Below are 172,404 nucleotides of genomic sequence, written 5' to 3'. Positions count from 1 at the left end.
TTTAAGACGTTCTTCTTCTTTTAACCTTTTTCCCATGCCGAATCATCTCCCTTATCCCTATTTTAATAAAATGGGTAGGAAGACTCCAGTTTAGTTAGGGGGCCTAGGAGATTTTGGCTCATTATGGTCCGAAAGGCTGCATTTTTGCACTAATTTTCCATATTCCAGCTTATTTCGCTTAAAATAAGTGTATTTTTGCATCTTTAACCATGGATTTCAGTGTGAGAGGCGCTGATGTGGGGGGATGATGTTGGTGGGAATGATGTTGGTGGCGGTGATGTTGGTGGCGGTGATGTTGGTGGGTGATACTGGTGGCGGTGATGTTGGTGGCGGTGATGCTGGTGGCGGTAATATTGGTGGCGGTGATGTTGGTGGCGGTGATGCTGGTGGCGGTAATATTGGTGGCGGTAATGCTGGTGGCGGTGATGTTGGTGGCGGTAATGCTGGTGGCGGTGATATTGGTGGTGGTGATGTTGGTGGGTGATACTGGTGGTGGTGATGTTCGTGGGAATGATGTTGGTGGATGATGCTGGTGGCGATGATGCTGGTGGCGGTGATGTTGGTGACAGTGATGCTGGTGGCGGTAATATTGGTGGCGGTAATGTTGGTGGCGGTGATGTTGGTGGGAATGATGCTGGTGGCGGTGATGTTGGTGATGGTGATGTTGGTGGCGGTGATGTTGGTGGCGGTGATGTTGGTGCGGGTGATGTTGGTAGGGGTGATGTTGGTAGGGGTGATGTTGGTGGCGGTGATGGCGGCGTTTCGGGCACTGCACGGCTGCAGCCACTACCAAAATAAGGAGCCAAGCGCATACGCGCTTAGCTCCTTTTCCGCCTTACCCCTCTGGCTCAGCTCCATCACTCGGCCTCAACGCAAATACAAGCTTAGCGGCTGCAGCTTCAAGTCCTTCAAGCCAGCGTGAACTAGCTTCGCAACTTCAATCCCGCCTAACTGCTGAAAATGCGTGTTGTCTTCCACGCCATCCGGGAAATTCATGAACTCACCTGGCGCAAGCCACATGAATAGCCGTTTCGTCCCCTCGGGTCCTAGCGCTTCAAACAAAGCCTTGCTGCTTGCAGCCAGATCTATCAAAGGCACTTCTTCCGCCGCAGCCAACTCACGCATCGCAATCAGATAGTCACCGTGCGTATCACGCAATGTGCCATCTTCTTCGAAGAACCGTCGCTGCACGGATGTGACCAGAATCGGGTATGCGCCACGCTCCCGGGCACCGTCGATGTAGATTTTCAGTGTTTCCTTGTAAGAGGAAAATGGCTCCGTAAATCGTGCTTCGTCCGGCTTCTGGTCATTATGACCGAATTGGATGAGCAGGTAATCATGGGGCTTGATTTTGCTCCAAATCGTATCCAATACACCTTCACCGATAAAACTCAATGAGCTTCGACCCGACAAAGCATAATTAGCTACCGCTGCATCGGCTTTGACGAAAAGAGGCAGCATTTGTCCCCAGCCAGCGTACGGATAGCCGTCTGTCGGTTGATCGGTCACGGTTGAATCCCCTGCTAGAAACAGTGTGCAAGCTGTAGGCATAGGCTCGATTTCCAACGCATTGATGCGCGGTGCTCTACCCGTAAACGTGAGCTTCAGTTGCGAATCTGTGACCCAAATCGAGAAGCTCGCACGTGCAAAATGTCCCGCAGACGTACGCTGCTTATGAAGCAACATCCTTCCTTCGCCCGTGGTGACCGTCGTTTCTGTTTCAGCGATTTCATCGCCTAACAGGATGGAAACGCGATACGTCCCGTTCGGAACATCAACTAGAAACGATGTGTCCAGCGGTATGCAGAAATCTCTACGCAATGCACTGGGCTCGTCTCGATCTTTGGCATGGACATTCTTCACATTGCTAAATCCATAGCCAGCTGTTATCTCATACGCGCTTTGCGCCGTAATCTTGGTGTAGCCTGACTCCGGGTTCCCAACCCCGAAATCGAACTTAAATGCGTGTGTCATCGTAGATTCCCTTCCTCTTTCTAGCGTTACAGCGGTATTTCACCGCCTGGATATAAGGTAGAGCTGGACAAGCGTTTGGGCTGCGGCAGTTGTATGCCAGATAATCCTTCAACCAACGCAAGCGGTCCACTAGCATAAATAGCTGCCGTGTCATCATTATAGATAATGACTTGCTCCGTCCCGCTACCACATACATCGGCATGTACCGCATATCCATTTAGCGGAAATTCAACAACAACGTTCATCTCACCATCATACAAAGATGGCCAAACCCCGCCGCCTCTCCGGTAGGCAAGTATCAGATCGGCAGAACCCGCTTCCCATCCGCGGAGTGGCTCGATGATGGTTAACCAACCGTCCGTTTGACGGTCTTCCTTCCATATCTCAACACCTTCGCTGTCGAGAAGAAACAGCGCATCTTTCCCTTTCAAACCTTTCCCATCATCCTCACGAACGAGACGATCCAGTCCAGCAATCTGCAACCCAGGTTTATCGCTGCGGAATCTTCCCAAAGCGATATGTTGCGATTCAATGGAACCTTCGTAGCGCCAGAGTTCTTTGCCGAAACGGTCATACATTACCGTAACACTTCCACCGATCACAAGCTCCGGTTGTCCATCCCCATTCACATCACCAACCCATATACAGTCGGCATGATCGTCAAGATCTCGACAGCTCCACAGCTTCTGACCGTCATGGTCCAGCAAATCATAACCAGCCATGACCTCGTCTTTGCCATCGCCATCCAAGTCATACACCCATGGGAAATGCCCTGGATTACCTTCATGCGTCCATAATAAATTAAAATGACGATCGAACGCCCATATCGTGTGATAACGATCCTTCAAGATAATGTCACTGGCATACGCTCCACCCGTCAAATTCGCCACGATGATGCAATCATGGGCATGCTCATGCGGCAGCTCGTACGAAGCTTTCACCTCACCAGTCCCCCCGTTCAGGATGAGAAAACGACCATCCATTACGCAGAGTACTTCTAACTGACCATCGCCATCGATATCAGCAATCTGTGCAGGATAGTCTGATCCTGCACTTCCTGCATCTATATCTGGCTTGCCTGTTTGCCACAGCACATTGCCTTCCAGATCCATTGCCGTCAGGCATTGCACCTGATGGGGAATATATCGAACATCCTGCCGATTGTCGGGATGCACGAGGAGCATCTCCATGCGACCGTCACCGTTCAGGTCGCCTAGGAGCATTTTGCAGCGCGGACCAGCGGCACGAATATCTATTTTGCCAACCAAATAAGCTTCTTTCGTTCTAACTTCCACAGCACATCTCTCCTCACATTAAACTATTTGGGCAGCCATTCTGAAATAAGCTCAAGCGCGATAATCGTGTTCAATGACCATTGAGCAGCCTCATTCGTGTTCATCCAATCGATCTCTTGCAACGTATCCACGTGCGTAACGATGGCGGCCTCCTGCTGCAGATCTACTTTAGCAAACTCACTTCCTAGTAAAATGGACCAACACTTCTCCGCTGTCTCATCGTCGCGTTTATAGAATGCGCCATACGCAGTGATCGCTGCACTGAGCACAGGATGCTCAAAATGTTTCGTCGAGATCTGACCATGGGTCAGCTTATCCTTCTGCTCCTGGGTTTGGTTATAATACACACCGAGCTCTGCCATCATGTTTTCCCACTCGGGGTCCTTTAACATACCAGCAAGTTCGAACCACACCTGCGGTCCTCCCATACAAATAGCCAAGTGCCTGCCCCAATTATCATCACCAAGAGGCGAGAGCACGCCAGTCTTTGGATCATACCCATAAGTAGGTCCCGAAATGAGCCCATAATTGGCATCTTTAATACAATTGATGCCTACTAAGATTTTGTCCCGATAGGAACTATCCTCATAGCGCTCCCAACGCGTCATCCAGTTCGAGCTGAAAGCCGCCCAATCCGGACCTACACGGATATGAGTTGGATGTTCATCCTTCGGAAAATAAGCTCGCATCGGATCCAAATTCACTGTCGTGAAATCCGAATCACGTACTTCATCCATGATATCCCCGATTCGCTCATCTGCGGTCAAATAATAGAAATACCGATGTAAGCCTGCCATCCCAATGCGAGCTTCCTTGCAGCCACAGCCCCAATGGACCACATTGTGCCTGGAACCGAGTCCCGCATATTCACCGAAGTGGTACAAATCCACTTCACTTGTATGACGAGTCATAGCTTCTGCCATTCGGAAGATATCCACTCGACCTGTACGAAGGAACATCACCCATAACCACATGTTAGGCGCAAGCTCAGTATTTTGCCATGCACAGCCACCTAAATCATAATTCCAAACATGCCTTACAGGATCATAACTATGCATGTAATCGCCATAATCCCAGAAACCGTACCACTTACGCTGCTCAACTTCATCTTGATAAAAGGAAATAATGCCATCTAGCCGATTCTCCAACTGCGCTTTCACTGGATGACTGTGGTCTGGTAAACTCCAAAAGCCAAACGCACCTGATGCGTGATAGTACGCTGGTTCACACACAAGAAGCGAAGGATTTTGTGTCTCCGCCTGCATGTGATGGAGAAGCTCCATATCCGGTGTCTCTTTTGTACACCACAGCATCAACTCGCTTGTATTCGCAATGCCGTATGGCGTAGCACGCAGCTCTTCCGCTCCTTCATACGAAGATTCTACGTGTGTTTCTGTATCATAATGGCGAAGGTCTATGGATGTCCCATCTGGTGACCACAACCAGATCGTAAACGCAGCCTCCGCCCCCGCTGTACCATGTATCTCCAAGCTCGATGGATGCTTCTCCCAAAAGTGACGCAGCCCGACCGCTAAGCCACCGCCTTCACCGCCTACATAGCCTAGACCGCCAGCGCGCGCACCGTCTGTTACCTTGACCCAACTGCAGCCTGCTTTCGTCCGCTTCCAAATGCGATAATGCTCTGATGAGTCTTGTACGAGCTTAAAACTGTCCCAAGTCGCTGAATCATCCAGCAGTCCAAGAAAATAAGCATCCTCTGCAGGGTCAAAAGTGGTCAGCTCACCAGCCGTTTGACGCTCAAATAACGCTCTATACTTTCCTTTTGTGCGGCGGGTATGTAAGGTTTTGGGCGATTCGCTAAAATACCCACGATCTCCCGCCAAACGGATATGCCGATTGTATTGGGCACCTCTCATCGGCACCGCGAAACGAATGCCTAAGCCTTGGATGAAATCCTCGTGCGGATTCCCGTCATATTGAAACGTATGCACGAGTTTAATCGTTTCCTGCCCCGCATACACATACATGCGCAGTGTAAAAGGCAGCCACTCTCTGGTTCCTGTCGTCGAGCGGAGTCTGCCATCTAATTTAACGACAGCCCGAATAGGTCCGTCTTGTTCAACAACCGTGCGAACGACTCGGCTTTCAAACGTCTCCTCACGACGAATTCGAACACCGGATGATTCGCTCACACTTTCAATCAAACCAATGAGCTCGCCACCGCTGCAAATCACGTTGCCCTCACGAACAATACGGCGAAGCCACTGTTTTCCCAGCTTACCTATCGTAACTTGCATAACGCCTGTATCCAACGTAATGGTCTCATCCGTTTCCGTTACGAGAATGCGATGATCGGAATCAGGACCTTTTCCTTTTCGAATTGTTAAGCCATCTGTTGATCCAGGGAGGACGTTTGCCGAATGAGCGGACCATTTCACACTGCCATCCGGCCAATAAGCCGTCGGCCAGCTTTGCACCGGTACAGCTCCTTGACCGTTGACGGTTTCCAACCGCAATGACTCCTCACGCCCCAACTCACCTTCGCGCCAAGGAATTCCCCATGTTATCCCTACAGGGTTAGATGCTTCTTTGTTTAACCAACGCAGCTTAATTGCTAGATCCGAAGCCAAGCGATCATCTCCTTTTCACATGTAGCCCTATTGTAAAAAGAGGAGATCTTGCTAACAAGCGGACATTATTGCTAAGAGGTGATGAGAGTGTTTGCACTTTTTTACTGAACTAATACATTGTTGCTTAGGAAGTTCGACTGAGCTCGCGATAGCGTGTTGGCGTCATACCTTCCAGCTTTTTGAAAATCCGATTGAAATACGTATGCTGATATCCCACTTGATCGGCAACATCGTTAATCCGCATTTCCGATTCCCGCAGCAGCTCTTTGGCTTTGTCCATGCGCAGCTCTGTCAAGTAATCAATAAAGTTTTTGCCAGTCACTTGCTTAAACGATCTGCTAAGGAAAAAAGGATTTGTCCCCGTATGCTCCGCACAATTATCCAGCGAAATATCCTGTCTATAATTATTTTGCAAATAAATCATCGCCTGTTCAATAATCCGTTTCACTTGCGCGTCTGAACGACCTGACATCTCCTTCATGAAAGGCTTGAGCACCTTTTCCTGAAACCAAGCAAGAATACGTGTGGACTCCCGAATCTGTGAAAGCTGTTCATACAAGTTTGCGCCCTTGAAGAGGCGGTTCGGATTAATCCCAGAGACCATAATGGCATGTTGAACATTCCCCAGCAGATGCAGCATTCCTTGCTGTACCTCAATCTCTTTGGCTCCTTTGCAGGTCAACACGTCCAGGAAAGACACCAGCAATTCGCTCGCTTCCCCTTCTTTTCCTGTTCGTAACGCTTGTATGAGCTCCCGCTCTTGTGTAAATGGATATTGCAATTCCATGTCTTCATCTCCTGCATCATTGTCTTGCTCCATATCGATAATCTGGTTCACATTCTCAAAGTATCGATAGCTCACCGCTTGTTTGGCTCGTTCAAATGCGATAGGCACATCCGAAATCAACGAGACAGGACGACTAATGGCCAGTGTCATGCGCATTTTCAAAATACGATTAATCGACTGCTTCAATTCATCACTAAAGGCTTGGCAAGCTTCTGTATAGGATAGATCTTCTGGCAAAATGAGTAGAATACCCGCTGTTAGATCATGAAAATTAAGTGTATGACTTTGATCAAAATAAGGAGCCGCCAGCTCTTCGATCATATTCACAGCCGCGAAGGTCACCAGCCCCTCTTCCCCTAACCGGAAATTCCCTTCCACGCTGCTCATCCCAATTAACTGGACATAGAGAACTACGAATTGCTTATTCTTCACTTCCCACTTAAAGCGTTCCATCCTGTGACGCAGATCATCCTCTGAATACGCATTCAAATAACCTTGCAGCAGTTGGTGCATAAAGCTGTCCTTCAGATGGGGAAGCTGTTCTGTCAACTTCGTATTCAGTGCCAAACTCTCATTATGTAGTTGCATCCATTGGGATTCGAGCAAGGTGAACTCGCACTGCGGTGGGTTCGATGAGCTTCCGCCCAGCATCGCAACAAGCCTTTTGACAGGCACGTAAATGCGACGTGAAGCCAGCCAAGCAAGCAAAGCCGCAAGCAGCAATACCGCGAGACTTACGGTAATAATTAACTTGGAAATAAAGACGACCGGTGAGGTAATACTCGAAATCGGTGATGCAGATACATAGGTCCAATCCTCTGCAATTCTGGCTAAGCTACCGTATGAAACGGTGTACGTAGAGCCTTTCCAATCCATAAAGAAGGAACCCTTTTTGCCTGCCAGTGCGCCAACTTTCTCACGAAGAGCGCTTACAAATGGTGATGTGGACGTGTTTCCATTAGCTGAAACGAACAACTCTCCTGCATTTTGAATCAGAAACGTCTCACCGCCATCATAAGGCGTCAACGTATTGAGCATATTGGCCATCTTCTGGCTGTCAAAACGGAAAACCAAGACCCCGAACGGATTCAGACTGCCACCGGGAATTTGATGAACGAGCGTTAAATCCTTGTTATCGGGACGATTCGCATCAAACGACCATTGCGTCCAGTAGGTTGTATTTTGACCATGGATGAGCGGTTCATATCTAGTGGCGGTGGCTGCTGAACGATCATCGATCTTCATGTACTCAGGATTAAACAGCACCGAGCTTGTTCCACCAACGTAAAGTTCGGCATGCTTCACCATGGCGTTCGAGCCTTGCATCGCGACTAGCGTTCTAGTGATATCCTGTGTCCTTTCAAAATTCCGCACAAAATCATATCCATTTAAGCTATAGTCAAATTTATTATCGAATGCCCAATGGGATAGCAGCAGCTCTAGATTGGCTAATTGGTCATCGATATTTTGCGAACGTTGTTCAATTTGTCTGTAATGCAGTTGCAGCAACTCGCTTTCCACGCGACCGCCTGCCATCCAATACACGAGCACGCCCATTAATAGCCCTGGTATGCCGGAGACAATGAATATCGTGATCAGGCTCTTTTTGTAAAAGCGTCCTTGACCGCCGATCACCTTATTTAAATTTTTTGCTAGTCCTTCTTTAATGGCTCGTAACATGCCCTCACCAACCGTTCGAAAGTTTTGTTTGGAGCGAAGACTTCAACTTAGAGCGTATACCGATTGGCGTTAAGATGGAAGTTAATTTCCAGAGGAAATACATGACTTTTCCGACTTTTTGTGTTTAAAATGCAGTGGTGAGGAGGAAAAGGTGCCTCCACTCCAACTCTACGTCCCTCAGCGGGAGACACGCCATAAAAAAAGCAGTTCCCCAAAAATCAGAGAGCTGCTTACATCACTTATATCGAGAAGTTTTTCATCAGTGGCATAATGAAGGAAATAACACCCATGCCCAGCTTCATAAAACTGCCGATGTTACCAAAGAGGCCGCCGGCACCTCCACCTGCGCCTGCTGCTTTGCCAGCTGCACCTTGACCGAGTCCACCTAACAATCCTCCGCCTGAACCACCTCCAAGCAAACCACCTAAGCCGCCGGCAGAACCTCCGCCGCCAAGTAGCCCGCCAAGACCTCCTCCTGATCCTCCACCACCAAGCATTCCTCCAAGTCCACCGCCGCCAAACATCCCCAGCATGCTACTCAAAGCACCTAAACTACCTAAACTAGAAATTTGAGCTTTCGAATTCCCTTTTTTGCGAGGGAGTTTCTGCTTTCCTTTAAAACCTTGGAGTATAACTTGATTGGCTTGAATGTCTTTCAACACGCCATAGTAATAGGATCCATCTTTAAGCACTACACAGACAGGAGTTCCTAAATTAGCTTTGGCTTGTGCAGCAATTTTGACTGTCGCGCCATGTGCTGATTTTTGCCCTCGATAACCGCGTCTTTTTTGATTTTTGCTCTGATGTTGGCTCTTCATGCTGCTCACGCATCCTTTAGTAGACATACTTTGTCTTGCTATCTTATGTTGAGCAGACAAGATTGGACTGCGCTTTCAGAACAATATTATTCGTCTCTCAAGCTTTATTGCCTTCAGCGTATTCTTAAACACAGCGAGGAACTTGCGATTGCAACGCCGAATAAGACAAGTAAGTTAAATACGTGTCTTCACGGGAGGCTATAATGTGAAACCAAGAATTACGGTCTTAACATTAGGTGTAGATGATCTAGAAAAATCATTACATTTCTATCGAGATGGATTAGGTTGGTCCACAGATGGCATTATTGGAAAAGAATTTGAACATGGTGCCGTTGCTTTCTTCGACTTACAAGCTGGTTTGAAACTCGCAATATGGCATCGTACCAGTATCGCTTATGATACGAAGTTAAAACAGACAAAACCTAGTGCAACTGAATTTACACTTGGACACAATGTCACTAGCAAAGAAGAAGTAGATCAGGTCATGGAACAGGCGAGAATAGCTGGCGCAACCATAACCGTCTCCGCTCATGACACTTTTTGGGGAGGTTATTCAGGATATTTCCAAGACCCGGATGGTCATGTTTGGGAAGTTGTCTGGAATCCACAGTGGGATAGCGCAGAATAATGTCAGTTGGATATAGGGAAGTATCCGCATCATGATACCATATCTCAAGTGTCATGAGAGGATCAGTAAGCTCGGACATACCCACACTAATTGTATCCGTAAACACACTCTCTAGACCTGTCGATTCCGGCCGAGGCTGTTCTTGCTGCAACCGGAGGGGGATGCTCAGCATGAGTAGTGTGCCCGTACGCTTATATCGAATTTGAATCGGAATTAAGCGGACAGCCAAATGTTTGCCGCTGCTTTCCACTTCAATCTCATCACGTAAAAAAGATGCGAATATGCATCTTTTTCTACCGGAGAAGTCACGGTCTATTAAGAAAGATGCGAATATACATCTTTTTCCACTATATTTCTCCTTTTTATCGAATATCGGTAAAAAGGATGTATTTTCGCAGTAATTCATCGATAATGGGTCTATTCTCCTTGAAAGTGATGTGTTTTTGCAGTTCTCTGCTCATATCGAGATGCTTTCTACGTTGAAAAAGCACCCTTTCGGGTGCTCCTCTACTTTATTTCTTTGCAGCTGTATAAAGATCGTTCATTTCCTTCACCAAGTCATCTCCGCCTGATTTCTTCCAAGTTTCGAACGCTGTTTTCAACGCTGCTTCGTCACTTTGACCGACGATGAATTTAATACGTGCATCATTGATAATGTTATCCAATTGTTGACCTTTTTGTGAGTAAACCGTTGAGATAAACGGCTCTGCAGGATTGGCAACAATGTTTGCTTCTGCCTCTTTTTGAATCTTAGCCGTTTGTAGACGAAGCGGTGTTTGCTTCACTTTCAAACCGCGATCTTCCGGAATAAACGGCAGCATTTGGTTCAAGCCTTCTACTTCGGATTCCAACAGCGCTGTTTCCTTGCTTGGCACTAGTGCATCGCCGTCTTTCGTGTAATGCTTCCCTTCAATTCCAAAGCCAGCTAGGGTTTGAAGATCAGGTTCGTTCATTTGATCCAAGAATTTCAGAACGCGTTTCAGTTCCTCTTCGGTCTTCACACCCGATTTGGAAACCGCCAAGATCCCTGCAAATCCAGAAGTAGGCAGTGCTTTTAAGCCATTTTTACCTGTGACTCCAATCATATTATCCACATAGTGAATGTTTGGATTATCTTTACCATCCTTCGCTAGTGCGGCATGAATACGATCATCGATACGTGCAGCTGTATCCGTCACGTCAACAATAACACCTGCTTGATTGTTAACAACCGGATCGTTCCACTTCGCTGAATCAAAGACAGCAAAGTCTTGGTTAATCAGCTTCTCATCATATAGTTTCTTCATGAATTTAAGCGCTTCCATATACTCCGCTGTTTGATGCTCAGGCACGAGCTTCCCATCAACAACGCCCCATTTGTTCGGCGCACCGAACCAAAGCTTCATCGTATCAAATCCGCTTGCCCATTGTCCTGTCCATTTGACCAAAACCATGCCATACGTGTCGTCTTTACCGTTCTTATCTGGATCTTTCTCTTTGAAAGCTTTCAGCATCGCGTAGAAATCATCAATCGTTTTGGGCTGCTGCAAACCGACAGCTTCCAGCCAATCTTTACGGTAGTTGATCCCATTACGGCCTAAAGCACGGCCACGATAAATACCATAGTTTTTCCCCTCGATGGACGAGTTGTTCATAATGACTTGGTTTGATTTACTCAGGTTCGGGTAATCCTTCAGATATTTCCCAATTTCCCAGAATGCGCCCGATTTCGCCGCGTTAACGAAGCTTGGGTTCTTCACATCACCTACATAGATAATCTGAGGCAGCTTGCCTGAGGCCAGTGTGATATTAAATTTATCTGTGTAGGATGCGTTCGGTACCCACTCCAGATGAATATTCGTATTTGTTTTCTTCTCAATTTCTGTTGTAACCGGCCCATCGTCCTTCGGAAAATTCGTTTTGAAAATCGGAAGCATGATGCTTAGTTCAAGTGGTGCCAGATTCTCTGGTGCTTTGGTCTGTGTAGCTGCTTGTGTGGCGGAAGCGGATGCTGCTGGTGTTGCCGTACCCTCTTTGTCACTACTGCAACCAACGACTGTTGTCATGACGGCTGTGCCTACGGTTGCTACGGTAACCCATTTTTTCGCATTTTTCTTCATCTAAACATGCCTCCTCTAGGTTATGGACTTGCCTCTATCGTATTCCGTTACCCCTTGACCGAGCCGATCAAGACCCCTTTGGCAAAATGTTTTTGCAGGAACGGATAGACAAGCAAAATCGGTATGGTGCCCACGACGATCACGGCCATTTTAATGGACTGCTCGGGTGGTTTGACGAAATTAGGATCCATGGAGTTGATATCCCCCGCAGCAGCTTGGGACAATAAAACAATCTGTCTCAGCATGACTTGCAGCGGCCATTTGGCAGGATCGTTGATATATAGCAAAGCTGAGAAAAAGTTGTTCCAATGACCGACGGCATAAAAGAGTGTAAACGTAGCCAAGACCGGCATGGATAACGGGAGTACGATTCGCCAGAGAAGACCGATCTCTGTACAACCGTCGATTTTCGCAGCTTCCTCTAACTCTGGAGGAATCTCTTGGAAGAAATTTTTGACAATAATCAAGTTAAAAGCGCTAATCGCACCTGGAATCATTAATGCCCAGTAGGTGTCCAACATGTGTAGTTCACGTACAACTAGAAAGGTCGGAATTAAACCGCCGCCAAACAACATGGAGAAAATAATGAGATTCAGAACGGTGTTTCGTCCCATAAGCCCTCGCTTCGACAAGGCATAGGCCATCGTAACGGTGAAGAACAAGTTCACGAAGGTCCCAACAACCATGACATAGAGCGATACCCCAATACTTTTGATAATCGTGCTTGTTGAGAAAATAAAGCGGTAAGCCGCTAAAGTAAACGTCTCCGGAATAAGGAACACGGCACGTTGTGTCAGTTCAGCATCAGAAGCGAACGACCCTGCTATGACATATAGAAATGGCAGTATAGAAACGATACCAATAATACCTAGTACAAGATAATTACTTATATCGAAGATGGTTCCGGGAACGCTCTTATATTGCTTTGCCAAAACCCCTCTCCTCCTTTACCTATAAGTTTCGTATTAATAAATACCAGATTGTCCAAATCTCTTCGCTGTCCAGTTCGAACCAAGTACTAAAATGACGCCGATAACAGCTTTAAATAAACCAACTGCTGTACTGTAACTAAATGCCCCCTGCGTAATCCCCATCATATAGACATAGGTATCAAATACTTCGGCTACTTCCCTGTTCAGTGGATTCAGCATGAGGAAAATTTGCTCAAAACCGTTATCTAGCACGTCACCCATCCTTAAGATGAGTAGAATAACGATCGTACTGCGTATTGACGGCAGTGTAATGTGCCACAACTGTCTCCAGCGATTGGCTCCATCCACAATGGATGCTTCGTATTGTTCCACATCGACCCCAGCAAGCGCTGCAAGGAAGATGATCGTGCCAAATCCGCATTCCTTCCACACCGTTTGCATAATAATCATCGGTCGGAACCATTCCGGACTAGCCAGGAAGTCAATTTTATATCCTAGGTATTTCTCCATAAGCTCATTAACAAGCCCGCCTTGCGTCGTAAGAAAAACATAAGTTAAGCTGGCCACGATTACCAAAGAGATGAAATGCGGCACATAAATTAATGTCTGAATGGTTCGTTTATACATACTGACCTTGATCTCATTCAATAAGAGTGCAAGTATAATCGGTGCCGGGAAATAAAACACCAAGTTATATAAGGAAAGCAACAGTGTATTGCGGAGGAGCATGAAGAACTCTGGGTTTTGAAAAAAGACGCGAAAATGTTCCAAGCCCACCCATTCACTCTTCCAAAAGCCAAGAAAAGGCTGATAATTCTTAAAGGCAAGCAGTACACCCCACATGGGCACATATTTAAAAATAATGAAATATAACAATCCCGGTGCTAGCAATGCGTAGATCCATTTATCCTTGCGCAACCTTGCCCACACCTGCGATCTGCGAAGCCCTTTCGCCTCGCTCACCTGTACCAGCTCTCTGTTATTAGGAGCAGTTGCCTGCTTCATCCTTTTCACCTCCATGTCATGATCGCCTTGTGAGCGTTTGTAGCCCTATTATGCAACACGTGGCATTTACCGCCTATCAGACATTTTTGTAAGCCCTTCCACACACTTTTTTTCAACCTCTATCAAGAAAGTGCAAACCGCTCAAAACAGTTGAAACACCCTAATATTTCCAGCAAGAATGTGTTATTGCCCCTGGGGCATGGTAGCATTTATAGTAGAAACTAACTTTTAGAAGTAGAGGATGGTTGATGGACATGGGAAACAAACTATATCACGGTGCCGCCTGGTATCCAGAGCTTTGGAATGAAACAGTCATTGCACAAGATATTGAACTTATGAAGCAAGCAGGCATGAATGTCGTAAGAATTGGCGAGTTCGCCTGGTCCAATATGGAACCAACAGAAGGAAATATTGATCTTACTTTTTTTGTGCGCATGGTCAAACTCTTGCATGAAAATGGCATTGATACCGTGATGTGCACACCGACTCCTACACCGCCAATTTGGTTCACGCACGGACATCCTGAGCGGATGTATGTCAATGAACAGCTGCAAGTCATGGGCCATGGCTCTCGTCAGCATGCCTGTACGAATCATCCTTATTTCCGGGAAAAGGCCGCCACCATCACCAAGCACATTGCTCAGGCCATTGGCCGCTTGTCAGGTCTGATTGGCTGGCAGATCGACAACGAATTTAAAGCGCATGTCTCCGAATGCTTATGCGGAACGTGCCTTACGCAATGGCATGACTGGCTGGAGGAACGTTATGGAACTGTTGAGAAGCTGAATGAAGCTTGGGGCACGCAAATTTGGAGTGAATACTATCACAGCTTTGAGCAAGTGCCGCAGCCTGGTCCTGTACCGTTCTTGCACAACTCCTCCCTGAGTACGATGTATCAACAATTCTCAATGGAAAAAATAGCGCAGTTCTCCGATGAACAAGCGACTATCATCCGCCAATTCTCGGACGCACCCATTACACATAACAGCAGCGTTGCTTTCAGTGTGGATAATGAACGTTTATTCCGCGAGCTGGATTTCGCATCCTTCGATACGTACGCAACTTATGATCATCCTGCCAACTATTTATTAAATAATGATTTGTGGCGGAACTTTAAGCGCGGTCGGGATTACTGGATCATGGAGACAAGCCCCTCCCATGCTGCCTCATTGGCGAGTTATGCGAAGCCGCATCCGAATGGGTATCTCAAAGTCGAAGCGGTCGCTGCTTATGCGTTAGGGGCAGAAGCCTTCTGTTATTGGCTGTGGAGACAACAGCGTGCAGGCTGTGAGCAGCCTCATGGTTCTGTAATCAGTACATGGGGTAAACCTACGGTTGGATTCCCGAATGTGTTAGAAGTTGAGCAAGCTAGAAAAGAGATCGAAGCTACAATCTTAGCTACTCGACCTACACAAGCAGAGGTTGCCATGACTTATTCAGATCGCTCCAAAGCGTTCTTGAAAACCGAACCGCATCAGAAGCTGAATCATCGCGGGCTTGTAACCTCCTTCTATGAGCGGATACTAGACCTAGGGCTTCACCGAGATCTCGTGCCGGAAGGTTCGGAACTAGCGGGTTACAAACTGCTATTTACCCCCTTCCTCCCTTATATCTCATCCGATTTGATGAAGCGTGCTACAGCATTCGTTGCAGAAGGCGGAATATGGGTTGTTGGACCACTCTCTGGTGGACGAACGGAGGAACACACCCTGCATACGCATGCTGCCTTGGGAGATTTGGAGCAGCTCGCTGGCGTGGAGACGATCTACACGTTCCCTATGGACGGCAGTGGATCGATCGGCAGTGCCTTTGACATCGCGGCTCCATTATCGCTGTGGAGTGCAGTCTTCGAACCGAAGGAAGCCGTTGCTATCGGAACCGTGGAAGCAGGATTAACACCAGGATTAGCTTTCCTTACCGAGCGGACCTATGGCCAAGGTAAAATCGTCATGCTGGGCTCCATGCCAACTGGCGAGGAAGGCGAGAGACTATTGAACAAACTCATTACGCAATATGCGGATGATGCTGGCGTTACCCTCCGCACCGATGTGACCGCAGGTACAATTGTCGCTCCAAGACGAGGCGATGGGTATGACGTGTGGGTAGTCGTTAACATGGACGGTAATGGCGGCAGCGTGACACTCCCACAGGGTGGTATTGACCCTGTCACAGGCATGAAATACCGTGAGGGGAAACTAACGTTAGAACGTTACGAGCATAAAGTCATTCAATTTGCCGGCCTCTTATAGAAACCGATCCATTTCATAAACGATTGTACCTTTTTGAAGCTATCAACTGGGTAAACGCACTGACAAGCAGCATTCGCCTCACATACGCTGTCTAAAAAGAGGTGCACACCTTATGGCAGATTATAAAAGCAGTTCAATAAAGAGCAAGTGGGTTAAAACGAAATGGCTGCTTCAACATCATGAATTACGCCAATATGTCCCTCGGACCTTGCTTTTTACGAAGACGAATTTGGATACTATGATTGATTCGTATAAAACTGTCTTCTTTAAGCCTACAGGCGGCTCAGGCGGTTCAAATATTATCCGTATCAAGCGGAAAACGAAAGGCTTCCAGACCCAATTGAATCGCAAGAAAAATTTCTGTTCAACGCAGAAGAAACTGCATATCAGACTGTCCAATCACGCTGGTAAGCGGTCCTATTTACTGCAGAAAGGGATTTCACTTGCAAAAACAAAAGGAAGACCTTTCGACATTCGTGTTATGGTACAAAAAACGAATCAAGGAAATTGGATCACCACGGGACTATTCACCAAAATTGGAAGACCAGGCAAAGTAGCCACCAATTATAATCAAGGCGGAACGATTGGGTATTTCAAACCGACGATGCAGGGTGCAGGGTATTCGAAAGCTGATATCCAAGAGCGGGAAGCGCATTTGAAACAGATGGGTGTAACGGTCGGCAATACCTTTGATTATCACAAGCGAGGTTTCCGTGAACTAGGTCTTGATGTCGCACTCGATTCAAAAGGGAATCCATGGATTTTGGAAGTTAATACACGTCCACAGTTTTATCCGCTGAAGAACATGTCTAATCGCAAGTTATATCAGCGAATGGTGAACACAGGCAAGCAGTATGGGCGGAAGAAGTAAATAGCTAGATTCATGACTCCAACTAGGTGAAATACGGGAAATAGATGGAAATCTTCCATCTATTTCTTCGTCATTTTGCCGTTTCATAGGAATAACAGGAAAACCTCCAGTTAAGTTTGGCGTTTCTGTGCGTTTCGCAGAGAATGACCATTTTTAACTGGAGGTTTTCCATTTCAAACAAATTTTCACCGGATACCGGTAATAATAGCTGTATATTTTCCATCTAGCCGCAGCATGAGGCAGTTAGAGTTGCACCTAGGCCGGGCCGCTTTGCCGTGGGCTTGCTACTACCACTAACATCCGTTCCCAAAACTGTTTTTCTTGGAATTCAACACCTCAGCTAGGAAAGTCAACGTTAATCCTTGTCCCCAGCCTTGGATACGCTTGTCAGGCACGCCTTTGTAGCCTTCTGCGTTTTTCATGACAGCAGTTCCAGCCGATACGCCTGTTACTGTGCCATCCTCGGTAATTCGCGCTAAGATACCATCGATCGACTTCTGTGAATATTTATTGTACAGTCTTCCTCGCGTGAGTAAAGCAGTCGCAATACCTGATGATCCAGACGTTTCCAGCGGAGCTGTTGCATCATCCAGAATGGTATGCCACAAGCCTGACTCATCCTGCAGTCGGACAAGTGCGCTTAGCTGATCTCGCAAGGAGCCATCAATAATCATGAACGAAGGATGAGTCACTTCTACTAGATGGAGTGCGCGTGCCATTGTGAGTGCTGCCCATGAGTTTCCGCGTGCCCAGAACATGGCGGACATATTATTTTGAGCAATATTGTCCCATCCATGATAGTACAGGTTCGTTTTCGCATCCTGCAGGACATTTTCATGTCCATGATACTGCTTCAACCCTAACTCGAAATAATCGTCGTTATTCAGCAATTTCCCCACACGCAGCAGGAAGTAACCAGCCATAAACATGGTATCTACCCAGGCTTGTTCTGGGAAATTGTACGTTTCGGAATTAACGGTGTGCTGGAGGATATCATCCCCAAAGCGCTCCGCTTCTGTGGTTAGGAAATTCGCCATTTCCTTCACCGTGTCCAGATATTTCTCTTCTTTCGTCACATCATATAAGGTAAGTAGGGAATGTCCGATGGACACCGCATTAACCGAAAGCTTCGGCAAGCCATCTTCCATATTTTCATCCACCCAAGCCTTCAAACGGGTGAGATAGCTTTCATTCCCTGTGGCTGCATAAGCTTCGCTTACGCCATAAAACGCGACACCACCAGGCCAATCCCAGCCGAAATCCATCCGGAAAGTACGATCTACTACTCGGTCAATTGCTGATCTGATTTCATTTTCGTCAAATACTAATTTAGGCATATCTTCAAGTTCTCCTCTCATCCTCTATCCTTTCAAACCACTCGTACTAATCCCTTCAACAATGTACCGTTGGAAAATGAAGAATACAACAACAATCGGTACAAGTGACGCGGATGCCATGGCGAACATGCCTCCCCAGTTATTCACGGATTCTCCGTCCAAGAAAAGCTTCAAGGCTAGAGACACGGGGTACATACTCGGTTTGTTCAAGTAAAGCAGCGGGTTAATAAAATCTTCCCAGCGCCAGTAAAAGGAGAAGATCGTTGATGTAATGAGCGCTGGAACGATAAGTGGCACCAAAATCCGGAAAAAGATGCTGTATTTACTGCAGCCATCCATCTTAGCAGCTTCATCGAGCTCGATCGGAATCGTCCGAATGAACTGCATAATCAAGAAGATAAAGAATGGAATCGCAAAGAATTGCGGCACGATAATCGGTTTAAAGGAACCAATCCACGCTAACTTCGCAAAAAGAACATATTGTGGAATGATTGTAACGTCATGCGGAAGCATCATCGTTAGCATCATACAGCCGAACCAGAAGTTTCTCCCGAAAAATGGGATGCGGCCAAAAGCATACGCAACGAGGGCTGAGCTGACTACCGCGCCGATCGTCGACAGGATTACGATATAGAATGAATTCATGAAAAAGCGACCGAATGAATTACCTGCGAAGCCTCTCCAGCCTGTTTGAAAATTCTCCCAAGCAATCTTACTCGGAATTAAGCTATACGCGGTTGAAAATATTTCACTATTGGGCTTCAACGAGCTTGCAAGCAACCAAATGATAGGATACATCATCATGAGCGACAATAGCACTAGAAGGAGATGATAGCCAAAGCGTTTGTAGTTGTTGGAGTATGCCATGTTATTTCTCTCCTTTGTTTTCGTAGTAAACCCAGTATTTCGAAGTTTGGAAAATAACGAGTGCAATGATACCGACAAGAATGAGCATCACCCACGCCATTGCGGAAGCATAACCCATTTCGTAGAATTGGAACGCTCGGCGGTATAAGTACAAAGAGTAAAGCAATGTATTGTCTAGCGGTCCGCCTTCGCCGCGGGAAATAATGTAGGCTGGCGTAAAGGTCATAAACGCTGAGATAGTTTGCATAATTAGGTTGAACAAGATAATTGGGCTAAGCAACGGAAGCGTGATTTTGAAAAACTGGCGTACTTTATTCGCGCCGTCGACGCTAGCCGCTTCATAATAAGAGGCTGGAATGTTTTTGAGACCTGCCAAGAAGATGAGCATGGAAGACCCGAACTGCCAAACGGACAACGCAATCAGTGTCCATAATGCCGTCGACGGATTTCCGATCCAGGACGTATCTGTGTGAATTCCGATAACGCCTAAAGCGGAGTTCACCAAGCCTTTATCCCCGAACACTTGCGTCCACATGATGGAAACCGCCACGCTTCCGCCGATCAACGAAGGCAAGTAAAACGAGGAGCGATAAATGCCGATACCTGAGACTGCTTTATTCAGTATCACCGCCACCATTAAGGCGAAGGCAAGACGCAATGGCACGCTAGCGAATACATACGTAAAGGTTACACTGACTGATTTCCAATACTTGTCGTCCGCTGTAAACATTTTTTCATAGTTGTCAAAGCCGATAAAATTCGGTGCATCAAACAAATTGTAATCCGTAAATGAATAGAAGAGTGAAGAAATAATCGGATACAGCGTGAAAATGAGAAACCCCAGAATGAAAGGGGAAGCAAATATGTACCCCACCAGGTTATCGTTATAACGCAGCTTGTTCATTGGTGATCAACCCCTAACTTGATTTATGAAGTGGAAGCCTCGCTTCCTCTCTTCTCTACCTTTATTATAAAAGAGTTGATTCACTGCCAGAAGGCAAAAAACCGTTCTGTTTGTATAAATAACAGAGTGATAATAGCGTTTACACTGTTCTAACAACACGCTTTTCGAACACGAAGAAAGCCTCCGCATAAGGAACATGCGGAGGCTTTCGTGCCGAGCTTATTTTTTGTTTTTAGCCAAGATTGCTGTCGCATCCTTACGGAATTTCGCTGCGCCCTCTTCAACTGTCAACTTTTTGTACATGATTTGTTCAGCTGTATCTTTCAGCAGTTTCTCTACTTCAACGGAGCCAATCGGACTTGGCGGATCCATCGGGGAAGCATTTTTCTCTGCCCAAGCTACGTACTCAAATACTTTCTTTTGTTCAGGCGTCAAGAGCGGCATCAAAGCTTCTTTCACCTTGGACGAAACTGGTACACCGCGCTCACCCATGATGATTTTGTTCGCGTCGATATCATTGATTAAGAAGTTAACGAATTTAGCTGCTTCTTCTTTGTTTTTGGAGCTTTTTGCAACAGACCAGAACATACTTGGTTTCAAGAACAATGCTTTGTTTTGACCCCAGCTTGGTGTTTTGATAACATCCAGCGTACGTTTCGCAGCTGTATTGAATCCGATGAACTGGTTGGACCAACCGAATGTGGCAACTGCATTGCCTAGAACCATTTCGTCGTCTTCCGCAGTTCCTTTTTTCTGTGCTAGCTTATCTAGCGGCAGCAGGTAACCGGAATCATACCATTTTTTGTACATCGTGTAGTAGTCAACAAACGCTTTATCATCCGCATAGCCAAGTCCAGCGCCATCAGCCGCGTATAGCTTTTGACCAACGCTTCTCAGATAGAACGGGAAGTACACGTCATGACGAAGATCGCCGGCAAGCAATTTGCCTTTGGCTTTCAGCGTAGCGCCAATTGCGTCCAAATCACCAAATGTCCAATCTTCCTTCGGTGTAATGCCATTGTCTTTTAGCATTTGCGTGTCCACCGTAGCACCTAAGGCATTGGAGCCTGCGTTTAGTGCAACTAGTTTACCATCCACTTTACCGCCGGAAAGATTGTTTTCAGCAATGTTTTTCACGTCGAGCACGCCGCTTGTTGTAAATGGTGTTAAGTCTTCTAATTGCCCTCTGCCGCCATATTGTGTCAGGTAAGAGATGTCCATTTGAAATACGTCAGGCAAGCCATTCGCTGCTGCTTGTGGAGCAAGTTTCTTCCAGTAGTCGTCGAATGCTGCATACTCCGACTCAATTTTCACATTCGGGTATTTTTGTTGGTACAACTCAATGACTTTCAGCGTATAGTCATGACGAGCTTGACCGCCCCACCAAGAAACGCGCAATGTAACTGGATCTGCTTTGGCACTTGTCGTTGGAGCTGAACTCGTTGCTGGGCTAGAACCTGTGCTTGGTGAGCTAGTTGAACCGCTAGAACCGCTTGTACCACAACCTGCAAGTAGTACTGCAGCCGAGATAATCGTAAACATCACTTTTTTCATCTGTATTTCCTCCCCAAAGTTGTAATCGGTTTCTTTCTATTCGTATTATCGCGCTGGAAGGAGGAAAGGTTAATCCAAAATACAGTCCTATTTGTTTAAAATGCAGAGGTGTCTGTCGATTTCATATACTCAGAAGGTGTCGAACCCCGGTATTTTTTGAAAACTTGACTAAAATATTGGGGATTGTCTCCAAACCCAAGTCGCTCCGCAAGTTCAAAAATTTTGATATCTGTATCTTCCGCAATCATTTCCGTGGCACGATTAATTCTTGCTTTCATGACATAATTGGAAAACTTCTCTCCCGTTTCCTTCTTGAATAATTTCCCGAGATAGTCCGCATTCATATACAACATATCATGAGCTACCCAATTCAAGCTGAGCTCCGTATTCCCAAGCTGGGAGTTAATCACATCCATTACCTTCTGAACAATCGCGCTATGCTTCACTTTGTTAAGTCCATAGAAACGTTCCGTCATGGTAAGGACTACATTTTCCATGAAAGTCTGAATATTCTGAAGCGTATGCATGTCCACAATCAAGGGGATTTGCGTAAAATAATGATTCATTTCTTCAGGTGCACATTGCCGAACTAAGGAAACAAATTGCTGAATCACATAGGACTTCGTTACATCAATGTCCAGCTGTGCTTCCTTTAATCCCGCAATAAAAGCATGCAAAGCAGCCTCCGCTTCCTCACGATGACCGGATCTCACAGACATATTGAGACGCTCCTCGTCCCAACCCAGCTCTCTCGGCGATGCTTCTTGCGAGACTTCGGTATCTTTGCGGGTAATTAAGCTGCCTTCTCCCAAATAAAACCGATAATTCAACAGATGCAAGCATTGCTTATACAGATGTCTGGCTTTCGTAATATGGCTGGGTTCACTAAGGGCAATTGTTGTGTCCATTTTGTAATACGTCTGAAACGTGTCTCGGATATGATAAATCCGCTCATGGAGCTGATCGATGTGGTCGGATTCTTCCAGGAGAATTAAGACATGATTGCCGATTGTCGTACTGAGCAATGGGCTCTCTAGAATTTCCTGGGCAATATTCTTGATCGCAAACAGATGCTCGAACTCAAAGCTGCCTTCCAACTGAAACAAAAGAAGACGGATTTGATAGTCAAAATCCAGCTTAAATAAGCTGCGGAAATAGTCCCAATCCCAATGGCCATATGTTTTATTCGTCACGAATTCCTTTAAGAATTGTTCCTTCACATGCGGCATCACTTTCTCAAGTTCCGCTTTCATGTTCCGTACGAACGACTCTTTATTCGTCTCTTGTTCAAGCTCAGCCACAATTTCCTGCAGCGCTTCGCCAATTTTGCCTTCGTTCGTTGGTTTTAGCAAATAATGCTTAACCCCGTACTGCATGGCTCTACTCGCGTAATCAAACTCACCGAAGCCTGACAACAGCACAAAGCGAATCTGAGGATAAGCCTCATGTACCCGAGCCACAAGCTCGAGTCCGTCCATGCCAGGCATGCGAATATCACTGATGATAATATCGGGCATCTGCACCTGGATGAAATCGAAGGCTTCCACCCCGTTCCGCGCAGTCCCGATTAGTTCTGTTTGTAGGGAGGACCAATCCACCATACGTGAAATGCCATCTAGAATGATTCTCTCATCGTCAACTAATAATACTTTGTGCATTTCTTATTCCTCCTGACCATTTGGTAAACTAAGAATGATCGAAGCCCCATGCTTCACTGCCTCATCTACACGAATCCCGTAATCTTCCCCGAAGGCAAGCTTAATCCGATCATCAATATTCAAAAGTCCAATTCCCTTGCCTTTCGTCGTCACTTCACCACTGCGCAATCTGTCAATCATCCCTTTCGGGATGCCTGGTCCTGTATCCTCAACAGCAAGGAAGATCCCCTCTTCGGTGCTCCAGCCTCGAATCGAGATTTCACAAGGCTCAATCGTTGACTCCAGCGCATAATGAATCGCGTTCTCCATCAATGGTTGGAGTGTCAGCTTGGGAATGGGGCGATTCATTAAGTGTTCAGGTACGTCCAGCTTGAACACCAGTCGCTCCTCGAACCGAATTTTCTGAATGGTCACATAACTTCGGACAATATCGATTTCTTCACCGAGTGTAATAATCGGTTCCTTCAGATCAACGGAGTGCCTCAGCAAATACGCTAGCGCTTCCACCATCTCCGAGATTTTCGCTTGCCGATTCACCTTCGCCATCCAGTTGATCGACTCCAGCGTGTTGTAGAGAAAATGAGGATTGATTTGAGACTGTAACGCTTTAAATTCCGTTTCTTTAATCAATAGACGATTGGCATAATTTTCTTGAATTAAGGTGTTAATACGCTCGATCATGAATCGGAAGCTTCGCTGCAAAAGACCAATTTCATTCATGGCCACTTGTCCGCCAGGGGGAAATAAATTCGCTTCTTCGAAATTTCCTTTCTCTGCAAGCTTCATGCGTACCATCAATTCGTCGATCGGCCGCGTTAAGCTGTACGAGAATCGTATGCCTATAAGAATGACAACGACAAAGATGGCAATAAAGACGAAAACGACCATTTCTTTAATAAAAATAATCCGATCAAAAATCTGATTAAACGACGTAATATTCAAATACGTCCACCCCGTATTCAATGACTGTATTTGGGCAATGAAATACTCTTCGCCGTCAATTTTCTGGATTTCATAGCCCTTCCCATTGTTCATCGGTGCGGCGATCCGCGTCCAATCAAAAGAGGGATTACTTGGGAAGATAACGTTTCCATTAGAAACGATCATCACGTCCCCCTCTTCGGGTGCAATATCACGGACAATCTTATCAATATTAATCCGAATGACAAGCGTACCTAAATAGTCCAAATCAAAGTTTGTTTTGTGAAACGAGCGAATTTCCCGCGTCGCGATCAACGCCGAATCTTTGCTGTCGGGGTACAACCAACGGTTTTCTCCCATGCCCTCAGCGGCGACATCCAAAATATGCTTTTTCCGCTCCGCATCCATTCGCATGATATTACCGCCTTCATGCTCATTTCCTTTGGCATCCATAATTTGAATCGAATACAGATAGGGCTCTTCCCCCGAATAACTGATCAGCCGATCAACCAAGTATTGACTAATGATCAGACGGTCATAATCCGAAGGATTTCTTTTGAGTGACGTCAACCATTCCTGCACTTGCTCCTCTGCCAAAATCCGATAAGAAAGCTGCTGCAATCGCTTGAGCTCAGTTTCAATGGCAGTCGACGATAAATTAAGCACGCGAGAGGACTTCTCATAGATTTGCCCATCGTAGATCGAGAAGACATATTGCTGTATCAAAATGGTGAATGTCAACGAAACCGCGATAATCATCGTTATCAAAATGGATAATTTGTTCTTGATCTTCATGTGCCGATAAGTATCTAGGACGGAACGTAAACCCATGGCTGGCCGACTCCCTATTTCGTTTTGTTATCGATTATGGCATCCAGAAGACCAATGGTCAACGGTCTGTTACTGGCAAGCCCTCTGTTTCATGGTCAGATTACCCCCGATAGGCCCGTGGCGAGACCCCCATATAAGACGTGAAAGCACGTGTGAATGCGTACAGCTCGGAATAGCCTAATGAATAGGCGATTTCTGTCACAGACAGTGTCGTTGTCTTGAGGAGCTCGGCCCCCTTTTCTAACCGTTTTCGGGCTAAATAACGCTGTGGAGAAATGCCATATTTATTCAGAAATGCGGTATATAAATGGGATCTATGATAGCCAAAATGTTGGGCTGCATCCTCAACGCGAATATGCTCGGTATAGTGAAGATCGAAGAAATCCTTGACTTGAGCCAGCCAATTTTCTTTCTCTTTCGAAGAAGAACGGTTAATTTGTAGATTCATTTTATAAAATAAGTCACTGAGTGCTCGCTGTTCGAGAAACATATTTTTCTTTGGCCCTGCAATAGCCCCTATCACACTACGTAATGATTCTCCAACCTCGTTACTTACAATATCATGTAACCAATATTTAGTAGGCGTAAGTCCGAATTCCGCTCTTACTAGTGGCAATTGATCCCCTTCCATCGCGAGCCAAATCATTTTCAGTGGCGGTATGCCATCATCCGATTGCATCGTTTCATACACATAGGGACGTCCGGGAAATAAGCAAAATAAATCTCCCTCACTTAATTCAACAGTAACATCAAGCGAAGTCACTCTCACTTTGCCTTGAATGATCCAATGAAAACTTGTTTGTTCAATCACTCTGGGACCAATGTGGTAGCTTGGCTTAGCGAGATTCTGACCCGCACGTACAACCCAACATCCGCTTGCACTTTGAAAAGGGTGGGGAATGGCCAGCCAGATATCGGCAAATTCCATCTCTAACTCTTGCATGGAGATACAGCTCCTCTTATATGCCTGATCTATCTAGCATAATTAAAAGCCAACATAATGACAACTTCTAACATTCAATCATGTTGGTATGCTCCTCCTATTTTTATACTAAACATAGAAAATACCATGCAGATGAAAGGTGGCAGCAGCCTTATGAAGAAACCTAATATTCTACTCATCACAAGTGATCAACAGCATTGGAATACGATTGGGGCTTTTAACCCTGAACTATCCACGCCTAACTTAGATCGGCTTGTCAACGAAGGTACGACCTTTACCAGAGCCTATTGCCCAAACCCTACCTGTACCCCAACTAGATCTTCCATCATTACGGGACAATATCCGAGTCAGCACGGCGCATGGACACTTGGCACAAAGCTGCTGGAAGATCGACATACGGTTGGTGAAGATTTCAAAAAAGCGGATTATCGAACTGCCTTAGTCGGGAAAGCTCATTTTCAACCGCTCAAAGGCACAGAAGAATACCCTTCGTTAGAATCTTATCCCATTCTTCAGGACCTCGATTTCTGGAGAACCTTTGATCAGCCATTCTATGGCTTTGACCATGTTGAATTAGCCCGCAATCATACGAATGAAGCACACGTAGGACAACATTATGCCCTATGGATGGAAGAGAAAGGACTCACCAACTGGCGCGATTATTTCTTAGCTCCAACAGGAACGATGGATCCTAATCAGTTGCATCATTGGGCCATTCCCGAGGAGTTTCACTACAATACCTGGATAGCTGAAAGAACGAATGCCCTTCTGGAACAATACCAACAATCCGATGAAGGCTTCTTCCTTTGGTCGAGCTTCTTTGATCCGCATCCTGACTATTTAGTCCCTTCGCCTTGGGATACCATGTATGATCCGGACAAGCTAACGATTCCAGCGATCACACCTGGCGAGCATGACAAGAACCCACCGCATTTCCGTTTAACACAAGAAGAGAATCCCGACTTTTCCCATCTAAAAGAAAGCGGCTTTGGCATCCATGGTTATCAATCGCATTCTCGTCTACCAGAAAGCGAGCGCAAACAGCTCGTTGCCACCTATTATGGGATGATCAGCTGTATGGACGCACACATCGGCCGTATTCTAGACCGATTAGAAGAGCTTGGACTTGCTGAGAATACCATTGTCGTTTTTACAACTGATCATGGTCACTTCTTTGGGCAGCATGGTCTGCAATATAAAGGCGGCTTCCACTACGAGGATCTGATTAAGCTCCCCTTTATTGTCCGATATCCGGGCCATGTGCCTGCCGGCACAACTTCGAATGCCATTCAGTCCCTCGTCGACTTGGCTCCTACCTTTCTATCCATGGCGGGGCTGCCAATTCCATGCTTCATGACGGGCATAGATCAAAGCAGCGTATGGACAGGTCAGGCAGAGCGTGTACGTGACCATGCCATCTGTGAATTCCGCCACGAGAAGACAACCATTCATCAGAAGACATATGTAAATGATCGCTATAAACTAACCGTCTACTATAATCAAACGTATGGTGAGCTTTTTGATCTCCAAGAGGATCCAGGTGAGATCAGAAATTTATGGGATGAGCCTGCGTTTAAAGAATTGAAAGCCGATCTGTTGTTGGCTTATATTTGGGCGGAGTTGGGGAAAGAGCCGGTGGCGATGCCGCGAATTTGGGGCGCCTAGCCCTCTCTAAACCCTCTTGAGCCGCTTTATACGGTATAGAAAAGGCTATATACGTTAAGAAACACGGCTGCCTCCGTCCTCGGAAAGTCAGAATCTAAAAAGATGCGAATATGCATCTTTTTCCACCAAATTTATCCTATTTATGGAGTATTAGTGAAAAAGGATGTATTTTCGCAGCAATTCCTCGATAAACGGGCTATTCTCCTTAAAAAAGATGTATTTTTGCAGTTCTCTGCTCATTGCGAGATGCTGAATAGGAATCAAAAAGGAGTAAGCTTCGCTTACTCCAAAAACTCCAAAACGTCAAAAAAGCTCCCTTCTCAGGGAGCTTCTCTCTTTTTATAGAACCGTTTGAAAGCCTGTCTTATCGGCATGTTTATATTTAATACCTGAACCACGTGTTGAGATGACCATCATATCTCGCCAAATCAGCAAATCCGTCACCTCGGCTTGCGCATTCAACGCATGAAGCATGATGTTGCCTCTGAACTCGATCAGTTTATACAGCCCCGTATTGGCACATACATAGACGTCACCGCGATGCGCGACCAATCGGTTCAAGAACATGCCCTCAAACCGGTGCTGATTTAAACCGCCTTGCTTATTGCCTACGACTAAGCCTCCACGCTCCGTTGTTCCTACGAGCAAAGTGTTGAACACCGCTAAGCTGGTCACCGCTTGGGTGAGCGGCATGCTGCACCAATCCCCCGTAAATAAATCGTAATAGGAGATGCCATCTTCATACCCTAAGAATATGAAATGAGGAGTCACCATCAAATCGTAGGTTTTCTTCCCGCGATATGCAAGTGGCAGCCATTCCTCCTGATTCCCGCAGAGCAGACCATTTTCCGTGAGCACGAATCGATCGCCCCAGCCAACTGCCCGATAACAGGGATCCGTAACGGTTGTTTGCTGCCATACATCTTCCTCAAGATGATATAATCCGTGGCTTGTGGAAGCGAATAACTGCGTATCCACCCAATCTAAGCGATATACATGAACCTGCGCCGGCAAGCCTTCTGAGGCGCTTTCCCATGATCGTAACGGCGAGAACTGAACCACACCGTGCCCTTCAGTCCCCGCATATAAGACCCCATCTGGAGAGGCAGTCAATGTGGTAAATCGTAAGGATAGCAAATCATTGGTGGATTGCCATGTCGAATTTGTTTCCATGAAGTTCATCCTCTCTGCAGCACGTACATCTGCGACTTTCCAAATACACATCTTTCACAAGTCTGAGATAATCCAACGATTGCTCCATAGTGAAATGGTTCGTCTCAATACGATGCTGCTTGCCGCTCATCAAATTGACAAGTTGCAGCTGCACAGGAATCCCTCCGAATGCTTTATTGCAAAAAACAACCGACATATGTGTAAACAGGGCAAGCGATGCCGCGCTGTCTTCCACGACAAATTTATGTATCACAATGGATTGCTGCGACGAGTCCATCGCTTGCACGATCATCGATAAACCCATATCAAGCTCATCAACCCACACATCCATGCTTTCAAATAAAAGGATCGGCCATTCCATCCGGCTTTCACCTGTCAGAATGCCATACAACTGCTCAATGACATTATGCTTAACATTGCTATAAAAGGTATCTGAGCCGAATTTTTGGACTTTATTCGTCCATTTCTTTTCGAAATCGTGCGTTAACGCACGATGCGTTCGAGCTGCTACGGGCATGGTGTACCATGCGTTAATGGCATGATAAGCCGCGTATTGCGTTAGCTGCTGCCAATTTAGATCTTCGGAATCCGTTCCACGATCTTCATGAGTGAGGGTATGCATCCACCGCTCTAATTGATAATCTGCAATGACTTGCAAGGTCCCGACGCCAATACCGTTCTCGCTATGATTCATATCGACTAGCCCCCTCATGATGTCGTTCATTCTCGTCAGCGATTGATAATCATTTTCATTTACTCACTACATCGAATGATAATGGTTCTCACTTATATTGTCAAGAAAAACGAACACATTTAGAAGCTAATTGACAAAATGTCAGAAAACGACAACGATTTTCGAGCGACATTGCAATCAAATTACGTTAATCTATGAAAAATGATTCATAGGAGGCGTACTAGGATGCAAAACTTACAAATCTGCGGATTGGGTTTTATCGTGCTATGTATTATGTATTATCTCGTCATCGATGTTTTCGAGAAGAGTAAACGCCTCAGACAGACTGCTGTAAGCTTACAAGAACCCCTGACCGAAACGGTTCCAAAAGTGATCACCAAGGTAGCCCTTCCCACTCAGGAAACTGTGTATCCTATGTATATTGACTGTAGTCGCAACGAACAATTTATCCCGCAACACTCGAATAACGCTTTAACCCCTGTGACCATATAAAATAGGCAATCATCACGATTACCATAGCAGCGGCTGGAACACCCCAAACGGCCCAGCCGTATTGCTCTGGTCGTAATAAGTACGCAGCTGGATAAAAGCTGGCCAATGAATACGGAATGATGTAAGTTAACAGTCCACGAAGCAGCGGATGAAAAATTTGTAAAGGATATCTTGTGAAATCATATAGCCATGTTATCGGATAAATCAGTGAGCGTACCTCTTGAATCCAGAATGTAAGTACACTGATGGTGAGCAAGATCGAGAATTGTATGAACGCGCTACATAACAATGCGATGCCGACATAAAGAACGCTTAAGAATGTCCACGTCATCTCCAAGTGTGAAGCCGCATATCCCATAATCGCAAACCCTGTGATCAGTTGACCGACGCCATTCAACTCTTGCGAATATCCTATCGCTTGAAAAAGCACACCAACTGGCCTCACCATCATCATATCCATACGTCCGTTCCGAATGTACCCTGTTAACAGGAATGGCGCGTTGAAGAAGGTCTGATTTAGCGCTCGCCCCGTTGCGGCAAGTCCGAACATAAAGACCAATTCATGGAAGTCCCAGCCTGCTAGCATCGGAATTCGATTGAATATCACCGTCAAAAAAATCAATGTGCTCCCCTGTGCAACAATCCCCGCAATGACCGCGATGAGTGTATCCGCCCGATATTCAACTAACGTTTTAACATACACTTTTAAAAATTGACCATACATCCCTATGAGATACACAACTTGCTGTATCCAGCTTCTCTTCGGTGCAAGCATCCTTTCACCCCCCGTTTATCGCGAGTCGTTTCGCCGCTTTCATCCACAATAATCGACTAATCACAATCATCACTAGTGCCCAGGCAAGCTGCTCCAACAGTGCATAGCCAATATGTATTCCCGTCAATCTGCCTGTATAAATCGAAAGTGGAATATAAGCCATAGCTTGAAAAGGTAAATAATTAAGGACCGTCTGTAGACTACTTGGAAAGAAATCGAATGGGATCAACGTACCTGCGAAAATATCCATAATGGCCCGCTTCGCCAGCTGTACGCCGAACGTATTCGTGGTCATAAACGAAATCATCATAATAATGGAATTAATACTAAATGCCACTAAGAAGCCTATGAAAAGACTTAGCACAAAGCCAACCCCTGCCCCCAAGCTCGGTGGTGATAATATCCCAAGACCGAAGATTAATAAGAGTAAAGCAGGAATATTAACCCACACCATTTCCACGACAAAAAAGCCCGCTGCTTCTACAAATCGCTGAACCTGAAAGTCCACCGGTCGAATCAGATCAAGTGCGATGTCCCCCGAACGAACACGTAACGCCATCGCATACGTAGGAGCTCGCTCCGCAGGTGACCACCGTGCGAAGTTAATCGTCTGCCCAACCATAATATAAGTAATCAATTGCTCCCAAGGTAACACTTGCCCTGTACCGTAGGTATAAATCGCTTTCCAGAGCATGTAATAAAGGACACAGAACATCAGCGTTGACACCAGTGTCATGATAAAATCAAATCGAAACTGCATCCGTTGTCGAACCGCAATACGGGACATGCCACCAAGCCGTCTCAAGGTATCCATTAGCGAATGACCACACCTTCCAACTTAGGATGAGACCCAAGTGATGGACCGGAAATTCCCTCGCGATAAATCCGAGATATTAAGGCGTCGATGTTCTCATCTTGCATGGTAAGGTCCCGCGGTTGTGTCTTCTCTAATAAATGTTTAAGCAATGTTGACGTATCGATTTGATGCTGATCATACGAGATTTTGAGCATCCGTTCTTCTACTTGCGTGATGACCTCATAGCCCTTAAACAACGAGGCTGCCGCTTCAGCGAGCCATGTCTCTTCGAACGTTGCTTTGATTTGCCGCTCCGTCGCAAAATGATCGCGAATATGTTGCAAGGTGCCGTCATAGATTAATCGGCCCTTATCGATAATCATCGTCCGATGACATAACCGCTCAATATCATGCATGTCATGTGTCGTGAGTAGCAGCGTGACACCTTTTTCTTGATTAATCTTCTGAATAAAAGCACGAATGCGCTCCTTCGCGACAACATCAAGCCCGATCGTTGGCTCATCCAAGAAGAGAATATCTGGCTCGTGCAATAAAGAAGCGAGGATTTCACATCGCATCCGCTGCCCAAGTGAAAGCGTTCTCACTGGACGGTTTAATAAATGCTCCACTTCCAAAACCTCGGCAAACTCACGTAAATTTCTGTGATAATTGTCCCAGGAGATGCTGTACATATACCGTAGCAGATCGAAGGAATCCTTCACAGGAAGATCGAATAGCAGCTGACTCCGTTGTCCGAATACGACACCGATCTGATAGGAGCTTTGCTTGCGACTTTTGTGCGGGACCAACCCCGCTACTTCAATGGTGCCTCCACTTGGCTCGAGGATGCCCGTCAGCATTTTGATCGTGGTCGATTTACCCGCGCCGTTCGGCCCTAAGTAGGCAACACTTTCCCCTTTTTCAATAGAAAAAGAAATATCCTCCACCGCGACCATCTCGCGCTTCTCGGGCTTTATTAAGCTCCTTAACGTTGCAAATCGCCCCGTACGTCTCACATCGGTTTCAAACGTTTTTCGTAAATGCTTAACCTCAATTAACGACAAAGCACTCTCTCCTTCTGGTTTGCGATAGTCTGAAATGATCCTATCCATTATACCAAGGTTTTCCAACGGGGGGATACTCCAATAATTTGCGAATAGGGAACCCAATTGCCTTATTGGGCTGAAATTAGCTGAAATCGAAGCTGAAGGGAACGTAGATGCGCTGTTTGGCCGATTTTCGTTATTTTTCGCGTTATTAGGCACATTAGGACATGTCGTTCCCCGCAATGACGTTTTCTCTTATGTCTCGTATAACACGCGTCCTGTCAATGATAGGTCATAGCCGCGGATAGGACGTAATTCATTCTGAAAAGCTTCCGATTGTAAAATGCGTAGAACCCGATCGATCCAAGCGAGGTTTTCTGGCTTTTTTAACATCACAAGATCATAACGTTCCTGAATAAGCGGGATGAAATCAACGCCGCCAACCATCGATGCAGCTTTTTCGATACCAATACCGAAGTCCACCTCGCCGATAGCAACCTTACCTGCAACACCCATATGATTCGATTCTTCGTGATCATAACCGCGAAGCAACTGCGGTGAGATACCATGAAGTCGGAGCTGCTCATCTAGAAGCACACGTGCGCCAGAACCTTTCTCACGATTCACCATGCGAAGATCGCTTCTTTTAAGATCTGCCCAACCATGGAGTTGCTTCGGATTGCCTTCTTGAACGAATAACCCCGCCGAACGCGAGACCAGATTCACAACCACATAGGAAGAACCAATCAGCAATTTCCGTATATAGGGCAGATTATATTCTCCTGTATCCCCATCGAGCAGATGCGTACTCACAATATCCGATTCACCCTTGTACATGGCGATCAGGCTATCCAGACTTCCGACATAGGCGCGAAGCGGTCTGTAGGGTGCGATTTGTCTTTCGATATGTTTGGCTAAGATGTCCAAGCTTACATCTTGTCCGGTAATGACAATGGACTGTTTGGGCGACTGCCCGGCATACACCGCTTGCTGAGCATTAGACTCAGATGCTTCGTGGTAAACAACGGGAGCCTTGCCACCTTTGGCACGCGTTTTATAGGCTTCAAGATCCGCTGCATCTACACGCATTTGCTTACCGACACGGTAGGCGGCTAGATCCCCTTTTTTGATCAGATCATAGACGGTTAATTTGGAGATTTTCAAAAGTTTAGCTATTTCTTCCGTTGTATAGGAAACATCTGTTGTCATAGGAACCTCCATTAGGTATCTTTCGAAACCATTCTTTCCTATCATAAGCGGATATAAGGTGCATTTCAATCCTGATATAGACGTATTAAATATGGTTATATATAATTAAACATAATTAGATATCATCATTTATATCTAAATAGATAGATTAATCATTATCGGAGGGTGAACTATGTTAATTTCAAAGAAGTTTAGTGTGGTTTTATCATGTTTCGCAATTGCAACGATGATCATCACGGGATGCTCCAGTGAAAAAGCTCAACCAGCAGTGAGCACAGCACCAACGCAAGCCACACAAGCAACGGCAGCACCAACTGCAACACCAGTACCTACGGAAAAAGTTGAATTAACGATTTCCGCTGCAGCCAGCTTAACCGATGCATTGAAAGAAATTCAAACGAACTACGAAACCAAAAACAAACAAATCAAACTTAACTTCAACTTCGGTGCTTCTGGTGCCTTGCAACAGCAAATCGAACAAGGTGCTCCTGCGGATCTATTCTTCTCGGCAGCAACCAAAAATATGAAAGCTCTAGTAGACAAACAACTGATTGAAACGGCGCAGCAAAAAAACTTGCTGATCAATGAATTAGTTGCCGTCGTCCCTACGGATGGCAAGGTCGCCGTAACGAAAGCTGAAGATCTCTCCAGCGATAGCATCAAACACTTAGCCGTTGGCGAGCCTGCAACCGTCCCAGCTGGCAGCTATGCCAAAGAAGCATTAACGAATGTGAAGCTTTGGGACTCCCTGCAAGCAAAAATCGTGCAAGGCAAAGATGTACGCCAAGTCCTTACCTATGTAGAATCAGGCAATGCGGAAGCTGGTTTCGTATATAAAACGGATGCACTCACTTCCAAAAGTGTGAAAGTTGCTTTCAGCGTAGATCCAAAAACATACACACCGATTGAATACCCTGCCGGCATCGTAAAAGCAACCAAACATAGCAAAGAAACGTCCGACTTTTTCACCTATCTGCAAAGTAAAGAAGCCCAAGATGTATTCGTTAAATTCGGTTTCTCGATCCCTAAATAAGCATGGAACAGATCAACTGGACTGAATTTCTTGATCCGATCCTTTTATCATTAAAAGTTGCCATTGTATCCAGTGTGTTCGTTCTTATCTTCGGTGGTTTAGCTGCTTGGAAAATGACACGTCGGAACTTCCCCGGGAAAATCGTCGTCGAGACTACTTTTCTCTTGCCTTTGGTGCTGCCTCCGACCGTCGTCGGCTTCATTTTGCTCATACTGTTAGGCAAAAGGAGCTGGATTGGACACCTTATGGATTATGTGTTCCATCAATCAATCATTTTCACATGGGGCGCTGCTGTGATTGCTTCGATCGTGGTAGCTTTCCCACTCGTGTACCAAACGATGAAAACCGGCTTCTCCATGGTCAGCAAAGACCTAGAGGACGCAGCAAGATCCATCGGAGCTAGCGAGTGGCAGGTACTTTGGTATATTACGCTACCTTTGGCATGGCGCTCTATCATTGCCGCGTACATCCTTGGCTTTGCCAGAGGGCTTGGCGAGTTCGGAGCGACGCTCATGATCGCGGGCAACATCCCGCATAAGACCCAAACCTTGCCAACTGCTATTTACATCGCTGTGGAATCTGGAAATCAAACACTTGCCTGGTACTGGGCAGCAGCCATTATTCTGATTTCCTTCGGGTTACTGTTCATCGCGAATCACAGAACGAAGAGCTGAAAAAAAAGCAGCATCTCCATGAGGGCTAACCTCTTGAAGATGCTGCTTTTTTCCTTTAGTACAGGGGATATTTGACCCGTAGGTCTTCCCGGAACAGAACAACGGAATCATTGCGAATATAATGACACACATACGAGCGGCGCCAACGGTCTTTGCTGCGATTTTTGTAGGACGAGTGAATGAGCAGCTCATGGAAAAATAAAATGTCCCCTTTTTCCATCACAACTGGAATCTCTTGTTTCAAATCAACACCTTCAGTTTCATCTGTCCAGCTCTCATGCTCCTCAAGATTCGTTACCTTTCCATGTGGCAGTAAACCCAGCTTATGCGTGCCTGGAATGACCCATAAACAGCCGTTTTCTTCATCCACAAGATCCTCCAAAGCGATCCAAGCAGCAATCATCGACTTTGGATCATCCTTGATATAGTAGTAATCCTGATGAGGAGCTTGACCTGGTGAACCTGGTTCCTTATAGAAGTACATACTTTGCACACATACAGCCTCCTCCCCCATCATTTGAGCGAGAGCGCCACGTATAACAGGGAGCTTCATGACTTGTTGTGAGAAACCATCTTGTTTATGCGGATTAAATAATCGCACAGAGAAGCGGTCCTTTTGAGAGATTTCTTGACCACCTTTTCTGGGGAGCGCCCATTCGGCAATCTCATCTGCTGATCGTATCGAGTGAATATGTCCATTAAAGGCATCAACTAGATCTTCACTGCAACCTTTTTTCAACAAATAATACCCATGCTCATGGAAAAATGCTAATTCCTTTTCACCGATAGGTGTCAATCGTTCCTTAACCTGACTTTGCACATCCATTTCCCCTTTCAAATTGTAAGCTCCAGCTATATACTTAGCATACAGACGAACTCGCATTTCGAACATGGCTGTGATTGATTGAAATATATCTGTAATTGATATGGACGTTACAACTAACTCCTTGAAAAGGATCACGATTATGAGTACAGAACCCATTATTCGAATACCTAAAGTCAAGTCTACTTTTGGCGGAACTGTCGTGTATCCGCCCGGGAGTCGCTTTGGCCCCCGTATACAAACGGATCTTCAGCTCGTCTTGCTGCATACTGGCTCGATGACGGTATATATTGATGAGGTTCCTCATGTTGTCCAGCCGGGTCAAGTCATCCTTCTAACGCCGGGCCACAATGAACAGTTCACATTCGCAAAAGAACATGAAACCTGGCATCGCTGGATTGCCGTCCATGTGGATGAGCTCTCCGTACATCAGCGTCAGCAGTTGGAGGAATTACCAGCTACTCAATCCATTAGTGAAGAAATGAATCGTTTAACTGATATTCTGATATCCTTACGATTACGCTATGACGCAGGCTCAGAAACACTTTGCACCCTTGGATTAGCAGCCCTTCAGTTATTTATTGCTGAAACAACTAGCAACCACATGCAGCTTACACATCCTTCTGTTCTACACGCGAAGAAATATATCGAACAGCATTTCCATGACCATCTGTCGCTGGAAGGCATTGCCAATGCAGTCGGCCTTTCTCCTGAACATCTCGTTCGCTTATTCCGTAAGCACGAAGGGATCACTCCGATCAAATTCGTATGGAACTATCGCATTCTGCGGGCCAACGAATTATTGACACAAACAGGCTTAGCCATTGGCGAAATCGCTATGCGCTGCGGCTTCAAAAACTCGTTTCACTTTGCTCGCTTGTTCAAAACTTCAACCGGCACCACACCATCCGACTATCGGCATGGCAACTGGCGAGGAGAATAACAAAGAAGCTGTTCTCCGCGTAGCTAACTCCTACGCGCGAACAGCTTCTTGTCTAGCTTTAACCTGCCTAATGATTGATTACCTTAATAAACTATTTTATGGCAGATTCAAAGTTGGTGTATTATCGAAGAAGTTCCACGGTTTCAACATCGCGTGTACCCACTCCGTTGGCATAATTGGCCACTCTTCCGCACGAGCCACGTGTGTAGCACCTGTCGTGATCCACACCACGTCATCCGTATTTTCAATCGAGGCATTGTCAGCTGTAAATTGTCCTAAACCTGTATCCTTCGCAGTGCGATTTGGATATTTGCCTTCAGGATAACGTTCATCCGGATGGTAAGTCGTTACCCAAATTTGCTTATCCATAAAGCCTGCACGTTTGAATAGCCAATCATCAGCACTGAATAGCGCTCCCTTGGCAATCGGATGCGTACCACCAGCAAAAGGAATGATTTGATAAGAGACCGGATTACCTACTTTGTTTTCTTTATTCGGGTTACTTAGAATTCGGATTGTAGATGGATCGAATTTCTGGGTAGCTTCTTGTTCCGTTTTTATGGATTTTTGCTCTGTAATCATTACACTTTTACGCGGCCCGCCATCCATGTTCTCAGCGACTTTCGGATCAATCTCAGTAAAAGAATTGCCCTCTCCATCCACATCCATATCAAGTCTAAAATTATAAATATGCTGATGTGTAGTGCCAACAATATTTTTATCAATCAATGTGCCATATTTCGTATCCTCTACCGCCGTTGCATCGTGCATATTACTAGTTACGACACCTTTTACCGCTTCAATCCCAGAGGCCCCGACATCGATTTTAATCGTACCATTTGGTTGCAGCACCCAGTCAAAAATATAATCATAATTACCCACCGTAGAGATCCAGCGCACAACTAATTCTCTACGTTCTTTACTATCAGTACCTTGCGCCGACATCGTATCATGCCGGTATTCAGGACCTGCATATTGTTCGAAAACAGCCATCGCATTCGGTATCGTACGAGGATTTCCTTGTGTATCGGCCGTAACAGCATCTAGCAACACCGCGTTTTCCGGAACATCTTTCCCTTTGACCAGTGAGGAAGTTAGTGTCCCCATACCATACTCTCCAGAATCAAAATACGTTTTAAAGTACCAACCAATATCCGGATCCCCATATGGTACGACCATGCCGCCTAGCGAGCCTTCGTACATAATCTTACGCTTCTCTCCCTGATCGTTATACGTCATTGTTGAAAGAATAGGTCCCACACGACTATCCAATCGCAAATGGAAATCCCAGTTCCCCCAAGAAATCATATTACCTGTTAAATTGTAATTTTTACCTGCTGTTTCTTCAATTGAAAGAGGCTTCTGTGCTAGTTTATCCGCAAAGTTACGACCATCATATGGATTTGCTTGCATCGGAACTGGGATAACCCCGTTATCCTCGATTTTAGTAATTTGTTTCTTTTCCAAATCGACAACGGCAACAAGATTTTCAATAGGGTGTGCCCAGAAGTTCCCATCCCCTGTATCCAGATAGGACACAACTTTCAATAGACGGGCATCTTCAATCAGATCATCCTCGCCCCCAAAATAACCAACCGTCAAAGGTGTCGTTACAACTTTCTTAATATCCGAAATACCACGCTTCGCAATAGCCTTGGCATACGCAACATCCCCTTCAATCACACTTTGAACTGTTATCATATCGTCCAGTGTAACCATGCCATGAGCGCCTTCCTTTGTTTCCCATTTGGTCAGCTTGCCATCGGCGAGATTTACTTCACCTTCAATAACATGTTTACCTTCCAATGCTACGAATTCAGCCACTCTAGGAAGAACTTTACTCCTTTCTCCAGTTAGGACATAATTCCACACATCGCTTTTCGCGGGGGGTTTCAGAGAGATTTCTGTAAAAAGAATCGTCTCTTTATAGTTTTCAGATTCTTTGACAATGCTGACCGCCTTCTCTATCTCTCCAGCGCTTAACGGATTAAGTGGGTTCGTATCTTTTGAAATTTGGACACTTGAGACTGCATCAGATTGGAAGATCTCATTGATAAAATCATGATATACATACGTGATACCATTCCTCATCACAACAGGCACTGCAAGTGTTCGAAGCGTACCATTCACGTTGACATTGGCACTATCTAAATGAAGTTGAGCGACTTTACCATCCTTCACAACTTGAATCGTCTTTGATGTTTCATCCCAGTACACTGCAGCTCCAAATTCCTCAAGTGTTGGTCGTAATGCCATGTATTCATCTTCAAAGCTGCCGCCATGTGCATAAGCTTGAAGCGAACCAAATGGCGCCAATGGCGTGATTGCCATTGTTAACATCGTGCCCAGAATTACCGTCTTTTTCATTGAATTCATCATTTTCATCCGTGTAGTCCCCTTCTGTTCTAGTGTTTAGTTCATCTCGATGAACTTAGTATACTAGAAGGGATTGTGGAAATATTGGAAAAAACGGTCCTCATGTTAGTTTATGTAACATCAAAACTGATAAAGTTGTTAAGATGAGAGGAGTGAAGCTTCATCCATGCATGTGGCGTTTCTTGATAAAACTTCTTGAACTCATTAATAAAATGAGCTTGATCATAATAATCAGCATGTTCCGAAATGGTTTCCCAAATCGCAGAGGCTTGTTGTATAGTCATTAACCCATTCAATGCGTGCTGGAATCGTGTAATTTGGCCAAACACTTTGGGGGATAAGCCGACAAAATGCTCAAATTGCTTACGAAGATAACGCTCCGAATAAGAAGTTTCGCTCGCCAGATCCTTTACACTCATATTCCCTTTGGATATGATCATTTGATTTAAAGCAAAACGTATGAGTCGTGAATCCTGCTGAATAGTTAGCACTTCACCGAGTATTTCCTGAAAGAAGCGTATCTTTTCAGTGAACGTTGCCGCTGTATAAATAGGTTCGATGCTTCTTGGACTTATTTTGATAAAGTCTAATAAGCTACAAGAGTGACTTATCAAGTCTTTCATCTCAATGTTTGATTTACCAGTCATATGAAGAGAAAGGAACCGAACACCAAAGTAGTCGGTATTTCTTTTCAGTAAAATCGTGTGTCTGGAGAGCACAGAGCCATATACTTGGATGTCAGGCTGACTAGCGTCACAGCAAAATAACATGTCCACATGACCGTCTGGAATGGCTACAAACTCTGGCGATTCGACAGCTTTGGAGCGAAATTGATAAAAAAGTGCAGGGGTATGATGAGCGTCTCCAGGTGCTTTATATTCTTGATAACCTGCGTTACACCACGCCATTTCAGGCTGTAAAGGGATATAACCTTGGGTCGATTCCTTCTCGAAAGCATTCATCATCAGCTCACCTCTCCCTATTCCGAACTTATTTAAGTCCTTATATTAAGCACCACTACAGTTAATGTCAAGATATATAACATGAACTATTATTTTAACTGACAGAACCTACCCTCTGTATCGCTTTCAGAACAACAAAAAGCCTCGCTTCACCAGCGAGACTCTTTCCTGCCATACCATCCATCATTCCCACAACTGCAACGCAGCCCCGATCATACCGCTCGAATTGCCTTGATAGGCTGGCACAATCCGAACACCTTCCCACATCGCAGGCATTACTCTACGCGATACCTCCTGCCTTAGTTCCACAAACAATCGCTCTCCCGCTTCCGAAACACCGCCGCCAATAACGATCAACGAAGGATTACACATATGAATCAAAGAAGCAATAGCTGCGCTAAGCGCCGCCAAGGTTTCATTCATCAGCTCTGTCGCCACAGGATCACCGAGCTGCCAGCGGGCAAATACTTCACGGGAGTCTACCATTTCCTCCCCTAAGCCAAGAGTGGCAAGCTTGTTGCGCATTCGCTTCGCAATGGAAGTTCCTGACGCGTACTGCTCCAAGCAGCCGATTCCGCCGCACACGCAGGGAATACCGCCAAAATCAACGGACATGTGGCCGAGCTCACCGCCTCCGCCCCATGCACCGTGAACAAGTCGCCCCTCCACAACGAGGGCGCCACCAACGCCAGTGCCAAGTGCAAGGCAAAGAAAATGTTCTACACCTTGCCCAGCTCCCACATATTTCTCCGTTAGGGCTAGCACATTCACATCGTTATCGACGATAACAGGCAGCCCATAATGAGCTTGCAGGATACTTTTGAGCGGCGTACCTGCATAGCCAGGAATCAGCTCGGATGCAGAACGAACCGTGCCCGTTTCCCATTCGATTTGGCCTGCACTCCCCACGCCAATCCCCCTCAAGCTTAGCTCAGGCTGAGCGGACGGTATTCCTTCCATTATTTTTCCAATTGCCAGCAAAATACGATCTACCGTATCCGCTTCCCCAGCCAATGTCGTTACGCTGACGGAATGGATCACTTCACCTTGCGCACTCACGAGGCCAGCATTGATTTTGGTGCCGCCAATATCAACGCCGATGGCGTAAGACGCAGAGGGATTTCCTACATACGTTTTCATAACAATCCCCCTAGACACGCTGACGCAACGCTTTGACATACCGCTCCGTAATCAACTGCGGTCGTGTGATCGCGCTCCCTACCACCACATGCGACACTCCGCATGCCATGGCTTTCACAGCTTCCTCTGGTGTCCAGATCCGGCCTTCCGCAATGACGGGTACCTTAACGCTATCACTCAGCGCACGCAGTAACGCGAAGTCAGGCCCTTCCTGCTGTGTGCTGTAAGACGTATACCCCGAAAGTGTCGTCCCAATGAAATCAACGCCGAGCGCTTCAGCTGCCAGACCTTCTTCGAAGGTAGAAATATCCGCCATAACCGCAGTGCCCATCGCCTGCGCCCAAGCAATAAGCGGCTTCACGGCTTCCAATCGCCCCTCCCGGTCCGTGACATCCAACGCCACGACGTCAGCCCCCGCCATCACAATCGCTTTTACTTCCTCCAAAGTCGGTGTAATAAACACCTCAGAGCCTGGAATCACTCTTTTTATTAGACCAATCACAGGGACATTCACTTCATTTTTTATCATCAAAATATCCGAAATCCCATTCGTCCGAATGCCAATAGCCCCGGATTGAACAGCGGCTCTCGCCATCTTCGCCATCGTGTCTCCGCCATACAGAGGTTCATCTTCCAGCGCCTGACAGGAAACGATCAGACCACTCACAGGAAAAATATCACTGCGCTTCATCCGAATCCCCCCTCTCTTTAGGCGTTCGCCTGCTCGATATAAGACAGTATTCTCGCATTCAATTGCTCAATTCGCGCATGATCTGCCTCCGTCACCACTGGCAATAACGGCATTCTCGGCTCGCCCAAATCGAAGCCACGCAATCTAAGAATCGCTTTGCATGCTCCGTACAGGGATGGGAACGATAGCAATTCAACAATCAGTTCATTGACGATGAACTGCCAACGCTGTGCTTCAGCCAAATCCCCTTGCACATAGCATCGCTCTATTTTCAGAAAAAGCTCCGGCATCACGCCATACGTCCCCCCAATTCCACCATCTGCGCCAATGCTTCTCCCTGCCAAATACTGCTCATCAGGACCATTGAGAACAAGAAAATCACGGCCTCCAGCTGCTTTAAATTGCTGCAGTTCAAACGTGCTTTCTGCGGATATTTTCACGCCGATGACTTTGTCTTGTGCCGCCATTTTAGTTAACAGCTGCTTAGATAAGTGAAAGCCGGTCGTTTGCGGAATATGATAAATAATAAAAGGCAATGACGTGCTATCGATAATCGCTTGCCAATGACTTTCCACACTTTGCGGGGATAAGCGATAATAAATGGCTGGCACCGCCGAAACGGCGTGTGCGCCAACTTCCGCAGCATGCTTTGCAAGCTCAACACTATCTCGTGTAGCTGGCGCTCCGACATGAGCAATAATCGTCAACTCATCGCCGACTTCTGCCATAACTGCAGCAAGAACAAGCTTACGTTCTTCCACAGACTGCAGCATCCCTTCGCCTGAACTGCCGCCAACATATAACCCTTTTACACCAACGCTTGCGTAGTGACGGGCGACTTCGCGCACCGCTTTCGTGTTGATTTCGCCGTGTTCATCATAGCTGGAATAGAGGGCAATGATGATGCCCCGAAATGCGTCTAAGTCATAAGTTTTCATAAGTAGATAGCCTCCGAGTGATTAATTTCATGTTGATCAAACTTGTTATCCCTTTACAGCACCCATCGTAATGCCCTGTGTAAAGGCTTTTTGGAACACGAGAAAGATCGCAATCATGGGAACAGACGCGAGTGCCGCTCCTGCCATCATAATTCCGTAATTGGTTGTAAATTCGCCCTGCATCGTCGCCACACCGAGTGGCAAGGTCATCATTGACGTGGATCTCGTCATAATTAGCTGACTGAAGTAGTCGTTCCAGGATGCAATAAAAGTAAAGATAGCTAACGCGCCTAATGCGGGTTTTAAAAGAGGTAAGATGATCGTTCCAAAGAGGCGGAATTCCGAGCAACCGTCGATCTTAGCGGCTTCAATTAATTCACCGGGGATCGTCTGTGAAAATTGTTTCATCAGGAAAACGCCGAATGGCCAACCGATTGCCGGTAGAATGAGACCATGATACGTATTGACCCATCCAAAGTCAGCTAACATCGTGAACAGCGGGACTAGAATCACTTGTTTAGGCAACGCCATGGCAGCGATGAACATCGTAAAGATGAATACACGGCCAGGGAATACCTTTTTCGCCAACACATAACCTGCAGAAGCAGAGACGAGACATATCGCGAACATTTCGAGCAAAGCGATGACAAAGCTGTTAAATGTCCAGCGCCACACGGGATTTTTGAACAAATCCGTCCAGTTCTGCAAGGTTGGCTTTAGTGGAAACCATTCAGGCGGAATCTGTGTGGCAACGGTTTGTATTTTAAAAGCACCGGTCACAATCCAGTAAAATGGAAAAATAAAAAACAACGTAGAAAGGATCAACAATAAGGTGGAAAAGCCTTTAAATGCCCTTTGACTAGCGTATGAACTCATGATGTCCCCTCCTAGTACTCAACATCGCTGCCAAAAAATTTGAATTGAATGAGTGAAATAATGCCGATTATGATGGCCAAAAAGACACCCATAGCTGATGCGCTGCCGAAATGACCAAGTACGAAAGCTTGCTCGTACACACCGTACATCACCGTTGACGTACTATAAACAGGTCCACCCGATGTAAGTAACTGGATTAAGGCAAAACACTGGAACGTATTAATCGTGGTGATCACGATGATATAAAGATTCGTCGGCATGAGCATGGGCCAAATGATTTTGATAAAAATTTGCCAAGGCGTAGCTCGGTCAATCTCTGCTGCTTCAATATATGAAGTTGGGATGTTTCCTAGGGATGCTACATACAAGATGATCGGCTGGCCGACAGAAGTTGTGATAAGCACGGCGATAATCGCTAGTAACGCTGTTCGCTGGTCACCCAGCCAAGAAACTGGATCAAGACCGATTAAACTGCCCAAATAATTGAGAATCCCGTAATTCGGATGGTAAATCCAGCCCCAAACAACCGTGATACTTACAACGGAAGAAACAGCTGGTAAATAGAAGACGCCTCGGAAGAAAGAGCGTGCAAATTCCTTTTTCTTATAGATCGATACGGCTACGAATAGTGAGAAAATGATAACGATAGGAACCGTAATGACAACAAGCAGCAAGGTGTTTCGCATCGATTTCAGAAAAGTTTCATTATGAATGAGAGACACATAATTATCGAATCCAATAAAGGAAAATGTACGCAAGGAGTAATCAAAAAAGCTAATATAAATCCCTTTTAACATCGGGTATGCAACAAATAGTAGAAAGAATCCTAGAGCAGGCAGTAAGAATAGATAGCTCATAAGCCAGTCTCGACGTATGTATCCCTTCGGTTTACGAACCGTTACCTCCATTATGCTTCCCTCCCCTTCTCATGTGAGTTTAAAAAGAGTAGAGCACTCACGCACTCTACTCCCAGAGGACGTACCTCTCGTTTATTTGGTAGCTGCTTGATCTTTTTTGGCCTTGGTGATGGCTTCGTTCGCTTTGGCAGCAAATGCGTCGAGCGCTTCTTTCCCTGTTGCTCCGCCAGTTAGTGCACGTTGCAGCTCTGGGAACCAGAAAGTACGAATTTCTGCATAACCATCAGCGATTGTTGGAGCATCGGTAATGAATTCACGCGCGATTTCTGCGTATTTGTATTCGGGATCGTTATAGAGACCAGTAACGGACGTACGAACAGAGAGTCCACCTGTTTGAATCAAGTTCTTCTTGGCGTATTCAGGATCGTTTGCAATGAAGTCGATAAGTTTTTTGGAAGCTGTAATCTTGTCGGCATTCCCATTATTGAACACCGCCATACCACCCAAATACGGCTCAAGCTTTGGCTTGGATCCGTCCATCGTAGGGAACGGCAGGAGAATATCTTCGAATTGCACCTTTTTGTTCGGTACGTTTTGCGCTTTCAGCACAGCGGAGTAGTTGAGTGTAAAGGCTAATTTCCCCTGTAGAAATAAATCGTTTACATCTGCAGCTGCAAGCGAAGCTGAGCCAGCGACACTGAGCTTATCCTTCGTCGCTTTAACTACCCAATCCAGCGCCTTAGCAGCATTGTCGGTGTTGATGGCTACTTTGGAATTATCCTCGCTTAGAAATCTTGAAACACCTAAGTTGGCAATGTATGCGCGTGTTCCTTGGTCACCTGCGGTGCTTTTGGCGAAGAAGCCAGTTGGAATAATTTCTGGCGCTTTATCCTTCACGGCTTGCAGCGCTTTCTCATATTCAGCCACTGTCCAAGTGCGATCAGGACGGCTTAGCGGAAGCAAATCAAGGGCACCGATTTTCTCGAAAACGCTCTTATTTACAGCCATCATGAACGGCGCTGTGTTGATCGGATACATGTAAATCTGATCACCAACCATGGATTGCTTCCATAGTGCTGGCGTAATATCTTTCTTCACATCTTCTGTCACGATGTCATTCAGCGGAGCGAGAAGCTTCTTCTTCCCCCAGTCAATGATACGTCCCGGAGCATCGTAGATCACATCTGGCGCCGAGTTCGAAGCGATGGCAACGTTCAGCTTTTGCGGACCACCTTCAAAGGTAATCATCTCTAGGTTAACTTTAATCTCTGGGTGTTTCTTGTTAAAAGCAGCAATGATCCCCTTCTCGTATTTCCCAACTTCCCCATCAAGCGGTTGAAAGTTCGGGAAATTCCACCACGTAATCTCGACTGGCTTCGCAGCCACTGGACTTGGTGAAGTCGTCTTACCGACCTCCGTACTCGTGGCTGTGTTCGCTGGTGTATTCGTTGATGTGTTCGTACATGCAACTAACTGTGACCCGACAAGAGCAACGCCGATCAGTGTCATAAGCCCTTTTTTCATAGCCCTCATTTGAGCACCCCCGTTATCATTTGTGGAATAAAATCGCTTTCGTTTCATTCCTTGCGCTAAGCATAAATCATATTGAAAACAAGAAGAATCCCTGTATCTTTACATTCATGGTCGTATTCTGACTTGTTCGGTTTCTAGCAAAGGACAGCCTCTTTTTCAATAATTTTAATGGTATACTTTAATAATAGAACGGTTTCAAGTCCTAACAATCTGGGGGAACTTCATGTATAAACTGCTAATTGTCGAGGATGAACCTCTGATCCGAGCTGGTTTACAGCACTATTTTGATTGGTCAGAGCTTGGTGTAACTACGATTGTTGAAGCTGATAATGGCAGGGAGGGCATGCTTACTGCGCTACGCGAGGAACCCGACCTGATCATTACCGATATTCGTATGCCAGAGATGGACGGACTTCAGATGATTGAACACATTCGAGCGGCACTCCCGGATACCCTCTTTATCATATTGACTGGATTCAATGACTTTGAATATGCTCAAAAAGCAATTCGTCTTGGCGGCGTGCATGCCTTCCTACTTAAGCCTATGGAATACGAGGAAAGCTTGTCAACCATTCAAAGCTGTATGGCAACACTTAAACAAAGACGTAACGACAAGATTCTGCGTACAGAGTTGGAACAACAGGCCAGAGAAACCAATAGCTTTAAGAACAATCAACTGGTTAAATTCCTTTTGGAAGATGAGCATGCCGCTTGGGAGGAAGGTATTTCTCTTCAGCTGCGTGACTTTGGAAGCATGGCGTTTACTTATCAACCCTTTGTCGTAACTTGGCTACCTATGGCTACCACTCCAACTTATGAAAGAAAAGCGTTTCGCCAAAAAGCCGAGCTTAACATTCAGACAGCTCTAGAAACCATGTATGGCTCAAGTATTCCCATGCACCTATTCGTATATATAGATCGAGCAAAATGCTATGCAATCGCCGTCATGGAAGATCAAAAGAACATACAGGAGATTCATAATCACTCTCTTTCAACCACCGACTCCAGCTTATTTATGGCCATTGGCAGATCAACAACGGACAGTTCCCAATTAACGCAACGGCTCCGACTAACGGATCAAGCACTGTACCAACGCTATTTTCAAACGAATCGACAGGTCCTCTTTCCGATGGAAGTAAGTGAAGTACCTGCGCGTGCCAAAGATGTACGATTGCTTCTGGATGAAGGGGATAAGAACCGTGTGATCTCTAGTCTTGAAGCTGGAAATAAAACTGATATTGAGCAGCTCATGCACCGATTTGCCCAAGATTTAATCACTCATTTGCCCCACACGTCGCTGGAACGCGGATTCGTCTTTATCCAAGAAATTATCGCTATCACCCTTCGATTCGCTCATCGAAACGGAATTCCTGTGGAAGGCGTTTACAGCGAGAAACTGCTTAAACTGACGTGTGTAGATGATTTCCGAACGCTTGAGGCGCTCTTCAGCTGGCTTGCTGCATGGATGGTGCAGGTCAGCGAAGTATATCGGAATGAGTCCACGCTATCTAATCACCCGGATGGGCTTATTTTTGAACATATTGAAGCTTATATTAAAGAGCATATTGACCAAGATATTACGTTGCAAATGGTTGCCGATCGTTTCTTCTATAACCCATCGTATTTAAGTCGTATTTTTAAAAGAAAGCTAGATAAGAATTACATGCGGTTTGTGACCGAAATTCGCATCCATTATGCACAAGAATGCTTGAAGAAGCCCGAATACTTGGTTACAGATGTATGCACGATGTGCGGGTATAAAAGCTACAAACATTTCGTCAAAACCTTCCGCAGTATCACGCATATGACCCCTACCGACTATCGAAAAAAGTGGGGGTGGTAACCTTTGAACGCATGGCGGCGGCTCTCGCAAACCTATCGGATGAAGCATGTGAATCATCAGATTTTCGTACTCATGATTGGGATTATCACGGTCCCCCTATTGATCATCTCGGTCATTATCTATTTCTTTTCGATTCAAGCTGTCAAAAATGAGTACCAAAGCTCCTCAAACCTGATTCTCACCAATCTGTCCTTCAATATTGACCAATATTTGCAAAGTATTGAAAAAGGCACGCTCAACGCGCAAATGGATGGACAGCTGCAGAACGCGTTAGCGCATTGGATCGCGGACGAGGATGAGAACAACAATGATCAATTTATTCAATACGGCAACACGATTGAGAACTTTGTCAGTTCTATTGAAATGACGATTAAAAACGTGGATAGCGTGCAAATTTATGCAGGTTCTCGTGTCTTCTACTCGGCCAACTTCAATCGTTCGGATTATGATGTGAAGGACTTCACGAAGGAGGCCTGGTACTTACAAACACAGCAAAGTAAAGGCGGTATCGTACTGTTCGGGACCCACCTTCCCTTTCATCGTGTCAATGCCAAAGATCCTGTTATTTCCATTGCGAGGGTCATTAATAAGGTCGGAAGTAAGCAGCCGCTAGGGGTTATGCTCATTGATATTCGCTTGGATTCGTTACGTGAAATTTTGACACTGTCGGAGACCAGTAAACGTAACTTCTCAATTATCGATAGCCAAGGAGCCAGCATTTACAACTCCGAAAGTACGCCGGCGACTGCAAATGTACCCACTACGTTAGATCCTCAGAAGCTTCAAACGGTTCTTCATGATGAAAATGGCAGTTTTTACGCTTATTTCGCCGGAGCCAATTCGTTCATAAACTTCGTGACCTCGCCCTATTCGGGGTGGAAGGTCATTCAATCCATCGATGAGAAAGAGATGACGAAGCAAGCGACGGTTTTGATCAAAATTATTTTGGCGTTAGCCTTCTTATCCCTAGGAACTGCCGTGCTCTTCATGTTCATTCTATCCGCGCGCGTGACAAAACCGATCATTCTTCTAAGCCGCAAGGTAAAAATGGTGGGCTTAGGTAATTTCGATGTCGATATTCGCTCAGATCGGCAAGACGAGTTCGGCGTGCTGTACCAAGGGATTCGCAAGATGTTAGAAGATCTGCAAAACTATATTGAATTTTCCTCCATGGCCAAAGCCCAACAAAAAGTCGCGCAATATGGCGCTTTGAAAAGCCAAATTAACCCGCATTTTCTTGCCAATGTCTTAGAAACGATTCAAATGAAGGCCATTATGAGCGGACAGCGCGATGTCGGTGAAATGGTTGGCATTCTTGGCCGCCTGTTCCGCATCCATATTCAAACTGGCAAGGAAACGGTTACCCTGCAAGAGGAATTGATTCACATTCGACTGTATGTGAAAATCCAACAGCTGCGTTTCGGGGAAAAAATTCAGTATCGTGAACAACTGATGGCGAATAGTGAGACGTTGCAAGTGCTGCACTTTTCCTTACAACCGCTGATCGAAAATGCCTTCGTACATGGACTGGAACGGAGTAGTCAAGCAGGACTGCTTGAGGTATCTTCCCACATTTCGGGGGATGACTTACTCATTCAGGTGAAGGATAATGGAGTTGGCATGGATGAATTGAAACTGCAACAGCTAAGAAATCGACTAGCACAACCATCAGACACACTCGATGAAACACATATTGGGATCAAAAATGTGCATGATCGCATCGTTTTCTACTTCGGTGATTCATACGGAATTGAGTTGGAAAGTCGGCCAGGCGAAGGTACAATGGTAAGCATACGAATTCCTGCACGGTAGGGGGATGGTTCATTATCAACAACTTGCGACTAACAGACAGGGGGACCTTATGCGAGGACTCGCGATATTACTTGCTTTTAACATGATAGGTATTTGGCTTCAAACCAGCTTTCACGTCCCGCTTCCAGGGAATGTTATTGGACTTATTCTCTTTACAATCGCACTCTTCACGAAGCTCATTAAACTGGAGTGGGTGGAAACGACGGCAAATTGGCTAACTGGACATATGATGCTGTTTTTTCTGCCTTTTGTTGTGGGGACAATGGCGTTCTTCCCTCTGATCGGCCAAAATTGGCTATCCATCGGGGTTGGCGTAATAGGGAGTTCAATAGCTGTCCTACTTGTTACTGGATTTATTACTTCTAAATTGCAACGGCGTGAAGATCAAGGTCAACGCATGCCAATCGGTTCCAGTGGGCAAAAGACCATCGAAGGCGGGATGAAATGACAACTTCCGCTTGGCTCATGAACCCGATCTTCGGCATTGCACTCAGTATCGCAGCCTACACGGCTGCTCAGCACATTCATCAGCGGTGGCGTTGGCTGCATCCGCTTTTTGTATGTTCTGGCTTTATCATCTGCATCCTGCTTAGCTTCCATATCCCCTATGCTGCCTACAAGGTCGGCGCCGACATGATTACCGTGCTGCTTGGCCCAGCAACTGTTGCGCTAGGTGTACCGCTGTATAAGCATGCGGGATTGATCAAAAAGCATATCACCAGCATCATGCTCGCGGTGACGATTGGTTCGCTAACCGGCATCCTTGGTGCCGCTACGCTGGTAGGTCTGCTCGGCGGAAGCCGCGAAATTCTCCTCAGCATGCTGCCGAAGTCGGTGAGCTCGCCGATCGCCTTGGAAATATCGCGCCATCTCGGCGGCTTGCCGGAGTTAACAGCAGTGCTCACCGTGCTCACCGGATTGTTCGGGAGCATGATTGGCCGCAAGCTGCTGTCATGGCTCGGTATCCGAGACGCGCTATCGATCGGCATCGCCGTCGGAACTGCGGCACACGGCATTGGTACCGCACGGCTCCTCAAGGATTCCGAGGAGGAAGGCAGTATGAGCGGCTTCGCTATGGGGGCCGCTGGGATCATGACGTCGATTTTGTTTATTCCGGTGTATTGGTGGTTTAGTTAGTCTAGCATAAAGCCCCCAGCATGAAGCGTTTGCTTCAGGTTGAGGGCTTTTTTGATTTCTGTTTGGGGCAGGCAGAGGTGCAGCTTCTTACCTGTAAAACGTACATCTATTTTCTACGATTACACCTTAAAACTCGTTTTAACTGGAGAAAATCCATCTATTTATCAACCGCTCCCGCAACCACGCAAGCTCCGGACTCGCCACTTCTTCACAATGACCAATAATGGCGGCTGTCAACTCCTCCACCTGCTCACGATACGCCTCATGACCGAATACATTGTTCTTCTGCAGCGGATCATTCACACGATCGAACAAAATATGATCGCCTTCTTTAACATAAACAAGCTCATATCGTTTCGTAAAAATACCGATTTTCTCTTGCGTATTATGATAAATGAACACTTCATCCTTCCATGCTGGATCCTCTCCACGCAAGAACGGTGACGCATCTCTTCCTTGCTCTTGACCGCTCGCTGCCACGCCCATTAATCCAGCCATCGTTTGCTGGAAATCGACGACACTTACCAACTTATCCACATGCACCCCTTGTGGAATACTTGCAGGCCAACGCATCAGCATAGGTACACGATAAGCGGTCTCGTACAGGTTATTTTTATGGACAAGTCCATGCTCCCCCATGTATTCACCATGGTCCGACGTAAACACCACAATCGTGTTCTCGGTTAGCCCGCGTTCTTCCAATGTCTGCAGCAGCTTCCCCACATTGTCGTCGATACACTTCACTTCACCGCAATATTGCACTTTCGCCGCTCTTAGCATGCCCTCGTTCCAATTGCCTCTCACATCCACCTTGCCGCCGCCAATGCCAGCAGGGCGAACACTGTTGTGGAACGTCTCCGGCACTTCCATTGCATTCAAATCATACATCGTGTCATACGGGGCTCTCACCGAATATGGGGTATGCGGATCTGGTATGCTGAGCATGAGATAGAAAGGACGCTCTCTCTCCTCTTCAATAAAAGCAATCGCTTTATCCGTCAGCCAATCCGTCGTATACGTCTTCGCATCGCCAATATCAATACTATGAAGCGGCTGTCCCCCAGGAACATCAATCAGACTCTTCCAATGCCCTCGATTAAACATATAACGAGTATCTGCAAAACCCATCGCATCCTCCGGCTCCATCCAACCAGGACGAGGCGTACCGTCCAAATGCCATTTCCCAACATAGCCTGTGTCATACCCTTCCTCTGTCAAAAGCTGCGCTAACGTGATTTCGTCCCGGCCGAGACGCAAATCATTCGCATATGCACCATTCGCATGTGGATATCGACCCGTTACAAAACAGCCCCGCGAAGGTGTACATAACGCAGAATTAGTGAAAAATTGGTGAAACACGGCCCCATCCTTTCCAATGGAATCCGTATAAGGCGTCTCAATTTCACGCCCGCCATAGATGCCTAACGTCCAACAGCTTTGCTGATCGGTTTGAATCACGAGCAAATTCGGCTTCGTCATCGCCAGACCTCCTATATATCCTCTTCATTTGGTAAGCCAAGTCGTTCGAATTGCTCCTCTGGCGCTTGTATTTCCTTCATGGCCTTCACCATCAAGTGCATCATCTTCTCTTCGAGCTCGGGATCACGAATGGGATTCTGCTGAAGATAATCGTGCTCAATATCAAAGAGAAGGGTTTCCCGTGTAAGCGGAGCATGACCTAACTCCGGCCCGCTGCCCTTCACCCTGAACTTGAACACAGGATAGTTCGTGTGAGCGAGAAACCTGCCCACTTCGACCTCACTCATGTCCGTTCGCCTGACAAAACTGCGGAATGCCGTGGGCATCGCTGTATACAGATTGCAAGGTTGATTCTCCTTACTCGCTGCAGTCCGCATATACGTGTAGGTGCCGTCCGTCACATTGACGTCCATTCCAAAATAGCCGTACAAGGCAGCTTCCCGAATCTGTTCTGTTCGATGATCTAACAACGTCAACAGGGATTGACCGCGAACCTCGGGAGGAATCGCTATGTCGAAATGCTCTAGCAGCGTAGGCATCATATCGATATTTTGCGTTAGCGCATCGATTCGCTCTCCAGCCCTCGCACCGCCAGGCAGATGGATCATCAATGGCAAATGAGCCAATTCGTTATAGACACTCATGACATTTTTGCCTAGATGATTGTGCTCTCCTAGCAGAAAACCATGATCCGTCGTCAAGATGATCAAGGTGTCTTCCCACATCCCATAGGCATCTATTTTATCCAGTAACTTGCCGAACCAATGATCCACCATCGTTAAGGAAGCCGCATACCGCTTTCGCAGGTGCTCACTAGCTTCAGGAGACTCCGGATTCATGCCATAATATGGCCAATTATATCGGGGACCCTCATACGTATCGTCGTAAAGCGCGAGATATTCATCAGGACAATCAAAGGGCTCATGTGGATCAAACGGTTCTACCATGAGAAAAAAGTCATCCCCCGCATGGTTATGATCCAACCACTCACAAGCTGCTTGCATGGTTCTCGGCGTTGAATACGCCTCTTCACTAGTTAGCTTCTCACGATTGCGCTCGAATTGTGGATGAACACGTCCGAGATACGACTCTGGATATTCAGGTGGTTCTACTCGCGAGACCCACGGATCGAACTCCTGTCCCCGATGGAAGTCCCAAGTCGTAAACTTTTGACAGTAGTTCTCACCCCCGGTCGCGAAATAATGATAATGATCTGTCACCATATGGGAAAAGATCCCATGCTGAGCGAATTGCTCCTGTAACGTCACATCGAATGGCTCTAGACCTCCCCATCCTCGTTCCAGAAAACTCAATCTGCCCGTAAACAAATCGCGTCTTGCTGGCATACAAGGAAGTGATCCCGACCAATGATTGGTAAATACAGCACTTTTCTCGGCAAAACGTTCAATATTCGGCGTCTTCACCCACGTCTCTGGATTGTACGCGATTAGGGAATGGCGATTTAAGGTATCCATCATGACAAGTATTGCTCTCATTTAACTCCTCCTTAGCCAAAGCGAATCCAAAGTACTACTTCAACGGTATGGCGATTGTCCATGTGTGATCAGCAGGATTGGCGGTATCGTAGACACCTCCACGATTTGCAGCAGCTGCATAGAAATGCGTAGGCACACCATTTTGAATCAGCAGCTGAGGTCTTTCTAAGGAGCCTAACTCCGTGATCGTCCCATCGTCCCAGCGTATCGTACGAGAATACGCCAGCGGTGTGCGAGAAACCGACCAATGAGTACCATCCTGCGAGGTCGCGTGAATCCCAGCATGCTTTTCCCCGCAAATGCCGCCTTCCATATCTTTCATAATTAACTCATACGCATTGTCATGAAACCACAAATACGGGTCTTCAATATGATCCTCATGTCCATTAAAGGTAAAAATCGGTTCCTCCCGTAAGCGTTCATAAGGCTGATCGTAGCGTTCCGCCTTCGCAATCCCCAAGCGCAGTCGATCCATCTGATTCGCTGTTGATTTATAAGCCAGCTGAACTTGCCCGTTAGGCAGTATGCAAGCAGCCGGGTTCGTCGTCATCAACCCATCCCAACACCCAGGTCGTGGCTCAAGAATAGGCGCATCGGGTCGCTCCCATGGCCCATATACACTTGACGCAACAGCCAATCCAATGCGCTGATTACGTCTAGCTTCTGCAGTCTTCGTGTTTCCCCATACCTCATGGTGAGAGCCATTGGGCCGCTCCCCTTCATACGTCGTTCCTGTGTAGTACAAGAGGAACTTACCGTTGTAGGCATGGATCGTTGGATTATGCGTCATCATGCCGTCCCAGAAGGAAGCTCCCCTCGCAGGGAGCACAACTTCCTCGAAGTAAAACGGACCTTCCGGTGTATCGGATACGGCTCTCACAATTTCTGAGTTCGTTACCCAGTAGGGCCAAAAGCTTACTTCCTTCGACCATCTCGAAGCAAACATATGATACCTGCCATCCTCATCTTGGATGACTGAGCCGCACCAAATCCAGTACCCTTCCATTGCGAAGCCACCACCTACTGGGGCCGGCAACAGCTTATGAATAAATGATTCGCTCATCCCGCTTCGTCCTCTCTAATAATTCACATAGAAGCGCATATCCGCGAGCTGCGTCACATTCGCACCTACGGTAGAGTTCAATTCGACTTTTACATACTTCGTACCACTTGGGAGTGAGCCATCATTTTCAAAATAAATCGATTTCCAGCCATTATCCGTCGGTTCGGGATCATAACTCAATGTCGTCGCTGTGGACCAATTCGTACCATCAACAGAGGTATAAAAATTCAGACCGCTTAATGCATCTTTGTAGTAAATATGCGCGTAGAAACCACCGAGATTATCAAGTTTATACACGATATTCCCAGGATTCGTGTCCGAGCGTCCTGCACGGGACACATCCCCATTGAAGTACGATGCATTTGCTGAATTGAATTGCATATTAGCCGTATGGGAATAAGCGACAGACCAAGCATTCAAATTATCTTGAACGCTCAAACCTTCTGACCAATTGGTGAATTCAAGGTCAGCAATCTGCGTGATATGACTCGCTGTATTCGAGGAGATCTCGATTTTCAGATATTGTGTACCGCTTGGAATGGGCTCATCACTGCTGAAGTTAGCCCCTTGCCAGCCATTAGAGGTGCCTACAGGTGTTGATTTTTTACTCGTCAACTTCTCCCAATCTGTCCCATTGTTGGATACATAAAATTTGATTCCTGCAAAACTATCATTGGAATAGATGTGGGCTTTGAATTTACCAATATCCAGCGCTTTGTACACGATATACCCCGCATTGGTATCTGTACGAGATACTCGTGACGTGTCCCCGTTGAAATACGAAGGATTGCCTGATGCAAACTGAAGATTAGCGGAATAAGCATACACCTTGCTCCAATCATCCAACGTATCCGTCGTAACCGTCCCAGGAATCCAATAATAGCCTTTGTACTTGGCATCATTCACATAGTCATAATACTCGGTAAAACGACCGTCACTTCGACCCGCACGGAAATTCATAGAGCTAATACCGGCTTCTTCATGCGCTTGCCCTTGATATTTATTACCTTCCAAGGAAACAGCACCATCGTTGAACTTCGGATAATTCCATTCCGTATTAATAACAGGATGTTGATTGCGCAGCTGGGTAATCTTCGTCATATTCGACGTGCCATAGGTGTGATAGGAGATGACGTCCACATTATTCGCCCAAACAATACCTGCTTTATTGGCAAAATAATTAACCTTACTCGTCATATCTTCATTTGCATGGGAAAAAGCAAGACTCAGAATCGGTGTATTCGGCGCAGCCGCTCGCATGATTTGATAAATATCAGCCAAATTGTCCATTTTAGCATTCGAATAATCACTAGGCGACCATGCCACTGGCTCATTGGTAATTTCATAAATCACGTTCGTGTCATCCTTGTACCGATCAGCAGCAACACTCCAAAAGTCAGTTAAATAGGGCTTGCTGAAGGAACCGGGGTCATCACCAGGTGTTAGGACCACATAGATACCAGCATCCTTGGCATTCTGAACAATCGTATCTAGATGCGTCATATTCTCTGCAATCGTCCACGTTTCAAGACCCGCTTCCAAGTAAGCCATCTCATCCCAGTTGGTCACGCGAATGGCATTCAAGCCGGCAGCACTTGCGCGACGCCAATATTTGGGGTCCTCGACCTCACCAGTAGGTTTCGTATAGCTCTTGCCGTAATAAGCGACACCGATACGCAACAAATTACCTGTGCTCGTTTTTAACGTATTGTTTTGAATAATGGGCCTGCCTGGCGTAGTTGCAGATACCTCCAAAGATAAAATCAACGTAACAATAAAAGTGATAACCATCATAATTGCGATTTTTTTCACTTCAATTCCCTCCCTATGTACGGTTGTCTAGATAAAAAGACTGCGCTTCTTGAAAGCGGTGTGCTTTCTCATTCTCAACTGCTGGTGAGCAAATGCGAAATAACTCCCCTTCTAACTCTTGCGCTTTTTCTGGAAAATGTGTATACAGATTGAGCAATTCCTGAGGATCAGCAGCCAGATTAAACATAAGATGCGGCGCCTCCATGCAATAAATGAGCTTCCAATCACCTTTGCGGATCAGATAGGAGCCAGAACGTGTACCATGACCGTGATATTCGGAGAAAATCACCCGATTAGTGTCATCTTTAGCCATTAGTTGAAGAGGAGTACCGATCCAGTTCGAGGGGCGCTTGGCACCCACAGACGCGAAAATCGTTGCCTGCACATCATGAAGATCTACAGGTGTATGCACAATAGTGTTCATAGGAAAATCAGGACCTGCTGCCAAACACGGCACCCTTACCGAATCCTCAAACAACGTACATTTCCCCCAGATTCCAAACTTGCCCATCATCTCGCCATGATCCGAAGTATAGATGAGGTTTGTGGACTCCTCTAGGTTCAATGCATGAAGAGCATCCAAGATTAATCCTAGCTGCTGATCAACGAAGCTAATATTAGCGAGATATCCTCTACGCAAACCTTTTATTTGATCTTCGCGATAATGAGCAAACTCAAAATGATCGCGTAAATCCCGTGAATATGGGTGCTGCGCGGATTCGGACTGATGCTTACGATCAAACGTAGGTAGACCAGCACCATCTGGATACAGCTCCCAGAACTCGCTGGTGTTCCAGTGCGGTGGATGTGGATTAATGATGTTGATGGTCAAGCACCACGGTTGATCTAGATTCGTGGCTTTCTCCTGTAACCACGTGATCCCCGCATGTATGACTTGCGAATCTTGGTCGAACGCCGTGTCTTTAACACCATAGGCATCAGCCTTCTCTGCTGCTCCATGTCGGATGGCGAGAGGCTTGCGCTGGAAATGAGTATCTCCGATCGGTTTTCTGTCCTTGCACAAGAGCATTTCAGAAAAGCCTAGATTTTCGCCTTTGTCGTAAACATCGGTTTTGCCAATGTAAGTTGTATGAATGCCTTGCTCTCGGAGCACCGCCCCGTATGTGGCTGCCTGAGACGGCACATTCACCGTACAATTGGAGTATGCTTGCAGCTGATGTACACGTTGTCCTGACATAAACGCTGAGCGGCTCGGCATACATAAGGGCGAAGGACAGTACGCGTTTGTATATAAGACACCTTTTCGCGCAAGGCGTTCCATATTCGGTGTTTGAACTAGGGGATGACCATACACCGATGAATAGAACGGATTATGCTGATCGGACATAACAATGATCATATTGCTCATTGCACTCACCCACTCGTCAGACTTGATTCCGTCTTAACTTCCACAAAGATTGGACTCCCATACATAAATCCACAGTCACGCTGCAGTGCACGGAGATAGAAATGGGTTGATCTGCTGACTGGCTCCAGCGAGACCTGAATATCAACGCGTGCTGTAGTCGAAGAGGATGACCACACGACTTCCCCCTCTGATACAATTTCAATGGATTGTAAAGGAGCCTCCGCTTCGATTTGGAGATGAACGTTCAGTTCAGAGCCTGCCGCAAGTTGAAGTTCGCCTCCCATCAGCACATCATTGATCGTGTACCAGACAATGGCCCTGGTATCACAGACTGCCCATGTGTGACGGTTCCACAGTGCCTGAAACAAGCTGCGCCGTTCTACTCGATCCGTCCAGACGCCTGTAAGAATGACGCTTTTGCGATTCTCATAGATCACACGCCCTGGCCAACCTACATGGTTATCGGTTCCTCCGGTAAAACCTAGTTTGTGGCCATCCTGTAAGGCATCTTGCGCAGAAGCGTAATGATTCTGAACCAGCCCCCGCCAAGCGTCGGCGTAGTCATTTTTTTCTTGATTGCCACGATTTTGCACAATCTCCACCAAGCGCCGGTAGTCACGTGGTTCCATCCAGTTATATTGATGCCAAGCTGGTATGCCGTCCTTTTTGAGCGTGGCCGTACTATTCGTATGATGAGGTACAGCGATGAAATCCTGAAACGTATCCAAACGGCTTGTTGCTAATGCCAGATCCTTGGGCTGGAAATCCGCCTTGCCCCTGCATACCGCTGCATGATCGGGTTCCAAGAAATAATAATTCTCATGTCCGCGATTGGTTGAGTTCTCCCAGCCATAGAGGGTAGCGAACGCATCGGATTCATTGGAAGAATCCGTCAACTGCACGGTTCGCTCCCACTCCACGCCTGCTGGATCATGATCACTTGGTGCTGCAAAATTCATATTCAACGCATCCCGTGCACTGCTATAAGCCTCTTGCATGGAACGGCCGCCATCAGCTCCACTCGCTTCCTGCGTATGCCAATGAATATCGCCGAAGGCAGGCTGCAGGCCTTGCTTCGTCCCTGCAAGGATTGGATTACCTTTCACGACGAGGTATTCCCCATCAACAAGGCCGTTCATGATATTCTCCTGCAGGGATAAGGCATCCATTGGAATGCGTACGGTAACGACATTCGTGTGCTCTGATGCGGCTAGTGCAAGAATTTGAGCCTCTTGCATGGGTATTGTCGCTTCGCTATCGTTCCAAGCGTAAATGATGGGGACTTGTTTCGCGAACGAGGACGGATTGCCATAACGGTCCTCTGGGACGAGACACGTCCGGATTTTCCCATCCACGCCCTGCATCGGATGCGCGTAGACGGAGAATCGCTCCACGGGGCCAGCTTTCACATGTAAGCAACAGCCCTCTTCTGACTCACGTACACTCGGCTTTGGCTCCGTGTCTTTATCGATCAAAGCAGCACCAACAGGTTCACGTACCCAAACGAACAACTCCAAATCCATCCCAGCGAACATGGATGGTGTTGTTAGCAGCTTGATGCTAATAGGCTCGCCTTTGCGAATCATTCTGAGCAGCTTGGCTTTCATCAGCAGCCGCAGCTTCTTATTCTGAAACACATCAGGTCCCGATTCGGTGATATGGGGGCTAAATAATACTTCAGCTTGCTCCATATCTATTCGGTGCACGGTCCACTCATAATACTGGCGAAATAGACCAGCACGAATTTCGACTTCCGTGCCGGGAATATAGTTTTTCTCAGGAAGCCATGTCAACTCATAAGCAAACTGCCGATGCGCTGAACAATGCGCTTCCCCATCCTGTTTAATGCGAAGTGCCATTCGCCCTTCCTCCAATCGTCACGCTAACTTCCACTACTACCCCACAGCCACTCGACTAGCGAGCAACTTACCTCAGCCAGCCATTTAGATGGATTTCCTCCATCTATTTCGTCCAATTTCCCGCCCTTTCCGCGAATAGATGGATTTCCTACAGCTAATTCTCGCCATTCGCACCTATATGAGGCAAATCGGAAAAATTAGCTGTAGTTTTTCCATCTAATGCGCCAGGCGGAGGATAATTCCGGGAAATAATCCCGGGAGATAATCCTCCCCCGCACACTCACCGACGATAAAACGGCTCTATCTCCGCCCAACTCTTCTGTCCCGTATGAATTAATCGCGTCAGGGAATTCCGACTGCGATGACTCGTTTCCTTCGAAATCGTAGAGGACGATTTCACCCGATAGTTGTTGATATGATCGATTAGCTGCTCCAACAGCTGTAATCTCACGGAAGTATACGCTGGATTCCTCCAGTGATTATGCAACTCGTCGTGATCATCCTCATGATCGTAGAGTTCGCCTTCTCCTTGGCCGAAATAAACAAGCCGATAACGGTCGGTACGGATCGCATTGACCATGGACCTATAGGCCGGGAACGACCATTCACATACCGTGAACGGTTTACCTGCCATTTTCTCCGTGATGACGGGCAGTAAACTTCTACCTTCCACCCCTTTGGGCAACTCAACCTCACATAGCTCACAAAGAGTTGGAAACATATCCACACTCTCCATGATGCCATCCAGTATGACGCCTGCCTCAACACCAGGATATTTCATTAGAAATGGAATCCGATGAATGGATTCATAGATACCAATATTTTTGTTCATCATGCCATGATCACCGGCAAAGTCACCATGGTCTGAGGTGAAAATGACAACGGTATTCTCAGCTTGACCTGTTTCTTCCAAATAGCGTAGCACTCTGCCAATTTGCTCATCGATCCGCGTGATCAGACTGTAATAGAAGGCAAGCTGCCGTCGTAAATCAGCCTGATTCTCAGGAATATAGGGCATACCCCCAACCGTATCGACCAACTTCCGCATCTGCTCCGGCTTCCCCGCAAATTGATTCTCAAACAAATCCTTGATCCCTGAGGGAAGAACAATCTCTTCAGGTTCATAAAGCAGTCCCGTATCGAACGGTACGGTATAGGGTTCATGAGGTCTTTGGAAGCTCATATGGACCAAAAATGGCCGACGTTCATCCCTATTTTTTAAAAAATGCAAAGTCTCATCACCGGTCCACGTTTCCAAGGAATGCGCCTCCGGTATCAACGAATCGAAGCCCCGAATGGAGCTCCCTGGATGATTCGGTTTCAATTTCCCCAAATCATAAGCATCGGCTAAACCTTGCTCAATCAAATAGTTGTAATAATGATTTTGAAGCGGATCATTCCGATCGCAATCACATAAGTCACAGTATCGAAGATGCTCGAACCCTTCCCGATCCCACTCGCCGATCATATGCGATTTGCCGATTAGCGCCGTTTGATACCCTGTGCGACGAAATACGGCAGATAACGTATCCCCGTTGCGATCATTCATTTCATGAATATCGTTCCCCACAATGCCATGTGTATGTGGATATTGCCCTGTTATAAACGTAACTCGAGATGGCGCGCAAATCGGATTATTGCAGTACGCTTTGTCAAACCTGACGCCTTCTCTAGCAAGTTGATCGAGATTTGGTGTCCTCACCTGTCTCCCCATGATGCCAAGACAATCGGCGTGAAACTGATCTGCCATGATATACAGAACATTCGGTCGTTGAGCCACTCCGATCCTTCCTTTCTTCTGCACAATGCTGCCGAATAAGAGTTATGCTAAAGGCGGTTCACCCATCTCAGGCATGGGCCAGATGTCACTATGTCCGCGCATGTCATTCATTCGTTGCTCGATCCGAGCGGCAATGTCTGGATGCGAATCGGCGATATTATTCGCTTCCGATTCATCATCATCGATGCGGTACAGTTCCAGCTTTCCAAGGCTGCCATAACGTACACCCTTCAAATTCTCTTTCACATCCAACACCGATTGCCGCCCCTTGCGCTCTGGTCCCATGAAAATAAACTCCCAATACAAGGTATCGTGAGCCAGTTGTCCCGTCTTACCCATCAGTGTAGGCACAAGCGTCAAACCATCGATCCCTTCGGTCGCAGTCGTCTCAGCCAGTTCAGCGAACGTCGGCATGAAATCCTGAAAGGCACATACATGGTCGCTCACCCCTGATTGAATGGTTCCAGGCCATCTAACGACTAGCGGTACATGAATGCCGCCATCATACACATCCCGCTTCATCCCGCGATACGGACCCGCACTGCGAAAGAACCGAACCATATCTAAGATTTCACGTTTATATTCACTGCCTGGGCCGTTGTCACTCGTAAAAATAACTAGTGTCTGCTCGTCTATCCCCAACTCTTCCAGCAAACTCATAATCCTTCCCACATCGCGATCCATCCGTGTAATCATAGCTGCATAATTGCGATACGATTCGGGCCAATCCTTCTCGCCATAGGGTCCTTGATCCGGAGGGTTGTAGGGTGAATGTGGCAATGTATAAGCTAAATAAAGAAAAAATGGCTGCTCTCGCTTTTGCTGAATCCAGCTCACAGCTTCCTCCGTAAACGCATCATGACTATACGTGCCAGCTTGCAATGCCTCTTTCTCTTCATTGCGCCACAAATAATCTGGATAATACTCGTGCGCTGCGCGGTGGGAATCGTAGCCATAGAACAGATCAAAGCCTTTCCGATTCGGAAATCCCGTACTGCCTGCTTTACCTAGCCCCCATTTGCCAATACAAGCCGTTTCATAGCCCGCATCATGCAAGACTTCCGCTATGATTCGATCTTCTGGACGCAACGCTACATCATTGCCCTGCGGTGGATTCCCTTTGATATACCCATTCCCTTGATGCTGTCCTGTCATCAAACACGCCCGGGAAGGCCCGCAAACCGGGCCTCCCGAGTAATGTCTGGTGAATCGCAAACCTTCTTCTGCCATGCGATCCAAATGAGGTGTTTGAATCAGGGTTTGCCCGTAACAGCCTAATTCCCCAAAGCCAAGGTCATCTGCCAAAATAAAAATGATATTCGGTCGCGTCATTTGCGTAGACCTCCTGTTATGGCTCTGAATGATTTGCATGGTCTTAGTAAAATCAACCTTATTTTTTCTTTTTCGAATCATAAGCGGCTTGATAAATCTCGAGTAACTTCGGCAAATTCATCGATTTTAATTGGCTGATATAGGAATCCCAATCTTTATCGATATTCAGATCTCCCGTGATGAAACGAGCCATCATCTCTTCCACATACGTGCCAATCGTTTTGGAATAGTCAACGACTTGCTTGCTTTGAGCGACATCGAAGAACAAGGTTGGAATCATGGTGTCTGCTTTTTGTTGGTAGGGCTCATACAGATTCTTAGTTGCTTCAAAGAGCACGATCGCTTGTGCCTTCGGTGCTTTCGGATCTACTGTTTGGGTGTATCGCTGAGCATCCCCTGTTGCAAATAAACCTCTTTGATACCAGTTATTGTTGCTTTTCTCATCCGAGATAGGGCTTAATTGTGCGAACACAGCTTGCTTTCCATTCGCTCCTAGTTCCCCTGGCGTTGCTTTACGCCAATTCAGTCCTTCTGTCCCTTTTTGCAATTTCCACGTCACATCTTCGTTATACAAATAATCTGCTAATCGCAGTGCAATTTCTGGATGTTTGGCCGCACTTGTAATAATAAACTCACCTGTCATGGTTACATCGGGATTGTAAGGGGCAACTTGTAAGCCTGTCGGCCCTTTTAATGGAGGAACTGCTACATACTCAGCCCATCTGCCGCTAGGTCCGCCGTATTGCGTAAATGTTCCCATCGCCAGTGCAGAGGTTGATCCTAGAATGGCATCTTTGTTCTCGCCGATGGCTTTGAGTTGCTTCTTATTCTGCGTTAGAGCCTGTGGATCAAGCAGTTTCTCCGCATAGAGTTTGTGCAGATACTTCAAGCCGTCTTTCCAGCCCTGCTGTGTGAATGCAGCTTCGATCTTGCCTTGATTGAGGTACATATGTCGTCCATCATCAATGGAGAAGCCTGAGCCTGATGCAATGTTTTTAGCACTATTTAGAACGAATGCGTTCATCAGGAACTCATCAATACCCGTGTGATCGCCCTCAATCGAGCCGGACAGTGGTATTTCATCCGCTTTGCCATTGCCATTCGGATCTTTCTCTTTAAAAGCTTTCAGAACTTGATAATACTCCTCCGTCGTCGTCGGCACTTTGAGCTGTAGTTTATCTAGCCATGGCTTATAGAGCCATAGTTTCTGCCCTAAAGCACATTGGTAGCACTCCGAAACGACCGGTAAGGAATAAATATTGCCATCGGTTGCTGTAATATCATCTTTGACTGTCGGGAATTGCTGAAATACTCGCTTCGTTTCAACGCCATACTGCTCAATCAATTTGTTCAGCGGGATGAATATCCCTTGTTTCCCATAGTTCAATTGCTGTGTACTCGTTACGTCAAAATTCATGATGACGTCCGGGTAATCGCCGCTCGCCAGCACAACATTCAGCTTCGTCTGCGCTTCTTTTCCTTCAGGAGCCACTTGCCATTCGATGTGTACATTCGTTTGCTCTTCCAACCATTTGGTTGCAGAGCTCGTTGGGAAATCAATGTTCGGGCGTCCCGCTACAAGGACTTTCAGTGTCGATTTTTCTTTCGTAATGGGCAATGTCCCCGCTGGCGTAACGACGGATGGGACTACCTTTTCTGCTGCTTTCGTCGCCTCTGCCGTCGCCGTTGATGTTGCTGTGTCTGATGTGGAACATGCACTAAGCACCGTCGCTGTCAACATGGATATCGCCAAGCCGCTATAAATCATTCTTTTCATCTACATAACCTCCCATTTTGTCTCTACCGGACTACCCTTTCAAAGAACCGATCATCAAACCTTTAACGAAATGCTTTTGAACAAATGGATACAAGATCAACAAAGGTAATGAGGAAACAACGATAAGTGCATATTTCAGAACATCGGTCATGCCTTCCAGCCTAGCTGCTTCTGAGACTTGATCTAACATATCGGGTGTGACATGGCTGAGAATTAAAATTTCACGTAAGATTAGCTGCAATGGAAAAAGACTCGGCTTGGATAGGTAAATCAAAGCACTGAAATACGCATTCCAATGATGGATCGCATAGAACAATGCGTTCACGGCAATGATCGGCATCGAGAGCGGTATCACCATCCGCCATAGAAATCGAAAATCACTACACCCATCCATTTGCGCGGATTCCAGCATTTCTTGTGGAAGTGTAGTCTTAAAGTAGGTTCTCGTAATAATCACATTCCACACCGCGAGTGCGCCAGGAATAATCATTGCCCATCGCGTATTGACCATGCCAAGCCCCTTCACAACCATGTAAGTGGGGATTAAGCCGCCATGGAAAATCATCGTGAACACGAATAACCCCATAAAGATATGTCTGCCTACAAAATCTGTCCTCGAAAGCGGATAGCCCGCTAAAATCGTAAGTATTATGTTTACGGCCGTCCCCACAATTGTATAGAAGATAACATTTCCGAAACCCACCCAAACCTTACTGTAGCTAAAAACCTGTCTATATCCGGCAAAACTAGGTTCCACCGGCCATAACCATACTTTTCCCGCGCCCACAGCCACTGGAGAGCTAATCGAATTACTCAACACAACGAGAAGCGGGTAGAGTACCGTAAGTGTAAAAAGTGTAAGTATGACATAATTAAAGATCGTAAAGATCCGGTCCGTATCGGTTTCTTTGATCGCTTTCTGCCTCATGCTTCATCTCCTTACCTGCTACCATAAACTCTCCTGTTTTAATTTCTTTGCCAGTTGATTCACCGAAACAAGTAAAATAAATCCGACAACAGACTTGAACAACCCAATTGCCGCTGAATACGAGAAATCTGCCGCTGGCGACGCAAGCCCCACTTTATAAACGAACGTATCAATAACTTCAGAAGAACGAATGTTCAGTGAATTTTGCATCAATAGCACTTTCTCAAATCCCGTATCTAAGATATTTCCTGTGCTCAAAATGAGTAAAATAATCGCGAGCGGCATAATACCAGGTAAATCGATATGCCAAGCTCTACGCAACTTCGATGCACCATCGACAACTGCCGCTTCATGCAGCATGGGATCAATACTGGCAAGCGCCGCGATATAAATGATGCAAGAGAAACCTAGGTTCTGCCAAAGTCCTGACCAGACAACAATGGATTGGAAGTAATCCGCTTTCCCCATAAAGTTAATTGGATCAAATCCAAGTAATTGCAGGAAGCCATTCACTAACCCTGTTCGCGGATCCAGCAATTGGGAAATGATGCCTACGATAACTACGATCGAAATAAAGTGAGGAGCGTAGGAAACCATTTGTACCCACTTCTTAAACGTTTGATTGCGTACGTAATTCAAGCAAATCGCAAGGATGATCGGGAAAGGAAACCCTGCAATAAGCTGGTATGCACTAAGACTAAGCGTGTTTTTCAGTACTCGCCAGAATTCATTGGAACGAAAAAAACGTGTAAAATTCTCTAGTCCGACCCAATCACTCCCCCATATTCCTTTCGTAAATACATAGTCACGGAAGGCGATCTGCGCTTCAACCATGGGAATGTACTTGAAAATAACAATATACAAGGTAGGCAATAGCATCATCAGAAACAGCTGGCGACCTTTCCAGATCTGCTTCCAAGTTTTCTTCTTTACCACTTTCGTCCTGTGATAAATTCCTGCTTCCACCTTTGTGTTAAGCGCTTTCATGTAAGTACACCTCCTCAATGGCAAGTATAGATTTCACTGTTCATGGGAGCAATATGAAATGCGTGATCACATATGCATCAGACAATAAATCGCTATACACACTTTCAAGCTTCATATACACCGCACAAGAATCACGTGTGCAATTGACAATGATGCCAGATATTAGTGGATGAGATGAAAAAAGAGATCCAACGCAAGGAATCCCGTAGGTGTCCCTCCTTGCATTAAATCTCTGGCTGTCCAGTCGATTTCCGTATGCTCTTATGAGCAGATCATATCAATTCCGACTAAAGTTGTCAACATTATTCCGACAACTTTAGTCTGAAATAATATTAACTATTTTCTTGTACTCCGTCGTACTTATGCCATTCATTCGTTTGAATGCGCGGCAAAAGGTATTCGAAGAATTATATCCAACCATTTCAGCAACATCTTTGACCGTAAAATGATCGTCTTGCAGATAAACTTTGGCCTGCTTCATACGCAGTTCCTCCAAATATTCACTAAACGTAACCCCTGTCTGCTCTTTGATAAAATAAGAGAGATACACTTCCGAGATGTGAAATTGCTCCGCTATCGCGAGCAGCGTGAAGCTCGAAGAGCTGTAGTGGGATTGAATCATCGCCAAGATACTTTCGATTAAGTGATCATTATGGCTTTTCTTGCGACTATTCACGATATCGCACAGATGCAAACAGGCAGCCTCAATTGCACGAAAGGTGTCCTGCACATCTTCGGAATGTTCAGGAAGTGTGAACAAAGCCTGGATTGGCTTTGCTTTACGTCCATCCTCATCCATCGGGATCTGCTCGGACAGTTTGGCCACACTTCCTTTCAAATCAGACATAAGTAGCTTCATCATCGAGGAAGAGAGTTCCCGTTTATCAAAGTTTTCACTGTCTAACTCTTGGAATAATTTCCGTACTTCAGTATGGATGCCTGCTTTGACGAAATTCATCAGCTTCCCTTCCAGATCTGAAGGATAGTAATAACTCCCGCTCGTTTGGGGCAGTTCACTGAACCACACCAGACCGGGTAATCTTTTCCACATTTTATAATCTAACGCTTGCTCCGCTTCCTGATAAGAACGTGAAATCTCCTCATAACTCGTATAAATATGTCCTGCTCCAATCGACGGATGATAAGGAACATCCAGCATTTCATGATTCAGCTGGTGTACAAAATGTTCAATCACCGTCTTACAATCGTCCGCCTGGGGGGATTCGCAAGAGAATATAAGTGCCATTTTATTACCATTCAATTCATGCACATACACGTGCTCATTCATTCGTAAAATCAGTTCCTTCATAAAGAGGCTTTTCCTATCCAAATCCTGAAAAATCTCCTGCTCCAGAATGGGAGCATGGTCATGTAAGGAAAGGATGGCAACGGCGAACGTCTGACCGTTCATGTGAATATGAAGCCGTTCCATCATCATGGGGATGTCTGCCGAAACGGAGAATTCGCCCTTCAGAAGCCGTTCAAAAAAAGCAATACGCAGCATCGGTCGCTGCCGCTCCATTTCTAGCCTTAGATCCGCGTTGTTATTCTTCAATCGAAAAATCCCCGCTTGAATCATCTGAAAGGCATCTCGTGATTTACCATGCTTACTTGAATCCTCACCGAGCGGATCAATCGCATTCACAAGGAATTGAATCGGCTTTGAGCTGCGATAGGCCATGAATAGCGCAACAACAACGCCCAGAACTAAAGAAAGTATGAATATAGTGAGCATGATGTTTTTGATATAAGTCGCTTTCTCAAGTGCAATATGGGCAGGCTGTGAAACAACATACGTCCAACCATTGGATTGTGAGGTCGTATAAGTAATCATTTGGTTATGGGAAGCAGCTGAGGGGAAAATCGTTCCACTAGTGGATTGAAAGGTAATTGGCTCAGGGTGTATGGGCCCAGCGCCACCTGAAGCGTAGCTAATGATTTGACCGTTTCGATCCAAGATGTACGCAAAACCACCATCAGACATATCAAGTCCATTCAACAAGTTAACAAACTCTTGGTTATCAATGAGTACGACAATCGTTGCATATGAATTCAAAGCAAAACCTAAAGATTGAATATAGGTCACCATGCGGGCAGGCTTTCCATCTAAGGTATAGACACTGGCAGATTCGACCTTTTTGGCGTGATAGGTGCCCAAAATATGCTCATACCACTGTGTTTCATTCAAATTTTCACGTTGCAGCACATTTTGATAAAACGTCGGAAAATCATAGATAAAAGTAGGGTTAACAACCAACTTACTGCTATTGAAAAACACATAAAACTGGGAGATGAAGGTATTCAACACCTTATAATTAATTAAACTCTTCTTCATTTCTATTGTGCGATAAGTGTTAGCTCCGTCAAACGGATTCTCAATATATTGGAAAGATATGAGATTGGGATCCAGCATAATTTGTTGTGTGATAATATCTACTTCTGCCAGCCTGCGATCAATAATCTCTTTACTTTGATTAAGAAGAATCATATTCGAGTTCGCCAATTCATTCTCGATCACACGGATCGTTTTCTGATAAGTTAACAGCCCAATCAGGATAGGAATGAGTAAAATAAACAAATAGGGCACAAGAAATTTCATAATAATTCGGTTCCCTTTTACCCTCATTTGCATCCCCTACCTTATCTATGAATTCGCTTACATCTTATTATATATCACTTGTGACCAGCTGAAAATGAGAAAACCCCTTACTTATGTAAAGAGAAAAGGATGCAACTAAGATCATCCGATCTTCGCTGCATCCTTTATTCATTCCGTTACGCCTATTCCACGTTATGATACACTTGTTGAACATCTTCCAAATCTTCTAGAGCATCAATCATTTTATCGAATTGCGTTTGTGCATCATCAGATAGTGTGACGTTGTTTTGAGCAATCATCGTTAGCTCCGCAACTGCGAAATCCGTGATCCCAGCCTTTTTGAGCGCCTCTTGAACGGCGTGGAATTCCTCGGGCTCCGCATACACCATGACCATGTCTTCTTCTTCAAGAAGATCACGAACATTTACGTCCGCATCCATCAGAATCTCCATAACCTCGTCGATACTCTTATCTTCAATACCGATCGCTGCAGTTGCATCGAACATGTACGCAACGGAACCTGTTACACCCATGTTACCGCCATTTTTACTAAAAGCGGCACGCACGCTTGACGCGGTACGGTTTACATTGTTCGTTAACGTGTCCACAATTACCATGGAACCATTCGGTCCAAAGCCTTCATAACGAAGCTCTTCATAGATTTCGTCAGAGCTGCCTTTGGCTTTATTAATAGCGCGATCAATAATCGCTTTCGGTACATTATACGTTTTGGCACGTTCAAGAACGACTTTCAACGCGCGATTCGATTCTGGGTCTGGCTCACCTTTACGTGCTGCTACATAAATCTCAAGTCCGAATTTCGCATAAACTCGACTCGTACTTGCATCATTAGAAGCTTTCTTCTCTTTTATGTTATTCCACTTACGTCCCACTATGGATCCCACTTTCTATTATGATTTCTTTACCTATCATAACCTATTTTCACACGAAATTAAAATGTTTCCACAGGTCTTGTAGATTTCATCATAATAGATAATATCAAACTTCTAGCGACGTGGGGAGTATTTTTTAAGGATATTTTGAGGATTTATTGGCATACACCAAGATGAATGGCCAGCGAGCCTTCTAAATTCCAGAGATAGGTTTCCTGCGTATCTACCGTCAAACAAGCCACAAACACCCCCTCGTCACAACGGGTAACGACAAGATCGAAACAAATGTCAAACGCCCGAATCGAACGAAGCGCCATGGCGTTCCAGGCTTCTGGTAGCCGAGGAGCACAGGTAAATGAGCGAAGTCCCGTGGGTACGATGCCAAATAATCCTTCTATAATGACTCGCGCGTAAAGAGCACTCTCCGCAGATAGATGGCGTTGATTTCCCTCTGGATAAGCTTCAACTGCATAAGGAACATGTTCGCCAAGCAGCCTGTTACGGGAATATTCGAGTAATCGCGTGATGCCTAGCTCGGTTTCACCGGAAAAGAGAATGCCTCGCAGCGCATACAAGGTTGAACGATCCCAATACGTCGTTTCGCCTGCCTGGGTGACCAATCCGCCATTTACCCACAACCGAGATGACAATAATGCCGCAATGGTTTGCTCCTTGCGTTCCAAGATATTCATCGTCAGCGGCACGCAGATCCAAGATCGCAAAACGTCGTTCCCTTCATAGTACCGATATGTCTCATACCCCTCAATGGTCGCGCCAAAATGGGATTCAATTGCTTGCCGAAGTGCAGCCGCTTCCTCCTCATACCGAGAAGCAGTATCCTCTTTGGCTAATTCGCGAGCAAGCTGTGCCGAGGAAATCAAGGCGCCATAAGCGAGAGATGATGTGAAAAGATTGGCATCACCGCTTGGAAACCGATTCTCGAGTTCATCTGAATCCGATGCAATTACACCATTCTTAGTGAGCTTTTGCCTGCAAAAGGCCAAACACCAGTCGATCGCTGGCCAAAGCTCCTCGGCTATCCCTAGTACGCCACTTGCCAGCGCGAACCGCGCCGCACCATAGGCATACATGGCCGCATCCCCCCGATCACCTGCTCCTTCCCAGATGTCGATGCCTTCCGCGATGATCGAAGACGGAATCGGTTGGAAGCCAGGACCCATGAACGGCCTATATAATCGATAGGCGTTCAACGAAGCTTCCATCGCATCTGCCTCTCCGAGGAAAGGGAAAAATGGCCCGGCATATTCCGCCTGATCGTTGGTCCATACTGCCGCGTAATAAGAGCCGCCACCTGGACAGTGCATTAAACCGCCATTGGTGCGAAAAACACTTTCCGCAGCGCGAATTTTGGCCAAATCAAACATGCGATTGAGGTGAGGCTCAGGTGTTTCAAGCTTCAGAGATACATCAAGTTCCTGCAAAAAGTCCCGCCGTTCACCTTCTTCAAATGCTACATCCACGATTTGCTTTGGAGACTGTAACGTAGATGCACAAATCCAACTCTTGTAGACCAATGATTCCCCTGCTTCCAGCACCACATCTCCGGGTGCATCGTGTCCCGCTTCCACAGCATAAATCCCCTTGGTCCCTCTACGATACGTTGTTGATGCAACCCCTGCAATCTCAAGTCGCAACGCGCTTTCGGTTATATTCTGAACCTCTACACGTTCTAACGCATGAGGTAAATTTCGCGCAGGAAAGATTGTTCTGCGTACGAGTACCCCTTGATCCGAGACTGATGCTAACTGCAGCATGCCATCGAAAGTAACTCGGTACAATTTCTCTTGGACGGCCTGCCCCTCTACGCGCATAGCAGGCAACTGCTCCTGCCCGAATTCCTCCATTAAGCTGGCATGCGTATTATTCGGAATTGTTCGCAGACCAGGCCATACCACTTTGCGAGTGAGTAGAACACCGCCACTGGCATCTACTCCGTACGTCACGATGAGGGAAACCTCTTTACCACTCATTTCAACATGATCCTGATGTGCAAGATCTCCGAGTTGAATATCCCAAACGATGCCGGCTTTTTCACCTAAATGCCAACGCATCTTACCACCCCTTTTCCGTTCTATATAACCTTACTTGGCTACAATAATTTCTATGACAACTTGACCCTCACATGTCGGTCAGATATATCAAACTCGCAAACAAATCCAGGAATGAATCTGCTTTAATTCAACTCTTTCTTCTACGAAACTCCGTCGGCGATACGCCATGAAATTGTGTGAATTGTTTGGTAAAATGGTGCACTGACGAATACCCAAAATCCTCGGCTATGGCCGTAATTGAACGGTTGCTCTCCCACAGAGCGGCTTCCACTTGCCTCATAATGGCTTTGGTCCAATATGCTTTTGGCGAAAGGCCAGTAGCTTGCTTGAAAATCGCATGAAATTGGGTTTTACGAAGCCCACATTCCTTCATCCATTCGTCATAACCTCGGCTCGCAGTCGCCTCCCGATCCATTCGTTCGATGATAGGCACGATGCGGTAATCGATAAATGAGGTTGTAGACGCAATTTGAACGAGCTCTAGCAGTAAGGCTTTAACTAGATTGCTTACGATGAATTCCGAGTAGCGGTCATTTTTCCGAACTTGAGTAACAGCATGCATAAAAAGTTGACCAAGTGATGCCTCGTGCTGGATTGGCGTAACGATCGGCAGCAAAGCCAGCTCTGAACAAGGAACTATCGTTGTAAGAAATTCGCGATTGAAGTCGTTCTCGTGCCACACGAGATGCTGACCGCCTGCCATTTTATAATCCCAAAGATCACAATAGAGGTTGTAAGTAGTTAACGGTTGCTCTGGATTCGCATAAAAAGAGTGCTTCACCTCTGGCGGAAAATAAATCAGGTCGCCTTTTTTCACAGGATACGTTTTCCCATCTACGGAAACCGTTCCTTTCCCTCCTATAACATAATGAAAGGCATAGCAGTATCCAATCCTGCCGACCTCGGCCTGATTACGTTCAACTGGAAATTTGTAATAGTGGCCCACTCTTACATATGGATTAATGGCAGATAAGGTTGACATATTAAACCTCACTATCCTTATGAATTTAGAAAATAATGATCGGAAGAATTGATCAATAGATGAACATACGAGCAAATACAACAGCCGCAGCCAATGTTATTATTTTCTATATTACAACACTTGTTGGAGGGTGAGTAGCGTGATCAAATCAAATACAAGCGGAAGTTTAACTACCGAACAAACTCAATTTTACGAGGAACAAGGATATCTCATCATCCCCCATTTATTGTCAGAAGAAGATTTAGCCTCTGCTCGAGAAGCGATGACACAGAAGGTTTCGATGATTGCTGATGAGCTGTTCGCAGATGGTCTTATACCTGATAAACTTGAGCATCGACCCTTTCAGTATCGCTTAGCTGAGTTATTTCAAGATCTATCCCCCGAGAATTTCCTGAAATACGGTCGCAGTTGGCGAGATCGCATCCCAGGCTATTTCACACTGATGAGCAATCCCAAAATTTTGGACGCTGTCGAATCGTTAATCGGTGCAGAGCTTTTCGCGAATCCAGTGTACAATGTGCGTCCGAAGGTCCCAAAAGTTGCTGCTGGCGCCGTCCCTTGGCATCAAGATAAATCATACTGGCCTGATGCGAATGCCAATCCCGTAATAACCGTATGGATTCCTTTGGTCGATGCAAATGAGGTGAATGGGTGCCTTCATATTAAGCCACAGACCCATCGCAAACGTGTGCTCAAGTGGCATCGGGAAACCTACACAGGAACAGGTTATACCGCGTTAAAAGATAGTCAGCTCGGCAAAACAGAAACCGTCGCCCTCCCGGTACCTGCTGGAAGTGCCATTCTTTTCAATGATCGCTGCCTCCATATGTCCACTCCGAACATGTCCAATGAGGTTCGCTGGAGTGTGGACCTGCGTTATCAGCCGACCGATCAAGATCCCATGCTGAAACACGGCATCGGTTTTCTGGCTAGAAGCCACAAATTTCCTGCGCGTGTGGCTACACTAGAGGATTGGCTTGCAGGTAAGCCAGAGCACTCGGAATAGTGATATTGCACGTACAAAAAACAAGCTAAAGCGAGCGCTTTAGCTTGTTTTTTTATATTCCAGCATTTACACGCTTCCCTTGCGAATCCATACCGTCATCTCGCCTATGCTTCGATTGCCCCAAAGATAATACGGCACCGCCTTGAGTTTCACTCGTTCGGCGGCCTTTTGCAATCCTATCGGACGATACGGGGTGTCGTCCGACCAAGACGCCGCCTCATCGACGAGGCCTTCTGCCTCAACACTGACGGCTCCACCTAGCAATCCAGCCTCATAAACAGCTTCCAGCTTCTCGCCTGTTACTAGAGAGACAGAAGTTAATGGTGCCCTGTTATCTACTTCTTCCAAGCAATACACGAGGGGGCCACGTTCGATGGCAATCTTGCCCGCGTTCGCCCGAATCTGTGGGTGCGCGGAAGTCAACTGCGCTTCCAGCGCAGGCTCCCACTCCACGATGTCTCCAACTACCCATTGCCGCTCAATCGAAGCATAGCCATTTATCGTGTCATACGTCGTCAGAGCGCCGTTAATCTTCAAAACCGCCAGCCCCTGGCTCCACGCTGGGATACGCAGCGCAAGTGTCCACTTATCCTGCGGGGCTTCTGTCAGCTCTATACTCACATAGCCTTCCCAGGGAAGCTTCGATTGTTGGGTAAATTCGACTTCCCCAACAGCGAGTTCAAAACGCGCCTTACTGCCGATGAATAGATGCGTGTAAACCGTATTTTCCTCTGAAGAAGATGTGTAAATATACCTATTTAATGAACTAAGCAGTCGTGCCACGTTCGGTGGGCAGCAAGAGCAGCCAAACCACTTCTGCCGTTCTGCTTTGACATGATGGCGACCTGGATTCAGCTCGGAGGCTTTCGGCCAAACCTCTAGCGGATTCACATAGAAATAATGTTTGCCATCCTTTGACATGCTGCCAATGACATTGTTATACAACGCCCGCTCCATGACATCTGCATAGTCACTCTTTGCTTCTAGCTGAAGCATGCGCTGGGCAAAGAAGATGAGGCCGATTGAGGCACATGTTTCTGCATAAACCGTATCGTTGGGCAACTCATAGTCGAATGTGAATGCTTCGCCATGATGCGTTGAGCCAATACCACCCGTGATGTACATTTGTTTCTTGGTTGTGTTATCCCACAAACGGCGGCAAGCAGCGAGCAGTTCTTGATCTAACGTCAATCTGGCAAGATCAGCCATAGCCGTATACATGTAAACAGCACGCACCGAATGCCCAATGGCAACTTCCTGCTCGCGAACCGGCTTATGTGCTTGGTTGTATGCCAATTGTGCTGCTGTCGGTATCGGTTGCTTCTTTTTCGTCCAATGGCTGATACCCTCTCTTTGCTTACATTCCTCAACGAAAAAGTTCGGCTCTGCGCCGCGCTCATCCATAAAAAACTGAGCCAACTTCACATAGCGTTCTTCCCCTGTCGCCTTTGAAAGTTTGACAAGTGCAAGCTCGATTTCTTGATGTCCGTCATAACCGCGTAATTGACCCGGCTCACGGCCAAAAACCGTCTCGATATAGTCCGCAAATGTGCACATGATATCTAAGAATTTTCGTTTACCCGTCGCTTCATAATAAGCAACAGCCGCTTCCATCATATGTCCAGCACAGTACAACTCATGCGCTTCATACAAATTCGTCCATGCTTGACCAGGCTCTTTAATCGTAAAGTAGGTATTTATGTATCCGTTCTCTTGCTGAGCTTTGCCAATTAAATCAATAACTTCATCGGCGATTTGTTCTAAATGAGGATCCGCCGTAATCGCGAGCGAATAGCCAACCGCTTCGAGCCACTTGGCAAGGTCACTATCTTGAAATACGAAACCGCCATACTCGCCTTCTTCCAGTCCTGCTGCAATACGGAAATTGCGAATCGCGTAACTAGGCTCTGCATCAGCAATTGCATCATTCAAGGCATCCCATTGATACGGGATAACCGTCTCTCTTACAAGTTTCATGAACGGATTCCAAAAAGAATCTTGGATGCGTACCTTGTTACTAACAGCCTGTGTACTTGCAGAATTCACCATATGTCGATTCTCCTCTTGTCAGCTATTTAATATAACATTTGATTATCATCTACTTACAGTTTATCCTTATAAATAAAGAGAAACTATAAATAATCCCAACCTATTTTATATAAAATTTAACACTGAAAATGCGAGGAGACGCGATGGGTGAACGTAGCCATATCTGGATGGAACTTCCTCCACTGCCTTATTACCTCATGATTGGCTTGTCCACCTACCAGCCAGGTGAAATGCATCCTAGCCGACGTAATCTAGGCATGTTTGATCTTCTTTGGGTGACCAAAGGAGCTTTATATATGGGTGAAGATGAGCATGAGTGGGAAGTTAAGGAAGGCCAGACACTCTTATTGCTGCCAGACCGTTACCATTATCCTGTCAAAGCTTGTGACACAGAGACTATTTTCTATTGGATACATTTTGACTTCAATGGTGTGTGGCAGCAAACGTCGGAGCAAGATCAAGGCATGGTTTACCCACAAGTTCGCAAGTCTTGGGAAAATCCGTATCGGATTCGCATCCCACAATACAGCTCTCCACCGGAGTTCGCCCTTGCAGAGCGGCATCTCCGCAAACTGATGACCGATTCCGCATCGCAGCGCTTAGAAACGTATTGGAGCGAGCAGCAGCTTTTCATGGAATTGCTGCGACTACTTGACGCTGGACAAGCCCGTAACGATGCGTCACCTGCTTTGAAGCTCGCTGACAAGATCGAAGCATACTTGCGCCAACATTATCAATCCGATGTGACGAATACCTCACTCGCCGAAGAGTTTCATTTTCATCCCAATTATATCGTCCGATGTATGAAAGAAATCTATGACTGCACGCCAATGGCTTATCTGCACGAATACCGAATTGAACAAGCGAAGCTGCTGCTGATCAAAACGGAGTGGTCGATTGCGCGAATTGCTGAGCATATCGGGTTCCTCAACGCGCCTTACTTCTCGAATTGCTTTAAAGCAGCTATCGGGATGTCCCCTCTCCGATTCCGTAAGCAATACTCGCCTTAGCTTGCTTTTGACGATTCATGTCTTGTCACTCAGTCTGCATTCATATAGAATATAGAGGAATAGATGCTATGGTCGTGAAGCACACAGACCGCCCTCTCCAACTGGAGATGGGCGGTTTTTCTATGCTATGAAAAGGAGGGCATTACAATGTCATTTAACAAATTCTATGAGGAATTCCTACAAGTTCAGTTACACGGTAGGACTGGTGAAGCTTTAAGACGTCTTCAGGAGGGGCATGCTCATGCTGAGAAAATGTTTCTGGAGCTCATTTGGTGGCCGGCAGTCGGTCGATTTGATTGGCTACATGCAGAATACCCTGTATCAGATTATAAGGATGGCGTTCGATATTTGGATTTTACCTATATTCGAGGGACGCACTTGGTCTGTATCGAAATTGATGGTTACAAAGCACATCATACGAATTTGAATCGTTGGCAGTTTGCAGACCAGTTAACGCGTCAGAACCATCTCGTACTTGATGGGTGGAAGGTACTCCGTTTCTCTTATGATGAGATTAAAGAAAAACCGCGTCGTTGCCAGCAATTGATTCTCCAAATGATGGGCAGCTGGTTTGGAGAGGAACACTCTGGCCCTGTGTTAACATTAGAAGAAAAAGAAATACTCAGGATCGCTGGACAATCTAACGACCCGGTGTATCTCATCCGATAAGACCTCCTTATGTGCTTATTCCCTATCTTTCGATGCATTTGGCTTGCATTCTTGAGCAATAAGCACTCCTAGCTTGCTTAAGTCCGCTCACTAGCTGTTTGCCGCACGAATAAGCACTTGCTGTTGCCTTATTTGCTAGTTGGTTTATTACCTCCAAGTAATTCTCCCTAGCTTCAAAAAAAAGAAGCCTCCCACTCGGAAGACTCCTTATACTAGCTGCTAACCACCATAGAAATTCGCATGTGCTCCCGATACATCTAGCTTTATTCGAAACAGTCCTCCCGCATGGGGTTGCTTCTCTCTATCCTCATCGCTGACACCAACGCTAGCCGTCGTGATATACAATTCATCCATGTGTTCTCCGCCAAATGCACAAGAGCTTGTTCTCTCCACAGGGACAGGAATCGAACCTATTTTTTCACCCGTTAGGGGGTTGTAGCAACCTACTTGCCATCCTCCCCATTGCGCGATCCATAGCATCCCTCGGTTATCCACAGCCATCCCATCTGGAAAACCTTCTCCCTCGGGTATCGTTATGACGGTGCGAGGATCAGAGACATGCCCTGATTCCGCCTCATACGCATAGGCCACCACTTTCCGCGTCGGGGAATCTATGTAATACATCGTCTTGTTATCCGGGCTCCAGCCTAATCCATTGGATACGGTAATACAGCCATCCTCGATGGTATGAACGGTACCGTCAACGTCTAAGCAATAAAGGGAACCTGTTGTGCCCGACTCATTTTGAGCCATCGTTCCCGCCCAGAAACGCCCTGCTCGATCACATTTACCATCATTAAATCGATTGTTAGGCAAATGACTTTCTGGATCGTGCAAGGGGGTCCATACTTCCGAGTCCAGATCAAGCGAATGAAAGCCTCGCTCCATGGCAAGTACCAGGCCACCTTGTTTACGTGGTACAGCTGCTCCAACCTTTTGATCCAAGCGAATGGTTCGATGGGCTCCGGTAGCAGGGGTTAGCAAATGTACGGATTGTCCATTGATATCAACCCATATGATTTGACCTGCACGGTGATCCCAAACAGGACCTTCGCCTAGCTGTGCCTTACCATCCCAGATCAATGCTAATTCTGTATATTGCTGCTCCATATGAACGCCTCCTGTATTGTGCGTAGCTGTTTATCTTCCTGCTTTTTTGACGCGCCAATGCGATGAAAGTTGTGCAGGATTCTAAGTTCCTTTTGAGCATCAGTTCCCCATCTGCAAGGTCATGAATATGATTTAGGAACCACATGTCTTGGGGAAGGGGATTCAGCATGCTTATCCGTAAAGCAGTCCGTGTAACTACGCAAAGAATCAAAACATCGTTGCCACGCCTGATTGCAACTATTCCTGTCAGCAGCCCTGCTGTTCACTTCGCGATCAATCCCATCACGAATCGGGTATATGTTATACAAGGTGACAATCACTTAGCTGTTCTGAATACAATCACAAATAAAATCATATCCACGATCAAAATAGGTGAAATGGCTTCGAATTTGGTTGTTAATACGCGGACGAATCGCATCTATACTGCTAACTTCTTTGATGGTACCGTATCTGTCATAAATGGTCGTACCAATCGTGTTATTTCCACAATCAAAGTGGGTGAACGCTGTGACCATATTGCAGTGAACACACATACCAATCTTATTTATGTATCGACGATCTCCCTAAGCTCAAAGAATGCCAATGTCGTCGTCATAAATGGACATACCAATCAAGTCTATAGACGAATTTCTTTCACCGGACGTCCCTCTCAACTGCTTGTTAATGAATGGGCCAACCGCATCTATGTAACGAATACAACTACGGATACATTGTCCGTCATTAATGGACTTACCAATAAAATTGTTAGTACCGTAAAGGTCGGAAGAAACCCCGTCATCACACCTGTGCTAGATAGGAAAACCCAACAACTATATGTGGCAAATAACCTAAGCCGTTACTGTTCAGTTATTGATCTTCGCACGATGAAAGTTCGTAAGATTCAACTTGGCCGACTTCAAAGGGATATCACGATAAATCCCCTTACAAACCGAATCTATATCTCAAGCGCACAAATTTCTGTAAATGGCCGACTCTTTGTCCTTTGCAGCAAGACTAACAAGATTATGAACACGTTAACGATGCCTACTTTTACAGATGTACTGATTAATCCGAGGACGAATCATTTGTTCGTTTCGGCATCTACAGAGACTGGAACGCTCCCGTTAAAGGTGTATAATGGTAGCAGTCTGAATCCGCTTACAAAACTCCGTGTTGGCAAAGGCTCAGGGTCTTTTCTGTTGAACCCACGTACGAATCGTATTTATGTCGGAGGGGAAAAGTCGATCTCCGTTATTCAGGACTAGGGTGCTCACTACTAGGTGGAACAACGCTAGGCGTCTATTAGAAGTATAAGCTATAGGGGTTTAAGTTGAAAGGTACGGGTCATACTTGATAGTAACTACGATCAAGAGGAGTGGGACGTATACTTGTAAATATCCTTATAGGTTTTATAATTCCATGGATATTAGCGCTCGCGTGGTACAAAAAAGCACCGACCATTGCGATACTTATATTTCCGGTCTCTGCCATCATTTCTTCCCTGATTAACGCTTTTGGCTATCACGTTGAATTTTGGGATTTCACACCTAAAATTGAGGATGACGAAACGATTTCTGCGCTCCCTTTTGACATTGGCCTCTATCCCTTGGCTGGCTGTGTCGGGATTTACTGGATAGATTTCAAAAAAAAGCATCCACTCATTATCCTACTTTTAATTTCTATCCTATTGACTTCCCTTGAATATATCGCATATCTCGTTGGTAAAGTTGAATATGGTCACGGCTGGACGATTGGTTGGACCTTGCTCAGTTACTTCATCGCTGTTTCTGGGGTATATGGATTCTATGTGCTGGTGAAAAGGCATGGCGTAAATTTCACAAGTCGGAAATGAAAGATCCACCTCTGCATTAAGTGGCAGGGTGGATCTTTTTTGTGTTCGATGAGTGGGGTATCGGTTTACAAGGTAACCATCAAGCCATCATACGCAACTTGGATACCATTTGGCTCAAAAATTCCCACCAAATCCTCATGCAATAAACCTGCATTATGTGAGAAATGCGTGACAACAACTTGTGCTCCTGGTTTCAAAATACCATGCGTATCCAACCACACTTTGGTCTCTAGAACAGCATCGATATTCATATGATTTTCACGATGAAGACTTCGCCCTGTCGTACATTCGAGAATAGCTAGATCGAGTTTTTTATCTTGTAGCCAAGCCCACGTCTCTTCCGGAAACCAACCGCTGTCGTTGCCATAGAGAATGGATTTGCCATCTTTTTCAATGTAGTACAGCATGCACGTTTCTAACTTGTCGTGACTGGCTAATAACGGAACGATGGTTGCTGTTTGCGTCTTTACGGACTTGAAAGGAAGAACGCGGTGAAATTCAAAATCATGCTGATACCCATTCAGCACTTGAAGGGAGATCCGCAATGGGAGATCATGACCATAGACATGGATTTTATCTCCACCATATTGGGCGTACCCCTTCGCTCGAATCACCATATCCTCGGCATACAGATGATCGGAATGAGAATGTGTTATCAGCACATCCTGAATCTGATTCATATCCAGGCCATATTGATGCGAATGGTATAGCGTATCCGGCGGAAAATCAACCTTCAGTACGTTGTCAATGATGACAGACGTGCGTGAGCGAATATTTTTCCCTTTGCGCTCACGAGCTTGTTGGCAGGTTGTACATTGGCAGAACAACGATGGTATGCCTTCAAAGGCAGCTGTGCCGAGAAAATGTATTTGCATCCGATACCCCCTACTAATCGGTACTATTCATGTTGAATCATCATGAAATCACATGTTGTTTGATGTTATTTTATGTTGATTTCGTAGGGGGTGTCAATACGAATCTTCCTCGGCGGCGCACTTCATCTCGCCAAATCCTCGCCTTCACCATCATCCATCGCTGGAAACCCAAACAATCGCCAAGGCTTCAATCCGCCAAACGGGCGGATCGCTCTTCCAACCTCACGGACCTCTTGAATCGTTAGTTCCGGTCTTTCAACACTTGGGTAGAGAATAACTTCTTCCCCCATCGCCAAATGAATTTCAATGAGTTCCTCGGTATCATCCAATACCGTAACGTAAGCATCCTCGCTGCCAGAGATTTGACATCGAATAATCCCATGCCATCCCGTCTTAATTAGGCATGGCTCCCCTGCTAAGCTTTTCACACGAATCCATGAGGTACGTCCTTCCTTCCGCACAGCGCTTACCAAGAACGAGCCCTCTGCACGTAAATCATGAAAAGCGGCTTCGCGCCATTCTTCCGGCACCGCCGGGAATACTCTCAACGTTCCGCCCCAGCTTTGGAGCAGCATGTCTTGGATCGCTTCTGCTCCTGCAAGCGGCGTTTCTATGACTGGACCTGCTTCTTTATACATCGTGTTCGGCTTTAGGATAGGCATCAGCGCTTTCAAATACCGCAGAGCCTCGCTTCCTCTACCTAACGTTGCTGCAATGGAGGCAGCGCCTGTTAAGCTGAACCCACGGAGATCGCCTTCCTTTTGAATCCAATGATGCAGCGACTTGGCCATGAGCTCTCGATCCTCTTCACGATCACATCCAACCAAATGAAGCGGGAATATAGCTAGTAAATGACTAAAATGTCTGTGACCATATGCAAGCGGCGTATCTTTCCCCACCATAAAACCCGTCTCGTCAATTGGCAGCGGTGTTAATCTTTCCAATACGTTGCGCCAGCTTTCTTGTAGAGGATCCTCAGTCTGCACGCGATCACAAATGCTCAACAACGTTTCGCCCCCCCAACGCAGAAGCGCCAAATCGTAATGGCAATCGCTCACCTTCGTTTTCATAAAAGAGCCATATTCCGGAGAAATCGTCGGAGGCAGATGTAATCGCCCATCTTCGCCTTCCTCAAGTAGATGAATATAGTAATTGATACTTCTACGCAGAATTGGATAAAGTGTATCCTTGAGCAAGCGATCATCCATCGTATAGCGATAATGCCTCCACAAGCTATGGCATACCCAAGTCAAATTCCCGACTTCGTCATCGACAGGACTATCTAGATCAAAACTGCAGCTGCGTCCAAGTCCTGCGGAATCATGCTGGAACTCTTCAGGCACATTACGTATCAATTGCTCAAAATGATCCTTAAGCGCGCGCACAAGCGATTCCCCGATAGCTAGACGTCCAGACGTGTAGACAGGTGAATAACTCATTTGCACATTCATGTTAAACCAGACGCCTGCCCAAGGGGTCGGCGCAAGCCATGGCCCTTGATTATCGATTAACGGCTTATCAGCCCTTGTTGCCGATGCCAGTTTGTACATTTGAATCCAATAGAAGCTTTCCAGTTGGCCATCCGGAATGGAGATAAAACTTAACTGATAATACCGGTGCCACCATGCTCGATGTGAGGCTATCCAATCGTCATAATCTGTTGACGCAGCCTGCAAGACCGCAGTAACCGTTTCTTCCTGTGCTTGATCATTACAGCCCTTGGCAACTGACAAATACCACACTCTTCGCGTCTCGGACAATCGCACTTCTTTGAGAGCCGTCACACAGCCTTCATTCGTCGTATACGTTTGAACAGTGACAGCTACCTCATTCTGGAACGTCTTCTCAACTCGAGTATCTGGAATGAACTGATTCAAGTTGATGCCATCCGCATTCACCAATACAGGGTCAACCTCAGCATGCGGATACCACTGTAATTCTGCCCCAGTCTCTCCACGTAGCGTTTCTATCTCCACGCATAGGACGGGTTCTTCGCTATGAACAAAAGCACGAAGCTTCACTTCGCCTTTCGTTGTTGTGATCCGGCCACTTACTTCCGCGTTCCACAAATTCAACCGCAGCTGCGTCGGATGATAGATCATCCCTTCCAGCTCCAAGTCCAGCTCACCGATCGGTACACGAGGTGGAAAACCTGGACGGTCCGTCCGTGTCGCAGTGACATCCGTGCGTCCCGTCACTAAACGCAGCACATTGCGTTTCTTTGCATGCTCTTCACCGTAAATCATGGCACCGATAAGACCATTCCCGATGAACGCACCTTCATCCCAGCTAACCGGTTTGACAACCCATTCCATGTCGTTCGGTGCCAAAAACTTTTGCCAATCGACGTCTAATTCAATCTCGTTAATCTGACTACTTGCCATGCCAGCGTACCTCCTATCCCTTAATAGCTCCGATCAGTGCACCTTTGACAAAATACTTCTGCAGGAACGGATACACAAGAAGAATTGGCACAGTCGCCACAATGATCGTCGCATATTTCAAAGTCGCAGACAGCATAGCAACGTCACCCGCCGAAGCCCCACCTGTCATCGAGCTAGCTTCACCTTGCAGCAAGATTTCTCGTAAGATTAGCTGAAGCGGATATAATGTGCGGTCCTGAAGGAAGATCATCGCATGGAACCAAGAATTCCAATGACTTACACCGTAGTACAGAAGCATAACGGCAATGACCGGCATGGATAATGGCAAAATAATTCGGAACAGAATGACAAAATCGTTCGCACCGTCAATTTTCGCAGATTCTTCTAACGCATCAGGAATGGCTTCGAATGCCGTTTTCATCAGGATTAGATTAAAGGTATTGATCGCATGTGGAATAATAATAGCCCACAAGGTATTGTTCAGTCCGACCCCTTTGACCGTCAAGTAAAATGGAATCAATCCCCCGCTGAAAAACATCGTGAACACGATGAACAGCATGATTTGCTTGCGGTACTGCAAGCTTTTGCGTGAGAGAGCATACGCCCCTAAGGAGGTAAGCAAAATATTGAGTACAAGACCGACTAGTACAACAAAGAACGTATTCCCATACCCTTTAATAATCATTGGATTCGCAAATACACTCTTGTACGCTTCCAGTGAGAAACCTAGCGGTTTCCACAGAACACCACTATAGGCCATGAGCTGACTAGCATCACTGAGTGAAGCAAATGCCACGTAAATAATCGGATAAATGGTCACGATCATAAGGATCGTCAAGAACACCGTATTGCTCCAATCAAAACTTCGTTCAGCAATCGACGGTCGATTCGTATTCGTTTTCATTTTGAGCTCCATAACCTTCCTCCTCCCTGCCTACCATAGACTCGTGTTGTTTAATTTCCGACTTATCCAATTGGAACAAACAAGTAATGTGAAATTAATCGCAGAATTGAATAAACCAACTGCTGAGCTGAAGCTGTAATTAAACTCTTGCAACCCTACCCTGTATACATAAGAGGATATGACATCCGCTGTTTCATACGTACCTGGATTGTATAGCAAAATAATTTTTTCAAAGCCTACGTTCATCATTTTCCCCATTTCTAAAATGAGTAAAATAATAATGGTCGGCATGATCCCTGGAATCGTCACATGAATAGCCTGCTTCCAACGGCCAGCGCCGTCAATGCGTGCTGCTTCATATTGCTCTTGATCAATTCCTGTTAAGGCCGCCAAGTAAATAATCGTGCCCCAACCAATATGCTGCCAAACACCGGAAGATACATAGATCGGACGAAACATATCTGCTTCAAGTAAAAACGTAGTACGTTCTCCACCCATCCAAGCAATCAAATCATTGATAACGCCTTCGCTGGACGTAAAATCTTTTAATATCCCACAAATAACAACGAGTGAAATAAAATGAGGCATGTAAGTCAGTGTTTGAACACTCCGTTTAAACACAGCATTTTTCACTTCATTGAGCAGCAACGCTAATATGATCGGAGCTGGAAAGCCGAAAACTAGCTCGTTTAAGCTGATTAAAAGCGTATTTTTAATCGTCCGCCAGAAATAAGGACCTGAAAAAAACATTTGAAAATTGTCAAAACCTACCCAGTCACTGCCCAATATACCAAGCCTTGGCGAGAAATCTTTAAACGCGATGATAGCCCCGTACATCGGTGCATAATGAAACACACAGTAATACAGCAAAACAGGCAGCAGCATCACATACAAGTATTTATTTTTTCGTATATCGAGAATCAGACCGAGTTTGGTGCCCGCTTTCTTTCCCTTATTGGCTAAGAAAACAGGTGTCGATTCATGTTTGATAGCTTCCATATCATAGTCCACCCTTCAACAGTCTTCTTAAAGATAAACGTGCCAGCGGGTGGCCGACACGTTCTCTGTCATATTCTTAGCGCTTATTGTAACGGTCGAAAGCATCTTGGTAAATTTTGAGCACTTTATCGCTTCCCATTTCTTGAATGCGCTTCACGTACTCGTCAAATTTTTCAATCGGCTCTTTGCCCATAACAAATTTAATGAACATTTCTTCTTTATAGGAGCTAATAGCCGTGTTAAGTTTGGCGATTTCCTTACTTTCCTCTACCGTCGGAGTAATGAAAGTCGGCATGACGTGCTTAACAGCATCCGTCTCAGCCCATATTTGCATAGCATCGTTTTGCTCTTTATAGGTATTGAAATTCTTTCTGGAATCGCCCAAGAACGGCCCGTTCGGCTTTGTATATTGGGATACCATTTGCTGCAAGTTCAATTTAGGATCCTTAGTAATTTTGTCAGACCAAGTTGGTACACCACTCACGAGATTGAAGCTTTCGCCTTCGATACCGAAGTTAAACAGCGTAGCCCCTTTCTCACTGTAAGCGTAATCCAACCACTTCACTGCGAGTTCCGGATCCTTAGCAGCTGTCGTAACGGCTTTACTCGCTAACGGATTGTATTTGAAATCACGTTGTCCGATAAAAGCACGCTCACCTTTCTTCAAAGTTGGATAAGGTGCTGCGATGAGATGGTAGTTCGGCTCTTTCTTCTTCGCTGTATCCATCCAGCGGCCGATGACGCTAAGCAGTCCGACCGTTGAACCGGATGCATTGCTAAGCATCTTGTTATCGAGCGATTTCGAATCCGTATTCAAGGCAAAATCTTTATCAATTAGACCCTCTGCATACCATTTGCGGAAAAGGGTTAGTACTTCTTTGAACTGAGGGTCAATTGGACCGTATTTTACTTTTCCTTGATCATCGATGTAGTAGCGATTCGCAGTTTTGTAAGCACCAATGAACGCATCCTGGATGTTGAGCTCGCTACCTGTACTGTATTGCGCAGTGAACGGAGCTGTAGCACCTTTCTTTTCCTTAAACGCTTTCAATACGGTATACCATTCATCGATTGTCGTTGGTACTGGTAAACTTAATTCATCCAGCCAGTCTTTCCGAAGAATTGGACCACGGAATACAAGTCCATTGTCCGGACGAATCATCGGGAATACATAGTATTTGCCGCTATCCGTCTTCATCATTTTATCCAGTTCTTTATCTTGTTGTAAAAGTTTCTTCAAATTCGGTGCGAACTTATCGATCAGATCGTTCAAAGGAATAATCATTTTATCTGCGATTGCCTTCTCAGGACCGCCTGGGTACTCTTTGTTCCAATCATATTCGATCACATCTGTTAAATTATTGGAGGCGATCAAGAGATTGAATTGCTCCTTCTTCTGACCGTCAGCAGGGTGTGTATATTTCACTTTAACGCCGGTTTCTTTCTCTAACTGTTTACCAAATGCCGATTCACCCAAATTAGGTACAATGGAGGTGATGTTCGGATTAATTTCTTCCCACGAGCTGATCGTTCCTGCGCTTGCAATTGGATATTTCGCTGCTTCAACCGCTGGTGCGGATGATGACGATGCTTTCGGTGTGCTGCTCGCTTCTTCTTTCGAACATGCGGCTAATAAGCTTGTTGTTGCCAAGATAATGGAGAGTGTCGTTCCAATTGTCTTCATCTGCTTTTTCATAGATATCCCCCTCGTGAATGCGTATTCCTACTTGCTCATGCAGCTCACACTGTCTGGTGTGGTGCACCGATAACGTTATTATGCGAAGTAAAGCGCTGTTTGGGTATCATCAAAAACAGAAAACCATCATCAAAATCTGTATTTTCACATCTTTAAAATTGGAACTCACGTGTAAAAAGAGAAAAAGCCACACAAATGGTGGCAACTTCCCCAGCTAGGCTATACAAAGTCTTTGTATTTCCCAGGTGTAATTCCTTCATATTTCTTGAAAATACGATTGAACGTATTGATATCCTCATAGCCCACTCGTCTAGCAATGTCCACGATGGAGGTCGATTGTACGGCTAAAAGCTTTTTCGCTTCCTCAATCCGTGTCTTGTTGATGTGTTCGAGCAGCGCTTCGCCTGTCTGAGCTTTAAATTGCTTCGATAAATAGGACGGGGTTAAGTTGAACACATCCCCGATCATCGTAATATTTAAATCCGTGGAACTGAAATTCTCTTTCACATAGGTAATGATTTGTTGACTAAGCTGGTTATGGTCCTGCTTGCGTTCTTGCTGAATAGATTGACATACTTGCTTAAGCACATCGCTAATCTGCACTTTCATATCTTTAATCGTTGTACACGCTGTTAATCGATCAATAGGATTGACCTGATTCATGAATTCCCGCTTATTGCTTGCGCCGATTTCATCAATGGTTTTGAGCATGGTGGAAATAAGGTCGAACATCAAGCATTTCGCCAGAGGAACCGATAGGGATGCACCGGATACATTGATTTCGATAATTTCATCAATCATCGCTTTCGACTGATCGTAGTCACCCGTTTTCACAAAATTGATTAACTGCTGTTCCACATGCAAGGGATAATAATAGCTTGATTCCCGTTCCGTTTCCGCATCAGGTAAATCGTTGTAGCGAATGATTTCGCCGCTTCCCATCACCATTCGATATTCAAGTGCCGAAAGTGCTTCCTGATAAGCAACTGGGATGCCAGCCAATTCTTGATGAATGCGGCTAATGGCGATGGTCAAATGTACATGAAAGTGCTCCAACATGAACGCTTTCACTTGTTCCGCGATATCTTGTACCTCATCCGATTCAGGGTTCTTTTTAAAATTAATGATACATGCTTGTAAATTATCTAACTCCGTTGAAAAGGCTTGATGCTGAATGCCAACAACTTCTTCTGCGACATTCATGATAATAAACTGAACATGCTTGATCTTCTCGGCGTAAGCAAACTCGGTGGACTCCAATTTGCCATAATGATCAACTTGAAACAATAATACAGCAAAATGTGAAGTCGCCAGCTCCATATTATGAACCGCAAGTGATTCATGAACAGGTACATTACGCTCTAAGGAGCCTTTTAGTAAGCCTTGGAGGAAATGGGAACGAATCGTGTCCCGATGCTGCTCCAGACGTTGACCGATCTGCTCTTTCTCCGTGAAGGTATCATTCAGTGCAGCTTGCAAATAGCCATACTCATTGGAGCCTTCCTTGAAAGAAATGCTAGATCGCGTAGATAAACTTCGAATCAGCTTGCTTATCGGATCATAATTACGTTTGAGCATCAGAAATGTGACAATGCCGCCAATCAGGAGACTGAGCGCGATACTAATCGAGATCAGGTTTTTGACATACTTCATTTTTTCATCAAAAAGATCCGCAGGCATCATCGAAATGTATTTCCAGCCGGCTCTATTCGAAGTTGTATACGAAACCGCATACTGTTTGTCTATCAATTTATCGTAAAAGAAACCGTTCTCACTTGTTAGCTTATCGAGAGATAGAAAATCTGGATTTTTATCTAATCCCGTTGAAGCAATTAAGCGATTCTGGCGGTCGAGTACCGCGATAGACGAATGATTTGGTGACATGATATTCTCAAGCAGTTTGGAATCTTTAATCGTAAATAGGATAATTGCACCTGGCTGCTCGGGTGTGTCAAGAATGATTGATTTGGCATACATCACGGCTTTCACCGCTTGTCCATCTTCGCGAATCGTCACTGGCGAGTATTCTTGAATATATCTTTTATCAAAAGTAGCTTGCCATTCCTCATAGCTCATGTCTTCGCGAGTCCGAACTCTTTCATATAATTGGCGGCTGTTGATATGATCGCGTGTGGAGACTACCGTATCACTATTTTTGTAATACACATAAATTTGATCGATATAATCGTTAGCCACTTTGTATTTGCGCAAATCATCAACGATTTCAACGACGTCATAATATTGCTCATCCTTCAACGGTTTGGATACCGTAATGAAGCCTGCCAGACGTTTGCTTAGTGCCATCTCAACACTCAAGCGTTCGATACCAGCCAAATTACTGTCAATCGCTTGCTCTATCTGTTTGAGCAGCGATTCATTGGCGCGATTAACTTCCGATTCAATCACATGCCAAGTTGCCGTATAAATAATGCCGCTGATCAAGATAGGAACGAGCAGTACAGACATGTAGGATATGAGCCAATTCACCATGACACTCCGTTTGCTAAATCGTAAGTTTTTCATTGTCACAGCTAGTCCCCCGTGTTCGCATGGAATTGATTTCAATTAATTATACACGAAAAGCAAAAAGAAACACCGCTTTCCCTTATTGAAAAAGAAAAGTGGTGTTGTACTAACTTACTGCTCAATTAGAATATTCGTTGCTTCCAGCCCTGCAATTTAGCTAAAGCCTCAACATAATAGTAATCTCCATAGATGAGCGAAACGTTTACGTTCTGACCAGCCGGCTTATGCCCTGTACCCTCGAGTAGAATAGCTTGATGCTCTGGCTTATCCCATGTCGCATACTTCTGCGTAAGAGACAATAGCGTACGTTCTGCCGCATTACGGTAGACCGCACCTTCGGTTGGCGGCAGGAAAGCTGCTAATTCAATTAAACCGGAAGCGGCACAGGTAGCTGCAGATGTATCTCTTGGCTCATTATCCAGCGACTCGTCTGCGCGGAAGTCCCAATGAGCTACGCCATCCTCTGGCAGACAGGCCAAGAAGTAGTTCGCTACGCGCTGTGCAGCTTTTAAATACTTCACGTCTCCTGTAAAGCGGTATACATTGGCTAAGCCATGCAGAGCCCACGATGCTCCTCGGCTCCAAGCCGACTGTGGCCCGAATCCTTGACCGCCGAGCGATTCAATAAGCTCACCTGTCTTCGGATCGAAGCTCAGGATATGATTGACGGAGCCGTCTTCCCGGATGAACTTCTCCACAACCGTATCGGCATGTGCTCTTCCAATATGTTCGAAGCGCGGATCGCCTGTCGTTTCTGCTGCCCAGAACAAAATGGACAGATTCATCGTGGAGTCAACAATCGCCCAACCATGCTTATCTTGGTTCCAAGCGCGAAGGAAGTTACCTGCCATATTGAAACGACCTGCCAAGAAATTAGCTGCTTGAAGGCCGCGACGCAAGCCATCCGTGTCCCCTGTCAGCTTATGTTTAATCACCGCTGTCGGCAAGTATTGGAAACCGACATCATGATGGAAATTATGATCTTGAATACTTTTTTGCTCGAACTTCCCATCCCACTCCCAAGCTGCTTCTTTGTAGTGCTCTTTGCCTGTCATCTCATGCATAATCCATAGAATTCCTGGCCAGAAGCCTGAAGTCCACCAATCGACCCGCATATCGTCATAGATACCGTCTTCTTTGGCTACGTGGGGAGATTTGTCCCCGATTTGTTCGATCATCCGATCAACCTTCACTTGAAGCTCTTTCCATACATCAGGCAAAATATCCCCAAGCTTCTGTGCGTTCTGCCAGTTTACGGCGTTTTTAAGTTCACTCATCTTAAAATCCTCCTCTAAGTGGGTTTACTTCACAACTTCTATGATTGCTGTTACTGTAGACATCCCTTCGCATGCAGCACTAATGACAGATGTGTAACTCCGCTGTGCAGCGCGATTGCCTTTGGATTGGGAGGCTAAAGAGGATGCTGGGCCACCTGCACTCACGAAATCCGTGACGGTTATGGCAGCAGGTAAGCCTCCCGTAGGATCTAGGTAAATGCCTGCACGACCACTGGCGAGTTGAACTTGTCGCGAACCACGGATTGTGCCGAGATTATCAAGCAGTTTTCCATCCCCAGCTAACCCAAATCGTACAAATAAGGCTGAATCGGGGCAGAAGATACCCTTCGCATCATAAGCCCGGACTTCTGCATACACACGTCCATCCGCTAAGGTTTCCGTCGTTAGTTGGATCTCGGTAGGCTCACCCCATGCGTCCGATTGATACGTGAATTGCAGCTCGTCGCTCACAACCTCGCCATCCACAATCGCTACCGTACGTAGTTGATATTCACCCGCGGTTAACTCCGTTTCCCAACGAAGACCTGCGCAAGGGAAGTCTTGCGAATCACGCTGCTTCACGCCCAAGCTCTCTCCATTTAGGAAAAGCTCAACCTGTGCAGCGTTCGAGTACACTTTGATAAGCTTACGTTCGCCCTCCATGCCCCAGCGAGTCGGCATTGTATGCCCATAGATACGAACCATCGGCTTGTCAGACCAATAGGATTGGAACACATAAAAGGCTTCCTTCGGTGTCAGATCGCGCTCGACGATCCCTTTCATATTCAAATATGGAATTGGGGAATCCGGCCGAACTGGTGTTGCGAAATCTTTGAATGACCACTGCGCTGCACCCGTCAGCCAATCCATCTTCTCCTGTGACTTCAAGTACCAATCGATCATGTCACAGAAATACGTTTCCGACCAATCGCCATCACGTGATACGCGAGGTTCGCCACCCGTCAATAAGTAATCCCCATCACGCTCATCCGTGACGCCATCCGTGTTTGTCATAAAAGCAAAGCCAGTGAACGGTTTCTCCACATGCCGAGTGGGCAAATTGTCCGCGCCCCACTCCATATGGAAGAACGAGTCCACATTCTCAAATGCTGTCTGACAGCTCGATTCATAGTCGGTGTAGATGCCACGATACCATCCTGCCCAAATAGAAGGGGAGTACACATCGATAATATCCTTACAAAATTCACATCGACGAATCGCCGTTAAGCGACTTGGGTCTAGTTGATGCGACAGATCATGCAACGCTTTCATAAAAGTGCGAATTTCTTGCTGATCGAAATGATCAAAATCGCACTCCCAATCGTTCTCATTGCCCAATCCCCATAAAATAACGGATGGATGGTTATAATGCTGTGCAATCATGGCCGTAAGCATATCTATACATTGCTCGCGGTACGCTGGACCGCCTAGACCGCCCCGGCACCAAGGGATTTCTTCCCAAACGAGAATTCCTAACTCATCACACAGGTCTAGGACAATACGCGACTGCTGATAATGTCCAAGGCGAATGAAATTAGCCCCCATGGCTTTGATCAGCTGCATTTCTTCACGAATCATCGCTTCCGTCATGGCTGCCCCAACTGCTGCATGATCTTCATGACGGTGTGTACCTCGTAACAAGAGACGCTCACCATTGAGCTTAAACGGACCTTGTTTCACAAATTCAAATGTCCGGAAGCCAAATCGTTCTTGACTTGTCGTTTCGCCATCCTCACATTGGAGGACAACGGAGCAGTCGAATAAATAAGGGTCTGAAACTGACCACAAATGTGGATCCTGTACATTGAAGACCGCAATCTCCTTCTCATCCTGCCAAGTTGGCAACGAAAGTTCTGTTTGCCCAACAATCGCCCCATCCTGCTGCTTCAGCACAATAGAGAGTTTAATTGTCTCAGCTAGCTGATCGGGATTGTACAATTTCGCACGTACACTGACTTTCCCACTTCTTAGCGTTTGATCAGAAACGTCTTCTAGTTGTGCTTCCACATGCACTTGAGCCAAGGAAATCTGCGGTACATAGACGAGATTCAGATAACGATACACACCGCCATATAGATTAAAATCACTCGCATCCGAAGGAATCGTTTCCAACTCACGGCTGTTATCACATCCGATTGCGACAGGTACACGCCCTGCATAACGTTCGATCCCTTGGGCTCGCACAACCGCTTCCGAGATATCTACCGTAAACTCGTCATACCCGCCTAGGTGGGAATCCACCTTTTCCGTGTAGACATACACATCCGTGCGCTGCCCCGCCCCTTCAAAATGCAACAGCGTTCTGCCCTTCGGATAAGGGTTATTTATCTCCAGCTTGTTCCGGTACCAACCTTGTCCTTGATAATATTTATGATCGGGATCCATCACATCATAACCATTATACGTGTGTGGAAGCGTAACCGATTCCCAAGGCACATTATAATGATTTTGCAGCTTGTCTGAACGCCATACCTCCCAAACCCCGCCTAAAGATCCGCGATAGTGCTCCCATTGCTCATTTAAACGCTGTTTCAACATCTTACGTGTCTCCTCCTAGTTGCGCATTCACTTGTCTTCATCGTATCAAAAAAAAGCCCGAAAAAGTTTAGGCCTCTTATGATAAAATGTTGTTAGAATACGATGAGGTGATCCCCCGTGAAGCTGATGAATTACTTAAACTTAAATGTGCATCCTGTGCAATTATCGTTTTTTAAAGATCGGACAAACTCATTCGAAGAAGTGTTTCATGCCCATCAGGGAATGGAGCTTCTCGTCGTCCATGAAGGCACTGGGTTTGTCGTAATAGAACAACAAATTGTCGAGCTGCAGCCTGGCACGATTTTCTGCTTCAGACCGTTTCAGCTGCATCGCATTCGAATTCATAATCTGCCTCAGGATAGCTACATCCGATCGCTTTTCGTACTTGAGCCTGTTGTTCTTGAGGCAGCTCTCTCTGCCTTCCCAGCTCTTCGCGATTTTCTACGAAAGCTTTGGAAAGAGCCGCTCGTTCCGCAAGCGTTCCGAAGCGATGATCTTTCGGCGCTTGAAGCCATGTTTCGCAGCTATATGCCAAGGCTTGATGCAGCCAAAGATCGAGGACCAGAGCGACTGTTGGAAGAACAGTTGCTGTTCCTCACAGCTTTCGTGCATCAGCTGCGCACGGACTCAGATAAAGCTGCTTTCTCACAGCCTGATTCTGTTCCCATGCCTACGCCCAAAAGCTCTTCAACAGCCGAGCGAATGCTTGCGTGGATCGAGGCTCATTATATGGAGCCTTTCAAACTGGAGGAGCTGGCCTCGGCGGTTCACCTAACACCAAACCATGTATCTGCCACTTTTCATCAATCCATTGGCAGCACAATAACAGAGTACTTGACGGCCCGCCGGATCCGACAAGCCTGCTGGCTGCTGCGCACGACGGATATGTCCGTTCAAGATATCGGGGAATCCGTGGGATTAGGTAACTTCTCGTACTTCTGCCAACTCTTTAAGAAACATGTGGGGTTCACTCCTTACAAATTTAAGGGGATGAGTGCCTATACGATTTTCATTGAGTGATACAACGTTGCTTTTGTTCAAAATTAGTGACAAAATGCTGCTTTTCATCTATAGTAGCAATTACATATCAACGCGCGTGAAGCACACCGCTCCCTCCCTATTCGGGGAAGGCGCGGTGTTTTTTGTTCTTTAAATGGGGGGGAATGTTCTTGGATATATACGAAGCATGGTTGGACAAACAGAGGAGAAGTCTTACCGGTGAAGCTCTCCGTCGATTAAATGAAGGACATGCTCACAATGAGAAGTTATTTGTACATGATTTATGGTTACCTGCCGTCGGCAACTTAGACTTTTTGCATGCAGAGTATGAGGTCACCAATTTTCGGGATGGTTTCTTCTATTTAGACTTCGCTTATATCAGACCACCTTACTTAATCAATTGGGAAGTCCATGATTTCAGTTCACATGCCAAACTTACGACCCGTCGAAGTTTTGCGTATGAGCGCGAAAGACAAAATCAATTGATGCTAGATGGTTGGCAAATATATCGTTTACCACTGGACACCATCAAGGAGAAACCACGACGCTGTCAGCAACTCATCCAGCAAGTGTTAGGAAAACTCTACGGTGGTGGGGGTGTGACTACTGATGTGAAACTTTCATTAAAGCAGCGGGAAATTCTTCGTTTCGCCACACAGATACAGAGACCTTTCATGCCTCAAGAGGTATGCGAGCTGCTTGCCATTAAGGGACAGCATGCTCGGAAATTGCTTCACGAATTAGTCCAGTCTGAGTTGCTGCTTCCCGCATCAGGCTCCAATCGCATTCGAACCTACCGCTTAGGCGACAAAGCCATGCAGCGACTACATATAACGTTATAGTAGAACGCTATTCCGCTCCAAAAGACGCCACAGCTGCAATTAGCGTTATGCCATAACGCTATTAACCCCATAAATTGATGGTTCCTCAGGAATTGAACACTTTAGCGTTATCTCATCACTTTATTTGCCCCGAGAATAGCAAAAAAACCAAGATAAGATGATGCCATCATCTTATCTTGGGTTTGAGCTGAGCGACACTATGTTCTTTCTATTATTTACTTCCAGGTTACTCAGGCTCCAGACGATCAGGCAGCTGCGTCACATAACTATCGGACAATTGCAGCAGCTTCAACGAATGATTAAACTCGTCTTCCGTCGCCGATTGATGCTCCGTGGCGTTGCCGGCAAGTGTGAAATAATTGCCATCCTCAAACCCTTTTCCCGACATAAAGAGCTCTTCGTTGTTTACAAACGAGCCTGTCGGCAGGTAGTAACGTTGGGGCAATAAATTGTAGGACGTCTGATTAAGCAAATCTTGACCAAAGTGAATGTAGTCAGTCAACGATACACCTAAAAGGTTAGCAACCGTAGGTAAAATATCGACTTGACCACCTAACTGCATTTTCACTTGCGGCGTGGTCACGCCTTCGGACGCGATAATAAGAGGAATATTTATGAGTTCTTTTTCGCCGTATTCATGACCTAGAATTTCCGTCATCAACGCTTTATCGTCAGCTTTTAAAGAAAATAAGGGAAGGCCGCGGTGATCACCGTAGAGAACCACAACACTATTCTCCCATATGCCCCGCTTTTTCAAATCATCGATAAACAAGCCAAGTGCATAATCCGCATAGTTTTCTGCGCGAATATAATCGCCTACAAAGGTGCCCTCGTAACGCTCAGGCAATGTCATCTTATACTTCTCTTCCGGTATTGTGAACGGGTTGTGAGAACTCATAGAGATGACATGTGCGTAAAAGGGTGTACCTTGTTTTTGATAGCCAGCTAATTCCTCAGCCGTTTTCCTATACAAAACTTCATCGGACGAGCCATAGAAGAACGCATCCTCATCTTTGAAATATTGCTTATCATAGTACCGATCGTAACCAATGGCCTGATATAAATCATCCCGATTCCAGAATCCAACTTCATTCGTATGGAAATTCATCGTCGTGTATCCTTGCTTCTGAAGCAGCTTGGGAAGGCTAGGTAAATCCTTCTTCCCATAGACTTGTGTAGCCGCGCCATCGGGAGGTACATAATAAGACGTGTTTACGATAAACTCAGCATCTGACGTGTTCCCTTGGCCAATTTGCTGATAAAATTTCGGGAAATAATAGCTGGATCCAGCCAACCGATTCAAATTCGGTGTAACTTCTTTTCCATCAATATGCAATCCGATGAGAAAGTTTTGAAATGATTCCATTTGAATGATGATTAAATTCTTCCCGCTCGCCGCGCCGTGCAGGACGGGCTGTTCCACTACTGCTTTATTCTTTAAGCTATCTATCGCCGTCTGAGTAATCAAATCGGGACTGATAATTTCTTCTTTCTTCTGAGAAAGCAAATTGTACATTTCATAATTTAAGATGCCCATTTTGCTTGCTTTTACATTTTCATTAAAGGAACTCCGGTTAGGAATCACACTAAGTGCGCAAAGTAGTAAAGAGAAGCAAGCGACACTAGCAACGATTTTCATGCTTAGCGGCTTCCATTCTCTTGTTTTAGGCTTAATGAATGCAAAGAGTCCCACAATGACAATGTCCAAGAAGAACAGCAGATACTGGGGCTCGATGACTGAGAAGATACTCTTTTTGACAGCACCAACTTGCTTGGCTTGCGTTAAAACATGATACGTTGCGATAACACCGAAATGTTTATAATAGATAACAAGTGCAAAAAACAAAACAGTAATAATAAGATCAACAGCCAAATACCAAGCTAGTTTATGCTTTTTCACAACATACTCAATCACACAATACGTAATCAAGATCGCTGGAATTTCTGTCAACAGAATCCTTGCCGATGGACCTGTTTCAAATAAAATCATCCAAGCGACATAGATTTTAATAACAATAAATAATGGAAATAAAAACAAGCGATGTCTGAGCCTTTCCAACATGCAGATAGCTCCTTTCGTTTATTACATGGTCATAAAATCGACTGGAAGGAATGTCGAATTACATCTCCTCTACTAATGATTCCTACGAGTACACCTCGATTAAGAACGGGTAACTTCTTTATTCGTTTCTTACCCAATATGGCTGCGATTTGCTCAATATCCTCTTCTGCATCAACAGCAATCACCTTTTTTTGAGCTATTTTCATCACATTCAAAAGCAGCAAGTTACGCACTCTATCTTGGAACTCATTATTATCACCTTTGATTACAGCGGTGTACAGATACGACCCGAATATATAATCATCATGCTTGCCGATATATCGCATAATATCTCCATCACTAATATAGGCGACGACTTCATTCCGATCGTTCACGACAGGAAGTCCGCTAATTCGATGACTGAGAAACTTCTCAATAACCACACGAACCGTGTCTTCCTCTTTTACCTTATACACCTGTCGAACCATAATTTCCTTAGCTTTCAAATTGTGCCCACTCCCGTCTGCTATTGCCTTCTGTTAAAAGAAGAAGTATGATGACACTATATACTTGCATTATACAACTATGTCGAGTGAAGTCAATCCTTATAAAGTCGTTTACTCCTATTTGGAACATATTCAAATCATCCGCTGTGTGTTACGATACAAGCATAAATGAATGAAAACACCTAAATACGAGGTACAAAATGACCAAAACTCCCATTGAATCCATTGAGATTGAATTAGCCGTATTTATACGCCGTTTTATAGCAGCAACTACCAATAAAAAAGTCGGTAATTTGGATCGTGCAGCCTACTTATTGCTCCATCAGATCTCCTCTCATGGGTCCGCTGGTGTCAAAGCATTAGCTGAGGAATTCCATCTCGATATGTCGACAATTAGCAGACAAACAGCCGCTCTTGAGCAAAAGGGCTATGTGTTTCGAATACCCGATCCCCAAGACGGTCGCGCGTATTCCCTAGAAATTACAGAAAGCGGAACAGCGGAATTGGCGTTAAATAAACAATTACGATTAGCCTATTTAACAAAGCATTTGCAAGATTGGACTTCGGAAGATCAGATAAGGTTCGGTGAATTACTTAATAAATTTAATTGTACCTTCTAATAGATGTAGTGAGTGATACCTCCTCTTACGTAAAATCATTCCGATGGTTTCCAATATTTTGATTTCGCCACCGTCTTGCGAGTATCGCAGGGCGGTTTTTCTTTTAGTTACGAAAAAGCTTCCAGTCACATGACTGGAAGCTACATATCTTATGTTTATCTCGTTACTAACACATCATCAAAATAGGCTTTCGTATTCGCATACGTCCGTGCTCCGATCTTCCCGCTAGCATGAGACGTATCTACTACACTGAACTGCTGTACACCGTCTTTGAAGACGGTTATTGTACTTCCATTTAAGGCAATTTTGTACGTGAAAAAAGTGTCGGCAGCAATACTAGGATTAGTGAAGCCCAATACCGTTTTGACGCCAGCGACCGATTTGATTAATTCCATCTTTCTGCCAGTTCGATCATTGTTTTTCAAGAGTAGTAAGTAGTAGTTATCAATGTCCGTGTAGCGAACCACTAAGCCTGCATCCTTGTTGCCGTTGGTGTTGTTTGTAATGTTGACCTTCGCTTCTAGTGTGTAGTCGGTCCATGTGGAATCACCTGCAACCGAAAAGCTGCTAGCGCTGCCTGCTTGCCCGCTGTATTGTGACGACTGTACCGACCATGTGCCGCTCGTAGGTGTCCAACCCATAGCAAGGCCGTTGTTAAAATCATTGAAAAGCAATTGCTGCGTAACGGTTGGCCCTGTTTGAACCGCGCTACTAACCGCATTTGAAGTGGTATCTGTCGTATGGAAATAATAAGAATGGTTACCTACCGGCAATTTGGTTGTATATTTATAAGCCTTACCGTCGCTGTAGGTGACATCTGCTGGGTCCACAGCTTCCATTTGACGAACGATGCCATCCACAACAAGCTCCATTGCAAATGGTTTCTCATTTTGCGCGTCCGTGTATGTGGTATTGAATTTGAAGTTGGTTGCTGCATCACCAGAAGCTTGATCTACGCTGATCGCACTAAGTGTCGGTGCTGTACCACTCGCTACGTTCGTTGCTTTAATCTCATCCATAAACATCTCACCATAACCGACAGCTGTTTGGTTCAACCAGATGGACATTGTCGTTTTCTTTTTATTTATGACAGGTGTAAGGGCATCTAAATTATAGGATAAATCTGTCCACGTAGTAGGAACAGCTACCCAGCCGCCTGTCAAATTATAGGTGCGAGTACCATCATTTAATTCAATTTTCATTTTCAAATTGGCATGGCTTGGATTCTTGACCTTGAAATTGAGATAACGGTAGCCAGATAAATCAACGAAATCATGCCAAGGTTGGAATTTGGCATAGGAATTAACGGCGGTCGGCGTTTGCGAGAATTTACCAACCGTTAAACCATCCAACGTTGTCTTCACGAATGCCGCTGTCCCCCCATTTTGCGTATACCAGTTAACCCATTCCCCATTACCTCCAACCGAACCCCAAATACCGCCACCTCCAAAGTCATCATAAATAAGTGGTGTTGAAGGATCTGGCAGAGGCGCAGCAACTGTATAGTGTGTTGAGCTGTAGCTCATATTGCCTGATGCATCTGTACCTCGGATATCCACACGCTTATTCGCATAGGCAACGGATGCACTTTCATCCACCGTCGCTGCATAAACAGCACCAGAGACAGACATCGGCAAGAATGTACCTGTGGTACCTGTTGACGAGTACTGAATGTTACTCAATCCAGTTGTAGCACCGCTGAACACGGTTACGTTACCGCGAACATAATCACCAATAGTTGGTGAGGTAATTGGCAGATCAGCTGGTGTCGTACCTCCGGTGGAACTTGCGGTTGCATTCGCGCTTAACCCCATAACCGTATAGAGTAGCCCCGCTTGAATACTTATGCTGAACTCGTTATAGCGCCATTGGTTCGTATCATCTTGATACAGCGAACGATCTTCATACCACGGGCTGACACTTGTTTTATCTTTCGTATCTTTCATATTAGGCCCACTGACCATCGCGCCAGGGAACACCACGCCAGCACCGAGTTTGGAATTCGAACCTTCGTCGAATCGGGTATGCGGGTATGTCACGAAGTCTGAACCAATTCCAGATACCCAGCTCATATTCCATGGATTTTCCCCAAAAACCCAGTACATCCCCTTCTCCACCGCACGCAGCGCTGCAGGATCCTGGAACAGTTCGTAGTACCGCATCATGTCGCCAAGGTAAGAAACGTGCGGCTCATTCACGCCGAAATTCTTAAATTGGTTCAGCACGCTGTAAGGAGTGTCGTCTGCTGAGGACAAGAAGAAGTCGACCTGCTGCTTTAGCAGCTGCTGAATGTGAGACTGCGTTGCGGAGTCAGCCACTGGATAAAATTCAGCCAAAGACATTGGTCTCATATCCCAATAGTTTGTTGAGGCCAAATCGGCAAATGTTAGTGTGTTGATATTTGCTGTTGCCGCATTTTTGTACGCTGTGTTATTCGTTAACAAATAGAGTTCTACATCCGCGAGAAGTTTGGAATTAGGAATTCCGCCACGCGTAGAGTAGGAGCCGACCGGCCCATTCGGATTAGCGACGACATAGTTGTAAAAAACAACGGCAGCAGCTTCACAATTGTTAGCGAAGGTTGTAAGCGCTGTGACCTTGGCAGGCGCGATGTCTCCCTTGACAATCGCTGTACGGATAGCTCTAGCTGTTGCTGCAAGCGTTCCAGCTGCTTTGGCTGAACCTCCTACGCCTAAACCAGAGATCTTCCGATCATCAGCTGTGCCGCTAATGTTATCCGTTGACTTACTCGGATGAACGAAGCTGGCGTTATTCTTAAGATCATAAAGTTCGCCACCAAATTGATTGGCAAATTTAATCAAATATTCGCTGCCAAAGACGGCTTCGTCAACAAGATCGGGGATGCCGTTGCTGTCATTATCGAACTTGGAACTCGCTGCGTTTGCATGGCGAATGTAAGCCAAGGCAATCTCTGTGCCTACCCACTGATTACCAGCGTATTTCCCGTAATCTCCGGCATCATACCAGCTGCCCGTTAAGTCATAATGCGTCAATCCATCCGCTGACTGTGCATCGTCCAAATGGCCAGCCGCATGAAAAATATTGGCAGACGGTGCCACCGAGCTATAACCAGCAGGATAGGCATCTGACGTCGCCACACTCGCACGTAGGATGCGATAGAACGCTGTCATTTCATCCTTGTAATTCGTCCATATATTCGGTTGAATCGCAAAAGGGAACGATGAAATGCTGTTGCTGACAATGGTATAGTTCGTGCCACTTGCTGTGATAGACGAAAAATCGATGGTATATACGTGCTTATTCCAGAAGAATCCGTCGTACGTCATATTTCCTGTGGCCACAACTGTAGCGCCATTTTTGACGACGTAGGACAAATCCGTCAACGCAAGTTGCGAGGTTACCTTGGCATTCTTAAAGGCACCGGCATTGTAACCTGCTTGGCTAACCGTGACATCGATCACCTGTGCGGTGCTCGTAACGACGGGTCCATTCTGGACGGTCGTCGATACGGGATTCGACGTTAAATCGGCCGTTCGGAAATAATACGTGTGCGAACCTACAGGAAGTTTCGTGATGTAATAATAGTTTTTGCCATTCGCATAATTGGTGTCCCCGTTGTCCTCTTCCCTCATATCATAGAGAGTGTCATCCACGACAAGCTGCATGGCGAATGGCTTCTCGTTGTCCACATCCGTATACGTTGCTTTAAAGGTAAAAGAGGTATTCTGATTATAGCCACTTGCCGAGTTGGCCGTCATACTACCTGTTAAGGTAGGTGCAGTTCCACTGCTATCCGTCGATGCAAAGATGTCATCAATGAGGGTCTCCCCATACGTGCCTCCGGACTGACGTAGCCAGATTTCAAACCTAGCTGTCTTTTTGTTCAGGGCTGGCGTCAAAGCGTTCAAATCAAATTGACTTGTCGTCCACGTTGTTGGGATCGCAACCCAGCCAGCGGTTAAATTGTAATTCGTTGTTCCGTCTCCGACCACAATTCGTATAAGAGAATTTGCGTAACCGGGATTTTTCATGGTGACATTTAAGTAACGATAACCCGTCAAATCAACCGTCTCATTCATAGGCTGAAATTTGGCCCACGAGGAACTCGACGTCGGTGTTTGCGTGAACAGCCCCACCTGACGTGAATCCACAGTCGTTTTCGAAAATGTACCTGTACCACCAGCTTGGTTAAACCAGTTCATCCAATTCTGTTTGTACAGACCTCCTCCATTGAAGTCGTCGTACATGAGTGGATTTGCTGGACCCGGTAGTGGTGTAACGGCGGCAGAGGTTGTGTTAGGGGCAATAAGTAACGTGTTCAGTGCTAGAATTAACCCAAGACAGATACTCCAAAATCTCCTAGACCTTCCTTTCCAACGCGTTTTGCTTGACATTAACCATTCCTCCTATGCTTCTAAAATATAGAAACCGCTTACATACTTATTATATGTAATCTTCGAAATGCGCACGATGATGTAATCTCCACATCTTGTGATCAATTCTGTTTACTGTTTAAGATGCTACATTACCGGTTGCTACTGTAGCGACTGCTGCTCCACGGACTGCTACTCCACTGACCACTACTTCACCAACCGCTGCTCCATCGCCATGCCACCAACGGCCACTCCCCCCTGGTCGTTTAACTGGAAAATATCCATCTAATTTGGCCATATCGTCTCAATGCATTGAATTCTCTGTAAAAAATACAGTTAATTCTCCCCATTGTACTGATTTCGGCGAGAATAGCTGATTTTACCTGTAGAAAATACAGTTATTTGGTATTTTCATCACATTTCACAAGAAATAACTGCATAAAATCCATCTCTTTCAGTAAGAGTGAGTAGCCTCAGAAAAAAAGAAGCCCCGCAAAAGCGAGGCTTCCTTCATCTAGTTATGTCTTTCTGTTAAGAACCAAGCGAATCGTCCTTGTATCACCCGTCAGATTGAAGCGTAGGAAAACCAACTCATCTTGAATCACTTTCGTCTCCACATCACCCGTGCAGCTTTCAATTTCATAGTCACCTAGCTCATCATCCCAATACGTTAGACCGAACGGCATTGGCTTCCAATTCCCAATTTCGTAGACAAGCTCGATCCGATCGCTCGTTTTCTCGTATGTTGTTATGAACAAGGGTGGAGTTTTCTCCTCAAAATCTTCTTGCATATTCCACTGCCCAACATAGTTGCGGACAAGCCGCGGTTTGCATTCCCCTTTGACAAATACCATCTGACACTGATGATCATAGAAGAGGAACGTATCCGGCCAAGGTCCTGAGGCCACACCGCCTAGTGTCATCGTGTAGTCGTTGACTGCTGGACGAATCGGCTTATCCTTGGTTAGCATATACGACGGCGCCGTTATTTCATTGCGCTCATGATACGTGGCTAACGCCTTCGGCAACGTTGTCAGCGTTACACCGCATTGTGCAACGTAGGCAAAGAAAAGATCCAGCATTCCCTCGCAAGCTTCAACGTGTGAGGCAGGGAATACAGCAAACCGTTCACTGTATTCCATTTCATGCGCCTCTTGCTGTTGAAGGAAAAACACCTGTTCATTATGAGCCGTATTGGCCAAATACTCGTCAAACAACATCTTCCAATACGTAATCTCGTCGCCTGTACACAAACCTGCACGAAGCACATCATTGGGATCGGTTGAGTAGATGACCGGACTGCCGGTATGATAGGACAGATGCAAGTCCCTTGCTGTCCACTCGCAGGCAACTACCTTTCCCTTACCAGGATGCGGCACCTTGTATCGATGGCTGTCTACATACCAGGAACCCCACGGGATTCCTTTATGGGTAATGCCATCCCACCATACTTGCTCCCAACAGTAACCCCACATGCCTTGGAAGTCTAGTTCCTCTAGTACCTCAATGACTTCATTGTATATTTTGCCCCGTGCTGCGATCTTTGTTGTCGCCCATGGAAAAGCTTCCTGTACGAGCTGCCAATCACTCTCCAGCCTGGCTTTGAACTTTTCCTTCGACATACCGGAATCTTCCATGAAGAAAGGGCTTTGCAAAATAATATCATCGCCATATACCTCATGCCAGTGCCGAATTTGTTCGCGAAGTTCAGGAATGGAGCCTCGATTGACGATCCATGTCACGGGTATGCCATGTGCATGGGCTAATCTTGCTGTCCGCTCCACACCTTCAACAGCTGTACCCTGCCCCCAAGAGGTATCATAATGGGAGGCATAGCTGACGAAAGTGTAAATTAGGTTCTGGGGTTTCAACGTGATTCACCTCTTGCTCTTCCTATTTTTTGTTCTCTTTCCACCATGCATCGATTTGCTTCTGAAGCTCGCTACTCACTTTCTCAAGTCCTGCTGCTTTCAGTTTCGTGTTACGCTCATCGATCAATTTGGAAGGATTCGGAACAGCACCCGTGCTCGTAACTTTATACTCATTAACAATTGTCGTCAGTTGCGCAATTTCATTCTTCACATTCGTGTCATCAAACACAAATCCGATCAATGGGAAGCGTTTCGCGTCATTGTTGAATTTCTTCCAGCTGTCATACAAATCATCCGGTTGACCTGGCTTCATGTAGTTCAGGAATTGATTTCCAAGTACCCAGAACACTTGGCTGTCATAGCCAGAATCTTTGATTGGCTCGATGCGGTTTGGTCCTACTTTTTTGTAGTGTTTGCCTTCAATACCATTGACTAGAAGGTTGATTACGTAAGGATCTGTATGAAGATAATTAAGAACCATCATTGCTCTTTCTGGGTTTTTCGAAGTTCTGGAAATTGACAACATGGAACCTGTAGCCAAATCCGTTGTTACGATTGGCTCCTCAATGACGCGGGAAACCCAGTCATACGCGCCGTTATCAGCAATCTTCAACTCGATATCTGAACCTGGTTTCCACACTGTAGATTGCACCCAAACTTTACCTTGCTTACGGATCTCCCCAATATTGGTCGTTACCGTAGCTGCATCAGCATTGGTGTACCCTTTTTCATAATATTTACGATACGTTTCTGCATCGGCTTTGTTCAAATCAACAATATCTTGATCCAATACAGTTTTGACCTTCATATCCGTTGACTTGTAATCCAAGAAGAACGTCGGCATTTTGGCAGGAGTTGGTCCGATCGGTCGATAATTCGATTTGGATTCATACATCATGAAGCTCGCACCGTTGGCTGTTCCGCCAGCGACATAGTTATTGATGATGTCCGGATTATCTTTTTTAATTTTTTCGAAATACGGCTCCAAGTCTTCTACCTTATTGATCTTATCGATCGGAATTTGATACTTGTCAATGATATCCTTGCGGAATGTCCAGGCTTTCCCTTGCGTGATTTCTTTATCCGTTGGAACCGCATACAACTTTCCTTTGTAGCGTGGTGCTTCTAGGTATAGCGGGTGAAGCATTTTCTTCGTTTCTGGTGCAAATTTATCAAGCAGCCCATCGAGCTCCAAGAAAGCCCCTTTTGTCACATTGGCAGAGAAGTCCAGCCATGACGCTGTGAATACGAGGTCCATTTTTTCCCCAGTATTCATCATCAGCTCGGTTTTCTTCTTGTAATCGGCAGATGCAATCGGCTGCAAGGAAACCGTAGTGTTAATTTTCTCTTTCAAATATTTGTTCAGTTCCTCCTGAACGAGCGCATCGTCCTTCATCGGTTTGGCTTGATAAAGAAGAGATACATCGTAAGGCTCCAAAGCTGCTTTCGGACTAGCTGGAGCTGCTGAACCGGCAGCGGCTGTCGCAGCCGGACTTGCTGTCGTTGTTTTGGTGTCACTGGAACATGCAGGTAAAACAGCTGTTAAACCAAGTGCGAGTGCCATAGGTGCGAGTAATACTGATTTTCTACGTTTCATAGTGGACCCTCCTGTATTAAATATTATAGGAAACGACTGACGAAAGCGAGTAGCAAATCGCAGTCGGTATTACAGTGATCAACCTTTGACGGCACCGACAGTTAAACCTTTGACGAAATATTTTTGAAAGAACGGGTAGACAATGAGGATCGGGCCCATAGCAATAAAAGCTAAAGCCATTTGCAGTGACTCATTGGGTAAATTCTTAAGCAACTCTGGATTCTGAGCGGCTATTGTCAGATTTTCACGAATATACTGAACATCTTTCAGCACACGCAACATGAGGAACTGTATGGGATACATATGCTCCTTATTGATGAAGAGCAAGGCATTGAACCAATCATTCCAATAATTAATCGTTGAGAATAAGGCCATCGTCGCGAGCACTGGAAGTGATAAGGGAAGTACAATGCGTAAGAAGATACGTAGTTCACCTGCTCCATCAATACGCGCAGATTCGATTAATGCGGGATGAATCGTTGACTGAAAAAATGTGCGCATGATAATTACATTGAACGGAACAATTAAAAGCGGTAGGATCAAGGCCATATAAGTGTCTTTTAGATGAAGCGTCTGGGTGTAAATCATATAACGACTCACGATTCCACCATTAAATAACATCGTGAAGAATAGAAAGAATGTAAACACGTTACGATATGGATAATCCTTACGAGATAAGGGATACGCGTATAAAGCCATCAGTAAGACACTTAATAGGGTGCCTACGACGGTAATCCCAATAGAAACTTTGTACGCATTTGCCATCGTCGTAAAATCCTTGAATACAGTCTTATAAGCAATCAACGACCATTTCGAAGGGAAAAAGCTGTATCCTTCATTGATCAAAGAATCACTATGTGTGACGGATACAATGATGACGAGAATGACAGGTAGTAGGCAAGCTAGCGCTAATAAGATGAAAATGACATTAAATATCGTCTCAGCCAGTGGGGAAATTCGATTTTCCCTGCGATACGATTTGGAGACCATCCCTTTCACTTCCTATCCAATCAATTAGAATAAAGCTTGATCCGAATTTATTCTACGGACCGCTCCATTCGTCAGAAATACCATAATGAAGCCGAGAACCGACTGTACCATCGCTGCTGCCGAGGACATGCCGATATCATTCAGTTGCGTCAAAACACGATACACATACGTATCTACGGTATCGGTGGCTGGATATAAGACACCAGAATCCAAAGGTACTTGATAAAATAATCCGAAGTCTGAATTGAACACATGTCCCATATTCAGAATTGTAATGATAATGATAATTGGCATAATGGAAGGCAAGGTGATATGCATCATTTGCTTCCACTTCGAAGCTCCGTCAATGACTGCCGCCTCGTAATACTCATTGTCAATGCCGGCGATAGCTGCGATGTAGATCACGGCCCCGATACCGACGCCTTTCCAAGCGCTGACTATTGTGAGTATGAAAGGCCAATATTCCTTCACCATGTACCAAGATACCGGCTCTTTCCCCAACCATTTCAGAACAGTGGCATTCATGAAACCATGTGTCGGGTGCAGGAACGCATATACGAGATAGCTAATGACAATCATGGATAAAAAATGAGGCATGATCAGAAAGGTCTGATAACTCTTAACCGCTATTCGGCTCCGGAGCTCATTGAGTGCCAAAGCAATACCCACGGATAAAATCAAATTCACTATCATAAACGTCATACTGTAGCCTACTGTATTTCGTACAATTCGCCACAGGGATCCATTATTGAATAGAAATGTGAAATTATCGAATCCAATCCAAGGACTCCCCCAAATCCCATCGACATAATTGATTTTCTTGAAGGCAATGAATAACCCAAACATCGGTAAATAATTATTTAGCAATAGCACGAGGGCTGCAGGCACGATCATCAATGTCAGCGTTCTAAATTGCCAGAAGTTTCGTATAAACTTGATTCCCCTTGCTTGATATCGAGTCTGCCCTGCCTGTCGTGGAGGTGCGGTAGTCTCTCTCACTGCGTCCACTCCTTTCTCTGTTACATTTAGTATAGGATACGCGACTCCCTATTTCGATGATGTATCTGTATAAGAACGTGATGAATCCTCAGCAAGTAATGTCACAACGCTGCGACTCCCGTCACGCTGCCCAACCTGAGAATAGGCGGCATGCACCGCCGGTCGACCCCATCCTTCCCTCGCGCTGAATTGTTCAATTCAACAAAAAAAATCCGGCCCGAGGCCGGATCAAAATCACCCTTATTCACTTGTCTGAATCGGGATAACAATTGTGGCTATAAGCCCGCCACCATCCCTCAAACGATAGCTCAACCCATAAGTATCACCATAATGCAGCTGAATGCGTTGATGAACATTGCGAATGCCGTAGCCTTTGTCATCCATTTCCCCACTGACTATCATCCGAAGCTTATCGATATTCACCGGAATAAATCCATTATCCTCAACGGTGATATGAATCTCAGCTCCTTCGCGTTTCATACGAACCCACAGATGACCTTCCCCATCCATACTCTGGATTCCGTGGAAAATCGCGTTTTCGACAAGTGGTTGAATCATCACTTTTGGCATTTTGAACACTTCGAGATCATCTTCGATGTCCCAGAATACTTCGAAATTCCCAGGATAGCGCTTCATTTGAAGCCGAATATACGCACGAACATGCTCCAACTCTTCACTAATCGGAATCAAACTTTTCCCTTTACTTAGCCCAATTCGGAGCAACTTGGATAAATCCTTAACCATGCCCCCAACATCCTCATTGCCGCTTTCCAACGCATACCAATAGATCGAGTCCAGCGTATTATATAGCAGATGCGGCGTAATCTGGGAATGTAGCGTGTTCAGTTCCTGTTCCTTTTGTTTGATTTTCATCCCATAATTCTCTTCAATCGATTCATTCAGCCTGCCTGTCATACGAATAAATGCCGTATACAGAACGCCAAATTCATCCGTTCGAGAGCGTGAGGATGAATTCCCGAAGTCAAAGGGTCTACCTAACTCATACACACGTGTAAAAGTTACTAAACGTGCTAAAGGTTTAATGATATTTCGCAGTAAATACAAGACGAACAGCAATACGAGAATCAGATAAATCGCAAGCATCACCATAATTAACTGCTGAAAGCTCGTTTGTTTTCCCATAATGGAATCCAAAGGAATCTTATAGATGAGTCTAGTATGGAAGTTAAACTCATACGAAACCGCATAGAGATCCTTATGATTGTTCGATTCTGAATAATAGTAGCCTGACGATTTGTTACGAATCGATTCTGGTAATTCCGACAGCTCCATGTTAGCTGAACCAACTTTCAGCAGCAATTCATCGCGGTTATCGAAGAGATATACACCAGCATGATCTGGCAGTTGGACTGAGACGAGATTTTTGGTTAACAACACCTCCAACTTGGAGACGGCCAGAAAACCTATCGATTCATCATACTTTTCTGGGTGCAAAATACTTCTCGTAAACGTCACTGTTGGCTGCCCTGAACTTGACTTAGCTAATCGAAGGCTTCCAGCGCCTTTTTCCGCTTGTGTCTGTAAGGCCCACTCCGGGTAAGCACTGCTGCTATCCAGATAGATCAGTCCTTGCTTTTTATATAAAGCATTGACCGGAAACGGTTGATTCCCTTTATTCTCCATATAAATCGCATATTCGGTGCCATCCGAAGACCAGCGCTCCAGAATCGTATCCGCTTCACTCAGTGCATTGATCGTCTGAATATGAGTCCAGAATGCAAATTGCTTTTGATTGCTGAAAAAATGATTGTCCAGAAAAGTCACCGTCTTATCTCGGACCGAAGATAGCGTGTTCTCTATCGTAGCATGGTTCTGTTTGACTAGTTGAAGCATCGTCTTCCCGACCTCATCTTTAATCGTAGCTGAGGTTCGTGAGAAGGAGATCCATCCGACAATTAGAAATGGCCCGATGATAAACAAACAGAATGCAACAATCACCTTATATTGGAGCCTCAGTTTAATTCCCCCTGATCTCTTTGCGATAATCAGCCGGGGAGATGCCGATGAAGCGCTTGAACATTCGGCTGAAATGCTCAGGCGACTGATACCCCACTTGATACGAGATTTCATATCGCTTCAAATCTGTAACGGCAAGTAAACGCTTCGCTTCTTCGATCCGAACTTCGGACACGAAGTCCCAGACGTTTTTGTTGGTTTCTCTTTTGAATAAATAACTGACATATGCCGCGCTGAAATGAACTTCTCCCGCAATATCCTGAATCTTAAGCTCGTGATTGCCATAATGATTGTAAATGTAAGCGGATATGCGGGACACAACCGTCTGATCTCGCTCGCTAATACAAGCCTGAATGACTTCTGAAAGCCCTTGCACATACGCCTGTAAAGAGGCTACCTTTCGACTAATTTCCATGCCTCTAAAATAAACATCCGGATCAAATTGCCGGAAATTACTGCTCGATTCTTGGCCATTATCAAATAGCAATCCATATAATCGGTACACTAATAATCCAAAGCAGCTGTGGAACAATCCTTCTGAATGAGTGCTCAAGTTGGACAATATTTTGACAGCGGACTGAAGCTCCTGAGAAAGTTGCACTTCATCCACGGTCTTCATGTGAAGAACAAGCTCTTCGACCTTATCTGCCCACTCCATCATTCTCATGTTGCCCAAAGCCGACATATCTTCATAATAAAGCACATGATTATCGGGGTGCAGCTTGCGCCACTCAATCGCCGCATTCGCCTCTTCCATCAACTTCGGAAGCATTGACAAATCGAGGCTCAGCGTACTCATCCCGACAGTCACATCCACATTCAAATACTGTTTAAGGTTAAAAATAATCGTCTGGCCGATTAGATTAAGCTGGGAATTCATCGGCAGTTTGGCATCCACGGAGTCAGTCGCTTCCAATTGAATCACGCAAACTAGCTGATTTCCAAAACCATAAAAAGCTACGCCACACCAATCAGATAAGCTCTCTTCCAAAATATTGACAGAGGCATATTTCAATAATTTACGGTCCATTAATGTGATCTCTTGATTGCTAAATCCGCCCTTGCTCAAATTCAAATGAACAGCAGCAATGCCATACCAATGACCTTGTTCCTTAAGTGAGCTGCCGATTTCACGGAGGAGATCTTCATAATCTTTGTCCTGGAGATCAGTCTCTGTTACCAATTCGATGAGCGCTTCATGTCTCTTTTTGAGCAAATGACCATCTTGCGCTGTATCCGCCTCGGGACGTTGCAACGTCAGTCTACCCATTTCCTTTTTCTCTTGGAGCGCTTTGCTCACGACTCGCATCAGTTCGTCCAGCTCAACAGGCTTGATTAAATAATCCTTGGCACCTAACCTGAGTGCTCTCTTGGCAAAATCAAACTTCTCATGGGCCGAAATAACGATAACCGGTAGATGTGGCTGTTCCAAAAGAATCGCCTCCATCAGTTCAATCCCGTTCATCATCCCCATCTGAATATCTGTCAAAACGAGATCGTACATGTCCATGCGTAAACAATCCAAAGCCTCAAAGCCATTTAAGGCTGTTTCCACATGTTCTATGCTTAGTTCTGATCTCATCAAATAACTTTTAATTCCCGAACTCACTGTCGGTTCATCATCCACAACCAGAATTTTATACATCGCCGGTTCCCCCTTGTCAGACAACCTACTGCCAATTATCCTCTATGATACCATCTTAGCCCTCGCTTTTTGCACTGTCTATGATAATTTCGGGGAAGAACGTGATCAATTCATGGAAGGATTTTTCCCGGCAAAAAAACCTCCCTTACATAATCAACCTTGTCATTCTGCGAGCACAAGAACATCAACACTTTTCTGATTCGCGCTTACTGCTAAACCACCTTCCTTCATTAGATCGATCTTGTCGTCCGCCAGTACTCATCGTAGGAAGCGTTAAACAACTCCTTGGAAGCTTCATCACCTACGAAAATGGCACTCGTGATAACTTTCGGAGGCTTGCCTGCATCTGTAAGCTTTTGAGCAACTTTACATTTAATCAAATTTACGATAATCGTGTTGCCAATCGTCGAACCAGGGCCAACCGGCGTATGGAGCCCTTCTATTTTGACCATTGCATCACCTGGAACTGCGCCGTTATCAATTACAATATCCGCAAGCTCAAATAACCTGCAGCCCGTGCTATGCTTGGATTTACTAAGTTGACTATGTCCCACGGAAGTCACCGCGACAATAGGAATCTGCCGCTCTTTCATGGCTAACGCGATATCGATGACAACACTACCGGCACCACTATGGGAGAATAAAATGATGCTGTCATGCGGGCCATAATGAAAATTATCGGCAATTACACGTCCAAAACCTTCTACATTTTCCAAAAACATCGCCTGACGCTGACCATTGCTGCCCACCACCGCATGATGATTCGTCAGCGACAGCTCCACCATGGGATGGAACCCAGGGAAGCTTCCGTAACGAGGATACATTTCTTCTACAGCCATCCGTGAATGACCACTGCCGAATAAGTGAACCAAGCCATCCTTATGAATGCTTTGAAAACATAGCTCCGCTGCCCGATCGATCGCATCCATCTGTGTCTGCTCAACACGTTGAATTACTTTCTGTACGCCATCCATATAATTCGTTTCTAAAGCACGGTAAGCCTCATTGTTTATTGTTGTCATTGGTAACACTCCTTTGGTTATTTTATTGCGCGCTCCAGCCGCCATCTACGGGTAATGCGATGCCTGTAATAAACTTAGCACCCACTTGTTCGTGCATCCCCTTCTATTTATGATTTTAATTATTGGATTCGCGCCACCTTGTACAATTAAAATACGTTTGTACGTACAATCATATTAATTATATTAGGCGACGTCTCCCCTTTTTGTCTATCTTTATTTTTAAAGCTGACCCAAAGCCACGAAAAAAGATCGTTTATCCCTCAAGAACGAGTTGGACAAACGATCTTTTACTTTGCGTTGTCTTAGCTTTCAAAGCCTTTTTTTAGTCGAATCTCGTACGAATACATATCAGCTCGTATGATACCATCTTCGTAAACCAAGGGGCGGCCGGATTCATCAAATGCGGTTCGATGAAACCGTAATGCCGGGAATCCTGCATCGAGTCCAAGATGCTCCGCAGACTCTCCTTCCAACACAGCACCTTCGATAACATGATGGGCTTCGCTCACACTTCGACCCGTCTGTTGCTGAATTAATTCATATAGAGATCCTGAATAATCCAATGCTTGGCTCATACCAAGCGACATTGGCAGATAGGCTTGTGAAAATACAATAGGCGTCTGATTCCCTGTACGGATACGATTCACCAGTACAACCTGCTCCTCTTGACCTAAAGCTAACGCTGTAGCGACTGCCTTCGGAGGATCCATACGGGCAACAGCAAGAAGATGCGAACCTGGCGTCATGCCTCGTCTCTTCATTTCTTCACTAAAGCTAAGCAGATTCGGTAAATCTACTTTCAGCTTCTCTGGAGCAAGGAAAATCCCTTTGCCTGTAATCCGGTTAATATGACCACTGTTCTCAAGCATGGTGAGTGCATTCCGAATGGTCGCCCTGCTGACCTGAAAGCGTTCCTGAAGCTCCAATTCTGTGGAATAGTAATCACCTGATTTCCTTGTCCCATCCAGAATTTCGGCCTCGAGCATTTGAAAAATTTGATAATATAACGGAATGGGTAAATCCCGATTTAATTGTTGCATCGTGCACCTCGTATGTCCTTTGTACGAACAATAGTATCATATTCTCCGTATTTTGTGAATGACGAGGAGGTTTGCTTAGGTGCGTGGCGGTAAGCATCGCAATAGATGCAGCGGCTCGTTCGCATGTTCACTTTCGCATACAAGCGCATCCAAACCTGCAGGTAAAAATATTTGATCCCCTCGCTTAACGCATAAACGGCCATTTTCCCAAGAGAGCGTTCCTGTACCTTCTGCAACAACTAATACGGAAAACTCGCCATGCTGATGCAAGGCATATCGTTTCTTAATATCGATCGATTCCAATCCAAAGTACGGTGTATCATCATAAGAGAGGAGCGCATATTTCTCGAAGCTCTCCGTCTTCTGTATAAGCTTCGGCTGCAAACGATACCGGGACGTAATCTCTTCTAAGCTGTAAGTTTCGTAATGGAAGCAATCGAACATGCGGTCAAAGCCCGCACCTTGGTGACACATTGCGTCAGGAATCACACGACCGGTTGGTGTTGTTCTTTCTATGCGAATCGTATAGTCCGTTGGCTCTTGTATTTCAATTAGAAAGCAACCCGAGCCAATAGCATGCGGCATCCCGCCTTCTACTAGAAACACCTGACCCGGCTGCACCTCAATTTTGTGTAAGGCTTGAATCATTCCTTCAATATCTTGATCCCAGAACAATTTCTCCCAGATGTCGCGTGTCATGCCTGGCTTAAACCCATATAGAATATAGGGGGGCTGTCCCTCTATTTCCCTGCCTCCAAGGATATACCAGGCTTCTGTCTTGCCAAATTGTGACTGAAAGATCTCCTGTGCCATGACACGATTCGGATGGACCTGAATCGTCAATCGTTCAGCCGCATCCAATGCCTTGACTAGTACACCTGTCTCGGTGCCATATTGCTCATGATGACGCCCACCAAGAAAACCTACCGGATCCGCTGCTATCAAATCTTGCAACGTAACTTCTTCATCACCTTCCGTCAGAACCTTGCTTAGGCCCTCAACGATATGCTCTCTACCAACATTGCGAGCTCGTACCACAGAAGCAATCCACTCTTCAGGCATGGCATTGTCTTTGGGATGCTCTTCACCTTGCCAGGCTTCCAGCATTTTTCCACCATGATACGTTCGCCATACTCGGTTGGAAGCAAGTTTATGCGGCCTGCTACTCAACTTCTCATTAGCACCTTGCATGCCATTCACTCTTTTCGTCTCCGATTTAAAAATACACCACAAACGTCTTAATTTCATATGGATTCATCGTGCAGCTGATGATGCTGCTGTCTTGCTTATCGGTTTCAATACGTTCCATGAGATCGCACTTTGCCCATCCGCGTATTGGCAAACTGCTCGTGATCTCTAGTTGGCCCCTAGCCCCGGCGAATTCATGAATGCGCAGGATAACTGCGTTCTCATCTTCGGCCTTTTTCACAGTATCAATGAAGGCATGTGGCGAAGAAAGCGTAAATAACGACAAGCCAGCGTGCGAAGTTCCGCCAACCGCAACCGTTTGTGGACTATTTAAAGACCATGCTTCACGCACAGTCTCTCCCTCTCTCCAGTCACCAGCATGTGGCAATAGCGCATAAGTGAATTGATGCTCACCGCGGTCTGCCTCTGAATCCGGAAATACCGGGGAATTAATGAGTGATAAGCGCATGACGTGATTTTTGATATCGTAGCCATATTTGCAATCATTCAACAAACTGACCCCATAACCATGTTCAGATAAGTCTGCCCATTGTTGGCCAACCGTTTCAAATCGCGCGTAATCCCAACTTGTGTTCCAGTGCGTCGGACGCTTCACATTGCCGTACTGAATATCATACGTTGCTTCCGTCGAGCGAATGCTCACTGGGAAAGCGACCTTCAACATTTGCTCACGTTCATGCCAATTCGCATTCGTTTGGAAATCAATTCGACGGCTATGTGTATAGACAATTAGCTCTTGGGTGATCTGTGATTGGCCGAATGTCCATGCAAAACGAACAACTGCCCTAACGGGGCCAACTTCCTTCAGTTCGACGGAAACTAACTCCGTCACTTCGCGTTTCTTTTCCCCGTAATAGATGTCGATTCCCCATGCGTCATCACGCAGCGGCTTATTCTCAAACACCTGCAAAACGTTCCCGTATTCACCAGCTTTAAGCACTTCTCGATCATTCTCTTTGTCATAGATACGAGTCAGTTGACCGTATGTATTCCACTCCAAATCATAGAACGGTGTAGTTAGGCTATTAGCTTGGAAGCCAAACTCATGTGCAGGTTCACTTTTATTTTCTCCTGCCTGAAAATGAATCTCCGTCATCCCCATCGCAGGCACGCTGTTCGTTTGAACGATCCAGCCATCTCCGCTGCGCTGAGCCAGCAGTTCAGACCCATTGGTACCTAGCCATGTCCCATTTGAATTAGCTTCAGGGATGTACACGGATTCCCCGCGATCCCATGATGCTGAGTTATAGATGGTATACGTGCTTGCTTGGGACTCCTCAATCCGAGTAAGCTCTGCCAATGCTTGCTTCCACAAACGAACAAGGGAGTGATCCGCTTCTTCGTATTCTTTCCAACTATCTGTATACACCTCACGAATCGACGTTCCTGGCAAAATATCATGAAACTGATTTCGCAGAACTGTTTTCCAAATCTTTAACAGTTCCTCCCTTGGATACTTGGACCAATTTTCTTTTAGTAGTCCTTCTAGAACGAAAGTAAATTCACTTTCTCTCAATAGAAGCTCCGCTTTACGATTCAAAAGCTTATTGCGTGCTTGGCTTGTGTACGTCCCGCGATGATACTCCAAATATAGCTCGCCATCCCACGTATGGACATATTCGTCACTTTGTGCGACCCGCTCCTGAAGTCCTGCGAAGTAATCATCAGCCCGACTCGTCTTCACATTCGGTAAGCCAGGCAGCACATCCAAACGTCTGCGCATTTCCAACATCTCGCGAGTTACACCACCGCCGCCGTCTCCATACCCATAACAAAGCAGCAAATCCTTGTTGAGCGCCTTATCCTTATAATTATCCCAAATACCCTGTACCGTTTCTGGGGTAACCATACCGTTATATGTGTAAATCGTATTATTAGGTTCTGGTGTTGTAATAAAATGGGTCAAAATCTCTGTACCATCAATCCCCCGCCACATAAAAGTGTCATGCGGCATGCGATTGTATTGATTCCAGCTGATTTTTGTTGTCATGAATGTATGAATGCCTGATTTTTGCAGGATTTGCGGTAACGCCCAGCTGTAACCGAATACGTCGGGCAACCACAAGTAGCTGCATTCCACGCCAAATTCCTCACGAAGGAATCGCGTTCCGTACAAGATTTGTCTAACCAAGGATTCACCTGAAGTCAGATTGCAATCCGGCTCCAACCACATCGCACCGTCCGCTTCCCATCTTCCTTCTTGGACTCGGGTGCGAATTTGTTCATAAATTTCTGGATAATCTTCTTTCATATATTCGTACAGTTGCGGCTGCGTTTGTAAAAACAAGTACTCCGGATACTGCTCCATCAATCGGAGCACGGTTGAGAAGGAACGCGCGCATTTCTCACGCGTATGTTTCAATTGCCACAACCAGGCTACGTCAATATGCGTATGCCCTACACAATGAACGGTAATCGCAGAGTTCTTGTCTAGCGAATCAAGCTCACTACGAAGAACAGCACTCGCAGCTGCAACGCTCTCATAGAACGCTGGAGACCCAGGTTCTGCCCAGTTGATTTGCAAAAATGCTTTATTCACCGCTGCAAGCAGCGTTTGCTTGTCTGCACTGTTTTCAGGAAGACGTTTAATCGTTTCCAACGCCGCTTTTGCTGTAAAGAATACATCATCTGCGGTTTCATCCAGCCACGTCAACTCTGCCTTGAGAATTTTATGCTCTGCTTTATTCCGTGGACCCCAGCTGCCGTAGCCCTTCAAACCTGACCACAAGCGGAAAACGAGTGTGTGCGTCTCCATCGTGCAAGCTTGCGGCAGCAACACCTCTTGATGGTTCGTATCCACGCCTTGATAAGGTACGCCATTTACATAGAGCAGCGATTCAAATCCCGATATATGATTGGGACCGGAGGTACCAAAGTCGAAACGGCCGACAATTTTTCTTCCCTGCCAAGCTTCAGGAGCTTTTATCTCCGTACGGAGCCAAAGGTACGTATCATTGCCTTCCCATGAGTCACCTAACTGCAGCGCTTGTTGTTCAAATGCAGTTGGAGGTCGTTCTCCAATATTCCCCTCCTCATCCCATGCACATTGCAGAGAACGAATGGCAATAGCATCTCTATAACGATATTCTGAGAGCTCGGCAATTCGTTTATCTAGCTTTTCTATCGTATAAAACATGTCAGTAATCTCTCCCATCTCATTTGCTACCTATATCTAGCCGTTATCCTTTGATCGAACCCGCAATTCCCTCAATAAAGTATCTTTGTAGGAATAAGAAAACGATGATAATTGGAATCAAGGACATACATGCCCCCGCTGCAATTCCCGTCCAATCCACTGTGTTCGTACCAAAGAAGTTATACATTCCAACCCCAAGCGTTCGAAGCTCTGGTTTACCTAAGGTAAAGATCAATGGCACTAAGAAAGCATTCCATGCAGCAATAAAGGTGAAAATGCTAACCGTCGCTATGATAGGCTTAGTTAAAGGCAGCATAATATTGAAGAAGATACGAGGTTGACTCGCACCGTCCATGACACCAGACTCTTCAACCTCTTTGGGAATCGAAGCGAAAAAGCCCATGAACAGCAGAATAGAAACCACATTGGAGGGTCCCGCTTCGGCTAATACAACGCCCATGAGACTGTTGTTAAAGCCTAATTTTACAATCAGCTCAAATAACGGAATAATTGTAAAACCCTTCGGCAAAAACATTGCCACAACAAGCGCAGCTAGAATGATCTTCTTTCCTGGCATATTACCGCGACCGAGCGCGTAACCAGCCAATGATGAAACAAGAAGTACGACTAAGATAACCATCAAGGTAACGAATACTGTGTTAAAAAAGTATAAGTAGAACTTGGCGCTTTCCCATGCTCGACTAAAATTCACTAAGGTCGGTTCCTTTGGAATTAATCGTAAGCCGCCGAGAAACATTTCACCTTGCGATTTGAACGCGGAGGAAATCATCCACAAGAACGGATAACTCCACAAGAAGGTAATCCCAATAAAGAGAAGATGCATGGCGGTCTGTGCCAATGTTTTACCCGTACGTAGTGTTCTCATGCCGATTGTCCTCCTTTACCAGGTCTTACTTTCTTCATAACAGCCGCTTGAACAAGTACAACTAGAAATACGGCCATACTAAAAACGATCCCCGCAGCAGATGCGAAACCATAACGTGTAGTCGAGTACTCCGTTGTTTCGAACGCATAGCGATAAATATAGGTATCAATGACATCAGTGGATTTGACTGGTCCGCCTTCCGTCATCGTTTTGACTAAGTCAAAGGGATGAAGATTGCCTATGAATGTCAACAAGACAATGATAATACCGATCGGCACGAGCAACGGAATCGTAATACGTGTAAAACGTTGAACAGCGCCGGCTCCATCGATTTTCGCAGCTTCATACAGTTCTGCAGGAATGGTTTGTAAGCCTGCAAGCCAATAAATGAGCGGCGTACCAAAGCTTTTCCATAGCGAAATAAACAATAAGGTAGGTAATGCTAGTTTCTGAGACCCGAGGAAATTAATCGGGCTATCGATCAATCCCATTTTCAACAACACATCGTTAATTGGCCCGCCAAGCGGATTTAACAAAATGACGAATACGATACCGACAACAGCTGTCGTCGAGATCACTGGCAAAAAGATCAGCAAACGGTAAATATTTCTTCCTTTTACGCCAGGGTGATTAAGTATTACAGCCACAATTAACGCTAGCGGTAATTGAATGCATACATTACTTATTGCAAATGAGAAGGTAACTTTGAAAGCATTCCAAAATCCTGGATCTGTATAGATCTCTATAAAATTGGCGAAACCAATAAAGTTCGTTGGTCTTCCTGTCCCGTCCCAGTCAAAGAAAGCGTAGTACCAGCTGCCAACAATAGGCCATATTGAAAACATAAGAAATAAAACCAGCATAGGTAATATAAACAAGTAATGCCAGCGATGCAGCTTGATCCGTCTCCATAAAGCAGATGTCGATGTTCTACTTCCAATTACTGAGGTCGAGGATGGTAATGTCCTCTCTTGGTGTGCGTTCATTCCTTCCACTCCTTTTCCCGAGCCATTAGGTGAAAAGAGATTCCACTCAAGCGATTATTCACTCTTGAGGGAATCTCCCCACGAAATCACTTATTTTCTAAGATAATCTTTCATTGGATCCCAATCTGAGAATTTCAGGTCATCGATTGTGATTTTACTTCCGCCATCACGAGCCTTTTTCATTTCTGCTTCAATTAGTTGATTAACTTTCTTGTCATAGTCACTAAATACAGCTTTCACATCTTCATTATTGATAATCGCTTTCACGCCAAGGTCTTTAATTCTTGGTTTTGGCAGTCCGTCAGCGATTGGTTTGGACAACTTATCCATATCCACATTTTTCAAGCTCACATGCGGTGCCAAACGTAAGGTCTCGTTCATCACTTGCAACACTTGTTTCGATACACTATCCAACTCAATACCATCATATGCCTTAGGAATAACTACCATTTCCTTGGAAGACTGGAAGTATGATTTTTGGAATTCAGCAGATCCGAAATAATCAAGTACTTTCCAAGCTGCATCCTTCACCTTGGAGCCAGATCCGATTACGAACTTAGGCTCAGCTGGTGTAGGCACATCTCTAAAGCCTTTACGTCCTGTATCAGGTACTGGTGCTGCAGCAATACCAAGCTTAATATCTGGTTTCAGTTTTATAATTTCAGCAGCTTGCCACGCAGCTCCAACGAACATCGCCACTTTGCCTGCTGCAAATTGCTGATGCATTTGCGCTGGATCCCAGTTCTCCCAACCAGGTGCCAATACTTTCTGTGCATTCAAATCTCTGAAGATCTCTACCGCAGGAGCCATGGAAGCGGCATTTGCCTGACCCGTTAGGAGGCTAATCGGCCAATCTCCTTCTTGTTGAAGAACCCCACCCTCGTTAGATACAGCGAAGCCTGCAATGGTAGCGGAGAAAGCCCCAAGGTCTTTGCCCATGATGGAAGTCCCATACACTTGTCCTTTGCCTTCTTTGGTGATTTTTGCAGACATATTCTTGAATTCGGAATACGTTTTCGGAGGTGTATCAATGCCGTATTGTTTCAAAATGTCGACATTGTAGAATAAAGGTCTAACTTTACTGTAACGCGGATCCGCCAAAGGCACGCCAATCACCTTGTCTTTATAACGCAACCAGCTATCCTTGTCGAAAGTACCTTGCGGGTATCTCGCTTTGAATTCCGGCGTCAAATATTCATCAATTGGTTGAATCCAACCATTATCGGAAGCAAGCTGCCACTGCGCTTTTCCTCCTACGATGAAAAATACATCTGGCCCTTCATTTGTCGCAAACATCAATTGCACCGCATTGTTATATTGTGCGGAAGGATTCATTTGCAAATCAACTTTAACGTCTGGATTTTTGTCCATAAACTTCTTAACTTCTGACTTATAGAAAGCTTCATCTTCCGCTCTAGCTGAAGGCAGTACAACTTTAACCGTTTTTGGCGGCTGCTGAGCAGTAGGTTTGCTTGTTGCTGGAGCAACGCTTTGTGCAGGTTCTGCAGCGTTATTGGAACAGCCAGCGGACACGATCGTTGTACATAAGGCTAAAACTGCCAATGCCGACGTTTTGACTTTTTTGTTCAATGTGTTCGACTCCCCTTATTTACTAGTTTGATTTTGTTTACAAGTTAATTGTAGCAATCGTAAACCTTGTGCAGTATCCCACCCTACTATAAACGAGGTGGATAAATCTATGGAAACGGATCGATCATAGACTAGCTCAAAGATGCTTCGTATATAAGAATTCTACAAACTGTGTGGATTAATCTATGGACACCCCAAAATACATTGACATGCACCCTTGCTTGCTTAACAATTACTTATAGGAACGATTACGAAACAGGACAGGTGCAACATGGGAATCATTCAACATTATCTGCGTTCCACTAAACGCATTCGTTTTAAAATTTTCATCCTAAATTCAACCGTCGTTATTGCAGCCGTACTACTATTAGGCTTATTCGCTTACCGATACACACTCCAAATTGTAACGCAAAGTCAGTTAGAGCGAATGGAAATACTAGCAGATCGGACCGAGGAACAATTAGCAAGAACAACGAGTGATTTACAACAAGCACTTTCTTTAATTTCTAGTGAGATTGCCCAATCCAATTTAACGGAGAAGGAAATCGCTAATATTCTCAAAACGTACAATTACTCACTATACCCTCTGACACAGAGTTTATTTTTTATAGAGCCTTCAGGCCATGTTATTCAATCCAGTGGCACTTATACGGTTCCAGCTGACATCTCAGATTACATTATTAACCAGACAGGCAGCAAAATAATCAACTACATCGGGCCATACTACTCTCCATCCAAAGGTCTCATTAGTACAGTCACAGCCAATGTCAGACAAGGAACTGAAATCAAAGGTATACTTGCGATCGATATCAACTCCGAGAAAATCAACAAATTATTTATGGACAGTAACATTGATAAGGAAATTTCTACACTCGTGTTTAATAGTGAGCTTCGTCCCATTCTCAGTGACATCAAGCTGCGTGGCACCTTTCAACAGCAGGAATACTCCGAACTGTTTCCCGCTCTACAGGAACTCGTTTACACAGCAAATAATGAGACCAAAATTGTTAATATCCATAATGATGAATATATCGTACGGATCAGTACACCGGATTTGTTCAAATTGAAATTGCTGCACTTCGTTAATAAAGATCGTTTCTTGGGTGAAGTGGAAAAGTTTAAAAATTATACACTTTGGTTCGCAGGTGTCTTCACCTTAATCGTGTTCATCCTGTCTCTCTACTTGGCGAGGTCGATTAATCAACCGATCCAAAAGTTAATCATTCAGATGAATCGGATTAAAAATGGCAATCTGCATATCCGTATCCGTCTTAAACGTCAGGATGAATTTCTATCCTTAGCAGACTCCTTTAATGAAATGCTCGACCGGATTGAAACCTTAGTTGATGAAAAAGTACTCATTGAGAAAGCTAAAAAGAAATTTGAACTCAAAGCACTGCGATCGCAAATTAATCCGCATTTTCTATACAATACACTAAACTCGATTAACGCACTTGTCGACCTGAATCGCACAGATGAGATTCCCAAAGTTTTGAATGCGCTCGTACGGTTGTTTCAATATACAATGGATCATGGGCTTGAATTTACAGAGTTAAGCGCGGAACTAGAAGGTCTTGAACAATATGTCTATCTCCAGCAAATACGTTACCAACATAAGTTTGAGGTACACTATTCCTTTGATGATGAATTACTATCCTACAAAATGCTGAAGCTCTCCTTGCAACCAATCGTCGAAAATGCGATATTCCATGGTATCAAAGGTAAGAAAAAAGGCGAAGGCATCATAACCATCGGAGGCGGCTTCACGAATGGCAAAACCACAATACTATTATTTGTGGAAGACAACGGTACAGGGATACCCACAGAGCGGCTCGCGCAGCTGCTAATTGATAACTTAGGAGCCCCTTCGCCTGCTAGGCCAAGTGGATTTAATTCAATTGGTTTACGAAACGTACATGAGCGTTACCAGCTTCACTATGGGAAGGAATATGGATTAAGTATTTCGAGTCAGGAAGGATTAGGCACTCGGGTTGAACTTCTCATGCCAGCTATGAAAGGAGATGACAGCTTATGAAATCGAATGTGATTATAAGCGAAAATATACGTTGCATTATCGTGGATGATGAAGACTTAGTACGGGAAAGGTTCCGTATCGGATTTCCGCTCGCTGAGAACGGATTTGAAATCGTGGGGGAAGCAGAAGATGGCGAAGAGGCCCTAGAACTGTGCAAACAGCTTAATCCCGACATCGTCATTACCGACATCGTCATGCCTAGGATGGACGGACTGCAGTTGACTGAACACTTGAAAACCTTAATGCCACGTGTAAAAGTCATCATCTTGTCCAACTATCAAGAATTCGATTTCGCTCGCAAAGCAGTTCAACTTGGAGCGATTGGCTATCTCTTAAAAATTACTTCCGGTCATCGCGAGCTCCTCGACCTGCTTGAACGCGCTCGAAAAGAGATTGAATTAGACCGCGAATTATTACTAGAAAAAATACAAGAACGTCATCGCTTCCAGCAAAGTAAACCTCTGCTTCGCAAACAATTCATCATGAATGTGATGGACCAGATGTATGCTACGCCAGAATCCCTATATAAGGAATTCACCATGCTTGAGCTTCATCCGTTATCTTATGGATTTACGATTGCCTACCTGGAAATTGATAAATTTCCTGAACTGAAACAAACCTTTCATTCTCGCGATATTTCCTTATTCAAGTATGTATTGATGCAGATGATCGAAGAGGTTAGTTCAACCCACTACAATGGCAATCTATTCCCTTGGACAGAAGAGAACTCACTTTGTTTATGGCTTCATTGGGATTCAGCCTATCAAATGGAGCAAGCGGAGTCGCAAGTCTATGCCTTGTTTCAAAGAATAAATGAATTTATCAAGCTTTATTTGCCCTTTACCGTGACTAGTGGTTTCAGTAAGGCAAAGAGAATTTCTTTGGATCATGGTCAACTCCCTACACGCTTGAAAGAAGCAGTTAATGAAGCTATTAGCGCTACTTCACAGCGCTTCTACAATAATTTAGGCATGGTGTACACGTATTCCCATTTCGTACCCTATCACACATTAGGTGAAGCCCAGAAACAAACTTTAAACAATAGTTTGCAAAGTATTAACCCGTTCCTAGATGACAGCAGTCTGCGAAGAAGTCTCTATGAGGAAGTCATCAGTAAAATTCAAGAGCAGCATGTTCAGCCCGCACAGCTGATTAGCTGGCTTGAAGAGCTCAGCAAGTATTGGACAGTGAATGACCCGTTAGGTGCAACGGCGCTTATCGATTCCCTTGAGCTAGTTGAAGTCCTCCAGGATGTTGAAGCCTACTTACTTCGATTAATGCACTGGAAACGAACCGTTCAAGTGTTATCCAGTAAGGATCATCACTATCGCATTGAAATTCAGGATGCGCTTGATTATATCAATACTCACTTCCACAAACCGATCAGCGTCACTGATGTGTGCCAGCATCATCAAATAAGTCCAAACTACTTTAGTCATTTATTTAAAGCCCAAACAGGCAGTAACTTCTCTGATTACGTCACACACTATCGCATGCAAGCTGCTAAAAAGCTACTGAAGGAAACAACACTTCAAGTACAGGAAATATCCGAGCGCGTTGGCATTCCAGATTACAAATATTTTACCAGGTTATTTCGCAGATCCACGGGCCAAACACCCAGCGCCTTCCGTGAACAGTCCAAAATTCCAACATAAACTTTCCCCTATCATGCTAGTCGTGGTAGGGTTTTTATAATTGGAAATATCGTAAAAAATGTGGATATAAACGCACCGAAAAGAACGCACTCATCCATTTTCTAAACATATCTTGTTCTTCGTATCTGATATTTCTTCGGCTCTTAAATAAATAAGCAGCCAAAACACTTGTATTCCCTTTGGGTTGGGCAAGCTTGGTGCTTTCATTTTCACTGCAGGACTGCGCTACGTCTTCTTCTATGTTAACTTCCCTATGTTTCTCTAACTTCTTATTCCCCATACGTGCGTATTGCTTATATAAAGCTAATTGTATTTTTTCTATCATCAACTTAGCAGTTCGATAATTCACACCAAGTAAAACGGCAAATGATGGAATCGAATAAGTAGCCTCATCTTGAATTAATAAACGAATGGCTTTGAACCAGATTAATAAAGATAACTTGGATTTATGCATAACAGTACCAGCTGTAATAGATACTTGTGTGCGGCACTCCTTGCATTCTAGTAAGCTGCGTGTTTTTACTTTATAAAAAGAATCATGATCGCATCGCGGACAATTGAACCCATTCGCCCAGCGATTTTTCATTAAAATCATCTCACAATCTTCCTCTGTTTGAAAAGTATCGTCCAACGAGTCCACAAAAATCATATCCATTACTACAATCACCTCGGAATAAGAACTTATGTTCTTATTATAATGAACATTTGTTTCCATGTAAAGAAAAAAATGTATATTATGGGGAGGTGTTTCGAATTAGAACACATTCTGAGATATCTACAAATCTGGTTAATAATTGAGGAGTAGGATGCGAAGAACTCGTTCAAATCCAGTAGACACAACGCGCGCTCAGGAAGCGCGCACGCTGTTAGCGGTATGTGTTAAATTACCTAACGACTCTACTCATTTCTTTATTTGTAGATACCTCAGAAAATTGTTTTTTTGACATACTTACCTCCTGGCAAGCTAGAGCCGTTTCAATTAATTCCCATTAAATTTCTAGTCCCCGGTTCGAGTGGGATGGTTCGTTGGGTGGTTCGTATGTAGCTCGGGTGTAGTCCGTGGTGTGCAGATCCTGTGTAGCTCGAGTGTAGTCCGTGTTCAGTTCCAATGTAGCTCGGGTGTAGTCCGTGTTCAGTTCCTGTGTAGTTCGCGTGCAGGTACTGTGTAGCTCGGTTGTAGTTCGTGTGTAGTTCGTGTGTAGCTCAGGTGTGGTTCGCGAGCGGTTTGTAGGGGTTAGGAATATATTGAAATGGTTTTCCAAGGTTCTCTTCGATATGGGGATTGGGTTAGTTTTACCAAATACTAGGAATTTGATTGTCGGTAATGATAGGGGGTAATACCCTTATGGCGTTTAAATACGCGAGTGAAATAGGACGCGCTGTTATATCCGATTTGTTTACTAATTTCTTGAATGGGCAAGGAGGTGGATTTCAGTAACTTACTTGCTTCGTGCATTCTTCTTGTGGTTAGATACTCCGATAGTGTCCCTCCTGTTTCTTGATGAAAGAGATGTGAAATATGAGATGGCGATAGGTAAAGTACGGCCGCTAGTCGTTCCAATACACACTTATGATGATAATTGGTATCCACCCATTCCATCATTTTCTTTGAATAACGAGTGGAGCGCTTGAAAAAACTTGCTTCTGACAGCAGCACATCCGTTTTCAATTTCTTTCCCTCCTTCTTGGTGAGCTTAATTAGAAACGGCTAGAAAAGACAGGCTAAGTTATTCAGCCTGTCTTCTTCTGTAATTAGTTAATAAATTTCGCGTATTTAAGTAGTCTGCCTAATGTAACTGCCGCTTGTGCACGAGTAGCATTTGCATCTGCGCCAAAGCTGCTTTCTGATACTCCCTGCATAAGGCCAGTTTCTAAACATTTGTTAATAGCATCTTTCGCCCACTCTTCAATTAATGCGTGATCTGCAAAGCCTGATGCTAGTTGACGTTTCTGCCCATTTGCAAGTTGAATATCGCTTTTTGTAAATTGTAACGCTCTGGCAATCATGACAGCCATCTGTTCACGAGTGATCGTTTCATTCGGTCTCATCGTTCTGTCGTCATAACCATCGATCAACCCTGCTTGTAAGGCAGCATTTAGTTGTCTACTGAACCAGTCTGATTCGTGGACATCTTTAAACTCTTGCGTAGCACTATTTTGTTGTGCTAATCCGAGTGAGCGTGACAGCATGACCGCGAATTGCGCCCTTGTCACAGCTGCTTCTGGATCAAACCCATCCGATGTCATTCCTTTGACAAGTAGTTTCGAAGCCAATGTATGGACGTCATCTTCCGCCCAATGTCCCTTCATATCCTTAAAGTTTTTATCGGATTGAACAATGGTAAAGATTCCGCTCCCGTTACTACGCAAGGTAGCTACTGTTTGACCATTCACTACGGTGAATGTCGCAGGCACGAATACCATCTCACCAGTTATATGATCAATCATAACGCCTGTAACCTTGTTGGCATTCGGAATAGCTGGGAATGTCATAGTTTGTGTCAAATAGGTACTTCCATAACTATGAATTTCTTGTTGACGATTTCCCGCTTCTACGAGAATTCCGAAGTTGATAACTTCAGTGGCAAGCGAGACTCCTGTTGCCGCAGAGAGCGAGCTCACTTTCTTCTTGTCATCTTGTGAGGCTGGCTTTACAACAAACTTCACTCTCAGATCTTCCTGTTTTACTTGCCACTCTTTTGCTAATTGTTCAAAGTCTAAAAGACTTGCTGGCACATTCATTGTTTGTTTGCCAACGATTAGCGTTAGAATGGCATCTTTCTCTTTTTCTAATGCCGCTGCTGCCTTTCCGCTAATTTCGAGTTGTAATCCGCTACTTTCATTTTCTTGGATTACTATCGTTTTATTTCCTTTACCGTTATTCTCGATTGCGTCAAGTGCTTTAGCCATTAAATCGTCATTGACGTGCATGCTCGTCAATTTGTTCCCGTCTTTGGACTCAATAACCTTACTACCCGCATCCAGCGAAATCACAATACCTGCGTCAGTAAGTTCAACCTTTCCTTCTTGATTTGCGACTGATCCACCAATCGGGGATGACGAATTTGTAGTAGTCGAGTTCCCTACTGTCACCTGACTCGTTGCAGTAAAACCACCATCTACTGTTGTTACTGTGATGACAGCGTTACCTACAGCATGTGCAGTCACAGTTCCGTCTGCAGCAACGGTTGCTACTGCGGTATTGCTTGAGGTCCATATCACAGCTTTATTGGTTGCGTTATCTGGAAGCACAGTAGCTGTCAGTTTTTGTGTTGTTTGTGGATTAACCAAATCAAACTGTACTGTCCCCTTATCTAACTTGACACTTGTTGCAGCAATGTTAGTTGGTGTTTGAACAAGTAATAGATCTCCATATAAGCTTGGATTTTTGCTCGATCCGATACCACTCATATATTCAATCCATCCACGTCTTCCTGCGCCATCATCATCATTTAGTAAGAATGAGAAGCCAATACGTTCTGGTACATTTTTTAGTGCATCTGGTAAGATTTCAGTCCAAGGTAGTGCGAGCTCATAGGTTGTCGTTTTACTCGTCTCATCCCGTTTTACAGCTAACTCGCTGCTAAACTGATTACCTGTTGCTTTGCCATTTGGAGCTGTTGTTCTCCACTTTGCGGGCTGATTATCCGCTGTTAGTGCAAATGTAAGCTCGCTCGAATAGCCAGACTGCCCACTAGATGTAGCTCTACCCGCATCAATCGCCAGTTGCAAACTATCTCCTCGCCAAATATCGGAGCCCGTATTCGTTTGAGTGTGTACGTTATCTTTGACGACTACTGAGAAGTACAGGTTCGTTGTATCATGCTTCACGTATCCCGTTGCACTCAAATCGTCAGCACCTGCCCAATCCGATGCAGTGAATTTAACCTGGCTAGCCTGATTCAGAATTGCACTATTCGTGTCTATCCATTCTGACGCAGTCCCATCGATGACTGGCGGCATTTGCGCCTCAGAGGAAGCATAGAAATTCACGCTTTTGGTGAGATTGGTGATAGTGCCCATTTGATCAATCTTCAATGAAAAAGGTACAGCTCCAATGTTGGCTGGAAGTGGTGCTGGAATTGGAATCAGTACTGTTTTAGATTGACTAGGAGCGATCTCGCCAAAAGTGACAGGAGCAAGGGCAGCTGCCCATTCCATTGGACTTGTTACACTGACAGTACCTCCAGAGCTTGGTTGTAGTGTCATTAAGTTTTGAATCGTAACTGCGATTGCCCAACCAGAGCCGTTAGAAATCCGTTCAGGTTTCGTCTGAACTGCAATTTGATCTGTATTCGCTGTATACTGTTGAATATTCATTAATTGATCGCTAGCGATGTCAATAACCGCCCCGCCTTTTGTTGCGGTATCGGTAAATGAATTGGCTGTTAACTTTAGCGTTTTGAGCGTGCTGTCTTTTACCCAGATACCCGAATACGGTGTGGATTGAATTGTATTTTCAGTAATAGTGAAATTTCCGCCTTTGGACATCATCGAACTTATCGCGCCGTAAGTAAGCGTATTTGTCCCCGTATTCGTATTAATCAGTGTATTGCCCGTTACTGTAATCTGATCTGTCGGATATACTTCACTTGTGTAATAGAACAAGACTCCAGCCATGTGCGTGTTCTTAATTGTATTGCCGGTAGCTAATATGTTGTCGCCGGAAGCAAACGCGATACCGCTTTGTTCTGAATTCCCTTCACCATCTATTACGTTACCTGCAAGCCGAATGTACTCGGATTGACGCGCAAGGCTGCCTTGCTTATTCACGAAGATGGCATGGTCACGATTGCCTTTCAGCGTAGAATTTTCCACATATACTTGTCTGGAAGCCACAAGCAGGATACCACTCATATTGGAGTCGATTACGGTACATGCTTGAATAGATACGCCTGTGGATGCATCCACTTGTATACCAGAACCACCTGAATTCGCCACTGTCACATGCTCCGTTACGATGCCTTTGCTGCCAGTAATATCAAGCAACGAACGATTATGGCGTAAAAACGGCTTATTCGCAAGCTCCAGCTTCACGTTGCGTATGGATGAATTGGTTGCATTCAGAAGACGAATGCCAAAATGATCCGCGCTTGTAAAGCGCAGTACGGAGCTATCTCCATCCCCTACAATGTGGACATTGTCACGACCTTCAAGCAGCAGATGATGCTTGATTTGACTATATGGACGTGAATCTTTGCCTGGAATTGGAGGTAATACATAGGTCCCTGCTGGAATGCGAAGTGTGCCGCCAGTAGTTGGAATCGCATCTAAGGCATCATAAAAAGCTTGCGTATCACTCGTTGATCCGTCGCCTTTTGCGCCATAATTCTTGACGTTGATTTCATTTGCAGCAGTTGTGACGACTGGAGCTCCTGCCCAAGCTATCTCAGAAGGCTCTGCAGCAATGGCTGCATAAGGATCCGTATACACAGGCTGGGTCGTAACTTTTGGGAATCCGTATGCATATGTCGTGTTGGAGACCGTCCCTGAAACCTTATTATTTGACAAATTTACGTTTCCTGACAAGACGGCAGCATTAAAATTAATGCTAGGATCAACGGGAGTTAAACGTAATTCATTGCCGAACATGTCATTATTCGTAATATCAATGTTATTCACTTTGATATTAGAATTAAATACCATAGAACTTCCAGCAATAGCTGCAATTTCGTTATTTTTAATACGAACGTTGCTGATTGTGGATGCAGGTCCCCACGGATTGAAATATATCCCATGCGGTTGCCCACCGTAAACATGGTTATTTTCAACGGTTAGATCATCTTTATACTGGTTAAATGCAATTGCACCTTTTTGATTATCATTCAAACCCATGAGCCCGGAGCGAACGATCGTATTATTCTTAATTAATAAATGCTCCGTATCATGACCGTTACCGGACACACTGCTCTGACCGCCATTGTTTGTATAAACACCGGATGACTTAATGTTTTCAAGCCAGTTGTCTTCTACACGACTATTCGTTCCCGTGACGGTAATTCCCCGTCCCCAATAACTGTTTAAGATTGTGTTATGCAAATATTGATGATTATCTGCGACTTTATATTCTTTGTCATCAATACTAGCAATGGAGTCGTCATTGGCCCCATCGACAAGGTTGTAGGCTGCCACTACATCGGCAACGTTAGCAAAGTGAATACTGTCTGCTGCTGTATTACGAACTTGCGTGTCGACGACGTACACATTTTTCGTATTTTGCCAAAATACAGCTCCGATATTCCCTTGATCAATTGATACGCGATTCATTTGAATGTTCTCGCCTGATGTTGCAACCGAATAGCCACCTGCTCCGCCCCTCGCGTCATATCGTGGGTACCAGGAGAAGGCCAAATCCTTATAAGAGATATCCTTGCCATCAATTCGCCAACCGTAAGCAAAGCCTGAGAATACACCATTTCTATTCGTCCATGTTCTTCCGGCAGGCAATGTTGGTATTCCTGGAAGCTTGAAGCGAATAACCGATTCGTCACCTTCACCGATAAAATGAACATTGTTATAATTCCGCTTCCATGCCCAGCGATTCAATGGATCGGTCAAGTCAAACGGGAAGTAGTAAAATCCTTTTGGAACGAAGACTACGCCTCCATCGACAGAATTCAAGGCATTAATCGCCTTTTCAAAAGCCTCGGCATCACTAGCATTGCCGTCCCCAACTGCTCCAAAATCTTTGACGTTCGCCACTTTCATGGCTTCATAATTCAAATGTGGCATGTTTTCAAGCCCGTCTCTGTTATAGTAACTATCAGGCAAGTTCGTCACAGATGACGTTGGCGTGTAAATCGTATAATCATATTGTGCAACAGCAGTGCCGATAGTACCGTTCAATTCTGCGTAAGTTTTAACTGTTGTTGCTGCTGTTACGACGATCGGCGCTGTATATAACAGCTTGGTTCCCGAAGAAACAGGATCGCTGCCATCCAACGTATAATAAATGGAAGCCCCCTCAATTGTCGAAGTCAGCTTAATCGTTCCACCGTTAAAAATGGCACCAGAAATGGCATTAGCCTTCACGGTCTCAGCAAGTGTCACCGTATAGGTATATACCGATTCATCACTATCTGTCATGCCCGCTTTGATTGCATATGCGCGCAGCTTTGTATTTGCAACTATTGCGATTGGTGTAGTATAGTCTTTGCCACTTGCTGATGTTTTCGGATCCGTACCATCTAGCGTATAGCGAATTGTTGTTCCTGCAGATCCGGTTAACGTTACCATTTTGCCGAATGGCACGTTACCCGTGGGTACAGATGAAGTCGGTGCTACCAACTTGTTTGTTAAGGTATATGTAAAAGTTGATACAGGACTGTCCGTTAATCCATTCCCTTTTGCTGCCGCTTTAATCGTCGTGTTGCTTGAAATGACAATCGGAGACGAATATGTCAGACGAGTACCTGAAGTCAGCGGGTCACTGCTATCAAGCGTGTAGTACACAGATGCTCCGACAGTCGGTGTCGACAGTGTCACAGCTTGACCAGCCGTAATTGTTCCTGAAGGTACATTTGCAACGACAGGCGATACTGAAAAATATTTATTCATTAAATAGGTATCAACCGCTTGACGTTCCGAGTTTGATAGAACACGTTGGTATACAAGGACTTCAGAAACGTCAGCAGCCATGTGCAAGTTACTAGGACTGTAGCTTTTACCTATCACATAGTGTTTAAAGGTTCCCATGGTCTTCAACGAATCATTCGTCCTGCCCCCGGATGACACACCGTTCTGATACGCCTTTACCTCACCTTTATCCTTATCATGTGTGACAGTGAGTATCGTTGTGTTCAAGGTAGATGCGCTTTCCAAGTCACTGTTGGCTGTTCCCGAACTTAACGGGCCAAAAGCAATTAGCTTCTGCACCGCAGTAGAAGGGTCGCTCGTATAATTGGTCGCGATAGCCCACGCGCCAATATTGCTGGCAATATCAGTAGCAAAAATTCCTTTATTGCTGAATTGTTTAAGCGAATTCAACTTCATTACCATAATAACGGTACTGTTTCCAGTATAGGGTACTGACAACTCTTTGCTCAGAAACTGCTTTTTATTTCCATTCACATCTCCATCAAAACGAATAGCTGGTTTACCGTAAACAGCATCCGTGACAAGACTAGGAAACTTTCCATCTACTGCTTGAGATACATGATTACCTTGACCGGACTGATCCGCCCACTGGCTAACCTTCCCATTCGCATCCACGGTAACTCCAGCATCTGCTTTTAACCAAAGATCGAGTTTATCTGTCGGAATAATACTATCCGCATAAGCAGATGTTGTGGTTACACCCCCAACCACAGGCAATGGCAGCAGGCTTAAGAGCATGGCCAAAACCAAAAGAAGCGAACACTTTTGCTTGAACGCTTTCAATTAAATCCCCTCCAATTTTTTACATGAATACGCTTTCTTAAATTATTGTACCAACAGTCTTCTTGCCTCAATATCCGATGATGCTACGAATGATGTGCATATTTCTATGAAGTTTGTACATTCGTAAAATAGTGCTATTTCCAAGCAAAAAGTTCAATTCCTCCCCCTTATACTGAGGTAGTACGTAAATCCAAGTTAGAAAGGGAGAATGAACATGATGATTCGAATCCAGTTCCACCGAGCATGGAGGAGTTTCCTTTCGTTGATGCTGATCGTCGCACTCAGCGTCGGCCTCATCGGATTGAGTCCTTCTACTGTATTGGCCGCAGATGCTATTTTGTCCCAAGGGAAAGCAGTAACCGTAAGCTCTACTCAAACAGGTAATGCGGGCAGCAATGCGAACGATGGCAGCGCAACTACGCGCTGGGCCTCATCAAGCGGCACCATGCCCCAATGGTGGCAGGTCGATCTCGGCGAAATGAGAGCATTAACCAAGGTTTCCTCACAATGGTACTTAAGCGCGAGCCGTTCTTACAAATATAAAATCGAAGTAAGCCCAGATAATGTCACCTTTACAACCGTTGTCGATAAAACGAGCAACACGACATTAGGAGATACAAACGATAACTTCCTGGATGTCGGCAGATATGTAAGAATTACGGTAACCGGATCTTCAGTCGCTGGTGCTTTTGCTTCGGCGAATGAATTCCAAGTGTATGGCAAGCCGAATGTCAATATTACGAGCTACGGAGCCGTCGCGACAACAGGTACGGATAATACAACAGCCATTAACAATGCCATTACAGCAGCAAAAGCTTCAGGCTCCGCCGTCTATGTTCCAAGTGGACGGTTCGAGCACGCAGGTCTCATTCAACTAGACGGTGTTGTTATGTATGGAAGTGGACAGTCGTCCATCCTCGCTGCCACGAATCAAACGAATCAGGCCGTACGCATGACCAATACGAATGCTGTATTGACTGATCTTAAACTGACAGCCGTTACCTCTACTCGTTCAACAGCCAATACAACCTGCGGCATTTATGTGGAAGGCGCAGTAACAGGCGGTACGAGCAACATTGGCTATTTTCTAATTGAGCGTGTCACCGTAGATGGTGCGAACGGCGCTGGTATGATGATTAAAGGGGCCAGTAATGGCCTCGTGCAAAATAATACAGTGACAAACACATTAGCCGACGGTATTCACACAACGGCTGGCTCTTACAATATTCGTATCCATAATAATAATGTCAGCAGCACAGGTGACGATGGGATTGCGGTTGTCAGCTACCAATTAAAAGACCCTCAAGCCGTCCACGATGTGTGGATTACGAATAACCAGTTTTCCAACCAACCAACGGCAGGTCGGGGAATGACGGTCATTGGTGGAAACAATGTAACGATTCAAAACAACACGATTATAAATCCGCTGAATGCAGGTATCTTAATCGCTTCTGAATCCGCGTATTCCACCTTCGGTGTGAATAACGTTACCGTAGACAACAATACGATTACAAATGGTGGTAGTACCGCGACAAGTCATGGTGCTTTAATGGTTTCATCTAGCTTTAACAACGTATCCAACGTCACTTTTTCGAATAATAAGCTATATAACTCTCGCAAAATGGGGATTAACGTTACAGGCGACCATGTCCAAAGCGTTACTTTTACGAATAATACTATTACAAGTACATCCCCTAGCGTATCCAGCACGAGTACCGAAGGAGCCATCATTGACTCCAGCTTTATCGGCACAGCTACGTTTACAGGCAACACCTTTGTCCGCACCGCAACGAATGGCTTGAAATGGAAAAATGGCATGACCGCAGGCACCCTGAATGTACAAGGCAATACATTTCAAGACATCAATACCTCGAATACAGCCGCTAACGATGTCATTAAGTTGGAAACGGGCACTGTTACAAGTGTCAAAATCCAAAATAACACGCATACGAATGCTGCCGGGTATACAGTAAACTACTTCTTAGAGGAGCTCGTAAACGGCTCCACGCAGACATACAGTGGCAATAGTTCTTCCCTGCAATCGTATATTAATGGTGCAGCTGTACCAACACCGTAAGGACATAAAAAGGCTAGTTCGAAGGTCAATGACCTTTGAACTAGCCTTTTTGATCTGTTAATTCATTACTATTTCTTCGGTGCCGCTAACTTAATTTCGTTGTACACTTTCGTATCGGCCCAGTAAGGCAAATTCTTATCTACCCAGCTAACGAAACCGTTGCGTACGCCATCTCCGTTGGAATCGTCATTCGCGCTTGCATTAAATCCAATGATGCTGCCAGCCGCAGGCTTCAGTTTGAGATAAGGCACGGCAAACTCGACCATATATCCGCCATCAACAGTGGTTACAGCGCTCTCTACGTTGCTTAAATCCATGCCTTTCATCGCTGTTGATTTCACATTCTTCAGATCCACGCGCATCTGGTAATCGCCTACCGTTTTGGCACCGTTTTTGGTGTTGAGCTCATCTACCCAGACTTCAACGGAATCGTTCTTCTCATTTTGGGATACGGCAAAAGGTGTGCTGTCTTTCATATCAAACAAGAAATAAAGCGCCTTCTCGTCCCATGCCACTCTAGCTGTCCCTGTTGCACCGGTCGCTGGAGTATTCATTTGCAATAAGGTCGATTGTTCCCAAAACGGATCCATCTTGCCATCAATGACAGGTTTGCCATGCGCTGCAACTGGCGTCGTAGAACCTGCAAGTTTCACTTCATTGTACACCTTCGTATCGGCCCAATAAGGGAGATTCTTATCTACCCAAGTAACAAATGCGTTACGCACACCGTCGCCGTTGGAATCGTCATTGGCACTTGCATTAAATCCAATAATGGTGCCAACCGCAGGCTTCAGCTCTCTGTAAGGTACAGCAAACTCAACGATATAACCGCCTTCCACTTCTTTTACAGCGCTGACAACTTTGGTTAAATCCAAGCCTTTCATGGATGTTGATACCGCATTCTTCAAATCCACGCGCATCTGGTAGTCGCCTACCGTTTTGGCGCCGTTCTTCTTGTTAAGCTCATCCACCCATACTTCCACGGAGTCATTCTTCTCATTCGCAGATACAGCAAAAGGCGTGCTATCCTTCATCTCAAATAAGTAATACAGCGCATCCTCGTCCCATGCAATTCTAGCTGTCCCAGTTGCTCCGGTAGCAGCCGTATTCATCTGCAATACGCTTGCATCTTTCCATAAAGGATCAATGACACCGTCGATCGCAGGTTTACCGTATGCAGCAACGCTACTTGTTCCCGTGCTACCGTTACCGCCGCTTTCATTCGACAGATCACTGATGATTCGTTTATCGCTCGATTGATTCGCATAAACGGCTTTGCCTGACTTCGTTACCTTATTTCCTGCAATGTTAATGTCGCCAACGATTGTTTTTACAATAAGAATACCGTAATTCTTCGGATTCACAATGGTATTGTTTTTAAACTGCACACCTTTAATTTCAAAAGTACCCGCAATCAATACACCATTATCGTGTGAATCGGTGAATGTATTATTTTCAATGAGGACGTTAACCAAACTTGGATTTTTGTTCGTTGCCGTAATATTTAAACCACCTTGTGTCGGACTTCCTCCATCACGACTGTCATTCACAACTGTGTTATTGCGTACGATGGTATCTTTTACCGCATATGTCTTGTAATTGCCTTCCGAGCTAAGATAAATACCTGCCCCATCAATATCGGACACTTTATTATTCTCAACTAGCACATTTTCCCCGCCTGAAACGGTTAGCCCTCGCGCCTCACCATCAGAAACATTATTATTTCGGATCGTGACGTTCTTTACCCAGCCGCCAAATTTCTCATACGAGACAACGGCAATAAAATCGTCCCCGACACGGTTGACGGTATTGTTCTCAACGAGAATTTCGCTGGATAAAGCAGTGATATGAATACCGTCTGCCAGCATGTTTTTGACCGTATTCCCACTAATGACCCCGTTAGTCCCCGCATTGAAAAACCCTACGGAAGATCCACCGTCAATCACAATGTTGGTAATCGAATAGTTCTTCGCATTCGGACCTACACGCACCCGAGCGGAATCATCGTTGGTCAATCGGACTGATGCTGGCACCGAGATTAACTTTACTGCGCTGAGATCCGTACCTTCACCAGTCAGGATAATCGATTGCAGTTTGAGATCCATACTTTTAAGAATGGAAGTCTCTCCGTCACCAATAAGATCGACAGAATCCAACGTCAGTAAGCCGTTTAGGTTAAATTCTCCGCTTGGTACGTAAACGCCCTTGCCCTTCGCTTTTGCCGCTTCTACAGCAAGTTTGATGGCTGGCAAATCATCTTTACCATCATTCGGGATCGCACCATAGTCCAGGATGGACAAGTTCTGCAACGGCGCTGCAGCCCGATTCAATACGAGCGCCGCTTCCGCACGGTTAATAGGGTCCAGAGGTCTCAGCGTATTATCGACAGCATTTCCAATTAAAATGCGACGAGCTACGGTCATATTTACCGCGTCCTTCGCCCAAGTCGCTATCGAATTGTTATCCGAGAACTGAGTTGCTGTACTTGGTGCTGAGGATAAGCTTCTCGCTCTAGCGATCATCACTGCAGCTTCCTGGCGGCTGATGGACTTACTCGCTCCAAAGGTACCATCCTCGTAGCCCTGAATGTATCCAGCTTTCACGGCTTTGGCGACTTCTTCATAAAAGGAACTGCTCGGAGCCACATCACGGAATGATATACTCGCTTTTTCCGTAAATCCAAAAGTACGATTCATCAACGTGACGAATTCCGATCTGGAAATAGGCTGATCGGATGATACAGCAGAAACCCCGGCTGCGCTTGCAGTTCCCACTGATGTGACTAGCATGCCTGCTAACGTCATACAGGACATCCATTTTACGAACAAAGTACGTTTCATTCTGATTTCCTCCTACTTAATAATTGCATCTATTAATGAATGCGCTTTCTCAACAGTATTGTAACAACGATGCTTATCCCTTTATATCCGACGCTACTACGACCGATGTGTATATTTCTATGATACAGACAGAATCACAGCACCGATGAAAATAAAAAACGAAGCATGGAATTGCTCCATGCCTCGCTTCACACGACCTTTAATTAATCGTCCACTGCTGATTGTTGCCGCCATTCCACGTATATTGAATGTTCTGACCCCCATCGGCTGTAGAGCTTCCACTAATGTCCATAAATTTACGACTATTGCGATTCTCAATGGCATAATAACCAGTTCCTAGATCAACCAGCAGCCATTCTTGATTCTTACCGCCATTGCTTGCATATTGAATGTTCGTGGCACCATCCGCCGTGGATTGACCATTGATATCCATGTATTTGCCGCTTTGTTTGTTGATAATGCTGTAGTAGCCGTTGGCTTTTTTCACGAATTGCCATCTTTGGTAAAGCGCAGTCGTATCCGTAAATTGCTGGATTGGCGCTGCACTGAGATTTTTATCCGTTCCACTGACAGCTAGTGACTTATTGCTATTCCGGTTGAGAATCTTATAATTCGTCGTGGTGTTAAAACTATAATTGGACCCAGAAACGGTGCCAGTCGCTGTATCGATCGTTATTTTATCATAATACGTTAGACTCATCGATGTATTGGAAGGGAATGAAATCGGCAGGAAAACGTACCGCGAGTCATTCACAATGCCGCCCCACGCCCCAGCCCACCGATCTCCGATGTAGAGATAGGATGTTGTTGAAGTACCTTGAACAGGGAGAATATAAGCTGGCTGGGAATCAAATGAAGTGCCGTCTCCGACATTGCTCAGGGCGCTCCATGTACCTGCAATGCTCGTTGCTGTTCCGTACTTCATTTGATTCGGCGCCCAGCCAGTTGCTCCAGAGGTCACGAGGAAGTACACGCCATTCCTTTTAAACATCGCTGCCGCTTCACGTTGACTTCCCACCCAAACCTTCTGAACTAAGGAGGCAATGGATCTATAATCGGATGAAAGCTTGTAGATATGCGTATCTAGATTTTCTCTAGCAGAAGATATGAAATATGCGGAACCGTCGTCATCTACGAACAAGGTGTCATCACGAGACATGTACTGACCTTGTGGTTGGAAGCTGCCCTGCCAAGTGTAGTTGCCATCCACAGTGGAAGAGTAAGCAACTGCTGCCCTTGCTTCACTGTAATCCACACCATTTTCTTTATGCATCCACATGACGAATTGACCTGTAGAAGCATTATAAATGACTTTAGGACGCTCAATATTCGCAGTAGCCAGTTCAGGAGCTGAAGAATGCTTGAGTACATTATTGCGGAATTCCCATGTTTTGAGATCTGTTGAGCGGTAACAAGCGACTAAGTTATCTCCACTTCTGTTCTCACCAAACCAGTAGTAATACGTTCCTACTTTAATGATGCCTCCACCATGTGCTTGCAAAAGATTGCCTGCCGAATCCTTTATTTGAACACCATTACTTGGTATGGTTACACTCGCTGCTTCTGCTTTTTGTGCGGATAGAAACAATGATACGAATAAGGCAATGATTAAACCGACAATCACTAACTTTCTTACATGTCTAACTGAATTTACGTACACGGCTCTCATCCTTTCGTCCTAATGTGGGACAAGCGGTGATTCGATTTTGCATGGCCATCTACTTGATTCATGTCTTCCTTAAGCTCACCTCCCATTGTCTTTCTGAGATTCATACTATCGGTTTTATGGGCTGACTCATAGTGAATAATTACAAGTTCTATGAACAATTCGAACAATGGGCTTCCCCACTTTCATCACATTCCTGAACTTTTTGCTTGTCCTTTTCGAGGAAATGTTCAAGAACAACTAAAAAGAGCCACGCTGAGCAGCGGGCTCTCCTATCATATATTAATGCGCACTTTCCACTTCATCCACGTGTTTCAAATGCTGACGATTCATCCACAGATAGATAACAGCCACGACTACACAAGCGCCGCCGACAATAAACGGCATTTGCGGGTTGAACCATTCAGCCAACTTGCCTGCTAGGAACGGAGCAATTGCCCCTCCGATGAAACGCAAGAAGCTATAGGCTGCTGAAGCGGTTGGACGTTCGACCGGCGCAGCATTCATTACTGCAGTCGTAATTAAAGTATTGTTATTACCAAGAAACGCTCCCGCGATGATAACTGCGATAATAATAACGGTTTTATCAGTCGTCCAGTTCGCCATCACAAACAAAGTAACAGCGAATAACAATAATTGAACGCACATGGAAGATACTGTACCAAAGCGTTTTTGCAGTTTCGGTGCCGTAAAGACAGATGTAAAAGCAAGCATAAGTCCCCAGCCCAAGAAAACATAACCAAGTTGATGCTCATCTAATCCTAGCTTGCCTAAGACTAAAGCTGCGTATACAAGTAAAGTGAAAAAACCAAAGTTATATAGAAAAGCCGCGATTCCGAAGGTACGAAGAGCTTTGAATTTCAAAGCGCGGAATGGATCCGCTAACGATGCTTTGGTTTTGCGAATTTGTGTTTGTTGTTTGGGCATGATAAACAAAATCATAAAGAAAGCAATGACCATAAGACCGGCAACGCCGAAGAATGGGCCTCTCCATGAGATGGCGCCGAGTTCCCCGCCAAGTAATGGACCAACGGAGATCCCAAGACCGACCGCGACTTCAAACAAAATAATGGAGCGAGCAACGCCGGTTTTGGACAAAGAGACGATCGCAGATAATGCTGTTGCAACGAACAACGCATTTCCTAGCCCCCAGCCTCCACGCAGCCATACAAGACTCCAAATACTATTTGACATCCCACCTAATGCAGAGAAGAGGGCAATAATGATGATGCCTGCGAGCAGTGTTTTTTTGATACCTAGACGGGATGAAACGACGCCCGTAATTAACATCGCGATAGCCATAACTGCGTTATAGCTCGTGAATAGCAAGGTGACATCGCTATGGGAGGCATGTAGTTTTTTAGCAATAGCGGGTAAAATCGGATCTACCAGACCTAAACCCATGAAAGCGATAATGCTGGCGAAAACGACCGCCCATACCGCTTTCGGTTGCGTAAACATACTAACTTTCTGTGTATTCTGATGATGTGTGGCCGTATTGGCCTTACTCGTAGCTGTTGGTTGCATGACTCAGAAGACTCCTTTTATGTTGTCATTTTAGAAATACCATCATTGACGCGCTTTTGCATGGTTTCGATTTCTTTGCGAAATTCAATCATCTTATTAATTTTTTGATCAACCATGTCCATCTGCTGATCAATCATGACCTTTATTTCCTTCAGCTGCGAGAGCTTCTCTTCGGCTGCTTCGGTTTTCCAATAGACTTGCTTCTGTTCGTCCAGCTTTTCGCGAATCGCTACGAAATCCTGAATTTCCATAAGTGAAAATCCGAGAACATCCCGGGCATTGACGATTTGACTCAATCTTTCGATATGCTTGCGCGTGTATAAGCGCATACCTCCCTCACTACGTTCTGGAGGGAACAAGACGCCGATTTCCTCGTAGTAACGAATCGTCCGCTTCGTTAATCCACTCTCTTTAGCAACATCATCAATTTTGAATTTATCCATCTAAGCACCACTCCTTCCAAAATAATTTTCTTCTCGATGTGTTTATCATAATCCGTTATAACGTTAACGTCAACGTTAACTTTTAAATAAAAAGTTAACCCTGATCTATCAGGGTTATTATGTGCTACTGCTCGTTTTCTATACAACTTATCGCAGCCCATAGTTGTGCTACCAAGCCTGTTCCCATTTGGGAAAGAACGCGATACCCTCCGCGCTGTAAGCTTTCCCCTCCCTTATTACCTTGAGAAACACCACTAAGAATACCATCCTGTGTCAAATAGGGTGTTAATGCTTCCTTGGCTAGCGTTGCGGCAGCTAATGCATCCCTGTCTAACACGCCCATCTCGACTCCAATAGCCAGCGCCGCTGCAATCCCCGCAGAGCCTGACGTTTCCGGACCTGTGTCCGGCTCATCTAGGAACACTGACCACAAACCACTAAGAAGCTGATAACGCATTGAGATTCGAGAAACACGCTGTAGTTCTTGCTTCAATGCCTGAATAGCGTGAATCTCATTGTTCATTAAGAAATCTGCACCATCCAGTTCTTTCAACGTACGAGCCAAGCCTAACAAATACCACGCATAGGCACGTGACCAATTTCGAAACGAATAGCTCCCGTCCTGATGATAACGTAGGTACAGTTCATCTCCCAGAGTCAACTTCTGTCTTGCTTCCAGCTGCCGGAGGGCAAGACGAGCTAAATCCAATCGTCCCCGCTGTTTAGCGAGCACAGCCATCGGATAAGCAAGTGTATAGTTTCCTTCTGCGGTAAGCATCGTATGATCAAGTAACACACCATCCTCATTACGCGGGTCCATCCAGAATTGGATAGCGCGTTCTAGCGTGGGGTGTGTGGCATCCAACTGTGCGAGCATGGCGAAGGGCAAGGTCCCTTCAATGCCATAAATCTGATCGTCAACAGGTTTGCTTCGTGGATTCTCATAGCGCAGCTTCTTTTCCTCATCGATAAACATGTGAAAGTGCCGTGACAAAGCCTCGCGGTATCCCCGCTCCCCCGTTACTCGATTTAACTCCATTAATCCATGTAAAACACAGCCCTCTAACCACCCAAATGCTTGTAACGAAGATAAAGTAGGCAAGGTTATTTTCATGGCTTCCCACCGATCCACACCTTGATCCTGAGCATCATACAAATGTGGAAACAGAAGTGGCGCTTCCTCCGCAGATGCAGGCTTTCTCCGATCGGGGACAAATAGCCATAAAGGCACATCCCCTTCAGACTGTCTAAGTGAAATACCTTCGCGAACCGCAAGCTGTACCTGCTCTCTAGAGAGGAGGAGCTGGAATGGCTGAAGTACCGACGCGTATCGGATATCGAAGCTCCCTAGCAGAATATCCGATACGGCGCTTCTAGCTTCCAACTTCACTTCTTCACGTAAATCCAGTGCCACCGTAATTCTCAACCAAGCGGAGCCGTGCGAAGCCCTATTTTGCCATAATAGCGTAATCTTACGCTCCTCTATGCTACTAACTGATGCTGCCGGCCATCCAAACGGAACACGTTTATCCGCTGGAACAACAGCTTCGACAGCTTCATACTTATCTGCAAGCCAGTATGAATCATTCTTTTTCCATGTCGATTTTTCCATCCTCCGCCACCACCCTTATCGATTCTTAGTCACTACGTTTCCAAGTTAAAAAAGCCAGTATAAGCTACTGACTGTTCGTAATTACACTGCATATACCTGTGATGACCCTGCCATCCAAAGTTGTCAATGTGTAGGGATAAGGATTCTTCGCACACAACTGATACGTACTATTGGGAAGAGAGTATTCAACTTGCGCGACATGATCTATCGAATCCAGCTCAATTTGAAAAGGTTTCGTGTACAGGTAACCGCCAATCTGCAGCGTCCCTTGCTGTGGAATGGACACAGGCACAGCATTATTCCTGCGATTCGCCTCCGATGCTTCCTGTATGCCAGCCAATTGTTCAGCCGTAATGCCATCTTGGTGACCTTTACCACCAACACCTGGGAGCTCTTCATATTGAATGAGCTGCGTTTTGCCAAGCGCCTGTGCTTGTTGAACATAAGCTCTCGCATGGTCCACAGGGACGCGAATATCTCCATCTCCATGGGCCAAATAGAGCGGGGTATGCAAGTTATTCACGAGATCAATCCCACTTCTAGATGCATATCTCTCGCTGTCCACCTCTGGTGGGCAACCGATCCACACATCCATTTCGTCTCGAAACTCGCCTACTTCGTCTTGCACATACCATTTGGCATAATCAGACATGGGGTAAAAGGAAGTAGCAGCAGCAAACGTATCCGGGAACTTGCCTAACATCGCCAGCACATTGCCGCCTCCGCCGCTTCCTCCCTCTAGATAGATGAGTTCAGGATCAGAAAGATAGTCGGCATATTCTTTTCGAACGAATTGAACGGCATCATAAATATCCATGAGTTCATAGCCATTGCAGTCAGCCTCCCCTTCCGAAAAGGCTCTGCCTCGCATATCCACTTGGACTACCACATAATTATCTATAGTTTCTGCTGGCTTCTCCCTCTTCTGAGGTTCCGGCATACTCATGTGCCACCCATGAAGCTTTACCAGCATTGGAGCCGGCATAAGTGGTTTAATCACATTGATGGCAAGCTTAATATCAGGCGTAACCGATGAGGAATGATACCTGAAGTCCTGATACTCCGTTGTAAATTCAGATAACGAGGCTGTTTTTTTTCGTCTTATATGATCCTCGTACATATCCAACATTCGCTTACCATCCCCTTATACAAGCATGTAAATATGATCGCCATCCACTTCTAGGTCATATCCCCGAAGCTTCACGCCTCCCTCAACTAGATGGATGCCCGTCTTTAGATCAAACTCCCAACCATGCCAAGGACAACGCAAAATTTCTTGGTCTCGTCCATGTATATATTCGTAAACCATGGAGGGCAGCCGGGTTCCACAAACCGTCCCTTCACAAACGGGAGCAGCCGCATGCGGACACACATTTCGCCAAGCATAGAAGTGTCCATCCACGCTGAAAATCCCGATTTCCATCCCTTTCACTTCCACAATCTTTCTGCCTAGCTGCTCTATTTCAGCAACAGTTGCTACGACATGTCTTGATTTGGATGTTGTCGTCATGTCTACACCTCCGTTGCTGCAATCGGAGCGGTTTTGAGATTATAAAGCGCCATCGCATTTTCCACTAATATTTTCTGTCTTAGCTCTTTTCGGATCGGTTGCAGTGCCATTTTCGGATTATCGAAATCCCAATGAGGATAATCGGAGGAAAACATCACCATATGATCCCCGCCAAGCATATCCAAAATTTGATTGATGTGGTCGGGTTGGCTCGGCTCTTCAATTGGCTGTGTCGTTAATCGAATATGCTCCCGAATATATTCAGAAGGAAGTCGGGTCAACCACGGTACTTGATCGCGAAGTCCTTTGTAGTTCTTGTCCATTCGCCACATAAGATGCGGCAACCAAGCGAGTCCGCCTTCAATCGCTACAAATTTGAGTTTAGGATATTTCACGAAAACCCCTTCACAGACCAAGCTGTTGATATGGGCCATGTAATTCGTTGGTAAAATATTATGCCATTCAAAATATTTCGTCGGATATCCGGATGGTGTAGGTGCCCCCGCGATGCCCCGTCCTTCGGTTCCTGGATGGATGGCAACTGGCAAACCGTTGCGTTCCGCTGCTTCATATATCGGATGATAATAACGTTGTCCGAATAACATCGGTGAGCCGGAAGCCATAATGACTTGAACCATATCGGGGTGTCCGCCCATGCGATCAATTTCTTTGGCTGCTGCTTGTGGATCTGAATGATTGATCAAGATGGAACCTTTATATTGCGGGCTTACTTTCAACCACGTTTCCACTAACCAATCATTATAAGCGCTGGCTACCGCATTTCCGTAATCAGGATCTGGATTTAAAGATACACCCAAGATACCAGATCCTGTCAGTATCGCATAATCAATACCATATCGATCCAAATGGTGCTTTTTCAAAAAGTGAGGGTCACTTCCAGGAATCCCACCATTGTCTGGTCTAGCATCTTTACGCATCACGCCAAGTGGAGAATAATAGACGCCAGGAGCGCCAGGTCCAGATGACAGAAGCTGTTCATGCCATTCTCTTGCAAGATAAGGGAGTAAATCCTTGTTGTGCGGTACCGCATTATGAACATCCGTATCAATAATTCGAGGGGCATTACTCATAGTCATATCGCCTCCATGTAGGAACTTTTGTTTTATAAGTCTTACTATAAAACGTTTTCAATTCCCCGTACATGAAGAAACTTTATCAATAATCTGGATTATTGTTAGATGACTTTTTTATGATTTTCGATAATCGCTTGGCGCCATACCTGTTTCTTTCACAAACATTCTGGAGAAGTAAAAGGAATCTTGAAATCCGACTTCCTCTGCCACCTGCTTGATGGGATACTTCGTATTTTTCAATAGGTGCTTCGCTTGGTCCATACGAATTCTATTTAAATAATGAATTGGGCTTAGGCCTGTATGCTTTTTAAAAAGAATGGAAAAGTAACCCGGTGATAACGATAACCGTTCAGCCATTCGTTCCCGCGTCAATTCCTCCTTATACGAGGTTTTCATAAAATCGATAGCCTCTTGTACGGATCCTGCAGAACTGAGTTCTCCCGCAGGGAGCTTCCCTTGCAGAAAGCTTTGCAACATATCAATTAGCAATTGTCTTACTTGCCATTCGTATCCGCTATTTTTGTTTTGCCATAACGTAAATGCCTGCTGGAATTTGTCTGCGAGTGCATTATTTTCGGGCCACAAGTGTGTCTCTGGAAGCGGCAATGCTCCTTCACTCGGTGCCATACGAAGTTCAGTCCCTTCCCAATGTGCCATTCCATAACGACAATGAATCGAATAAAAGCACAACGTATGATCAGGCGTTGTCGTGATCTTCATCGCTTTACCTGGCGGAATCTGAAATGTGCAGCCTGTAGCGAGTGGTGTCCGCTTCCCGTCAACCTCCAATATCCCCTGCCCGGAATAGACATACGCCATGACATGGAGAAGTGTACGGTCTCGCTCTAGTAGGTATTGGAACGTTTCCCAAAAGGGTTGATCTCGTTTCACGACATCGATAATTTTAGGAGTAAATGAAATTAAAAATTCATAATCCATCCATATGGCCTGCTTTCATTCTGAGATACATTAGCGGATTGAAGGGGTGAAATCCCGATAAATCTATCATTTCATAATCGCTACCTACGCACAAGTCCCTTTCCTCAGTCTTCTCTTCCCTGCTACTAAAAAAAATCGAGCATCTCCCGTTAAGGGAAACACTCGATTTAATTAGTTCTTCACATCCAGCATTTTACTGATAATAGCCGCTGCTTCTTCTCTCGTGATTTGTGCCTCCGGCCTCAGTGTACCATCTGGGTAACCACTGATGACGCCAAGCTGCACAAGCAACGTTACATATGGCATAGCCCAGTCAGGAATAGCATGCGCATCCGTAAATGAAACCTTAGTATCTGTTGGCTCCAACTCAGTTTGCGAATGGATCATCCGACCGATGATCGCTATAGCTTCCGCTCTGGAGATGGGCACCGTTGGATCCAAGTAGAGTTGCTCATCTCTCTTAGCACCGCCGAGCCATTGATGCTCGATAGCCGCCGATACATAAGGCTTTGCCCAATCAGCTACGCGCTCTCGATCCGCAAAGTCGGCGGAAAGTTCGCTTGTAGGCGTTGATGCTGCGGCTCCAAGAACACCAACGGCAATTTTGGCAAATTCTTGCCGTGTAATGGCACGCATCGGCTCGAATGCTAAGCCTTCATCGCGTTGAACACCGTTTACTGCCCCCACGGAGGCCAATCGGTATACTACATCATTCGACCAGCGATTGATCATATCCATAAAGACCGGCAAATCACCATTGTACAGTAAGGCAAATTTACTGAAATGCGGCAACGTTGCCGTAACCACGCCTGTTATTGGATTTATCGAACCACCGATGTATTCCCAGCTATTGGTCTGTTCGTTGTAATAATAGATCGCAGCTCGCCCAGGATCCTGGAGCTCTTCCATCGAATAGCGTACCGTGAGTTCCGCAAGCGTTTGAAGTTGGGTAGGTTTATCGAACTTGAATTCGTAGATATCTCCAATCACCTTTAAGCCGCCAACTTCATACTTCTTCGGAATACGTACTGCACCAATGCCGAGTCCAACGCTTTCTTTAAGCGGTTGTGCTGGTATGCGAATAACAGCACGATCGCGAATTGTAATGATACGTTCCTGATTGGCTTCAAGTTTGGCTGAAGTTACGAATTCTACGCCTTGCTCTTGCTCAATCAATCTTTTTAGGATATTTTGCAGGGTGTCTTCGACGGGACTTCCAGAAGCTTCATTGTCATCACCTGGGAAAGTCGTCGTCGGAGGGATATACCAATCATTGTAGTCAACCGGTGGCGACTCTGGTGTTCCAGATGGTTGCGTTACATGGACAATAAGGGTATCCTCAAAGGCAAAGTCGCCTGCAACCGAATAAGAAGCTTTAATGACCATATCGCCCTCATAGGAAGTAAGCAAACGCCCTTGCTCTGAAATGCTTCCGTTCGTATCCCCTAGTAGAACGCTCCATTGTACACTTTTTGAATTAAGGTCGAACGAGTTACCGTCTTTGTCTGTACCTACTAATACCAAGGATTGCTCACTGCCTGCAGGAAGCTGGAGCTCGGCGTCTTCCGACAGAGTTGCAGCAGGACGAAGTTCAACTTTAGCTAAGGAAGTCACCGTGCTATTGATAACTTCCGTATTCAGCACGGTTTCATTTCCTGCCATATCTTTTGCTGCAATCACAATCTGCTTAGAAAGGTAACCATCTAAAGGAATCGATTGCTCGAAAGCACCGCCCTCTTGGACAGCCACCGACATGCCGTTGATTGTCACCCGACTGCCTGGCTCAGCCATCCCTTTCACTAAGGCCGTCTGTTGGTCAGCATTTGTTCGCGCGTTCTCGACTTTCAAATCAGGTACGGTCATATCAGAAATGACACGAACACTGGTAGAACTCCTATCGCCTCGCTGATTGGTTGCGAACAATTGGATAACATTTTCTCCCTCGCGTAAAGAAATTGATTTGCTCCAGTCTGCTCCCAAAATGGGCTCAGCAGTTTTCACATTATTCACAATAACTTCTGTTGATACGGATTGATCTGCATGCATGTGCAGCTGAAAGTCCGATTCATTCATGATATACGTTGTCGTCCCATTCTGCGTAAACGAATTGGTTACCGGTTCGTTGTTGGTATGAAGAACAGACACCTGCACACTTGCAGGCTGTGGCTCTGGCAGCAGGACAGCTGCTGTAACAGCAGGCTCACTGTAAACTTTGACGCCATGTACAAGCTTATAAGCACCCATCGATACTTTATACGTTGAACCGGGCAACATACCGATGGTTTGGCCTGCTTCGTTGTTCACCGTCCCACCAATCATAGCCTCATGAAGGTCACCATTCAGCTCGATCACACCCAAGCTTGAGATGGCCTCGCCATTCCCATCAAGCACTTGGACCGTGTATCCATCCGCCGTCTGCTCGTCCCAAGAAAGCTTGAATAAGCCGTTGCCTGCAGGATTCAACTGGACGTGACTCGGTTTCACTGGTTGATACGGATTCACAACGTTAAAAGATTGACTACTGTAGACGCTGTTTAGATTCGTATCTCCCTGTGACAGGACAGCCTTGACGTAGTAGTTCCCACTTGCTAACGATTCAGGCAACGAAATTTCCGCTCTTTCTTCAGATACATCGAGGTCCTGAATCAGCAAACTGCCTGGATCGTTTTCATTGTTCGAGCTAAGGAATAACGAGACCTTTTCATTCGTCGTATGATCCCCCTGCCAATTGACCGTTAATTGATGAGAAGCCGTGTGCTCAACATCGACACTTACCAATGTCGGAGGCACAGTTACCTGCTGAAGCGTCCATTCTAATTCACGATCAGAGGTAACTCGCCAAGTGCCGCTGGTTGGATTTTTAATAGATACAAGCACACTTTGCTCTAGTTCGCCTGAAGATGATTCCGTAGCAGGCACTTCCTGAATATCATAATTCTCGCCTGCAACAAGCGGGTAATTATTTCCCGCTGGGTCCTGAACCTGGAGTTCAGCAGGATCTCCTGAGTAGGCAATGTCCAGCAGAATCATTTCTTGCCCTGATGAAACCGGTATCGCATATTCGAACGGATCTGCTGATCTTAACAATTTTCGAGATGGCTGCTGCACATGACTTCTCGGACCGGAAGTTGCGACGGATGTCATATTCGTACCGAAACTCATCGTTCCGGAGACATTGCCTGACTCATCATAATACGTTTGCTCGATGAAACTTTTCGCAGGTTGGTCGCCAGTTGAGGACTCATTGGATGGTGATTCTGCATCCAGGGCGGAGCTTCTGCTTTTGAGCAGGTTCATCTTACCAATGCTTATTTCTGGCTTTTTGTCACCCCATTCATATTCAAAGCCCCATGGAATGCCGAGAAACTCTACGTTACCTGCAATCTTCTCTGAACTGATTTCACCTTCAGCAGCTGCGAGTACTAAGCCACGCGGAAGCTTCACCTGCACGTTGCCTCCTCCAGCTAAATAAACAGGCCCGAGCTTGCCGTGCTTCTCAGGATCGTAGCGGAAGACGACATACACTTCACCAGTAATGATATTTTTAATATTAATTTTCGCACCAGCCATGAGTTCAACGCCAAATTGAGACAAAGAATCTTTCAGCAGTACGCTGCCATACACTTCTTCAAACAGAGATATGCCAAGCACTTCGAACGCGCCAGAAAATTCAACACCTCGCATCGAAAGCCCTACTGTGGCATCATCTGCCTTAAACACTTTGGCAACACTAAGTCCGCCAATCATCTCCAATTTTAGTGGTGGCAAGAAATTATAGTTGCCCATTAGCGTATCGTAGATGTTGTAAATCCCGCCTCCACCTTTCGTTATATAGGCCACTGGAGCGATTGGAATTAATGGAATTCCTGGCTCCCCACCGACCACGAAGCGAAAATTATCTACAATCGGAAAGTTACTGTCGGTTAAACGAATGGTCAGCAGTCCGTTGACTTCGACAACTTTAAACTGAACATTCGCTTCAACTTCATATTTCTTCTCGAACGTGTCTACGCGAACAATCCCGTTGAGCCCTAGATCCAGTCCTGGCACTAACTGTTTGGGAAGCCCCGCTTCTCCTTCAGCTCTCAACCCTAGAAAACCGAATTTACCAGCAGGCCCAAAGGCGTCGGCATTCTGCCGAATACCAAATTTGGCTTCATCCAAATCAACGGAAACCAGTACCGAACCCGCGCCATCGTCTTCACCGTCGGTATTCTCTGATAAATCTTTCTCATCTGGCGGATTCGGAGGATTATTGGTATTTGGCGAATCTTCTTTAGCAGTATCCGTTTTCTTCTCACCTGGTTCAAAATCAAGAGCAAGCCTTCCGCCGAATGACACACTCTCCGTTCCAATAACAGCATTCTTAATATTCAACTGAAACCAAGCAAGACGTTGAATGACGGATAACCCTTTTAATACATCCCACTCAATCTCAATCTTGGATTCTTCATTCTCTTCGTTCGCTTCGAGTGCGTATTTCTTACCATCCTCTAACTCAATACGGAAAGGTCCATAAGCAAATTTGAAATTAGGGATCGAAAGCGCACCATTCCCCATCACATTAATATAGTCCTCACTATGCGAGCTGTCCTTGGGACTCTTTTGAATTGTGATCTTTTGAGAAGCTTCACCAAAAATAGCCGTTAACATGTCCGTCGTATCATGGCGAATCACAGAATTAATCGTTGAACCTTGATCAATCTCATAAATAACCTTGCCGTTTTCTCCATTTTTACCGCGAATCGAACCCCGGAACTCCAACAAGGAAACTTCGCGGCCTCCAGTACGTTCGTATTGCGTTTTCAACTCTGTGAGTTCTGTCTCACTTTTCACAGGAACAAGCTGATACGTCTGTCCCTCTTCTTGCGTCATGTTATTACCGACAACGAGTAAAATACCATAGTCTTTTGATTTATAGGTTTTGTCCGTCGTAAACTCCATTTTTTTAGTAAATACTTTACCGCCAGCAGTCAACCTCACCGTGTACGAGCCAACTTCCAGCTTATGCAGCTTCCAAAGATCACTCTTCAAATTTAGTTTTGCCGTAATCTGCTTGTCATCTTGAATAGATACATCTGAAGGAGGAACAGCCACGCTCGCGCCATCGCGATCTCGAATGAGATCAACATTCCACCCTGATGATCCTTTCAATACTTCAAAACCTGCTCCTTGCAAGGTTAGTGCAGGATTATCATCCAATGTGTAAACCTTCTTAGGAAATACTTCCATTAGCTGCATGTTAGGTATTTCACCAGTCAACGCTGGAAGTACGACGAAGGAAGCTTGTATACTTTCCTCACCACCTGCCGCTTGTGCAATGACTTGAAATGGCGCAGCTTTGAAAGCGAGTTGTACCTTTGGCTTGACTCGCCAAGTGACGGTTTTCGTCTCACCGACCTTCATGACGCCTACCTTTTTGGTCATTGTCTCCCCTGGGGCAAGATCTAGTTCTGCGGGGAGACCAAGTGTTACTTCGACACCGTCCATATTAACCGAGCGATCAATCGCATTGTCGATATCGACGCGAATGTCAAACTCCTCTTCCTTATAACCATTGCGATCATCCGTTAATGTCAGCTGTTTCGGCGCACCTACTTGCAGCCTATATGTAGCTTCTTTCTTTGATGTGAAAAAGCTGCCTAAACCATAATACGTTTCAAACACCGCTTCTCCTCCAGGAGCGAGTCCATCTGGCTCCCAGTAGAGAGCGACCGCGCTGTCGGCTGAACCATACGTATTCAACTTGCTGGTGAAATCAAGCAAAGGATTCACCGTGTAATCCCACTTGGTTTGGGAAATACCGTTCCAATGGGCAATCACCATCTGATTCGGTGCTTTATTCCCCCAACCTTGCATGAAACCGTAGGACATCACTTTCGGATTCATTGGATTATCTGTCGCACTCCAGTAATACGGAAGCTGTCCCGTAATGACCTTCTCATTGCGAATATACTCACTTCCGCTAGCTATCGAGATCGGAGAAGCATCTTGTGAGCCTAGCATCGTATCCAACAAAATCCTAGTTCCGACACTTTGATTTTGTTTGGTTGTATTTTTCACGAGATAAGTGACCTTCATATTACCTGCATTCGGGTTCGTTGGATCATTAACTAACGTTAATGTCTGTGTAATATCGAGCCCTTCGATACGCCAGGTTGACTTATTCGTGAAGCCTTGATTGGCTGGCGAGAACGTAAAACTACTGTCCGACCCCATAAAGCCATAACTGTTTCCGAAAATATAATCTTGTCCATTAATGCGAAACGTCGTAAAAGAAGTCTCTGGAAGTCGCTCTTTAAAGAGGAGCGCTTTATTGTCGTCTCCCCCTTTTAAAGGAGAACCTTGCTTCGTATTGACACTGAACCTTCCTGACTCCTTATTGACGCTAATTTCCATGAAGGTATTGGCAACAGTCACTGGCGTTAACTCAGCCTCTATGGCAGATACCAAACCACTTCCAACAGGAAAGAGCAGGACAAACATGGCTCCAATTAACAGCAACTTTTTACCTAGCTTAAACTTCGCTTTATTCATTGCTCACACTCCTAAGAAGCTTGCCTCGGCAAAATATACACACGAATCAGCTTCAACTGTCGTTCTTGATCTTGGATTAAAAATGTATAGTAGCCGTATTCCGTTATAGGTAAAATTCCGTTACTTACTCTGTTCGCATTGGTTTTAAAATCACCTATACTTTTGGGACCCCGCGCCCATTTAATTATGTTGCTGCCTTGTTGGCCAAACAACGAAAGTTGGATCGCATCCCCGTTTACAATGACGTCTGTATCTTGAACTTTCACCGAATTCACGTATATCGTGAATTCAGTCGGGGCAATAACAATCGCCTTCCGGGTCATAACAGTTTCATTACCTGCACGATCCGTCGCACGATACACAACTGTATATTCGCCTGGTACTTGTGAATTGATCGAGTTGGTGCTGACGATCATCTTCGATGTCATATCACCCTCCATATTATCTATCACCGAAACATCAGCTAATGGATTAACAGGGATGCCGACTTCTATCAGCAACTGCTCGCCACCCACAAAACGAAACTTCGGTGCTTCACGATCAATGTTAGTCACATCCACACGCAACGCATATGTATTACCAAGCGAATCTATGGCATCTATCCAACGTGTACCGTTGCTTGTAAAGGTGACCTTGTTGCTGTTCAAACCGACATAAGTAAGTGGTTGGTCTGATGTTAGCGTAACGTTCACATCATTTTTCGTTGGCAGCGTTTCACTAAAGGCAGCAGTCACTTTTGCCTTCGTTTTATTGATATTGGTTACTGCTGCTTGTATTTCAGTTAAATTCCCAACAACATCTTGCAGATAAAAAGTAAACGTACCGTTGTCCTTAAACACGAATTGCTTCGAACGGTTATTGTTCAATACATAGAACGGCTCATCCGCATCGACCGTTACGATGACATCATCCTTTGTAGGAGCCGATGTGCTGTACGAAAGTCGCGGTAGGGGAGGTGTTCGGTCTATATAATTGACTGTTGCCGTTACACTGCTTTGGTTGCCAGCGCGATCTTTAACGATAAATGTATAACTTCCATTGCTCGTAAAGTCATAGGTTGTATGGCCATTATTACCTATCACTGTGATAGGTTCATCCGCAAGAACGGTGGTCCGCACATCCGATCTTGTCTTCAACGTTTCCGAATATTGAATGGTTGAAACTGGCGGTGTCTTATCAATTCGATCAACAGCTGCAACCAATTGCTGCTCATTACCTGCCGTGTCTCTATAAACAAATGTAAACGTCCCATTCTGTGTAAACGAATGTGTATTGCCGCCAGTACTTAGAAACTGAACAGGCTCACCGGAGTTATCTGCCACCACTAATGTCGCGACAACATCTTGATTCGTCCATCCGATCTGACTATAAGAAACGGTCGCTGTGGGTGCTTCACGGTCGATATAAGTCACAGTTGCCACAGCATGTCCTTCATTTCCAGCTGCATCGCGAAACTCAAATGTGAATGTACCATTTTCTGTGAATGAATAATGACTATTGCCACTATTGTTCGTCACTGCGACTGACGAAGCATCTGTAAAGGAAATTGTGACCCCGACGGGATCTTTGGTCCAGCTGGAACTGCTATAAGTAAGCTGCGCTAGTGGCGCTTCCTTGTCAATCCAATTGACCGTAGCCGTCTTGTGTACAAGGTTACCTGCCTCATCTTCGAAATCGAATGTAAATTGACCATTTTCGGTAAACGTGTAAGTAGGGCTGCCCCCATTATTCAAAATGCTCACGGTACCATTGGTTTCATCTTGCGTAATCAAAGTCACTGTAACATCCTGATTCGTTGCACTTTCCGTGCTATAGATGAAATCCGCTGTTGGCGCAATCAAATCGATGTTATCAATAATCACTTCATCGATGTTCATTATGCCTGTACTCACATTGCGTACGGTATAGTGAATCGAACCGTTGGTTGTAAATTCATACACAGCTTGGGTCACAGTCTGACTGATGACTTGTGCATCGCCTGTCAATTCAAAATTCGTTAACTCGCGATCAGGACTGCCTTGCGCATCAATCGTGACGCGGACTGGACCATTCGTCCAACCACTTGGAGATAGTGTAACTTCAGCAGAGGGTAAGCTGCGATCAATCCAAGTAACCGTTGCTAACGCCGTTCCTACATTGCCTGCCCCATCTCTAAACTCAAATTGGAACTGTCCGTTATCTGTAAATACAACCTCTTTCTTCCCAAGGTCCGTGTTCGTTACTGTAACGGGTTCATTTGTCGATAGCATCGCTGTCACATTATTTGCAGTTAAACCAGTAGGTTTATACGAAATTGTACCTATTGGTTTTGTATTATCGATGAGAAACGGATTGCTGACTATAGTTGCTGCATTCCCCGCTTTATCGGTGACTTTCACCCATAAATACCACGTGCCGGTCACGCCAGACTTCGTTGCAATACGTTCACCTGTCGCATTCGCTGGGAGAGGTAGCCATGTCGCAGGAACCGTTGAACTGGAGTTCGACCAGGCATGAACGAACGTTAAGTCACTCTGTGGTGCCCCTGTGTCACTCGCTGTTACGGCTGTACTCACAGCTTGCTGTAGGGAGGAGCCGTTCTGTTGCAGCGTAATAACCGGATTAGACTTATCAATCCAGTCAACTTTTGCTTGAGCTGTGTTCACGTTACCAGCCTTATCTCGGAAGGTGAACGTATACTCCCCATTCGACTGAAAGTGGTACGTAGCCGCTGTGACACTATCCACCGTTATATCGGCTGCAGGTGTAACATTATCCGTCGCGGTCAATGTTGCAGACACAGGCTGGTTCGTCCAAGCCGTTGTACTATACACAATTTTGTTTAACACAGGCTTAACCGTGTCATACGTTACCGTATCGGAATACGTCGTACTATAATTGCCCAATGCATCAATAAATTGAACGGCTATCGTGTGCACACCTTGTGTCGCAGGGATGGTCATCTGCTTAAGTGGCGGTGTCGACACGTAAGTCTCCAAATTCCCCCACACGCCGCCGTCTATGGCGAATCTCATCTTATCTACGGAGCCTTGTGCATCTGTTGCACTCAATTGGATTGGCACAGTAGTGAGATTCGTAACCTTATTAGGAATTAGCAACGTCCCTGTCGGACTCGTGTTATCCAGCTTGAAGGCCCCACTATTTACAATCGTTGCATTCCCAGCTTCATCATACACTTTGGCATGAATATAAAAACTCCCCGTCTGGCCAGTTATTGAAAACTCATTACTTGTTGAAGTATTCCAAGACGTATCATTGCCGTCCGTTGTTGCTAGCTGATCTATTTTATATTTGATAACAAATGAGGCAAGAGCGGTTGTGATGTTATCTGTCACATTTAAAGCGGTAGTAACTGATTTGCTGTACCCTGTCGTTGAATTTAGTGTAAAAGAAACCGTAGGCGCAGTCGTGTCGAGTTTAAATCCCTGTGTTGTTTTCGCATATCCGATGTTACCTGCACTGTCACTTGTTTTTATATACAGGTAGGTGAGACCATTCGCTGTTGGCGGTGAAGTCAATGTCGTGGTCCATGTGGTCTTATCACCTGTACCATCAAAAATCTGCTGCCAACGAGAATCACTCGCAGTAGGTGTCGTTACATCTGTTGACCAGATATAATACGCCTGACCTAACGTTCCTTTCGACTCCTGCAAAGTGAAGCCCACTTGTCGGGAGGTGGCTGGTACAAGATTGCCCTGAGTGATAAACGTGACGCTTGGCGCCGTTTTGTCAATAATATACGTTGAACTTTCCTGTGTGCTTACATTATCCAAGTTGTCCTTCATTGTGAGCTTTAACTTGTAGCTGCCTTCTGCGGTGTTTGGCACCGCAAGCGTACCTCCCGTGATACTCCCTGTACCCGTTGAATAGGAAATACCCTCCTTCAGCCATTCGTAGCTCACCTGTTTTAAACCAGAATTCGCATCTGCCACGGTATAGGTAATGGCATGGCTAGGCTTCGCCACGCCAGAATTCGGCGTAATCGTTGCAGTGGGCCCTTGATTATCATAATTAAAAGGCCCGGCTGACTTAATGTTTGTATTGGCAGCAAGGTCAATCGCCTTCGCATGCAAATAATAAGAGCCAGTACCTGTTGGATCGATAGGAGCTGCCCCATTAAGCAGATTACTTGAAATCGCCGATGCTGCCGGTGCTGACGCACTCTGTGTCCATGTGTAGTAAAGCGTCGTATTGGCTGTTAGCGGTGTGTCCGATGTCGTTACAGTTACACCATGGCTTTTCTTATAGGCTTCATCTTTTTGCTTACCAAAAGTAAGTGTTGGTACCGTATTATCCAAATAAAAGGGGCCTTTCGTCTGGACAACTTCATGTCCAACAACGTCCACCACGCGAGCATGAAGAAAATAAGTACCAGGTACAGCAGGATCTGGAACAGCGGTTCCGCTTGCTATTCCTGTATTAATGGCTGTAGGCAAAGGTGCTGTCTGACTCTGCGTCCACGTGTAATAGAGCTTTAAGTTTTCGTTCAGTGGTAGATCATTGGCCGTCAACGTGATCCCCAATGACTTCTTGTAGCTGGCGTCCGCTGGCAAATTACCAAAATCAATCGTCGGCGCCGTGTTGTCAATATACATCGGCGTTCCGATCAGGCTTTTGAAATAGTCAACGTTATTCATCGACGTCCCATCGGTAAAATACGTTGTGCCATTGGTATTGGCATTCCACCCATTCATGGGGAGGTTCACGCCGTCAGAGGGGCCGCAGCTATCTGGGCCTCTTTGAATTGTGATGGCACCTGAGCTCATATCCGCCGTTATTCCCCGAGCATAGACGGGTGGTGAGTAACCTTCAAACACTGCGTCGTATAAGCGGAGCCAGTCCTGTGTACCGTTGATGGAGATGGGAATCACCGATTCCATATCGCATTTGACAGAGGGGCTCGATGACTCAAAAGCCACATTCATTTTGATCGTCTGTCCAGCTGTAAAAAAGTACTTACCATTTACCGGAGCAACCGCTGCTCCAACAGAACTGATCGTGACAGCCGTAGGCTGCTTGACGGCACCAGCTGGTTTTAGCGTGGCAGCCATCGTTGTATTTGTGAAGGGTACTGCAGCAGTAGCCAGTAACATCGTTGTTACAAGCGCAGTAATTTTTCTCATAAAGCCTCCTTTGATCGAACCAGCGATGCTAGATGCAAGATGCTAGAACCACCCTATTCTAAGCGCCATTCGACAGGATTCGATAGTACCAAAGGTCATTTTCGGGAAAATAAACATGAAGAAGAGGGTGCCCCTCACCACATTAATGGCTTTAAGGACACCCTCTGGAAAACGCGTTCTTCATCTTGGATTAAGTCGACGGCTAGATAGACCAATCCTTTGCTTTGGCTACGGCCTGTGTGCGTCGGTTCACCTGAAGCTTGCCATAAATGACAAGTGTAATGTTCTTCACCGTCCCAACCGCTAGTTCCAATCTTTGTGCAATTTCGGGATTCGACAAGCCTTTAACCATTAATCGCAGCACGTCTTTTTCACGCTCGGTCAGCGATTGAAGCAGCAGACTAGTTTCAATTCTCGATCTCCCTGTATCCGAGATCACCGGCTCCACTCTGCCATCCGCCACTTCACTCGCGAAACGATTTAACACGGCAAGCTGAGCAGACAACATCTGCATAAGCTCCATACGCTGGCTGGCTTGCGCCCCGGTCACGGCCTCATTTTCCAAGTAGACAATGCCTGCTAATCGGTCCAATTGCTGAACAGGCAAGCAGATGATGGAACGAGGATGAACGCTGCGTATATAAGGATCCCATGCAAATAGATCATCGAGATGGGCATCGCTCAGTATCAACGGCTCTTGCGTTCTGGCTACAAACCGGACCACTGAAATCGGTAAATCAAAGCAGCTTTCCAATGGAGCGGAATGACCGCTTCTTGACACATTACGATTAACGTCGTGCTCCGCTTCGATCCACCAGTCGCCGTCCCTATTCACAATCCAAAAGCCTTTGGCAGCCCCGGCGTTTTCGATCAAGGTGACTAGATATTGACCCAGCAGCTGCTCAAAGCCGCTTGCCTGCGTCAGCCGAGCAGCCGCTTTTTTGAACATATCCCGTTCCACTTCCAATGACGGCTCGTCATCCACATCCACATTTTCAACTTGTGCAGATTCTCGGGCAAGCTTGAAATCCTGCTCCCATACGCGACCATACTCCTGTGACACCAGCAGCAAATCCGCGTTCTGCTCTCGCAGCTGTTCGCACTTTTCGTGCGCTCCCCATTGCTTAAAACCATGATAGGCATCCATCAGGTACGTTTTGGCGAACTTCTTTTTGCCCATCATAAGCAGCAAGCTCCCGGCAAGCTCACACGCCACGGCTTCCAAATGGGTATACCCGCATTCACTCGCGGAGTCTATAGCCTCATCGAAGCAGACTAATGCTTGCTCCCACTTCCCTTTCAGCCGTGCCGCCTCACCTTGCATAAGTAAATACTTATGTTTGAAGTGACTAGGGCCCAGCTCAGACCACTTGCGCATATGAGCGAGCATCGATCGCATCTTCCGTGCTGTCTCTGCCTGTTGCTCTTCGCACAGGGTTGAATACATCCGTGACATAGCCAAGTAACCGTACAGCACGCCCTCGGGCAAATGTGAATGATACGTATAGTATCGCTCACTATGTTCCGTTCGTTCCCAAAGCGCTATCGCTGACTCATCTTGGCCGAACATATACATCAGTTGAATGGTGCAAATATGATATTCAAATAGAAGGCCAATTCGAATGTCCGCAGGAGTCATTTCCTCCACAAAATTCTCCCCGTCAAAGGAGCGATCATTCATAGATAAACGTCCTTCTGTTTCTCCTTGCAAACATTTAGCAAACTGTTGATACAGTCGAAATGATTTTTGTGTGAAGGGATCTTTCTTATATAAAGTCCCGCCTTGTGTTTCGCAAAACTCCAGCAACTCACCCAATTGACCGCCGTAAAATAAACTAAACATCATTCCGCGAAGCGAAAATCCTGCATAATAGAAATCTCCACTCGCCAGACTGACTCGATGCGCTTCCTTAAACAGAGGCCAAGTCTCTTGAGCACTCATACTCCAGAAATGAGTTAAGGCATAAATAAATGAAAGTTTTGCTTTCACAGGAGAAAATGACGCTTCACCTAGGTGTAGTGCGGCTTCTGACAGCTCATTTCCATCCTTATGCCAACCTTCTTCGCTGGAGATGAAAGAAGCAAAAATCGAAATGATTTCTGGAAACTGATTTGCTGCATGGTGGTTGAGCATTTTGCGAATACTTTGACAAATAATCACAACAAACAGATTCATATCTACAAAAGAAGAGGCTCGCGCTACGATGGGCAGCAATTGAAGCATCGCTAATTCATGCGGAGAGGCTTCCTGTCTTTGTGAAGCATGCAGCTCACCTGCCATGCCACCTTGAAGCAGGATGCGTGTTTGATTCAGTTCCTTTTTGCGCCTCGTTGTCTCAACCTTTCTTGGCAGCTTCACACCCAATCGGTCCAACAGCTGCAAGCCATCCTCGAAGGCTGCTTTCGCCTGGCCGCGATTAATATCTATTTCAAGCTTGATCGTCTGTATCCGAAGCTCGTCCACACTGCCGCCAGAATGAACGATTAGCTGTTCAAATAACCGTTGTCCCTCATCTAGATGGCCACATGCATACTCTACCTGCATTCGTTCCGAATATATTTCATACGTGAGCGGATATCGTGATACCCACTCCTGCTCGGTCAATAGCTCTGTACCGAAAGTAATGAAAGTAACAGCAGAGAAGTAAGCAGCCGATTTTCTAGCTTTCCGACTCGCTTGTAGTGAAAGTTCGGCCACTTTCAACTTTTCCTCACGATCGATTAATCGATTTTTCCCAAGCATCAGATGGTGCAAAAGGGTATACAGCTGCTCTTCCGGCTTGTCAGCCGAATATTGCCCCCATTTGTATCGCCCTAATTCCGCATGAATCATTTCTTTTTCAGGAGTGGGAATGGCCTCATAAGCAACTTGTTGAATCGTATCATGGATAAAGACAAACCACACATTCGGCTGTGAAGATGCGATTGACAAGGAATCTATTGCATGTGATCTCCCTTGCCAAGACTCACGTTCTCGAACAGGCAGAACTAATCCTTCACGCAGTGCTGGCTCCAAATGTAGCATCACATCTTCAATAGCGTGTTGGCAAATCGCTGCCAACGTGTGTAAATCAAACGAATGACCGATACACGCTGCTCGGCTTATCGCTTTTCCTGTTGGCTCGGGGAGCGTTTGCAATCGATCCATCATAAGGTCCCGAACATCACCCAGCGCATCTTGCTTACGAATTTGCTCTGCGTCCCACTGCCATCTTTCCTCATGGGTATTAAACCGCAGCCATTTATGATCGTATAAAGATTGCAAAAGTTGCTTCATATAGAGCGGATTACCCGCTGTTTTCTGAAAAATCACCTCAGCAAGCGATCGAGATTCTTCGATTTGTAGCTTATGACATAGATACTGTTCGGTTTCTGCCAAAGTTAAAGAAGAGAGCACGATTCGCCGTTGCGGCAATGCTTCTTGATTACAAAGCCAATGTCCTGTTGGCATTTCTTTCTCGCGATACGCCACGATACATAAGAAATATCCTAAATCTTCACTGTCCGCGATGCTGCGAATAAAATCCAGTGTTGCCGCATCCGCCCAATGGACATCGTCAAGAAATAAAACAAGCGGTGATCTTTTCACGGCAATCGCACGAATCATCGCTTGAAAAGCAAAATGCAGTCGATTTCTTGACGCCGTCCATGGCAAAATGTCAGCAGCTGGCTGCTCGCCTATGAGTAAGATCATGTCCGGGATAATTTCGGTTACAATGCTCGCATGATCGCCTAGTGCAGCGATTAGCTTGTCTTTCCATCGTGTGAGCTGTTCCGTGCTGCCGGATAGAAATCGATGTATAAGTTCTCGAAATGCATGGATTAAAGGTGCATACGGGATATCCCGCAGCAGTTGTTCCGATTTCCCAGAAATAAAATAGCCTCTTTCTTGCTGCTGAGTTCTGAACCATTCACGAACAATCGTCGATTTGCCGCTTCCCGGCTCTCCACTAACAACCACGATTTCCGTCTTCCCGTCCATCGTATTCACAAATGCGTTCGTCAATTCGGACAGCTCACGCTCACGACCACTTACAACGATTGGCATCCGCAATTGACTCGCAAACTCTTTACTGCCAAGCGGGAACGCTTCAATAGCGCCGTTTTCCTCCCATGTGGAGCGACACTTTCTGATATCGTAGCGCAAGCTATAGGCACTTTGGTAGCGCACTTCCGGCGTTTTGGCTAACAGTTTTACAATGAGGTTTCCAATCATTTGTGGAATATGAGGTTTAATCACACTTGGGTGTGGCGGTCGTTTAGCGAGATGGGCATAAATCCATTCTGTCGGCTCTGCAGCAAGATAAGGAAGTTCACCGGTCAAAAGCTCGAAAAAGATTACCCCTAGCGTATACAAATCTGTCCGTTCATCGATGTCTAAGCTCATCCGTCTGGATTGTTCAGGCGCACGATACGCCCAGCTGGACACAGCTAACTCACTTCCTACCGGTGAGTCCGTCTGATCCTTAAGCAGCGTAACGTGAATGGCTTCATCTATTCGATAGACCCGCATTCCATCTTCGATTTGACAGACAAACACTTCCGGACTCAACCGGCGATGGACACCATGTTCTTCATGATACGCTAAAACCGTTTCTGTCATGGCTTCTGCGATTCTCAAAAAGTCATGCAGTCCGCCTTGCTGATATTTCCAATATTCAGGAAGCGAAACGTCTAAAATTTTCTTCGTGACCATACTGCCTCCCACACACTCATTCCGAGCACTTTGTTCTAATGAAGCAAATTATATCATACACGGCTCGTCTTGCGGATGGTAGACTCAACAAGGCCGATGTTTGGCTAAGTCAGCTATCTTCCCCTCTTTCCCTCTAACTACGCGTTCTACTACGATGCGGTGGTCCCCACCAATTCCATTTGCCAAGGATGATCATCAGCGCTGGCACAAGCACCAATCGGATTACCGTTGCATCGATAAATATGGCAGCTGCAATACCCAGTCCTAGCTGTTTCACACCAACAACCTCTCCAAACGCAAACGGCAATGTGACAGCTATCATAATAGCAGCAGCGGAGTTGATGATTTTACTTATCGAAGCTAAACCGACAAGCACAGACAGCTGATTATCATGAGTCCGCTGATACTCCTCATAGATTCGCGAGACTAAGAATACTCCGTAATCCATCGAAATTCCAAACGCCAGCCCGAAGATAAATACGGGAATCATAATTGCGATTTTGCTCGGCTCCAAGCCAAAATTCCCCTGCTCAAAGAGCCAGGTTAGAATCCCAAAAGAGGCACCAAGGCTCAACAGGTTCATGAGAATCGTTTTCAGAGGAACAAGAATAGAACGGAAAGCGATGAATAACACCATATAATTCGAAACAAGAATGAACAGCAGCACATAAGGTAAATGGTCAAAAATAGCATCAAAAATCTCCTGCTGATATTTGGCTTCCCCACCTAGTAGAAATGGGAGCGTACCCGATTCCCCCTCTTTTTCCCATACTTCCAGCCAATTCCTCACTTGCTGAGAGGACGGTTCATCCTTTAGTCGAACTTGAATGAGCATCTTGTTCTCATGCACATAAGTTTGAAGAAGTTGCTCGTATTTGGCTTTGGTCGTTGAATTGTAAAATAACCCATATAGTTGATCATAGGGCACTGGCATTCTCTTAAAAACCGAATCTACGCTTGCAACGAGCGGCTCTCTCTCTAACTTTTGAATGAGCAAGAAAGCGTGTTTCCAATCACTCTCCGTCAGTTGGGCTGATCTTCCAGTCGCAAGAAGAATGACATCTGAGTTTGTTTCACTACTACCAAAATGTGTTTGATACACCTCGAAAGCGGCTCGGGACGCATAGCCTTCCGGTAAGGATGTCGCATCAGGAATTGCTAATTTCATCTTCGTTAAAGGCAAGAAGCAACATAGGAGGATGCAAGCCGCGATCAATGACATTTGAACAGGTTTTCTCATTACAAATCGCGCCATGACAACCCAAAAATTGTACGTACCTTTTGTCGTAGAAAGCAGTCTGCGTTCGGCCCGAATGGCAGGCCACCACAAAGTCAGAAGCGCTGGCACTAAAGTTAACGTCAGGGAAACAGAAATGGCTACTACGATCATTGCACCTAACGCTACGGTCGCAAACATGGGCAATGGAATGAACAATATCCCCATAAGGCCTAAACCTACACTAAGCGCAGAGAATAAGACGGCTCTTCCCGCTGTTGTCATTGTGATAAGGATGGCTGTTCCTACAGCATGCTGATGAATTTCCTCACGAAAACGACTAACCATCATCAAGGCAAAATCGATACTAAGCGCGAGCCCTACCATCGGAATGACATTCAGTACAAAGTTAGATAAATCGATCTGAGTTCCCAGTCCATACATCATGCCCATTGTGCTTGCAACGCCAATCAGCCCAACAATAATTGGAATTAAAGCTGACGTCATGCCGCCAAAAGCCAACCAAAGGATGAGGAAGGCCGCTGGAATGCCTAAGCTTTCCGCTCTTCTTAAATCATGTTGACTCGCTCGATTTACATCTTCTTGCACAACCGATTTCCCTGTCCATGTCACTTTCATCTCTTTGTGCGTAGGCAAGCGCATTTGAAGCTCACGCAAGACAGGTTTCATTTCATGTGGACTTTGGTTGAATCCAAGCAGCGCATAAGCAAAATCCCCTTGCAACATCCCCTCTCTTTCGAGGGGTGATATGATCTCCTGCAACCCTTGCATGCCCTGTAAGGATAGCAAATCTTGTTGCATGTATCGCTCAAATTGTCTAGCGTCTAGCTTCTTATTTTTTTCAAATACTAACATAATCGGATTGGCTGGGAGATGAAAATCTGCGGCTAATGTGTCTCGGACTTTGACAAAAGCACCGTCCGCGATTAACCCATGATCCTTCAGAACGGTAGGTAGCTTTGGAGCGAAGAACCCGGAAAAGAGGAAAAATATAGCCCAGATTAGCAAAATAATTTTAGGATAGCGAAGGGAAATCATGGCCAGTTTACGCAAGGTCATGCCCCCTTCTTAGAACTCAGATTCGTTAAGCCTAGTCGCTCTAACCAATTTTTCAGCTAATCGTGGTGTGTATTTTGCTGCAGCAAACATCATGTTGGGTAAATACGGCACACGTAACAGTCCCTGCAACAGATGGCCCCATTTCAGGGGGCCCTTGAATTCCCGATGAATGGCTTGCGTGTACAACAGTTCCCACTCCGCTAAGGTGATATCCCCCTTCAGATACCGTGAGGCCAAAGGCGCACAGAGCGCTGCTGATCGCAGCGCCATCGACATCCCGTCACCGCAAAGCGGCGGTAACATCATGGCGGCATCTCCAAGGCAAGGCATTTCATTCCATGCCATAGGTTTGTTCGTTAGCTTTACAGGCGAAACAGCCACTTGTGTTCCAGGAACTGGTCGTGCAGACGATAGGCGCTCAGACAGCTTACCATGTCTAGCGCTTGCCGCATCAATCAACCCGAGAATAGATTTCTCAGCATCCGGAAACTTTCCTCGCTCCAGTAAAGCGGCCATGTTCACCCGTCCCTCTTCAATTGGCGATAGACCTAGGTAACCGCCTTCAAAGAAATAGAGCTCAACAACCCCACGCATGTCGATCCCTTCATAATGAGATTTCACGCCTAGATGTGTTCCTGGGATCGATTTCACAACATCTCGCTGGTGATGCTTGTTCAGTGTGCTTAAGCCAATCGCACCGCAAGCAGCAATCACAGCCCGCACTTGATACACATGAGCTTCTCCTTGCTGTTTCGTCTCAATCACATATCCCCGTTCAACAGGCTGTACAGCACTTACCATAGTTTCAGTCTGCACCTGCACACCTGAGCGCAAAGCGGCATGGTGAAGAACCGTATCCAGCTGATATCGGCTTACTCCCCAAGCTGTTCCCGGAAGAGCTATCTGAAGTTGCTTACCTCGGCTAAGAATCAAGTTTGTCTGCTTGATCTTACTTGGCTTTAGGGCAGCAACTGCCTCACGCAGTCCAAGCATTTTCAGCATTGCGAGGGATTCAGGGGACAGAAACTCTCCGCAAACCTTATGCCTTGGGAATGCTTTGCGATCGAACAACACGGTATTCCAGCCGTGATCAGCTAAGGACTTCGCCATCACACTGCCTGCGATACCTGCACCAATCACGGCAACGTCATAGGTGTGAATCATCAGGCTTGCTCCTTTTTCTCAATCACAACCGCATATCTGAACAAAGGCCTCCAAGAAACCAACATATTTGAGATGCCCATCGCATTACGAAGGGACATCCAATCCCCTGCACGGAAGCCTTTCGCTACCGACAGAGGCCCGTCATTCCGAATATATCGATTGTTGGAGATGAGATGTGCTGTAACCCATACTGCCGCCCAAGCGATCCAATGCCGGTGGATATCATTAATAACGACGCCTAGCCGCGATGCTTTCAGCATACATCCGACAACTTGAGGAAGTTCATTATTGTTAAAATGATGCACAAATTGTGTGCTGGTCGTAATATCGACCCCATTTTCTGGAAGTTCAAATAAGCTGCTTCGCATGACACGTACACGTGGCTCGCTGCGGAATAGCTCTCTTGCTTCCGCACAAGCTTCCTCGGTAATATCAACTAACGTGATGCTAAGCGCTACCCCATTTTCATCCGCCCAGCGCAAAAGATGCCGATTAACATCTCCAGAGCCAGATCCAACATCCAGAATCGATAACGTGCGGGGTTTGCCTGCTTGTAGCCAGAGACGCTTAAAGCCAAATAAAGTAGGCCCTGCAGCACCAAAAATACGATTAAGAAGGCGCAAATGCTGCAGGGCTTGTCGAAGTTCGGGGCCACCTGAGGAAAAGTCATCCATTAATTCATGCTGCACAGCCCTTTGTTTGAGCCCTTTAAACATAGGTTTCATCTAACTTCTTTTCATCATGGACAGGCATACCCAAATAAGTAATTTGAATCATCTCACAAGTAAGTCCTGGTCCGAATGCAAGGGATATCCCACTTGTTGGTCCAGCTCCGCGATTCGCGAGTTCCTGCCTAGTTTGATCTAATACAAAAAGAATCGTTGCAGAGGACATATTGCCAAAATTGCGCAATACGGTTCGGCTCGGATGCGTTTCATCTGCTGATAATCCGTAAACCTCCTCTAAGGTATCAATAATCCCTTTACCGCCAGGATGAATCGCCCAAATATCTGGTCGCGGACCTCCGGACAGCAGATGCTCTATTTGTTCGGGAATCCATGTCCCAATTAATTTAGGAATATTCGGGGACAGATACAGATCAAAGCCGTGATTTCCCACATCCCATTTCATTTCATCCGCACAATCTTGTAATAGAATCGAATGATCGTTCCCTAGTTGAAAAATGGGATGCTGCTGATCATTACTGACACCGACTACACAAGCAGAAGCACCATCTCCGAAAAAGGAAGCACCAAATAGAGCCTCACGATCACTAGAAGGCTGAATGTGAAGTGTACAGAGCTCAACACAGACTACTAGTATTTTGGCTGTTGGAAGGCTGGAGGCGATTTGGCGGGACAAACAAACAGCCTTCAAACCAGCCGCACATCCTAAGAAATTGAATGGAATTCGATTGACATTGGCGGCTAGTCCCAACTGATGCGTCAACGCAGCATCGAGTCCTGGCAGGAACTGACCCGTACAACTTACGGTGATCAGATGCGTAATGTCAGACACGTCTACTTGAGCATCATCCAATGCTCTGTTAGCCGCCTGCAAAGCTAAAGGCACAGACTCGCGCTTGTACGTCGCCATTCGATCAGAAGTCGATGGTGCTTGGTCATTGTTTTGTGAAAAATATCGGCAATTCTCTGCTGTTTCCAGCAGGTTCGGTTCACACGTATATCTGGTTTCTACGCCGCATTGCTTGAAAATTTTTTTCGCCCAACGCGCGGAGTTAGGATTGTCACGTAAGGCGTCCGTTAATCGCTGTGAAGTATCTGCTTGATCTAGACGGAATTCAGGCACAGCTGTGCCAATCCCAAGAATTGCGATAACCTGATCTTTTTGTTTCATGATCTATTCTCATCCCCTTGGCTCATTCAATTCTTGGCTGGACATGCAGGTCACTTTACACATATCTATTCAAGAAACAAGCCTTATATACGTAACAACAAAAAACCGCTGGTCCAACATGACTTCTCATGTCGGATCAGCGGTTTAAAAACTTTTTGGTGTAAGCAAGGGTTATAGAAATTTATCTAGCTCGTCATACCGAATAGGCTGAATGCCTTGCTCAGAGCAGTATTGCATAAGACGTTTGCTCAGTAACAGCTCCCGATCCCAACTACGGTCAAAGGCCACCTTGTCCCAAGGAGAACGTTGATTGCCGAGCAGGCGCATATCTTCATAACTGTAGGCAGGATGACTTACCCATGTGTAGCAACCAGGGGCGACTCCCTCGAGAGACGCTATCAGATTGTCAACCCTATCGGAGCTTCCTCCATTCCTAGGTAACCGACGGTCCATCCAGCGAAAATAAAACAACCCCTCTTGCCGGCACCAAGCCGCTAACGCCTCGGTAAAACCTTCAATGACAAGACCGAATTGCATATGCTCATCTACATAGGAAATGTGAAAACCTAACTCACGGAGTCGGTCATACTGCGCCTGCACTTCACTCATGGCTTCCTCCAGCTGTGGATGATTGGCTTGAAGCAATGCCGTTGTAGGGTAAAAGTAACCATCACAGTCTACAAGCGATTTCACTTGCTCTCTCGACTGGATCGGTCCCCACTTCAATTGATCCCACTCGGAATTAAAGGTTAAATGAAGTCCAAAACATATATCATCATGACCTACGAACAGCTGGGCAGCTTCCTCGATAGCGGGACCATTCGCCATTAATGAAACGTTTTTTAGGATGCCTCTGTGACAAGCCTCAAGGAGGGCTTCGTTCGTAGCTCGATTAAGACCACAATCGTCCCCTCGTGTAATCACATACACTTGTATCTGCTTACTCACTTAATTTGCACCAAATTTCATAGGACTGACACTCATCTACTGCTATTTCTGTCCCGTCGGGAAGCCTAAGCTCGACAGGTATATCCGATGGAGCTGAGAGGCAGATACGGAAATGGTCTCCACCTTCAATCGACCATTCCACATGAACAGGACCATTCACTGTCGGCACCGTACCTTTAGCCCATGTCAAACCCTCTGTCTGAGGCGCGACTCTAATTTTATTAAAGCCAGGTTCGGTCGGTTGTACACCAAGCACCATCATGGCATATTCAGATAGCGGCAACGCACTCCAAGCATGGCAGTCGCTTCGTGGAGACTTATGATCGATCTCAGGAAGTGTCGTCAAATGCTGGCTAAGAAAGGTTCTCCAACGGTCCCATTGCTTGTGGGCATGTTGATACAAACCAGTCATTTCTAAGGCTCGGAATAATTGAAATGACATAGGTGTAGATACCTTATCCAGCGATTTGTCAGCCAGTATTCGGAGCATCAACTCACGAGCTTCTCCGTCTTTGACCGCACCTGATAAGACCGCCAAGACCTGCACATGCTGGCTGGTTTTCTCTGTATTCGGTATATCGACAAAAATCTTACGCTCATGTGACCAGCAATTCTTGCGAACAGCCTCATGGACTCGCTCTTGTTTTTCAAGGCATTCCCGTGCTGCATCTTGCCACCCCGTCCATTCGTAAAGCTTTGCCGCTCTTTCAAGTGCTGCAGCGTACATGAGACTTAGGATCGTAAGCGGCGGATTTTCTCTACCTGCAGGGGAGCCCGAAGTCCAGTCCTTCACATTATCGATGTAAGCCCAGTACTTATCTGGTGTAGCCCCTATTATTCCTTCAGGTGTCAGCAAGTTGTCGAACCATTGCAGCAGATCCGACATCGTCGCCCGATACGACTGAAGTAATTCCAGATCTCCGAAATACATATAATGCTCATACAGCATATGAATCCAATA

The 172,404-nt window shown here is 45.6% G+C and carries 117 protein-coding genes (1 of these 117 running past the window's edge); 24 read left to right on the top strand and 93 right to left on the bottom strand.

Going from position 1 to position 172,404, the window contains the following annotated elements; translation table 11 throughout:
• Positions 1-253 precede the first annotated feature (253 nt).
• Entirely contained in the window at positions 254-484 is a 231-nt protein-coding gene (locus AC58QM_RS12820; RefSeq protein ID WP_497284446.1) for a hypothetical protein, read from the top strand.
• 20 nt (positions 485-504) lie between these two features.
• A complete protein-coding gene (locus tag AC58QM_RS12815; RefSeq protein ID WP_497284444.1) occupies positions 505-798 on the top strand; it encodes a hypothetical protein in 294 nt (97 codons plus the stop codon).
• A gap of 69 nt (positions 799-867) precedes the next feature.
• Here AC58QM_RS12815 and AC58QM_RS12810 read toward each other — a convergent pair whose 3' ends face one another.
• The 5 genes from AC58QM_RS12810 to AC58QM_RS12790 form a co-directional block, all read right to left on the bottom strand.
• On the bottom strand, positions 868-1,974 hold the full coding sequence (locus AC58QM_RS12810; RefSeq protein WP_497284442.1) for a rhamnogalacturonan acetylesterase: 1,107 nt from the start codon (positions 1,972-1,974) through the stop codon (positions 868-870).
• A 26-nt stretch (positions 1,975-2,000) separates the two neighbouring features.
• Entirely contained in the window at positions 2,001-3,197 is a 1,197-nt protein-coding gene (locus AC58QM_RS12805) for a hypothetical protein (protein ID WP_497284483.1), read from the bottom strand.
• A 95-nt stretch (positions 3,198-3,292) separates the two neighbouring features.
• The gene (locus tag AC58QM_RS12800; RefSeq protein ID WP_497284440.1) at positions 3,293-5,860 is read right to left on the bottom strand and encodes an exo-rhamnogalacturonan lyase family protein; all 2,568 of its coding nucleotides are present in this window, start codon (positions 5,858-5,860) and stop codon (positions 3,293-3,295) included.
• A gap of 124 nt (positions 5,861-5,984) precedes the next feature.
• The gene (locus AC58QM_RS12795; RefSeq protein WP_497284439.1) at positions 5,985-8,327 is read right to left on the bottom strand and encodes a helix-turn-helix domain-containing protein; all 2,343 of its coding nucleotides are present in this window, start codon (positions 8,325-8,327) and stop codon (positions 5,985-5,987) included.
• A 239-nt stretch (positions 8,328-8,566) separates the two neighbouring features.
• A complete protein-coding gene (locus AC58QM_RS12790; RefSeq protein ID WP_497284437.1) occupies positions 8,567-9,145 on the bottom strand; it encodes a hypothetical protein in 579 nt (192 codons plus the stop codon).
• Positions 9,146-9,350: 205 nt separating this feature from the next.
• Between AC58QM_RS12790 and AC58QM_RS12785 the strand changes: the two genes are divergently transcribed.
• Positions 9,351-9,773 carry a VOC family protein gene (locus tag AC58QM_RS12785; RefSeq protein ID WP_497284435.1) on the top strand — a complete coding sequence of 141 codons (423 nt, stop codon included), beginning with the start codon at positions 9,351-9,353 and terminating at the stop codon, positions 9,771-9,773.
• A 512-nt stretch (positions 9,774-10,285) separates the two neighbouring features.
• On the opposite strand, the gene AC58QM_RS12780 is transcribed toward AC58QM_RS12785, so the two are convergent.
• From AC58QM_RS12780 to AC58QM_RS12770, 3 genes are read right to left on the bottom strand one after another with little or no spacing between them, the layout of a single operon-like run.
• Positions 10,286-11,872: an extracellular solute-binding protein gene (locus tag AC58QM_RS12780; RefSeq protein ID WP_497284433.1), complete on the bottom strand. Its 1,587-nt coding sequence runs from the start codon at positions 11,870-11,872 to the stop codon at positions 10,286-10,288.
• 47 nt (positions 11,873-11,919) lie between these two features.
• Positions 11,920-12,804 carry a carbohydrate ABC transporter permease gene (locus tag AC58QM_RS12775; protein WP_310226561.1) on the bottom strand — a complete coding sequence of 295 codons (885 nt, stop codon included), beginning with the start codon at positions 12,802-12,804 and terminating at the stop codon, positions 11,920-11,922.
• Positions 12,805-12,837: 33 nt separating this feature from the next.
• Positions 12,838-13,809 carry an ABC transporter permease gene (locus AC58QM_RS12770; RefSeq protein WP_497284431.1) on the bottom strand — a complete coding sequence of 324 codons (972 nt, stop codon included), beginning with the start codon at positions 13,807-13,809 and terminating at the stop codon, positions 12,838-12,840.
• Positions 13,810-14,063: 254 nt separating this feature from the next.
• Between AC58QM_RS12770 and AC58QM_RS12765 the strand changes: the two genes are divergently transcribed.
• Positions 14,064-16,058 carry a beta-galactosidase gene (locus AC58QM_RS12765; protein WP_497284429.1) on the top strand — a complete coding sequence of 665 codons (1,995 nt, stop codon included), beginning with the start codon at positions 14,064-14,066 and terminating at the stop codon, positions 16,056-16,058.
• A 112-nt stretch (positions 16,059-16,170) separates the two neighbouring features.
• Positions 16,171-16,929 carry a YheC/YheD family protein gene (locus AC58QM_RS12760; RefSeq protein WP_497284427.1) on the top strand — a complete coding sequence of 253 codons (759 nt, stop codon included), beginning with the start codon at positions 16,171-16,173 and terminating at the stop codon, positions 16,927-16,929.
• A 293-nt stretch (positions 16,930-17,222) separates the two neighbouring features.
• On the opposite strand, the gene AC58QM_RS12755 is transcribed toward AC58QM_RS12760, so the two are convergent.
• From AC58QM_RS12755 to AC58QM_RS12725, 7 genes are all read right to left on the bottom strand, one after another.
• Positions 17,223-18,266, bottom strand: a complete 1,044-nt coding sequence (locus AC58QM_RS12755; protein WP_497284425.1) for a glycoside hydrolase family 88/105 protein — start codon at positions 18,264-18,266, stop codon at positions 17,223-17,225.
• A 24-nt stretch (positions 18,267-18,290) separates the two neighbouring features.
• A complete protein-coding gene (locus AC58QM_RS12750; RefSeq protein ID WP_497284481.1) occupies positions 18,291-19,070 on the bottom strand; it encodes a carbohydrate ABC transporter permease in 780 nt (259 codons plus the stop codon).
• 64 nt (positions 19,071-19,134) lie between these two features.
• A complete protein-coding gene (locus AC58QM_RS12745) occupies positions 19,135-20,037 on the bottom strand; it encodes a carbohydrate ABC transporter permease (RefSeq protein WP_310226550.1) in 903 nt (300 codons plus the stop codon).
• 219 nt (positions 20,038-20,256) lie between these two features.
• Positions 20,257-21,591, bottom strand: a complete 1,335-nt coding sequence (locus AC58QM_RS12740; RefSeq protein WP_497284423.1) for an ABC transporter substrate-binding protein — start codon at positions 21,589-21,591, stop codon at positions 20,257-20,259.
• Between the two features lie 95 nt (positions 21,592-21,686).
• Positions 21,687-23,249, bottom strand: a complete 1,563-nt coding sequence (locus tag AC58QM_RS12735; RefSeq protein WP_497284421.1) for a response regulator transcription factor — start codon at positions 23,247-23,249, stop codon at positions 21,687-21,689.
• Between the two features lie 3 nt (positions 23,250-23,252).
• Positions 23,253-25,001 (bottom strand): sensor histidine kinase, encoded by a 1,749-nt coding sequence (locus tag AC58QM_RS12730; RefSeq protein WP_497284419.1) that lies wholly within the window; start codon positions 24,999-25,001, stop codon positions 23,253-23,255.
• Between the two features lie 100 nt (positions 25,002-25,101).
• On the bottom strand, positions 25,102-25,944 hold the full coding sequence (locus tag AC58QM_RS12725) for an AraC family transcriptional regulator (RefSeq protein WP_497284417.1): 843 nt from the start codon (positions 25,942-25,944) through the stop codon (positions 25,102-25,104).
• Positions 25,945-26,097: 153 nt separating this feature from the next.
• Here AC58QM_RS12725 and AC58QM_RS12720 point away from each other — a divergent pair, with 153 nt between their 5' ends.
• A complete protein-coding gene (locus AC58QM_RS12720; protein WP_497284415.1) occupies positions 26,098-27,609 on the top strand; it encodes a sulfatase family protein in 1,512 nt (503 codons plus the stop codon).
• 339 nt (positions 27,610-27,948) lie between these two features.
• Here the strand turns inward: AC58QM_RS12720 and AC58QM_RS12715 are convergent, their stop codons facing one another.
• The 6 genes from AC58QM_RS12715 to AC58QM_RS12690 all read right to left on the bottom strand — a co-directional run bounded on the left by AC58QM_RS12715 (position 27,949) and on the right by AC58QM_RS12690 (position 33,794).
• Positions 27,949-28,782: a hypothetical protein gene (locus tag AC58QM_RS12715; RefSeq protein WP_497284413.1), complete on the bottom strand. Its 834-nt coding sequence runs from the start codon at positions 28,780-28,782 to the stop codon at positions 27,949-27,951.
• Positions 28,748-29,476, bottom strand: coding sequence for a hypothetical protein (locus AC58QM_RS12710; RefSeq protein WP_497284411.1), 729 nt, complete (start codon positions 29,474-29,476; stop codon positions 28,748-28,750). Before AC58QM_RS12710 ends, AC58QM_RS12715 begins: the two co-directional genes overlap by 35 nt.
• 445 nt (positions 29,477-29,921) lie before the next feature.
• Positions 29,922-30,743, bottom strand: a complete 822-nt coding sequence (locus tag AC58QM_RS12705; protein ID WP_497284409.1) for an ABC transporter permease — start codon at positions 30,741-30,743, stop codon at positions 29,922-29,924.
• 4 nt (positions 30,744-30,747) lie between these two features.
• Positions 30,748-31,557 carry an ABC transporter permease gene (locus AC58QM_RS12700; RefSeq protein WP_497284407.1) on the bottom strand — a complete coding sequence of 270 codons (810 nt, stop codon included), beginning with the start codon at positions 31,555-31,557 and terminating at the stop codon, positions 30,748-30,750.
• Positions 31,557-32,603: an ABC transporter ATP-binding protein gene (locus AC58QM_RS12695; RefSeq protein ID WP_497284405.1), complete on the bottom strand. Its 1,047-nt coding sequence runs from the start codon at positions 32,601-32,603 to the stop codon at positions 31,557-31,559. The genes AC58QM_RS12700 and AC58QM_RS12695 overlap by 1 nt, the downstream gene beginning before the upstream one ends.
• A 237-nt stretch (positions 32,604-32,840) precedes the next feature.
• Positions 32,841-33,794, bottom strand: coding sequence for a substrate-binding domain-containing protein (locus AC58QM_RS12690; protein ID WP_497284403.1), 954 nt, complete (start codon positions 33,792-33,794; stop codon positions 32,841-32,843).
• Between the two features lie 172 nt (positions 33,795-33,966).
• Between AC58QM_RS12690 and modA the strand changes: the two genes are divergently transcribed.
• Complete coding sequence (gene modA / locus AC58QM_RS12685; RefSeq protein ID WP_497284401.1) at positions 33,967-34,827, top strand: molybdate ABC transporter substrate-binding protein; 861 nt, start codon at positions 33,967-33,969, stop codon at positions 34,825-34,827.
• Positions 34,828-34,829: 2 nt separating this feature from the next.
• Complete coding sequence (modB, locus tag AC58QM_RS12680) at positions 34,830-35,501, top strand: molybdate ABC transporter permease subunit (protein ID WP_497284399.1); 672 nt, start codon at positions 34,830-34,832, stop codon at positions 35,499-35,501.
• Between the two features lie 55 nt (positions 35,502-35,556).
• On the opposite strand, the gene AC58QM_RS12675 is transcribed toward modB, so the two are convergent.
• Positions 35,557-36,327 carry a phytanoyl-CoA dioxygenase family protein gene (locus AC58QM_RS12675; RefSeq protein WP_310499098.1) on the bottom strand — a complete coding sequence of 257 codons (771 nt, stop codon included), beginning with the start codon at positions 36,325-36,327 and terminating at the stop codon, positions 35,557-35,559.
• 139 nt (positions 36,328-36,466) lie between these two features.
• Between AC58QM_RS12675 and AC58QM_RS12670 the strand changes: the two genes are divergently transcribed.
• Complete coding sequence (locus AC58QM_RS12670) at positions 36,467-37,267, top strand: helix-turn-helix domain-containing protein (protein ID WP_497284397.1); 801 nt, start codon at positions 36,467-36,469, stop codon at positions 37,265-37,267.
• A 96-nt stretch (positions 37,268-37,363) separates the two neighbouring features.
• Here AC58QM_RS12670 and AC58QM_RS12665 read toward each other — a convergent pair whose 3' ends face one another.
• The 8 genes from AC58QM_RS12665 to AC58QM_RS12630 all read right to left on the bottom strand — a co-directional run bounded on the left by AC58QM_RS12665 (position 37,364) and on the right by AC58QM_RS12630 (position 46,640).
• On the bottom strand, positions 37,364-39,652 hold the full coding sequence (locus AC58QM_RS12665; RefSeq protein ID WP_497284395.1) for a copper amine oxidase: 2,289 nt from the start codon (positions 39,650-39,652) through the stop codon (positions 37,364-37,366).
• Positions 39,653-39,753: 101 nt separating this feature from the next.
• Positions 39,754-40,608, bottom strand: a complete 855-nt coding sequence (locus AC58QM_RS12660) for a helix-turn-helix domain-containing protein (RefSeq protein WP_497284393.1) — start codon at positions 40,606-40,608, stop codon at positions 39,754-39,756.
• A gap of 180 nt (positions 40,609-40,788) precedes the next feature.
• Complete coding sequence (locus tag AC58QM_RS12655) at positions 40,789-41,745, bottom strand: ROK family protein (RefSeq protein ID WP_497284391.1); 957 nt, start codon at positions 41,743-41,745, stop codon at positions 40,789-40,791.
• 10 nt (positions 41,746-41,755) lie between these two features.
• A complete protein-coding gene (locus AC58QM_RS12650; RefSeq protein WP_497284389.1) occupies positions 41,756-42,436 on the bottom strand; it encodes an N-acetylmannosamine-6-phosphate 2-epimerase in 681 nt (226 codons plus the stop codon).
• Between the two features lie 17 nt (positions 42,437-42,453).
• The gene (locus AC58QM_RS12645) at positions 42,454-43,374 is read right to left on the bottom strand and encodes a dihydrodipicolinate synthase family protein (protein ID WP_497284387.1); all 921 of its coding nucleotides are present in this window, start codon (positions 43,372-43,374) and stop codon (positions 42,454-42,456) included.
• 45 nt (positions 43,375-43,419) lie between these two features.
• The gene (locus AC58QM_RS12640) at positions 43,420-44,250 is read right to left on the bottom strand and encodes a carbohydrate ABC transporter permease (protein ID WP_497284385.1); all 831 of its coding nucleotides are present in this window, start codon (positions 44,248-44,250) and stop codon (positions 43,420-43,422) included.
• A gap of 11 nt (positions 44,251-44,261) precedes the next feature.
• Complete coding sequence (locus AC58QM_RS12635; RefSeq protein ID WP_497284383.1) at positions 44,262-45,158, bottom strand: carbohydrate ABC transporter permease; 897 nt, start codon at positions 45,156-45,158, stop codon at positions 44,262-44,264.
• Positions 45,159-45,239: 81 nt separating this feature from the next.
• Positions 45,240-46,640, bottom strand: a complete 1,401-nt coding sequence (locus tag AC58QM_RS12630; RefSeq protein WP_497284381.1) for an ABC transporter substrate-binding protein — start codon at positions 46,638-46,640, stop codon at positions 45,240-45,242.
• Positions 46,641-46,863: 223 nt separating this feature from the next.
• Between AC58QM_RS12630 and AC58QM_RS12625 the strand changes: the two genes are divergently transcribed.
• Genes AC58QM_RS12625 through AC58QM_RS12610 form a run of 4 tightly spaced genes read left to right on the top strand, consistent with a single transcriptional unit; the run spans position 46,864 to position 51,432 of the window.
• The gene (locus tag AC58QM_RS12625) at positions 46,864-48,483 is read left to right on the top strand and encodes a response regulator (RefSeq protein WP_497284379.1); all 1,620 of its coding nucleotides are present in this window, start codon (positions 46,864-46,866) and stop codon (positions 48,481-48,483) included.
• 3 nt (positions 48,484-48,486) lie between these two features.
• A complete protein-coding gene (locus tag AC58QM_RS12620; protein WP_497284377.1) occupies positions 48,487-50,295 on the top strand; it encodes a cache domain-containing sensor histidine kinase in 1,809 nt (602 codons plus the stop codon).
• A 49-nt stretch (positions 50,296-50,344) separates the two neighbouring features.
• Positions 50,345-50,743, top strand: coding sequence for a CidA/LrgA family protein (locus tag AC58QM_RS12615; protein WP_497284375.1), 399 nt, complete (start codon positions 50,345-50,347; stop codon positions 50,741-50,743).
• Positions 50,740-51,432 carry an LrgB family protein gene (locus tag AC58QM_RS12610; protein ID WP_497284373.1) on the top strand — a complete coding sequence of 231 codons (693 nt, stop codon included), beginning with the start codon at positions 50,740-50,742 and terminating at the stop codon, positions 51,430-51,432. The genes AC58QM_RS12615 and AC58QM_RS12610 overlap by 4 nt, the downstream gene beginning before the upstream one ends.
• 138 nt (positions 51,433-51,570) lie before the next feature.
• On the opposite strand, the gene AC58QM_RS12605 is transcribed toward AC58QM_RS12610, so the two are convergent.
• From AC58QM_RS12605 to AC58QM_RS12535, 15 genes are all read right to left on the bottom strand, one after another.
• On the bottom strand, positions 51,571-52,911 hold the full coding sequence (locus AC58QM_RS12605) for a sulfatase-like hydrolase/transferase (protein WP_497284371.1): 1,341 nt from the start codon (positions 52,909-52,911) through the stop codon (positions 51,571-51,573).
• 11 nt (positions 52,912-52,922) lie between these two features.
• On the bottom strand, positions 52,923-54,407 hold the full coding sequence (locus AC58QM_RS12600) for a sulfatase (protein ID WP_497284369.1): 1,485 nt from the start codon (positions 54,405-54,407) through the stop codon (positions 52,923-52,925).
• A 34-nt stretch (positions 54,408-54,441) separates the two neighbouring features.
• The gene (locus tag AC58QM_RS12595; protein ID WP_497284367.1) at positions 54,442-55,470 is read right to left on the bottom strand and encodes a glycoside hydrolase family protein; all 1,029 of its coding nucleotides are present in this window, start codon (positions 55,468-55,470) and stop codon (positions 54,442-54,444) included.
• Between the two features lie 15 nt (positions 55,471-55,485).
• Complete coding sequence (locus AC58QM_RS12590) at positions 55,486-57,282, bottom strand: cellulase family glycosylhydrolase (RefSeq protein WP_497284365.1); 1,797 nt, start codon at positions 57,280-57,282, stop codon at positions 55,486-55,488.
• A 13-nt stretch (positions 57,283-57,295) separates the two neighbouring features.
• On the bottom strand, positions 57,296-58,651 hold the full coding sequence (locus tag AC58QM_RS12585) for a sulfatase family protein (RefSeq protein ID WP_497284363.1): 1,356 nt from the start codon (positions 58,649-58,651) through the stop codon (positions 57,296-57,298).
• A gap of 5 nt (positions 58,652-58,656) precedes the next feature.
• Entirely contained in the window at positions 58,657-60,510 is a 1,854-nt protein-coding gene (locus AC58QM_RS12580) for a CehA/McbA family metallohydrolase domain-containing protein (RefSeq protein WP_497284361.1), read from the bottom strand.
• 280 nt (positions 60,511-60,790) lie between these two features.
• Positions 60,791-62,290, bottom strand: a complete 1,500-nt coding sequence (locus AC58QM_RS12575) for a sulfatase family protein (protein WP_497284359.1) — start codon at positions 62,288-62,290, stop codon at positions 60,791-60,793.
• A gap of 42 nt (positions 62,291-62,332) precedes the next feature.
• Positions 62,333-63,622, bottom strand: a complete 1,290-nt coding sequence (locus AC58QM_RS12570) for an arylsulfatase (RefSeq protein ID WP_497284357.1) — start codon at positions 63,620-63,622, stop codon at positions 62,333-62,335.
• A gap of 58 nt (positions 63,623-63,680) precedes the next feature.
• Positions 63,681-65,399, bottom strand: coding sequence for a type 2 periplasmic-binding domain-containing protein (locus AC58QM_RS12565; RefSeq protein WP_497284355.1), 1,719 nt, complete (start codon positions 65,397-65,399; stop codon positions 63,681-63,683).
• 31 nt (positions 65,400-65,430) lie between these two features.
• Positions 65,431-66,327, bottom strand: a complete 897-nt coding sequence (locus AC58QM_RS12560) for a carbohydrate ABC transporter permease (protein ID WP_497284353.1) — start codon at positions 66,325-66,327, stop codon at positions 65,431-65,433.
• Between the two features lie 18 nt (positions 66,328-66,345).
• On the bottom strand, positions 66,346-67,314 hold the full coding sequence (locus AC58QM_RS12555; RefSeq protein WP_497284351.1) for an ABC transporter permease: 969 nt from the start codon (positions 67,312-67,314) through the stop codon (positions 66,346-66,348).
• A 316-nt stretch (positions 67,315-67,630) separates the two neighbouring features.
• Complete coding sequence (locus AC58QM_RS12550; protein ID WP_497284349.1) at positions 67,631-69,940, bottom strand: helix-turn-helix domain-containing protein; 2,310 nt, start codon at positions 69,938-69,940, stop codon at positions 67,631-67,633.
• 155 nt (positions 69,941-70,095) lie between these two features.
• The gene (locus AC58QM_RS12545; protein ID WP_497284347.1) at positions 70,096-70,806 is read right to left on the bottom strand and encodes a YebC/PmpR family DNA-binding transcriptional regulator; all 711 of its coding nucleotides are present in this window, start codon (positions 70,804-70,806) and stop codon (positions 70,096-70,098) included.
• 155 nt (positions 70,807-70,961) lie between these two features.
• On the bottom strand, positions 70,962-72,878 hold the full coding sequence (locus AC58QM_RS12540; protein WP_497284345.1) for a glucosidase family protein: 1,917 nt from the start codon (positions 72,876-72,878) through the stop codon (positions 70,962-70,964).
• Between the two features lie 127 nt (positions 72,879-73,005).
• Entirely contained in the window at positions 73,006-73,860 is an 855-nt protein-coding gene (locus AC58QM_RS12535; RefSeq protein WP_497284343.1) for an AraC family transcriptional regulator, read from the bottom strand.
• A gap of 139 nt (positions 73,861-73,999) precedes the next feature.
• Between AC58QM_RS12535 and AC58QM_RS12530 the strand changes: the two genes are divergently transcribed.
• Positions 74,000-74,866, top strand: a complete 867-nt coding sequence (locus tag AC58QM_RS12530) for a phytanoyl-CoA dioxygenase family protein (RefSeq protein WP_497284341.1) — start codon at positions 74,000-74,002, stop codon at positions 74,864-74,866.
• A gap of 66 nt (positions 74,867-74,932) precedes the next feature.
• On the opposite strand, the gene AC58QM_RS12525 is transcribed toward AC58QM_RS12530, so the two are convergent.
• Entirely contained in the window at positions 74,933-76,915 is a 1,983-nt protein-coding gene (locus AC58QM_RS12525) for a glycoside hydrolase family 127 protein (protein WP_497284339.1), read from the bottom strand.
• Positions 76,916-77,058: 143 nt separating this feature from the next.
• Between AC58QM_RS12525 and AC58QM_RS12520 the strand changes: the two genes are divergently transcribed.
• The gene (locus AC58QM_RS12520; RefSeq protein WP_497284337.1) at positions 77,059-77,925 is read left to right on the top strand and encodes a helix-turn-helix transcriptional regulator; all 867 of its coding nucleotides are present in this window, start codon (positions 77,059-77,061) and stop codon (positions 77,923-77,925) included.
• 147 nt (positions 77,926-78,072) lie between these two features.
• The gene (locus AC58QM_RS12515; protein ID WP_497284335.1) at positions 78,073-78,594 is read left to right on the top strand and encodes a DUF559 domain-containing protein; all 522 of its coding nucleotides are present in this window, start codon (positions 78,073-78,075) and stop codon (positions 78,592-78,594) included.
• Between the two features lie 219 nt (positions 78,595-78,813).
• Here the strand turns inward: AC58QM_RS12515 and AC58QM_RS12510 are convergent, their stop codons facing one another.
• Complete coding sequence (locus tag AC58QM_RS12510) at positions 78,814-79,704, bottom strand: SMP-30/gluconolactonase/LRE family protein (RefSeq protein ID WP_497284333.1); 891 nt, start codon at positions 79,702-79,704, stop codon at positions 78,814-78,816.
• A gap of 167 nt (positions 79,705-79,871) precedes the next feature.
• Between AC58QM_RS12510 and AC58QM_RS12505 the strand changes: the two genes are divergently transcribed.
• Both AC58QM_RS12505 and AC58QM_RS12500 read left to right on the top strand, forming a co-directional pair.
• Positions 79,872-80,948 (top strand): YncE family protein, encoded by a 1,077-nt coding sequence (locus tag AC58QM_RS12505; protein ID WP_497284331.1) that lies wholly within the window; start codon positions 79,872-79,874, stop codon positions 80,946-80,948.
• A gap of 110 nt (positions 80,949-81,058) precedes the next feature.
• Complete coding sequence (locus AC58QM_RS12500; protein ID WP_497284329.1) at positions 81,059-81,535, top strand: CBO0543 family protein; 477 nt, start codon at positions 81,059-81,061, stop codon at positions 81,533-81,535.
• A 65-nt stretch (positions 81,536-81,600) separates the two neighbouring features.
• Here the strand turns inward: AC58QM_RS12500 and AC58QM_RS12495 are convergent, their stop codons facing one another.
• The 8 genes from AC58QM_RS12495 to AC58QM_RS12460 all read right to left on the bottom strand — a co-directional run bounded on the left by AC58QM_RS12495 (position 81,601) and on the right by AC58QM_RS12460 (position 94,734).
• The gene (locus AC58QM_RS12495) at positions 81,601-82,410 is read right to left on the bottom strand and encodes an MBL fold metallo-hydrolase (protein WP_497284327.1); all 810 of its coding nucleotides are present in this window, start codon (positions 82,408-82,410) and stop codon (positions 81,601-81,603) included.
• A 122-nt stretch (positions 82,411-82,532) separates the two neighbouring features.
• The gene (locus tag AC58QM_RS12490; protein WP_497284325.1) at positions 82,533-84,794 is read right to left on the bottom strand and encodes a glycosyl hydrolase family 95 catalytic domain-containing protein; all 2,262 of its coding nucleotides are present in this window, start codon (positions 84,792-84,794) and stop codon (positions 82,533-82,535) included.
• A gap of 13 nt (positions 84,795-84,807) precedes the next feature.
• The gene (locus AC58QM_RS12485) at positions 84,808-85,710 is read right to left on the bottom strand and encodes a carbohydrate ABC transporter permease (protein ID WP_497284322.1); all 903 of its coding nucleotides are present in this window, start codon (positions 85,708-85,710) and stop codon (positions 84,808-84,810) included.
• Positions 85,711-85,728: 18 nt separating this feature from the next.
• The gene (locus AC58QM_RS12480) at positions 85,729-86,697 is read right to left on the bottom strand and encodes an ABC transporter permease (protein ID WP_497284320.1); all 969 of its coding nucleotides are present in this window, start codon (positions 86,695-86,697) and stop codon (positions 85,729-85,731) included.
• 76 nt (positions 86,698-86,773) lie between these two features.
• A complete protein-coding gene (locus AC58QM_RS12475) occupies positions 86,774-88,393 on the bottom strand; it encodes an extracellular solute-binding protein (RefSeq protein WP_497284318.1) in 1,620 nt (539 codons plus the stop codon).
• A 219-nt stretch (positions 88,394-88,612) separates the two neighbouring features.
• Positions 88,613-90,916, bottom strand: coding sequence for a helix-turn-helix domain-containing protein (locus tag AC58QM_RS12470; RefSeq protein WP_497284479.1), 2,304 nt, complete (start codon positions 90,914-90,916; stop codon positions 88,613-88,615).
• 125 nt (positions 90,917-91,041) lie between these two features.
• Complete coding sequence (locus tag AC58QM_RS12465) at positions 91,042-92,196, bottom strand: glycoside hydrolase family 88 protein (RefSeq protein WP_497284316.1); 1,155 nt, start codon at positions 92,194-92,196, stop codon at positions 91,042-91,044.
• Positions 92,197-92,220: 24 nt separating this feature from the next.
• Positions 92,221-94,734, bottom strand: coding sequence for a glycoside hydrolase family 2 TIM barrel-domain containing protein (locus AC58QM_RS12460; RefSeq protein WP_497284314.1), 2,514 nt, complete (start codon positions 94,732-94,734; stop codon positions 92,221-92,223).
• Between the two features lie 126 nt (positions 94,735-94,860).
• Here AC58QM_RS12460 and AC58QM_RS12455 point away from each other — a divergent pair, with 126 nt between their 5' ends.
• The gene (locus AC58QM_RS12455) at positions 94,861-95,754 is read left to right on the top strand and encodes a helix-turn-helix domain-containing protein (protein ID WP_497284477.1); all 894 of its coding nucleotides are present in this window, start codon (positions 94,861-94,863) and stop codon (positions 95,752-95,754) included.
• A gap of 143 nt (positions 95,755-95,897) precedes the next feature.
• The gene (locus AC58QM_RS12450) at positions 95,898-96,575 is read left to right on the top strand and encodes a DNA-binding response regulator (protein ID WP_497284312.1); all 678 of its coding nucleotides are present in this window, start codon (positions 95,898-95,900) and stop codon (positions 96,573-96,575) included.
• A gap of 226 nt (positions 96,576-96,801) precedes the next feature.
• Here AC58QM_RS12450 and AC58QM_RS12445 read toward each other — a convergent pair whose 3' ends face one another.
• Together AC58QM_RS12445 and AC58QM_RS12440 are read right to left on the bottom strand one after the other, a co-directional pair.
• Complete coding sequence (locus tag AC58QM_RS12445) at positions 96,802-98,637, bottom strand: LTA synthase family protein (RefSeq protein WP_497284310.1); 1,836 nt, start codon at positions 98,635-98,637, stop codon at positions 96,802-96,804.
• A 29-nt stretch (positions 98,638-98,666) separates the two neighbouring features.
• Positions 98,667-99,122: a CBS domain-containing protein gene (locus AC58QM_RS12440; RefSeq protein WP_497284308.1), complete on the bottom strand. Its 456-nt coding sequence runs from the start codon at positions 99,120-99,122 to the stop codon at positions 98,667-98,669.
• Between the two features lie 200 nt (positions 99,123-99,322).
• On the opposite strand from AC58QM_RS12440, the gene AC58QM_RS12435 reads away from it, so the two are divergent.
• Complete coding sequence (locus AC58QM_RS12435; RefSeq protein WP_497284306.1) at positions 99,323-99,742, top strand: MarR family winged helix-turn-helix transcriptional regulator; 420 nt, start codon at positions 99,323-99,325, stop codon at positions 99,740-99,742.
• A 155-nt stretch (positions 99,743-99,897) separates the two neighbouring features.
• On the opposite strand, the gene AC58QM_RS12430 is transcribed toward AC58QM_RS12435, so the two are convergent.
• The 15 genes from AC58QM_RS12430 to AC58QM_RS12360 form a co-directional block, all read right to left on the bottom strand.
• Positions 99,898-104,118, bottom strand: coding sequence for a glycoside hydrolase family 9 protein (locus AC58QM_RS12430; RefSeq protein WP_497284304.1), 4,221 nt, complete (start codon positions 104,116-104,118; stop codon positions 99,898-99,900).
• Between the two features lie 118 nt (positions 104,119-104,236).
• The gene (locus AC58QM_RS12425) at positions 104,237-104,395 is read right to left on the bottom strand and encodes a hypothetical protein (protein ID WP_497284302.1); all 159 of its coding nucleotides are present in this window, start codon (positions 104,393-104,395) and stop codon (positions 104,237-104,239) included.
• A gap of 220 nt (positions 104,396-104,615) precedes the next feature.
• Positions 104,616-105,968 (bottom strand): polysaccharide deacetylase family protein, encoded by a 1,353-nt coding sequence (locus AC58QM_RS12420; protein ID WP_497284300.1) that lies wholly within the window; start codon positions 105,966-105,968, stop codon positions 104,616-104,618.
• A 22-nt stretch (positions 105,969-105,990) separates the two neighbouring features.
• The gene (locus AC58QM_RS12415) at positions 105,991-107,565 is read right to left on the bottom strand and encodes an ABC transporter substrate-binding protein (protein WP_497284298.1); all 1,575 of its coding nucleotides are present in this window, start codon (positions 107,563-107,565) and stop codon (positions 105,991-105,993) included.
• A 78-nt stretch (positions 107,566-107,643) separates the two neighbouring features.
• On the bottom strand, positions 107,644-108,555 hold the full coding sequence (locus AC58QM_RS12410) for a carbohydrate ABC transporter permease (protein WP_497284296.1): 912 nt from the start codon (positions 108,553-108,555) through the stop codon (positions 107,644-107,646).
• Positions 108,556-108,579: 24 nt separating this feature from the next.
• On the bottom strand, positions 108,580-109,554 hold the full coding sequence (locus tag AC58QM_RS12405) for an ABC transporter permease (protein WP_497284294.1): 975 nt from the start codon (positions 109,552-109,554) through the stop codon (positions 108,580-108,582).
• 240 nt (positions 109,555-109,794) lie between these two features.
• Complete coding sequence (locus tag AC58QM_RS12400) at positions 109,795-111,513, bottom strand: sensor histidine kinase (RefSeq protein ID WP_497284292.1); 1,719 nt, start codon at positions 111,511-111,513, stop codon at positions 109,795-109,797.
• 19 nt (positions 111,514-111,532) lie between these two features.
• Positions 111,533-113,176 (bottom strand): response regulator transcription factor, encoded by a 1,644-nt coding sequence (locus AC58QM_RS12395; protein ID WP_497284290.1) that lies wholly within the window; start codon positions 113,174-113,176, stop codon positions 111,533-111,535.
• A gap of 230 nt (positions 113,177-113,406) precedes the next feature.
• Positions 113,407-114,198 carry a sugar isomerase domain-containing protein gene (locus AC58QM_RS12390; protein ID WP_497284288.1) on the bottom strand — a complete coding sequence of 264 codons (792 nt, stop codon included), beginning with the start codon at positions 114,196-114,198 and terminating at the stop codon, positions 113,407-113,409.
• Positions 114,199-114,500: 302 nt separating this feature from the next.
• Positions 114,501-115,238, bottom strand: a complete 738-nt coding sequence (locus AC58QM_RS12385) for a GntR family transcriptional regulator (RefSeq protein ID WP_497284286.1) — start codon at positions 115,236-115,238, stop codon at positions 114,501-114,503.
• Between the two features lie 75 nt (positions 115,239-115,313).
• Positions 115,314-116,429, bottom strand: coding sequence for a class I mannose-6-phosphate isomerase (locus tag AC58QM_RS12380; RefSeq protein WP_497284475.1), 1,116 nt, complete (start codon positions 116,427-116,429; stop codon positions 115,314-115,316).
• 25 nt (positions 116,430-116,454) lie between these two features.
• Positions 116,455-119,583 carry an alpha-mannosidase gene (locus AC58QM_RS12375; protein WP_497284284.1) on the bottom strand — a complete coding sequence of 1,043 codons (3,129 nt, stop codon included), beginning with the start codon at positions 119,581-119,583 and terminating at the stop codon, positions 116,455-116,457.
• Positions 119,584-119,626: 43 nt separating this feature from the next.
• Entirely contained in the window at positions 119,627-120,469 is an 843-nt protein-coding gene (locus AC58QM_RS12370; RefSeq protein WP_497284282.1) for a carbohydrate ABC transporter permease, read from the bottom strand.
• Positions 120,466-121,455, bottom strand: coding sequence for a carbohydrate ABC transporter permease (locus AC58QM_RS12365; RefSeq protein ID WP_310226416.1), 990 nt, complete (start codon positions 121,453-121,455; stop codon positions 120,466-120,468). The genes AC58QM_RS12370 and AC58QM_RS12365 overlap by 4 nt, the downstream gene beginning before the upstream one ends.
• 90 nt (positions 121,456-121,545) lie before the next feature.
• Positions 121,546-123,045: an ABC transporter substrate-binding protein gene (locus tag AC58QM_RS12360; RefSeq protein ID WP_497284280.1), complete on the bottom strand. Its 1,500-nt coding sequence runs from the start codon at positions 123,043-123,045 to the stop codon at positions 121,546-121,548.
• 271 nt (positions 123,046-123,316) lie between these two features.
• Here AC58QM_RS12360 and AC58QM_RS12355 point away from each other — a divergent pair, with 271 nt between their 5' ends.
• Positions 123,317-125,080 carry a sensor histidine kinase gene (locus AC58QM_RS12355; RefSeq protein ID WP_497284278.1) on the top strand — a complete coding sequence of 588 codons (1,764 nt, stop codon included), beginning with the start codon at positions 123,317-123,319 and terminating at the stop codon, positions 125,078-125,080.
• The gene (locus tag AC58QM_RS12350) at positions 125,077-126,735 is read left to right on the top strand and encodes a response regulator transcription factor (RefSeq protein ID WP_497284276.1); all 1,659 of its coding nucleotides are present in this window, start codon (positions 125,077-125,079) and stop codon (positions 126,733-126,735) included. The genes AC58QM_RS12355 and AC58QM_RS12350 overlap by 4 nt, the downstream gene beginning before the upstream one ends.
• A 34-nt stretch (positions 126,736-126,769) precedes the next feature.
• On the opposite strand, the gene AC58QM_RS12345 is transcribed toward AC58QM_RS12350, so the two are convergent.
• The 3 genes from AC58QM_RS12345 to AC58QM_RS12335 form a co-directional block, all read right to left on the bottom strand.
• Positions 126,770-127,390, bottom strand: coding sequence for a transposase family protein (locus AC58QM_RS12345; RefSeq protein ID WP_497284274.1), 621 nt, complete (start codon positions 127,388-127,390; stop codon positions 126,770-126,772).
• Positions 127,391-128,038: 648 nt separating this feature from the next.
• Complete coding sequence (locus AC58QM_RS12340) at positions 128,039-128,404, bottom strand: helix-turn-helix transcriptional regulator (protein WP_497284272.1); 366 nt, start codon at positions 128,402-128,404, stop codon at positions 128,039-128,041.
• 83 nt (positions 128,405-128,487) lie between these two features.
• Positions 128,488-135,114: a chitobiase/beta-hexosaminidase C-terminal domain-containing protein gene (locus AC58QM_RS12335; protein WP_497284270.1), complete on the bottom strand. Its 6,627-nt coding sequence runs from the start codon at positions 135,112-135,114 to the stop codon at positions 128,488-128,490.
• A 214-nt stretch (positions 135,115-135,328) separates the two neighbouring features.
• On the opposite strand from AC58QM_RS12335, the gene AC58QM_RS12330 reads away from it, so the two are divergent.
• Positions 135,329-137,191 carry a discoidin domain-containing protein gene (locus tag AC58QM_RS12330; RefSeq protein WP_497284269.1) on the top strand — a complete coding sequence of 621 codons (1,863 nt, stop codon included), beginning with the start codon at positions 135,329-135,331 and terminating at the stop codon, positions 137,189-137,191.
• 68 nt (positions 137,192-137,259) lie between these two features.
• Here the strand turns inward: AC58QM_RS12330 and AC58QM_RS12325 are convergent, their stop codons facing one another.
• From AC58QM_RS12325 to AC58QM_RS12240, 18 genes are all read right to left on the bottom strand, one after another.
• A complete protein-coding gene (locus AC58QM_RS12325; RefSeq protein WP_497284268.1) occupies positions 137,260-140,031 on the bottom strand; it encodes a sugar-binding protein in 2,772 nt (923 codons plus the stop codon).
• Positions 140,032-140,230: 199 nt separating this feature from the next.
• Positions 140,231-141,691 (bottom strand): RICIN domain-containing protein, encoded by a 1,461-nt coding sequence (locus AC58QM_RS12320; RefSeq protein WP_497284266.1) that lies wholly within the window; start codon positions 141,689-141,691, stop codon positions 140,231-140,233.
• Between the two features lie 288 nt (positions 141,692-141,979).
• Complete coding sequence (locus AC58QM_RS12315; RefSeq protein ID WP_497284264.1) at positions 141,980-143,224, bottom strand: MFS transporter; 1,245 nt, start codon at positions 143,222-143,224, stop codon at positions 141,980-141,982.
• Positions 143,225-143,241: 17 nt separating this feature from the next.
• Positions 143,242-143,667, bottom strand: a complete 426-nt coding sequence (locus AC58QM_RS12310; RefSeq protein WP_497284262.1) for a MerR family transcriptional regulator — start codon at positions 143,665-143,667, stop codon at positions 143,242-143,244.
• 124 nt (positions 143,668-143,791) lie between these two features.
• The gene (locus tag AC58QM_RS12305) at positions 143,792-145,279 is read right to left on the bottom strand and encodes a glycoside hydrolase family 88 protein (protein ID WP_497284260.1); all 1,488 of its coding nucleotides are present in this window, start codon (positions 145,277-145,279) and stop codon (positions 143,792-143,794) included.
• Between the two features lie 64 nt (positions 145,280-145,343).
• The gene (locus AC58QM_RS12300) at positions 145,344-146,408 is read right to left on the bottom strand and encodes an alpha/beta hydrolase family protein (RefSeq protein ID WP_497284258.1); all 1,065 of its coding nucleotides are present in this window, start codon (positions 146,406-146,408) and stop codon (positions 145,344-145,346) included.
• A gap of 15 nt (positions 146,409-146,423) precedes the next feature.
• Complete coding sequence (locus AC58QM_RS12295) at positions 146,424-146,789, bottom strand: Rieske (2Fe-2S) protein (RefSeq protein ID WP_497284256.1); 366 nt, start codon at positions 146,787-146,789, stop codon at positions 146,424-146,426.
• Between the two features lie 2 nt (positions 146,790-146,791).
• Positions 146,792-147,886, bottom strand: a complete 1,095-nt coding sequence (locus AC58QM_RS12290) for an amidohydrolase family protein (protein ID WP_497284255.1) — start codon at positions 147,884-147,886, stop codon at positions 146,792-146,794.
• A gap of 111 nt (positions 147,887-147,997) precedes the next feature.
• Positions 147,998-148,822 carry a helix-turn-helix domain-containing protein gene (locus AC58QM_RS12285; RefSeq protein ID WP_497284253.1) on the bottom strand — a complete coding sequence of 275 codons (825 nt, stop codon included), beginning with the start codon at positions 148,820-148,822 and terminating at the stop codon, positions 147,998-148,000.
• A gap of 171 nt (positions 148,823-148,993) precedes the next feature.
• On the bottom strand, positions 148,994-155,359 hold the full coding sequence (locus AC58QM_RS12280) for an S-layer homology domain-containing protein (protein WP_497284251.1): 6,366 nt from the start codon (positions 155,357-155,359) through the stop codon (positions 148,994-148,996).
• 11 nt (positions 155,360-155,370) lie between these two features.
• Entirely contained in the window at positions 155,371-160,482 is a 5,112-nt protein-coding gene (locus tag AC58QM_RS12275; RefSeq protein ID WP_497284249.1) for an immunoglobulin-like domain-containing protein, read from the bottom strand.
• 202 nt (positions 160,483-160,684) lie between these two features.
• Entirely contained in the window at positions 160,685-165,178 is a 4,494-nt protein-coding gene (locus tag AC58QM_RS12270) for an AAA family ATPase (protein ID WP_497284248.1), read from the bottom strand.
• A 133-nt stretch (positions 165,179-165,311) separates the two neighbouring features.
• Entirely contained in the window at positions 165,312-167,474 is a 2,163-nt protein-coding gene (locus tag AC58QM_RS12265) for an MMPL family transporter (RefSeq protein ID WP_497284247.1), read from the bottom strand.
• Between the two features lie 9 nt (positions 167,475-167,483).
• The gene (locus AC58QM_RS12260) at positions 167,484-168,638 is read right to left on the bottom strand and encodes an NAD(P)/FAD-dependent oxidoreductase (protein WP_497284245.1); all 1,155 of its coding nucleotides are present in this window, start codon (positions 168,636-168,638) and stop codon (positions 167,484-167,486) included.
• On the bottom strand, positions 168,638-169,354 hold the full coding sequence (locus AC58QM_RS12255) for a methyltransferase domain-containing protein (RefSeq protein WP_497284473.1): 717 nt from the start codon (positions 169,352-169,354) through the stop codon (positions 168,638-168,640). Before AC58QM_RS12255 ends, AC58QM_RS12260 begins: the two co-directional genes overlap by 1 nt.
• The gene (locus tag AC58QM_RS12250; RefSeq protein ID WP_497284243.1) at positions 169,347-170,495 is read right to left on the bottom strand and encodes a type III polyketide synthase; all 1,149 of its coding nucleotides are present in this window, start codon (positions 170,493-170,495) and stop codon (positions 169,347-169,349) included. Before AC58QM_RS12250 ends, AC58QM_RS12255 begins: the two co-directional genes overlap by 8 nt.
• 171 nt (positions 170,496-170,666) lie before the next feature.
• Positions 170,667-171,443, bottom strand: coding sequence for a carbohydrate deacetylase (locus tag AC58QM_RS12245; RefSeq protein WP_497284241.1), 777 nt, complete (start codon positions 171,441-171,443; stop codon positions 170,667-170,669).
• On the bottom strand, positions 171,436-172,404 hold the final stretch of the coding sequence (locus AC58QM_RS12240; protein WP_497284240.1) for an alpha-L-rhamnosidase-related protein. Its footprint extends 1,428 nt past the window's final position; only the last 969 of its 2,397 coding nucleotides appear in the window; its start codon lies off the right edge, out of view; its stop codon occupies positions 171,436-171,438. The genes AC58QM_RS12245 and AC58QM_RS12240 overlap by 8 nt, the downstream gene beginning before the upstream one ends.

Source organism: Paenibacillus sp. J22P165 (assembly GCF_059692015.1).
Note: the sequence above shows the minus strand (reverse complement) of the source record. Positions and strands in the feature narration are given on the sequence as shown.

Bases quoted from the DNA above. Each gene is read 5' to 3' on its own strand.
- AC58QM_RS12390 (WP_497284288.1), bottom strand. From the start codon at position 114,198: ATGACAACAATAAACAATGAGGCTTACCGTGCTTTAGAAACGAATTAT.
- AC58QM_RS12805 (WP_497284483.1), bottom strand. From the start codon at position 3,197: ATGCTCCTAGGCGACCTGAACGGTGACGGTCGCATGGAGATGCTCCTC.
- AC58QM_RS12275 (WP_497284249.1), bottom strand. From the start codon at position 160,482: ATGAGAAAAATTACTGCGCTTGTAACAACGATGTTACTGGCTACTGCT.
- AC58QM_RS12435 (WP_497284306.1), top strand. From the start codon at position 99,323: ATGACCAAAACTCCCATTGAATCCATTGAGATTGAATTAGCCGTATTT.
- AC58QM_RS12750 (WP_497284481.1), bottom strand. From the start codon at position 19,070: ATGATGATGTATCCTATCATTTGGTTGCTTGCAAGCTCGTTGAAGCCC.
- AC58QM_RS12655 (WP_497284391.1), bottom strand. From the start codon at position 41,745: ATGAAAACGTATGTAGGAAATCCCTCTGCGTCTTACGCCATCGGCGTT.
- modB (WP_497284399.1), top strand. From the start codon at position 34,830: ATGGAACAGATCAACTGGACTGAATTTCTTGATCCGATCCTTTTATCA.
- AC58QM_RS12450 (WP_497284312.1), top strand. From the start codon at position 95,898: ATGTTCTTGGATATATACGAAGCATGGTTGGACAAACAGAGGAGAAGT.
- AC58QM_RS12355 (WP_497284278.1), top strand. From the start codon at position 123,317: ATGGGAATCATTCAACATTATCTGCGTTCCACTAAACGCATTCGTTTT.
- AC58QM_RS12305 (WP_497284260.1), bottom strand. From the start codon at position 145,279: ATGGAAAAATCGACATGGAAAAAGAATGATTCATACTGGCTTGCAGAT.
- AC58QM_RS12580 (WP_497284361.1), bottom strand. From the start codon at position 60,510: ATGGCACTTCGCATTAAACAGGATGGGGAAGCGCATTGTTCAGCGCAT.
- AC58QM_RS12735 (WP_497284421.1), bottom strand. From the start codon at position 23,249: ATGCACAAAGTATTATTAGTTGACGATGAGAGAATCATTCTAGATGGC.
- AC58QM_RS12560 (WP_497284353.1), bottom strand. From the start codon at position 66,327: ATGAGGCAGAAAGCGATCAAAGAAACCGATACGGACCGGATCTTTACG.
- AC58QM_RS12755 (WP_497284425.1), bottom strand. From the start codon at position 18,266: ATGCCTAAATTAGTATTTGACGAAAATGAAATCAGATCAGCAATTGAC.
- AC58QM_RS12760 (WP_497284427.1), top strand. From the start codon at position 16,171: ATGGCAGATTATAAAAGCAGTTCAATAAAGAGCAAGTGGGTTAAAACG.
- AC58QM_RS12745 (WP_310226550.1), bottom strand. From the start codon at position 20,037: ATGAACAAGCTGCGTTATAACGATAACCTGGTGGGGTACATATTTGCT.
- AC58QM_RS12465 (WP_497284316.1), bottom strand. From the start codon at position 92,196: ATGAGTGAACTTAAAAACGCCGTAAACTGGCAGAACGCACAGAAGCTT.
- AC58QM_RS12670 (WP_497284397.1), top strand. From the start codon at position 36,467: ATGAGTACAGAACCCATTATTCGAATACCTAAAGTCAAGTCTACTTTT.
- AC58QM_RS12720 (WP_497284415.1), top strand. From the start codon at position 26,098: ATGAAGAAACCTAATATTCTACTCATCACAAGTGATCAACAGCATTGG.
- AC58QM_RS12490 (WP_497284325.1), bottom strand. From the start codon at position 84,794: ATGGCAAGTAGTCAGATTAACGAGATTGAATTAGACGTCGATTGGCAA.
- AC58QM_RS12310 (WP_497284262.1), bottom strand. From the start codon at position 143,667: ATGGATAAATTCAAAATTGATGATGTTGCTAAAGAGAGTGGATTAACG.
- AC58QM_RS12370 (WP_497284282.1), bottom strand. From the start codon at position 120,469: ATGAGAACACTACGTACGGGTAAAACATTGGCACAGACCGCCATGCAT.
- AC58QM_RS12635 (WP_497284383.1), bottom strand. From the start codon at position 45,158: ATGGAGGTAACGGTTCGTAAACCGAAGGGATACATACGTCGAGACTGG.
- AC58QM_RS12445 (WP_497284310.1), bottom strand. From the start codon at position 98,637: ATGTTGGAAAGGCTCAGACATCGCTTGTTTTTATTTCCATTATTTATT.
- AC58QM_RS12715 (WP_497284413.1), bottom strand. From the start codon at position 28,782: ATGGAAACAAATTCGACATGGCAATCCACCAATGATTTGCTATCCTTA.
- AC58QM_RS12740 (WP_497284423.1), bottom strand. From the start codon at position 21,591: ATGAAAAAAGTGATGTTTACGATTATCTCGGCTGCAGTACTACTTGCA.
- AC58QM_RS12480 (WP_497284320.1), bottom strand. From the start codon at position 86,697: ATGGAAGCTATCAAACATGAATCGACACCTGTTTTCTTAGCCAATAAG.
- AC58QM_RS12730 (WP_497284419.1), bottom strand. From the start codon at position 25,001: ATGGGTTTACGTTCCGTCCTAGATACTTATCGGCACATGAAGATCAAG.
- AC58QM_RS12600 (WP_497284369.1), bottom strand. From the start codon at position 54,407: ATGAGAGCAATACTTGTCATGATGGATACCTTAAATCGCCATTCCCTA.
- AC58QM_RS12475 (WP_497284318.1), bottom strand. From the start codon at position 88,393: ATGAAAAAGCAGATGAAGACAATTGGAACGACACTCTCCATTATCTTG.
- AC58QM_RS12610 (WP_497284373.1), top strand. From the start codon at position 50,740: ATGACAACTTCCGCTTGGCTCATGAACCCGATCTTCGGCATTGCACTC.
- AC58QM_RS12365 (WP_310226416.1), bottom strand. From the start codon at position 121,455: ATGAACGCACACCAAGAGAGGACATTACCATCCTCGACCTCAGTAATT.
- AC58QM_RS12325 (WP_497284268.1), bottom strand. From the start codon at position 140,031: ATGAAACGTACTTTGTTCGTAAAATGGATGTCCTGTATGACGTTAGCA.
- AC58QM_RS12675 (WP_310499098.1), bottom strand. From the start codon at position 36,327: ATGGATGTGCAAAGTCAGGTTAAGGAACGATTGACACCTATCGGTGAA.
- AC58QM_RS12470 (WP_497284479.1), bottom strand. From the start codon at position 90,916: ATGAAAAACTTACGATTTAGCAAACGGAGTGTCATGGTGAATTGGCTC.
- AC58QM_RS12570 (WP_497284357.1), bottom strand. From the start codon at position 63,622: ATGACGCGACCGAATATCATTTTTATTTTGGCAGATGACCTTGGCTTT.
- AC58QM_RS12550 (WP_497284349.1), bottom strand. From the start codon at position 69,940: ATGAGGGTAAAAGGGAACCGAATTATTATGAAATTTCTTGTGCCCTAT.
- AC58QM_RS12595 (WP_497284367.1), bottom strand. From the start codon at position 55,470: ATGAGCGAATCATTTATTCATAAGCTGTTGCCGGCCCCAGTAGGTGGT.
- AC58QM_RS12585 (WP_497284363.1), bottom strand. From the start codon at position 58,651: ATGAGCAATATGATCATTGTTATGTCCGATCAGCATAATCCGTTCTAT.
- AC58QM_RS12605 (WP_497284371.1), bottom strand. From the start codon at position 52,911: ATGACGAAGCCGAATTTGCTCGTGATTCAAACCGATCAGCAAAGCTGT.
- AC58QM_RS12790 (WP_497284437.1), bottom strand. From the start codon at position 9,145: ATGAAGAGCCAACATCAGAGCAAAAATCAAAAAAGACGCGGTTATCGA.
- AC58QM_RS12625 (WP_497284379.1), top strand. From the start codon at position 46,864: ATGTATAAACTGCTAATTGTCGAGGATGAACCTCTGATCCGAGCTGGT.
- AC58QM_RS12430 (WP_497284304.1), bottom strand. From the start codon at position 104,118: ATGTCAAGCAAAACGCGTTGGAAAGGAAGGTCTAGGAGATTTTGGAGT.
- modA (WP_497284401.1), top strand. From the start codon at position 33,967: ATGTTAATTTCAAAGAAGTTTAGTGTGGTTTTATCATGTTTCGCAATT.
- AC58QM_RS12705 (WP_497284409.1), bottom strand. From the start codon at position 30,743: ATGCTTGCACCGAAGAGAAGCTGGATACAGCAAGTTGTGTATCTCATA.
- AC58QM_RS12300 (WP_497284258.1), bottom strand. From the start codon at position 146,408: ATGTTGGATATGTACGAGGATCATATAAGACGAAAAAAAACAGCCTCG.
- AC58QM_RS12645 (WP_497284387.1), bottom strand. From the start codon at position 43,374: ATGAAAACTTATGACTTAGACGCATTTCGGGGCATCATCATTGCCCTC.
- AC58QM_RS12555 (WP_497284351.1), bottom strand. From the start codon at position 67,314: ATGAAAGCGCTTAACACAAAGGTGGAAGCAGGAATTTATCACAGGACG.
- AC58QM_RS12315 (WP_497284264.1), bottom strand. From the start codon at position 143,224: ATGCAACCAACAGCTACGAGTAAGGCCAATACGGCCACACATCATCAG.
- AC58QM_RS12515 (WP_497284335.1), top strand. From the start codon at position 78,073: ATGTCATTTAACAAATTCTATGAGGAATTCCTACAAGTTCAGTTACAC.
- AC58QM_RS12375 (WP_497284284.1), bottom strand. From the start codon at position 119,583: ATGTTTTATACGATAGAAAAGCTAGATAAACGAATTGCCGAGCTCTCA.
- AC58QM_RS12380 (WP_497284475.1), bottom strand. From the start codon at position 116,429: ATGCAAGGTGCTAATGAGAAGTTGAGTAGCAGGCCGCATAAACTTGCT.
- AC58QM_RS12540 (WP_497284345.1), bottom strand. From the start codon at position 72,878: ATGCGTTGGCATTTAGGTGAAAAAGCCGGCATCGTTTGGGATATTCAA.
- AC58QM_RS12345 (WP_497284274.1), bottom strand. From the start codon at position 127,390: ATGGATATGATTTTTGTGGACTCGTTGGACGATACTTTTCAAACAGAG.
- AC58QM_RS12520 (WP_497284337.1), top strand. From the start codon at position 77,059: ATGGGTGAACGTAGCCATATCTGGATGGAACTTCCTCCACTGCCTTAT.
- AC58QM_RS12640 (WP_497284385.1), bottom strand. From the start codon at position 44,250: ATGAGTTCATACGCTAGTCAAAGGGCATTTAAAGGCTTTTCCACCTTA.
- AC58QM_RS12495 (WP_497284327.1), bottom strand. From the start codon at position 82,410: ATGCAAATACATTTTCTCGGCACAGCTGCCTTTGAAGGCATACCATCG.
- AC58QM_RS12350 (WP_497284276.1), top strand. From the start codon at position 125,077: ATGAAATCGAATGTGATTATAAGCGAAAATATACGTTGCATTATCGTG.
- AC58QM_RS12710 (WP_497284411.1), bottom strand. From the start codon at position 29,476: ATGAATCATAGCGAGAACGGTATTGGCGTCGGGACCTTGCAAGTCATT.
- AC58QM_RS12415 (WP_497284298.1), bottom strand. From the start codon at position 107,565: ATGAAACGTAGAAAATCAGTATTACTCGCACCTATGGCACTCGCACTT.
- AC58QM_RS12700 (WP_497284407.1), bottom strand. From the start codon at position 31,557: ATGGATACCTTGAGACGGCTTGGTGGCATGTCCCGTATTGCGGTTCGA.
- AC58QM_RS12650 (WP_497284389.1), bottom strand. From the start codon at position 42,436: ATGAAGCGCAGTGATATTTTTCCTGTGAGTGGTCTGATCGTTTCCTGT.
- AC58QM_RS12255 (WP_497284473.1), bottom strand. From the start codon at position 169,354: ATGTTTAAAGGGCTCAAACAAAGGGCTGTGCAGCATGAATTAATGGAT.
- AC58QM_RS12505 (WP_497284331.1), top strand. From the start codon at position 79,872: ATGCTTATCCGTAAAGCAGTCCGTGTAACTACGCAAAGAATCAAAACA.
- AC58QM_RS12565 (WP_497284355.1), bottom strand. From the start codon at position 65,399: ATGAAAAGAATGATTTATAGCGGCTTGGCGATATCCATGTTGACAGCG.
- AC58QM_RS12425 (WP_497284302.1), bottom strand. From the start codon at position 104,395: ATGGCCAAATTAGATGGATATTTTCCAGTTAAACGACCAGGGGGGAGT.
- AC58QM_RS12285 (WP_497284253.1), bottom strand. From the start codon at position 148,822: ATGGATTATGAATTTTTAATTTCATTTACTCCTAAAATTATCGATGTC.
- AC58QM_RS12250 (WP_497284243.1), bottom strand. From the start codon at position 170,495: ATGAAACAAAAAGATCAGGTTATCGCAATTCTTGGGATTGGCACAGCT.
- AC58QM_RS12795 (WP_497284439.1), bottom strand. From the start codon at position 8,327: ATGTTACGAGCCATTAAAGAAGGACTAGCAAAAAATTTAAATAAGGTG.
- AC58QM_RS12690 (WP_497284403.1), bottom strand. From the start codon at position 33,794: ATGACAACAGATGTTTCCTATACAACGGAAGAAATAGCTAAACTTTTG.
- AC58QM_RS12395 (WP_497284290.1), bottom strand. From the start codon at position 113,176: ATGTATAAAATTCTGGTTGTGGATGATGAACCGACAGTGAGTTCGGGA.
- AC58QM_RS12725 (WP_497284417.1), bottom strand. From the start codon at position 25,944: ATGCAAGAGTTAGAGATGGAATTTGCCGATATCTGGCTGGCCATTCCC.
- AC58QM_RS12665 (WP_497284395.1), bottom strand. From the start codon at position 39,652: ATGAAAATGATGAATTCAATGAAAAAGACGGTAATTCTGGGCACGATG.
- AC58QM_RS12535 (WP_497284343.1), bottom strand. From the start codon at position 73,860: ATGTCAACCTTATCTGCCATTAATCCATATGTAAGAGTGGGCCACTAT.
- AC58QM_RS12385 (WP_497284286.1), bottom strand. From the start codon at position 115,238: ATGCAACAATTAAATCGGGATTTACCCATTCCGTTATATTATCAAATT.
- AC58QM_RS12660 (WP_497284393.1), bottom strand. From the start codon at position 40,608: ATGATGAATGCTTTCGAGAAGGAATCGACCCAAGGTTATATCCCTTTA.
- AC58QM_RS12290 (WP_497284255.1), bottom strand. From the start codon at position 147,886: ATGACTATGAGTAATGCCCCTCGAATTATTGATACGGATGTTCATAAT.
- AC58QM_RS12780 (WP_497284433.1), bottom strand. From the start codon at position 11,872: ATGAAGAAAAATGCGAAAAAATGGGTTACCGTAGCAACCGTAGGCACA.
- AC58QM_RS12270 (WP_497284248.1), bottom strand. From the start codon at position 165,178: ATGGTCACGAAGAAAATTTTAGACGTTTCGCTTCCTGAATATTGGAAA.
- AC58QM_RS12280 (WP_497284251.1), bottom strand. From the start codon at position 155,359: ATGAATAAAGCGAAGTTTAAGCTAGGTAAAAAGTTGCTGTTAATTGGA.
- AC58QM_RS12810 (WP_497284442.1), bottom strand. From the start codon at position 1,974: ATGACACACGCATTTAAGTTCGATTTCGGGGTTGGGAACCCGGAGTCA.
- AC58QM_RS12630 (WP_497284381.1), bottom strand. From the start codon at position 46,640: ATGAGGGCTATGAAAAAAGGGCTTATGACACTGATCGGCGTTGCTCTT.
- AC58QM_RS12410 (WP_497284296.1), bottom strand. From the start codon at position 108,555: ATGGTCTCCAAATCGTATCGCAGGGAAAATCGAATTTCCCCACTGGCT.
- AC58QM_RS12460 (WP_497284314.1), bottom strand. From the start codon at position 94,734: ATGTTGAAACAGCGTTTAAATGAGCAATGGGAGCACTATCGCGGATCT.
- AC58QM_RS12510 (WP_497284333.1), bottom strand. From the start codon at position 79,704: ATGGAGCAGCAATATACAGAATTAGCATTGATCTGGGATGGTAAGGCA.
- AC58QM_RS12525 (WP_497284339.1), bottom strand. From the start codon at position 76,915: ATGGTGAATTCTGCAAGTACACAGGCTGTTAGTAACAAGGTACGCATC.
- AC58QM_RS12455 (WP_497284477.1), top strand. From the start codon at position 94,861: ATGAATTACTTAAACTTAAATGTGCATCCTGTGCAATTATCGTTTTTT.
- AC58QM_RS12485 (WP_497284322.1), bottom strand. From the start codon at position 85,710: ATGGAGCTCAAAATGAAAACGAATACGAATCGACCGTCGATTGCTGAA.
- AC58QM_RS12615 (WP_497284375.1), top strand. From the start codon at position 50,345: ATGCGAGGACTCGCGATATTACTTGCTTTTAACATGATAGGTATTTGG.
- AC58QM_RS12295 (WP_497284256.1), bottom strand. From the start codon at position 146,789: ATGACGACAACATCCAAATCAAGACATGTCGTAGCAACTGTTGCTGAA.
- AC58QM_RS12770 (WP_497284431.1), bottom strand. From the start codon at position 13,809: ATGAAGCAGGCAACTGCTCCTAATAACAGAGAGCTGGTACAGGTGAGC.
- AC58QM_RS12765 (WP_497284429.1), top strand. From the start codon at position 14,064: ATGGGAAACAAACTATATCACGGTGCCGCCTGGTATCCAGAGCTTTGG.
- AC58QM_RS12330 (WP_497284269.1), top strand. From the start codon at position 135,329: ATGATGATTCGAATCCAGTTCCACCGAGCATGGAGGAGTTTCCTTTCG.
- AC58QM_RS12260 (WP_497284245.1), bottom strand. From the start codon at position 168,638: ATGATTCACACCTATGACGTTGCCGTGATTGGTGCAGGTATCGCAGGC.
- AC58QM_RS12265 (WP_497284247.1), bottom strand. From the start codon at position 167,474: ATGACCTTGCGTAAACTGGCCATGATTTCCCTTCGCTATCCTAAAATT.